General features: G+C 39.6%; 204 protein-coding genes, 5 tRNA genes and 1 riboswitch (1 of these 210 running past the window's edge). Of the genes, 73 read left to right on the top strand and 136 right to left on the bottom strand.

The window, feature by feature from the left end:
• The first annotated feature begins 186 nt into the window (after window positions 1-186).
• Window positions 187-591: an acyl-CoA thioesterase gene (locus OLM45_RS13225; RefSeq protein ID WP_264510905.1), complete on the top strand. Its 405-nt coding sequence runs from the start codon at window positions 187-189 to the stop codon at window positions 589-591.
• Here OLM45_RS13225 and OLM45_RS13220 read toward each other — a convergent pair.
• From OLM45_RS13220 to ribD, 4 genes are all read right to left on the bottom strand, one after another.
• Window positions 588-1,232: an IMPACT family protein gene (locus tag OLM45_RS13220; RefSeq protein WP_264510902.1), complete on the bottom strand. Its 645-nt coding sequence runs from the start codon at window positions 1,230-1,232 to the stop codon at window positions 588-590. The two genes, OLM45_RS13225 and OLM45_RS13220, sit on opposite strands and share 4 nt — an antisense overlap.
• 263 nt (window positions 1,233-1,495) lie before the next feature.
• Window positions 1,496-1,717 carry a hypothetical protein gene (locus OLM45_RS13215; protein WP_264510900.1) on the bottom strand — a complete coding sequence of 74 codons (222 nt, stop codon included), beginning with the start codon at window positions 1,715-1,717 and terminating at the stop codon, window positions 1,496-1,498.
• 453 nt (window positions 1,718-2,170) lie between these two features.
• Window positions 2,171-2,779, bottom strand: coding sequence for an HAD family hydrolase (locus OLM45_RS13210; protein ID WP_264510898.1), 609 nt, complete (start codon window positions 2,777-2,779; stop codon window positions 2,171-2,173).
• Complete coding sequence (gene ribD, locus OLM45_RS13205) at window positions 2,772-3,815, bottom strand: bifunctional diaminohydroxyphosphoribosylaminopyrimidine deaminase/5-amino-6-(5-phosphoribosylamino)uracil reductase RibD (protein ID WP_264510896.1); 1,044 nt, start codon at window positions 3,813-3,815, stop codon at window positions 2,772-2,774. The genes OLM45_RS13210 and ribD overlap by 8 nt, the downstream gene beginning before the upstream one ends.
• Window positions 3,816-3,841: 26 nt before the next feature.
• Here ribD and OLM45_RS13200 point away from each other — a divergent pair, with 26 nt between their 5' ends.
• Together OLM45_RS13200 and prmC are read left to right on the top strand one after the other, a co-directional pair.
• Window positions 3,842-4,330, top strand: a complete 489-nt coding sequence (locus OLM45_RS13200; protein ID WP_264510893.1) for a GNAT family N-acetyltransferase — start codon at window positions 3,842-3,844, stop codon at window positions 4,328-4,330.
• A complete protein-coding gene (prmC, locus tag OLM45_RS13195; RefSeq protein ID WP_264510891.1) occupies window positions 4,331-5,182 on the top strand; it encodes a peptide chain release factor N(5)-glutamine methyltransferase in 852 nt (283 codons plus the stop codon).
• On the opposite strand, the gene OLM45_RS13190 is transcribed toward prmC, so the two are convergent.
• The gene (locus OLM45_RS13190) at window positions 5,183-6,427 is read right to left on the bottom strand and encodes an ABC transporter permease (RefSeq protein WP_264510889.1); all 1,245 of its coding nucleotides are present in this window, start codon (window positions 6,425-6,427) and stop codon (window positions 5,183-5,185) included. It lies immediately after the preceding gene.
• Window positions 6,428-6,667: 240 nt separating this feature from the next.
• Here OLM45_RS13190 and hisS point away from each other — a divergent pair, with 240 nt between their 5' ends.
• Window positions 6,668-8,074 (top strand): histidine--tRNA ligase, encoded by a 1,407-nt coding sequence (gene hisS / locus OLM45_RS13185; RefSeq protein ID WP_264510887.1) that lies wholly within the window; start codon window positions 6,668-6,670, stop codon window positions 8,072-8,074.
• A gap of 245 nt (window positions 8,075-8,319) precedes the next feature.
• Here the strand turns inward: hisS and OLM45_RS13180 are convergent, their stop codons facing one another.
• Window positions 8,320-13,716: a LamG-like jellyroll fold domain-containing protein gene (locus tag OLM45_RS13180; RefSeq protein WP_264510885.1), complete on the bottom strand. Its 5,397-nt coding sequence runs from the start codon at window positions 13,714-13,716 to the stop codon at window positions 8,320-8,322.
• A gap of 245 nt (window positions 13,717-13,961) precedes the next feature.
• Window positions 13,962-14,035: transfer RNA gene (locus OLM45_RS13175), tRNA-Met, on the bottom strand.
• Between the two features lie 140 nt (window positions 14,036-14,175).
• On the opposite strand from OLM45_RS13175, the gene OLM45_RS13170 reads away from it, so the two are divergent.
• Window positions 14,176-14,568: an START-like domain-containing protein gene (locus OLM45_RS13170; RefSeq protein WP_129461359.1), complete on the top strand. Its 393-nt coding sequence runs from the start codon at window positions 14,176-14,178 to the stop codon at window positions 14,566-14,568.
• A 50-nt stretch (window positions 14,569-14,618) separates the two neighbouring features.
• Complete coding sequence (locus OLM45_RS13165; protein ID WP_264510882.1) at window positions 14,619-15,437, top strand: aminotransferase class IV; 819 nt, start codon at window positions 14,619-14,621, stop codon at window positions 15,435-15,437.
• Here OLM45_RS13165 and OLM45_RS13160 read toward each other — a convergent pair.
• From OLM45_RS13160 to OLM45_RS13140, 5 genes are all read right to left on the bottom strand, one after another.
• Entirely contained in the window at window positions 15,429-15,989 is a 561-nt protein-coding gene (locus tag OLM45_RS13160) for a YqgE/AlgH family protein (protein ID WP_264510880.1), read from the bottom strand. The genes OLM45_RS13165 and OLM45_RS13160 overlap by 9 nt on opposite strands.
• Window positions 15,990-16,098: 109 nt before the next feature.
• Window positions 16,099-16,371, bottom strand: a complete 273-nt coding sequence (locus OLM45_RS13155; protein ID WP_073363284.1) for an HU family DNA-binding protein — start codon at window positions 16,369-16,371, stop codon at window positions 16,099-16,101.
• Window positions 16,372-16,547: 176 nt separating this feature from the next.
• Window positions 16,548-17,495: a methionyl-tRNA formyltransferase gene (gene fmt, locus OLM45_RS13150; protein WP_264510878.1), complete on the bottom strand. Its 948-nt coding sequence runs from the start codon at window positions 17,493-17,495 to the stop codon at window positions 16,548-16,550.
• 1 nt (window position 17,496) lies between these two features.
• Entirely contained in the window at window positions 17,497-19,389 is a 1,893-nt protein-coding gene (locus OLM45_RS13145; protein WP_264510876.1) for an ATP-dependent DNA helicase RecQ, read from the bottom strand.
• Between the two features lie 40 nt (window positions 19,390-19,429).
• On the bottom strand, window positions 19,430-19,963 hold the full coding sequence (locus tag OLM45_RS13140) for an AAA family ATPase (protein WP_129461364.1): 534 nt from the start codon (window positions 19,961-19,963) through the stop codon (window positions 19,430-19,432).
• Between the two features lie 352 nt (window positions 19,964-20,315).
• On the opposite strand from OLM45_RS13140, the gene OLM45_RS13135 reads away from it, so the two are divergent.
• From OLM45_RS13135 to OLM45_RS13120, 4 genes are all read left to right on the top strand, one after another.
• A complete protein-coding gene (locus OLM45_RS13135) occupies window positions 20,316-20,600 on the top strand; it encodes a DUF493 domain-containing protein (RefSeq protein ID WP_264510874.1) in 285 nt (94 codons plus the stop codon).
• A 1-nt stretch (window position 20,601) separates the two neighbouring features.
• Entirely contained in the window at window positions 20,602-21,327 is a 726-nt protein-coding gene (locus OLM45_RS13130) for a DUF4290 domain-containing protein (RefSeq protein ID WP_129461366.1), read from the top strand.
• 32 nt (window positions 21,328-21,359) lie between these two features.
• Window positions 21,360-22,670: a UDP-N-acetylglucosamine 1-carboxyvinyltransferase gene (murA, locus tag OLM45_RS13125; RefSeq protein ID WP_129461367.1), complete on the top strand. Its 1,311-nt coding sequence runs from the start codon at window positions 21,360-21,362 to the stop codon at window positions 22,668-22,670.
• Window positions 22,671-22,763: 93 nt separating this feature from the next.
• On the top strand, window positions 22,764-23,543 hold the full coding sequence (locus tag OLM45_RS13120) for a sulfite exporter TauE/SafE family protein (RefSeq protein ID WP_264510872.1): 780 nt from the start codon (window positions 22,764-22,766) through the stop codon (window positions 23,541-23,543).
• Here OLM45_RS13120 and OLM45_RS13115 read toward each other — a convergent pair.
• Together OLM45_RS13115 and aroQ are read right to left on the bottom strand one after the other, a co-directional pair.
• On the bottom strand, window positions 23,526-26,000 hold the full coding sequence (locus OLM45_RS13115; RefSeq protein ID WP_264510870.1) for a DUF5686 and carboxypeptidase regulatory-like domain-containing protein: 2,475 nt from the start codon (window positions 25,998-26,000) through the stop codon (window positions 23,526-23,528). The genes OLM45_RS13120 and OLM45_RS13115 overlap by 18 nt on opposite strands.
• Window position 26,001: 1 nt before the next feature.
• A complete protein-coding gene (aroQ, locus tag OLM45_RS13110) occupies window positions 26,002-26,421 on the bottom strand; it encodes a type II 3-dehydroquinate dehydratase (RefSeq protein WP_264510866.1) in 420 nt (139 codons plus the stop codon).
• Window positions 26,422-26,676: 255 nt separating this feature from the next.
• On the opposite strand from aroQ, the gene OLM45_RS13105 reads away from it, so the two are divergent.
• From OLM45_RS13105 to OLM45_RS13090, 4 genes are all read left to right on the top strand, one after another.
• Window positions 26,677-27,267, top strand: a complete 591-nt coding sequence (locus tag OLM45_RS13105; RefSeq protein WP_264510864.1) for an outer membrane protein — start codon at window positions 26,677-26,679, stop codon at window positions 27,265-27,267.
• Window positions 27,268-27,330: 63 nt separating this feature from the next.
• Entirely contained in the window at window positions 27,331-28,230 is a 900-nt protein-coding gene (xerD, locus tag OLM45_RS13100; RefSeq protein WP_264510862.1) for a site-specific tyrosine recombinase XerD, read from the top strand.
• A gap of 157 nt (window positions 28,231-28,387) precedes the next feature.
• The gene (locus OLM45_RS13095) at window positions 28,388-29,914 is read left to right on the top strand and encodes a sensor histidine kinase (RefSeq protein ID WP_264510860.1); all 1,527 of its coding nucleotides are present in this window, start codon (window positions 28,388-28,390) and stop codon (window positions 29,912-29,914) included.
• Complete coding sequence (locus OLM45_RS13090) at window positions 29,901-30,299, top strand: response regulator (protein WP_264510859.1); 399 nt, start codon at window positions 29,901-29,903, stop codon at window positions 30,297-30,299. Before OLM45_RS13095 ends, OLM45_RS13090 begins: the two co-directional genes overlap by 14 nt.
• A 99-nt stretch (window positions 30,300-30,398) precedes the next feature.
• Here the strand turns inward: OLM45_RS13090 and rny are convergent, their stop codons facing one another.
• The 3 genes from rny to OLM45_RS13075 all read right to left on the bottom strand — a co-directional run bounded on the left by rny (window position 30,399) and on the right by OLM45_RS13075 (window position 32,766).
• Window positions 30,399-31,961 carry a ribonuclease Y gene (gene rny / locus OLM45_RS13085; protein WP_129461375.1) on the bottom strand — a complete coding sequence of 521 codons (1,563 nt, stop codon included), beginning with the start codon at window positions 31,959-31,961 and terminating at the stop codon, window positions 30,399-30,401.
• Window positions 31,962-32,179: 218 nt separating this feature from the next.
• Entirely contained in the window at window positions 32,180-32,473 is a 294-nt protein-coding gene (locus tag OLM45_RS13080; RefSeq protein ID WP_129461376.1) for a cell division protein ZapA, read from the bottom strand.
• Between the two features lie 2 nt (window positions 32,474-32,475).
• Window positions 32,476-32,766, bottom strand: a complete 291-nt coding sequence (locus tag OLM45_RS13075; RefSeq protein WP_264510857.1) for a hypothetical protein — start codon at window positions 32,764-32,766, stop codon at window positions 32,476-32,478.
• A gap of 194 nt (window positions 32,767-32,960) precedes the next feature.
• Between OLM45_RS13075 and OLM45_RS13070 the strand changes: the two genes are divergently transcribed.
• Genes OLM45_RS13070 through OLM45_RS13060 form a run of 3 tightly spaced genes read left to right on the top strand, consistent with a single transcriptional unit; the run spans window position 32,961 to window position 37,841 of the window.
• Window positions 32,961-34,649: a M23 family metallopeptidase gene (locus tag OLM45_RS13070; protein ID WP_264510855.1), complete on the top strand. Its 1,689-nt coding sequence runs from the start codon at window positions 32,961-32,963 to the stop codon at window positions 34,647-34,649.
• A gap of 5 nt (window positions 34,650-34,654) precedes the next feature.
• Window positions 34,655-37,114 (top strand): TonB-dependent receptor, encoded by a 2,460-nt coding sequence (locus tag OLM45_RS13065; protein WP_264510853.1) that lies wholly within the window; start codon window positions 34,655-34,657, stop codon window positions 37,112-37,114.
• Between the two features lie 7 nt (window positions 37,115-37,121).
• Window positions 37,122-37,841, top strand: coding sequence for a hypothetical protein (locus tag OLM45_RS13060; RefSeq protein WP_264510851.1), 720 nt, complete (start codon window positions 37,122-37,124; stop codon window positions 37,839-37,841).
• A gap of 166 nt (window positions 37,842-38,007) precedes the next feature.
• On the opposite strand, the gene OLM45_RS13055 is transcribed toward OLM45_RS13060, so the two are convergent.
• The 4 genes from OLM45_RS13055 to OLM45_RS13040 are packed head-to-tail and all read right to left on the bottom strand — an operon-like array spanning window position 38,008 to window position 43,129.
• Window positions 38,008-39,861, bottom strand: a complete 1,854-nt coding sequence (locus OLM45_RS13055; RefSeq protein ID WP_264510849.1) for an ABC transporter ATP-binding protein — start codon at window positions 39,859-39,861, stop codon at window positions 38,008-38,010.
• The gene (locus tag OLM45_RS13050; RefSeq protein ID WP_264510847.1) at window positions 39,861-41,588 is read right to left on the bottom strand and encodes a phospho-sugar mutase; all 1,728 of its coding nucleotides are present in this window, start codon (window positions 41,586-41,588) and stop codon (window positions 39,861-39,863) included. Before OLM45_RS13050 ends, OLM45_RS13055 begins: the two co-directional genes overlap by 1 nt.
• Window positions 41,589-41,637: 49 nt before the next feature.
• Entirely contained in the window at window positions 41,638-42,588 is a 951-nt protein-coding gene (locus OLM45_RS13045) for a glycosyltransferase family 2 protein (RefSeq protein WP_264510844.1), read from the bottom strand.
• Between the two features lie 4 nt (window positions 42,589-42,592).
• A complete protein-coding gene (locus tag OLM45_RS13040) occupies window positions 42,593-43,129 on the bottom strand; it encodes a DUF4199 domain-containing protein (protein WP_264510842.1) in 537 nt (178 codons plus the stop codon).
• A 229-nt stretch (window positions 43,130-43,358) separates the two neighbouring features.
• On the opposite strand from OLM45_RS13040, the gene OLM45_RS13035 reads away from it, so the two are divergent.
• The 3 genes from OLM45_RS13035 (at window position 43,359) to mtaB (ending at window position 46,387) form a co-directional block, all read left to right on the top strand.
• Entirely contained in the window at window positions 43,359-43,610 is a 252-nt protein-coding gene (locus tag OLM45_RS13035) for a type B 50S ribosomal protein L31 (RefSeq protein WP_129461385.1), read from the top strand.
• A gap of 104 nt (window positions 43,611-43,714) precedes the next feature.
• Window positions 43,715-44,890 carry a GlmU family protein gene (locus OLM45_RS13030; RefSeq protein WP_264510840.1) on the top strand — a complete coding sequence of 392 codons (1,176 nt, stop codon included), beginning with the start codon at window positions 43,715-43,717 and terminating at the stop codon, window positions 44,888-44,890.
• Window positions 44,891-45,058: 168 nt separating this feature from the next.
• On the top strand, window positions 45,059-46,387 hold the full coding sequence (gene mtaB, locus OLM45_RS13025) for a tRNA (N(6)-L-threonylcarbamoyladenosine(37)-C(2))-methylthiotransferase MtaB (RefSeq protein WP_264510838.1): 1,329 nt from the start codon (window positions 45,059-45,061) through the stop codon (window positions 46,385-46,387).
• Window positions 46,388-46,390: 3 nt separating this feature from the next.
• On the opposite strand, the gene OLM45_RS13020 is transcribed toward mtaB, so the two are convergent.
• Window positions 46,391-46,732, bottom strand: a complete 342-nt coding sequence (locus tag OLM45_RS13020; RefSeq protein WP_129461390.1) for a hypothetical protein — start codon at window positions 46,730-46,732, stop codon at window positions 46,391-46,393.
• Between the two features lie 59 nt (window positions 46,733-46,791).
• Window positions 46,792-47,067 carry a GNAT family N-acetyltransferase gene (locus OLM45_RS13015; protein WP_129461558.1) on the bottom strand — a complete coding sequence of 92 codons (276 nt, stop codon included), beginning with the start codon at window positions 47,065-47,067 and terminating at the stop codon, window positions 46,792-46,794.
• 113 nt (window positions 47,068-47,180) lie between these two features.
• Here OLM45_RS13015 and OLM45_RS13010 point away from each other — a divergent pair, with 113 nt between their 5' ends.
• Both OLM45_RS13010 and OLM45_RS13005 read left to right on the top strand, forming a co-directional pair.
• Window positions 47,181-47,840, top strand: coding sequence for an alpha/beta hydrolase (locus OLM45_RS13010; RefSeq protein WP_264510836.1), 660 nt, complete (start codon window positions 47,181-47,183; stop codon window positions 47,838-47,840).
• A 97-nt stretch (window positions 47,841-47,937) separates the two neighbouring features.
• Complete coding sequence (locus tag OLM45_RS13005; protein WP_164974911.1) at window positions 47,938-48,831, top strand: lytic transglycosylase domain-containing protein; 894 nt, start codon at window positions 47,938-47,940, stop codon at window positions 48,829-48,831.
• 532 nt (window positions 48,832-49,363) lie between these two features.
• Here OLM45_RS13005 and OLM45_RS13000 read toward each other — a convergent pair.
• The 4 genes from OLM45_RS13000 to OLM45_RS12985 form a co-directional block, all read right to left on the bottom strand.
• Complete coding sequence (locus OLM45_RS13000; RefSeq protein WP_264510834.1) at window positions 49,364-51,829, bottom strand: cation-translocating P-type ATPase; 2,466 nt, start codon at window positions 51,827-51,829, stop codon at window positions 49,364-49,366.
• Between the two features lie 53 nt (window positions 51,830-51,882).
• Window positions 51,883-52,287, bottom strand: coding sequence for a hypothetical protein (locus tag OLM45_RS12995; protein ID WP_264510832.1), 405 nt, complete (start codon window positions 52,285-52,287; stop codon window positions 51,883-51,885).
• 69 nt (window positions 52,288-52,356) lie between these two features.
• Complete coding sequence (locus tag OLM45_RS12990) at window positions 52,357-52,806, bottom strand: Hsp20/alpha crystallin family protein (RefSeq protein WP_264510830.1); 450 nt, start codon at window positions 52,804-52,806, stop codon at window positions 52,357-52,359.
• A 90-nt stretch (window positions 52,807-52,896) separates the two neighbouring features.
• On the bottom strand, window positions 52,897-53,946 hold the full coding sequence (locus tag OLM45_RS12985; protein WP_264510828.1) for a cyclic nucleotide-binding domain-containing protein: 1,050 nt from the start codon (window positions 53,944-53,946) through the stop codon (window positions 52,897-52,899).
• Window positions 53,947-54,190: 244 nt separating this feature from the next.
• Here OLM45_RS12985 and OLM45_RS12980 point away from each other — a divergent pair, with 244 nt between their 5' ends.
• Window positions 54,191-54,838 (top strand): hypothetical protein, encoded by a 648-nt coding sequence (locus OLM45_RS12980; protein WP_264510826.1) that lies wholly within the window; start codon window positions 54,191-54,193, stop codon window positions 54,836-54,838.
• Between the two features lie 94 nt (window positions 54,839-54,932).
• Here OLM45_RS12980 and OLM45_RS12975 read toward each other — a convergent pair whose 3' ends face one another.
• The 10 genes from OLM45_RS12975 to OLM45_RS12930 all read right to left on the bottom strand — a co-directional run bounded on the left by OLM45_RS12975 (window position 54,933) and on the right by OLM45_RS12930 (window position 65,153).
• Window positions 54,933-55,322 (bottom strand): hypothetical protein, encoded by a 390-nt coding sequence (locus OLM45_RS12975; protein ID WP_264510824.1) that lies wholly within the window; start codon window positions 55,320-55,322, stop codon window positions 54,933-54,935.
• 15 nt (window positions 55,323-55,337) lie between these two features.
• Entirely contained in the window at window positions 55,338-56,378 is a 1,041-nt protein-coding gene (locus tag OLM45_RS12970; RefSeq protein ID WP_264510822.1) for an MlaD family protein, read from the bottom strand.
• A 2-nt stretch (window positions 56,379-56,380) separates the two neighbouring features.
• Complete coding sequence (locus OLM45_RS12965) at window positions 56,381-57,133, bottom strand: ABC transporter ATP-binding protein (protein ID WP_264510821.1); 753 nt, start codon at window positions 57,131-57,133, stop codon at window positions 56,381-56,383.
• A complete protein-coding gene (locus tag OLM45_RS12960; RefSeq protein WP_264510819.1) occupies window positions 57,130-57,888 on the bottom strand; it encodes an MlaE family ABC transporter permease in 759 nt (252 codons plus the stop codon). Before OLM45_RS12960 ends, OLM45_RS12965 begins: the two co-directional genes overlap by 4 nt.
• The gene (locus OLM45_RS12955) at window positions 57,885-58,733 is read right to left on the bottom strand and encodes a universal stress protein (protein WP_264510817.1); all 849 of its coding nucleotides are present in this window, start codon (window positions 58,731-58,733) and stop codon (window positions 57,885-57,887) included. Before OLM45_RS12955 ends, OLM45_RS12960 begins: the two co-directional genes overlap by 4 nt.
• Before the next feature lie 28 nt (window positions 58,734-58,761).
• Entirely contained in the window at window positions 58,762-59,415 is a 654-nt protein-coding gene (locus tag OLM45_RS12950) for a BON domain-containing protein (protein WP_264510814.1), read from the bottom strand.
• Complete coding sequence (locus tag OLM45_RS12945; RefSeq protein ID WP_264510813.1) at window positions 59,402-60,097, bottom strand: BON domain-containing protein; 696 nt, start codon at window positions 60,095-60,097, stop codon at window positions 59,402-59,404. The genes OLM45_RS12950 and OLM45_RS12945 overlap by 14 nt, the downstream gene beginning before the upstream one ends.
• 20 nt (window positions 60,098-60,117) lie before the next feature.
• Window positions 60,118-62,310 (bottom strand): glycosyltransferase, encoded by a 2,193-nt coding sequence (locus OLM45_RS12940; RefSeq protein ID WP_264510810.1) that lies wholly within the window; start codon window positions 62,308-62,310, stop codon window positions 60,118-60,120.
• A 100-nt stretch (window positions 62,311-62,410) separates the two neighbouring features.
• Window positions 62,411-63,457 (bottom strand): pesticidal protein Cry7Aa, encoded by a 1,047-nt coding sequence (locus OLM45_RS12935; RefSeq protein WP_264510808.1) that lies wholly within the window; start codon window positions 63,455-63,457, stop codon window positions 62,411-62,413.
• A 1,180-nt stretch (window positions 63,458-64,637) separates the two neighbouring features.
• The gene (locus tag OLM45_RS12930; RefSeq protein WP_264510806.1) at window positions 64,638-65,153 is read right to left on the bottom strand and encodes a DUF2892 domain-containing protein; all 516 of its coding nucleotides are present in this window, start codon (window positions 65,151-65,153) and stop codon (window positions 64,638-64,640) included.
• Between the two features lie 151 nt (window positions 65,154-65,304).
• On the opposite strand from OLM45_RS12930, the gene rpmH reads away from it, so the two are divergent.
• The 3 genes from rpmH to OLM45_RS12915 all read left to right on the top strand — a co-directional run bounded on the left by rpmH (window position 65,305) and on the right by OLM45_RS12915 (window position 69,502).
• The gene (gene rpmH / locus OLM45_RS12925) at window positions 65,305-65,466 is read left to right on the top strand and encodes a 50S ribosomal protein L34 (protein WP_056072822.1); all 162 of its coding nucleotides are present in this window, start codon (window positions 65,305-65,307) and stop codon (window positions 65,464-65,466) included.
• 162 nt (window positions 65,467-65,628) lie between these two features.
• Complete coding sequence (gene carB / locus OLM45_RS12920; protein WP_264510804.1) at window positions 65,629-68,481, top strand: carbamoyl-phosphate synthase large subunit; 2,853 nt, start codon at window positions 65,629-65,631, stop codon at window positions 68,479-68,481.
• Between the two features lie 64 nt (window positions 68,482-68,545).
• Complete coding sequence (locus OLM45_RS12915) at window positions 68,546-69,502, top strand: ion channel (RefSeq protein WP_264510802.1); 957 nt, start codon at window positions 68,546-68,548, stop codon at window positions 69,500-69,502.
• A gap of 51 nt (window positions 69,503-69,553) precedes the next feature.
• On the opposite strand, the gene OLM45_RS12910 is transcribed toward OLM45_RS12915, so the two are convergent.
• The 4 genes from OLM45_RS12910 to rmuC all read right to left on the bottom strand — a co-directional run bounded on the left by OLM45_RS12910 (window position 69,554) and on the right by rmuC (window position 74,723).
• The gene (locus OLM45_RS12910) at window positions 69,554-71,587 is read right to left on the bottom strand and encodes an FG-GAP-like repeat-containing protein (protein ID WP_264510800.1); all 2,034 of its coding nucleotides are present in this window, start codon (window positions 71,585-71,587) and stop codon (window positions 69,554-69,556) included.
• 31 nt (window positions 71,588-71,618) lie between these two features.
• Window positions 71,619-72,731 (bottom strand): hypothetical protein, encoded by a 1,113-nt coding sequence (locus OLM45_RS12905; protein ID WP_264510798.1) that lies wholly within the window; start codon window positions 72,729-72,731, stop codon window positions 71,619-71,621.
• 107 nt (window positions 72,732-72,838) lie between these two features.
• The gene (locus OLM45_RS12900; RefSeq protein ID WP_264510796.1) at window positions 72,839-73,387 is read right to left on the bottom strand and encodes an acyl-CoA thioesterase; all 549 of its coding nucleotides are present in this window, start codon (window positions 73,385-73,387) and stop codon (window positions 72,839-72,841) included.
• Entirely contained in the window at window positions 73,371-74,723 is a 1,353-nt protein-coding gene (gene rmuC, locus OLM45_RS12895; protein WP_264510794.1) for a DNA recombination protein RmuC, read from the bottom strand. The genes OLM45_RS12900 and rmuC overlap by 17 nt, the downstream gene beginning before the upstream one ends.
• 99 nt (window positions 74,724-74,822) lie before the next feature.
• On the opposite strand from rmuC, the gene OLM45_RS12890 reads away from it, so the two are divergent.
• Window positions 74,823-75,389 (top strand): pseudouridine synthase, encoded by a 567-nt coding sequence (locus OLM45_RS12890; protein WP_264510792.1) that lies wholly within the window; start codon window positions 74,823-74,825, stop codon window positions 75,387-75,389.
• A 93-nt stretch (window positions 75,390-75,482) separates the two neighbouring features.
• Entirely contained in the window at window positions 75,483-76,517 is a 1,035-nt protein-coding gene (locus OLM45_RS12885) for a DUF4476 domain-containing protein (protein WP_264510790.1), read from the top strand.
• A gap of 51 nt (window positions 76,518-76,568) precedes the next feature.
• Here OLM45_RS12885 and OLM45_RS12880 read toward each other — a convergent pair whose 3' ends face one another.
• From OLM45_RS12880 to OLM45_RS12870, 3 genes are read right to left on the bottom strand one after another with little or no spacing between them, the layout of a single operon-like run.
• Complete coding sequence (locus OLM45_RS12880) at window positions 76,569-77,348, bottom strand: ABC transporter ATP-binding protein (protein ID WP_264510788.1); 780 nt, start codon at window positions 77,346-77,348, stop codon at window positions 76,569-76,571.
• Window positions 77,348-78,376, bottom strand: coding sequence for an iron chelate uptake ABC transporter family permease subunit (locus tag OLM45_RS12875; protein ID WP_413614187.1), 1,029 nt, complete (start codon window positions 78,374-78,376; stop codon window positions 77,348-77,350). The genes OLM45_RS12880 and OLM45_RS12875 overlap by 1 nt, the downstream gene beginning before the upstream one ends.
• Complete coding sequence (locus OLM45_RS12870) at window positions 78,376-79,512, bottom strand: ABC transporter substrate-binding protein (RefSeq protein ID WP_264510786.1); 1,137 nt, start codon at window positions 79,510-79,512, stop codon at window positions 78,376-78,378. Before OLM45_RS12870 ends, OLM45_RS12875 begins: the two co-directional genes overlap by 1 nt.
• 260 nt (window positions 79,513-79,772) lie before the next feature.
• Window positions 79,773-80,008: riboswitch (cobalamin riboswitch) on the top strand.
• Window positions 80,009-80,084: 76 nt separating this feature from the next.
• Between OLM45_RS12870 and OLM45_RS12865 the strand changes: the two genes are divergently transcribed.
• From OLM45_RS12865 to OLM45_RS12845, 5 genes are all read left to right on the top strand, one after another.
• Window positions 80,085-82,034 (top strand): TonB-dependent receptor plug domain-containing protein, encoded by a 1,950-nt coding sequence (locus OLM45_RS12865; protein WP_264510784.1) that lies wholly within the window; start codon window positions 80,085-80,087, stop codon window positions 82,032-82,034.
• 135 nt (window positions 82,035-82,169) lie between these two features.
• On the top strand, window positions 82,170-82,679 hold the full coding sequence (locus OLM45_RS12860) for an RNA polymerase sigma factor (RefSeq protein WP_129461405.1): 510 nt from the start codon (window positions 82,170-82,172) through the stop codon (window positions 82,677-82,679).
• Window positions 82,666-83,124 carry a hypothetical protein gene (locus OLM45_RS12855; protein WP_264510782.1) on the top strand — a complete coding sequence of 153 codons (459 nt, stop codon included), beginning with the start codon at window positions 82,666-82,668 and terminating at the stop codon, window positions 83,122-83,124. Before OLM45_RS12860 ends, OLM45_RS12855 begins: the two co-directional genes overlap by 14 nt.
• 25 nt (window positions 83,125-83,149) lie before the next feature.
• Complete coding sequence (locus OLM45_RS12850) at window positions 83,150-83,698, top strand: DUF4252 domain-containing protein (protein ID WP_413614186.1); 549 nt, start codon at window positions 83,150-83,152, stop codon at window positions 83,696-83,698.
• Window positions 83,699-83,703: 5 nt separating this feature from the next.
• Window positions 83,704-84,255, top strand: coding sequence for a DUF4252 domain-containing protein (locus OLM45_RS12845; RefSeq protein WP_264510780.1), 552 nt, complete (start codon window positions 83,704-83,706; stop codon window positions 84,253-84,255).
• Between the two features lie 47 nt (window positions 84,256-84,302).
• On the opposite strand, the gene OLM45_RS12840 is transcribed toward OLM45_RS12845, so the two are convergent.
• The 4 genes from OLM45_RS12840 to OLM45_RS12825 are packed head-to-tail and all read right to left on the bottom strand — an operon-like array spanning window position 84,303 to window position 88,011.
• Window positions 84,303-84,746, bottom strand: a complete 444-nt coding sequence (locus tag OLM45_RS12840) for a sterol desaturase family protein (RefSeq protein ID WP_129461408.1) — start codon at window positions 84,744-84,746, stop codon at window positions 84,303-84,305.
• A gap of 2 nt (window positions 84,747-84,748) precedes the next feature.
• The gene (locus tag OLM45_RS12835) at window positions 84,749-85,588 is read right to left on the bottom strand and encodes a phytoene/squalene synthase family protein (RefSeq protein ID WP_264510778.1); all 840 of its coding nucleotides are present in this window, start codon (window positions 85,586-85,588) and stop codon (window positions 84,749-84,751) included.
• An 11-nt stretch (window positions 85,589-85,599) separates the two neighbouring features.
• Entirely contained in the window at window positions 85,600-87,060 is a 1,461-nt protein-coding gene (locus tag OLM45_RS12830) for a phytoene desaturase family protein (RefSeq protein ID WP_264510776.1), read from the bottom strand.
• 54 nt (window positions 87,061-87,114) lie between these two features.
• Window positions 87,115-88,011 carry a MerR family transcriptional regulator gene (locus OLM45_RS12825; protein WP_264510774.1) on the bottom strand — a complete coding sequence of 299 codons (897 nt, stop codon included), beginning with the start codon at window positions 88,009-88,011 and terminating at the stop codon, window positions 87,115-87,117.
• Window positions 88,012-88,185: 174 nt separating this feature from the next.
• Between OLM45_RS12825 and OLM45_RS12820 the strand changes: the two genes are divergently transcribed.
• Window positions 88,186-88,644, top strand: coding sequence for a hypothetical protein (locus OLM45_RS12820; protein ID WP_264510772.1), 459 nt, complete (start codon window positions 88,186-88,188; stop codon window positions 88,642-88,644).
• Here the strand turns inward: OLM45_RS12820 and OLM45_RS12815 are convergent.
• The 4 genes from OLM45_RS12815 to OLM45_RS12800 all read right to left on the bottom strand — a co-directional run bounded on the left by OLM45_RS12815 (window position 88,641) and on the right by OLM45_RS12800 (window position 90,211).
• Window positions 88,641-89,600 carry a polysaccharide deacetylase gene (locus tag OLM45_RS12815; protein WP_264510770.1) on the bottom strand — a complete coding sequence of 320 codons (960 nt, stop codon included), beginning with the start codon at window positions 89,598-89,600 and terminating at the stop codon, window positions 88,641-88,643. The two genes, OLM45_RS12820 and OLM45_RS12815, sit on opposite strands and share 4 nt — an antisense overlap.
• A gap of 307 nt (window positions 89,601-89,907) precedes the next feature.
• Window positions 89,908-89,989: transfer RNA gene (locus OLM45_RS12810), tRNA-Leu, on the bottom strand.
• A gap of 41 nt (window positions 89,990-90,030) precedes the next feature.
• Window positions 90,031-90,103: transfer RNA gene (locus OLM45_RS12805), tRNA-Lys, on the bottom strand.
• Between the two features lie 35 nt (window positions 90,104-90,138).
• Window positions 90,139-90,211, bottom strand: a tRNA-Lys gene (locus OLM45_RS12800).
• A gap of 126 nt (window positions 90,212-90,337) precedes the next feature.
• Between OLM45_RS12800 and OLM45_RS12795 the strand changes: the two genes are divergently transcribed.
• A complete protein-coding gene (locus OLM45_RS12795) occupies window positions 90,338-90,856 on the top strand; it encodes a shikimate kinase (RefSeq protein WP_264510768.1) in 519 nt (172 codons plus the stop codon).
• Here the strand turns inward: OLM45_RS12795 and OLM45_RS12790 are convergent.
• The 3 genes from OLM45_RS12790 to OLM45_RS12780 are packed head-to-tail and all read right to left on the bottom strand — an operon-like array spanning window position 90,848 to window position 92,320.
• Window positions 90,848-91,345 carry a phosphoribosyltransferase family protein gene (locus OLM45_RS12790; protein ID WP_264510766.1) on the bottom strand — a complete coding sequence of 166 codons (498 nt, stop codon included), beginning with the start codon at window positions 91,343-91,345 and terminating at the stop codon, window positions 90,848-90,850. The two genes, OLM45_RS12795 and OLM45_RS12790, sit on opposite strands and share 9 nt — an antisense overlap.
• A 17-nt stretch (window positions 91,346-91,362) precedes the next feature.
• The gene (locus tag OLM45_RS12785) at window positions 91,363-91,947 is read right to left on the bottom strand and encodes a TPMT family class I SAM-dependent methyltransferase (protein ID WP_264510764.1); all 585 of its coding nucleotides are present in this window, start codon (window positions 91,945-91,947) and stop codon (window positions 91,363-91,365) included.
• Window positions 91,931-92,320, bottom strand: a complete 390-nt coding sequence (locus OLM45_RS12780) for an RNA-binding S4 domain-containing protein (RefSeq protein WP_264510762.1) — start codon at window positions 92,318-92,320, stop codon at window positions 91,931-91,933. The genes OLM45_RS12785 and OLM45_RS12780 overlap by 17 nt, the downstream gene beginning before the upstream one ends.
• Before the next feature lie 78 nt (window positions 92,321-92,398).
• On the opposite strand from OLM45_RS12780, the gene OLM45_RS12775 reads away from it, so the two are divergent.
• Window positions 92,399-93,412, top strand: a complete 1,014-nt coding sequence (locus OLM45_RS12775; protein WP_264510760.1) for an FKBP-type peptidyl-prolyl cis-trans isomerase — start codon at window positions 92,399-92,401, stop codon at window positions 93,410-93,412.
• Window positions 93,413-93,446: 34 nt separating this feature from the next.
• Here the strand turns inward: OLM45_RS12775 and OLM45_RS12770 are convergent, their stop codons facing one another.
• The 10 genes from OLM45_RS12770 to OLM45_RS12725 all read right to left on the bottom strand — a co-directional run bounded on the left by OLM45_RS12770 (window position 93,447) and on the right by OLM45_RS12725 (window position 102,941).
• Complete coding sequence (locus OLM45_RS12770; RefSeq protein ID WP_264510758.1) at window positions 93,447-94,166, bottom strand: DUF4369 domain-containing protein; 720 nt, start codon at window positions 94,164-94,166, stop codon at window positions 93,447-93,449.
• 84 nt (window positions 94,167-94,250) lie between these two features.
• Window positions 94,251-96,101, bottom strand: a complete 1,851-nt coding sequence (locus OLM45_RS12765; RefSeq protein WP_264510756.1) for a PDZ domain-containing protein — start codon at window positions 96,099-96,101, stop codon at window positions 94,251-94,253.
• Window positions 96,102-96,144: 43 nt separating this feature from the next.
• Window positions 96,145-97,074 (bottom strand): alpha/beta hydrolase, encoded by a 930-nt coding sequence (locus OLM45_RS12760; RefSeq protein WP_264510755.1) that lies wholly within the window; start codon window positions 97,072-97,074, stop codon window positions 96,145-96,147.
• Window positions 97,075-97,120: 46 nt separating this feature from the next.
• Window positions 97,121-97,402, bottom strand: a complete 282-nt coding sequence (locus tag OLM45_RS12755) for a TIGR03643 family protein (RefSeq protein ID WP_264510753.1) — start codon at window positions 97,400-97,402, stop codon at window positions 97,121-97,123.
• 52 nt (window positions 97,403-97,454) lie between these two features.
• Window positions 97,455-98,282: a sterol desaturase family protein gene (locus tag OLM45_RS12750; RefSeq protein ID WP_264510751.1), complete on the bottom strand. Its 828-nt coding sequence runs from the start codon at window positions 98,280-98,282 to the stop codon at window positions 97,455-97,457.
• 28 nt (window positions 98,283-98,310) lie between these two features.
• A complete protein-coding gene (locus tag OLM45_RS12745) occupies window positions 98,311-98,913 on the bottom strand; it encodes an alpha-ketoglutarate-dependent dioxygenase AlkB family protein (RefSeq protein ID WP_264510749.1) in 603 nt (200 codons plus the stop codon).
• Between the two features lie 35 nt (window positions 98,914-98,948).
• A complete protein-coding gene (locus OLM45_RS13240; protein WP_319799980.1) occupies window positions 98,949-99,191 on the bottom strand; it encodes a hypothetical protein in 243 nt (80 codons plus the stop codon).
• Between the two features lie 218 nt (window positions 99,192-99,409).
• A complete protein-coding gene (locus tag OLM45_RS12735; protein ID WP_264510745.1) occupies window positions 99,410-100,306 on the bottom strand; it encodes an EamA family transporter in 897 nt (298 codons plus the stop codon).
• Between the two features lie 72 nt (window positions 100,307-100,378).
• Window positions 100,379-101,542, bottom strand: a complete 1,164-nt coding sequence (locus tag OLM45_RS12730; RefSeq protein WP_264510743.1) for a DUF1501 domain-containing protein — start codon at window positions 101,540-101,542, stop codon at window positions 100,379-100,381.
• A gap of 1 nt (window position 101,543) precedes the next feature.
• Entirely contained in the window at window positions 101,544-102,941 is a 1,398-nt protein-coding gene (locus OLM45_RS12725) for a DUF1800 domain-containing protein (protein ID WP_264510741.1), read from the bottom strand.
• A 92-nt stretch (window positions 102,942-103,033) separates the two neighbouring features.
• On the opposite strand from OLM45_RS12725, the gene OLM45_RS12720 reads away from it, so the two are divergent.
• The 7 genes from OLM45_RS12720 (at window position 103,034) to OLM45_RS12690 (ending at window position 108,604) form a co-directional block, all read left to right on the top strand.
• Window positions 103,034-103,645 (top strand): murein L,D-transpeptidase catalytic domain family protein, encoded by a 612-nt coding sequence (locus tag OLM45_RS12720; RefSeq protein ID WP_264510739.1) that lies wholly within the window; start codon window positions 103,034-103,036, stop codon window positions 103,643-103,645.
• A 90-nt stretch (window positions 103,646-103,735) separates the two neighbouring features.
• A complete protein-coding gene (locus OLM45_RS12715; RefSeq protein ID WP_264510737.1) occupies window positions 103,736-105,172 on the top strand; it encodes an NADP-dependent isocitrate dehydrogenase in 1,437 nt (478 codons plus the stop codon).
• 10 nt (window positions 105,173-105,182) lie between these two features.
• Window positions 105,183-105,428, top strand: a complete 246-nt coding sequence (locus OLM45_RS12710) for a hypothetical protein (protein WP_264510735.1) — start codon at window positions 105,183-105,185, stop codon at window positions 105,426-105,428.
• 131 nt (window positions 105,429-105,559) lie between these two features.
• Window positions 105,560-105,835 (top strand): hypothetical protein, encoded by a 276-nt coding sequence (locus OLM45_RS12705; protein WP_264510733.1) that lies wholly within the window; start codon window positions 105,560-105,562, stop codon window positions 105,833-105,835.
• Window positions 105,832-106,674, top strand: coding sequence for a DUF6671 family protein (locus tag OLM45_RS12700; protein WP_264510731.1), 843 nt, complete (start codon window positions 105,832-105,834; stop codon window positions 106,672-106,674). Before OLM45_RS12705 ends, OLM45_RS12700 begins: the two co-directional genes overlap by 4 nt.
• A 5-nt stretch (window positions 106,675-106,679) precedes the next feature.
• Complete coding sequence (locus tag OLM45_RS12695; protein ID WP_264510729.1) at window positions 106,680-107,642, top strand: L-threonylcarbamoyladenylate synthase; 963 nt, start codon at window positions 106,680-106,682, stop codon at window positions 107,640-107,642.
• Window positions 107,643-107,644: 2 nt separating this feature from the next.
• Window positions 107,645-108,604, top strand: coding sequence for a sodium-dependent bicarbonate transport family permease (locus tag OLM45_RS12690; RefSeq protein WP_264510726.1), 960 nt, complete (start codon window positions 107,645-107,647; stop codon window positions 108,602-108,604).
• 92 nt (window positions 108,605-108,696) lie between these two features.
• Here OLM45_RS12690 and OLM45_RS12685 read toward each other — a convergent pair whose 3' ends face one another.
• From OLM45_RS12685 to htpG, 5 genes are all read right to left on the bottom strand, one after another.
• On the bottom strand, window positions 108,697-109,503 hold the full coding sequence (locus OLM45_RS12685) for a hypothetical protein (protein ID WP_264510724.1): 807 nt from the start codon (window positions 109,501-109,503) through the stop codon (window positions 108,697-108,699).
• Window positions 109,504-109,544: 41 nt separating this feature from the next.
• Window positions 109,545-110,012, bottom strand: coding sequence for a hypothetical protein (locus OLM45_RS12680; RefSeq protein WP_264510722.1), 468 nt, complete (start codon window positions 110,010-110,012; stop codon window positions 109,545-109,547).
• Window positions 110,012-110,419, bottom strand: a complete 408-nt coding sequence (locus OLM45_RS12675) for a DUF2721 domain-containing protein (protein WP_129461436.1) — start codon at window positions 110,417-110,419, stop codon at window positions 110,012-110,014. Before OLM45_RS12675 ends, OLM45_RS12680 begins: the two co-directional genes overlap by 1 nt.
• A 62-nt stretch (window positions 110,420-110,481) precedes the next feature.
• Window positions 110,482-112,557, bottom strand: a complete 2,076-nt coding sequence (locus OLM45_RS12670) for a prolyl oligopeptidase family serine peptidase (RefSeq protein ID WP_264510720.1) — start codon at window positions 112,555-112,557, stop codon at window positions 110,482-110,484.
• Window positions 112,558-112,655: 98 nt separating this feature from the next.
• Complete coding sequence (htpG, locus tag OLM45_RS12665) at window positions 112,656-114,539, bottom strand: molecular chaperone HtpG (protein ID WP_264510718.1); 1,884 nt, start codon at window positions 114,537-114,539, stop codon at window positions 112,656-112,658.
• 168 nt (window positions 114,540-114,707) lie between these two features.
• On the opposite strand from htpG, the gene OLM45_RS12660 reads away from it, so the two are divergent.
• The 5 genes from OLM45_RS12660 to OLM45_RS12640 all read left to right on the top strand — a co-directional run bounded on the left by OLM45_RS12660 (window position 114,708) and on the right by OLM45_RS12640 (window position 119,005).
• A complete protein-coding gene (locus OLM45_RS12660; RefSeq protein WP_264510716.1) occupies window positions 114,708-115,178 on the top strand; it encodes a lipocalin family protein in 471 nt (156 codons plus the stop codon).
• 3 nt (window positions 115,179-115,181) lie between these two features.
• Window positions 115,182-115,880 carry an OmpA family protein gene (locus OLM45_RS12655; protein WP_264510714.1) on the top strand — a complete coding sequence of 233 codons (699 nt, stop codon included), beginning with the start codon at window positions 115,182-115,184 and terminating at the stop codon, window positions 115,878-115,880.
• A gap of 117 nt (window positions 115,881-115,997) precedes the next feature.
• Window positions 115,998-116,672: a TetR family transcriptional regulator C-terminal domain-containing protein gene (locus OLM45_RS12650; RefSeq protein WP_264510712.1), complete on the top strand. Its 675-nt coding sequence runs from the start codon at window positions 115,998-116,000 to the stop codon at window positions 116,670-116,672.
• Between the two features lie 4 nt (window positions 116,673-116,676).
• Window positions 116,677-117,996 (top strand): ABC1 kinase family protein, encoded by a 1,320-nt coding sequence (locus OLM45_RS12645; protein ID WP_264510710.1) that lies wholly within the window; start codon window positions 116,677-116,679, stop codon window positions 117,994-117,996.
• Between the two features lie 91 nt (window positions 117,997-118,087).
• Window positions 118,088-119,005, top strand: a complete 918-nt coding sequence (locus tag OLM45_RS12640) for an ABC transporter ATP-binding protein (RefSeq protein ID WP_264510708.1) — start codon at window positions 118,088-118,090, stop codon at window positions 119,003-119,005.
• A gap of 15 nt (window positions 119,006-119,020) precedes the next feature.
• Here the strand turns inward: OLM45_RS12640 and OLM45_RS12635 are convergent, their stop codons facing one another.
• From OLM45_RS12635 to OLM45_RS12625, 3 genes are all read right to left on the bottom strand, one after another.
• Window positions 119,021-119,230 (bottom strand): helix-turn-helix domain-containing protein, encoded by a 210-nt coding sequence (locus OLM45_RS12635; RefSeq protein ID WP_264510706.1) that lies wholly within the window; start codon window positions 119,228-119,230, stop codon window positions 119,021-119,023.
• Between the two features lie 2 nt (window positions 119,231-119,232).
• Window positions 119,233-119,775, bottom strand: coding sequence for a DUF2975 domain-containing protein (locus tag OLM45_RS12630; RefSeq protein WP_264510703.1), 543 nt, complete (start codon window positions 119,773-119,775; stop codon window positions 119,233-119,235).
• Window positions 119,776-119,905: 130 nt separating this feature from the next.
• Entirely contained in the window at window positions 119,906-122,311 is a 2,406-nt protein-coding gene (locus tag OLM45_RS12625) for a prolyl oligopeptidase family serine peptidase (RefSeq protein WP_264510701.1), read from the bottom strand.
• Between the two features lie 128 nt (window positions 122,312-122,439).
• Between OLM45_RS12625 and OLM45_RS12620 the strand changes: the two genes are divergently transcribed.
• Window positions 122,440-123,702 (top strand): YCF48-related protein, encoded by a 1,263-nt coding sequence (locus tag OLM45_RS12620; protein WP_264510699.1) that lies wholly within the window; start codon window positions 122,440-122,442, stop codon window positions 123,700-123,702.
• A 53-nt stretch (window positions 123,703-123,755) separates the two neighbouring features.
• On the opposite strand, the gene OLM45_RS12615 is transcribed toward OLM45_RS12620, so the two are convergent.
• Window positions 123,756-126,464 (bottom strand): beta strand repeat-containing protein, encoded by a 2,709-nt coding sequence (locus OLM45_RS12615; RefSeq protein WP_264510697.1) that lies wholly within the window; start codon window positions 126,462-126,464, stop codon window positions 123,756-123,758.
• Complete coding sequence (locus OLM45_RS12610) at window positions 126,461-126,934, bottom strand: T9SS type A sorting domain-containing protein (RefSeq protein WP_264510695.1); 474 nt, start codon at window positions 126,932-126,934, stop codon at window positions 126,461-126,463. Before OLM45_RS12610 ends, OLM45_RS12615 begins: the two co-directional genes overlap by 4 nt.
• Window positions 126,935-127,161: 227 nt before the next feature.
• On the opposite strand from OLM45_RS12610, the gene OLM45_RS12605 reads away from it, so the two are divergent.
• The gene (locus tag OLM45_RS12605) at window positions 127,162-128,169 is read left to right on the top strand and encodes a 3-oxoacyl-ACP synthase III family protein (protein WP_264510693.1); all 1,008 of its coding nucleotides are present in this window, start codon (window positions 127,162-127,164) and stop codon (window positions 128,167-128,169) included.
• 110 nt (window positions 128,170-128,279) lie between these two features.
• Here OLM45_RS12605 and OLM45_RS12600 read toward each other — a convergent pair whose 3' ends face one another.
• A complete protein-coding gene (locus tag OLM45_RS12600) occupies window positions 128,280-132,851 on the bottom strand; it encodes a T9SS type B sorting domain-containing protein (RefSeq protein WP_264510691.1) in 4,572 nt (1,523 codons plus the stop codon).
• 201 nt (window positions 132,852-133,052) lie between these two features.
• On the opposite strand from OLM45_RS12600, the gene argS reads away from it, so the two are divergent.
• Window positions 133,053-134,825, top strand: a complete 1,773-nt coding sequence (gene argS, locus OLM45_RS12595) for an arginine--tRNA ligase (RefSeq protein WP_264510689.1) — start codon at window positions 133,053-133,055, stop codon at window positions 134,823-134,825.
• 34 nt (window positions 134,826-134,859) lie between these two features.
• Here the strand turns inward: argS and OLM45_RS12590 are convergent, their stop codons facing one another.
• The 3 genes from OLM45_RS12590 to OLM45_RS12580 are packed head-to-tail and all read right to left on the bottom strand — an operon-like array spanning window position 134,860 to window position 138,863.
• Window positions 134,860-137,352, bottom strand: coding sequence for a TonB-dependent receptor plug domain-containing protein (locus OLM45_RS12590; protein ID WP_264510687.1), 2,493 nt, complete (start codon window positions 137,350-137,352; stop codon window positions 134,860-134,862).
• Window positions 137,353-137,399: 47 nt separating this feature from the next.
• A complete protein-coding gene (locus OLM45_RS12585) occupies window positions 137,400-138,302 on the bottom strand; it encodes a FecR family protein (protein ID WP_264510685.1) in 903 nt (300 codons plus the stop codon).
• Window positions 138,303-138,350: 48 nt separating this feature from the next.
• A complete protein-coding gene (locus OLM45_RS12580; protein WP_264510683.1) occupies window positions 138,351-138,863 on the bottom strand; it encodes an RNA polymerase sigma factor in 513 nt (170 codons plus the stop codon).
• A 95-nt stretch (window positions 138,864-138,958) separates the two neighbouring features.
• Between OLM45_RS12580 and OLM45_RS12575 the strand changes: the two genes are divergently transcribed.
• The 5 genes from OLM45_RS12575 (at window position 138,959) to OLM45_RS12555 (ending at window position 143,399) form a co-directional block, all read left to right on the top strand.
• The gene (locus OLM45_RS12575) at window positions 138,959-139,999 is read left to right on the top strand and encodes a hypothetical protein (protein WP_264510681.1); all 1,041 of its coding nucleotides are present in this window, start codon (window positions 138,959-138,961) and stop codon (window positions 139,997-139,999) included.
• A gap of 19 nt (window positions 140,000-140,018) precedes the next feature.
• The gene (locus OLM45_RS12570; RefSeq protein WP_264510678.1) at window positions 140,019-140,480 is read left to right on the top strand and encodes a hypothetical protein; all 462 of its coding nucleotides are present in this window, start codon (window positions 140,019-140,021) and stop codon (window positions 140,478-140,480) included.
• Window positions 140,481-140,610: 130 nt separating this feature from the next.
• The gene (ffh, locus tag OLM45_RS12565) at window positions 140,611-141,957 is read left to right on the top strand and encodes a signal recognition particle protein (protein WP_264510676.1); all 1,347 of its coding nucleotides are present in this window, start codon (window positions 140,611-140,613) and stop codon (window positions 141,955-141,957) included.
• Between the two features lie 71 nt (window positions 141,958-142,028).
• Complete coding sequence (locus OLM45_RS12560) at window positions 142,029-142,910, top strand: bifunctional 5,10-methylenetetrahydrofolate dehydrogenase/5,10-methenyltetrahydrofolate cyclohydrolase (RefSeq protein WP_129461459.1); 882 nt, start codon at window positions 142,029-142,031, stop codon at window positions 142,908-142,910.
• Window positions 142,911-143,399: a GNAT family N-acetyltransferase gene (locus OLM45_RS12555; RefSeq protein ID WP_264510674.1), complete on the top strand. Its 489-nt coding sequence runs from the start codon at window positions 142,911-142,913 to the stop codon at window positions 143,397-143,399.
• On the opposite strand, the gene OLM45_RS12550 is transcribed toward OLM45_RS12555, so the two are convergent.
• The 8 genes from OLM45_RS12550 to OLM45_RS12515 all read right to left on the bottom strand — a co-directional run bounded on the left by OLM45_RS12550 (window position 143,394) and on the right by OLM45_RS12515 (window position 151,633).
• A complete protein-coding gene (locus OLM45_RS12550) occupies window positions 143,394-143,882 on the bottom strand; it encodes a hypothetical protein (RefSeq protein ID WP_264510672.1) in 489 nt (162 codons plus the stop codon). The genes OLM45_RS12555 and OLM45_RS12550 overlap by 6 nt on opposite strands.
• A gap of 25 nt (window positions 143,883-143,907) precedes the next feature.
• Entirely contained in the window at window positions 143,908-146,127 is a 2,220-nt protein-coding gene (locus OLM45_RS12545) for a T9SS type A sorting domain-containing protein (protein ID WP_264510670.1), read from the bottom strand.
• A gap of 487 nt (window positions 146,128-146,614) precedes the next feature.
• Window positions 146,615-147,355 carry a DUF4328 domain-containing protein gene (locus OLM45_RS12540; protein ID WP_264510668.1) on the bottom strand — a complete coding sequence of 247 codons (741 nt, stop codon included), beginning with the start codon at window positions 147,353-147,355 and terminating at the stop codon, window positions 146,615-146,617.
• A gap of 67 nt (window positions 147,356-147,422) precedes the next feature.
• Window positions 147,423-148,250 (bottom strand): 23S rRNA pseudouridine(2604) synthase RluF, encoded by an 828-nt coding sequence (gene rluF, locus OLM45_RS12535; RefSeq protein WP_264510643.1) that lies wholly within the window; start codon window positions 148,248-148,250, stop codon window positions 147,423-147,425.
• Between the two features lie 27 nt (window positions 148,251-148,277).
• Window positions 148,278-149,120, bottom strand: coding sequence for an alpha/beta fold hydrolase (locus tag OLM45_RS12530; protein ID WP_264510641.1), 843 nt, complete (start codon window positions 149,118-149,120; stop codon window positions 148,278-148,280).
• A 55-nt stretch (window positions 149,121-149,175) separates the two neighbouring features.
• Window positions 149,176-149,955, bottom strand: coding sequence for a zinc ribbon domain-containing protein (locus OLM45_RS12525; protein ID WP_264510639.1), 780 nt, complete (start codon window positions 149,953-149,955; stop codon window positions 149,176-149,178).
• 3 nt (window positions 149,956-149,958) lie between these two features.
• A complete protein-coding gene (locus OLM45_RS12520) occupies window positions 149,959-151,059 on the bottom strand; it encodes a Nif3-like dinuclear metal center hexameric protein (RefSeq protein ID WP_264510637.1) in 1,101 nt (366 codons plus the stop codon).
• A gap of 7 nt (window positions 151,060-151,066) precedes the next feature.
• On the bottom strand, window positions 151,067-151,633 hold the full coding sequence (locus OLM45_RS12515) for a hypothetical protein (RefSeq protein WP_264510635.1): 567 nt from the start codon (window positions 151,631-151,633) through the stop codon (window positions 151,067-151,069).
• Window positions 151,634-151,682: 49 nt separating this feature from the next.
• Here OLM45_RS12515 and lpxK point away from each other — a divergent pair, with 49 nt between their 5' ends.
• Entirely contained in the window at window positions 151,683-152,714 is a 1,032-nt protein-coding gene (gene lpxK, locus OLM45_RS12510) for a tetraacyldisaccharide 4'-kinase (protein WP_264510633.1), read from the top strand.
• Entirely contained in the window at window positions 152,686-153,498 is an 813-nt protein-coding gene (locus tag OLM45_RS12505; RefSeq protein ID WP_264510631.1) for a purine-nucleoside phosphorylase, read from the top strand. The genes lpxK and OLM45_RS12505 overlap by 29 nt, the downstream gene beginning before the upstream one ends.
• Here the strand turns inward: OLM45_RS12505 and OLM45_RS12500 are convergent, their stop codons facing one another.
• The 12 genes from OLM45_RS12500 to recF all read right to left on the bottom strand — a co-directional run bounded on the left by OLM45_RS12500 (window position 153,499) and on the right by recF (window position 165,890).
• Window positions 153,499-155,679 (bottom strand): ATP-binding protein, encoded by a 2,181-nt coding sequence (locus OLM45_RS12500; RefSeq protein ID WP_264510629.1) that lies wholly within the window; start codon window positions 155,677-155,679, stop codon window positions 153,499-153,501.
• A gap of 32 nt (window positions 155,680-155,711) precedes the next feature.
• A complete protein-coding gene (gene gap / locus OLM45_RS12495) occupies window positions 155,712-156,710 on the bottom strand; it encodes a type I glyceraldehyde-3-phosphate dehydrogenase (RefSeq protein ID WP_264510627.1) in 999 nt (332 codons plus the stop codon).
• Between the two features lie 9 nt (window positions 156,711-156,719).
• Entirely contained in the window at window positions 156,720-157,592 is an 873-nt protein-coding gene (lipA, locus tag OLM45_RS12490) for a lipoyl synthase (RefSeq protein ID WP_129461471.1), read from the bottom strand.
• Between the two features lie 79 nt (window positions 157,593-157,671).
• Window positions 157,672-158,916 (bottom strand): MFS transporter, encoded by a 1,245-nt coding sequence (locus OLM45_RS12485; protein WP_264510625.1) that lies wholly within the window; start codon window positions 158,914-158,916, stop codon window positions 157,672-157,674.
• Window positions 158,917-158,997: 81 nt separating this feature from the next.
• A complete protein-coding gene (locus OLM45_RS12480; RefSeq protein WP_264510623.1) occupies window positions 158,998-159,816 on the bottom strand; it encodes an energy transducer TonB in 819 nt (272 codons plus the stop codon).
• Between the two features lie 156 nt (window positions 159,817-159,972).
• Window positions 159,973-160,521 carry an RNA polymerase sigma factor gene (locus tag OLM45_RS12475; RefSeq protein ID WP_129461474.1) on the bottom strand — a complete coding sequence of 183 codons (549 nt, stop codon included), beginning with the start codon at window positions 160,519-160,521 and terminating at the stop codon, window positions 159,973-159,975.
• Window positions 160,512-161,621, bottom strand: a complete 1,110-nt coding sequence (locus OLM45_RS12470; RefSeq protein WP_413614184.1) for a glycosyltransferase — start codon at window positions 161,619-161,621, stop codon at window positions 160,512-160,514. Before OLM45_RS12470 ends, OLM45_RS12475 begins: the two co-directional genes overlap by 10 nt.
• Window positions 161,622-161,694: 73 nt before the next feature.
• Entirely contained in the window at window positions 161,695-162,309 is a 615-nt protein-coding gene (locus OLM45_RS12465; protein ID WP_264510622.1) for an FMN-binding negative transcriptional regulator, read from the bottom strand.
• Window positions 162,309-163,349: a UDP-N-acetylmuramate dehydrogenase gene (gene murB, locus OLM45_RS12460; RefSeq protein ID WP_264512981.1), complete on the bottom strand. Its 1,041-nt coding sequence runs from the start codon at window positions 163,347-163,349 to the stop codon at window positions 162,309-162,311. Before murB ends, OLM45_RS12465 begins: the two co-directional genes overlap by 1 nt.
• A gap of 8 nt (window positions 163,350-163,357) precedes the next feature.
• Window positions 163,358-164,032, bottom strand: coding sequence for a DUF2461 domain-containing protein (locus OLM45_RS12455; RefSeq protein WP_264510620.1), 675 nt, complete (start codon window positions 164,030-164,032; stop codon window positions 163,358-163,360).
• Window positions 164,033-164,755: a thioredoxin domain-containing protein gene (locus OLM45_RS12450; protein ID WP_264510618.1), complete on the bottom strand. Its 723-nt coding sequence runs from the start codon at window positions 164,753-164,755 to the stop codon at window positions 164,033-164,035.
• A gap of 55 nt (window positions 164,756-164,810) precedes the next feature.
• On the bottom strand, window positions 164,811-165,890 hold the full coding sequence (gene recF, locus OLM45_RS12445) for a DNA replication/repair protein RecF (RefSeq protein ID WP_264510616.1): 1,080 nt from the start codon (window positions 165,888-165,890) through the stop codon (window positions 164,811-164,813).
• A gap of 141 nt (window positions 165,891-166,031) precedes the next feature.
• Here recF and OLM45_RS12440 point away from each other — a divergent pair, with 141 nt between their 5' ends.
• The 6 genes from OLM45_RS12440 to OLM45_RS12415 all read left to right on the top strand — a co-directional run bounded on the left by OLM45_RS12440 (window position 166,032) and on the right by OLM45_RS12415 (window position 172,113).
• Entirely contained in the window at window positions 166,032-166,841 is an 810-nt protein-coding gene (locus OLM45_RS12440) for a tetratricopeptide repeat protein (protein ID WP_129461481.1), read from the top strand.
• Window positions 166,842-166,875: 34 nt separating this feature from the next.
• On the top strand, window positions 166,876-167,367 hold the full coding sequence (gene ribH, locus OLM45_RS12435) for a 6,7-dimethyl-8-ribityllumazine synthase (protein ID WP_264510614.1): 492 nt from the start codon (window positions 166,876-166,878) through the stop codon (window positions 167,365-167,367).
• Window positions 167,368-167,512: 145 nt separating this feature from the next.
• On the top strand, window positions 167,513-169,393 hold the full coding sequence (gene mutL, locus OLM45_RS12430) for a DNA mismatch repair endonuclease MutL (RefSeq protein ID WP_264510611.1): 1,881 nt from the start codon (window positions 167,513-167,515) through the stop codon (window positions 169,391-169,393).
• Window positions 169,390-170,190 carry a rhomboid family intramembrane serine protease gene (locus OLM45_RS12425; RefSeq protein WP_264510609.1) on the top strand — a complete coding sequence of 267 codons (801 nt, stop codon included), beginning with the start codon at window positions 169,390-169,392 and terminating at the stop codon, window positions 170,188-170,190. The genes mutL and OLM45_RS12425 overlap by 4 nt, the downstream gene beginning before the upstream one ends.
• A gap of 1 nt (window position 170,191) precedes the next feature.
• On the top strand, window positions 170,192-171,064 hold the full coding sequence (locus OLM45_RS12420) for a rhomboid family intramembrane serine protease (RefSeq protein WP_264510607.1): 873 nt from the start codon (window positions 170,192-170,194) through the stop codon (window positions 171,062-171,064).
• Window positions 171,061-172,113: an endonuclease/exonuclease/phosphatase family protein gene (locus OLM45_RS12415; RefSeq protein ID WP_264510605.1), complete on the top strand. Its 1,053-nt coding sequence runs from the start codon at window positions 171,061-171,063 to the stop codon at window positions 172,111-172,113. Before OLM45_RS12420 ends, OLM45_RS12415 begins: the two co-directional genes overlap by 4 nt.
• Here the strand turns inward: OLM45_RS12415 and OLM45_RS12410 are convergent.
• The 31 genes from OLM45_RS12410 to OLM45_RS12260 form a co-directional block, all read right to left on the bottom strand.
• Window positions 172,110-172,733 (bottom strand): WbqC family protein, encoded by a 624-nt coding sequence (locus OLM45_RS12410; RefSeq protein ID WP_264510603.1) that lies wholly within the window; start codon window positions 172,731-172,733, stop codon window positions 172,110-172,112. The genes OLM45_RS12415 and OLM45_RS12410 overlap by 4 nt on opposite strands.
• Window positions 172,733-174,331 carry a signal peptidase I gene (lepB, locus tag OLM45_RS12405; RefSeq protein ID WP_264510601.1) on the bottom strand — a complete coding sequence of 533 codons (1,599 nt, stop codon included), beginning with the start codon at window positions 174,329-174,331 and terminating at the stop codon, window positions 172,733-172,735. The genes OLM45_RS12410 and lepB overlap by 1 nt, the downstream gene beginning before the upstream one ends.
• Window positions 174,332-174,343: 12 nt before the next feature.
• Complete coding sequence (dapB, locus tag OLM45_RS12400) at window positions 174,344-175,042, bottom strand: 4-hydroxy-tetrahydrodipicolinate reductase (protein WP_264510598.1); 699 nt, start codon at window positions 175,040-175,042, stop codon at window positions 174,344-174,346.
• A 35-nt stretch (window positions 175,043-175,077) separates the two neighbouring features.
• Window positions 175,078-175,614 (bottom strand): DUF5683 domain-containing protein, encoded by a 537-nt coding sequence (locus OLM45_RS12395; RefSeq protein ID WP_319799979.1) that lies wholly within the window; start codon window positions 175,612-175,614, stop codon window positions 175,078-175,080.
• Window positions 175,615-175,646: 32 nt separating this feature from the next.
• Window positions 175,647-176,549: a ParB/RepB/Spo0J family partition protein gene (locus OLM45_RS12390; RefSeq protein WP_264510596.1), complete on the bottom strand. Its 903-nt coding sequence runs from the start codon at window positions 176,547-176,549 to the stop codon at window positions 175,647-175,649.
• A 6-nt stretch (window positions 176,550-176,555) separates the two neighbouring features.
• A complete protein-coding gene (locus OLM45_RS12385; protein WP_129461491.1) occupies window positions 176,556-177,320 on the bottom strand; it encodes a ParA family protein in 765 nt (254 codons plus the stop codon).
• A gap of 171 nt (window positions 177,321-177,491) precedes the next feature.
• Window positions 177,492-178,373 (bottom strand): SDR family oxidoreductase, encoded by an 882-nt coding sequence (locus OLM45_RS12380; RefSeq protein ID WP_264510594.1) that lies wholly within the window; start codon window positions 178,371-178,373, stop codon window positions 177,492-177,494.
• Window positions 178,374-178,846: 473 nt separating this feature from the next.
• Complete coding sequence (locus OLM45_RS12375; RefSeq protein WP_264510592.1) at window positions 178,847-179,785, bottom strand: T9SS type A sorting domain-containing protein; 939 nt, start codon at window positions 179,783-179,785, stop codon at window positions 178,847-178,849.
• Window positions 179,786-179,905: 120 nt separating this feature from the next.
• Window positions 179,906-181,504, bottom strand: coding sequence for a tetratricopeptide repeat protein (locus OLM45_RS12370; RefSeq protein ID WP_264510590.1), 1,599 nt, complete (start codon window positions 181,502-181,504; stop codon window positions 179,906-179,908).
• 104 nt (window positions 181,505-181,608) lie between these two features.
• Window positions 181,609-182,529 (bottom strand): LysR family transcriptional regulator, encoded by a 921-nt coding sequence (locus OLM45_RS12365; RefSeq protein WP_264510588.1) that lies wholly within the window; start codon window positions 182,527-182,529, stop codon window positions 181,609-181,611.
• 363 nt (window positions 182,530-182,892) lie between these two features.
• Window positions 182,893-183,330 carry a hypothetical protein gene (locus OLM45_RS12360; protein WP_264510586.1) on the bottom strand — a complete coding sequence of 146 codons (438 nt, stop codon included), beginning with the start codon at window positions 183,328-183,330 and terminating at the stop codon, window positions 182,893-182,895.
• A gap of 14 nt (window positions 183,331-183,344) precedes the next feature.
• Window positions 183,345-183,845, bottom strand: coding sequence for a hypothetical protein (locus tag OLM45_RS12355; protein WP_264510583.1), 501 nt, complete (start codon window positions 183,843-183,845; stop codon window positions 183,345-183,347).
• A gap of 26 nt (window positions 183,846-183,871) precedes the next feature.
• Window positions 183,872-184,201 carry a hypothetical protein gene (locus tag OLM45_RS12350; protein WP_264510581.1) on the bottom strand — a complete coding sequence of 110 codons (330 nt, stop codon included), beginning with the start codon at window positions 184,199-184,201 and terminating at the stop codon, window positions 183,872-183,874.
• A gap of 91 nt (window positions 184,202-184,292) precedes the next feature.
• The gene (locus OLM45_RS12345) at window positions 184,293-184,634 is read right to left on the bottom strand and encodes a hypothetical protein (RefSeq protein ID WP_264510579.1); all 342 of its coding nucleotides are present in this window, start codon (window positions 184,632-184,634) and stop codon (window positions 184,293-184,295) included.
• 46 nt (window positions 184,635-184,680) lie between these two features.
• Window positions 184,681-185,085 (bottom strand): hypothetical protein, encoded by a 405-nt coding sequence (locus tag OLM45_RS12340; RefSeq protein WP_264510577.1) that lies wholly within the window; start codon window positions 185,083-185,085, stop codon window positions 184,681-184,683.
• A 214-nt stretch (window positions 185,086-185,299) separates the two neighbouring features.
• Window positions 185,300-185,863: a hypothetical protein gene (locus tag OLM45_RS12335; RefSeq protein WP_264510575.1), complete on the bottom strand. Its 564-nt coding sequence runs from the start codon at window positions 185,861-185,863 to the stop codon at window positions 185,300-185,302.
• Window positions 185,864-186,103: 240 nt separating this feature from the next.
• Window positions 186,104-186,295: a cold-shock protein gene (locus tag OLM45_RS12330; RefSeq protein WP_129461506.1), complete on the bottom strand. Its 192-nt coding sequence runs from the start codon at window positions 186,293-186,295 to the stop codon at window positions 186,104-186,106.
• A gap of 277 nt (window positions 186,296-186,572) precedes the next feature.
• Complete coding sequence (locus tag OLM45_RS12325; RefSeq protein ID WP_264510573.1) at window positions 186,573-187,037, bottom strand: hypothetical protein; 465 nt, start codon at window positions 187,035-187,037, stop codon at window positions 186,573-186,575.
• A gap of 189 nt (window positions 187,038-187,226) precedes the next feature.
• On the bottom strand, window positions 187,227-187,682 hold the full coding sequence (locus OLM45_RS12320; RefSeq protein ID WP_264510571.1) for a hypothetical protein: 456 nt from the start codon (window positions 187,680-187,682) through the stop codon (window positions 187,227-187,229).
• A 141-nt stretch (window positions 187,683-187,823) separates the two neighbouring features.
• Window positions 187,824-188,357: a hypothetical protein gene (locus OLM45_RS12315; RefSeq protein WP_264510568.1), complete on the bottom strand. Its 534-nt coding sequence runs from the start codon at window positions 188,355-188,357 to the stop codon at window positions 187,824-187,826.
• Window positions 188,358-188,560: 203 nt separating this feature from the next.
• Window positions 188,561-188,947 (bottom strand): hypothetical protein, encoded by a 387-nt coding sequence (locus OLM45_RS12310; RefSeq protein ID WP_264510566.1) that lies wholly within the window; start codon window positions 188,945-188,947, stop codon window positions 188,561-188,563.
• A 1,509-nt stretch (window positions 188,948-190,456) separates the two neighbouring features.
• Window positions 190,457-190,530: transfer RNA gene (locus tag OLM45_RS12305), tRNA-Pro, on the bottom strand.
• A gap of 44 nt (window positions 190,531-190,574) precedes the next feature.
• Window positions 190,575-191,705: a methionine aminotransferase gene (locus OLM45_RS12300; protein ID WP_264510564.1), complete on the bottom strand. Its 1,131-nt coding sequence runs from the start codon at window positions 191,703-191,705 to the stop codon at window positions 190,575-190,577.
• Window positions 191,706-191,796: 91 nt separating this feature from the next.
• Window positions 191,797-192,471 carry a hypothetical protein gene (locus OLM45_RS12295; RefSeq protein WP_264510562.1) on the bottom strand — a complete coding sequence of 225 codons (675 nt, stop codon included), beginning with the start codon at window positions 192,469-192,471 and terminating at the stop codon, window positions 191,797-191,799.
• A 92-nt stretch (window positions 192,472-192,563) separates the two neighbouring features.
• Window positions 192,564-194,690 carry a methylmalonyl-CoA mutase gene (gene scpA, locus OLM45_RS12290; protein WP_264510560.1) on the bottom strand — a complete coding sequence of 709 codons (2,127 nt, stop codon included), beginning with the start codon at window positions 194,688-194,690 and terminating at the stop codon, window positions 192,564-192,566.
• Between the two features lie 2 nt (window positions 194,691-194,692).
• Entirely contained in the window at window positions 194,693-196,057 is a 1,365-nt protein-coding gene (locus tag OLM45_RS12285) for a methylmalonyl-CoA mutase subunit beta (protein WP_264510558.1), read from the bottom strand.
• A gap of 117 nt (window positions 196,058-196,174) precedes the next feature.
• Window positions 196,175-196,528 carry an FtsB family cell division protein gene (locus tag OLM45_RS12280; RefSeq protein WP_129461515.1) on the bottom strand — a complete coding sequence of 118 codons (354 nt, stop codon included), beginning with the start codon at window positions 196,526-196,528 and terminating at the stop codon, window positions 196,175-196,177.
• Window positions 196,529-196,531: 3 nt separating this feature from the next.
• Window positions 196,532-197,140: a uridine kinase gene (gene udk, locus OLM45_RS12275; protein ID WP_129461516.1), complete on the bottom strand. Its 609-nt coding sequence runs from the start codon at window positions 197,138-197,140 to the stop codon at window positions 196,532-196,534.
• A gap of 104 nt (window positions 197,141-197,244) precedes the next feature.
• Window positions 197,245-198,009: a TIGR02757 family protein gene (locus tag OLM45_RS12270; RefSeq protein ID WP_264510556.1), complete on the bottom strand. Its 765-nt coding sequence runs from the start codon at window positions 198,007-198,009 to the stop codon at window positions 197,245-197,247.
• Window positions 197,987-199,696 carry an LIC_10190 family membrane protein gene (locus tag OLM45_RS12265; RefSeq protein ID WP_264510554.1) on the bottom strand — a complete coding sequence of 570 codons (1,710 nt, stop codon included), beginning with the start codon at window positions 199,694-199,696 and terminating at the stop codon, window positions 197,987-197,989. Before OLM45_RS12265 ends, OLM45_RS12270 begins: the two co-directional genes overlap by 23 nt.
• A gap of 2 nt (window positions 199,697-199,698) precedes the next feature.
• Window positions 199,699-200,355, bottom strand: coding sequence for an ABC transporter ATP-binding protein (locus OLM45_RS12260; protein ID WP_264510552.1), 657 nt, complete (start codon window positions 200,353-200,355; stop codon window positions 199,699-199,701).
• Between the two features lie 149 nt (window positions 200,356-200,504).
• Between OLM45_RS12260 and folE the strand changes: the two genes are divergently transcribed.
• Complete coding sequence (gene folE / locus OLM45_RS12255; RefSeq protein WP_264510550.1) at window positions 200,505-201,176, top strand: GTP cyclohydrolase I FolE; 672 nt, start codon at window positions 200,505-200,507, stop codon at window positions 201,174-201,176.
• Window positions 201,177-201,196: 20 nt separating this feature from the next.
• Here folE and OLM45_RS12250 read toward each other — a convergent pair whose 3' ends face one another.
• From OLM45_RS12250 to OLM45_RS12225, 6 genes are all read right to left on the bottom strand, one after another.
• Window positions 201,197-201,514: a DUF6787 family protein gene (locus OLM45_RS12250; RefSeq protein ID WP_129461521.1), complete on the bottom strand. Its 318-nt coding sequence runs from the start codon at window positions 201,512-201,514 to the stop codon at window positions 201,197-201,199.
• 17 nt (window positions 201,515-201,531) lie between these two features.
• On the bottom strand, window positions 201,532-201,963 hold the full coding sequence (locus OLM45_RS12245; RefSeq protein ID WP_264510548.1) for a DUF6146 family protein: 432 nt from the start codon (window positions 201,961-201,963) through the stop codon (window positions 201,532-201,534).
• Window positions 201,964-202,052: 89 nt separating this feature from the next.
• Entirely contained in the window at window positions 202,053-203,009 is a 957-nt protein-coding gene (locus OLM45_RS12240; protein WP_129461523.1) for a D-2-hydroxyacid dehydrogenase, read from the bottom strand.
• Window positions 203,010-203,109: 100 nt separating this feature from the next.
• Complete coding sequence (gene serC / locus OLM45_RS12235; protein ID WP_264510546.1) at window positions 203,110-204,180, bottom strand: 3-phosphoserine/phosphohydroxythreonine transaminase; 1,071 nt, start codon at window positions 204,178-204,180, stop codon at window positions 203,110-203,112.
• Window positions 204,181-204,318: 138 nt separating this feature from the next.
• A complete protein-coding gene (locus OLM45_RS12230) occupies window positions 204,319-205,716 on the bottom strand; it encodes a T9SS type A sorting domain-containing protein (RefSeq protein WP_264510544.1) in 1,398 nt (465 codons plus the stop codon).
• 39 nt (window positions 205,717-205,755) lie between these two features.
• Complete coding sequence (locus tag OLM45_RS12225) at window positions 205,756-206,814, bottom strand: acyl-CoA reductase (protein ID WP_264510542.1); 1,059 nt, start codon at window positions 206,812-206,814, stop codon at window positions 205,756-205,758.
• 60 nt (window positions 206,815-206,874) lie between these two features.
• Between OLM45_RS12225 and OLM45_RS12220 the strand changes: the two genes are divergently transcribed.
• The 8 genes from OLM45_RS12220 to OLM45_RS12185 form a co-directional block, all read left to right on the top strand.
• Complete coding sequence (locus OLM45_RS12220; protein ID WP_129461527.1) at window positions 206,875-207,225, top strand: 4Fe-4S dicluster domain-containing protein; 351 nt, start codon at window positions 206,875-206,877, stop codon at window positions 207,223-207,225.
• A gap of 122 nt (window positions 207,226-207,347) precedes the next feature.
• Window positions 207,348-208,517, top strand: a complete 1,170-nt coding sequence (locus tag OLM45_RS12215) for a hypothetical protein (protein WP_264510539.1) — start codon at window positions 207,348-207,350, stop codon at window positions 208,515-208,517.
• 61 nt (window positions 208,518-208,578) lie between these two features.
• On the top strand, window positions 208,579-209,673 hold the full coding sequence (ychF, locus tag OLM45_RS12210) for a redox-regulated ATPase YchF (RefSeq protein WP_264510537.1): 1,095 nt from the start codon (window positions 208,579-208,581) through the stop codon (window positions 209,671-209,673).
• Window positions 209,674-210,025: 352 nt separating this feature from the next.
• Entirely contained in the window at window positions 210,026-211,168 is a 1,143-nt protein-coding gene (locus tag OLM45_RS12205) for an FIST signal transduction protein (RefSeq protein WP_264510535.1), read from the top strand.
• Window positions 211,169-211,173: 5 nt separating this feature from the next.
• A complete protein-coding gene (locus OLM45_RS12200; protein WP_264510533.1) occupies window positions 211,174-212,685 on the top strand; it encodes a response regulator in 1,512 nt (503 codons plus the stop codon).
• Window positions 212,686-212,819: 134 nt separating this feature from the next.
• Window positions 212,820-214,670, top strand: a complete 1,851-nt coding sequence (locus tag OLM45_RS12195) for a DNA topoisomerase IV subunit B (RefSeq protein ID WP_264510531.1) — start codon at window positions 212,820-212,822, stop codon at window positions 214,668-214,670.
• A gap of 66 nt (window positions 214,671-214,736) precedes the next feature.
• A complete protein-coding gene (locus OLM45_RS12190) occupies window positions 214,737-215,111 on the top strand; it encodes a GxxExxY protein (protein WP_073363552.1) in 375 nt (124 codons plus the stop codon).
• Window positions 215,112-215,235: 124 nt separating this feature from the next.
• Window positions 215,236-215,814, top strand: partial view of a DNA gyrase/topoisomerase IV subunit A gene (locus OLM45_RS12185; protein ID WP_264510529.1) — the 5' end (the start) only. The gene runs 2,142 nt beyond the window's last position; only the first 579 of its 2,721 coding nucleotides appear in the window; its start codon is at window positions 215,236-215,238; its stop codon lies off the right edge, out of view.

Below are 215,814 nucleotides of genomic sequence, written 5' to 3'. Positions count from 1 at the left end.
AAATCTGTTAAAATTAATAATTTGTTAAAGGTTCTGTTGCTGAGGAAAAGCACGATTTGCTTCCTAAATTTTGGGTTAACAAATATGTGAACAATTTTGGTTAAAAAAAAATAAAACCCTATTGATTTTTTGAAAATATTGTTGTAAAGAATTTTCAAATCATAGATTAACGGCATAAAAATATAGATGAAATTAAATGAAGTTCACGTTCGGGTTCGCTACAGCGAAACGGACCAGATGGGAGTGGTGTATCACGGGAGTTATGTGCCCTATTTTGAAATAGGGCGCGTCGAATGGCTCAGAAATAGGGGGATTTCGTACAAAGCCCTCGAAGAAAGCGGGATTGCACTACCCATTGTATCCATGCATATCAATTATAAAAAACCCGCACGGTATGATGATTTGCTTACCATCACAACACGATTAAAACAATATAGTGGCGTGAAGATTGAATTTGATTGCGAAATCCGCAGTGAAAACGTTGAGTTATTAACAACTGCTCATTTTATACTCGTTTTTGTTGATGTCAAAACAGGGCGTCCTATTGTGCCACCAACCGAAGTTTTGAAAATCATGAACGCGGATAATTAATCCAAGCGTTGGATCTCAATTTCAAATAAGGAATTAAAAATGTCGAAGATACTTTCGGCATTTTTTTTTCGGGTAGCCACCACCACTTCACAACGCATTTCCATCGCCTGGGAAACCAATTCCAAATTCTTTTCCTTAATCACCCGCATTACTTTGTTGAGGTTTTTGTAGTCAAAAGTGACCTTAAATCGAACGTCAATCGTGCGCTCTTCAATTATTGAAGCCTCCAATGTCATTTGCGCCGAAGTGCGGTAGGCCGAAATCAAACCGCCCACTCCTAATTTGATCCCACCAAAAAAGCGCACCACCACGACCAAAACATTAGTTACGCCAAACGACTGAATTTGTCCATAAATAGGCATGCCCGCCGAATTCGAAGGTTCGCCATCATCGTTGGCGCGATAGCTGATTTTCTCCGTACCCAATTGATAGGCATAACAAAAATGAACCGCCCCCACATACTTCTTGCGCAACGTTTCCAAATGTTCCTTCACTTCAGCCTCCGTTTCTACCGGAAACGCATAGCCAAAAAACTTGCTGTGCTTCTCCTTATACAAGGTCTCTTCTGAAGGTGCCGCTAATGTGAGGTACGTATCATTCAAAATAAAATCGTTTGAGTCGGCAAAAATAGTAAGTTTCATCCGATTTTGGGCGTTGCCTTCGGCCAGGCTTTCGGGAGTCGCTACCCTCGTACCCTCGGGTGAGCTCCAACAATCCCTCAATCCTTAACGCGGGAAAGTGCTGATGTGCTAATGTGACAATGTGTCGATGAGGCAATGTGTCGATGAGTCGATGTGGAAAAGGGTGTAAAAGGGTGTAAAAGTGTAGAGGTTTTAAAAGATGAAACTTTAATAAGTGTATGTGATTTAAGGATTAATATTTTGTAAGTGAACCACTTACGATTTTAGTTTTTTGAACCTATAAAAAATAACCAATAGAAATAAAACAAAACAGCATATAAACCAGTGAAAACTAAAGATACATAGCATGCTGCTTCAATTGGATTCAAATCTTTATTTGCTTCACCCATAGAAACTGTCATTTCAAAAAATGTAGTCGCTAGAAACCAAGAAGTTAGAAACAGAAGGGAAGCTGAACAAAAAAATAATTTTTCTCTTTTTTTCATTTTGTTTTTAATAGTAGCGGTGTTTTTGATAGACAAAAGTTTTATTAAGATCACCTTTATCATTGGTTAACTCAGTACTGTACATCCAACACATTGAATAGATGTAAAAATATAAATCCAATAGACTAGAACGGAACATGTTGTAAATAAGAATAGCGAAACTCTCTTTTTTTATGTATAAAAAAATAATGCAGTCCGATAATCAGTAAAAGTATTGTGATTAAGCCCATACACATTACTATATAATCGCTCAATGCATTATGTTTGTTAACAGCATTTTTCACAGTAGAATAGAGTAAAATCCAGCAAATAAGATGGGTTGATACAGGGATTAGAACGAAAAGAAAATATTTTTTTAAAGACTTCATATAGTAATCAAGAAGTAAATTTCTTTGGCAATAAATCCAACGGCTAAAGTCTAAAGTCCAATGTCCAACGTCTAAATTCTAAACTCTACAACGGAAACTCCTTATGCTGGAACAGCTCGGTGACGTCTTCTTGACCCACTTGTAAATTCCAAACATACAAGCCCAATGCTTCTGCTGCATCCGTGTTTACTTTTTTGTCGTCAATGAATAAGGTGCGTTTGGGCGATAAATCGTACTTGTTGAGGATGTGATTGAAAATCTCGGGTTCCGGTTTGCGCATGCCCATTTCATAGGAGTAAAAGACTTTTTCAAAACAATTATAAAAGTCGGTGTAAAACGACATACCCACTTTGTGTTCAAATTTACTGATGTGAATCTCATCCGTATTGGTCAACAAAAACATGCGGTATTTGCCCGAAAGCATTTGTAAAAACTCCAAACGCTCCAAGGGGAATTCACCAATAATCGAATTCCAAGCATCACGAATCTCCAAAACTGAAGCATTCGGAATGTATTTATGAAAAGATTCCAAAAATTCTTGCTCCGAAATTTTTCCCTTCTCAAACAAGTCATTCTGTGCAATCAAATCGACTTTCGGACCGTCTAATCCCAATTTTTTAAACGCTTCAATTTGCGCTTCCTTCTCTAAATTGATGAAGATGTCTCCAAAGTCAAAAATAATGGCATCAATCATGACGGTAATATATTTTTAATTGATTCTCAACTATAGTTTCACTGTGCGCTACAGGAGCATTGAATTGCGGCGCAGCTAGGCCCGAACCCAAAGTAATCCCACTTTCAAACACCCTTGCTTCATCCCATAATCCTGCGTCAATAAAACTTTGTAAAGTTTTTTGACCGCCTTCGATGAGCACCGATTGCAGTCCTTTTTGAAATAAAATTCCTGCAATTTGTTGGGGGAGCGAACTATCAAATATACAATTTTGATAATCAACTTGGTTGGTTGCCGTCAAATTTTCTACTTCTGTAATGACAATAGTAGGTGTTTTTCCGTCTTTTACATGTAAGTCGGTACTAATTTTCCCACTGCGGTCCAAGACAATCCGCGTCGGATTCTGGCCCCACCAATCCCGAGTATCCAATTTCGGGTTGTCGTCCAAAACGGTTTGCGTGCCCACCAAAATCGCTTGCTCTTCACTGCGCCATTGATGGACCAACTGACGGGCATATCGGTTCGAAATCCAAACCGGTTCGCGCTTTTCTTTTGCCAAAGGCGCAATAAATCCATCCGCCGATTGGGCCCATTTTAATATAATATAAGGTCGTTGTTGGTTGTGAAAGGTGAAAAAGCGTTTGTTGAGTGCACGACATTCGTTTTCCAAAACGCCAACCGTCACATTTCTTCCCGCTGCGCGCAGTCGCTCAATACCTCTTCCAGCCACCGCTGCAAACGGATCAACCGTACCTACCACAATATTCGGAATGCCTTTTTCCAAAATTAAATCAGAACACGGCGGCGTTTTGCCAAAATGACTACAGGGTTCCAAACTCACATAAATCGTCGCCTCCTTCAAAAGTTCGGGATTTTTCACCGAACGAATAGCATGAACCTCCGCATGGGGTTCGCCCGCTTTTCGGTGCCAACCTTCCCCAATAATTTGGTCGTTGTGCACAAGCACACTGCCCACCATCGGATTCGGATATGTGGTGCCCAAGCCATTTTGCGCCAATTGAATGCAACGCTGTATGTATTTTTCATGTATCTTCACCCCACAAAAATACGATTACCCGAGCAATGAATTCCATATCCATTCGTAAAATTCGACAAAACGACAATCTTGCAATAGCCCGAGTGATTCGTGCCGTATTCGAACATGAGGGTTATCCGTTAACGGGAACCGCTTATGCCGATCCGCAATTGGATTTTTTGTTTGAAACTTATCAAGCGCCACAATCGGCTTATTTTGTGATCGAAGTGGAAGGAATAATTTGTGGGGGTTGTGGTGTTGCTCCACTTGAGAACGGTGCAGACGATACCTGCGAACTTCAAAAAATGTATGTGTTGCCCGACTATCGTGGTCGTGGCTTTGGGAATCAAATTATCCAACTCTGTTTAGAAGCGGCCAAAGCATTTGGATTTCAAAAATGCTATTTGGAAACCTTACCCGAAATGAAAGCCGCTCAACAAGTCTATCAAAGAATGGGTTTTGATTATCTTTGTGCACCACTTGGGAATACAGGTCATACCGGCTGTCCCGTGTGGATGCTGAAATCGCTTGCATAAATGGTGTTACTCCAACTCAAATCCCAGTTTCTTGACCGACTCACGCCTTTGTACGACGCAGAGGAAGTCGCGCGTTTTTTTGAATTGTTGTTAAACGCCATCGAATCCAAAAAGCGTATTGATTTGGCCTTGGATCCCCAACTCGAAACCCAACAACTGCCCCGCTGGAATCAAGCGATGGACGCCTTGGAACGTTTCGAACCAATACAATATATTCTAGGAGAAACTGAGTTTTTCGGACTCCCGTTTGAAGTGACACCGGCCACCTTAATTCCGCGTCCCGAAACCGAAGAATTGGTGGAATGGATACTGAAGGACGCCAATGCTGCCTCACTCTCCATCCTGGAAATCGGAACCGGTAGTGGCTGCATTCCCATTACATTGGCGAAACAGCTGCCTCATGCGCATGTCACATCTATCGATGTATCAACGGAAGCCCTTGCTATAGCCACGCGCAATGCCACGCGCAATGTGGTAAACGTGCAATTCATCCACCAAAGTGTTTTGGAAACCGAAGCACTAGAGACTTGTTTTGCTGATCAATTTTTTGATGTCATCGTTTCCAATCCGCCCTATGTGCGCCATTTGGAAAAACAGGAAATTCAACCCAATGTGCTCGAACATGAACCGCATCTCGCTTTGTTTGTTGAAGATGACGATGCGCTGTTGTTTTACCGTCACATCGGACAGTTGGCTCAAAACCATTTGAAAATAGGCGGGAAGTTGTATTTTGAAATCAACCAATACCTCGGAAAAGAAACGGTTGCGCTCTTGGAGCAACTGGGATTTCAAGGTGTAGAACTCCGGAAAGATCTTTTTGGAAACGATCGAATGATTCGTTGCGAACGCTAGTTATTCGTAACGTAAGGCTTCGACGGGGTCGAGTTTGGACGCCTTCAACGCAGGATACAATCCAGAAACCACTGCAACAATAAAACTGGTAATGACGGCCGTAATCATCGCCATCCAGGGAATGGTAAAGTCAAAATCCAAAAGCGAGGCAAAAAGATAGCCTATCAACATTCCTAAAATCATTCCAACTAAACCTCCCAATTGGCCAATCACCAGCGTTTCCATAAAAAACTGCCACGCAATCGTACTGCGTTTGGCCCCCAAGGATTTGCGCACCCCGATTTCGCGGGTACGTTCGGTGACCGAAACAATCATGATGTTCATCAAGGCAATCGACGAACCTAAAATGGTAATGAGTCCGATCACAAAGGCCGAAATATTCAATGTTCCCGTCATTTCTGCAATGCGTTGCACCAAATCGTCACTGCGGGAAATTCCAAAGTTATTATCCTCAACCGGATTCAAATGACGCACACGTCGCATCGTTAATCGCGCATTGTCAATGGCTGCATCCAAAATTTCTTTGCGGGAAACCATGGTGCTGATCGTATAATTGATAGAAGGTGCTGAAAAGAGTGAGCGCGCAATTTGTATCGGAATCATCACCCGTTGGTCTTGGTTGTTGCCAAAGGTCGACCCCTTTTCTTTCAATACGCCAATGACGCGGAATTTAGCGCCCCGAACCGAGATAATTTGGTCGATGGGATTTACGTTTTTCAATAATCCGTCCTTCACAAACGCATTCCCCACCAAACATACATAGCGGTTGTTGGCAACGTCAAACACGTTGAAGTTTCTACCCTGAATCACCTCCGAGCCTGTGTTGGGAACATAAAACTCGTCCACACCCAAAACGGAAATGGACGGATCCGTTTTTTCGTTTTCAAATTTGATTTCTGCCTTGGCAGTAGCCGTAAAATACACCGCCGTTTGCGTAGCAGGATACTCGAATTTTTCCTTAAACGCTTTGGCTTCAGGATAGGAAATAATCGGATTGATTTGCTCCACTTCGCCACCGCCACGACGCCGGTTTTTGAATTCGTATTGGTTGATGTTGAAGGTGTTCGAACCCATGGCGGCAAATTTAGAGTTCAGCGTATTGTCCAAAGCCGAAACCACCGACAAGATGCCCACCAAGGCCATAATCCCGAGGGCGATAATCAAAATAGTTAAGATGGTACGCAAGAGTTGGGAACGAATCGAACCCAAAGCGATTTTTATATTTTCTCTAAAAACTCCGTTCATGGTGACCATAAGTAACGAAAATACGGATTTTGTTACAGATTTTCTTCTTCAATTTTATTGGGGCGTTGGCCGGGCTTTCGGGAGTCGCTACCCTCGTATCCTCGGGTGAGCTCCAACAATCCCTCAATCCCTAACGCAACGGTGCAAAAAATCGCGAAATGGAAATTGTTGAAGTCTCGGTTTTTAAACTCCTTGAAATGTCCGATATTTGCAGCCAAATTCTATTTAAAAGTATTCAAAATGGCACAGAAACCAGGACTTCCCACAGGAACTCGGGATTTATCTCCCGCTGAAGTAGCAAAACGCAACTACATCATGTCGGTCATGCGCCATCATTTTGAATGTTTTGGATACCAACCTATTGAAACACCTTCGTTTGAAAATGCTTCCACTTTAATGGGGAAATACGGCGAAGAAGGCGACCGGTTGATTTTTAAAATCTTGAATAGTGGCAATTATTTCTACGATAAAAACCGTATTGAATTACCGGAATCGTTGGATGCTTTATTGTCGAATTCAGCGGAGACCATAACCTTGGAGCAACGTATCGAATTGAACCGTTTTACGGCTAAAATTTCGGATAAAGCATTGCGTTACGACTTGACCGTACCTTTTGCACGGTATGTGGTAATGAACCAAAATGCCTTGGCGTTTCCGTTTAAGCGCTACCAAATGCAACCCGTTTGGCGCGCCGACAAACCGCAAAAAGGACGTTACCGTGAATTTTACCAATGCGATGCCGATGTCGTTGGGTCAACTTCGCTTTGGCAAGAAGTCGAGTTGGTGCAACTGTACGATGCCGTTTTTGCCGAATTGGGATTGAACGGCGTAACTATCAAAATCAACAACCGTAAAATACTTTCTGGAATTGCTGAGGTGATTGGCGCTTCGGATAAGTTGATTGATTTTACAGTGGCTTTGGATAAATTGGATAAAATCGGGGAAGACGGCGTGAAAAAAGAAATGTTGGAAAAAGGCATTTCCGAAGCGGCGCTCACTTTGGTGCAGCCGTTGTTTTCTTTTAAGGGTTCGACCACCGAAAAACTCACCCAATTGGAACAACTTTTGGCCCAATCCGAAGAAGGGATGAAAGGGGTAGAAGAGTTGCGATTTATTACAGAACAGGTATTGCAATTGGGCTTACAACAAGCGCAATTGGATTTGGATGTCACGTTAGCCCGTGGATTGAATTATTATACAGGAGCTATTTTTGAAGTAGCGGCACCAGCAGGCGTAAAAATGGGTTCGATAGGCGGTGGCGGTCGCTACGACGACTTAACCGGCATCTTCGGATTGAAAAATGTGAGTGGGGTAGGAATTTCCTTTGGATTGGACCGCATTTATTTGGTGTTGGAAGAACTGGGCTTGTTCCCAGAAACGATTACTTCGGCGCCGAAGTTGTTGTTTTTTAATAATGGGCCTGAGCAGGCCGTCGCAGCGATGCAGGCGGTAACTGCATTGCGCAAAGCGGGCGTTCGTACTGAATTGTACCCGGATGCGGCCAAATTGGATAAGCAATTTAAATTTGCAGAAAAACGCGGTATTCCCTTTGTGGTTCGCGGCATAGAAGGCAACGTGTATTCGGTAAAAAATATTGCCTCGGGTGAGGTGTTGACTATCGACTTGGAGCAATTGAAGGCTTTATAATTGAACCTAAAAAAATAGTTGAAACCACGTGAGCACCACGTGGTTTTTTTTTGGATGGAAAATGCGTAAAGGAATTCGGTACTTGTCATTTAGCCCCGATGGAAGCGGCATCCCCGTAACGGAGTGGAGGGATAGAGCGTACAGCGGGAAGGCACTGGAATGAAAGCAAGGCGACTGCTCCAAAAGATAAAAGCCACGCTAATCAGGCGTGGCTTTATCGTCGTCAAATCAAAATTGTTTAAACCCTAATTAAAAACAATCTTTTTCGATGTGGTTCCTTTGTCGGACACTACTTTGGTGATGTAGGTTCCGCTGCTGATTCCGTTAACCGGAATTTCGATGTGTGATTGGTCTTGGCCATTCACTTTGAAGGTCATTACTTCTTGACCCAGCATGTTGTAAAGGATCACTTTATGGATTGTAGCATCGGCTACATTATTTTTGATGGTCAACACATCATTGGAAGAAGTGTAGACTACTTGAATGCTATTTTCGTTGTTGAAATCGGTGTTGTTCAACGCGGTTGTATCTTTGAATGTCAAAACGAATCGGTTGTCGGTGTTGCCTTGGGGCACTTCCACGATGTACGGATCGTTGGTGATGTCATGGAATACGCCGTCTTGGTTGTCCAAGATATAGTAGCGTTGTGAGGCGGGAAGGTTTTCCACTTCGTCAATCATGAATTTGATTTCGCCGGTCACATACGCCTTCACTCCGATAGGATACATTTTATTCACATTGAAATAATCGTCCCCTTGGATAGCCAGGTTTGTTCCTGCCGTTTTAAAGTACACATCGTTAGGTTGGTTGTCGATACTTACGGCATCATACCCATAGTCTAATGCTGGTGTGGCTAAATTTTCCATGAAACCTAGCAAGATATTACGGTGGTAATTGTCTTTGGAAGTCATACCCAATCGAACTCGAACGTATTGATCATTGGTGATAGGATCTTCTTCATTGTTACCTAGATAGCTTGTGGTTGTATTTGCCGTTTTGAACATACTGTTGGATGAGCCATTGGTTTCTTTGATGAATGCACGTTGGCCATTAGTAAACGTAATGGTTCCGCCGGTTGCATTACCGACTACAAAGAATCCTTGTCCCACTGGAATATAGCGTTGCGGTACGCGGCTACTGTTTCCTACCCCGTTGATTCCGGCTGGCGCTGAAGGTCCGACACCACCAACTAAATTACGCACTGAGTATCCACCTTGGTACGCTGATAAATTGTGGGAGTTGTTATTTGCGGCATGTTCCCAGAAGTACAATGTTCCAGTAATCGAACTTGTGTTGGCATTGATGAACAAGTTGGCATCAATAGCTGACGGATACGGATTACCGGTCAAGTTCAAGTTGGAAGGTGCTACTGTAGTAGTAACTGTACCGTTGTTGGGTTTTCCTACGAAAGTCAAGTTTTGGTTGGGACCTGTTGCCCCACTTCCTTTTAAGGTAAATCCTTGGGCGGGATATAATGTCCCGTTTGGTCCAACCGATTGCCAGTTGGCGTAAGTATTCGTTAAGTTTTGGAATTTAAAAATCCAATAGCTACTTAAGGTGATCGGAGAAGTGGCTGCGCCATCGAGTCCGCTCGTCCAAGTAATATTTTGTGGCGTTGAAGTAGTACCATCTTTTACTACACCGGCTACAGTAAATGCACCGTTGTTGGTTGTGGTGTTGATGGCGGCTACGGGGGAACTCCAGTAGTTGTAATTGTAGATGTTTTTGGTACCTTGTTGGTCGCGTTCAATAGAACCGGCGCTAGTTACTTCAAGGTCACTAGAGTTGGTTTGAATTAATTGCGAACGGCCTGCTAAATCAAGAACACCATCCAGTTTTAAGTACCAGGCATTTTGCATTTTGGTATCGTTGTTCATGGTGACACGTACACTAGAATTGATGACCATAGCCAAATCGGTTGAATTGCTGGTTTCGGTAATGTTATGACGCACGTCGATGATGTTCCAATCGAAGTTGAGTACATCGGCACCGTCGATATCTTTGGTAGTATCGGTAATGGCTGTGGCAAAGTCACCCGTGCGAACCGTTACATAGGGCATTGGAGCTTCTTGTGTTGCGATTACTTTATGGTTGTAAATTTTTAAACCAGTTCCTGTGTCGATTCCAGGTGTCACAAAATTATCAGCGATGTCGTCTTTAAAGGCATCCATACGGTAGTAGCGAATCAAGTTAGCATAAGGAAGGGATTCGATATCTTTTGGGATGAATGTTCCTCGAACTTGCGATCCATTACTTTGGATTTCTTGGTTGATCATGCGTTGTACTTTAGTATCTGACATGTTTACGTTGAATACACGTACTTCATCCATTTTACCATTGAAATAGGTATTGGTATTGGTTGGGTTTTTTCCTAAGGTAAAGTTGGAAGTATCGGCACTAATAGCACCACTCACCGAGAAGGTTTGTGGGTCGCCATTGAGGTAAATCGTTAAACTTCCACCACCATAAGTGGCTGCAACGTGGTACCATTTGCTTCTGCTTAAAGCGGCTGTATTGGTGTAGGTAAAAGTTGTACCATTGATCACTACTTGTAAAGCGCGACTGCTATTTACTTTGATATGGAAATTGGATTGGCCCATAACGATTCCATCGGTTGAGAATGTAGGGGCAAGGTCGATCCAAGCCATTAAAGTAGCATTGGATAAGCCACCTAAAATGGGGCTGTCTTCCGCATAATCGTTACGTCCGTCAAAGTTGAGGTAAAGTTTTTGATCCAAATTTCTTGGAGAACCTGTTACGGATGTATTGGAATCAAATGTGTCTAATAAACCGTCTTCGTCAGCATCTGCAGTACCATTGATTCTACCGTTGTTATCGGTGTCGAGAGCGGCGAATAATCCGGTGGCCACATCGTTTGTTCCGTCATTATTGGAATCCAAATCTAAAACATCTGCGGTTCCATCATTATCGGTGTCTTGCGCATAGGCTTTGCCGTTTGTCCCATATCCTGTATAATTATCATGAATGTTCATGATTCCGTCTCCATCAGCATCTAAAAAGTCTCCTTTTCCATCGCCATTGACATCGCCATCACCGTTTAATAAACCAGCTTCATCAATATCAAATAATGAGTCATTGTCACTATCTAAATCAATATAATTAGGTACAACGTCGCCATCACTATTTAAAACCGTATAGGAAGGTGCCGCTAAAGTTGCTTCGATATAATCATTCAAACCGTTGGCATTGGCATCAGCCCATAATGAAGCATTGGTTTTATCCATGGTGGAAGATTGATTACTGTAGGCTTTAAATCCGGCTTCTTCAATATCGGGTGTACCGTCGTTATCGGAATCTAAATCGCTAATGTCCGCTACACCATCGGCATCGGTATCGACGCAACTTTGGTTAATTGTAATTTGAATATCGTCGATAAAGTTACCTACAGATTGGTCACCAGTAGCAGTTGGTCCTGCTTGAAAGGTAATTACAATTTGGCGCATACCCGTTGGTATTGTATACGTTCCTGCATATAATCCCCAGGCAGTATTGCTGTCAGTCAATGTTAGAACAGGTGTTGACGCTAATGCATTGGCTAATGAATTTCCAATTTTCATATAAGCCGTATCCGTGCCTACACGACCGCGGTGTCTTACCGAATAGGTAATGGTTCCGCCAGCGCCATTCAAACAAAATGTTTGATAGAGTACGCCGGGGACATTCGCATTTAATTCTGCAAATTGATTTCCAGCAAAAGCATTTACACCATTAAAACCAGAACTCCATATTTCGATCACATTTTCAGCACTGGTTTGCCAACCTGTAACTGAGGCTGTAGGGACAAATGAGTAAGTTGATGCACCAATTACTGGGGTTTCAAAACTACCATTTTGAAAGGGGTCTATGGTACATGTACGGCACTCAGAAAGGTCGCTAATACCGTCGTTGTCATCATCGGTATCGATACTTACATCAATGCCGTCACCATCGATATCGGTGATACCTGTACCTTGAATAGAAAACGTATAAGGGTTTTCATTTTGGTCATTATTAACAATATTAATGATTGCATTACGTGTTCCAGTTGCAGATGGATTAAAAACGATGGTAAATGTTGTCGAACTATTAACTGCGACTGTAGTGGCTGGTGGTGTTCCAATAGAGAAATCACTTGCATTGGCTCCAGAGAAACTAATTGTTCCAATAGTTAAAGGTGCCGTTGAAGATAGGTTGCGCAATTGAAAGGTTTTTGAAATACTTCCTACGGCAACATCGTTGGAACCAATGATGGTAAAATCTGAAGTAGATGGGGTTGAATCTCCATTTCCGATGGCAACGTTATTACCACGAATATCAATTTCGGGATAATCAACAGTAGCAACTACTAAAGTTCGTGTAGCACTTACACAGGTTCCATTTACAGCTTCTGCATAATAATTGGTTGAAGTACTAATGGAGGGTGTTGTGAATGTAGTTCCAGTTCCTAAAATACTTCCTCCAGAGGAATTTGCATACCAATTCACAGTTCCATAATTTGCTGTGGCGCCAAGTGTAACAGTTCCCGCTCCAAAAGTAGTGCCGGGTGTTGTTCCCGTAATACTAGGACGGATATCAATATAATTTGTCAATGCACTGGAGGTGCGAAAAACACGACAGTTGCCTGAAAGCGCATAAGATAATATACGATAGTGGATGTAATTGCACAAAGCACTAACGTCATCGGTAAATGTTGTACTGGATCTTCCATTGTTTAGCGCAACGATAGTCCATGAACCTAAAGTCTGCCCAATACTATAGTTGGTGTAATTGGTAGGATTGGTCGTTGCTGGAGCTGAAGTAGTAGTACTTGTGGCTCTTAAAATGAGATATCCACCAGCAGTTGTATTAGAGGCTTGCGTAAAGGACCCATTTATGGAAGTACCATTAAAGCTTAAATTAAGTGCTGTTGGTTGAACAGTTGGGGTGGATAATGAAGTAGAAGCAGGAGCAGAAACAGTTCCTGATCCACTTGGAACAACTCCAAGAATTAATCCATTTCCTGAACCACCTATGGTTCCATTATTTGTAAATGTGCCTCCTGTGTTTAAGTAATTACATGCTGTTGAACTACCTCCAGTAATCGTAGCGCCTGTATTATTAACTATTGATCCAGCTGTTATTGAACCTTGAATACTTAAATTACCATTATTGCTGAGACTACCTGAAAGAACTGTTGTTCCGCCTAACTGTACAGAACCTCCACTGTTGATTGTTAATCCGGAGAGATTCATTGAACCGTAATTATTAAAAGTAGTACCAGAATTAATGTTGATTGAACTTGTTAATGAGATACTACCTGTCGCTGCATTGGTAAATGATGTTCCCGAGTTGAAATTCAAATTGGAAGTATTCGAGAACGTTCCGTTATTTATTATAGTCCAATTCCCATTGTAGTTGGGGGCTGTTGACGGGTTGTAGTTCACACCCGTTCCAATACAAAGGGTGTTACCATTAAAATTGTTAAGCCTTCCCGTAAAATTACCTGTTCCTGTGATACATACCGTTTGTCCCGCTGTAAGGTTGTAGGTAGTATTGTTGGGAACCGTTATGGTTAAATTACATCCACTGCATTGCGCATTTAGGGTTTGCGAGAGTAATGTAATTAATACTATGAAGTGCAGTTTAAGAGCAATTGCTTTCATAACATTTAAGTTGTTTTTTGTTTTGATTTGATTTGACGGTTCAAAGATATATAGGTAAAAGCGTATAAATTCGATAAAATGCATAAAAAATCGATGAAATACACAAAAATGAAATTATAAGAAAAAAATTCTTACAATAAATTAAAATAAAATTGTAAGTTGATTTGTAGGAAAGAGAGTGGAAGGGTAAGATAATTTGTATAAAAACAAAAAAGCAGCCTGAAATTCAGACTGCTTTTTACTAGTAGCGAGGACGGGAGTTGAACCCGTGACCTCAGGGTTATGAATCCTGCGCTCTAACCGACTGAGCTACCTCGCCAGGACAATGCAAAGCGTTTGCTAATGCGGGTGCAAATATATAATTAATCTATATGTCTGCAAATAAATACCGCCAAAAAAAAAATTTTTTTTAAAGTGAAAATTCTTAAATAAATTATATATTTCGAAAAATTTTATTTTATGGCACAAAAGGTACGTTACGAAATCGAGTTCCCCATCAACTCGTCACCTCAATTGCTTTATCAATACATTTCTACGCCATCAGGTTTACAAGAATGGTTTGCCAATACCGTTAATTCTCGCGGTGAATTTTTTACATTTCATTGGGATGATACGGAAGAAAATGCACGTTTAGCTTCTAAAAAAACAGGAGAGAAAGTTCGATTCAAATGGGTAGATGATAATAAAAAAGATACCGAGTACTTTTTTGAGTTACGCATATTAGAAGATGAAATTACCAAAGATGTTTCCTTAATGGTTATCGACTTTGCAGAAGAAGATGAGGTCGATGAATCCAAACAATTGTGGGAAAATCAAATTTCCGATTTGAAACACGTTATAGGTTCGGTATAATCTCATTTCAATAAAGTATATTTGTCCCTCCAAAAAAGAGGGATTTTTTTATGCTTAATTTCAACGGAACCTTAACCGATAGTCTACCTGTTAGTGCCTCCAATCGAGGCCTACTCTATGGCGATGCTTTGTTTGAAACTGTTCGCGTAACCGCGCAAAAAGTACATTTTGCGGAAGATCATTATTTTCGATTAATGGCTTCGATGCGAATTTTACGTATGCGTATTCCCGCTAATTTTACCCTGGAATATTTTGAAGAACAACTGCTATCCGTAGTACAAACCAACGGAGCTTTCCGTGTGCGAATGACTGTTTTTCGAAATGAAGGAGGGCGTTATACTCCCAAAACCAATACCGTTTCATTTTTTGTAAGCGCTGAAGAATTGGAAAATGAGCAATTCGGACTTAACACAACGCCTTGTGAAGTCGATTTATACAAAGATTTCCACGTAACAAAACATTTATTGTCTACTTTAAAGACGAACAATCGATTAATTAATATCGTTGGGTCAGTCTATGCACAAGAAAACGGACTGGATAATTGTTTGTTAGTCAATGAAGCTAAAAATGTAGTGGAAACCCTCAACGGGAATTTATTTATGGTAATGGGCGATACCGTGACAACACCGCCTTTATCGGAAGGATGTTTGAACGGCATTATGCGAAAACAAGTGTTGCAAATTGGGAAAAAAATAGAAGGATTGCATTGGGTCGAAGCACCGATTTCTCCTTTTGATTTGCAAAAAGCCGACGAATTGTTTTATACGAATAGCATTCAAGGAATACAATCCATTACCAAATATCGTAAAAAGGAATACGGAAATACAGTGGCGCAACAGCTAGTCCAAGCGCTAAATGAACTAGTTTAGAATCGGATTTTCAGGCGCATTGGACCAAATTAAATAATCACCTCCCAATTCCATGATTTTTTCTTTCCAAAAATCATTCGAGGATTTGCCTAATATTTTATTTTCATAGGTATTGGTGCAGATAATCCAGGAATTGACTTGCAATTCACTCTCCAATTGTTGGGCTCCCCACCCCGTATAGCCTAAGAAAAACCGAATCGAATCCCGTTGAATCGTTCCGTTATTGATCAATTCTTTGGTTAATTCAAAATCGCCTCCCCAATAAATCCCATGGGAAATTTCGATACTATTTGGAAGTAAATCGGGAATAGTATGAATAAAGTATAAGTTGTCCTGCTCCACCGGTCCACCATTATACACTTCAAATGAGGATTCGATCTCTGGAATTAAATCGTTGATGGAATAATTTAAGGGCTTGTTTAAGATAAAACCCACCGAACCTTCATCGTTATGGTCAGCTAGCAAAATCACCGATCGATTGAAAGATATGTCGCCTATAATCGAGGGTTCCGCAATTAAAAGTTGGCCTTTATGGAGTTTTTCGGAGATCATTTAACAAGCAATTTTAACTAAAATTACAAAAAAAATCTTCCGATTCCAATTTGAGGCAAAAAAAATCCCGATCGAAATCGGGATTAATTTATAGAATATAGGTCTAGAATTAGTTTACAGAACCTTCTAATTCAGCACCAGCTTTAAATTTCACTACATTTTTAGCAGCGATTTTGATCGTTTTACCAGTTTGTGGATTTCTTCCTTCACGAGCAGCTCTTTTAGAAACTGACCATGATCCGAAACCTACTAAAGAAACTCTACCACCTTTTTTCAAAGTAGCTCCTACGTTTCCTAAAAATGACTCTAAAGCTAATTTAGCAGCTGCTTTAGAAATTCCAGCATCAGCAGCAATTGCATCGATTAATTCTGACTTGTTCATAATAATAGTTATTAATTGTTGGTTAAACTTAATTGTTAATCAAAACAAATTTAATAGAAAATCCACAGCACGCAAGCCTTTACCTTTATTTTCGCTTATTTTGTTGATAACTCAAGTGTTTTGTTGATAAGGTGTCGTCAAAACGTCGGAATCGCCCGTTAACAGCGGACTTGTCGCTAAAAAGCACTGCAATTTTCACTAAATTTCATTCCATTTAAAATTTCAACCGCCACCATTTGTTTTTTACCTGGAAATTGTAACCGAATCAAATTCAAAAATCCGTCGTTAACCGCAATTTTGATTTCTTTCTTTCCAGTAACCCAAGTTCCAGGTGCCAAATTGTGCGTTTCTGGTTCCCATGACGCTTCATAAATTTTTACATTCCACTCTAGTTCACCATCCTTTACCATACACCAAGCTGCCGGATACGGCGATAAACCGCGAATTTGATTGTAGAGTGCCATACCCGATTGGGTAAAATCCAATTTACAATTCTCTTTATTTAATTTGTACGCCGTTTTAATATCGGGAGTATCGGTTTGAAGGGTCGTCGTCACCGTACTGTTTTGAATTTGATCCAAAGTCTCAACCACCGCTTCACATCCCAATGCCATCAATCGATCGTGTAAACTTCCTGCGTTTTCCTTAGGATCGATCGCCGTGGTTTTTGCTAAGATCATCGCGCCTGTGTCAATTTTGTCATCGATAAAAAAGGTGGTCACGCCCGTTTCTTTTTCACCGTTAATAATAGCCCAGTTAATCGGTGCCGCTCCGCGGTAGTTGGGAAGTAACGACGCGTGTAAATTAAACGTACCCAATTCTGGCATGCGCCAAACGACCTCGGGTAACATGCGGAAGGCAACCACCACTTGAACGTTGGCATTTAATGCAGCCAATTCTTGTACAAAAATTGGATCTTTCAAATTGGTCGGCTGCAACAAATGCAATCCCTTCTCCAAAGCATATTCTTTTACTGCCGAATATTTCACTTGCTGTCCACGCCCTGCCGGTTTGTCCACCGCCGTAATTACACCAACTACGTTATAATTGTTTTTTAAAATCGTATCGAGAATCCCCACTGCAAATTCTGGAGTTCCCATAAAAACTATGCGCAAATCATTCATGCTATCGTAAACTGTATTTGTTGTTGGGCAACAACCGAATGCGTTCGGCTTCCAACAACGATTGGAGTGCAAAGATAAGTACCTCGTCGGGTTGTGAAAGCATTTCTTGTAATTCTCTCGAACTCAAATCGGATTTTTTTAAGGCTTTGAGTAAGGCCTCCGGTAAGTCACCCAATTCGACTTTCGACTTTTGAGCGTTGAGACAAACCGAACAAATTCCGCAATTTTCTGCTTTCTCTTCTCCAAAATAACGTAATAGATAGCGGGAATTGCATGCATTCGTATTCGCCGTATACGCCAAAACCGCTTGCAATTGTTCGGCTTTCAGTTGGTTCTGACTCGCCAAATATTTGCTCACACGGTTAATCGTGCGCTCATCATCCCGAACTTCATTAAATGTCAGTTGGGCATCATTCGATTTGGCATGCAATTCGATGAGTCCGCGTTCTTGTAATTTGTGTAAAACCGCCAAGACTTGGGTTTCTGTTCCACCCGATTTCCGTGCTACTACCGATATATTAATAGGTGTCATCAAATCATAGACGCCCGGATGTGTACGTAATAACGTCACCACAATGGGTTCGTCCTGCGGATGCAAACTCGTATACCGCATTACTTCCTTGGATTCAATGATGAATTGTAAGGTCAGTTTTTCTGAAAATTCTTGTGACAAGGTCAGAATTCCCTGGCGATCCAAAAATTGCAAGGCATTAAAGGTTTTCAGAACAGGCAATTGGTACTTACTGCAAAAGCGATTCAGGTTAAACCCAAAGGTTTCATCCAATCCTTCTCCAAATGCAATTTGCAAATCCGAACACAGTTTTTTATACACCACATTCAAAAAAGCCTTGTCGGGTAAAACAGCAATAAATTGGTTCTCGGCTTGGAGTCGGTCAGACGCATTCGCCAATAAAATGGCATATGCCTTTTCGCCATTACGGCCCGCACGTCCTGCTTCTTGGTAATAATTTTCAAGGTTAGGAGGGAGGTTAAAATGAAAAACGGTGCGAACATTACTTTTGTCAATTCCCATCCCAAAGGCATTGGTAGCCACCATCACCTGCTTTTTTTCTTCCATCCACAAACCCATCTGCTTTTCTTTATCCGCCATCGAAAGTCCGCCGTGATAAAAAGTCGCCGTAATCCCCATCGTTTCCAAATGTCCCGCCGTTTCTGCACAAGCTTTGCGGTTAGAAACATAAACTATTGATGGGCCAGGATATTTTTTTAAAACATTTTGGGTAAAATACAATTTGTCGGGCGCTGGGTAGACCATGTAGGCCAAATTATCCCGGGCAAACGACTTGGTGAACAACTTGGGTTCGTGCAATTGCAATTGGGTAATGATATCGGCTTTCACCCGTTCGGTAGCCGTTGCGGTCAACGCCAAAAAAGGAACTTTCGGGAAGTGGGTTTTTAAATCCGCTATTTTCAAATAGGCCGGACGAAAATCATGGCCCCATTGCGACACACAATGCGCCTCATCAATGGCTATAAGATGGATCGGCAAAGCTTTTAAACGCTCTACAATCCAATCGTTTTGCAAACGTTCCGGAGAAATATATAGTAATTTATACCCACCATACTGGGCGTTGTCGAGCAAGTCGGATAAAGCATCGGTGCCTACACCACCCGTAATCGCCATCGCTTTGATGTCGCGCATTTGCAACTGATTCACCTGATCTTTCATCAGGGCGATCAACGGCGAAATCACCAAAACCAACCCTTCTTTTAAAACGGCCGGCACTTGATAACACAAGGATTTTCCACCGCCTGTAGGCATCAAGCCAAAGGTATCGTGACCGTCTAGAACCGACTGAATAATCGCCTCCTGCGGTTCGCGAAACGCCGCATAATTCCAATGCTTTTTTAAAATGTCATGTAATGCACTCATTCGGTTCAGGGCTTGCCTTCACCACAAAGATAACGGAATATTACAACTGATTCAGGATAAATTCGATGCGCGATTCTACGGTTCCCACGGGAACTTCAACCAAGTCGTAGCCATACGAACGGTAGGTTTCCCGTAAATGATTGTAAATCAGTTGGGCCTGCTCAAAGTTTTCATAACGGGCTTCATCACTTTGATAAATGGCTTCCCAAGGCGGTAAAATAAAAACTTTGGAATACGTATGCTCCTTGCAGGCTTGGTCAAAAAAAGCCGGATACGCATCGCCAATATAATGCATATAGGCTAAAATATCTGGAATACCACGGTCCAAAAAAACGCGTTCGTGCGTTTCTTCTTGGGCACTAAAATATTGTTTTTTGCGTCCTTCCAACAAGAGTTCGCTGAACAACAACGGTTTCTCCAAAAACAATTGTTCAATGCCTTGTTCACGGGCTTCGAGCGTAATTTGTCGCGAAATTTCTGGATAGCATAAATGCCCCATTTCGACCATCTGGTTGATAATTGTCGTTTTCCCCGTGCCGGGTCCGCCCGTAATCACAATAATCGATTGACTCATAGTAGTTGGAAAGGCGCAAATGTATCGAAATGTTTTCGAAATTGTAAATGTATAGAGCGATTTTCCAAAAGCTCAAAACGAATTCCCTAACAATCAATGCCTTCATTTGGGCGTGCCCCCGTGTTCGTTGCTGTGCATATATTCAAGTTTGCATAACACGGGGTCGGGCTGTCGGGAGTCGCTGCCCTCATGCTTCGGGCGAGCTCCAACAATCCCTCCATCCCTCACGCAAATCCTGCAAAATTCACCTTAAGTACTGCATTGCACGTGATGAGGATAAACTCATAAACAAACCCTAAACCGCGTAGCAAACTAAAGGCAAATACCGTATATTTGCCCTTATTTAATGAAGATGGATAAAAAAACGGAAGAATTTTACATTCGACTAAAAGAAGAGTTGCAAGCCACCTCCGATTGGCCCAGTGTGTATTTGTATAAATTTATTGTACCTACTGATACCCAAAAAATTGTCATTGTGGAAAACGCATTTGATAACATGGGCGCTGTAATCAATACACAACAGTCTAAAAATGGTAAATTTACCAGCATTTCGGTAAATGTGATGATGGCTTCTCCCGAAGCAGTTGTGGAGAAATATCAAGAACTGTCTACCGTAGAAGGCATTATATCCCTATAATATGGTACCAAAATACATCAAGGAAAATGCACACGACACCGTGCAACATTTGGAATACAACGCTGAACGTTCCGCTTTGTTCATTCCCGAATACGGTCGTCATTTGCAAAAACTAATCGATCATGTTGTGCTCATCGAAAATCGTGACGAACGCAACAAAGCGGCACGTTATGTGATCAATGTGATGGGTACTTTAAATCCGCACTTGCGCGATGTGCCCGATTTTCAGCACAAACTGTGGGATCAAATTTTTATCATGTCCGATTTTAAATTGGATGTCGATTCACCCTATCCCATTCCGACACGAGATGTAATCAATTTGAAACCGGAACGTTTGCCGTATCCGCAAAAGAATCCGAAGTACCGTTTTTATGGAAACAACATCACTTCCATGATCAATATTGCCAATTCTTGGGAAGAGGGCGAACTCAAAAGCGCGCTCATTATGGTGATTGCCAATCACATGAAAAAATCCTATTTGAGTTGGAACAAAGATACCGTGACCGATCAAGTGATTTTCGAACATTTGTACGAACTCTCAGACGGTCGCATCAACCTTTCCCAAAGTGAAGAAGAGTTGTCTACCACCACGGACTTAATTCGCACCAACAAAAAAATGTCGAATAAAGCCCAACAACCCCTGCCCAAGCACAAAGGTGGTTTTCAAAAGAAAAATAACAATAACAACAACGGGAAAAAATTTATTAAAAAGAATCACAAAAATTAAATAAAGCAAGCCAACTGGCCAATACCAAAAACATGGGAACATTCAAGATTGAAGGAGGAATCCGCTTAAAAGGAGACGTAACCCCACAAGGAGCAAAAAACGAAGCGTTACAAATTTTATGTGCTGTTTTACTAACACCAGAAAAAGTAACCATCAACAATATACCCGACATTATCGATGTCAACAAATTGATTACGCTATTAGGTAACTTGGGCGTAAAGATTCAAAAAAACGGACCGGGTTCGATTACCTTCCAAGCCGATGAAGTAAACGTGGGCTACCTAGAAACGGAAGCGTTCAAAAAAGAAGGCGGTTCATTGCGCGGTTCGATTATGATTGTTGGACCACTTTTAGCACGCTTTGGAAAAGGATATATCCCAAAACCAGGAGGAGATAAAATCGGTCGCCGTCGTTTGGATACCCACTTTGAAGGTTTTATCAACTTGGGGGCTAAATTCCGCTACGAACGCGAAGATCATTTTTATGGTGTTGAAACGAAAGACCGTTTAAAAGGAACCTACATGTTGTTGGATGAAGCTTCGGTTACTGGAACGGCCAATATCGTGATGGCTGCGGTTTTAGCCGAAGGCGTAACCACCATTTACAATGCGGCCTGTGAACCGTATTTACAACAATTGTGTAAGATGTTGAATTCCATGGGTGCCAAAATCACCGGTGTGGGCTCCAACTTGTTAACGATTGAAGGCGTAGAAAGTTTAGGCGGATGCGAACACCGTATCCTTCCTGATATGATCGAGATTGGAAGTTGGATTGGTTTAGCCGCAATGACCCGCAGTGAAATTACCATCAAAAATGTGAGTTGGGAAAACTTAGGTGTCATCCCATCAGTGTTCCGTAAATTGGGGATCACTTTAGAACAAAAAGGTGACGATATTTACATTCCGTCGCATGAAAATGGATACGAAATAAAAACCGATATCGACGGTTCTATTTTAACTATTGCCGATGCACCATGGCCCGGATTCACGCCCGACTTATTAAGCATCGTGTTAGTGGTTGCCACACAAGCCAATGGCGATGTGTTAATTCACCAAAAAATGTTTGAAAGCCGTTTGTTCTTTGTGGATAAACTTATCGATATGGGGGCCAAAATCATGTTGTGTGATCCGCACCGTGCCGTAGTTATGGGTCATAATTTCAAATCCCAATTGAAAGCTACTACAATGTCCTCACCTGATATTCGTGCCGGAATCTCTTTATTGATTGCTGCACTTTCAGCAAAAGGAACATCAACCATCCAAAATATCGAACAAATTGACCGCGGTTACGAACGCATCGATGAGCGTTTACGTGCCTTGGGGGCCAATATAGTACGAGTTTAAATTACTAAATCTCAATAGTTGAAATTCCAAATTCCATACGAAAACTACTAGTATTGGAATTTGGAATTTCTTTGTTTTGGAATTTTTGAATCCATGGAAATCGATACCATTATAATTCTTTGTCTTGCGGCTTTTTCGGCGGGCTTTGTCGATGCGGTAGTAGGCGGGGGCGGACTCATACAAACGCCCGTGGCGATGATTGTACTGCCCAAAGAGTCGGTAGCGACTTTGATAGGGACTTTGAAAATACCCGCTTTTAGTGGCACTTCAATGGCCGCCCGACAATATGTGCGAAGAGTAGCCTTAAAACTACGGTTGCTTGTATTGATGGGAACTTTAGCGTTTCTGGCTTCTTTCTGTGGTTCGTGGTTGCTGACCCAAGTGCGCAACGATTTTATGAAACCCGTACTTTTAATCGTATTAATCGGAATTGCAATTTATACGTTTGTGAAAAAAGACTTTGGGCAACAATCACAAAAGTTGCGAACTGACAATGAACTCCTTATATATGGTGTACTATTGTCGGTAGTCATTGGTTTTTATGACGGCTTTATTGGTCCGGGAACGGGCAGTTTTCTGGTGATCGGCTTCATTCTTGTACTCGGGTTTGACTTTTTGCAAGCTTCGGCGCATGCCAAAATGGTCAATCTGGCCACCAATTTGGGTTCGATTCTCCTTTTTTTACTCAAAGGGAAAATTATTTGGACATTAGCACTTCCCATGGCACTTGCTAATGCAACGGGAGGTTGGATTGGAGCCAAAACCGCCATTTCCAAAGGAAATCAATTCATTCGGAAAGTGTTTTTGTTCGTTGTTATCGGAACATTACTTCGCTTTGCTTGGGATGTGGTTTGTTTATTCAACCATATCTAAAAATTTCAATCCAAACAATATGGCGTCGCCTACATAACCACTTTGGTAGGAACGGATATAGTCAATGCGTAAAATTTTGAATTTTTTAAATCCTAAATTATCCAATCCTACCGTAAATTCATGATACGGAGTGCGATGAGGAATAGATAAATTATGGTACCCGACAACGAGTTGAGCATTGATTTTGTTTAATAACGGAATTTTATTCATGATAAATCCTTGGTCGTTGTGCTCCATGTGAAACTCTACAAAAGCATCATTCGTACTGGCACTGTAGTAAGGGAGATTGTTAAATACATTCGTATAGGTGCCTCCGCCATTGACATGCGTTTGGTTACCGTTAAAATGTTTGAAATCGGGAAAGGCAATTTGCTCGGCATTGAAGAATTTGCCTGCTTTCAAGTTGTATTCTAAATTTCCTTTATTGCCCAGTTCTAATTCTTGGTTAATCCGTGCCATGACAAAATCGTAGTTGTATTTTTTGTCACTTCCTGCCAACCCTTTTTCATAGGTAAGGGTTAAAGTAGGATACGCTCCATTGCCAATATTGAATTTTCCATCAGGTCGCGACCAGTATTTTTGACCAAAATCAAAGCGCGCTGTTAGGTTGGTTTTGACCAAATTATATTTCGTAAATGCAGGCGTCAATTCGTCCAACGGCAAAAGTGGATTGTTCGAAGAATATGCATCTTTAGATTTTACGGATGCTTGAAATGAAGTGTTGAACAACGGTTTGCGCTCGCCATATTCTACAGAGGCATTGAGTCGGATCCCATTGGTCACTTCGCTACTAAAACTGATATTAGCACTATTTTTCTCGTATAATTTCATGAAATTATTTTTAAAAAATAGGGAACTGACCGTGTTGATGTTTTCCGTTATAGGGTTAGAGGAATTGAATTGATTCACATAGGAACCGCCGCTTAGAGTAAGAAAGGAATTGTGTTTGTTTTCCAATTTTTGAGAATAATAAACCGAACCTCTTAATTTTTGTTCGGCAAATCCATAATTTATACGTGTTCCGATACTATAAAAGGTGCGTTTGTCCTCGTTACGTTGGTTATAACTAAAACCAATTTGTGCTTTCCAGCCTTGAACGGTATTAAAAGAGGTAGAAAAAAGCGGACCGTCATAGGTAAAACTTCTTTTTTTGTACGAATTGGAATAGGTGTACCCACTGATGATATCCATGAAACCGAATTTGTTTCGCTTTTTGTCGATGGAATCCAGATAGGCTTTGGATTTGTGTTTGGTTTGAATCAATTCTTTTTTAACGTAATCCGATGTTTCTTCATTGGTTAGCGGTACGGGTCGAATGGAATTCCAGAAGGTATCGTCTTTTTTATTGGCATTCTCTTCAAATTTCAATACTTCAGCCGTAAAAGTTTTGCGCTCAAATTTATCGGGGAATTCAAAATTAGAATAGACATAGGTAAAGCGACCGTTGAAATTAAATCCGAAGATGCCCGCTTCAAAATCGAGGGTTTGGGTGTTTTTAGACCACACTTTTGTAGCGTTGTTGTAACTAAAACTTTGTTTTAAGGAGAGTGAATTCAGCGCCGGATTTTGTATTTGCACTCCTTTAATAGTTAAATCGACGGCATAAATCGCATAGCTTTCTTCCACGATATAAATGTATCCTTCAAATGCAGGTTCGCTCGTGCGCCGCGGGATTACTTTAATTTTATTGATTTCGCGGTTGTTTTCATCGGCAAAAGAACCTTCCATTTTATACCTATAATACGCAAACGCATTGTCAGCTATAGGGGAAATAGCTTTTGCGTTTAGGTCGATATAGTTTTCGTAAAAGTCAAAATTGGCTTGGGCAGCATTATTAAAACTGAATCCGTTATCCTTGCCACTTACTTTGGAAGCTACAATGACTTCTTTCATTCTATCCGGTTTTTGAAACGTTAATTTGGATACCGTTTCAGAGAGGTAGAGTATACCGCTGCGTGTGGAGTCAATGACTTCGTCAAAAAAGTCCACTTTTTGGCCCATAAACGTTTTGGGTAAATTTTTCACGCGAAAGAGTCCGCGAGAATAAAAGTCGCAGGTATATCTCGATGTTTTTGCACTATTGCTTTTACGATTAGCGATGGCATTTTTGATAATCGCATTGGCGGGATTCGCTTTGGGGTCGATGACTACTTCGTTTAATTGGATTTCTTCTTCTTTTAAAATAAAATCAACAACTATGGGTTTCCCTGAATAGTCAACCACCTGTTTTTCGGTTTTGTATCCTAAATATTGAACGAGTAGGGTATAGGTTCCATTTTGTCGTGGTGACAATTCAAAATTACCATTGTCGTTTGAGGTGGTACCTATATAAGTGTCTTTAATATATATGTTGGCAAAGGGAACGGGTTGACCTTTAGTATCGGTGATTTTACCTTTTATTTGGGCGTTAGAAAGTGTAAATAAAAACAAAAGAACGAATGAAAAATGCAACTTCATGTTATTGATTTAAAAAATGATACAAGGCTAATTCATAACTTTTCAATCCCAATCCGATGATGACTCCTTTTGCATGGGGAGAAATATACGATTGGTGGCGAAACGATTCGCGTGAAAAAGTATTGGATATATGTACCTCAATGACCGGAGTTGTTACAGCTTTCACCGCATCGCCAATTCCGATTGACGTATGTGTGTAAGCAGCGGCATTTAAAATGATACCCTCGTATTCAAAACCACATTCTTGGATTTTGTTTATAAGTTCGCCTTCAATATTACTTTGAAAATAGGATAGATCAATTGTTGGATGTTGTTGTTTAAGCATGTTGAAATACGATTCAAAGTCTTGATTGCCATATACATCAGGTTCTCTTTTGCCTAATAAATTCAAGTTTGGGCCGTTGATAATTATAATTTTCATCGTGTTCAAAAGGGCTTTTTGGTCATTTTTCTCCTTAAAATTACTGAAAATAATGGTTTTTAGCGGTGATTTTTTGATTTTTCCATTTTTTAAAAAATCACTAATTCACCTTAAGAGTGTATTAATGCATTGAAAATAAATAATTTAACAGTTTGTAGTTGTTAACAATTATGTTGATAACTGCAAATTGCTTTCAAATTTTTTCAGGAGGGAATAATTTTAACTTTGTCTCAATAATTTTAAACAAAATAAAACATGAAAAAAATTATTTTATCTATGGTTGCTGTTTTAGCTTTATCTACAGCTAATGCGCAAGACAAAAAATCAGGTTCTGAAGGATTTGCTAAAGGTGATGTTTTCGTTACTGGTGCTTTAACTTTATCAAATGGTAAAACTGGAGACAACAAAGACAACGCTTTCTTAGTTGAGCCTAAAGTTGGTTATTTCGTAACTGAAAACATTGCAATTGGAGCAAAATTAGGTTTTGGTTCTAACAAATCTGAAGCTGGTTCTGTTACTACAGTTGACAAAACGGCTTTTACAGTAGGTGCTTTTGGTCGTTACTATTTTACACCAGCTTCAAAATTTTCTTTGTTTGCTAATTTAGGTGTTGATTTAAACAACTGGAAAAACAAATTAGCTGATACTAAAGAGAAAGAATTTGCTATCGGTTTAGGTTTAGGTATGAACTATTTCGTATCCTCTAACTTCGCTATTGAAGCTGGAGTAGGTGCATTGTCTTATACTTCTAACGACAATGGTGGAAACGGAGCAGACAAAACTAACACATTAAGTTTTGGTGGTGACTGGAGAGCAGTTACTTTCGGAGTAAACTACAAATTCTAATCAGAATTTTTAAAATTTCAAAGCCATCCTTCGGGATGGCTTTTTTTGTTTGTATCTTTCGGCATGCAATGGAATACTTACCTAAAAGGCTATCAAAATTATTTACGGTTGGAGCGCGGTTTGTCTGCGAATACCATAGCCAATTATTCCTTTGATATTGAACGATTGATCGCTTTTTTGAACCAACACACTATTTCGGTTTCGCCGCTCCAAATTTCGCCTCAAATCATTCAAGATTTTATATACCAATGTTCTAAAGAACTCAATGCCCGTTCACAAGCCCGAATCATCAGTGGATTAAAATCGTTTTTCTCCTATTTATTATTTGAAGACTTACGAAAAGATTCTCCGATGGAGTTGATCGAAGCCCCAAAAGTAGGACGCAAACTCCCCGATACCTTAAACGTGGATGAAATCGATCAATTAATTGCCGCCATTGATTTATCTAAACCTGAAGGCGAACGCAATCGGGCTATGCTAGAAGTATTGTACGGGTGCGGACTTCGGGTATCTGAATTGGTTGAATTAAAAATTTCCGATATTTTTAGTGATGAAGGTTTTCTCAAAGTAACAGGTAAAGGGAACAAACAACGATTTGTCCCTATTGCGTCGTACACATTAAAATACATCAACTTGTATCGAACAACGATTCGGTCGCACCAAGACATCCAAAAAGGTTTCGAAGACACTTTGTTTTTAAATCGAAGAGGGAAAGCATTAACGCGCGCTATGGTGTTTACGATAATAAAAGATCTAGCTGTTAAAATTAATCTTCAAAAATCCATCAGTCCCCACACGTTTCGGCACTCTTTTGCAACTCATTTATTGGAGAATGGTGCCGACTTAAGAGCAATCCAAATGATGTTAGGACATGAATCCATCACAACGACTGAGGTTTATGTGCATCTCGATCGCCGTCATTTGACCCAAATTGTGCATCAATTTCATCCTCGAAAGCAATAAATGTAATATAAAGATTACAAAAACACTTATTTTTAATCAAAAACTGCATTTTATCGATAAAAAAGCACCATATATCGATAATAATATTAAATTTGGTTTGCTGATTTTAACAGATCAGGTAATAAAAGCGCCCCAAACGCCCCAAAACAATAGGATTATGAAAACAAACTTAGCCTCGAAAGAACTATTGGGACATGATAGTTATGGATACCATAAGCGTATTCTTAATTTGATTCCCGATTTAATTTTTCAGATTACGGTTAACTCCAATGATGACTTTTATTTCTCGTATTTGAATAAAAGCATCATTTCTTTTTTTGAAGTAAATCGGTTCGAACTCACTTGCAACCCTTTTGAAGTGATTAAAAGTCGGATCCATCCCGATGATCGTGACGCTTTTTTTAAATCCATTTTTGTGGCCAAAGATTGTTACGATCAATGGCACCACGAGTTTCGGGTACAATTGACCAATAAAGGAACGTTGTGGTTTAAAGCCACGGCAAATATCGATATCGATGAAAATGGTAGCGCAGTGTTTATTGGTAGTTTGAATGATATTACCGATATCAAACTTCGTGAATTCAAAATTATCGAGTCAGAAGCACGTTACCAGTTCGCTTTGGAAGCATCCCATAATGGGGTATGGGATTATGATGTGGTTTCTGATAAAGTTTATTTTTCTAAAGAATCCTTACATATTCTAAAATTTGATGAAACCGATAATTTAGTCACCAATTCCAAATGGGACGACCGCATCCATCCGGAAGATTACGCTACCTACCAAGAAGAAATTCAGCAACATATTGACGGTTTGACACCGTATTATGAAAACGTTAAACGCGTTTTAACCAAAGACGGTGAATACCGTTGGATTCGAAGTAAAGGTAAGATTATCGAGCGCGATGATAACGGACAGCCCTTACGTATTATCGGTGTGCATTCGGATGTAACTCTAGAAAAAGAAAAAGAGAATGCCATGCAACATCAATTGGAAATTATTTCGAAACAAAATAATCGTTTGCTCAACTTTGCCCATATTGTTTCCCATAACCTGCGTTCCCATACGGGTAATTTCAAAATGCTGATCAACATTATTGATGAAACCAACGATCAAGAGCAAAAAGAAGAATGTTTCGGATTCTTAAAAGCGACTTCAAAAGCCCTTTCTGAAACGATTGATCATTTAAAAGAATTGGTGGATATTCAAAGTACGATCGTTCATAAGAAAGAAGATTTGAATTTAAACGAATTTTTACACCAAACCTTAGAAGTTTTAAGCAATGAAATTAAAGACAATAAAGTAAATATTGTAAATTTGATAGATCGAAAAGAAACCGTACAGTTTAATCCAGCTTATTTAGAAAGTTTGTTTTTGAACTTTACAACCAATGCCATCAAGTATTCGCATCCGGATCGCACACCTGAAATTACCTATTCATTAGAGAAAGAAAACGGAAATGTAATGCTGGTGATTAAGGATAACGGATTGGGAATTAACTTGGATAAGCACGGACAAAAGCTTTTTGGTATGTATAAGACTTTTCATCAACATCCCAATGCAAGAGGTATCGGATTGTTTATGACAAAAAGCCAGATCGAGTCTATGGGGGGGACTATTGAGGTGGAAAGTCAAGTAAATGTAGGCACAACTTTCAAAATCAACTTTAGTAATGAAATTCAATAACATTTTTGTAGTAGATGACGATCTCGTCTACCATTTCGTAATCAAAAAGCTCTTTAACAAGTGCAATATCGATGCCGAAGCCAAATTTTTCTTTAATGGTTTGGAAGCCATAGACGGCCTGAAAAACGTGATGAAAACAGATAATGAACCCGATTTGATTTTATTGGATATCAATATGCCTGTTTATGATGGCTGGCAATTTTTAGACGAATTCCGAAAAATAAAAGACAACATGAACAAAAACATCACGGTTTATTTAGTAAGTTCTTCCAATGATTCTACCGATTTGAATCGTTCTAAAGAATACAAAGAAGAAGTTAAGGATTATTACTTCAAGCCCATTACCACTAAAGAATTTGAAGAAATGCTTACTGCAGCATCCTAAGGCAGTACCACTCTAACAAAAACAAAAAGCACATAAAGCATAAAAAAAGGGACCGATATTTCGGTCCCATTTTTATTATGGTATAAGTATTGTATTACGTTATTTTGCAATGTTAACGGCACGTGTTTCTCGAATTACCGTGATTTTCACCTGACCGGGATAAGTCATTTCCGTTTGGATTTTTTGTGAAATCTCAAACGATAATTTAGCGGCCATTTCATCCGTCACTTTTTCGCTCTCTACAATCACACGCAATTCACGTCCGGCTTGAATTGCATAGGCATTTTTCACACCGTGAAAACCAAACGCAATTTCTTCTAAATCTTTCAAACGTTGGATATATGAATCCAATACTTGACGGCGGGCACCTGGGCGTGCTCCCGAAATCGCATCACACACTTGGATGATAGGTGAAATCAAATATTTCATTTCAATCTCATCGTGGTGCGCCCCAATAGCGTTGCATACTTCTTCTTTTTCACCGTATTTTTCAGCCCATTGCATACCCAATAAAGCGTGTGGTAAATCACTTTCTGCATCCGGCACCTTACCGATATCGTGTAACAATCCGGCACGTTTCGCTAGTTTCACGTTTAATCCTAACTCGGCTGCCATGATACCACACAATTTCGCTACTTCACGCGAGTGTTGTAACAAGTTTTGACCGTACGACGAACGGTATTTCATACGCCCTACAATTTTAATCAATTCAGGATGTAATCCATGAATACCTAGATCAATAACCGTGCGTTTACCTACTTCAATGATTTCGTCTTCAATCTGTTTTGTCGTTTTGGCTACCACTTCTTCGATACGAGCTGGGTGAATACGACCGTCAGTCACTAATTTATGCAACGATAAACGGGCAATTTCACGACGAACAGGGTCAAAACAAGAAAGAATAATCGCTTCTGGCGTATCGTCTACAATGATCTCTACTCCAGTAGCCGCTTCCAAAGCACGGATATTGCGACCTTCACGGCCGATAATGCGTCCTTTTACATCATCCGATTCAATGTTGAAAACAGAAACACAGTTTTCCACGGCTTCTTCTGTTCCTACACGTTGAATCGTACTGATGATTACTTTTTTCGCTTCTTGTTGCGCGGTCAATTTGGCCTCTTCAATGGTTTCTTGAATGTGCGCCATTGCGCTGGTTTTGGCTTCTGCTTTTAAGCTTTCCACCAATTGTTCTTTCGCTTCTTCTGCTGATAAACCAGAAATAACTTCCAATTGTTCCACTTGCGACTTGTGCATCTTTTCTACTTCTTGATGCTTTTTGTCCAAGATTTCGATCTTTGTTTCGTATTCTTTGGCTTTCGATTCAAAATCATCGTTTAATTTTTTCGTCTTTGCCAATTCACTCGAAACTTGTGATTCTTTATCGCGAATACGCTTTTCCACTTCAGCCATTTTTTTGTCTTTGGCTAAAATTTCTTTCTCATGTTCCGCTTTTAGTTCTAAAAACTTCTCTTTTGCCTGAAGCAATTTATCTTTTTTAATGTTTTCTGCCTCTTGGTTGGCGTCTTTCAGAATCGATGCGGCTTCTTTTTTTGCATTTTTAATTAGGGTCGATACATTGCTTTTCTCCAGCATTTTGGCAACACCAAAACCGCCGGCAAGTCCGACCACAAGGCCAATTATGATTTCTACTATACTCATGGTTAATAAAAGGTTATATATAAAAAAAGCCTACATTAATTGCTTGTATAAACTCGTATAGACAAGTTTTGAGCTAGCTCGCTGTTCAAGCTTCCCGTCAAGCGGGCCTGCTATAGTAGCGACGAATTGCTCATTCTAATTTGTTAGTGTTGAGTTTACCAAAAATGAACTAATGTAGGCAGTGTCTTTATTGCTTAGTTATAAGAACGTTTTCTCTATTATTTGTTGAGATATTTTTCCAATGCGTTATTCAATTGTGCTAAACGATCCGCGGAATCCGTGTCTAAAACAGCTACTTCTGTTTTTTTCTGTTCCAATTGAGAAGCAAACTGTAACGCACACATCGCTAGAACATCTTGTTTGTCGCGTACGGCGTAGTTTTCTTCAAACTGTTTAATCATGGCATCGATTTTTTTAGCTGCAGCACGCAGGCTTTCCTCTTGTGTCATTTCCACGGTCAATGGGTAAACACGGTCGGCAATCGATATCTTGATTTTCAGTTTATCGTTCATATTTAATCAGCCAATTGGGCAATACAATAATCGATTTCTCGTATCAGTGCATTGATCTTAAGCTTGGTATCTCGTTTATATTCGTCACTGCCCAGTAACGCGTTGGTCATTTTGAGCGCTTCAAAGTCCTTTACTACATTTTCCTTTGCGGATTTATGGAGTTGGATTTCTTCGACAGAAACCTTTAGCTGCTGCTGTAATGCCTGATTTTTAAGTTCTAAATCGTCGATCTTTGCGAACAACTTTTGAACTTTTTTTTCCAGTGCATCAATGATTTCCGTGATTTCACTCATAAGTGACGTGTTTCGTTACTTTATCCCACAAATTTATAATTCTGACATCATTAAACCAATAAAAACCATAAAAAATAAAATTTATTTTACAACATTAGGATAAAGATTTGCCTTTCAGGATTTTGGAAATTCTTAACAGCTTTCGTTTTTAACTCCAAATCCCTTTTGTTATCTTAGCCAAAATTGTGGATTGTATGCGCTGGATGCTATTTTTTTGTTTCTCAACTACTTATCTTTTTAGTCAGAATTACCCTCAGGATTATTTTCAAGCGCCCTTGGATATTCCGTTGCAACTGTCAGGGAACTTCGGCGAATTACGGCCCAATCACTTTCATGCAGGGTTTGATTTTAAAACCCAACAACGGGAAGGGCTGAATGTCTATGCAGCCGCAGAAGGCTATGTGTCCCGCATTAAAATTGCTACCAATGGTTATGGAAAAGCGATTTACATTACCCATCCGAATGGATACACCACTGTTTATGGCCATTTGCAAAAAGCAGTAGGCGCCCTAGAAGCTAAAATTCAAGAATTGCAATATGCTGAAAAATCCTTTGCGGTTGAAGCCTATTTTAAACCAGGTGAATTGCCCGTAAAAAAAGGGGAACTCATCGCTATTTCAGGGAATACAGGAGGTTCGGATGGGCCGCATTTGCATTTTGAATTTCGGGATTCAAAAACCGAGAAAATTATAAATCCATTGTATTTTGGCATTCCGATCAAAGATACCAAAGCGCCTACAATTGCCAATTTAATGGTGTATCCTGTGGGTGCCAATTCCGTGGCCAATGAATCCAAACGTCCCACCTTGTTAAGTCTGTCCTTACAAGCCGATGGTTCGTATTTGGCGCAAAAAGTGAAAGCAACGGGAACCATTGGATTTGCCATCAATGCCTACGATCGCGATGATGTTTCATTCAATAATAATGGGACGTTTTTCACTCAATTGTCGCACAACGGAACGCCTACCTTCGAAGTTTTGTTTGATCAAATGCCATTCGATGAAGCGCGCTATGTCAATGCATTTATCGATTATGAACGGTATAAGAAGTCGCACCAACGTTTTCAGAAACTCTTTTACAATTATCCCTATGCGTGGTCCAATTTGCGGAATGTGAGGGAGGGTGGACTCATCAATGTTTCTCCCAATTTTGTGTCGATTGAACGGATTGAGGTGTCCGATTTTAATGGAAATAAAGTACGAGTTGACATTCCCGTAGAATATTCCAATGTGCCGGCAAAAATCGAGGAGGGTGGAATCAAAACACCCTATTTTATCAAATGCAAAACCGATGCTTTGTTTGAAAAAGAAAACGCGACCGTATATTTTCCGGCTCAAACGTTTTACGATGATTTTTATTTGCAGTTTGAGGTGAAAAATGGGGAAGTACAAGTGCATCAAGATATTGTTCCCGCTCATAATTCGTTTACGGTGACGATTCGCGACGAATCCGTTCCGGTTGCTTTGCGCTCAAAAACCTACATCGCCTCCGTAAATGGAGCAAAATTAGGATTCAATACAACAAATGTGGAAGGTGCCACGTTTAGTATTCGCACCCGAACTTTAGGAAAGTTTAAATTGGCCCAAGATGTTTTACCGCCCAAAATCGTTTGGTACAAACAACCTAAAAATAAAGATTGGACCGCATCCAAAAGCCTGAATTTAACGATTTCGGATGATCAAACGGGTGTGGCCAAAGTAAACGGCTACATCAATAATCAATGGGTGTTGTTTGAATACGAACCCAAACTAAAACGAATCACTCATGTGTTTGACGACCGATTTTTAAATGATGGTGCCAATAATTTGAAAATTGAAGTGGTCGACCATGTCGGAAATTCGACTATATTTGAATCAACATTTAACCGAACCAAGAAAAAATAACGATTTTGTCAATTCATAAATTACTTTATTCGCTGTTGTTTACATTCGTAGCTACAGTAACTTTCGCACAAACCGGGAAAATAACGGGTGTGGTTTTGGATGAAAATAACAAACCGATTGAAGGTGTTAACGTTTCGACACTTTCCACATCAGTGACCACCGATGCCTATGGATTTTACGTCATCGAAGTTCCCGCCCAACAAAAAGTCACCATCAATTTTAAGCACGTCGCTTTTAAAATGGTTACCCAAAATTTTGAAGTGCAACCCAAAGAAGTGTTGGAATTTAATCCGGTGATGGATAGTGAATACGAGCAATTGGGACAAGTCGTAATTAGTGGTGTTCGACCCAGAGCAACCGGTGTGATTACCGTTACCCCTGAAGTAGTTCGCAAAATTCCGGGATTGAATGGTGGGGTTGAAAATATATTAAAAATATTGGGTGCCAATGGTAACAGCGACATGAGTACGCAGTATTCGGTTCGTGGTGGAAATTACGATGAAAACTTGGTCTATGTAAATGAAGTCGAAATCTACCGCCCATTTTTGATTCGTTCGGGTCAACAAGAAGGATTGAGCTTTGTGAATAGTGATTTGATTCAAAAAATTGACTTTTATGCCGGTGGTTTTGAAGCCAAATACGGGGATAAAATGTCGTCTGTATTGGATATTACCTACGAAAAGCCCAAGGAGTTTGGGGCCAGTCTCGATGCCAGTTTTTTAGGTGGAGCACTGTCAGCTAAAGGGATTTCAAAAGATAAAAAATGGAGTGCCATTGGTGGTGTTCGGTACCGCGATAATTCTTTATTGGTGAATAGTCAGGAGACACAAACCAATTACCGTCCACGCTATATGGACGGACAGTTGAATGTGAATTTTATGCCTTCGGAAAAATGGAACCATAGTTTTTTAGGAAATGTCTCCTTGAACCGGTACAACTACCAACCGTTGACACGACAAACGAATTTTGGAACCTTGGACGAACCCATTGCGTTGCAAATTTTTTACGAAGGACAAGAGGACGACCGTTATCAAACCTTGTTTGGGGCTTACAAAACGACTTTTAAACCGAATGATAATAACAATTACCGTTTTATCGCTTCGGCTTACCATACGCAAGAACAAGAATATTTCGACATCGATGCGTCTTATTTCTTAGGCGAAGTAGATGCCAATATCGGGTCGGAAACGTTTGGTAATGTTACGTTTAATCGGGCGATTGGATCCCAATTAAATCACGCACGCAACAACTTGGATGCGTTGATTTTTAATGCTGAAATCAAAGGGTCCAACAACCAAACCGGAAAACATCGCTTTGATTGGGGTGTAAAATATACCCACGAAAATATCCGCGACCGTATTGTAGAATGGGAAGTGATTGATTCTGCTGGATTTTCTTTGAATCCGCCAGTGATTGATATTCCTGTGGACCAACCGTATCATCCGTATATCGGACCTTTAGTGCCGTATCAAAATGTACGTGCTACTAATTTTGTAGATATTAATCGTTTTTCCGGTTATGCACAATGGAATACGCGAACCCGTTTACGTCGTGGGACATTGATTGCTACAGCGGGTGTACGTGCCCACAATTGGACGGTTTCGGGACAAAATATAGCCTCCAAATCGCAAACTGTGTTTAGTCCGCGCGTACAATTGGCATATAAGGTTGATGGAAAAGATCTTTTGTACCGTTTTTCAACCGGATTCTATTACCAACCGCCGTTTTACCGTGAATTGCGGGATCAATTTGGGGTCGTGAATCCCAATGTGAAAGCCCAGCAATCGTTTCATGTGGTTTTGGGTAATGAATACGGATTTAAAATGTGGGAACGTCCCTTCCGTTTGGTGAGTGAGTTGTATTACAAAGACATGCAAGATGTCAATACCTATACATTAGAAAATGTGCGTATTCGTTACCGTGCCAACAATGATGCGGTGGCGTATGCTTACGGTTTGGATGTGCGTTTGAACGGAGAATTTGTAAAAGGAACGGAATCGTGGTTTACTTTCGGGTATATGAAAACGGAAGAAAACCAAAACAACCGCGGATATATTGCGCGTCCTACGGACCAACGTTTAAAATTTGGGATTTTGTTCCAGGATTATATGCCCAATATTCCAAATCTAAAATTGTACATGAATATTGTGTACAATACCGGTTTACCGGGCGGTTCACCTTCGTATGCAGATGCGTATACGTACCAAAGTCGCCTACGCGACTACCGCCGTGCTGATGTTGGGTTTTTCTATGTATTTACGGAGAAAAACGCGCAACGTCCGAACGGACATTGGTTGAAGAAATTCAAGGATCTCTCGTTGGGATTTGAGATTTACAATATGTTCAATAATCAGAATGCCATTACGAATACGTGGGTGCGCGATGCATATACCAAAAATCAATACGGCATTCCCAATTATATGACAACACGAGTGTTTAATTTGCGTTTAACCGCGCGTTTATAACAGACCTATGAAAAAGTTGGGAGGAATTGCACTTGGAATACTTACGGTATTGGTTGTGGGATGTAAAAATGACCAACCGCTACCCAAAGTAATTTATGATAAAAAAGACCAGGCCGCTAAAGCTGAAAAAAAAGAAAGTGATACACTGACTTTGGTCGACTTACCCATACAGTTTGATGGTACGCAAGTTTTGCTGTTTCCTGTTGGGAAGGTGGCGATGTATGAAGACAAAGGGTTGAAAGAAACTACGTATTCCGAAATTCCGAGTCATACGGTTTCCAATTCCAGCGAATTTGAAATTGCCGGAACGATGACTAATTTGAAATTTCAAGTCAAAGATACCGACAGTTTGCGGGTTCTTACAGATAAAAAGGTATTGATCAGTCGGGTGAGTTATTTATCGGCATTATCGGCCAGTATCAAGAAGCAATTGTTGGTCTATGAAATGGAAGATGCCGACACGAATCAAGACGGTGCAATCAATGAAAGTGATATTCACGGATTGTATATTAGTGCGTTAGACGGAACAGGATTTCAAAAGATTTCCCCTGATTTGCAAGAAGTGATTGGTTGGAACGTGATTCATCAACGCGGACGTTTGTATTTTCGAACCTTAGAAGATGCGAATAAAAATGGCGCCTTTGACAAATCCGATATCGTGCATTATTTTTATGTGGATTGCAAAGTCAATCCGTTGCAAGTACACGAATATTTTCCGCTGCAATAGCGGATTTTTTTTTGAAAAAGGCAGGTGATTTTCAGCCCCGGGCGCAACGGCATCCTTTATGGAGCGGAGCGGAGTAAAGATACAGTGGAGCACGGGAAGGTACGATTTCAATACCCATTCGTGTGCTGCCAAAAAAAAAGACCTTCCGAAGAATGTCTTTTTTTATTTAGGCTTGTTCAAAACTTTGAAGGGATACCAGTTTGGAGTAAGTCTCGTCCAGCGCTAGGAGTTCGGCGTGTGTGCCTTGCTCGACAATCTGACCTTTGTGCATCACTACGATCAAGTCGGCGTTTTGAATGGTCGACAGACGGTGAGCAATCACAACTGAGGTTCGGTTTTGCATCATGTTTTCTAATGCCACTTGCACTAATTTTTCACTTTCAGTGTCGAGTGCTGAAGTGGCTTCATCGAGAATCATGATCGGCGGATTCTTTAACACCGCGCGGGCAATGGAAAGGCGTTGTTTTTGTCCGCCCGAGAGTTTACCTCCCGCGTCGCCAATACCGGTTTCAATGCCTTCGGGCAACTCTTTTACAAACTCATAGGCGTTGGCCACTTTGAGTGCGTTGATGATTTCCTCGTCGGTCGCATCGGGCTTCCCAATTAAGAGATTGTTTTTGATGGTATCGTTGAAAAGTATGGATTCTTGGGTAACCAAACCAATGTTTTTGCGGAGCGAATGCATGGTGATGTGGTGCAATTCGTGGCCGTCGATGGCGATGTATCCGTCGTTGATGTCGTAGAAACGCGTTAATAAATTGGCGATCGTACTTTTACCCGAACCCGATTGGCCCACCAAAGCGATGGTTTTTCCTTTGGGGATAGTGAGGGAAAAGTTTTTCAAGACCAATTCGTCGGTATAGCCAAAGTTGACATTTTTCAGGGTAATGTTCTCTTTGAATTCCCCCATTTCTCGCGCATCAGCAGGGTCAGTGATGGAATTTTCAACGGCTAAGATTTCAAAAACCCGTTCGGCCGCAGCCAAACCGCTTTTTACCGAGTAGGAGGCTTTCGAAATTCCTTTGGCGGGTGTTAAAATGTTGTAGGCTAATCCCATATACGTTAGGAATTTCGCTGCATCCAATAGTGGTTTTCCGTCCAAACCACGATCCACCAAAACCATGTTTCCACCGAACCATAACAAGACGGCAATTACAATGATGCCCAAGAATTCACTCATCGGCGACGCCAAATTGTTTTTGCGGCCAATACTGTTGGAAAGTTTAAGAATGCGTTCTACGGAATCTTTGAATTTCTTTGAAAAACTGGCTTCTGCATTATAACCTTTGACGACTTTCATTCCGGAAAGCGTTTCCTCTACTACTGAGATTAAAAATCCACCTTCACTTTGAACATTCACCGATTTGGTTTTCAATGTTTTCCCGATTCTAGAAATGATAAATCCTGAAATAGGAATGAAGAAGAACACAAAAAGGGTGAGTTTGATGCTTATCGCAACCATAGCACAAATGGTGAAAAGAATGGTCATGGGTTCTTTAACGACAAGTTCGAGGATATTAAAAAATGAATTTTGTACTTCATTAATGTCCCCGAGCATGCGCGCCATTACATCGCCTTTGCGCTTTTCAGAATAATAGGAAATGGGAAGCGAAATAATTTTATCATAGACTTCATTACGAATGTCTCGTAATACACTGTTTTTAATCACGGTTAAGTGATTGCTCGCTAGATAATTGAATAAATTTTTGAGTAAGAAAGTTGAAATAACTAAGCAAACTACTAAGAAAAGGGCATATTGTGAACCGTTGGTCTCTGTGAGTCGCGTGATATAGAAATACAGCGATTGTTTTCCGTAATTCATAATGTCCCAGATGCCATGGTATACCGGTTTTTTGGTGACACGCTCTGCTTGGTTGAATAAAACCTGGAGCATTGGAATCATGGAAATAAAGGACAGCGTACTAAACAACGCGTAAAAGATATTGAATACGATATTCCAAACTACATGATGTTTGTAGTTCTTCATATACGGAAGTATTCGTTTTAAATTTGGATCCATTAGTGTAACTGCATTGCAGCGATTATGTTTTTAATTTTTTGGTCTAATTCAGCTTCTACCAAGTCAATCTCGTCGAGCGATAACACAGGCGCATTGACACTAAAATAGAATTTGATTTTGGGTTCGGTCCCGCTAGGTCGCGCACAAATCTTACTACCGTCTTCCAAATAGTAAATCAATACATTGGATTTGGGGATGGTAATGTTAAATTCGGTTCCGTTCATGATATCGCGTCCTTTGGACGTTTGATAATCTTCGATACACACCACGCGTTGGCCGTTGATTTCTGCCACCGGATTTTCACGTAAGTCTACCATCATTTGGTTGATTTCTTGTAAGCCCGAAATACCTTTTTTGGTCAGGGAAATCAGGTGTTCTTTATAGAATCCGTGGTCCACGTAGAGGTTTAATAATTCTTGGTAAAGCGAACTTCCTGATGCTTTGGCTTGAGCGGCAATTTCGCACACCAACAAAGTAGCACCTACGGCATCTTTATCGCGTACGGCATCACCGACCATGAATCCGAAACTCTCTTCACCACCACCGATGAATTGGAGTTCGGGGAAGTCTTTGATGAATTTGGCGATCCATTTGAATCCGGTTAAACCGACTTTGCATTCCACATCATAAGCAGCCGCCAATTCCAACATCATAGGAGTTGATACTATGGTGGAGCCAATGAACTGTTTGCCGTTGATTTTTCCGGCGCGTTTCCATTGTTCCAACAAATAGGCGGTCATGATGACCATGGTTTGGTTTCCGTTTAACAAGACCAATTCGTTGTTGGTATTGCGGACAGCAACGCCCAATCGGTCGGAGTCGGGATCAGTTCCCACCACGATATCAGCGCCAATTTCGTTGGCCAACGCCAAGGCCATGGTTAAGGCTTCGGGTTCTTCGGGGTTGGGTGATTTTACAGTAGGGAAGTCGCCGTTGGGTTCGGCTTGTTCTTTTACAATATTCAAATCGGTATAGCCTGCAGCGGTTAATACGGCAGGAATCGCTTTGATGGAGGTGCCGTGTAACGAAGTGTACACAATTTTCAATCCTTCACGCGCTTCTTTTGGCGTATTGAAACTCGCATTGGCAAGGGTAGAGGCTACAAAGGCTTCATCGATAGCCGTGTCAATGTATTCAATCAAATTGTCATTGGCTTCAAAGCGAATGTCGGCGTAATTGAGGGCTTCAATCACTTGGATAATTTCGCCGTCTTGTGGCGGAACCAATTGTCCACCGTCTTGCCAATATACTTTGTATCCGTTGTATTCAGGTGGATTGTGAGAGGCTGTCAACACAATACCAGCATGACAATTTAAATGTTTTAAGGCAAATGATAATTCAGGTGTTGGGCGCATTTCAGAGAACAAATAGACATGAATTCCATTGGCTGAAAATACATCGGCGACAACTTTGGCAAGCGTATCGCTGTTGTGACGGCAATCGTAAGCAATGGCCACTTTTAAGGCTTCACCCGGAAAACTTTTGATTAAATAATCCGAAAGTCCTTGGGTGTTTTTTCCTAAGGTATATTTGTTGATGCGGTTAGTGCCCACGCCCATAACGCCACGCATCCCGCCCGTTCCGAATTCGAGGTTTTTATAAAAACTTTCTTCCAATTCTTTTGGGTTGGAAGCCATCATTTCGCGGATAGCCGCTTGGGTATGTTCGTCAAAGGTTGGGGTCAACCATTCGTTTACTTTGTCTAAAACGTGCGATTCAATTTGCATTTTAATAAGTTTTTAAATCCAAAAGTGTTGTGTTGAGTTTAAAAAACAATTAGCGTTCTTCCGCAATTTTATAGCGTTCTTCGTTGCTTTTGGTGCGAAGGATAATTTCGCCCAAGAAACCGGCTAAGAACAATTGGGTTCCAATAATCATGGACGTCAGCGCAATATAAAATAACGGGTTGCTCGTCACTAATATGGTATGGAAACCGGTATATAATTTAATCAATTTCACGGCAATGATAATTCCGGTAGAAATAAATCCGAGTACAAACATCAAGGCTCCGAAAGCGCCGAACAAGTGCATCGGACGTTTGCCGTAACGCGATAGGAACCAAATGGTAATGAGGTCCAAAAAGCCGTTGATAAAACGACTCATGCCAAATTTGGATTCCCCGTATTTACGGGCTTGGTGGATGACTACCTTTTCGCCAATTTTGTTAAACCCTGCATTTTTAGCAAGTACAGGAATGTAGCGGTGCATTTCACCCGAAACTTCTACGTTTTTTACCACAAGGTTGCGGTACGCTTTTAAACCACAGTTGAAGTCATTCAAGTAGACACCCGAAGTTTTTCGAGCCGCCCAGTTGAATAATTTCGACGGTAGGTTTTTGGTCACCACGTTATCGTAGCGTTTTTTCTTCCAACCCGAAACCAAGTCGAAGTTTTCTTCGGTGACCATTTTGAACAAGCCTGGAATCTCATCCGGACTGTCTTGAAGGTCGGCATCCATCGTAATTACCACATCGCCTTGGGCACGGGCAAAGCCGGCATGAAGCGCTTGCGATTTACCATAGTTGCGGAAAAAACGAATTCCTTTTACGTTGGAATTTTCCTGGCACAAGCCTTCAATGACGTTCCAAGATTGGTCGGTACTTCCATCGTCGATGAAAAGGACTTCGTAAGTGTATTGATTTTCATCCATTACCTTTTTAATCCACTTGTGGAGTTCAGGCAAGGATTCTTGTTCGTTGAGTAACGGGATAATAATGGAAATATTCATCTACTTAGAAAGTGGCTTGTTCTTTTTTTACAATGAGGCCGACAATGGTTCCGTGAATTAATCCCACAAAGCTGTACATAATAATTGAGGAAGGAATTAAAACATAGGGCTTCATGAATTTTTCCATGATGGATAAACTCATTTCCATTTGTTCTTTGCTCAAATTCGGGTTTTGTTGGATGGTGATGCTACGTATTTTTTCCATCAATTCAGGGATGAAATCTGGGAAGACAATCGTGAAAATCCAAAAGAAAATACTGTAAATCAAGGCCGCAATGGCACCCATTCCCACCGTAATTTTTATTGCTTCTCCGATAGAAATGAATCCATTATTATTACTTTTGAATGCATTTGACGCCATGTAGCCTAGAGCAAATGGCAAGATTAAGAAGTTCAATAAATTAATAACAAGTCCGTACGTTTTATTGGTTTGTGGATCAATGTTCATCACATAACCCACCACAAATTCTAACACCATTACGATGCCGAATAAAGCCCCGTAATTTAAAATCGTTTTTCCAACTGTAGTTTTTTGTTCCATGTTTGTTAAGTATTGGTAAGATTCAACCCGCAAATATAGTGAATCTGCCGTAACGTTTTTCGGATTTTCGGATTAAAAAAAAGTGATTTTGAGTTTGATAATTGAAAATTAGTTGTATTTTTGCACACTCAAAATTAAAAGGATTAATAAAAAGTTGCAGCCGGCTAATACCTTTTGATTGAAAAGCATCAAGGCCAACTGCTTCATAACTAATAAAAAGATTTACAAGATGAAACAAGGTATTCACCCAGAAAATTACAGATTAGTAGCTTTCAAAGATATGTCAAACGAGGATGTATTTATCACAAAGTCTACTGTTGAAACTAAAGAAACAATTGTTGTAGACGGAGTAGAATATCCGGTTTATAAAATGGAGATTTCAAGAACATCGCACCCATTTTACACTGGTAAATCAAAACTAATCGATACTGCCGGACGTATTGATAAATTCAAAACGAAATACGCTAAACACGGTAAGTAATTTGATATTTATTGTGTGTTCAAATACAAAGAGACCATCCTTCGGGGTGGTTTTTTTATTGCCTAAAACTTCGTACTTTTGACGCTTTAGCTGAATAAACTACCATGAATTATATTCTTTTCGACGGTCCCGTCCGTACTGCCTTACTCCCGTTTACCTTTACCCGTCCTGTATGTGATATTCGCGTTGGGATTTTGACGATTCGTGAAAAATGGGAAAAACATTTGGGGTACACCACCACAACTTTAACGGAAGATTATTTGTCTGAAAAGTTTCCCATGGTGGAAATGGAGGCCAATGTGATGATTAACGGTGCCTATTTCCCAAACCCTGTTTTGGTGGAAATGGTGCGTAATTTGGAACCCAACCAAGCCATCTTTCGTGGAGAAGATGTTATTGCTTTTTACACCACAGATTCGCAAGAGGAAGTAGATTTCGATACCTATGAAATTCTAGAGTATACCGATGACTGTTTGAAAATCGAACATACCTGGGATATTTTTGCTAAAAATGATGCGGCCATTCGCGAGGATTTCGAATTCTTAACGGCCGATCGTCATTCGCAACCCATTCCGAAGTCGGTTAATGTGATTGCTCCCGAAAACATTTTTATTGAAGAAGGCGCGCGTCTCGAGTTTGTGACGTTGAATGCGTCTACGGGTCCGATTTACATTGGTAAAAATGCCGAAATCATGGAAGGTTCTGTAATTCGCGGACCGTTTGCCTTGTGCGAAGAAGCCCAAGTGAAGTTGGCGACCAAGATATATGGAGCGACTACTGTAGGGCCGCATAGCCGTGTGGGTGGTGAAGTAAGCAATTCGGTTTTATTTGCCTATTCCAATAAAGGGCACGATGGTTTCTTAGGGAATTCGGTGTTGGGCGAATGGTGTAACATTGGTGCCGACAGCAACAATTCCAATTTGAAAAACAACTACGAGGAAGTTCGCTTATGGAGCTACGAAACCGAGGGTTTTGCACGCACCGGACTCCAATTCTGTGGCTTGATGATGGGTGACCACAGCAAGTGCGGGATCAATACCATGTTCAATACCGGAACGGTTGTGGGTGTTTCTTCGAATATCTTCGGATCGGGATTCCCGCGCAACTTTGTCCCTAGTTTTAGTTGGGGCGGCGCTTCAGGGATGACGACCTATCTCACGAGCAAGGCGTTTCAAACCGCCAAAATCGTTATGGCACGCCGTCATGTGGAATTTGACGAAGTCGAAGCCCGTATTTTGGAACATGTGTTTGAGGAGACGAAGAAATATCGGAAGGAATAAGAGTTGATTTGAAAATTTGAAAATTTTTAGATTTGAAAATTTCTATTCGCTCTTAAGAAAAGCGCTGGTTTTCTTTGTGATTTATAATTCACTCCATTTTTTACGCTAAAAATCTGTACCTTTGCGGCCGCAATCACTTGACAACGATTTCTAGGGTTGTGTACATTTATGGAACAGCAAAAAAAAGTAGCCTTTTATACCTTAGGCTGTAAGCTCAATTTCTCCGAAACATCTACCATCGCGAGAAATTTTCAAGATGAAGGATTCGAACGTGTCGACTTTGAAGACGTAGCCGATATCTATGTAATCAATACGTGTTCGGTGACGGATAATGCCGATAAACAATTCAAACAAGTTATAAAGAAAGCCTTAAAGCTCAACGAAAAAGCGTTTGTGGCAGCCGTGGGTTGTTATGCCCAATTGAAACCGGAAGAACTTGCCGCTGTTGATGGTGTGGACTTGGTCTTGGGTGCTACTGAAAAATTCAAAATCACCGATTATATTAACGATTTGTCCAAAAACGACTTGGGCGAAGTGCATTCTTGTGAAATTGAAGAAGCGGACTTCTATGTGGGCAGCTATTCCATCGGTGATCGTACGCGTGCGTTTTTGAAAGTGCAAGACGGCTGTGATTATAAATGTACCTATTGTACGATTCCATTGGCGCGTGGTATTTCTCGTAGTGATACCATGGCGAATGTGTTGCAAAACGCCGCTGAAATCGCTAAACAAGGCATCAAAGAAATCGTCTTGACGGGCGTCAACATTGGGGATTATGGTAAGGGCGAATTTGGGAACAAAAAACACGAACATACTTTTTTAGAATTGGTACAAGCCTTGGATCAAGTGGAAGGTATTGAGCGATTGCGTATTTCGTCGATCGAACCCAATTTGCTGAAAAACGAAACCATTGAGTTTGTCGCCCAGAGTCGGACATTTGTACCGCATTTCCATATTCCCTTACAATCGGGCAGCAATGCTATTTTGAAAAAAATGAAGCGCCGTTATATGCGCGAACTCTATTCAGAACGGGTTGCTACAATTCGTGAAGTGATGCCGCATGCCTGTATTGGCGTGGATGTGATTGTAGGTTTTCCGGGTGAAACGGACGAGCATTTTTTGGAAACCTATCATTTTTTGAACGAACTCGATATTTCCTATTTGCATGTTTTCACCTATTCCGAACGCGATAATACCGAAGCGGCTTTGATGGACGGTGTAGTACCGAATAATGTACGCGCTAAACGCAGTAAGATGTTGCGTGGCTTGTCGGTCAAAAAACGCCGCGCCTTTTATGAAAGTCAGTTGGGAACTACCCGCACGGTTTTATTTGAAGGGGAAAACAAAGAAGGCTACATCTATGGGTTTACCGAAAACTATGTGAAAGTAAAAACACCTTGGAATCCCGAATTGGTGAATACGTTACACGAAGTGCAGTTGACGCATATAGACGAAGACGGTGGTGTGCGAATTGCGTTTGTGAATGTTCCGGTGTAATTTCTAATACTTCGACCGAAAATGCAATCGCGTGATGCGGTAGACACCGTAGCCGTAGATTTCGACAAATTCGTATTTATGGCGACCGGGGTTTTTAAAATCGATGATTTTCTCGGCCGCGATTTCGTAATATACACCAGCGCCTTCAAGCATAAAACGGTTTCCCACATTGCGGTAGGCCGAACGCACGAGTTGGAACTCGGATAAGTTCCAAGTGGTATTTTCAGCCTCGACTTCTTCGGTACTGGTCATGAGACCTTCGGTGATTTCGGTAGCGCAACCGTAGTATTTTTCGATGTGTTCAAAAAAATCGAGAATGTTGTCGCGTAGTTCTTCGGTGTTCATGGTTTAAAGATAAAAAAAAGCCGCTTCTGTAGAAACGGCTTTATCAATAACTTATTTTGTTAGATACGAATTCCAGGGGGAAGCAAATCGCGATAGGTGGGATGCTTCCGCATAAATGCAGCTACTTTAGGGAAAACGGGAACGACTTTCAATTTGCGTTCGTAGGCGATTTCCATAATGTTTTTCAATAAATCGGTGATGAAGGCTTCATCTTCCGTACCGTTAATGCGGGTCAAGAAAATCTTTTTTTCTTGAAAGGAATACTCAACAGAAACCATTTCGCCGTTGAACGTCGTCTCAAATTGACGTGCAAAGGTATTGTCCTTAATTTCCATTTGTTCCAAAATTAACTCTGAGTTCATCTTCTTTTCGTAGTATTCATTAATTTTATGCAAATTTCGGAATAATTTAGAAACTTTGCACCCTTTAAAGCGTTAAATCTTTGTGTATGACCCGAATTCCGGTTTACTTCATGCCCGGACTCGCCGCGAGTTCCTCCATTTTTGAACGAATCCAATTGCCCGAAGACCAGTTTGAAGTGCATTTGTTGGAATGGTTTTTACCCGAACCCAATGAATCGTTGGCGGCTTATGCCCAACGGATGGCGGCTCAGGTTACCGATCCAACGGCCCTTTTGGTGGGTGTTTCCTTTGGAGGGATTCTTGTACAAGAGATGAAAGCGTTTCTGCAACCGCGAAAGGTGGTGATTATTTCGAGTGTAAAATCCAATCGCGAATTCCCGCGCAAGTTCAAGGTGGCCCGAACCACCAAGGCCTATAAACTGATCCCGACGGGATTGCTGCAGGATGTCGAACTCTTGGTTAAGTTTGCTTTTGGGGAGACGCTGAAGCGCAAGTTGCATTTGTATGAGCAGTTTTTGCACATGCGCGACAAGCGCTATTTGGATTGGGCGATCGAGCAAGTCATGTGTTGGGAGCGCACCGAAGTGGATCCCACCGTGATTCATATTCACGGTACGCAGGATGAGGTTTTTCCTCCGAAATACCTTAAAAATTATGTGCCTGTCAAAGACGGAACGCATGCGATGATCTTGAGTAAATACCGTTGGTTGAACGCGCATTTACCCGCAATTTTACTACAAGAATAGGGGGAGTGGACTGAAATTTGTAGTTTTGCAAAAGAATCGTGCGGTGCCTATACGAAACCGCTGTATTCTTACGTTGGACTACAAAAAACTGGCCCTTATGAAATCGATACGTTGGATGGCAACCGGTGCGTTAGCTGTTGTAATTACTGGATTGTTTGTTTTCGCTATTTCTGGCGAAGAAAAGAAGCACTTATTTAAAGAAGGTACGGCTCAGTATTTCCCTGCGAAAGTCGATTTTGCGGGCGAAGCGACACCCTTGCATCTGGCCGACGTGAAAGAACGTTTTGATCGGGAATTGTTGGTGAATGCCAATTTACATTCGTCGACCATTTTAATTATGAAGCGCGCCAATCGGGCTTTTCCTGTGATCGAACCCATTTTGAAGCAATACGGGGTACCCGATGATTTCAAGTATTTGGCGGTGATTGAAAGTGCCTTGTTGAATGCGGTTTCGGCTTCGGGGGCGCGTGGCGTATGGCAGTTTATGCCCGATACGGCTAAGGAAAAAGGCATGGAGGTGAGCGAAACGGTAGACGAGCGGTACCATTTGCAAAAATCAACAGAGGCGGCGTGTAAATATTTATTGGCCGCCAAAAATAAATTTGGTTCCTGGACGATGGCGGCAGCGAGTTATAACGGCGGTATGAACGGTTTGTCTCGAAAACTGGAAGAGCAAGGGGTAACCGATTATTACGATTTGTTATTAACCGACGAAACCCACCGTTATGTGTTCCGTATTTTGGCTTTAAAAGAAATCATGCAACATCCCGATTTGTATGGGTTTGACGTGAGTCAGCATGAATTGTATGAAAATTTACCAACCAAAATCGTGGAAGTCGACAGTTCGATCAACGATTTGGCCAAGTTCGCCAAACTACAAGGCGTGAACTATAAAATCTTAAAAATCCATAACCCCTGGTTGCGCGACAAGAAGTTGGCGAATCCTGGGAAAAAGAAATACCAGATTGAGATACCCACTAAGGGATATTAAGAATTTTGAATTATAAAATTCCAAATCTCAAATTCCAAATCTCAAATTCCAAATCACAAATTCCAAATTCCAAAACTCAAATTCCAAAACTCAAATTCCAAATTTCAAATTCCAAATTCCTCCCGAAGTTTCGGGACCAAATCTCAAATTTCTGCCGAAGGTTCGGGACCAAATATTAAAAACTAAATCCCAAATCTCAGACTCCGATGGCGGTTTTACATCGTCTATTCGGTTAAAGTCTCGAGTACAATCCGAGCTCGTATAGTACAAAGCAAAAACGACAACGTTTTGATGTGGTTTTGTTTATTTTTGATAAATGTTATATATGCATATTTATAGTATTAGTACGGATTGTAAATCCGCGCGATCGGGATTACTTAGGTTCCTTTAAGTGCTATTTTGTTTTCTTTAGCATGAAATGTTGCAACACTTTCGAATGAAGGCGAGTTCATGAAGTTTTCATTTTTGAAGCAAAAAAGAAGGAAGGTTGGAAGGGCTAGGGATGCATTATTGATTATAGAAACAAATTAGTTTATTGGCTAATTCGTATTTTACTCCCTTCCAGTAATAGGAAAATGGACAAATAGCTCCCGAGAATGTATATTGTCATGGAAAGGGAGAGTGCTTCGATTTGAAAGATTTGCTGCAAGAAAGGTTGGGAAAAGAGTATTCCTGTGATGGTTGTTGTGATTAATACAATAGCGAATAGCGGCTTGTTGGGTTGTTTGTAAAAGTGTCCTATCGAACGTGTTTTGGAAATCATATTAAGTGTTAACACTAGACCGGAGCTGATAAGGCATAAGAAAATGAGGCCGCGTAGTGTTTTTTCATTGGCGCCATGGTAGAGGTAGTGGGTAAATAGAATGCACATCACTACAGCCATAAGACTTCCTTTGATAATTCCGGAGATCCATAAGGATTGGTCCAGAAAGCGGGCGTTTCGTTTGTGTGGTGGTTGGGTCATGCTGTTTTTTTCCTCGGCTTCATTTTCAAAAGCAATTGCACAAATGGGATCTATGATTAATTCAAGAAAAACTATATGCATGGGAAAAAGTAGCAGGGGTACAGCAGTATTGATTATTGGAATTACAGTAACGGTGAGGATAGGGATGTGAACCGCAATGATGAATCCGAAGGCTTTTTTGATATTGTCCATGACTCTTCTGCCCAAAAGGAGTGCTTTGGGAAGTGCGTTCAAATTGTCTTCTAAAACAATCAGTGCTGCTGCTTCTCGGGCTACATCTGTTCCTTTTTGCCCCATAGCTATTCCAACTTGAGCGGCCCGCAAAGCACCGGCATCATTTACGCCATCTCCTGTCATGGCCACAATGTCTCCGTTTTGTTTCAACGCTTCGATGATCCGAATTTTTTGGTCAAATCGTATGCGGGCAAAAATGCTGCAGTGTTGTACGTTTCTTTGCAACGCCTGATCCTCCATTTTTTCTAATTGATTTCCATCGATATATTCTAGGCTATCCCATTGCAGTTTTTGTGCGATGTGTTGTGCCGTAATAGGGTGGTCTCCCGTGAGTAGGATAGGCCGAATTCCCGCCTTGTGAAGCATTTGAACTACTTGTAATGCTTCAGGGCGAAGGGGGTCGGCAAATGCAATAAATCCCCTGAAAGTAAAGGAAAGTGTGGAGAGGTGCTGAGGGATGGGGGCTGTCCAAGACTGGATTTGGGCAATAGCGATTACACGGTACCCTTCGTTAACTAATCCCTCCAAACTAAGTTGCCAACGCGCTTTTTCTTCAGGGGATCCGGTACAATGTTGGATTACCCATTCAGGCGCTCCTTTTAGGGCAATTTGGAAATGGGTATTTTCCGTGTTGTAACGAATTTGTGCAGTTGCAGGAAAGTTGGCTTCTACAGTGAATTCTTGGATTGCAGGTGGAAATTGAGGGCTATTTATTTGCTTGCGGTAGGTTTGCAAAAGTGAACGATCGATGGCGTCTGTTTTCATTTCTTGTGCCGCTTGTGTAGCTAGTGATAAAATAGCACAACTTTCGTCATCCTCCCAGGGCTTGTCTTCTGTTGGACTGTAGCGTGTTCCCTCGGGGGAGGCAATTTTTACTATAGCCATTTTGTTTTGGGTGAGTGTCCCTGTTTTATCCATACCGATTACGGTTATAGCTCCCATTGTTTCAAGTGTCTCAGGGCGTTGCGCAACTATTTTAATTTGTGCTAATCGCCATGCTCCAAAGGCGGTAAATAAAAAAAAGACTACGGGAAATTCTTCGGGAATAAGTGCTATAGCAGTGGATAGTCCGGTTAATACGGCATTGATCAAATGGCCGCGCGTACAGGTAAGATAAATGACTAAAAATAGGGTATAGAGAAGACCAATGATGAAGAAAACTTTGATTAATTGTTGCATTTCCTTTTGACTAGCTGGAGATGAGGCTACTAATGGGTTTATGGTTTTCTCCATTTTTCCGAGGGTACTCCAATTTCCAATTGCAGTAACGATTGCTTGTCCTTTACCACTAGTGACTACGGTTCCTCCAATTAATTTGTCTTCAATAGCTTTGAGGATGGGTAAAGATTCTCCGGTAATCATGGATTCATCAGTATACAGCTGTGTAGCTGCGACCAATTTTGCATCGGCGCCAATACGTGTTCCCTCTTGGATGTTTAGCAGGTCTCCGGGAACGAGATCTCTGCCCGGGATGCGTTGGGCTTTGCCGTCGCGAATCACTTCAACGTAAGGAGTTTGCAGTTCTTTGAGGGCGGTTAGTGTTTTTTGGGTTTTTCGGAATTGGTAGTAGCTGATGACAATCATTAAAACCAGAGAAATAGTAAGTGCACTGCCCTCTATTCGATTTCCCATGATCAGATAGAGTAGGTTACAAGTGATGAGTAAAAGAATCACGGGTTCCTTGACCATTTTCAATAATTGGTGGCCAAAACGCGGCTGTTTCGTGTCAGTCCATTCATTGAATCCCCATTGTTGGTGTTTTTCTCGAACTGTTTTCGAAGTAAGACCGGTTTTTAGCATTGTTATTTCTACCTTAAATGTTACATCAGTTGTTAAAAACGTGTGGTTGCGATTTAATCGTCACCATCTTCTATATTTCCATTCAATTCAATAAGGGCATGGAGCATTGCGGTTGCTTTGAGATGAACTGTTTTTTTCTGCCAATCAGAACAGTTAATTTGGTAAGCTGCTAGGGAATCGGCGGCTACTTGTAATGCGAATTGTTCTCTCAGGCTCCGTTGATAGGTTAACCGCAGTTTTTTTTTAAGTGTTCCTGTTGGAAGCTTTTGAAGGTGTAGGTTTAGCGTATCAAGTGCTTCTTGATTTGTAATTAATAAATCTTGAAGTGTAGCTGCTGTTCCGCCACATCGATCGGCGGCATTAGCGAGTTCGAATTCATATGGAGGTGAATTTTGACATTGAGTAAAACTACCGACAATGACCAAAAGGGAGCTGAGGTATCCGTTGAATTTATACATAAGGCGTTGTTTTTAAAAAAATCAAAAATCCCGCTACTGCGGGATTTAAGATCCGTCAAAAATTTTTGATTACCGTACAGGAATGGTTTGAGCGGGGAAATGCGTTCCTGATTCAAACTTTGGAAGTATTATTTGAAGTATGCCTTCAGCATAATCTGCCGTAATATTTTCCAATTGAAGGTCGTTGGGCAAGAGAAATGTGCGGTATAGGTTGAAGAAATTGAATTCTTGCAACAAGGTTCGCAATTTTTGGTGCCTTACGTTTCCTTTTTTTTCAACCCTTACGGTAATTTGGTTGTTTTTGACATGAATAGCAATATCTTTTTTCTCTAAACCAGGAATAACCATCGAAATAATGAATTTATTCTCATATTCTTCAATGTTTGTTGCTGGTGCTAAGGCATGAATATCATGTTCTAATAAGGGCTCACTCAAAGTATCATTCGCTGTCATTTCTTGAAGTAAAATTGTTTCAAGCGACGTATTGGGATGGGTTTTCAAATTGCGATTCCTAAGCATGATTTCTGGATTTTGCATAGTCAAAGTTAGGTAGGCATTATTTGTTTTATGTTGTTCTGAATCAGACTAAATCATGATGTTCGTCAGGTTTTAATTTTTCAAGTTTGAAAGTTTTTGAATTTGGATAATAATAATTCGATTTTGCTCTTTTCGTATTAGTCCTTCATTTTCAAAATCGGTGAGTGTTCGACTTACTGTTTCAGGTGTCGTTCCCGAGATATTGGCGAGTTCGTTCCTGCTCAAATGTATACTTTGCCCTTCGGGACAATAGGTTTTAAAGTAATTGATTAATGAATTTGCGATGCGTTTGCGTACCGAATCATAAGCTATTCGGATCAAATTTTCTTCGTTTTGGCTTGACTCATGGGACATTAATTTAATAAATTTCCCAGCCATGTCGGGATAATGTTCGATTAAACTTTCAAATTCATGGAGCGGTAATATACTTATTTCACAATCTGACATGGCTTCGGCATTATCGGTATGACTCTGCCCCGAGAATAAATTATTGAGTCCGATGTAGTCACCAGCCGAATGAATTCGAACCGTTAATTCGCGCCCATCTTGAGCAATTTTTGTGATTTTTATCGCCCCTTTATGAACGAAATAGATGCCAATTGCTTTATCCCCTTCATAGAATAGAATTTGTTTTTTTTTGATTTTTCGAAATTGCGATTGATCCCTCATTAAATCAAGGGCTAGTTTTCCTTGAATGCATAAAGGGGATTCCGTTGGTTCGGGTAATTGCGATTTAAAAAAATCCCGTTGGGTTTCATGTTTCTTTAAGCGAATGGCAATTGCATTCAATAATTGTACGTCATCAAAAGGTCGAAAAAGGTAATCATCAGCACCCAATTCCATACCTTTTCTCAACGATGTTTTTTGAAATTTATTTGTAAAAAAAACAAAGGGTATAGTAGCAGTTACTGCGTGGTGTGATAATTCGTAGATTACGCCAAAACCATCCAATTCTTGCATATTCACTTCACAGAGAATGATATCTGGATGGGAAGAGGTTACCATTTGTACACCTTCGGTACCACTGTTTGCCCAAACGACTTCATATCCAGCTATTTTGAGTAATTCGGTGAGGTAATGCCGATTTTCTCGGTGTTCCATGATGATTAAGATTCTGGCCATAGGCGTTGGATTTTTTGGCAGAGGTTAGTAAAAAAACAAAGCATCCAATCGCTGCCCATGCAAGGTAGGCAATTAATGGGGTAACTTATATTTTAACCTGAATTTATTTACAAAATAATTTTAAAAATCGAAATAATAGTAGGGACATTCAATGTTATACATCAACAATTATTGTGATTTCAATCAAGGTTTATCCTTCACAACTCCGGTATATTGGTTATTTAATACATTTTCTAAATCAATTATGGATGATTCAATTTTTTTGCATTTGACAGCGGGACTATTGCTGGTTGTACTTTCGTATTTTGCTTTTCAAAAAATAGAGGGTCCAAAGTATTGTCCTTTTGCAATTTTACCCTTGTTGTTGAGTATCCAACAGTTTTGTGCCGTATTTATAATTGCTGTTCTGCACCATCCAGAAATCAGTTATTTAACTATATTTTTTACAGTAATGCTGGTTATTGTTAGTCAAGTGATTTGGCCTATTTGGTTTCCCTATGCAATACAACAGATGGAGCTTACATGGAGCATTCGCTATTTGTTGCGGTTTTTTACTTTTTTGGGTGTTTTTGTCGCACTAATTGCCACTTGGGATATTGTTTTTTGCGATGTTGAAGTGCAAGGTAAGGGTGTAAATATCTTCTTAGTGCAGTCTGTAAAAGGTTATTTTCAAAGATTTGGTATTTATTTTTGGGTGATTACTACCTTGCTTCCCGCCTTTATTTCCTATACCCCTCGGGTTTGGGTATTGGGATTTGTCATGGTATTTACGTATTGTTTTATTTTAAATCAAACGCAGCATACTATTCTATTCTTTCCTCCTTTATTTGCTATTGCAATTGCTTTGACCATATTTTGGATACTATTAAAAGAAAGAAAAGATCAAAGTTAGGAGTGTGATTGGTTTAAAAATCGAAATTTTTTTTTTGAAAAAGTCCGTTCATTATTGAAAATTGAGCGGACTTTTAAATTGGAATCGACATGAATTACGTTGTTAATTGTGATTGAAGAAAATATTTGTTAACAAACCGGCAACGTTGATGTTCTGATAATCGTCCAGTAGTGATTACATCCATGTCTTTCAGGGTGTTTTTTTTATTTTCTTGCCATAAATTCGAAAGTTCATTTTTAGCTTGTGTTGGCCCAAAGAGTAGAACTTTATCATACCCTTCCATGCAATGGGATAGTTTTTTAAAAAAGGCTTTCCGGTTTTCTTCCCCTACTTGATTTTGATGATTTAAGTGAGGGTTTTGATCGTAAGTGTTTTGGTTTTTGTGAATTTCGATAATATCAATTTCACGCGCTTTATCCGTGAATTCGATAATGTGAGCTTTGGAATAATCCATCCAAATAGCCATTTTTCGTAAAGGTTTCATAGGTATTGTTTTAAATTAATTAGATTGTTTTTTTTTAAAATAACTTCGAAAAATGAATGAGGCTTTTGCCGCTTCTTCAAGATTCCGAAATTCTTGTACTCCTTGATCGATATGTCGTACAATACTATCGAGTTGTTGTGCCGTTTTTGGGTCATTTGTGATTTTATAAAGTACGGTGTTGGGTTGGTTCATTCGGTTGGAAAACACATGCAAAGCGGATGCTGTTTTGTCTAATTCATCTATAGTATGGTCTATTTTTATTCGCAATGAATCGTTAGTCATTATATGATACAATAGTCCATTTTGTTGGTTTAATGTCATGCTAAAAATATCCAATTGGTGACTGGTAGATTGTAAATGATTGAGTGTTTGGCGGACTTGATCACTCCAGGCCGCATTGTTCAGTAATTGATTTAGAGTACCATGTTTATTGTTAAGTGCAGGTGTAAACAATGCCAATTCATGCGAACTTTGTTCCAGATTATTTACGGTGTTGTGTACTGAAGTAGCAAAAGCTTCACTTCGAATGAGTTGATAAATCAGACCTTTATGCTGATTCAAATGCTGACTAAATGTCCGCCATTCACCCGTGATTACTTCTGCATTTTGTGTGCTTTTTAAAACACTTTTTAAAAGAGTTTCCCATTGAATGGGAGCAATTGAAGCAATGGTGTCATTGTTTTTGATTTCTCGACTTTTACTATTGCCTGAAACGATTTCCAAAACTTTATCTCCAACTAAACCATCTGAACTAATTGCGGCTATTGCATCTGCTTTTAGATAGGGTTGAATGTCTTTATCAATAAATAATTTAACTAAAACCAAAGAATCGGAAACAAATTCAATGCGGGCTACCGTACCCACATTTATCCCTGATAAACGCACAGTGCTTCCTTGTTTAAGACCGCTAACATTGGAAAACCGAGCATACAATACAAAACTCGAACGAAAAAGATTTTGATTGAATCCGAGTATGTAAATTGTAAGAATGAATAACAAGAGCCCTATAAAACTAAAGAGCCCTACTTTCCAGTAGTAGGTATTGGTTGTGATCATGGTTAGAAACGATTAAAGAAAACTTGTACTTCAGGTAGGGAACTTTGGGTAATTTCTGCAAAAGTTCCCGAGAGAATAATTTTTCCATCACTGAGCACCAAAATACGATCGCCTGTTTGAGCAGCACATTGTAAATCATGGGTAATGATTATTGCTGCGGGGTGGTATTCGGATTTGATCCGTAGCATTAAGTCGATGATCTCTTGTGCAGTTCGCGTGTCTAGACCTGCCGTTGGTTCATCGTACAACATCACTTCAGGATTAATAATTATAGCGCGCGCAAGTCCGATACGTTTTCGCATACCTCCTGATAAGGCCGCAGGCATTACATGTAGGGCTGCTGTGAGACCTACATTTTCCAAGGTCGTTTTTATGCGTTGGGCCACGGTTTGATTACTCAAATTGGGGTCATGGTGGTGCAAGGTAAAGGCTAAATTCTCTTCAACGGACATGGAGTCATACAAGGCCGCATTTTGAAATAAGAAACCCATTCGTTTCCGTAAAGGAATAAGATTTTTTTCATCATAAAATGTAATGTTGTGCCCCATTAAGTGTACTGATCCAGCATCAACTTTTGTTAGACCGGCAATGCATTTTAAAGCTACAGATTTACCGGAGCCAGATCGTCCTAAAAGAACAACTTGCTCTCCGGGATTCACAACGAAGTCCAAACCTGCCAATACCGCATGTTTGCCATACGCTTTATATACTCCTTTCAACGCAATTACGGGTTGGTTTGCAATTTCAGTTTTCATAAAAGATCGGTTAGTTGAACTGCAATTAGATCGATAATAAAAATACTTAGAGATGCTGCTACTACGGCTTGGTTTGCTGCTTTGCCAACACTTTCTGTACCGCTACTCGCATGGAATCCTTTGAAACAACCGACCATTCCAATGAAAAAGCCGAAGAAAAATGTTTTAATAACGGCTGGGATAACATCACTAAAGGCTAAAGCATCAAATACTTGACGAAAATAATGTTGTAGGGTCATTTCATTGTGATGGTTAATGCCCAGATAGCCTCCTAGGAGTCCTATTCCATCGGCGTAAATGACTAAGATTGGGAGCATTAAAGTAGTAGCTAAAGTTCGGGTAACCACTAAATATTGATAGGGTTGTATGGCACCCACTTCCATCGCATCGATTTGTTCTGTGACACGCATAGAACCCAGTTCTGCTCCGATTCCAGAGGAAATGCGTCCCGCGCAAATCAGTGCTGTGATGACAGGGGCAATTTCCCGCACCAATGAGAGTCCGACCATATTGGGTATCCAAGATTCAGCGCCGAATTTGGCCATGGCGGGACGGGATTGAAGGGTGAGCACCCAACCCATGATAAAACCGGTCAACGAAACTAGGGGTAGGGAGCGGTAGCCCAATTCATAACATTGTTTAAGTAATTCTTTTCCCTCTATGTTTTTCCATTGCAATTCTTTAAAAAAACGACCCGAGAAAACTGTGAATTTTCCCAAGTGAATTCCTTCTTCATATAGGGTTAGTCGTTTCATTCTTGTTTTTTTCGTACCACCAAAAGGGGCAGGTTGTTTTCCATCATTAAGGCTATGGTTTTGCCCGGAAAGAGCATCCGATTTACAATGGAACGATTTTGTTTACGGAACACAATAACTAGAGAGGGTTTGACTAGTTTTAGGGTTTGTTGGAGTAGTATTTTGAAAGAAGACTGTGGAATTAATTTGATGTAATGAAATTGGATTGCCGAATTTTCATAAGCATTTGCAGTTTGATGCAATACCTTGTGATGTTCGTGCAAATTAATCTCATAATCAAAATAAAGTACTTTGAGGGGGATGTTCAATTGTTTTCGCCAGTTTTCTACCCATTTCATCTCATCGTCTATGTGTTGCATATCTGTGGTATAACAAATCGAATGTAGTGGGGTCATCGTGTAGCGTTTTGGAACAATACAAAGCGGAACGGGACAGTTATTTAACAAAGCCTCAGGAAGACTACCCAATACCGTTTTGAAAAGTGAAGCCCCATTTTCACTGCAAAAAACCATATCGAATTGATGCGTTTTGGTATACGTGATAATGGTGTGTGCCAATGTTCGTTCCAGTTTATGACAAACCACTTCGTAGGGAACCTTGGGTATTCCTTTTGGGAAAACAGCATATACATATTTTTTCAACTGATTTTTTTTGAGCTGAATGGCTTCATCCCACCGCAACTGAGGTGTAGCGGATTCAACATCAATGGCCAAGTTAGGGTCAAATAAATCCAATACGTGCAATAGGGTAATTTCAGCATGGGTTTGCATTGCAAATTGAAAGGCAAAACGAATTGCTTTTCTCGAGTGAGCTGAAAAATCGGTTGTTACTAAGAGTTTTGTCATTATGATTGTGCTTTTTGTGATGTATCAATTACGGGTGCTGGATTTCAATATGATTAATGATGCGCCAAATTCCTGGGGCATTCCAAGTGATGCGTTCCGCTTCTTCTTTTTGGAGATAGGAATCTACATGACCGGTCAACGTGACAACGTTGTCGTCTACAGCGACTTGTATGGTTTTGTTTCTTAATAGGCTACTTCGTTTAAGTGCATTTTGAATCGCATTTTGTTCGATAGCATCGGTAGTTACCGAATGGATTAGTAAGGAGTTGACAACTCCTTTTACCCCAATTATTCGGCTTACCGCATGTTGTGCAGCCATTTTTTGGTAATTCCAATCGACCGCTCCAATGAGGTAAACCCACCCTTTAGCGACTACAATTTTTATATCGTTTTCTGGAATTGACGTATTGAGTTGGATAGCGGCTAAGGCTTTTATAGCTAAGTCTTCATCGGATTCAGGCGTAATTCCATGGTGTACTTCCAGATGTTCCACAAGCGCTTTTACCCCTCGAACCCGCTTTACCACTTTTTCAATTTCGATTTTTTTCTCATAACTGTCTACGGTTCCCGAAAGGGTAACAATACCGTTTTGGGCTGTTACACCGATGGTTGTATGTTCCAAATAAGGCTCCCAAAAAAGGGCGAATTGGACATTTTGCTGCAATTGATTATTCGCATTCATGGTCGTGTGATTTAAGTAATAAGGGACCTATGACGAGGCTATTGTCTACTGAAACAACCCCTTTGGCATTCCATGCCAATCGTTCGGCCTCTTCTTTTTCGTACAAGGTGTTTACACTGCCTTTGAGGGTCACCTTTCGGTTGTTAACATCAACTTCTATCGGTGTATCGTGAAGTAGGGCGCTGTGGTGAAGGGCTTTTTGGATGTATTCTTTTTTAATGGTACTATCCCGACTGGTTTGTGTACGAATGAGGTTGCTAATGCCTCGAATTCCTTGAAGTGGCTGTAGTGCTTCTTCAGCCGCGTTTTTTTGGTAGTTCCAATGTACATTTCCTTCAAGTGTTACCCATCCGTTTTCCACGGTTATTTTTATTTTCTCTTCAGGGATGGTAAAACTGGAATGGTAGATGGCAATGATTTTTTGAGCAATTTCTTCGTCTGAAAGTTGGTGGTTGTCATGTAAAACCACTGCAATACGTTCAATAACCGCACGAACACCCGCGGTATTTTTCGTTGCTTTTTCAGCTTCGATTTTTTTAAAATAAGAATCCGTTATACCTGTAAGTGTTACGATTCCATTTTCAGCAATTACACCAAATTGTGAGCCTTGTAGTTGCGGTTCCCATCGCAGCGCCTCTTGCACTGTGAATTGTAGGGTTTGGTTGGATTGTTTGTAAGTCATACGTTTTATTTTTTTGTTAATTATTTTTTTGAATTGGCAAAGTGTTCCATCGTTTGTCGGGCAAGAAGGTGGCTTAACGTAGATTCAGCTCCTTGATTTAAATTCATGTGATTTTCTTCGAGACCGTCGTAACATCCACCAGTTTTAGGGTTATAGACAATTTCATTCCGGTTGTTTTCTCCTAAAAACCAATGGTAAGCTTGTGTCATTTTTTCAGCATAATCAGGATGGCCTAACTCTTGATAAAAGGTGTAAAGCGTCATGATGGTATAGGCGACATCAATGGGTTGCTGGCCTCCTTTAGACATGGTATTGCGGTCTTGACCGGCATGAAGCCAACCGTTATTTGAGATGACTTGAATTTGGTTGTCCTTAAATATTTGGTCCAATAAAAAATCCATGGATTTAAGTGCTGTTGTTTTGTATTCGGGACGTAGTGTAACCCGCCAAGCTAAAAGCATTGCCTCAGGAAGAATGCTGTTTCCGTAAGTGAGATAAGGTTCAAACCAATTCCATTCTGGTGTTGCCGTTTCGTTAAAAAAGGTCAATAATTGATGGGCAAGTGCATCGATTTCTATACGGTAATCGGCTGTTTTGTTTTGATGGGCAAAATAAAGTCCCTTTAAAGTAAAAGCTATTGCTCGCGGTGACTCCAATTGTCCTCTTTGGATACGGGTAGTTTCCAGAACATTTTCAGCCCAAATTAAAAAATGAGGGGGGAAATTTTTTGCAGCTGCTTTTAGAAATCCTACGGCCCATATCGCTCTACCGAAGCAATCCTCTAAGTTGGTCTCTTCATTTTGTTGGGTAAAGCATTGGTCTAAGTTTACATAATTTAGGAACTTTCCATCCGGTTGAAGACAGAATTCAATGAATTGGAGATACCGTTCAATGTAAATTAGTAAGTCGGCTTCAGAGGTAAGCGTAAATTGTTGGCATATGGCGATTAGGGCACGTGCATTGTCGTCTAACGTATATCCCGAACTACTATCAGGGAGGTTGAGTTTTGAAAATTGCAACATTCCAAAATTTGTAGTCATTTTTTTTACATGGTTGGGATTCATCACGGGCCATCGATAGACTAATTGAACAGGTTGATCACTATGGGTTTGTAAATGATGGATATAACGAATTGCGGTGTTTTCCCACGCTGTGGGTTCCATATGATGCAATCCGTTTAGGCGCATTTCTGACTGTAAATTTGGATTGTCCAAAAGGTAAATGAGCTGTTGGGCTAGTTGATCGGATTGCTCAAAATCGAATAAGATTCCACTACCATTTTGAACTACTTCTAAGGCATGGGGAATTGGGGTTGCAACAATAGGGCAACCGCAGCTCATTGCATAAGCAAAAGTACCACTAACCGCTTGGTCTTGATTTTTAGAGGTGAATAAATAGATATCCGTAAGTTGTAAAATATCAAGAAGTTTTGGAAGTTCAATAAAGGCGTTGAGTTGTAGTGTATGGTTTTCCAAACCCAACGATTGAATTAATTGTTCCAACGATTCTCTATATTGTTCTCCTTCTACTTGGATAACCCCCGGATGCGTTTTACCCACAATGAGAAACAAGATGTCTGGAAACCGATGAATCACTTCGGGTAACGCACGAAGCGTAGTTTCAATGTTTTTACCCGAACTCAGTAAACCGAAGGTGGTCAGTATGGTTCGGTTTTCCCATTGAAATTGTGATTTTAATTCTATTTCATTTTTATGTTCGATTAAGTGAGTACCGTGGGGAATTACTTTAATCTTTGATGCACTTATTCCATAGCGTTCCACAAGAATTGATTTAGAATGTTGGGTCATCACAACGAAAGTATGGGTCAAAAAGGCTAGGTTTTTCATGAATACTTCTACATCGGGGGAAGGATTGGGTAAAACCGTGTGAAGGACAACTAGTATTTTTTTTTCAATAGCGTTCAGAAGTTCTAAAAAGTCGGTTTCATGATGGCGATATAGTCCGAATTCATGTTGAATGATTACCCATTCATTCGCCTCTAATTCTATTATTTTTTGAGCTAAAGTTTGAAATGCACCTTTTTTTTGGGTTTCCAAAACATGAAATAGCTTTTCTTTAGAAGCGAATTCAGGGGGATTTAGCGCACAAATATGAAGTTTAAAAGAATGGCTGTACTGCTTTTCAATGGCCTGAACCAAGTCAGCTGCAAAAGTAGCTAAACCACATTCTTTTGGTGGGTAAGTCGTAATCATTACCAGTGATTGTGCCGTCGTGTAACTTTTTTGAGCGCGTATTTCCGATAGGGAACTGTTTGGGCGATTTCGTTGAAGCCCAGACATTGGGCGTATTGTTTTAAGCGTCATTATTGTGTGAGTGATTTTGTTCAAGTGCTTTCAAAAGTGGCTGTAATGGAACCGATGCCCAGGCGACCCGTTTATCGGCTGCACCATAATAAATGTGGAGTACATCATCAAGGACTACCGCACCACTAGGAAAACAAATGTTGTTGATAATTCCGTGAACTTCATAATCGTGTTCGGGGCCAAAAAGGGGATAGGGTAGGCGGGCAACTTCAATACTCGGGTTTTCTAAGTCCAATAGGGCAACACAGCAACTGTAAACATATCCATCAAGTGTGTCGTGGACTCCATGGTATATTAGAATCCAACCCGCAACAGTTTCTATTGGAGGGCATCCCCCTCCCAGGTAGCTCACTTCGTGTTCAAAACGAGGAGAAAGCAGAATGTGGGTGCTAAAATGCAAAAGATAATCATCCCAAAATGCGGTATTTAAGTCGGCTAACTCGTTAAAAAAAACAATCTGAATATCGGGTTTTATCCGATGAAGCATACAAAGTTGTCCTTTGATTCTTCTGGGGAAGAAAATCACATTTTTATCCCATACTTTGTGAATTGAAAACGATTCATTCACATGTGTTGGATTATTATATCGGTGGTATTTTTCATTAAGGGGTAATATGGATTCAGCGCGATGCATAAAATCTGTATAAGTAAGTTGCGGTACTATAATCCCCTTTTTCTCCCAATGGACCATGTCTATTGATAAGGCTAATGCGCCACGGGCGTTGATGCCATCAAATGCAGTATACGTGAGATAAAAAAGGGTGTCGATGCATACGATGCGTGGATCTTCTACACCTAAGCATTCATAATCAAATTGAGGGTAAAGTGTAGGTACTTCATTTCTATGAATTACGCGTGATTGTTCGTCCAATAAAGCATAACCAATCGAAGAAAAGTGCTCTTTGTTAATCGCGCGATAGAATACATGAAGCATTCCGTTGAAGTGAATTACAGCCGGATTTAAAACTCCGAGATTTTCAAATCCGTGGGTTGTCTTTTCGAGGAGTAGTCCTTTTTTTTGTACTGTTGTGAGCATTTCATTTTGGGAAGGTCTTACAGGCATAGAATCCTAATGGGTCTAGCGAAACCGCTTCATCACAAAGGTGGTGTAGTTATTGAAAAGCAATCATGATGCGCATCATTGAAAAGGATGACATTGCGCAGTTATTTGGACTGTGTGAAGGATTAAAAAAGAGAGGTGTTTAAGAAAAGCCGTTCAAATGGGCAAAAAAAAGCCCCCTTTAGGAGTCTTGTCGTTAGCTGCGTTTGATTTGTTTTTGTATCAGGTAGATTTGCTCTTTCAACATGCCTTGTTTGTTGTACTTGTTCACTTTGTTGATCAAATTGGAGGCTTTCAATTTAACGGTATGCTTTTTTTAGATTAAAAACATCGTAAAATGCTATATGCATGGGTTGTACATCTGCGCTGACTTAGCAATTGCATTCCTAACTTCATGCTTTGATAAGAGTTTGAAACCAATTAACTAAAACCAATTGCAAATCACCGTTAATTGGTGCCGACTATCGTAGGGATAGGTACGCCTTATGCTGCGTCGTTGCCGCTTTTTGCCAACAAAGGGTACGCCTTAAGCGTACTGGAGGTACGTAAAAAACGTACCCCAGCCAGGGCCCCCCTCCCCCTCGGAGTACGCATAAGGCGTATTGACAGTACGTTTTATACGTACCCCTTCGTACCTTTTTAGGGGATGCAGTACGTAAAGAGCGTACCCAACCCTACCTTTTGGGTGGGGTAATGTTCCGAAAACACATGTGCCCACACCTTTTTGTGAATCTTTCTAAGTGTAAACCAACAGTAGCCACGTATATTTTAAACTGTAAGGAAGTTTTCAGTGTGAGCCGTTGGGTAGAAGGTGGTCTCTGAATTGTTTTGGCTTAGTTGAGGTTAGTACACGGCCTGTTTTGTTGGAGTAGGGACAATACGTTGTCTAATTAATTTTTAGATTACCATGTTAGGAGAAAATCCCGATAGCGCACCTAGTATGTTTGTTGGGCTGAAAGTCACCAGCGTTTGCACACTAACGATAAGGAGCAATGAGCAAGTAATATGTAGCACTACGTTCCTTTATTCGTGAAATCCGTCTTTCCTCTTGCTTCTTTCCTCTTTCCTCTAAAAAACACTTTACTCTAGTACCCTCATTTCTAATTTCTCATTTAAAATTTAGCATAAAAAAAGACCCCTTTCGGAGTCTGTTTATTTAGATGCGTTTCATTTGTTCTTTCATCATGGTGATTTGCTCTTTCAACATGCCTTGTTTGTCGAGCTTTTTCACTTCGTTGATCAAGTTGGTGGCTTCCAATTTACGACGTCGGGATAAAGCAATTCCGGCTAAATTCAATTTGGCTACCGCTAAGTCCATGTCCATGTTCAATCCCAATTCAATGGCTTTTTTGAAAAACTTCTCGGCTTGGTTCAAGTTGGTTTGCGACACCATCAAGCCTTGTAAGTAATTGTAGTAGCCTTGTTGTTTTTTGATTAACGCCGTTTCTGGGTTTTTGATTTTGGCTAACCATTTTTGTGCGCCAGGGAAATTTTGTTTACGCATTTGTAAAAAAGCCAACAAAATAAACTCGTTACGGAAGTATAAAGCTAAAGGTAGAAGGGAAATAATGATTAAGAAAATTCCATTTCCTACGTTATTTTCGGTAAATTGCCATACCGCTGCAGCGAAAATCAGAACGGTTAAAACGATTTTGATATTTCTGTGAAACATGATTGTAAAATTTAGGTTGCAAATGTACTAAAAGGAATTTAAAATATTTTTAAAAAAGCGCTTGCAAGAAATAAAAACCTTTGTATATTTGCACTCGGTTTAAAAAAGCCGTAATCATAGAATAATTATCAGGATTTAAAGATATCGAACAATGAGTAAAAGAACATTTCAACCATCGAAAAGAAAAAGAAGAAATAAACACGGGTTTATGGAAAGAATGGCTACTGCAAATGGTAGAAAAGTCCTTGCTCGTCGTCGTGCAAAAGGAAGACATAAATTGACGGTTTCTTCTGAACCAAGACACAAAAAATAATGGTATTTACTATCATATATAAAGGCGTTACTTTTATTAGTAGCGCCTTTTTTTTATACTGTTTATAACTATTGATAATTGGCAACCCCGATTTTTTCAAAAGTTTTATAAACCGACTAATTTTGACACACACAACAATAAACAACTAAACCACAACACCACATGCCGAAAGATTCCTCTATCAAATCCGTTTTGATTATTGGTTCAGGTCCGATCATCATTGGTCAAGCCTGTGAATTTGATTACTCGGGGTCGCAATCCGCCCGTTCACTTCGCGAAGAAGGGATTGAAGTCATTCTTATCAATTCCAATCCCGCTACCATCATGACCGACCCAGCCATGGCGGATCATGTCTATTTAAAGCCCTTAACCACCAAATCGATCATCGAAATCCTAAAAGCGCATCCCAATATTGATGCTGTACTCCCTACAATGGGCGGACAAACGGCGTTGAACTTGTGTTTGGAAGCGGAAGAAAAAGGGATTTGGAAGGATTTTAATGTGCGTTTGATTGGGGTAGATATCAATGCGATTAACGTCACCGAAGACCGTGACCAATTCAAAACCTTATTAAGTAAAATCGGTATACCTTATGCGCCGGCTAAAACGGCCAACTCTTTTTTGAAAGGAAAAGAAATTGCGCAAGAGTTTGGTTTTCCTTTGGTGATTCGTCCTTCGTTTACCTTGGGGGGAACTGGAGCAGCTTTTGTACACCGCAAAGAGGATTTTGATGAATTGTTAACCCGCGGTTTGGAAGCATCACCCATTCATGAGGTGTTGATTGACAAAGCGCTTTTGGGGTGGAAAGAATATGAATTGGAACTGTTGCGCGACCAAAATGATAACGTCGTGATTATTTGTTCCATCGAAAATATGGATCCGATGGGGATTCACACCGGGGATTCTATTACGGTAGCGCCTGCCATGACCTTGTCGGATACGACCTTTCAAAAGATGCGCGATATGGCCATTCACATGATGCGCTCTATCGGAAATTTTGCCGGAGGGTGTAACGTACAGTTTGCCGTTTCTCCTGATGAAAAAGAAGATATTGTAGCCATCGAAATCAACCCACGGGTATCGCGTTCTTCTGCCTTGGCGTCTAAAGCGACAGGATATCCAATTGCAAAAATTGCCAGCAAATTGGCTTTGGGGTATACCCTTGATGAATTGCAAAATCAAATTACGAAGTCGACTTCGGCCTTGTTTGAACCGACGTTGGATTATGTCATCGTGAAAATACCGCGTTGGAACTTTGATAAATTTGAAGGCGCTGATCGTACCCTCGGACTCCAAATGAAGTCGGTAGGTGAGGTGATGGGCATCGGGCGCTCGTTCCAAGAAGCGTTACACAAGGCCACGCAATCCTTAGAAATCAAACGTAACGGTTTGGGTGCTGATGGTAAAGGGTATAAAAACTACGAACAAATTATAGAAAAACTCACCTATGCGAGTTGGGATCGCGTGTTTGTAATTTACGATGCGATTCAAATGGGAATTCCGTTGAGCCGTATTCACGAGATTACCAAAATCGATATGTGGTTCTTGAAGCAATACGAGGAATTGTATTTCTTGGAGAAAGAAATTTCGAATTACCGCATTGATACATTGCCCAAGGAATTGTTATTAGAAGCCAAACAAAAAGGCTACGGCGACCGTCAAATTGCGCACATGTTGGGCTGTTTGGAGAGTCAGGTGTACCGCTTGCGCGAAGACATGAATATTCGTCGTGTTTACAAGTTGGTAGATACCTGTGCGGCCGAGTTCAAGGCACAAACCCCGTATTACTATTCTACTTTTGAAGCAGAAATTGAGACAGCAACAGGAGAACGCTATGTTTCCAATGAAAGTATTGTTACTGACCGTAAGAAAGTCGTAGTGTTAGGTTCGGGACCCAACCGAATCGGACAGGGAATTGAGTTTGATTATTCCTGTGTGCATGGGGTTTTGGCAGCGAAAGAATGTGGTTACGAGACCATCATGATTAACTGTAACCCGGAGACGGTTTCGACGGACTTTGACACGGCGGATAAATTGTATTTCGAACCTGTATTTTGGGAACATATTTACGATATCATCCAACATGAAAAGCCAGAAGGCGTGATTGTTCAGTTGGGTGGACAAACGGCATTGAAGTTGGCCGAAAAATTAAACCGCTACGGCATTAAAATCTTTGGAACCAGTTATGATGCCTTGGATTTAGCCGAAGACCGCGGTCGTTTCTCGGGCTTGTTGAAAGAATTGAATATTCCGTATCCTAAATTTGGCGTAGCCGAAAATGCGGAACAAGCGTTGCAATTGGCAGATCAATTGGAATTCCCGTTATTGGTTCGTCCTTCGTATGTATTGGGTGGGCAAGGGATGAAAATTGTAATCAACAAGCAAGAGTTGGAAGAGCATGTGATTGAGATTTTAAAACATATTCCGAATAACAAATTGCTGTTGGATTACTATTTGGATGGTGCCATTGAAGCGGAAGCCGATGCTATTTGTGATGGTGAAAATGTGTATATCATCGGAATCATGGAGCATATCGAACCTTGTGGCATCCATTCAGGCGACAGTAATGCCACATTGCCTCCGTTTAATTTGGGCGAATTTGTAATGCAGCAAATTAAAGATCATACGAAAAATATTGCCTTAGCCTTGCAAACAGTTGGGTTGATCAATATTCAGTTTGCCATCAAAGACGATATTGTTTATATTATTGAAGCCAATCCAAGAGCTTCTCGTACGGTGCCTTTTATTGCGAAAGCGTATGGCGAACCGTATGTGAATTATGCAACCAAAGTGATGTTGGGTGAGAAAAAAGTCACTGATTTCACCTTTAATCCGAAGTTGAACGGATTTGCAATCAAGCAACCCGTTTTCTCTTTTAATAAGTTCCCGAATGTAAATAAGGCACTCGGTCCTGAGATGAAATCTACGGGAGAGAGTATTTTGTTTATTGAAGATTTAAAAGACGATCAATTTTACGATTTGTATTCCCGACGAAAAATGTATTTGTCTAAATAAGAAAAGGCTGCTCTCGGGCAGCTTTTTTTATGCGTGAAATTGTGTAGTTTTACCAAAAAAAAGCATGGCCTTTCGCACTCCTTTTAATTCCAAAGCCCGCACCGATGCCAATACTGGTTTAGGTACCAATGCGGCGAGTTATGGCGGACGATTCTTTACCAAATCGGGTAATGCCAATATTCGAAAGTCGGGTATCCCTTTTTTGGATAGTATCAGCTGGTACCATACCATGTTGACCTTACCGCGATGGAAGTTTTTTGTGATAATCTGCGGGTTTTACTTTTTGGTGAATTCTGTTTTTGCCTCGATGTATTATGCTTTAGGAGTCGAACATTTGAACGGAGTCAATGCCAATTCGAGTTGGGACGCCTTCGGTCAAGCGTTCTTTTTTAGTGTGCAAACCTTCACTACGGTAGGGTACGGACATGTGAGTCCGAGTGGTTTCTTAACCAGTTTTGTCGCAGCTGTAGAAGCCTTATTTGGTTTGTTGAGTTTTGCTATTGCGACTGGTTTGTTTTATGGACGATTCAGTCAGCCCAAAGCCCATATCTTATTTTCCCACAATGCCATCATTGCGCCGTATAAAGGCGGTACAGCATTAATGTTGCGCATGTGTCCGTCCAAAAATGCTAATTTGAGTGATGCGGAAGCGCGAGTAACGTTGGGAATGCATGTTGAGGAGAATGGACAGATGGTCAATAAGTTTTTTACTTTGGATTTGGAGTTATCCACGATTAATGCTTTGAATCTAAACTGGACCTTGGTGCATCCGATTACAGAAGATAGTCCGTTGTATCAATTTACAGCAACCGATTTTGAGAATACTGTGGGCGAACTCATTGTGTTTTTAAAAATGTTTGACGATATGTATAGCAATACGGTCATGAAGCGCACTTCCTATACTTTTGAAGAGATTGTTTACGGGGCCCGTTTTCTTCCAATGTTTACGCGGGATGTTAACCAACAGAAAACGATTTTACAAATCGATAAATTGAATGCCATCGAAAAAGTTCAATTATAAAAAAAGCCCTGATTGTGATGTCAGGGCTTTTTGAATTAAAATGTATTGTGTTTAGTTTTTCACGATTTTCTGAGAAGCGGCATTTCCATTTGCATCTAATACTTTTAAAAGGTAGGTTCCTTCGTTTAGTGATTGGATGTTTAGGGTGTCATTTTCAATTTTAGAGGACAAAACCATACGGCCATTTAAGTCATATACTTCAGCACTTACAGCAGTGTATCCTTCTTTTGTTTTGATGGTGATGCTGTTTTTCGCTGGAATTGGGAAAACACTCATCGCTGACACATCAAAAGTAGTGTTGGCTAAGGTCGAACCTTCTGTGATATCAATTCTTTGGTTAATTCCAGGATTGTTAATCGTGTCTACTGTACCCGATGGCCAACGAATGATTACTTGAGTGATTGCAGTATTGGTTCCAATTCCGAAGTGTGCATTTAACGAACTCATGTATTTGAAACCTTCACCGCTACGGATATCGCGGATTTGTTTTCCAAAAGCACCATAGATTTCAACGCGAGCTCCAATACCGTTGCTATTGCTTTGTACACCATTCAAACGAACTTTAATCCAGTTATTTCCGTTTGGTACGGCATAACGAATTGTAGATCCATTTTGGATATCCAAGAAACCATCATTGTTCAAATCGCCTACAGCCCCCACAGTAATTCCTGTGTAAGGTACAGCTGAAAAGGTATTGTTTCCTTGGTTGAACATGATTTTGTTTCCACCGCCTAAAACGTCAACTTTACCATCGTTATCAAAATCGTACGCAATGTTGTCAATGTTTGTTGATGTATTGGTGTCCCAACCTGATCCTGTTGTAATGTTAGTAAAAGCAGTCAACGAACCCGTTGTTTCAAAGTTGTTTCTGAAGAATTTGTGTAATCCCGCACTAGCTGTAATGATTACATCCATATCGCCATCGTTATCGAAATCAGCAATTCCCGAAGACCATGTTTGAATAGGAGTTACATTCACACCAGCTGCTGCAGAGATGTTAGTATAGGTTGTACCGCCATCATAACGAATTAACTGGCATGGAGGTCCGGAACATTTTGAAATGAATACATCAGAATCTCCGTCATTATCAAAGTCAGTAAACAATGTAGCATAGTTTCCACCGCCACTACTCAAGTTCATTGCACCGGGCGTAATGTTGGATTGGTAATAGGTCAAATTTCCATTTCCATCATTTAAATAATATACATTTTCATTAATGTCATGGCAAGAGAAGATGTCCAAGTTTCCGTCTTTGTTCAAATCGGCAAAATTGGTACGCTGACAAAATATATATTGTCCCGGTGTGTACCCAGTATACGATGATCCATTATTCGCTGAGGTAAGAATTGACAATCCACTTCCATTTCCAAGTACGATATCATTATAGCCGTCTTTGTTATAATCTCCAGCCGCCATACTCCAGTTGGGGTAGAATGATACATTGGTAAATGGGTAATCTACAATGTTAAATGTACCAGGTGTAGTTGTTTGGAAATGCACTTTCATTGATCCTGTGCTAATACCTACTACGTCATCCAATCCATCGTTATTCATATCTACCACACAAATGTTATAACCACTATTGATAGTTGATACGGTTTGTGTCGTGTAAGTAACAGGTGTAACGGGTGGTACCACAACCGGATTTTCAATTAATTGGAAGGTAAATCCAGCACTGGTCCATTTATTATCCCAAGCGATGTAATACGTAGTTCCTGCTGTCACATTAAAAGTGGCTACAGTAGAGTAATTAGCCCCACTATCATCATCACCAGCATAACAAGTCAGTGCACCACATGTTCCTGTGTAAATGTGTACGCGCGTGTCCACTCTTGGCGTGTTAGCAGTAATGTCGGTTGTCAAAATAACAGTATAGTTTTGCGTTGGGGTATAACTATACCACTCAGCGGCCCCATTCGTTCCTAATGCTCCGTTAGCAGCACAAATTGTTGGGGGTAATTCGGTTCCATTTACTGCGGTCACAACTTGTGTTCCAGCTGTAATCGCTACTGCTGTTCCACAGGTATCTTGTGCCTGAGTGAAAACTGCTGTTAGCAAGGTTAGTAATAACGTAATTTTTTTCATATTGGTTAAAGGTCAGGTTATATTAAATTGTTTAGTTGCAAGGTTGTAAGGAATTGATCCATTGTTCGATTAATTGAACGCCTTCCGTATGGATGATGGAACGTCCATGCAGTGGCATCATATAAGATTCATTTTCAGTGTTGATACGGTAATACAACATCGAGCGGTTAACGTTCCCTGGAGCCACAATTTTACTGTAGGCAGGTGGGAAATCTTGCATATCTGCCGTAGGCACACAAACACCCATGTTGGTAGGATTATTGTTTGTTTCTGTAAAAGCAAAACGCATCGGTCGGTAATAGCAATGGCCTAATTCACTATGGCAATGCGCACAATTGATATCAAAATAGGAGCGAACTCTTTTCTCAAGGGGTTGTGACGTATCGTTGTAATTGATAGTTGTATTGTCTGCTGTAGGCAACGTCGCACTGTTTTCCAATATCCCCAACTCTTTCCATTTGGTGATTTGGTTTTTGGCTCCTGTGGCATACGTGTAATTAAAATTTATGTTTTGAGGTTTGATACCGATGGGGGCATTGTAGTACAAGCCCGTGTCATTATTTCTTAATTTATGACACGTAACACATTGGGCTTCATTAGGAAAACGATAATTGGCAGTTTTTACGGTATTGTTTTCCATAAAACTGATGGTCATATTGCTTCCGGTCATATTCAAAAAGGCCTCCGTTTGTTCGTTGTTCCAAATGTATTCCGCGAAAATCCAACCTTCTGCTTTTCGAATCATGATACGAGTTTCCATCACCCGGCGCGTATTGCTGGGTTGCACTTCGTCGTAGTAAAAGGTTTTGATTATTGCAGCACCAACGGGAAGTTCTAAAATTTTACCGTCGCCATTATACGTCGCTTTAGTGCCTTCGGGTAACCACACAAAACGTTTTTTGTGGGCATAATCGGTAAAAAGCGCGCTGGCTGGTTCGTAAGGGATAACATTGAGTTCGGGTACCATATCCACCATAGGCGCTTTAAAAAAATGGTAATCCGATAATTTGGCATAAGGTACTTGAGTGAGGTCGACAGTTACCGGACTCACTTCTACATATTCCGGATCGTCATTGGAGGAACACGAGTAAATAAATAGCGAGAAAACGGCTGCGAGCAACCCAAATAAGTAATATTTTTTCATCATTTTTGTTTCTAGTCCAAAAATAGAAAAAAAAATCTATTTACCTAATTCCATTGTAGTTATCTGAGAATTTTTCATGTATAAATTAGAATTTGAAAAAAGTAGACTTAATTCATTTCGACTTTAACATTGTAGTTTTCGAGGTTTTTTAGGGCTTCATCCGACTTGTAATCAAATTCTATTTCATGGCGGTTTCTAGTTTTTCGGGCTTCAATTTGTTGGATGCAATTGTAAAAGCGGCGCACTTCTTCAAAAGTACTCAGAAGTAAACCTGGAACTTCCGTGTTTTGACCCGTTTCATCTTTGGCCACCATCGTAAAATAACTGGAATTGCAATGTTTTGACTTGCCAGTTTGTATGTTTTCCGATTCGACACGAATGCCAATAATCATCGAACTGCGCCCTACATAATTCACACTCGCTTTCATGATGACCAATTCGCCCACTTCTATGGGATTTAAAAAATCGACTGTGTCTACGGAAGCGGTAACACAGTAATTGCCCGAAAATTTTGACGCACAAGCAAAAGCAATTTGGTCCATTAACGACAAAATATACCCACCGTGAATTTTTCCACTAAAATTGGAATGCGAGGGTAACATCAATTGTGAAATCGAAATCCGTGAGGATTTTACCGATTTATAGGTTTTCTTCATGGGAATGATTTTCTAAAGATTCATTTTCTGTACTACCGGCTCTGGAAAGTAACACTTCAGGTAGCGCTTTTTTTGCTTTAGCCCCCATTTTTTTCAGACGCTCCACACTGCTCACTAAATTTCCTTTGCCTTCGATCAGTTTATTCATGGCGCCTTGGTACTCGGATTTCGCCTCATCCATTTTCTTACCAATCTTGATTAAATCACCCACAAATCCTTCAAATTTATCATACAATGCACCCGCTTGGCGTGCAATTTCAAGTGCATTTTCTTGTTGTTTTTGATTGGTCCACATACTGTTGATGGTTTTTAACGTGGCCAAAAGCGTGGTGGGTGTGACAATGACAATATTCTTTTCAAACGCTTTGTTGTATAAGGTGGTGTCTTCATTTAAAGCTACTGCAAAAGCCGCTTCGATAGGAATGAAGAGCAAGACAAAGTCCGGACTCTCCATCTGATACAAATCATAATAATTTTTTGCTCCCAATTGTTCGACATGGCGGTTTATGGCAATAATGTGATCCCGTAAATGGTTCTTTTTGAATTCGTCATTTTCTTCATTGGTGAACCGTTCATAAGCCGTCAAGGTCACTTTTGAATCCACAATCATTTTTTTGCCATCGGGTAAGGCAATGACCACGTCGGGTTGCAAACGTTGCCCATCTTCTGTGGTAAAACTTTGTTGGACAAAATATTCCCGGTCCTTTTCCAAGCCCGATTTTTCCAACACACGCTCCAACACCAATTCGCCCCAATTCCCTTGCATTTTACTGTCGCCTTTTAAAGCTTTGGTCAAATTCACGGTTTCTTTGGACATTTGTTCGTTCATTTCGCGCAGTCCTAGAATTTGTTGGCGTAAAGCGGCATGATAGTCGATACTTTCTTTGTGGGTGTCTTCCACTTTCTTTTCAAATAACTGAATTTTATCTTGCAAAGGTGTCAAGATGTTTTTCAGTTGTTCTTTGTTTTGTTCGGTAAATTTGGTGGTTTTTTCTTCTAATATTTTATTAGCCAACAATTCAAATTCTTTGGTGAATTTTTCTTGCAACTGTTCGACCTCTTGTCGGTATTCTTTATTGCGTTCCAACAAATTATCAAAATCGACTTCTTTTTTAGTGAGTTGCATCGCCACTGCTTCTCGCTCGTTTCGGAATTGTTCTTTTTCAGCAGTTACATTTTTTACTTGTTGCTGCATTTGTTCCAATTGCAGGTTAATTTGGCGAATTTGCTCCTCCTTTTGGGCTAAAGTAGCTCCTGCTTGGTTACTCGAAAGCAATTTTCCGATAAAGAAACCCAGCACCAAGAATACGGCTGATAAGATGATGGTAAGTGTCATTGGTATGAATTTTTAGCTCATAAAAATACAAAACAAAAGCCGTCTTTCAATAGCTGTAGTTAATTTCATAACTGTATTTTTGAAGTGAAATTTAAAACAATGGAACACAGGCATTTTCTTTTGCACAAACCCCACGGTTATTTGAGTCAGTTTATTTATGAAAAAAAACGGCACAAGAAACTATTGGGCGAATTGTATGCTTTCCCCGAAGGAACCATGGCCATAGGTCGGCTGGATGAAGATTCGGAAGGCTTACTTTTATTAACCACCGACGGGATGATGAGTGAATTGGTGCGCAGTAAGACCATCGAAAAAGAATACTATGCTCAAGTAGACGGCCTCATAACGGAGGAAGCTATTGCACGATTGGAGGCGGGAGTGGAGATCGGGTTCAAAGGGATACGCTACACCACCAAACCGTGTCAGGCAAAAAAAATAGTGTCGTTACCCAAATGTATTGGAGAAGGAAGACGTATTCGTGATGAACGGCACGGTCCGACGAGTTGGGTGAGCCTCACCTTAACAGAAGGGAAGTTTCGTCAAGTGCGTAAAATGACCGCAGCAGTCGGTTTTCCTACGTTACGACTCGTGCGGGTTCGAGTAGGCGAATTTACCTTGGGTTTACCAGCGGGAGAGGTTCGCGAAGTATCTTCTTTTTTTAAATAATCATACCTTTTTTTTATAAAAATTTTTAATGGCACGTTTATTGGGTTTGTTTTTTACGAATTAAGAATTATTTTTACCAAAATTTTAATCATCATGAAAAAAATTACTTCTGTTTTACTGTTATTGATGGCTACACTTACTTTCGCTCAAGGAAGTCCGGTGGGGCATTTGACCATTTTCTCTGAAGATGGCGATAGATTCTATGTCATTTTGAATGGAGAACAACAAAACGACATTCCTCAAACGAACATTCGTATTGAAGATTTGAATCAGCCGTATTATAATGCGCGAATCCAATTCGAGGATAAAACCTTAATGGATATCACCACTAATAATATGATGATTGCGGATATCGATGGTATTATGTCGGATGTCACCTATAAAATCAAACGCGACAAAAACAAAAAAGGGAAAATGAAAATGAATTTCTTTTCGTCTATTCCTGTACGTCCTGATTTTGTTCCGCCTTCCAATGTGTATGTGATGCACTACGGACAACCGCGTCCAGCTCCTGTTCAATCCCAAACGGTAGTTGTACAACAACAAGCACCTCAAACCGTAGTGGTACAACAAGCGCCACCAGTTCGTGGAGGTGCTGTAACTCAGACTACAACTACCACAACAACTTCTGGAGGTGATAACATTAATGCCAATGTTTCTATTGGAGGCATCAATATGGGATTCTCTATCAACGATAATATGGGGGGTGGAAGTGTAACTCAAACGACTACAACTACCACTTCTTCTTCGTCACATGGAAATCATAACGGAGGTGAATTCCAAAATCCACGTCCAGTTGTGGTGACTACTCCCACACCTGTGGGATGTCCAGGAAGAAGTTGTATGCGTCCAGCGGATTACAATGCGGCTTTGGCTACCTTAAAAAAACAGGCGTTTGAAGATTCTCGTTTAAAAACAGCGAAGCAAATTGTAGCAGTAAACTGTTTGAACGTAGATCAAGTAATCGAAATTGCAAATTTGTTTTCGTTTGAAGATAACAAATTGGAGTTTGCGAAATATGCGTATGATTTCTGTATTGAACCACGCAATTACTTTAAAGTAAACGGAATTTTTAGTTTTAGTTCCAATGCGGACGAACTTTCCGAATATGTGCAAAGTCGTCAATAATTGCATTGACTTTTAATAGAAAAATAAAGCTGTTCTTCGGAGCAGCTTTTTTTATGCAATGATGAAGCGTCCAGTAGTTGGATCAAAGTGTATATTTTCGTCTTGAAATAAGGTGGAAAAAACACCCGAACTGATATGATTGCAAGGTTGATCGAGAATTACCTGTTGGTGGGTCATGACCAGCATTTCATCGGAAAGTTGGATGGCCAAATCAATATCGTGGGTCGAAAATAAAATGCATTTATGGGTTTCTTTCGCTAATTTTTTTAATAAGCGAAACACACTCACTTTATGCACCAAGTCCAAATGTGTGGTGGGTTCGTCCAATACCATCCACGGCGTATCTTGGGCCAAAGCACGGGCGATCAAAACCCGTTGCAATTGTCCGTCGCTGATTTCAAAATGTTTTCGGTGTTGGAAATCTGCTACTTCGGTGAGTTCGATGGCGCGGGCAATTTGTATTTTATCGGCCTCGGTGAGTTGCCCTAACCAATTCGTATACGGTTGACGTCCCAAGGCAATTAATTCATACACCGTTAAATTGCTCATCGGAATTTTCTCGGTGAGGACGAGTGCCAATTGTTGGGCCCGTTCTTCCGGAAGCAGTTTGTCAATGGGTTGGTTATTGATGAAAATTTCTCCCGAAAGCGGTTTTTGTAAGCCGCAAAGGGTCCGCAATAAAGTCGATTTCCCAATGCCGTTGGGTCCAACTAAACTGATCAACTTTCCGGTATGTAACGTTAAATGGAGTCCTGATGCCAAGACGTGATCTCCGTTTTTTGTAGGGTAGCCTACGGTTAAATTGGATGTGGTTACAAGTGCATTTTCCATTACAACAAACTTTTTTTACGTACCAATAACCAAATAACCACCGGAGCACCTACTAGCGAAGTGATGGCATTGATGGGCAAGGTAAAATTAAATCCGGGTAACTGGGACACGGTGTCGCAGCACAACATCAATCCCGCTCCAAGCAGTAAGGTGGCGCCAAATAAGGTACGGTGATTGTGGGTTTGGAATAGCAATTTGGCTAAATGAGGCACGGCTAACCCCAAAAAGGCAATCGGACCCGCAAAAGCTGTGATGCTCCCTGAGAGTAGACAAGTTGCTGTAATGATTAATAAACGTGAGCGCCGAATGGGAATTCCCATACTGGCGGCATAATTTTCACCCAATAACAAACCATCCAAGGCTTTGATTGAAAAAAGACTGATTAATAATCCTATGAATAAGCATGTCGCCAGAATGGCGATGCTGCCATAAGAAAGATTCCCGATATTGCCCATGCTCCAAAAAGTGAAGCGTTGCAATTGTTCCGCCGAACTGAAATAACTCAAGATGGAAACAATCGCCGATGTAAAACTCCCAAACATGAGTCCGACAATTAACAAACCTGCCGTATCTCTCAATTTACGCGCTACAATGAGTACTAATAGTAAAACGGCAAAACTACCCAAACACGAGGCAATCACAATTCCATAGGGTGATACAAGTAGCGAACCTATAGCAGCGGGAAGTAAAGTCGCTCCCATAATGACAAAAGCCACACCAAGACTCGAACCCGAACTGAGTCCGAGCACATACGGTCCCGCCAGTGGATTGCGAAATAAGGTTTGCATGAGTAGGCCACAAGTGGAAAGTCCCATGCCTACTATAATCGCCGTCAAGGCTTTGGGTAGTCGAAAGTGGATGATGATGTATTCCCACGTGGACTTTTCGGCGGTGGTGCCAATCAAACTTTTCAGTACTTCTTTTAGGGGAATGGCGACTTGACCTAAGGCAAGGTTGGTAAGGAGCGCAAGGAGAAAAAAGCCTCCGAGGCCGATAAACAAGTTGCGATGGCGTTGTGGTGTGGTCACTATTCGAGTTTAACAAAAAAGTAAAGTTGGTACGAAGGTAATAATTCTGGATGGAGAATTTTGACCAAATCTTTTAAAACGAGATCGGGGCGGTTGGGCGCCAATTCATAATACAAGCTTCCTCCGGTTTTTCCTTTTTTGCGGTTGAAGGAGTATACTTGTTTGTTTTGAAAAGCTTTGAATTGGTTGTAATGCGGATTGCTGGCTTGCATATCAGCCAACGAATTGAATTGTCCCGAGGTGATCCAGAGTTGGGCATCGTGCGCTTTTTCATAAACGGTTTCAAAGGATAAGGACAAACTACCCGTACCTTTTGTGGCTTTCCAAAGATAGTCGCCATGGGCTTCATTGATTAACAAGCTGCCCCAGCTGTCGCCTTTGGGTAGGTACCATTTGCCTTCAAAAATATCGCCAGCGAGCACGGTCGTTTTTTGTTTCGCTTGGGCGGCGATGGCTTTGGTGCGTTGGTAATCCTGTTCAATTTTGGTAAAAATATCTTCGGCTTTGGCTTGTTCGTTGTACAAGGCCCCAAAAAATTTAATCCATTCGGCGCGGCCTAGCGGCGTTTGTTCGTTCCAATCGCCGTTGAGGATAACTTTTAAGCCGCTTTTTTGTAGGTTGTCTAAAGTCGGGTTATTGTTGTCGATTCCGTAGCCCACAATGACATCGGGTTGGAGTTCGAGCAACACCTCCATGTTTAGGGTTTGGTTGGAGCCCAATTCTTTGATTTTACCTTGATCAATGCGTTGTCGAACCTTATCTGAAGAGATGTAATCTAAGTTGGGGAAACCCACAAGGGTATTGACTTTGCCCAACATTTCTATCGAAGGAATGTGCGTGGTTGAAGTCGCCACCATTTTTTTGATCGGTACAGTGATAGCAGTATAGATTTGAAGCGAATCGGGTAAGGTAACGCCTTTTTTATGCAAAACGTAGGAATAAGTTTTTTTGGCTTCCGGCCAAGGGTTGCGAACAGTTACTACCGTGTAATTTTCGAAGTTTTCAATGGAGAATCCGGTGGCATATTTAACCGTATTCGAGGGTTTTAGAGGCGCAGTGGCAGTGGTGTCCGACTTGCATTGCACCATTACAATGGCGAGAAGAAAAACGAAAAGGAGTCCGGTTTTGCGAAACATGAATTTTTTTTGGCAAAAGTAGGGATTTCGGTTTGGAGTTATGAATTATGAGTTATGAATTATGATTTGTAGACTTTAGACGTTGGACTTTTGATGTAACGTTCAGCCGAGCAGGGACTGCGCCAGCGATTGAAGCGGCATCCCCCGATGCTAAGAGGGGATACAGCGGAAAGCGCGCAAGGCGCCCAAATGAAATTATGAATTTTAAATTATGAGTTATGAATTATGGATTGTGTTTTTATAATTGAAAATAAAAATTACCTTTGCGGGCGTATTTCGGTTGGGTAAGCACGTCTGTGTTTATTCATTAAAAGGGAATCAGGTACGTAATAATTCTAAATTCTAAATTCTGAATTCTAAATTTTATAAATCCTGAGCTGTACCCGCAACTGTATGCTACCAAGCTTGTCATCGCTACGATGCCATTGTTCGAAAGAATGAGAAGGCGGATGACAAGACGCAAGCCAGGAGACCTGCCGTGATATACTGAGTATCAAACTTTCGGGATAAAAGTTTGGGTATGGGTAATTCTATACTTTTTTCCCAGTAGTAGTAATTTTTAGGGAACAAAAATGAACAACAAATGGTGGGGTATTGGTGCCGTATGGGCGCTAGTATCAACGTTGGCGTATGGTCAACAAAAGGAAACATCCCAAGTGAATCAACTGGATGAGGTCGTGATTTCCGACACGAAGTTTGCGCAAAGCAAAGAAAAATCGGGAAAAGTAATTTCAAAAATTTCACAAGACGATTTAAAGAAGCGCAGTGGACAAACCCTAGCTCAAGTGCTGAACAGTGTGGCCGGCGTGGAAATCAACGGGAGTCAAAGTGCCAGCGGTAAAAACTTGGGCTACTACATTCGCGGGGGGCGCAACCAACAAGTGTTGATTGTGATTGACGGGAATCCGGTGACGGATCCTTCTGGGATTAGCTTCGAATTTGATTTGCGCTTGATTCCGGTAGACCAAATTGAAAGTATCGAAATCATGAAAGGCGCGGCGAGTACGTTATATGGAACAGGTGCAGCGACAGCGGTAATCAACATCACTACCAAATCGGCTGGAAAAAAAGTACTGCAAGGAAACGGGTATGCGAACATGGGTTCGAACAATACCGCGCAACAAAGTAAGATTAACGCACAGGAGTTCAACCAAGGTTTTTCAGCGAATGGAACGGCAGGTCAAGTAAGTTATGCTGCTTCAGTGAACAGTACAGAATCGAAAAATATGTCGCAACTCGCCCCCCCAGCTGGACAAACGTATGAAGCCGACCGATTTTCGAGAATTAATATTTCGGGGAAATTGGGTTGGAAAGCCACGTCAAAATTACGATTGGATGTGTTTGGGAGTCAGGACAAAATCCAAAACGCCTACGATCAGGCTTTTGACAATACAGGAACGGGCGATACGCCGTTGAATTCTACAACATCAAAACAAGAACGTTTTGGGTTTTCACCAGCGTATACGTACAATAAGGGCGAGTTCAAAATCAATTCGGCCTACACCAAAATCGCTCGGGATTATGACGAGTATAATTCATGGATGAACCAAATCGACCGTTCGAGTTATGTAGGGCGTTCTGTAGTTGTCGATGCGTTTAATAAGTATACCGTTCGCAAAGACTTGTTTGTGATTGCGGGGGTGAATTACCAGTTTCACGATATGAATTCGGTCACGCCTTACGGATCGATTGCTAAGGACACGACGAAGTTCAACATGGTGGATCCGTATGTAACGGCAGTTTGGAATTCAAAATTTGGATTGAACCTCAATGTGGGTGCCCGCATGAATCACCACAGTGCGTACGGCAATCATTTTGTATACAATGTGAATCCGTCGTATATATTCAAGAACCTTCCTGTAAAATTGATTTCATCGGTGAGTACGGCCTATGTGACGCCAAGTTTGTATCAATTGTACTCCCAATATGGCAATCGTACGTTGCTACCCGAATCGAATTTTACAGGAGAGTTGGGATTTGAAACCCAATTGTTGCAGAAAAAATTGGTATTTACAGCGGTAGGATTTTACCGAGAGCAAACGGATAGTTTTGGGTTTTACACGAATCCGAGTACGTTTCAATCCAACTATATCAATATTGATGGGATGAATAAAGCCAAAGGTGTGGAAACATCCTTGGATTATAAAGTGACACAAGCGGTTCGATTGACGGCCAATTACACCTTTACGCAGGTGGATGAAGCGTTAAATCGATTAATCCCGAAGCACAAAGCGAATGTGGGATTAGAGGTGATTCCGTCTTCCCGTTGGTTTGTGAATGTGAATTACCAATATACGGACGGTCGTCGCGATTTATTTTTTGACGGCAACACCTTTGCTACGGTACCGGTTCAGTTGGGGTCCTACTCCCTTTTGAATGGTTTAGTGAAATATGAATTACTCAAAAATCAGTTGACTCTTTTTGCCTCAGCAACGAATATTTTGAATGAAGAATTTACAGAGAATGTGGGGTATTCCACCCGCGGACGCAACTTCCGTATTGGATTGAACCTGTCTTTGTAAAACCAATTACTTTTCATGTTTGTGATTGCTCTTCCTTGATTAACAGGGGAGAGCAATTTTTTTTGAAAAAAAATACCGTTCCTTTGTAACAATCGAAATTGAGGTTCGTCTTCCTTTTATAAACCGGTACTTACCATGCACCAAAACGAATTTGTACAACTGATTACTCCTTTTAAAGACAAGGTTTTTCGCTTGGCAAAACGGTTATTGGTGAGTACGGAAGAAGCCGAAGATGCCACCCAAGAAGTGATGGTGAAGTTGTGGGCCAAAAACGAAACCTTATCTGAATTGAATAGTGTGGAAGCGATGGCAATGACGATGACCCGGAACTATTGTTTGGATCAGTTGAAATCGAAACGAGCTGGGAATATGAGTATTGCGCATAGCAATTACCAAGATCGGCAAGCGGGATTGCAACAGCAAATGGAGGATGGCGATCGGTTACAATGGGTAGAGCGAATGATTAACGATTTACCCGAACAACAACGGATGATTATTCAGATGCGTGAAGTAGAAGAATACGAATTTGAAGAAATCGCCAACGTATTGGGAATGAATGAAACGGCTGTTCGTGTTGCTTTATCGAGGGCACGAAAAGTTTTACGAGAAAAAATGATGCAAATTGAACAGTATGGAATCGGTTAAAAACATAGAATTATTACTGGAAAAGTATTTTGAGGGCGAAACGAGTATAGCGGAAGAAAAAGTGTTGAAACAGTATTTCACCTCCGAAACAGTGGTGCCTCATTTGGAGCATTATCGTTCTCTTTTCGGGTATTTTAAAGCAGAACAAGAAGAAAAACTGGAACAACCAATAGTGTTGACCTCGCAGAAAACTACACTATACCGATGGTTGGTAGCAGCGAGTATTGCTTTATTGCTTGGCGGTGGATTTTGGTTTACCCAACAAGAAGCACCTCAAAATGCAATAGCCCAATCGGAATTAGGAACTTATGATTCGCCAGAGGAAGCTTTTGAAGAAACGCAAAAAGCATTGGCTATGGTGTCGGGTCATTTGAATACTGGTATCGAGAGCATGGGCTATTTAAACGAATATGAAAATTCTAAAAATCAAGTGTTTAAACAATAATTATCATCAAAAAACGAATCGTATTATGAAAACAATTCTTCAAACTTCAGTAAAGCGTCTATCCAAAGGGATAACTGTTTTGGCCATGTTGTTGGTAGTGCAATTGGCATCTGCACAGGCCGTATTTGACAAATTTGACAACCAAGATGACATTCGTGCCGTCATCGTGAACAAAAAAATGTTCTCCATGATGGCGAAAATGGAAGTCAAAGATAAAGACGGGCAACAGTTTTTAGCCTTAGTTAAAAAATTGGACAACCTTAAAGTATTCATGACAGCCAATGACAAACGTTCGACCGAGATGAAAAACGAGGCGATGAAATATGTAAAAACGGCTGGATTGGATGAGTTAATGCGGGTAACAGAAAAAGGGAAGTCCGTTCGTATCTATGTTCGCTCTGGTGCTACGGAATCACAAGTGAAAGAACTGTTGATGTTTATTGAAGGATCAGGAAAAGATGAAACAGTGCTTATGTCATTAACGGGGAACTTTGATTTGGACGAATTATCAGCATTGACTGAAAAAATGAATTTACCTGGAGGAGCTGAGTTGAAAAAAGCAGGTAAAAAATAAGAACGATGAGTACAGTTGTGCGATTATTTTATGCTCTTACATTTTTATTGAGCTTGTTATTGGTGAGTTGCCAATCAGAGCCTAGCATGCAAAAGTATTTTGTAGACCACCAACAAAAACCTGGATTTAGTGTTTTTGATGTGCCTTCCAGTATTATCAATGCGGACAAAGCTCATTTGAGTGCCGAGCAAAAGCGTGTGTTGGGAACCTTTAAAAAATTGAATGTGTTGTTTTATAAAGCCGATCCCAAGCATCCGCATAAAATGGATGCCGAGCGCAAGCAGATGCAAACGATTTTAAAAGATACGACTCATTACCAGCAATTGATGAAGTTTGGTTCCGGGAAAGACGGAGGTTCTATCAGTTTTGTGGGTTCAGAAGATGACGTTGATGAAATAGTCTTATACGGTTGTAAATCCGATGGTGGATTGGCGGTGATCCGAATTTTAGGTGATAAAATGAATCCTGCGGATGCCATGACATTCTTGTCGGTATTGCAAAGTTCCGAAGTGAATATGCAACAATTGGAACCGTTGAAAGGTATTTTAAAACCGTAATTAGAAATAAGAATAAAAAAAATCCCGAAGCAACCTTCGGGATTTTTTTATGATTTGAAATATTTCCAAGGCACGACTAACATACCAAAACATTCTCCGTGTTCCTTGCCAATGTGTTTGTGGTGCATTTTGTGTGCACGACGAACGGCTTTGGCGTACCGATTGTTGGCATTTCTAAACATTTTGAAACGCTGGTGAATGAAAATATCATGTACTAAAAAGTAAGTCAGACCGTAAGCAAAAATTCCTAACCCAATAGCTAAACCGATGGATAAGATATCATTTTGCCACAGTAAAAAAAACGCAATGCTCACTACAGCATAAAAAATGAAAAAGGCATCGTTGCGTTCAAACCAAGAATCGTGGTCTTTTTTGTGGTGATCGGCATGCAAAGACCATAAAAATCCGTGCATCACATATTTATGTGTGAACCAAGCCATGAATTCCATCATGAAAAAAGTGAGGAAAAAAACTAAAAAATGAATCCACATAACTATAATATATTAAGACGGTAAGTGACATAACAACGCGCCAATAGACCAATTTTTTCGTAATCCGGAACGCGAATGCGGGTGTTGCGAATTTCCATAGAGGGCGTTCGTTTTAATTTGGATAATAATTTTTTATAATAAATGTACGCTGTATACACACCAAATTTAGCTTCCAAAGGTAATTTAATTATTCCTGAGTAGGCCGCTTCAAAGTCGGCTTCAATATCCCGAATAATTTCGGCTTTTGAGGCTTCATCTAAACGGGTTAGGTCGGTATTGGGGAAATAGGTCCGACTCAAATCCTCAAAATCGGCTTTGAGGTCGCGTAAGAAATTCACCTTTTGAAAAGCAGAGCCCAAACGCATGGCTGATTCTTTCAATTCGTCATACCTTTTTTCATCGCCATTTACAAAAACCATCAAGCACATGAGTCCGACCACATCCGCAGATCCGTAAATATATTCTTGATATTCAGAATAAGTATGGTACTTGCTTTTGTACAAATCCATTTTCATACTTTTCATGAAAGCTGCAATCAAATGACGTGGAATATTGTATTGATGTACGGTTTTCTGAAATGAATTGAGTATTGGATTTAAGCTAATTCTGTCGTTTAATGCACGATCTAAATCTTGTTCAAATCGCTCAAATAAAGTTGCTTTATCGTAATCATGAAAGGTATCCACGATTTCATCAGCAAAGCGAACAAAGCCATAAATGTTGTAAATGTCTTGGCGAATGGAGGGGGCTAACATTTTTACGGCCGAGGAAAACGAAGTGCTATAAGCCTTAGTTGTCGTGCGACTGCATTCATAAGAAACTTGATCAAATAGCGATTTCATATTGTATGCGTTTAGTTGTTTTTTTCAATTAATTCGGACACTAGTTTTCCTGAAATTAGGGAAGGAGGAACGCCAGGTCCGGGAACAGTAAGTTGGCCTGTAAAATACAGGTGATTTACTTTTTTACTTTTCAGTTTGGGTCGTAAAAATGCCGTTTGGAGCAGTGTATTTGCCATTCCATACGCATTGCCTTTATAGGAATTGTATTCTTTGATAAAGTCGTTCACACAGAACGATTCTTTAAATAAGATATGTTCACGAACCGGTTGTTCGGTCAATTGTTCTAAACGGGTTATTATTTTATCAAAATACTGATCTCGTAACGCTTCCGTATCTTCCAATCCTGGAGCTAAAGGAATTAAGAATATAGCGGCTTCTTTTCCTTGTGGGGCCGAATTTTCATCCGTTTTCGAAGGAAAACTGGCATAAAACAACGGTTCTTTCGGCCATTCGGGATGGTCATAAATCGAGGCTGCATGCGCATCAAAATCCACATCAAAAAAGAGACTGTGGTGTTCGACGTGCTCTAATTTTCTATCCAACCCAACATAAAACAGTAGGGAAGAAGGGGCGAACGTTCTTTTATCCCAATAAGCCTCAGAATACGCTCTGTGTTGCGGTTCAATCAGTTGTTCCGAGTGGTGGTAATCGGCACCCGAAAGTACGATATCTGCTTTTAGGTATTTTCCGTTCACCCAAACGCCGGTAGCTGTTTTTTGAAAAACCTCAATTTTGTCGACAGGTGCATTCGTATGTATAGTAACCCCTAATTCACGTGCTAATTGTTCCATTCCTAATATAACCGAGTACATTCCGTTTTTGGGATGCCAAGTTCCCAAACCGAAATCGGCAAAATTCATGAAACTATAGAATGAAGGTGTGTCTGAAGGTTTTGCCCCCAAAAACAAGACTGGAAATTCCAAAATGGAAACTAATTTTGGGTTTTTAAACTGTTTGCGGATATCTCTAGAAATGTTACTAAAAAACTGTCCAACGCGAGTAGCGGTTTGTAGTGTAACCAATTCGAGCGGTGAAACCCCGGGACGATAAACCAAATCTTTGATGGCAATATCATAGTTGTCTTGTGCCGTCTTCATGAATTTTTTCAATCGTAGGCCTGATCCTTTTTCGATGGATTCAAATGTTGTTGCGATGGTATCCATGTTATCACTGATTGTGATAAAATCATGAATACCAAAATAGACTTGATAGGCTGGATTTAATTTAATGAGTTCGTAGTAGTCGGAAGGTTTTTTGCCAAAATCAGCGAAGAACCGTTCAAATACATCGGGCATCCAGTACCACGTTGGTCCGATATCAAAGGTAAATCCATCGCGTTTGAGTTGGCGCGCTCGACCACCAATCGTACTGTTTTTTTCGTAAATAGTTACGTTGTTACCCGCTTTCGCCAAATAGCAAGCGGCAGCTAATGACGAAAATCCAGATCCTAATATTGCAATTTCTTTTTTCATATTGTTTAACAAATATAGTAAAAAGTTAAACAATTTACTGTCTTTAAGAAAAATTTACAACTGTCCCAATAAATCGGTGATGGATTGAAAGACCTTTGTAGTGCTATTTAATTTTTGTTTTGAAATATGTTCTGTCATGCGACCGATAAGCCATAATTCATTGGTTTCATTATTGGTTGCTTCTTGAAGTTCTTTTACATATTCATTGACTTCGTCTGCAGTGGGTTCAACGGTAATATAGCCGATGAAGGTAATATTGGAGAAATATTTTTTCACATCGGCGAGATTATCTACCGGTACACTTTCTCCTAGGTAGACCGTATTGTAACCGCGGTAATTCAATTCATAATTGAGGTACATTAATCCCAATTCATGAATTTCGTTTAAAGGTAGAAATAAAACAAACGTTTTGTCATCATGAAGTGCAGGTTTTTTTATTACCTCTTCCGTATTTATTAGTAATTTTAATTTTATAAGATAGCTGATAAAATGTTCGTGTGCAGGTGTGATGGTATCCGACTGCCATAATTCGCCCAATTCTTCCATCAGTGGGATGAATACTTCGAAAAACACTTCATTGAAGCTCTTTTCGGACAACAATTCGTTATAAGTTTCAAAAAAGAGTTTTTGATCAAAATTCATCATCGCCAATTTAAAGGCGCTAATGGCATGATGTTTGGCGCTTTTTTGTGAAACGATTCCCCTTACTTTTTCTTTAATTTCTTCGTCGGAAAGGGTTGAGATTTTGGAAATTTTATACCCGTAATCGTGCAGTAATGTGATATTTAATAGCTTTTGAAGTGCTTTGATATCATAAAAACGAATGTTGGTATCTGTGCGCATGGGTTCAAAAACGTTATAGCGTTTCTCCCAAATGCGGATGGTATGGGCTTTAATACCGGAAAGATTTTCTAAGTCTTTGATACTAAAAGTATTCTTGACGTTATTCATTACTTTGTTGTTTTGTTTAACAAATGTAGTTAAATAATTAAACAAAAAGTAAAATTTGATTTATTTTTATTTATTTAACCAATCACTAACATTTTCTTGGGAGGGTTTTAGAGTTATAAATATTAATTTTAATCTAACATTCAGGGTTCATTGTTTAATTTAATACTATTAGGTATGAATCGAATTCTTTTATTTGCAAGTCTTTTTTTGGGTTTTTTGGGAAGTGCACAACAGTCTTTTGATGTGCCATTTGTAGTTACTCAAAATTTAGCAGCCCAATTTCCAAATCATTCAACAGTAGAGTGGCAACATGATTTTAGGGGTAAAAATTCAGAAAATGAAGTGTTTGTTGCTCATTGGATTGAAAAAAATAAAGCTTTTGAAATTGTTTTTTCGAAGTCAGGTGCCATTCAAGTTATTGAAGAGTCTATTGCGTTTAATGAACTTCCCAAACAGGCAAAACAATATTTGGCGAAAAATTATCCTACAAATCATCTCGATGTCGCTTCCAAAGTTAGTGACGGAAAACGGCTCACCTATGAAGTAGGCATTGAACGTGATGGAAAATTTATAGATATACAATTTGATGATACGGGGTATTATCTTCAAACGGTTGAAAAAAATAGTAATTAGTGCTTAAATTCTTTTTCCATGTCGGTTCCTAAATCGTAAAGTAACCATTGTTTTTGTTGGACTGCGGCATATTCTTTATGAAGAAGTTTCAAGAAATCTTTTACACCAATGGGTTCGTTACCGTTTCCATGGATGAGGACAATACTGCCTTGATAGACTTCTTGGCCTTTTGCTAACCAGGCATCACAACCTATCGGAATTAAACCCATGGCGGTAATTTGAGTTACTGCATTGGCGCTAGAGATTAAGCCAGGAAAACGAAAATAGATTGAAGGAATAAGATGATGTTCTAAGAGCGCCACTTCATTTTTTAAAACTTCATCGGTTATCGAGGTCCCTTTTTCAAGGATAAAATTTTGGTTCAAAGGGAGGTTAGGGTCATAATGATGGTTAAAAGTATGATTGATCCATGTTATTTTGATCTTGTTTTTCTTTTCTAAGTTGGTTAACCATTCAATATCTTGTTCGTGAGTCATTAAAAATTTTCCTGTAATGGATAATCCAACAGGAATGGGTTGTTCATTGGTTGGAAAAGTTTTAATTAATTCTAAAAATAAATCTCGGTCTAAAGGTTTGTGGGACGGACAAAGATCGATAGTGAGTGTAATTCCTTTTTCATTTGGAAATCGATGACTAATGCCCGCATCTTGTAATGGGATTGCATTGGTATTTGCTTCTTCAAGTGCTTTTTTGTATGGCGAAGAATTGGACGTCAATGAAACAATCGGTTGTATTTGGAGTGACTTTAGCGGGATGACTTTTGTTTGAAGTGAGGTAGTACTTACTGCTAGTCCCCATTTTTCTCCAAGTTGGTTGAATTCACGTAAAAGTATCCATGTGTTGTTTTCTTGAATAAAAGTTCCTAACTGGACGGTGTAGTTTGAAATGGAGTTGTTTTGAGCTGCGCAGAACAGACTTGTGAATAGCAGCAACCGTAAGCAAAAAGTAAGTTTCATGGCAAAAAATTTAGTCTAAAGATACATTAACTATAGGGAATTGTACTTTTTTAAAAATAATAATTTTAGAGAAGAACAGAGCAAAGTCACGAGGGATTCTGCTTCGCAGTTCCCATAAAGGGCCGCTTTGAAAAAGAAAAGGACAAATAGAAATTTTAAAATAAATTTTAATTTCAGAAGTGAACGGAGTAAAGTCACGAGGGATTCTGCTTCGCAGTTCCCACAAAGCTCCGCTTTGAAAAAGAAAAGGACAAATAGAAATTTTAAAAAAAAAATTTAATTTCTATTTGTCCTTTTCTTTTATTCGTGACCACGATGGGATTCGAACCCATACGCCTTGCAGCACCACCCCCTCAAGATGGCGAGTCTACCAATTTCTCCACGTGGCCAAAACAAAAAAAGTCATTCGCACGCGAACAACTTTTGTTTGTGACCCGACTGGGGCTCGAACCCAGGACCCCAACATTAAAAGTGTTGTGCTCTACCAACTGAGCTATCGAGTCAGTGCATTCTATTTTGTTTTGACATAAGGTCTTTGTGACCCGACTGGGGCTCGAACCCAGGACCCCAACATTAAAAGTGTTGTGCTCTACCAACTGAGCTATCGAGTCAATAACATTTCTTGAATGCGGGTGCAAATATAAGGCGATAAAATTAATTTTTCAAAGCAATTTTATTTTAAATTTACCTTTTTTTAAATTTCATTCTTAACGCCTTAATTCCTAAGGTTTTACTTTATGCAGAAAGTTGTTTTAACGGGTTATATGGGGTCTGGGAAGTCGGTCGTGGCTGCTCAAATAGCCCAGAAATTACACTGCGATTGGATTGATTTAGATCAAGAAATTGAAAAAGTTGCAGGAATTTCAATTGCAAAACTCTTCGAGTTGAAGGGTGAATTGCATTTCCGAAAACTGGAACACGAGTTGTTTACCCAATTGGTAACAAGTTCTGAATCATTAATCATCAGTACTGGTGGAGGAACACCTTGTTATTATAACAATCATCAATTGTTACAACACACTGATGTAGCCTCTTTTTATCTAAAGGCTGCAATTCCGACCTTAGTCAGTCGATTGCAAAATGAGCGCATGAAACGCCCTTTATTGGCTAATTTAACGGATGTCGATTTAGAGGAATATATTGCCAAACATCTATTTGACCGGAATTTCTATTATTTACAATCCAAGTTTGTAATCACAGTGGACGAAAAGACAGTGGAACAAATTGCAGATGAAATTATTGGGCGACTAACTTAAAACGGCATACGATTCGTTCTCTTCAAAAACTACGGAAACATGTTCTTGGGATGAAGTTGATAATGAAATGCCTTTAAAATCTACTTTTATTGGGAATTGTTTGTGGTTGCGGTCAACAAGTACAGCCGTTTTAAATTTTTTTAAAGGGACCTCTAAAAAATGTTTTACACCATACATTAACGTGCTACCCGAATTCAATACATCATCCACCAAAACGACTCCTTTGCCTTGATATTCTTGGGTAGAAATTGAGGTTGTAATAGTGTCTAAAGGATTTTGCTTATCGATATAAACTTCACAAAAAATTACTTTGACCGGAGAAATACTTTCTAAAGTTGAAGCAATGCGTTGGGCTAAAACCGAACCATTTGAGGCGATTCCAGCGATAACTATGGTTTCTTCTTCCACAAAAGTTTCATAAATCTGATACGCGATACGTTTGATTTTATGTTCGATTTCTTGATGACTTAAAATGGTGTTCTGACTCATGGTAGTGTGTTGTTGCGTTATTTTTTGATAAAGATAAAAAAGAGTTCGTTGCCTTTACGCGGAGGAATAGAATTGTAGGCTGTTTCTAATGTTTTTATTTTGAAATATGGAGAAAATCGATGGATGTATTCCTCATTTGATCCGCCAAAGGGTGGCCCCGATTCTGTAAGTGGGAATTGGAATAAGAGTCCGATTAATTTCCCTCCTTTTGCTAAAAGTCGGTGCATATGCTGTACATATTGATCCCGTAAACTGGGGTCTAGAGCACAATAGAACGTTTGCTCAATAATTAAATCGTAGGCTGCTGAATGTTCAAAAAAATCAACGTGGATTAGTTGTTTCGGGTTTACTTCGGGTAAGCGATTTTGAATGTTAAGCAACGGCTGATGGGCAAAATCCAAAACATAGACATTCGTAAAACCATGAGTGATTAAATATTCAAATTCATAACTGTTGCCGCCACCGGGGATTAGTATACGAATTGACTTATCTTCAATTTGGTCCAAATAGGTTTTTAAGGGTGCGGTAATGTTGCCCACATCCCAACCCGTTGATTGGGTTTCGTATCGATTTTGCCAGTAGGCACTATTCAGTTTCGTCATCGCTCCAAGTATTTTCCTCCAATTCGTCCAAATCGCGACGGTCTTTTTTGGTGGGGCGTCCGGTTCCGGCCCTGCGGTAGTGTTCTTTGGATAATCGCAACAGTTCGAGATGTGCAAAAGCTTCCGCTGGCGTATTGTCCTTGCGATAAATGTCAACTAACTTCGCTCCAACCCGATTGGGCGGTAAATCCAATACCACAATTTCATAGGTAATTTGATCTTTACGGAAGTGGATAGAATCACCTGGATAGACTTCGCGAGAGGCTTTACATACTTGGTCATTCACGGAAACTTGGTTTTTTTTACAAGCTTCCGTTGCGATATTTCGAGATTTGTAATAACGCACACACCACAGGTATTTATCGACTCTCATAAATTGCTAAAAACTACGTTAAATAGTTTACAAAAATAAATCAATATTGTATCTTGCGGGCATTAAATACAAGAAAAAATGCGTTTAAGAATTTTGTTGAGTATTGCTGTTTTTGCTAGTGTAATGCTCTTTTCCTGTTCAAAAGATAACAACAGTACTGTAGTTATTCGTGACAAAGCAGAACAATATGCCACAGACATTGCCGCCATTGATGAATTTATTGACACGCATTACATGGAAGTAGATCCTCTTACTTACGATGTAGATTTTGTAGAAATCCCAGAAAATGGGACACAGCAATCCATTCGTGAGCAAACCCAATATCCCTTAAAAGATACTTTAATTACTCAAGATGATGTAGATTATAAAGTCTATTTTTTAAAGTTTAGAGAAGGAACACAAAAACGTCCTACACAAGTGGATTCCGTTCATGTAGCCTATAAAGGTATTAATTTGGATCTTTCGGTTTTTGATGAAGCACCCGTTGCCAATTGGTTTACACTGGAAACAGTAATTACCGGTTGGGCACATATGATTCCTAATTTTAAATCGGGTACCTACACCAACGTTCCTGGCCAACCTTTGCAGTATGACAATTATGGTGCTGGTGTAGTATTTTTACCTTCTGGTTTGGGCTATTTTAATGGGTCGTCCACCAATATTTCACCCTATTCTCCTTTGATTTTTTCATTTAAATTAATTGAAGTCCAATACAAAGATCACGATCGTGATAAGATTTTCTCTAAAGATGAACGAAGTTTTCCGTTAACCAATTGGAGTGATAATCCCAAAGATTTTGATTCCGATGGGGATGACAAAGCCAATTATGTTGATGTAGATGATGATGGGGATGGTTTTCTAACCCGAAACGAATTGTTGTATACCGTGAATGGGACCAATTACTACTATCCTTTTAATGGTGCTTTGGTAGATGATCCAACAACACCTAATGTGGATGAACGCAGAGGGATTCCGAGAAAATATACAGGACCCGTTGTCAATGGAGTAGCCACTCCCGTGGATGAAGATTTTACCGCTAATCCTCGATTACGACGTCATTTAGATCCAACAGCAACGCCTGTTAATCCATAAAAAAAGCGGTCATTTGACCGCTTTTTTATTTTTATTATTGTCCCATTTTTTTTCGCTCTGCGACAAAGGCCTTTAATTTTTTACCGTATTTGGTTTTGGCAATTTTTGGGCTGATTGATTTATCTATGGTGTCCAAATATTTTAAAGTCACATCGGGAATCTCCGCCAAAGTAATATAAGGAGCGATTTCATAATCCCCGTGGTTCACGACAAAATTTGTAGTTGTGAGGTAACGTCTTCTCAAATTATCGTCTTGTTCTTTTTGGATGCTGTCAATACGAGCCGTATTTTTTTCATTAATAGCGATTAATCGTGCCTGAATCAAATCCAAATTTTTATTGATTAATCGGGACATCATTAGTCGGTACTCATTGTATAAATCTTGGTTTTTCGAACCTTTAATGGTCGCATCAGCCGTAAAGTAATCCAATGAAGTTTGAATGGTCATACTGCCTGGTTCCGCAAAAAACGGCAGGTTGTTGTCAATGGAATTTGTTACGCCTCGATCCAAAAACAAATACAACATTTCGGGTTCTTTTAAATCGATATGTGTACTGAAATCCGATTGACCATTGAATTTTAGCGTGTCAATAGGAACCAATTTCGAACTGTCATTTAGACGCTGAATGTATAACGTTCCTTTTTTAAATCCTTTTATGGTTCCACTGATGTCTAAACCGTCTTTTGGTTTTTTCTCCTCAGCACAAGAAGCCAAAACTAGAGCAGCGAATCCGCCTATAATACTATTGCGCATGGTTTTAAAATTTTCACAAAGATGAAAAAAAATCCTCAATCTGTTTTACAAATTGAGGACTTTAAAAAACGGGTCTATTCAAGTTTATCCTTTCAACCAGGATTCTTTCAATCGGTTTTTGGTGGAGTCGATAACCATAAATCCTTCCGACTCACTATACGAAAATAATGCTTTTCCTTTTAATGTCAGCGTTTTACCGTCTCTTTTTATTGTTAAAGTTACGGATTCGTTTTCGTTCCATTGTTGGACTGTATCCATTAGAGATGCAATGTCATCCATTGAGAACGCTTTTTCATTAATGGCTACAATAACATCATTCGCTTTTAATCCCATGGATTTCATGAATTCTGACAATTCAACGCTCTCGCGAACTGTGATTTGTTTCTCAGCATTAGCCGTAATACAGGGAGTATATTTTAAAAAGAATGGATTGTCTTTTTTCTTCACTTTTCCTTTTCCAACACCCATTTTAGCGAAATAAACATCATAGTCTATGGGAGTTGTTCCAGAAACATGCGTACGCAGAAAATCACCTACTTCAGGATAGGTAAGCGCTACAACACGATCAAATAGAGCACTGTCCTCAAATGGACGCGATGGGCCGAATTCATTGGTTAATTTTTGCATTAAATCCAAAACACCACGCTCCCCATTACTTTTTTCACGAATAATGATGTCCAAACACATGCCAATCAACGCTCCTTTTTCATATACATTGGTGTATTGATCTTTATAGGGTGCCTTCAAAACATTCTGACTCATTTCTGTAAACGACATATTGTCTTTGAATTGTTTGGCATTTTTAATTTTACTGCGCATTCTTCCATAAAAGTCATCTTCACTGATTAACCCTTGATTGACTTGGAATAAATTGGCGAAATATTCCGTAATTCCCTCATACATCCAAAGGTGTTGCGACATTTTCGGCGCATTGAAATCAAAATAATGGATTTCGTTCGAATGCACACCCAATGGCGTTACAATATGGAAGAATTCATGCGAAACCACATCAATTAATTGTTTGCCCAACATTTCTTTGCCCATCATCTCAGGGAAAACTACAGTTGTCGAGGTATTGTGTTCCAAAGCTCCAAATCCTTTAGCATCCGCTCCAGTTACATTGGATAAATACAATAAAATGGAATATTTTTTATTGTTGTTAATCGGACCCAAAAACTTTTTCTGAGCACGAATCATTCGCTCAATATCGGGGGAAAGGGCAGCGGCATTGTGTTTTCCACTGGGAGAATAAATGCTAAATAAAATCTCCATGCCGTCAACAGTAAAGGTTGTGTAATCCGGTTTGGCATACATAATCGGATTGTCTACTAATTCGCTGTACCGATTGGCTAGAAATAAATCTTCTGTCGAACTTGGGTCTGAATCCGTCAATGATGTGGCACCAAATAATCCTTCGGGATGACTGATTTTTACCAAATACGGTAGGTCTTTTTTACCTTCGAAATAACCAATAAATCCGTGTTGGTTAATCATAAAGTTTTTATCCGCTAAAATATTGGTTCCAGCCGGTGAAAAAATACCTTCGCCAAAACGCATACTTTTTTCGGTATCGTAAGTGTCATTCACAAAATAGGTCAAAGTTTTTAACTTTTGAGCGTCTTTAATTGACCATGAGTTTTTGTCCAAAGTAGTTACCGTTAATGGATTTCCGTCTTTGTCAAAAGCCTTTACTTCTTCAATCATTTTTCCATAATCATCTTCAGAATAAGTGCCTGGAATGATTTTGGGCAAATGATACACAATTTCAGTTTCTTGAATAGTTGGAGCTGTAATGGTGACTTTTACTTTATCATCTTTCACCTGAATTAAATCCAAGTGAACACCCACGTCGTTGCGTAATTGTTCCGTCTTTGGTGCAGAACCGCAACCGATAATGAATAATGCCGTTGCGAACGAAAGAAGTATTTTTTTCATAAGGATAATTTTCGTTCGATAAGTAGCTCAATTTTACTTTTCGTTACAATTGTTGGACAAATTGTGTGATAATTGCTACCAACTTGGGTTCTACAGGTAATGTGCCGTCGGTATATGCTGCTGTATTTAGCTCTAATGTTGGCGTATTTTTCAAAACATGATTCATGTCTTTTATAATTTCTAATTGCGCTTTTGGATAGGCTTTTTTCAAAAGTTCGGCATCTTTCACTTGTACTTGTAAATCTTGATCACCATTGATAATCAGTACCGGAATGGTTAATTTTTGAATTTCGGTATACGGATTGTACTGAAACCAAGACAGTAGGTATGGGATCACCGTAGGTCTAAAAATAGCCGCTGTATTTTCAACTTTTGTGTCACAACTCCATTTCCCTGTGGATTTCATGGTATCTATGCATTGTTGTAGTGAGGCAGCCGCTTCAGGGTGGTCTTTGGTCAATTGTTCCGTTAGAATTTGATCAGCTGGGCGACCCGGACCTGAAATGGAAATATATCCAGCGACGCCCTTTTGTGCCGTTAGCATCCCAATTAGCGAACCTTCACTGTGCCCAGCGATGATTATCTTTGTATAACTATTTTTGGATTTAAAATATTCCAAAACACTGGTAGCATCAACGACCATGTCTTCAAAGCGCAATTTGCTTTCATCTAAGGTTTTATTGATGATTTGGGCAATAATGCGTTTGTCATAACTAAAAAAAGCAATGCCATTTTGTGCGAGTTGTTGGCCTAAATATTTATAACAATTGGTGGACAAACCGGGTTGGTTGCCATTTCGATTTGTTGGCCCGGAACCGGCAATGAGGATTACAAGTGTGGTCGAACCCGAATTGGGTTGCATCAAACTTCCTTTGATTAATGGGTTAATTTCAATTTCTTGGGAAGTAAATGAATTTTGTCCCACGGCAGTCAATGAGAACCAAAAGAGTAGCAATTGTAATACAGGTTTCATAGGTTATGATTTTACCTAACGAATGTATGAATTTTAATAATGGTATTTAGCGCTTGGAGATTTTATTTCCCGTGATTTGGCGTTGTAAAGTACACTTGAAGCGATCGATACCATTCACTCTTTTGTGGGCATGTTTAGTCGCTCTTCCTTGAACGCGAGCCCGCCACATCCGAAAGCTGGACGGCTTCATTTCCCGTCGCATTAAAGTTATGGTTTCTTGTTCCGATAAACCAAATTGATACGTAATCGCTTCGAATGGCGTGCGATCTTCCCAAGCCATTTCAATGATGCGGTCAATTTGCTCTTCGGTTAACGTACTGTAATCCATAGTGGCAAATTTCGAATTTACCAATGAAAAAGTACGATGAACAAGCGTTAAATTATTCTTGTGAAGGTTTACGAATGGGTTGGAACGGAATCTTCAACAAATTCCCTAAAGCATTGTTTTCTTTGGGGTCCATGTGCGTATCCACACCATAAATAAGCTGTTCACGTTCCATATAGGAAAAGGTGCCAAAAATTCGATCCCAAATCGAAAAGATGTTTCCGTAATTACTATCGGTATACGGTAATTGGTAATGGTGATGAATTTTATGCATGTCGGGTGAAACAATGAAAAAGCTTAAAATCTTATCGAGTTTTTTAGGTAAACAAATATTCGCATGATTGAATTGGGTAAAAACCACCGACAAGGTTTGGTACAAAAACACCATCCACATGGGGCAACCCACAAGTAAAACCCCAATTGTAGTGAAAGCAAAACGAATCACACTTTCACCCGGATGGTGACGGTTTCCTGAGGTTGTATCAATGTAAGTATCCGTATGATGAATTAAGTGAAAACGCCACAACAAGTACCAGCGGTGTTCAAAATAATGGGCCGCATAGGCACCAATTAAATCCAATAGTAGGAGTCCGCTAACAGTATACAGCACCATTGGCATTTTTGGCAACCATTGTAATAGCCCAAAATGATGCGTTGTAACCCAATCGGCGGTGAATAACAAAATAAACGCCAAAAGGAAATTGATGATAATGGTGGTCAGGGTAAAAAATAAATTAATGCCCGCATGTTGCCATTTGTTGTATCGAAATTTAAAAAAGGGAACGGCACTTTCCAAAATCCAGAAAAAGGCGATGCCTCCTGCTAAGATGGCGGCACGATGGGAGGAAGGAATGGATTCAAAGTAAGCAATGAGTTCGTTCATACTATTTCGATTTACTCAAAAATACAATTTATTTCAATATCCGAAACGTGAGGTTAATGCGGGGTCCTATGGGTTTGGTCGTCTTCGGAATTTGGTGTTTCCAAAAATGTTGGGTTGTTCCTTTCATTACCAGCAAACTACCGGACGTTAAATTGATTTTGAGTTTTGCGTCTTTGATTGTATTGTGTTGTAAATGAAACATACGTTCCGCCCCCAAACTTAGCGAAGCAATCACTGGATTTCGGCCGAGTTCTTTTTCATTATCCGCATGCCAACCGTTACTGTCTTGGCCATTGCGGTATAAATTTAGTAACACAGTAGTAAACCGTTCTTCGCAAACCGCTTCGATTTCTTCTTTTAAAAAAGTTAATAAAGGTGTCCAAGGATGAGGTTGCATCACAATATTTGAATACGCATACGGTTTTCCTTCATTGCCAAACAAAGCCGTGAGTCGGGGTTGGGCATGCGTTTTACCATATACAGTAATAGAATCCTGTTGCCAAGGAATTTCCGATTGCAATTTTTGAAAAAAATCAACCGCTTTTTCCTGACCTAAAAAGTTGGGATACAAGATGATTTCAGCATCGGGGACAGCAAATGCAATAGGCTCTTGAAAATCAAAAAGTGACATGCTCAAAGATAAACACTCTATAAATTATTTCCAATTTAAAGTAAAGGCTGCGAAAAGTCAATGTAATAATACGCCCAAATCATCAATACGAATTGCAAAGGCAAACGCAAATAAAGTAGCCAAACGGGTAATCCCAGTCGGGCTTCCTTGAATATCGCCATATAGATATTCGCGGGAAATATGACTACCAATAAAACAATTATCGACAAGGCTGCAATGTTGGTAAATCCAGAAATACATAAGCAAATGCCCAAAAGTATTTCTAAAAATCCAGTCATCTCATTGATGAATTTTTTATTCGAAAAAAAAGGAGGTATAATTTTATAGTAGAGTTTGGGGTTCCGGAAATGATTGATGCCAGCCACTATGTAAATTAGGGACATGACATACAAATGCCAGGGTTGCTCCATGTTTAGTTCGATTTTCGAAGCGAATGTAGTAAAATTTTAACATTTAATATAAAAAAATTCGCTCAAAAAGTTTCGCTATCAGGTAATTACTCCTTCTTTTTAAGATTGATATTCATCAAAACAATAGCGAAAATAATGAGAGCAATTCCCGTCCATTGCAGAAAAATCACTTTTTCATTCAAGATAACAAAGGCCATCATTACGGATACAGGAAGTTCTAAAGCCGAAACGATACTGCCCAAGCCAATCCCCGTAATTGGAAATCCGGCATTCATTAAAATTGGAGGAATGATGGTGCCAAAAAGCGCTAAGAAAATTCCCCATTTCATGAAAATAGTGAAATTGAACGGTGTATTTTGGGTAGCCAATGCAAATCCAAAAACGATAATCGCTCCGCCCAATAACATGTATAAACTGCGTTGTGCAGAAGAAATACCGATAGCCACACGATTAGCCGTAAACATAGTTGTAGTAAAGGATGCGGCAGCCATTAATCCCCAAAAAATGCCACGCCAATCCAACGCAACAGCATTATTTAAGATATTGGTTGCCAGTATTGTTCCCGTTAATACAATCAGAACAGCAATAATTTTTTGTCCAGAAGGGGCTCTTTTCTCTAAAATCCATTCCAACAAAACACCCATCCAAACTGTTTGCATCAGCAATACAATGGCAATGGAAACATTGATGTAACGCACGCATAAATAATAGAAAACACTCGTCATTCCTAAGGAAGTTCCGGCCAGCATCAAGTTAAAGATGTTCTTTGGAGTTGCTTTTTCAACCGCTCTTTTGGCTTTGGATTTATTGAAGGCATTGATCAAAAGCATCCCTACAATTCCGTAAATAAATTGGGAAACGGTGACTTCAGCCGTGGTATAGTTTTCGCCGTAAGCTAATTTTACAAAAGTGGCTAACATCCCATAACTTGAAGCCCCTAAGCCGACTAATACTACCCCTTTGAATACGTTCGATCCTGACATTTTCTAAAATTTAAAAAGCCGGCAAAGATACGCCATTACTTTTCAAATTGACAAGATTCCGGTTTGATTTCTTTAAAAAATGCCGGTTAGCCCCGCTTGTTGAATACCAATTAGTTTGGGGTCAAAGGCTAGTTTTTGTTCCAAAATTCGGGCGTACACACTTCGAAAATCGGTCTCATGTTGCAAGTCGCCTTGGGTTAACTGACTTAAATTTGGGTTTTTTCCAATAATTTTTCCCGAAGTATTGCCGCCAATAATAAACATGGGCGCTGCAGTGCCGTGGTCGGTTCCGTTCCCGTTGTCTTTCACCCGTCGGCCAAATTCAGAGAAAACAACTAAGGTAACTTGAGGCAACAAACCCGCTTTTTTCATTTCTTGGTAAAACGCAAAAACCGCCTCATCCAGTTCGCCCAATTTGTTTTTATGCACCGCCAATTGATTATCGTGGGTGTCAAAACCGTTGTGACTGGTGTAATATACTTTGGAGTGCAAATTCCCTTTGATCAATCGGGCTATCCATTCTAAATTTTTGCCCAACTGACTCTTCGGATACGTCACTTCGGTGGTGGATTGGGCTATGGCATTGCGAATGTCATCGGCGCCTTCAGTAACGGAGCGAGCAATTTTTCGCACAAAGTCCAATTGGGGATTGTCGGATAATTTGGTACTGTCACTTTCGTTTTTACTGCGAAAACGCTCCGGATCTTTCAACGTAATGGCATTGGGTTCTTTACCTTTGAGTGCCAAATTGTCAATACTGTCCAAGTTGACAGCTCCCGTGGGATGATGTTCTTTGTAATGCATGTCCAAATAGCGTCCCAGCCAACCTTCATTCAGAAATTCTTGCGATCCTGAGGCCGTTTGCCAAATTTCTTGACTGCGAAAATGCGATCGGTTAGGTTCGGGGTAACCCACATTTTGCACTACACACAGATCACCATTTTGTTGGATTGTTGCCCAGTTTTTTAAAGCCGGGTGCCAACCCATTCCGGTGTTCTTCCCTATAATTTCACTTTTGGGAATGCCTACATTTTTACGGTATTCATAATACAACGGGTCATCAAAAGGGATGAAGGTATTGAGTCCGTCATTGCCGCCATTCAATTGAATAAAAACGACGCACGAGTCGCCAACCACGCCAGTTCGATGTGATCCCATCGCGTGTAAAAAGTCGGGAACAACTAAAAGTCCACCCGTAAAAGTACCTGTTAAGCTTAAAAAGTTTCTACGATGCATCTTAAATCAATTGAAATTCTGGTGTTTTTATGATGTAATTGAATAACCGAATAACGGCTTGTTGGGCATTGGCACTTTGGCCATCAAAATCATATTTTAAGACCGATTCCATGTCTTTTTGGAGTTCGGGACTTACCTGAAAAAGCAAACGGTTGCTTAGTTTTTGAATGATTTCCACATTGGAATCGGTAGGTGAAAAAGCAATCGATATATTTTGTGGCTCATTTTTCATTTTTGGAACATCCCCATTTTCAGGAGCATCTTTAAAAATCCTTCGGTTTAAGAGTCGGCCACTACAGAGCAAATCGCCACTGTTTTGTCGTTGCAAATAGATTTGAGAGGTAAGCCAACTCGTACCGCCATCCCAGCCTTTGACATTGGGTTGGTTGAATAAATCCATGCCTTGTTGTCGTAAAAAGAAAACCAAAACGGGAATATTCGGCGCTTTAATTTGAAGTTCGTCATGGAGTTGTGCGATAAATTCCAACGGATTTTTAATCTTACTCCCTGCAGTAGGTTTGGCGTATTCTTCCGTAAAAATTTTGAGTAACAAAGGTTGGATTTCAAAATTGACTTTTCGAAAATAATCCCCATAATAGGTTACCAATTTTTCGTCGGGGGTATCAAATATGAACCATTTCAAGATTTTACGAGTGATTAAATAAGGAATTTTGGGTTGTTCAAAAATTTGATCGACCAAATCATCGGCTTTGAAATGCCCTGTTTTCCCCAAGTAAGTAATCGTATCATTATCCTCGATACGCGGACGGTATTGCGCTTTGGTTTCGCCAAGATTCAAGCCAGCCAAAGCTTTGGCACCATTTTTAATATCTTCTTCTGTATAATTTCCGATGCCTAAAGTGAAAAGTTCGAGCAGTTCCCGACTCAAATTTTCATTGATTTCACCACGTTTGTTGTCCACATTGTCCAAATACCGAATCATGGCGTTGGTTTGTATGACGGCTTTGGTCAGGGTTTTAAAATTACCAAACGCCATTTCTCGAAGAAGTTGGTTGTGTTGGTAAATCCACCAATTCACTTTTACTTTCTGACTGGTTGCCACAAAATGATTGTGCCAAAACAGCACCATTTTCTCGCGCAAAGGAAATTCAGCCTGAAGTAGCTCCTGAAGCCACCATTGTTTGAGTTCAACTCCTTTTTGAATTTGCTCTTTGATTAATTTTTTAGCTTCTTCGGATTGCCCATTTTTAAATTGTTGGCGTTTCTCCCGAAGTTCTAACAACGACTTTGGATCGTCCTTCAAACAGGCGGGCTCGGTTTGTGAAAAAGGCGCTTTAAAGGCTTTTTTCAAAAACGATTCCATTCCCAAGGCTTGAATAGTGGGTGCTTGACGGTTTGAAAATCCGAGGCGTAAAGACCAAAGATGTGGAAGTTCCATGCGGTTCAGTTTTTTGATAAGACTACTTTTAACAGTTAAGGTTTAAATATTTTTTAAAAAATGGAGTTATCCTAATAACCAACCTTTCATCCATGAGACATGTAGTTATCGCTTTTGTGTTACTTTTAATTTGTTGTAATAATGGTAGTTCCAAGGAAAATAAGCCACTTGCGCCACCCGCAAAATCCTATGTTAAAAATCACCAAGAAGCTCTTGCCTATTGTAAAAAGAACGGGTTTAACACCAACTTTTATTATTTAGTGGATTTAAGTGTGCATCCCGGAAAGTTTCGGTTTTTTGTATACGACTTTAAAAAAGATTCTATTACGCATAAAAATATTGTGACTCATGGCAGTTGTGATGTCTTTGAAGAAAATCCTGATCAATGGGAAAAAGCAAAATTTGATGCCCGTCAAAATAGCCATTGTAGTATGAAAGGCAAATTCAAAATTGGAAAACGGGATTACAGTTCATGGGGAATTAAAGTCAAGTATTGGTTGCATGGTATGGAAGAACAAAACAAATCTGCCGTTGATCGAGTGGTAGTTTTACATTCGTGGAGTGCCGTATCCAATACTGAAATTTATCCGCGTGTGAGTCCGCTAAGTTGGGGCTGTCCCGCGGTTTCGGATGCTTTTATGCGGATTTTGGATCAACAATTGCAAACGACTTCACGTCCCGTTTTGCTTTGGATTATTGATTAATATAAATAAAAGTTTATATATATTATTTAAAACATAAATAAAAATATATGAATTTACTTTTTCAACTTTGCATCGTTAAATCAGAAAACGATGACAAGAATTACAATTGCAAAAGGGGATGGAATCGGTCCAGAAATCATGGACGCTACCTTATCCATTTTAAATGCTGCCGGTGCAGCCTTGGTGTATGACGAAATTGAAGTTGGAGAGAAAGTCTATCTTTCAGGGAACACTTCAGGGATTGCTTCCGCTTCTTGGGACACGATTCGTCAGAATAAAGTTTTTCTCAAAGCACCAATCACCACTCCTCAAGGAGGTGGATACAAAAGTTTGAATGTTACCACCCGTAAATTTTTAGGGTTGTATTCTAATGTTCGTCCTTGTCTTGCTTTAAGTCCGTATGTCGCCACCAAACATCCTGCGATGGATGTGGTAATTATTCGTGAAAACGAAGAAGATTTGTATGCAGGAATTGAGCACCAACAAACGGACGAAGTGGTGCAATGCTTAAAATTAATCAGTCGCCCCGGTTGTGAAAAAATCATCCGTTATGCTTTTGAATATGCCCGCGCTTTTGGACGTAAAAAAGTGACCTGTTTCACCAAGGACAATATTATGAAACAGTCCGATGGGTTATTTCACAAAGTTTTTGATGAAATCGCGGTGGAGTATCCCGAAATTGAAAATGAACATTGGATCATCGATATCGGTGCCGCCAAATTGGCTGATACTCCGGAAGCATTTGATGTGATTGTCACCTTAAATCTCTACGGCGATGTGTTATCGGATGTCGCCGCACAAATCGCGGGTTCGGTAGGGATGGCCGGTTCAGCGAATATTGGCGAAAGTTGTGCCATGTTTGAGGCCATTCACGGTTCAGCACCCCGTCGTGCGGGACAGGATATGGCTAATCCCTCTGGGCTTTTACAAGGAGCCATTATGATGTTACAACACATTGGACAGAATGAAGTCGCAGAAAAAATTCAAAATGCTTGGTTAAAAACTATTGAAGACGGAATCCATACCTACGATATTTATGTCGAAGGGGTGAGTACTCAAAAAGTAGGGACCAAAGCTTTTGCTGCAGCCATTATTGAACGCTTAGGACAACTGCCTGCTGTGTTGAAGCCTGTATCATACGGTGCATCGAAACCCATGCAACTACCAAAATATCAGCGACGAGCTCCTAAATCCAAAACACTACACGGCGTGGATTTATTCGTACACTGGAGTGGTACAAATGCCGATGAACTGGCTGAGAAAGTTCGAGTCTTAGGTGATGGAAATGTAGGATTAAGCATGATCACCAATCGCGGTATAAAGGTTTGGCCTGAAGGATTTTCTGAAACGTTTTGTACCGATCACTGGCGTTGTCGATTCAAACCGCTAGATGGAAAGCCGATTGAAAAGATCAAAATTATTCAATTGTTACAGCAAGCCCATGTCTTGGAAATCGATGTCATCAAAACAGAGAATTTATATCATTTTGACGGCGAACCCGCTTTCTCATTAGGTCAAGGTCAATAATTTGTACGATATGGAACTACAATTGATACAAGGAAAGTTTACCTTACAGGAAACAGTGGCTTTACTCCGCGAAATGGTGGATGTGAAAATAAAATTTCACGAGCGAAAAATAGCTACAGCTGCTTCGGAAGAAGATATGAAGTTCCGTGAGAAACGCATCAAAGATTTGCAGGCTGAATGGCAGCAATTCCAGACGCAGCTTCAGCAAAATGAACGTTCAATTTCCCTAAAAGCCGCAGTGAATGTTATCTTCTAAATTAGGATTGCTTATTCTAAGTTTATTAGGAATCACAGTGTGTCAAATGGAAAGTGGTGATGGGATAGTATCCAACTTGTTAGAAGCAATCGGCATTGTGTTACTGCTAACAATTTTAAAATTAACGACGGATGGAAGAAAAGAAAATTACATTGATTAAGGGTTCCTTTCAATCGGATGAGGCCTTCGAATTATTGACTAAATTGATGAATTATAAAATACAATTTCATCAGCAAGATGAATTTAGTAAGTCGATTCGAAATGTGGCACAAACCCAACATGCACAGCAACGTATTGAGGATTTACAACAAGCTTTACAAGAAGTGCAAGAGTTTGTAAGGTCCGGTCAAACTTCGGATTCAACGTTTAAAATATATAGCGAAATTCATATTGAGCGTGAAGCATGAATGCTTTTTTAGGTAAAAAATTATGCATTGCCACAGCGCATCAAAAGGAGATCGCTATTGCTCCTGTTGTTGAGCAGGGATTGAGAGTTGAGTGTGTGGTCCCTGCTCATTTAAACACCGATAGTCTAGGTACATTTTCGGGTGAAGTGTCACGAAAAGGAAGTGTACTTGAAACCCTTCGCGCCAAGTGCGCCTTAGCTATGAAAGAGAATACAACTGATCTCGTACTGGCTAGCGAAGGGTCTTTCGGTGCGCATCCCTCGAGTCCGTTTCTACCGGCCGATTTTGAAATGGTGCTATTAATTGATAACCAAAGTGGTAGAGAATTTACAGGGTCGTTTTGGACAACCGACACCAATTTTTCGGCGACTACAATCACTAGCGAAGATGAAATGGAGTCGTTTATGGAACGCGTTGGTTTTCCATCACACGGTATTATTTTAAGAAAAGAGGCTAATAGTTTTGACCCTATTTTCAAAGGAATTACCAACGTGGAAACATTATGGGAGTCCTACGCTTTTTTAAAGAAAAATTTTGGGACTGTCTATGCAGAAACCGACATGCGCGCCATGGTCAACCCCAAACGAATGAAGGCCATTGGGAAAGCAACTGAAAATTTGGTAGACACTATTTTATCGCTTTGTCCAAATTGTCAAGCACCCGGTTTTTCCATTCAAAAAATGGAAGCAGGTTTGCCTTGTGCTTGGTGCAAACAACCTACGCGCTCACCGTTGTATGCCTTGCGTAAATGTCAGGAATGCAACCATGAAGCAAAATCCTTTTTCCCCAATCAAAAAGAAACGGAAGATCCGCAATATTGCGATTATTGTAATCCCTAACGGCTATGCATACCCCAGAAATACAGATTGCCAAGTTATATTTAGAAAATGAAGATGTGGTGGCCATTCCAACGGAAACGGTTTACGGTCTTGCTGCCAATATCTATAGCGAGAAGGCTGTTGAAAAGATTTATCAATTAAAAAAACGTCCGCGAAACAGTCCGTTGATTGTTCATGTCGAGTCTATTTTGCAATGCGAACAATTGGTCAATGAAATTCCGATGCCGCTATTGACCTTGATGGAATATTTTTGGCCGGGGCCGTTGACGGTTTTATTGCCCAAAAATGAACGCGTTCCACAATGGATTACCGGTGAGAGTCCGTTTGTCGGACTGCGAATGCCGAATCATCCACTCACTTTAGACTTGATACATCAATGTGGGTTTCCTTTAGCGGCACCTAGCGCTAATCCTTTTTCGAGAATTAGTCCGACCACCGCTGCAATGGTCGAACATTATTTCAAAGAAGATGATGTCTTTGTTTTGGATGGTGGGCCGTGTGTTTCCGGTTTGGAATCGACCATCATTGGTTATGAAAACAATCGTGTAAAAGTTTACCGATTAGGATCTCTTTCTTTGGAGGCAATTACAGAAGTTATTGGCGATGTTTCGTATGAAGGGAAATCCGATAAAATCTTTTTTACACCTGGGCGTTACCCCAAGCATTATGCCCCCAATACGCCGGTTTTTCTTGCGGAAAACATCTTGGAAACAATTCAAACCTTCGGACTTTACAAGTCACAAAAAATAGCGGTTTTGAGTCATTCAAGGGTTGAAAATTTACCCGAAAACTGTTCTTTATTTAATTGGGAGTCATCCACTGATTTTGCGAATGCCGCCCAAAAGTTATATGCAAAACTCTTTGCCATCGATCAAATGCAATTTGATGGTATGGTCATAGAAAAATTTCCAGACGAAGGTTTGGGTAAAACAATTAACGATCGTTTACAACGCGCATCAAATCAATAATTATGGATTTACATTTACTTTTTGACAATTTAACAAACCCCGCATTGCTCTTTTTCTTGTTAGGTGTTCTGGCCGTGCAATTGAAAAGTGATTTGCGGATTCCCCAAAATTCATCCAAGTTCATTTCAATTTATCTGCTTTTTTCCATCGGATTCAAAGGAGGGCAAGAGTTGTCGCACAGTACGTTTAGTCAAGAGATTTTAGGTTCAGTATTTCTAGGATTAGCTTCGGCTTTAGTGATTCCGTTTTATACTTTTTTTATTTTAAAACGTAATTTTTCTGTTTACGATTCAGGAGCTATTGCCGCGGCTTATGGTTCTGTAAGTGCCGTTACTTTTGTAACAGCAGGGAGTTTTTTAGAAATGCTTGGGTACCAATTTAACGGATATATGGTGGCTGTAATGGCCATGATGGAAGCCCCAGCCATTGTGGTAGGGGTGAGTATGATTCGTTTTTTCTCCCCCGATAAAGAGGGTCCTAAATTACTTAGTATTCTCAAACATTCGTTAACTAATGGAAGTGTACTCTTAATTCTAGGAAGTTTGTGTATTGGATTTTTAGCGAATGAAGAACAAGCCCAAGGAATCAAGCCGTTTACGAATGATTTATTTAAAGGATTTTTGGCTGTTTTCTTATTAGATATGGGAATCAGTAGTGGTGAAAAATTGAATGATTTCTTTAAAAATGGAAAATTTGCACTCCTTTTTTCTTTAGTTATTCCTTTAATCAATGGCTGTTTTGTGGCGTGGTTTTCAGGATTCTTTGTAGCCGAAACAGGAAACCGATTTATGTTGGCGGTTTTAGCGGCTAGTGCCTCCTACATTGCGGTACCTGCGGCGATGAAAATTGCCGTTCCTAAAGCCAATCCAGGTTTGTTTTTACCCATGGCGTTGGCCATAACGTTTCCCTTTAATATCACTTTAGGGATGCCCATTTTTTTATCAATTATTGAAAGTTTTTGATTTTTTTCAATACTTTGTTTGGTTAGAGTAAACAGTGTAACTGTTTAAAAAGAGAAATCCCGATTGTTGTCGGGATTTCTTCATTTTAAAAATTATCTTCTTCTTCCACCTCCCCGTGGGGTGCGTATTACGGTGGTTCCCCGTGGGGTGCGGCGAACAACTTTGGTACCTCTTCTATTGTGTACAACTACTGTAGAGTGGCGGCGCATAGGTTTATAAATACGATGAGCAATTACTACACGGCGCGTGGGAACTCGATGGAAATACACACGATGTGGCGCACAACGGCTGTAAAATACGGTGTAACTCACAGGTCGCCAAGGACGCCAGAATTTGGGGTAAGTTCCCCAACGCCACGGTGAGCGCCAAACCACATACCCTGGACGATAAATGAATCGGACGGATGGCCACAACCAAACATTGACCACTAGAGGTTGATTGGAATAATAGGGTGGGTTCGGACCTTTATTTTCTTTCACTGATTCAGCTACATCTGTGGGTTCGACAATCGTATTGGCCGCATACAAATCTTCATCGCCTTCAATCTGCAATTGCGCACTTTCCGTTCCTGTTTTTTCAACACCAATGACTGCAATGTCTTGTTTTTCATTTTCGGATAAATACGTACTCAAAACAATTGCGTGGGTATCGCCTTCTTGGTAATCATCGACTTGGATGTAATCGATCGTTCCGTCTCCGTTGAGGTCTAAATTATTGACACCATTATTCTCTTGATTGAGAAGTTGTTCAAATTCTTCCAACGAATTTGCTTTTTGAAATAAGGTCAATGCTCCTTCTAAACTAAAATTATCTCCCGTGAATTCAGGAAGATTTTCGTCTTGCGCCTGTGTGGTTGCCATTCCGAGTACAACCAACACGAAAGAAAAATACCGTTTCATAATGTGATTTTTTTAGTTGGACTTCAACTTGTGATTAAGGTTTAATCCACGATGAAGTCGGCCAATAATTTTAGCTTATACAACAAATTTGAAAATTGAAGGGCTATGTTGCTGTTTTCTATTTGCGAAAGACTGCCGTGGTATTGCTGTTGGATGCGCAGATCTTCTATTTTTTCATCAATATTTTTAAAAAGCCAAGCGCAGGTTTTACCCACATATTTTTTGTTGCGATCGTTGTGAACGTGCTTGAGTGTAATTTCACCCGATTTTATGGTGTTGAAAGCAAAACGTTGTTTTCGGGCAATTTGAATTTGTTCGTTCTTCAATAACGATAAGAGTTTGTCATAGTTAATGCTTTTCCCTTTTTGAGCCGTTTCAAACGCTTTCAGGTTGAGTTTCAGTTCGCGAATCAATTGGTCTTTTAAGGCGCGATTGTTTTTCACTAGTCCGCCTAGATTCAGGACCAATTCGGGTAATTCTTTTATTAAAGTGAGCCAATCAAATCCCATTAATCTTTGTTTTTTGTTTCTTCAATTAAATCTTTTAAATGAACACGCAAAGCGGTTACTGAAATGCTTATTTCCCAAAATGAAATTCCAAGCGAGATCAATAGACACAATAAGCTTAACCCAAAAATATAAATGCCGAACACGGTTTGCTGGAGATACAACAAGAGCATCGCAAATACGGAGAGAAATAAGGATAATACTCCAAACATTTGCATGGCGCGAATTAAGGTGAGTCGTAAATTCAAATTCTTTATTTCGTCCAAAATACTTTTGTTGCGGTTTTCGTCATAATTCTTTTTGAGTCCGCGCACAATTTGAGCAATGGTCAAAAAACGATTGGTATAGGCCAGTAAAATCAACGAAGTGGCAGAGAAAAGCAGGGCAGGGGTTTCTATGGAAAGGTTCATCGGATTACTTTTTGTAAAGTTCGTTTAAATTCAAAAAATAAAAAAATGCCCGAAGGCATTCTTTAATTGGACTTCAATTTTTCCAATAAATACGTGTATTGCAATGCATTCCATTGGGCGCGTTGTTCATTGGTTGACGAACCCCCGTGACCGCCTTCTACATTTTCATAATAATATATTTTGTATCCCATATCTTGCATTTTGGCCGCCATTTTTCGGGCATGACCCGGATGCACCCGATCATCACGGGTGGAAGTCATAAAAAACACTTCGGGATATTTCATTCCTTTTTTTACATTTTGATAAGGCGAATAATTTTGAATGTACTTCCATTCTTCGGGAAGGTCGGGGTTTCCGTATTCACCCATCCAACTCGCTCCAGCGAGCAATTTATTGTAACGCTGCATATCCAAAAGTGGCACCTGACAAACTACGGCATTATACAGTTCGGGATGTTGGGTAAAAGCGACACCCATTAACAAGCCGCCATTACTGCCACCCATAATGCCCAAATGTTCGGGCGAAGTAATGTTCCGCTGGATAAGATCTTTCGCAATAGCGGTAAAATCATCGTATACAATCTGACGTTTTTCTTTCAAACCAGCTTGATGCCAAGCGGGACCAAATTCTCCACCGCCACGAATATTAGCCAAAACATAAATGCCGCCTTGTTCCAACCATAATGCGCCCATGGCACCGCTGTAAAAGGGTTGCATGGACACTTCAAATCCGCCATACCCATACAAAAGTGTGGGGTTTTTACCGTTTCGAACGGTCGATTTTGAAGAAATGATAAAATAAGGAACTTCTTTGCCGTCGGTTGAACGGGCCATGTATTGCTCTACTTGGTATTTATCTGCTTCAAAAAATGCAGGGAGCCCTTGTACTTTTTTGGGAGTTGTATTTTGGGCAGAAAACTCATAAAGTGAGGTGGGTTCGAGGAAATTCTCAAAAGTAAAATAAAAATCGTCGCTCTCACGATTGGCACTTACAATGTTAATGGTTCCAAAAGCAGGAGCATTTATCTTCGTTTGATACCATTTATCTTTTCCTTTGCCTAAAAGAAAAACTTCACTTTTTACGTTGTTTAAGACATTGATTACCACCCATTTTTTTGTGGTGACTACCGATTCCAAACTCTCCACCGCAGTGGGTTTGAACAAGACATCAATTGCAAAATTTCCTTGCATTAGTCCCTCGAAATCAATGGCTAATAGACTTCCTTGGGTATAGATTTTTTGGTTGATTTCCCAATCTGATTTTAATTGGACCAAAGCTTTTCCAAATTTAATACCTTCTAATGCAGCATCTTCCGGCAACGGAATGGCACGTAATTCTTGGTTTGCATACCAATATAACTTTCGAGTATAAAAGGATAGGGATTTGTTGATAATGATATAACTTTTGTCATTGTCACGGTAGACCGATCCGCTGTTGAACACATCGGTTGGATCGCCTTCCAAAAGCACTTTAGCTTCGGATAAAGGCGTGCCACGTTTCCATAATTTCACATTTTTGGGATAGCCCGAAGTCGTCAAAGTGCCCGGCCCAAAGTCGGTTGCTACTAATAACGTATTTTCATCCACATATTGAATATTGGATTTGGCTTCAGGAAAGGTAATCCCGTTGGGGACAAATTGTTGGGTGCGCACATCAAATTCGCGGATTTCATTGGCATCGCCACCCCCATTAGACAAACTGATTAAGTACAATCCGTTGCCAGGATAAAGCGGTGTTGCCCCGTGAAAAACCCATTTTTTACCTTCTTTATTCGCTAAAGCATCCACGTCCAATAGAGTTTCCCATTGTGTAGCTCCTTTGTCGTAATTGGATTTTAACATTCGCCGCCAAATACCACGAACGTGTTGGTCATCTTGCCAAAAATTATAGACATATTCCCCTGTGACAGAGGGATATACAATGCGGGCTTTGGAATTGATGATGGTTAAGGATTGGTTATAAAGTTGGGAGTATTTGGCATTCTTTTTTAATTGGTCAAATGTTTTTGTATTGTTGGTTTTTACAAATTCCATGGCTTTCACACCATCGACTTCTTCTAGCCAAAGATAAGGATCTTGTTGGGCAGAGACGGCTATTGTTTGTAAACTCATAAGCGTAATTAAGACTAATTTTTTCATAGAAATTGGTTCTAAAGTTGGCTAAAGATACGGTATCTCACAAAATAAAAAAAGCTGTCAGTCGCAACCAACAGCTTTTTTATAGCTTTTATTTCAAATTATTTAATGCGCTCGAAACTGCGTTTCACAAAGGCGGTCAACTCTTCACCTTTCAATAATCCTTGGGAGATTTTAGCAAGATCCAACGCTTGTTTCACCAATTCTTCTTGTGCATTGGCTTCGGCTTTGAGCAGTGTTGCTGCCAAATCTGAATTGGAGTTGATTACCAAATTGTACATTTCAGGGAAGTTGCCAAAGCCCATCATGCCGCCACCGCCGGTCTGACTCATTTCTTTCATACGACGCATAAACTCGGGTTGTGTCAGGATAAATGGAGTACTGTTGCTATCCATCGCTTCAATTTGAACGGTATAATTGGCTTTGGGAACAAAATTTTCAATGACTCCTTTCAACTGTTCTTTCTCCTCATCCGATAGTTTAGATAATGTACTTTCTTCTTTTTGGATTAATTTATCAATGTGATCGGCATCAACACGAGCAAAAGTTAGATTTTCATTGTCAGCCTCTAATTTTTGAATCAAATGCGAAACAATTGGTGAATCTAAGACAACCACTTGATAGCCTTTTTCTTTGGCACTATCAATGTAACTGTGCTGTTGCTCTTTGTTGGAAGTGTAGAGTACAACTAATTTTCCATTCTTATCGGTTTGGATGTCTTTTACACTTTCTTTTAATTCAGAAAGGGTGTAGAATTTATCATCTATTGTGGGATACAACACGAAATCACCAGCTTTTTCATAAAACTTGGGTTCGGTTAACATTCCGTATTCCAACACGATTTTAATATCGTTCCATTTTTGTTCAAAGTCGGCTCGATTTTCATTGAAAAGTGCTTTCAATTTGTCCGAAACCTTGCGGGTAATGTAGTTGGAGATTTTCTTCACATTTCCATCCGCCTGTAAATAGGAACGCGAAACATTCAACGGAATGTCTGGGGAGTCAATCACACCGCGTAACATTCCTAAAAACTCTGGGACGATTCCTTCCACATTATCGGTGACAAAAACCTGGTTTTGGTACAATTGGATTTTATCTTTTTGCATTTGTACCTCTTGCGACATTTTCGGGAAATATAAAATTCCAGTCAAGTTGAAAGGGTAATCCACATTCAAATGGATATGAAATAGCGGATCTTCAAATTGCATCGGATACAATTCGCGATAGAAGCTTTGGTAATCCTCATCTGTTAAATCGGTAGGTTGTTTGGTCCAAGCCGGTTCGGGATTATTGATGATATTATCTACGTCAACAAATTCGGTTTTGTAATCCTCGCCCGCATCTTCCGGTTTTGGAAGGGCTTCTTTACGGGTGCCAAATTTGATCGGAATCGGCATAAACTTGTTGTATTTACGCAACAAATCCCCAATGCGGTGTTCTTCCAGAAATTCGGTAGAATCTTCGGCTATATGTAAGATGATTTCCGTTCCGCGGGTTGTTTTGTCATGCGGCACTAAGGTGAATTCCGGACTACCGTCGCAGGTCCAATGCGCTGCAGGTTCGTCTTTAAACGATTTGGTAATGATTTCTACTTTCTCAGCTACCATGAATGCTGAATAGAAACCAAGTCCGAAGTGACCGATGATTCCGGTATCTTTGGCAGAATCTTTGTATTTTTCTAAAAATTCTTCAGCGCCCGAAAAAGCCACTTGATTGATGTATTTTTCAACTTCATCCGCTGTCATTCCTAAACCTTGGTCAATGATGTGAAGTTTTTTTCCTTCTTTATCAATTTTAACTTCGATATAAGGATTGCCGTATTCCACTTTTGCTTCGCCAATACCGGTAAGGTGCTTGAGTTTTAATGTGGCATCGGTGGCATTGGAGACCAATTCACGAAGGAAAATTTCGTGATCGCTGTACAGAAATTTTTTGATTAACGGGAAGATGTTCTCTACGGATACATTGATTTTTCCTGTTGACATATCTTAAAAGTTTAGTTATACAAAATTTGATTTCCAACTGAACAAAGAGAGTACCAAATGGGGAAAAACTGACAAATTGTCGTAGAACAAATCGCCATTAAGGATTCGTTAAATTCTACAAATTTTTTTTTGTATGCCTTACCTTTGCCGTATTAATTTGACAAAAAGATGAAAAAAATTATTCTATTGTGCATCGTTTTAGTGGCCATGACAGCTTGTAATTCTAAGTCGGCAACTGCAACGCGATTGGATCGAGGAACGCAAGTGGCTTTGAAAGGGAATTGGACATTAGCAAAGGTCGTTTTCCCAGGTTCGGAATATATTAAAATCAACGCTTTTGATTTGGCGGATAGCAAATGTTTTGTGGGAAGTCAGTGGAAGTTTATTTCCAATAATAACAAAGGAGAATTCACTTTGAATCAAGGAAATTGCCCCGCATACAGTTCGCCCATCACATGGTTCATCAATGATGAAGGTAAATTTGTGATGAAGATTTTGGACGAATCCAAAGCGAAAAAAGTAAAAGAAGGCTATGTTTTAAGAGTAGCCAATGTTACCGATTCTTCCTTTGAATTAATCGATACGGCCAACGTGGGAGGGAAGTCGGTTCAAGTAGTGTATCAATTTGTAAGAAATTAAAGTATGAAAAAGAATATAGCAATAGTTGTGGCAGCCGGACTTATCGCTGGTCCGATGATGACCAGTTGTGAGTCGGTTAAAAACACAAATAAAACCCAACGCGGTGCCGCTATTGGTGCGGTAGCCGGTGCGGTTTTAGGAGGTGTGATTGGAAACAATGCAGGTAAAGGTGGAAACGGTGCCATGGGTGCAGTTTTGGGTGGTGTTATCGGCGGTGTTGCTGGTGGCGTCATTGGTCGTAAAATGGATAAGCAAGCCCGTGAAATTGAAACCGCTTTGCCTGGAGCGCAAGTGGAACGTGTAGGTGAAGGGATCAAATTAACCTTGGGTGAAAATGCCGTTCGTTTTGATTTTAACAAATCGACGTTAACGGCTGGAGCCAAAGCCAACTTGGACAAATTAGTCCCGGTGTTTAAAGAATATGCGGATACCGACATCAAAATATTTGGTTACACCGATGCCAAAGGTGCCGACGATTATAATTTGAATTTGTCAGAAAAAAGAGCACAAGCGGTAAAAGAGTATTTGGCATCCAAAGGTTTGAGTGTAGTGCGTTTTCAAATTGTGGGAATGGGCGAAGCAGATCCTATTGGTGATAATGAAACCGATGCGGGAAGAGCTTTAAATCGTAGGGTAGAGTTCTCGATTATAGCCAATGATAAAATGGTTCAAGACGCACAAAAAGAAGCCGGTCAACGGTAATAAATAGAAATCCAGTTCCGACTGGATTTTTTTATTTTCAAATATTAACAAATATTTTTGTTTAATTATTTGTTTAAAACATTAAACAAGTGCTATCTTTACATCAAATACCAAAATATGGAACCCACAGCCAAAAAACGCGGAAAAAAGAAAATTGTTGACGATCAAGTTATCGTAAGTCTTTTTATGGACTCGGTATTGAAGAACGATGCCGAACCTAAGAATGTCTACCAGTTTTGTCACGATAACGGCATATCTGAAGCGGATTTTTATGTGCATTACGGTTCTTTAGCTGCGGTAAAAGAGGATATTTGGTTGCAAATGTTTGCCAATGCGGTTGCAACTATGCAGAACGATGAGCATTATGAAAGTTACAACCAACGCAATAAATTATTGACATTGTACTTTACTTTTTTTGAAATCTTAACCTTGAATCGAAGCTATGTTCTTTTTCAATTGGAAGGCCATCAGCAAGCGTTAAAAAATTTGAAATCACTCAAAGGGTTGAGAAACCAGTTTAAAGATTTTGTCGTAGATACATTTGATTTCCCTCAAGAAGAAATGTGGAAAGAGAAATTCGAAAAAATCTCAAAACCAGTGATGGCTGAAGGTGCGTGGGTGAATTTTCTTTTCCTTCTCAAATTTTGGATTGAAGATACGTCCAAAGGCTTTGAAAAAACCGATGTTTTGATCGAAAAATCAGTGAATACAGCGATGGATTTAGCCAATACACAACCTCTCGAGAGTTTGTTTGATTTGGGCAAATTCTTGTGGAAAGAAAAAATGAACTAAACGGATGAAAACCCTAGATAAAATACCTACTGGAAAGATTGAACGCGCGGGTCAGTTGGTGAAAACCGGACTTAAAGTGGGTACCAATTATGTCGCTTATTATGGCGAAAAATTGGTGAATCCTTCCGTTTCTCGTGATAAATTGAATGAGAATAATGCAGAAGATATCTACGACGGGTTAAAAAATTTAAAAGGTAGTGCGTTGAAAGTTGCACAGATGTTGAGCATGGATAAAAGCATCATGCCCCAACAATATGTCGACAAGTTTTCGTTGTCCCAATTTAGTGTGCCGCCTTTATCTGCTCCTTTAGTTCGAAAAACATTTAAAAAATATTTAGGTCAATATCCCGAAAACTTATACGATACGTTCACTCCAGATGCTTCAAATGCCGCCAGTATTGGTCAGGTACACAAAGCAACCAAGGATGGGAAAAATCTTGCTGTGAAAATTCAATACCCCGGTGTAGCGGAGAGTATAAGTTCGGACTTGGCTTTGGTGAAGCCTTTTGCCATTCGAATGTTTAATTTGAAAGGTAAAGATTCTGACAAGTACTTCAAAGAAGTAGAAGATAAATTGTTGGAAGAAACCGATTACGAGTTGGAATTGCAACAAAGTTTGGATATGACACAGCAATGCAGTCATATTGAAAATCTTCGTTTCCCGAAGTATTATCCGGAATACTCTTCCTCGAAAATCTTGTCGATGGAATGGATCGAAGGCCTGCATTTGTCGGAGTTTGCGCAGCAAAATAAAGATGCAGCTTTGGGCGATCGCATAGGTCAGGCACTTTGGGATTTTTATATGTACCAAATGCACGAATTAAAACAAGTGCATGCCGATCCGCATCCCGGTAATTTTTTGGTGGATAAAGATGGGAAATTGGTGGCCATCGATTTTGGATGTATCAAAAAAGTTCCGATGGATTTTTACGTCCCTTATTTTGAATTAGCCGAGAAAAAGAACATCAATAATCCGGTTATTTTCAATGAAAAATTATACGAATTAGAGATTCTTCGTTTGGACGACAGTCCGGAAGAAATTGCCTATTTCACCAAAATTTTCCATGACTTGTTGAGTTTGTTTACCCAACCGTTTCACGCCGATTATTTTGATTTTTCGGATGAAGATTTCTTCGGAAAAATAGCCGTGATGGGCGAAGAATTTGCCAAAGATACCCAATTGCGAAAAATGAACGGTAACCGAGGTTCCAAACATTTCCTCTATATCAACCGAACATTTTTTGGCTTATATAACTTATTACACGATTTAAAAGCGCGCGTGCATACACGGCACTTTGAAAAATACTTGCAAGCAAGCAAGTAATGTTTGTTTATTTATTGGTTAGGTTGACAAAGGTGGTTGGTTTGAGCCACCTTTGTTATTTTAAAACCGTTTTAGTCCGTACCTTTGCCTTATGTTAGACGTTCGCGAAATTCAATTTTCATATCTCAATCAACCCACCATTCAATCGCTTTCTTTTTCGGTAGAAGCGGGGCAAACCTTTGCCATAATTGGCGAGAGTGGCTGTGGAAAAAGTACCTTACTCAAACTCGTTTACGGCTTGTACGATTTGGATGCGGGTCAGATTTTTTGGAAGGAAAATGAGGTGCTCGGACCCAAGTACCATCTCATTCCAGGCATGGAATACATGAAGTTTTTGGCCCAAGATTTTGATTTGATGCCGTTTATTACGGTGGCCGAAAATGTGGGGAAATATTTGTCCAATATTTATCCCGAAGTGAAACGCGCCCGAGTTATGGAATTGTTGGATACGGTGGAAATGACCGAATTTGCCGATACCAAAGCAAAATATCTGAGTGGAGGTCAAATGCAACGCGTAGCATTAGCCCGTGTGTTGGCGCTCGAACCCGAAGTTTTGTTGTTGGACGAACCTTTCAGTCATATTGATAATTTTCGAAAAAATAGTCTGCGCCGAAAATTGTTTCGGTATTTGAAGGAAAAAAATATCACAACGCTTATTGCGACCCATGACAGCACCGACGTTCTATCCTTTGCCGATGCGGTGATGGTAATGAAAGACGGCGCACTTTTGGCTAAGGGAACTCCTCAAGAATTATATCAAACGAATGATCATTATGTAGCCTCTCTTTTTGGGGATATTTCGGTCTTTGAATGGCAAGGAGAAAAGCACTTAGCATTTCCCCATCAACTCCAAATTTCAGAGGAAGGGATACCTGCTAAAGTCATACAGAGCTATTTTCGCGGAAGTCATTATTTCCTTGAGTTAAAAGTCAACGACTCAATTGTTTTTGTAGAACATGAATCGACAATTGAATCTGGAAAATCGGTATATTTTTCAATAAAAAAATAGTTCATTTATTCCGTATCATTTTTCTGGAAGAAATTCCAAAATATCACCGGGTTGGCATTCTAAAACTTTGCAAATCGCTTCTAATGTACTGAATCGAATTGCTTTCGCTTTGCCTGTTTTTAAAATGGATAAATTGGATAATGTCAAATCAACTTTTTCGGAAAGTTCGTTCAATGACATTTTTCGTTTTGCCATCATAACGTCAAGGTTTACTACTATTGCCATAATTAAATTGTGTATTCATTTTCGTGTTGCATAGCCACTCCTTTTTTAAATAATTGGGCTAATACTAGAAGAATTATAGCCATAAAAATCCAGACATCAGCACCAGCAATGTGTACTGTTTGTTCATTGGGAATTGGTAAATTTAATAGAGATAATTTTTTTAAATAGCCAGAACCCCAGTAAGAGAATAGGCCAATACCTAAGGCAAGCCAAGCCATATTGTTAATGAATGAAAAAAAAGCTTCCGTAAACGGATAGTCTACATTTAAGTGTTTTTTTACAAAAACTTTTATAATGCAATAAAATAAAATCGACTTCAAAACAGCTACAATGATCATGATACTCATTAGTGTGATAAAATGCGAATTATCCGCTAGTAATACGTGATCTAATTCATAGTAATCGGCTGCATTTGGATTCCCGATTAAAGCATAAACCATAGTAAAGAGTAAGCTCCCCGAGTGAATACAAAGTCCGATAAAAACTACCCATGAAATAAGTTGAAGTCCTTTAAGAATAAATTCGGAACTAATTTTAATTTCCATAATGATTGATTTTTAATTTATAGTGCTAAAATAATAAAAATTTATTGATAAACAATAAATATTATTTTTTTTGCAATAAAAAAGCCTTGAGCGATTTTACCCAAGGCTTTAAAGAATTTGATATTATAATTTAATTTTTCAAATATTTTTCCAAGAATTGGTCTTGTTCCCATAACAAATGGAAGATGTTTTCTTTGGCTACATAACCATGGGCTTCTTTCGGTAGAAGCACCAAGCGGGCAGGCGCTCCCAACCCCTTTAAGGCTTGAAAATAGCGTTCCGATTGCAGGGTAAATGTTCCTGGATTGTTATCGGCATCACCGTGTACTAATAACAAAGGTGTTTTCATTTTATCGGCTTGCATAAATGGCGACATCCCGTTGTAAATTTCAGGTACATCCCAATAATTACGTTGTTCACTTTGGAATCCGAAAGGGGTTAATGTTCGGTTATAGGCTCCACTACGCGCGATACCACAAGCGAACAAATTAGAATGCGTCAATAAATTGGCAGTCATAAAAGCACCATAGGAATGTCCGCCCACAGCCACTTTTTTACGGTTGATGTATCCCATTTGATCTACGGCATTGATGGCTGCTTCTGCATTGGCGACTAATTGAGGGATAAATGTATCGTTGGGTTCTGTCGTTCCTTCACCAATAATGGGGAACGAAGCATCGTCAAGTACCGCATAGCCGCGCGTTACCCAATAAATAAACGAACCATAACTTGGGAAGGTAAATTCATTCGGGTTTTTGTCGCTTTGCCCTGCTGAACTCTTGTCTTTGAATTCGGCTGGATAGGCCCAAATCAATAACGGTAACTTTTCTTTTTTGGCAGTACGGTCATAATTGGCAGGTAAGTATAATGTCCCCGATAATTCAACCCCATCGTTTCTTTTGTATTTAATTACTTCTTTGTACACATTTTTAATGCTTTCAAACGGATTTTTAAACGAAGTAATCGGTGTCAATTTCCCCGATTTCATATTGCGGAAATAGTAGTTTGGAAATTCATTTTTGGATTGAATCATCACTAACAATTCGCCTTTTTTGAAATCTTCAATCGATTGTAAATCTTCTTTTTTATCTTTCAATTTCGATTGGTACAAGCGTTTTGATTTCAAGGTTTTCAGGTTAAATTCATCCACAAAAGGGAATTGTCCTTCTTTTGTAAATCCTTTTCCTAACAAATACACATTGTCGTTTTCAATAGCTAAAACATAACGGTTGTATGCATTGCGTTTGGTTTCAAATTCGCCCGGATCCGCATAAATGTCTTGTGAATTTAAATCCCAAACAATTTTAGGTTGTGTATTATTAATTGATGGATTGATAAAATAGGTTTTTTGGTTGCGGGTATCGTACCAATCGTCATAGACGAAAGCGACGGTTTCATTCCCCCAAGAAATACCCGAAAAGCGCTGAATTGTTTTCATAAATTCGCGTGGTGCTGCATTGAATGGTGCTTCCCATGAATACAAGGCATCGCGGTAATCTACTTTTTTACCAGCATCACCTTCGTCCAAAGCTTCTACAAAAAATAGGGTAGAAGGGAGGTCTGGACGCCAACTCATATTGCGTTTCCCCTTGCGTACAGAGGAAAATCCCTTGGGCATAATTTCGGTCAGTGGAACTTCGTTCACAACTTTTACCAAATTACCATCGGTAGTATACACTGTCGATTTTTGTGGAAAACGACTCATAGGAACGATATACGAATACGGTTTTTCAATTTGCGTAATCATGATGTATTTCCCATCGGGAGAAAAACTCACACCGGCATAAATCGCGGTAGGTTTGAATAATTTTTTTGTACCATCAAGGGTTACCCAGTACAATTCAGTACTTACCAATGCATCAAAATTGGCTTCATCTGTTTTGTTTTTTAATAAATCTTGATAGGTACGATTTTGCGATTTTTTACCATCGCTCACCGAAACGGTCGGACCCGTTGGTAAATCTTTCTTTTGATCAATTAAAGCAGGGCGATTGTCGGGCAATTGCATGATGAGTAAAGTCGCATTGTCTTTCCACATATAGGGCGAACCCAAATTTGCATTCAAATTATCAGCAGTGATTTTCTTTGCCGAAGCGGTTGCTACATCAATAATCCAGAGTTCGACCCCTTTTGCAGTCGTATGGGTAAAACCAATTTTTCGCTCGTCGGGGGACCAACTGACAAAGGTGATTTTTGGATTTTCGGGTAAGCCCGCCACTTGAATTTCTTCAGTTGCTTTGACTTTACGAATTTTCAAGTTGGTGATGTAATTGGCCGTACTCGAAATATTGGTTACAGGATTGATGCGTAAGCCTCCCAAACGCATTTCCTCTTGGTTCAAATCATCAAGCGATTTGTAAGTACTTCGGTAGGAGAGCAACATGTATTCTTTGCGGCTATCCATACTCACAGAAGGAGTTCGTTGGTAATCGGCCAAGGCTAAAATTTCGACCGGTGGTTTTTGGTAGGAAAGGTTCTCTTGCGACCATCCCGTGGCCACTACAAAAAGGAAAAGAAGGTAACGAAGTTGAATCATTCTATGTTTGTTTTTGGGTGTATTTCAAATTTAGATTGGGTACAAATTGGTGTTAAATCTCTTATTTTTATTTCAAATACGCCTCTAATAAAACGTTAATTTTTTACTTTTGGATAAAATCTTCAACCATGAAAAAGTTGCTTTTATCCGCTATTCTACTAGGGATGAAACTTTCAGCTCAACTCACTTGGGCTCCATTACCCAATGTCGCAGTAAATACGAACGGACAACGTTTTGACGATGTTTTTTTTCTCAATGAAAATGTAGGATGGGCCGCCAATGGCTATTATGCTGCCGTTTATAAAACGACTGACGGGGGTTCAAATTGGACGTTACAAACCAATAATACCTTGTTGGGCAGTAACCACTACTTTCGAAACATCGAATTTTTAGATGAGAATATTGGGTTTCTAGGCACCTTAAATGGTAAATTTTACAGCACTACCGATGGGGGTACTACCTGGAATTTGGTTACCATAAATCCGAATCCACTAGCCATTTGCGGGTTGGATTGCGTAGGGACAACCACCGTTTATGGTTGTGGCGCCTATTTTTCACCAGCATATATCATTAAATCAACCGACAGTGGTGTGACTTGGCAATACATAGACATGAGCGCTTATGCAGAAGCCTTAGTCGAGATCTTGTTTTTGGATGAAAATACCGGTTTTGCGGCTGGGAATAATAGTACCGGTGCCGTTATCTTAAAAACTACGGATGGGGGTCAGACCTGGACGACTTTATTCAACGATACCATTGCAGGGGAATATGTTTGGAAATTGCAAGTGTTACAAGGCAATTCTAATGTGATATTTGGCGCGATTGAAGCCGTAGCTCCTAACAATGGAAAATTAATTAAAACTATTGATGGGGGTCAGACTTGGATTACCAAAGTAGCACCCGAACCCGAAATTCAAGCCGTCGGATTTGTGGATGAAAACCACGGTTGGATGGGCGGACATGCCACCGGATTCTATGAAACAACCAATGGTGGCGATACTTGGACCAATACCACGGTAGGCAGTAATTTGAATCGAATTTTTATAATGAGTCCAGATTTAGCGTATGCCTGTGGTACAACCATTTATAAGATGACACCCAACATGAGTGTGCCAGCTTTTAACGAACAAGCGCGAGTTCCTTTACAAGTGAAAATTGCACCCCATCCCATTAAAGATAAATTGAATATTGAAATTGACTATTTAGGCGTTGATCATTTAAATTTGGGACTCTATGATGTGCAAGGTAAATTAGTCAAAACCCTCATTGTTGATGTTGTTGAAAGTGCAGGAAAGAAAAACTATAGCTTTGATTTTCCGTATGCAAAAGGCGTGTATTATTTGAATTTGCATACCAATACAGGTCGACAATCGGTCAAAATTGTAAAATAGAATAAAAAAAGACAGCCATAACAGCTGTCTTTTTTGTTTATAATTAGGGCAATTTAAAAGGTTACCGTATTTAATGTACTCGTTCCTGAAGTGGTAAACGTTGATTTTAATGTTCCTCCAGTGGTGGAATAAGTTCCACCCGTGTAGAGTCCCCAACCCGAACTGTTTCCTACGAAACTTCCGCCCGTGTAGGTTCCACCAAAATAAATTTGATGAGAGGTACTTCCCGCCACATTCGGACTGGAAAAATGAAAATAGTACACCGCATTTTTAGGTTTAAAAGTCGCTAATTCTACGCCCGCTGCTGTACGAATATGAATTAAAGAAGTTGCGGCTAATTGTGCCGACGATTTGATATACATGGTACGTTGTGTCGAAGTTGCGCTGAAATTCTTGGTCATGTTTGAATTGGAACCGGCTGAGATGACAGTACCGCCATTCATGTTAAACGTTCCATTGAAGTCGAATCCTTCTTCGGGCGAACTGGTAGGACCACAAATGATCGATGTACCTCCGGTAATCGTGATATTTCCGTTACTATCGACCGCATCTTTTCCAGCAACAATCAGTACACCACCGGTTACATACAAATGACTGTTATCATTGGATTCCGTCCCGCCACTAACCGTACCATACGTACAGTTGATACCATCATTCGAAGCCGTAACATTGGTCACGCCACCTGCAAAAGTAATGATAGGGGCTTCAATACCTTCCCCCATAGCGGAAACCGTTGAAATTGCACTGACGGTGTGCGTTCCGCCACTCACAGTAACCGATGCATCCGAATGGATTCCGTCATCGGTAGAATTAATCGTTACTGTACCGTTATTCAAAACCAACGCACCTACAGCCACCATGGTTTTAGGGTGATTGTAATCCGTTCCAGAAACTAGAAAACGCGCTCCAGTAGTCGTAAGATTGATTGTTGGAGAAGAAGTGGCTGTTCCAATGGTCATTGTTCCATCTGATTTTAATCCTTTGCCTCCTGTTCCAGAACATGAAGTGGTTACAGTTCCGCCACTTATTGTAACATTGGTGTCAGAAGTGATTGCAGCAGCGCCATAGGAATCCAAAACGCCAGTAGTATTGGTGTAAGTTGCACCATTACCCGCTAAAGTAACTGAAACCGTTCCTCCAGAAATGGTTATAGCCCCATCCGAAGACAATCCTCTTGCTCCAGTAGCCGCTGATGTTCCCACGATGGTTAAAGAACCGTTGGTAACTTGCACCTGACTCGTCGCTTTAATACCCGTTGGATATCCTGGATTGTTCCCACTTCCTGAAGCGGTTAACACAGTAGCGCCTGATAAGTTGATAGTTGTCGTACCTCCGTTTACGGCTATTATTCCGTCGGCTTTAATTCCTTTTCCAGCTCCTCCTGAATTGGATAGCGTTAGATTTCCATTAGCAATCGTTACGTTAGCATCGGCTGAAATATTTTTTCCATCGGTTCCCGTATTGGTTAAATTCAGGGTACCACCATTGATGGTCACATTGGTATCGGCTGAAAATGCTGAAGTTGAGTATGAGTCGGCTACCCCTAATGCATTGGTATAATTAGCACCTCCACCGGCCGTAGTCACATTAATGGTTCCTCCATTTACGATAATTTCACTATTGCTGGAAAATCCTTTTGCCCCCGTTGCCGTTGACGTTGTAGTAATGGTAAACGTACCGTTGTTGAGGGTTATAATCGCATCCGATTTTACTCCAGTAGGATAAGAAGGATCGAAACCTGCCCCTGAAGCCACCAAAACCGTTGCACCAGAAAGTGAAATAGTAAATGTACCGCCATCAAAAGTGATGTTCCCTTTGGCGCTAATCGCTTTGGATTGTGCTCCAGAAACGGTTGCGTTAAAAGTTCCTCCCGTGAATGAAATGGTATTGGTTCCTGTTTTCAGTGCTTTGACGTCTGCTGCTGTTGAGGTAATTGTAAGTGACCCATTGCTCATGGAAATCGCACCATTTCCAGCGTCAATACCGTCACTAGAAGAAGTAATGGTTACTGTTCCTCCTGCTTGGGCATAGCCTTCGCTATGAAAACCATCGGTGGCTGCTGCTATCACTGTGACAATTCCATCGCTGATTGAGATCGATGACGAAGTGTTAATGCCGTGTTTTTTTAACCCCGTTACTTTTAAAGTTCCTGTATTAGCAACAGTAATCGGTCCGTCCGTGGTAATCGTTCCATTGGCCAAACTGGTAGTGCTGTCCACCAAAGTATTGATGGTATTGGGTGTTAATAGCAAGTTTGTTGTTTTACCACCAATAATAGTAAACGCGGCGCCTGAAGCATTCGTAAGCGTTACATTGTTCAAGACCAAATTTACGTCTTTGTCGGTTGTGAGGGTCAGACTACCATTTGACGTCGAACCCAAGATATTGTATTCTAAATTATCAATTCCAGAGGTAGCATTAACGGTAACGGTACCGGCAACTGCAGTAATGGCTACACCTTGGTTAGCATACGGATTAATAATGGTGGCATTGTCTGTTCCATTATAGATGATGTAAATTTTATCTAAGTTGGTCACTGTAGTTGAAAAATCGATATAATCTATGACTTGCTTTTGAATATCCAAAGAAGTGGTATTCGCGTTCAACTTGATTTTAGCATAGGTATTATCCAATTTCACATTTTCAACATCTGAAATGGGTGTCGTATACATTACATTCCCTGAATTGTGAACGTTCATTTGCTGTTGGGCCCAACTTAACGATGAAAGTCCCAATACGAATCCTACAAGTAACTTTTTCATCGTTTTACAAATTTTAGCGTTGCACCATTCACATGAACCCAATAGATTCCAGATTCTAAATTGGAAACGTCAATATTTTGCATAGGGAAATAGGATCCGTTCTGTAATAATTGACCGTTATTGTTGTATATTTTTACTTGTAAAATTTCCTCATCAGCGCTACTGATTTGAATGTATTCCGAACCAGGATTGGGAAATAAATTAAGCCGAATAACTGCTGCTGTTTGTTGTGTAGTACTTAAATTATTGGTAAAAGTAATGCGTTGAATAATGGTTACAGGAATGCTGGTGGGTTGGGTCACCGTATCGTCAATTTGAATTTGTAAATTATCTCCTGAGAAAAAAAGTTTTCCCGTTGTTTGCACATTAAATTGTTGTTGGGTATTGTCGTAATACGTAATGACCACACCTGTTTGTGAAAAAGCAGTCATACTCAATAACAATACTCCTAAGAAGTACCATTTTTTCATTTGTATATCGTTTTGATTTTCATAGAAACAAATTAAAATGGAAAAACCCTAAACGTAAATTAAAAGAGGTTAATCTAAAAAATGTGTCGGTTAATCTATTGGAAATTAATCAGGTGAATAAGAATTGTTTTTAATCCAATAATCAGATTATTATTTTTAGGAATTACTGTCCTATGAGAAATGACAATTTGTTAAATTTGTGTATCTAATTTTGAAAATTCTATAAAATGTTTCATTCTAAAATAACGGGGTTAGGGTTCTATGTTCCTGATAATGTGGTCACTAATGAAGATTTGTCCCAAATGATGGACACGAATGACGAATGGATTCAGGAGCGAACTGGCATTCAAGAGCGTCGTCATGTGATTCGCGGTGAAGATACCACCACATCTATGGGGGTTAAAGCGGCTAAAATTGCGATTGAACGCGCCAATATTGACAAAGATGAAATTGATTTTATCATTTTTGCCACCTTGAGTCCGGATTACTATTTCCCAGGACCAGGGGTTTTGGTTCAACGCGATTTAGGACTCAAAACGGTAGGTGCTTTGGATATCCGAAATCAATGTTCGGGTTTTGTATATGCGCTGTCTATTGCCGATCAGTATATCAAAACAGGGATGTACAAAAATATTTTAATTATTGGTTCTGAGTTGCATTCGCATGGATTGGATATGACCACACGAGGACGTGGCGTTTCCGTGATTTTTGGCGATGGGGCAGGAGCGGCCATCATCAGTCGCGAAACTGATTTGACCAAAGGAATTTTATCGACACATCTTCATTCCGAAGGGCAACACGCAGAAGAATTGGCGCTTATTGCTCCGGGAATGGGGAAACGTTGGGTAACTGACATTATCCATGAAAATGATCCCAATGATGAATCGTATTTCCCCTATATGAACGGACAGTTTGTCTTTAAAAATGCAGTTGTTCGTTTTACCGAGGTCATCAATGAAGGGTTGCAAGCCAATCAATTGGAGGTGGCCGATATCAATATGTTGATTCCGCATCAAGCGAATTTGCGAATCGCTCAATTCATTCAGCAAAAATTTAGATTAACAGACGATCAGGTGTATAATAACATTATGAAATATGGAAATACAACCGCTGCTTCTATTCCGATTGCTTTAACTGAGGCTTGGGAACAAGCTAAAATTAAGGAAGGCGATTTAGTGGTACTAGCTGCCTTTGGAAGTGGATTCACCTGGGGTAGTGCGATTATCCGTTGGTAATAGTTTAGAAAGTAATAAAAAAAGAAACCCCGAGAAATCAATCTCGGGGTTTTTTGCAAAATGGGTATTTAACCAACTAATTTCCTTTTTAACTTGGGGCAAAAAAGGCGTTATCTCTTCAAGGCAAAATGCGCTTTAAATTCTTTTTCTTCACCGTCTTTTTTATAGTTTACGATAAACCAATAATCGTCTGCCGGCATTTGAGTATTGTTATAATTTCCGTCCCAACCACTACTAGAAGGTTTGATTCGGGTTAATAATTTACCATAACGGTCATAAATGTAGATGTAGGCTACTTCTTGATCACTCAATGTTTTGATGTTCCAAGTTTCGTTGGCACCATCACCATTCGGTGTAAAGTAATGCGGATAGTTTACAACAATTGCATTGGTTACCGTTAATCCACAACCGTTTTTATCACGAACTGTAATGGTATGGAATCCACTCATGACGTTGTTGAAGGTCGGACTATCTTGAAAAGCACCGTTGTCCAATTGGTATTCGTAATCTCCGGTACCTTGAGTTTCTACGGTGATGGATTGTGTATCGGCAAAGTCCTCATTAACTGTATACGCAACAATAGCAGGTTCAGAAGGGGTTACCGTTACAAAAACTTCGTCAGATGCACACCCCGTTACATTATTCGTAGCAATTACACTGTATACACCAGGAGTAATAGCGGTATAATTTGCACCTGTACCCACTTGTTGCCCTTGTTCGTTGTACCATTTGATGGTATGCGAAGCAGCTGATAATCCACTGGTAATGATATACGGTTGAATCAAATGATTCGTAAAGGTGTTGTAACACATTATACCATCAATAGGAGTAGGTACTGGCAATTTATTAATGATGATTTGAATGGCTTTAACCTCAAAACAATCGGGAGCTAAGGTGTTGCTTACGCGAACATAGACTAAGGTCGCTGTTGTTTGTGCGATGGCCGCTGTATTTGTTGTTGCATCTGCAAGTGTTGCATGGTAAGTCACTACAAATTCAGGTCCAGTTTGCGCTCCTAAAACTACAGGATTAAATACGGTTAATGCCACATTGAGTACGCCATCATTAGTGCCATCAGTATCGCAGAATGTACGCGAGGCAACAGGTACTGTATTCGCCACAGGAGTAGGGACAATGGTTACTGTAAACGAGGTTTCATCAGAACAATTTGGTGAATACCCCGAATTTCCAAAAATATAAATGGTTTTCGTTTGCGTCACTACACTACCAGCATTGATGATACCGCCTGTTCCATTCGGACCATTATAGTAATTTCCAAGTGCTAATGCAGGCAAGGTATAGCTAGAACATGTTGTAACATTCGCCATTTGCGGTACATTATAAATCGAAATGGAAAAACTTTTTTCGTCAAAACAGTTGGGTGTAGTTCCAGTTTCGCTATATACATACAATGTTTGATTCGTAGTAAGCACATCTCCAGCATGTAATAATGTCCCGCCTTTATTGGGAGCGGTATAGTAATCACCTAGAGTTAAAGCAGGTAATGTATACGAATCGCAAGCAAATACATTAGCAATTGGAGCAATAACGGGTGATGGAGTAACTGTCACGGTGAAACTGCTTTCATTGGTACAGTTGATACGTCCTCCCGATTCTACATAAATGTAAATTGTTTGCGTTGTTGTAATAACTGCGCCAGGTAACAATTCTTGACCACCGGCTGTTGGCCCGCCACTCACGGTATAATATTTATTGTTTCCTGTTAGTGCAGGTAAAATATAGGAGTCACAAACTTGAGCATTCGGTACTACATCGGCATCAATAGTGAAAATATTTACTGTGAAAGAAGTCTCATTGGTACAACCGTTATTATTGGCAAAAATGTATAGCATTTGCGTCGAATGAATTACATCGCCACCGTGTAATAATGTTCCTGTTCCACCGGGACCTGTGTAATAATCTCCATGTTCTAAGTTGGTTAATACATAGGCATGACAAGCATCAATGTCAGATCGTGAATCTACAACAGGGATTTGATTTACAGTTACTTCGAAACTAATTTCGTTAATACAACCCCCTTCGCCATTCAAATAAATATAAATGGTTTTAGAGGTAGTGATTAAATCACCTGCGAATAAAATATCACCTGTACCTCCTTGTCCAGTAAAATAATTACCATAAGGAATTTGGGGTAATTCATACGCACTACATGCCGTTGTATTGGTTGGCGCAGTTAACGGTGGAAGATTAATTGTTATTGTAAAGTTATAGTTGTCTGTACAATTCGGTTGCGATTGTGACACCGCATAAATATAGATTGTTTGTGTTGTATTGATTTCTGTTCCAGCAGGAATTTGTGTTCCAGTTCCCATGGGGCCTGTGAAATAATTTCCAATTTCTAATGGAGGCAATGTATACGAAACACAGGCTGTGGCTGAAGTCGGGAAATTGATTCCAATAACCACGTTAAACGAAGTCTCACTTGAACAAGGACCGTTACTTGCACGAACGTAAATACGTTGTGTAGTAGTGATTACTGTTCCAGCACTTAATTGTGTTCCTAGTCCATTCGGTTCTGTGTAATAATTTCCAAGAGACAATGGAGGTAGCGTATACGAAGTACAGTCAAATACATCATTGATTGGAGCAACACTTCCTTGTGTTACGATATTGATTACCATAGGTTTGTCAATAACACAGAAAGGAGGTTCTGTAGAAACAAAATGGAAATAGATGGTTTGTGATGTGGTAATAATAGTACCCCCGGGTAAAATCATACCTGCTCCATTCGGTTCCGTGTGGTATTCACCTTGTGTCAATTGAGGTAAACTGTAGCTATTACAGTATTCTGCGGGCTCATTATTGATGTCATCTGGTTTGATGATAGTTACCGTAAAAAAGGTCTCACTAGGACAAGAGGGTGGAGTTGGATAAGAGTTATAAATGTATAAAGTAGTGGTCTGAGTGATGATGTCTCCAGCAAAAAGTTGTACACCTTGACCTCCAGGTTCCGTAAAATATTGACCGTTTGTTAAAGGTTGTAATGTATAATCTGCACAAGTAATCACATCATCTAAATCATCAACTGGTGGAACTGGTACAATTACTAAATTAATAGCAACAACAGCAAAACAAGTTGGGTCTGTTTTTACATATACGCGTGCATAGCAAACCCCACCAGTCGAATTAATAAATCCTGAGGCATTGGTGTTGTTATTTGCATCATTTAATGTTCTAAAATAATCCACTCCATAGATAGCAGGATCTTGACTTCCTAATACACTGGTTGTAGCGGCAATAGGCAAATTAAACATTACAGGACCTCCTTGTGGACGGGCACACGCTTTTACATCGGGTGCTGGATTAGCAACTGGAGGAGCGGTTAGTAATAATTGAAATGATTTTATTACAAAACAACCTGTTGTCGGATTAACCACACGCATGTAGATGGTTTGGTTCCCATTACAAGTATAAGAAAGTGGAATCGGATTGACATCATTGGTTGCGTCAGCTTGGCTAGTATAATAACGAACAGTGGTTGTAGGCGGTTGGTTTGCCATCACTGTTGTTGTATTCAAGTTTAAATTGTAAGTATAAGATCCAGAACCATTATCACATTTGTATAGGTTTTTCGGATTGCTAACATTATATGCAGTATAAAATTCAACTACAATGGAATCCGAAATTTGTTGGCAAGGAAAAGCAATATTGGTATATACCAATTCATAAGTTCCAGGTGATGTAACAACCAAATTGGGACCTGTTTCACCATTTAATACCACACCATTTCTTTTCCATACAAAAGTGTACAAGGCGGGATTTAATCCAGAAGGAATTGTAGTGTTTTGCCCACTACAAATAGCTGTTTGATTGGCAACTGTTAGGTTCGGACCCAAAACGTCTTGTCCAATGTTGAAACTTTCAGAAGCGATAAAAATGGCAGAATCCGATTTATAGTCCCCACGGTCTGCAATCACCAATTTGATTTTGTAAGAATGCGTTGTATTTAAACTTGATGATACAGTCATTAATGTGGTTTGCCCATTAAAATTAACTGGCGCAGTTGCAGCATTGTTACCTCCATTATAACGTCCAAAGTATTGAGCATTTGCAGAAGGACATGTTGAATTGTATAAATAATCACGAATAGTAACCACCGAAATCGGTAAGTTGGTATTCGGAACTACAGCCAAATTGGTTGTTACACCTGTGGTCATGTCGGTTAATAAAAATGCAAATGCATCTGAAAATTGACATTGGAAATTTCCATATTCTTCGGATGCAAAAAGAAAATCAAAATTGAAATACGGGGAGAGCGGCGTGAATTCAAATTCCAATACAGTTGCATTCGTAGAACTCATCGTAATACCCGAAGCAGCCAAAGTGGCTTCTAAATCGGCATCTCCAATCCAAGCGGAATTTCCAGCTTCTAATAATGTGGTATTCGGTCCGGCAGCTTCCAAAGCACTACCAGTAGTTAATACCACCCCGCTAGACATTGGGAAATTGGAATTGGAATTGGAAAAGTAAGCAATACCATTTGTCGAACCAAAATTGGATCCGGTTCTCCAGGTAATGTTTTGCGCAGTTACACAAGGTGAATTAATCAATACATTATTGACCAATTGAGGTACTGTGTAGGTGTTTTGATCTACAGTAATGGCTTGTGAAAAACCAAATACACTGAAGAAAAACAGCATGAAGGTTAATAGTTTTTTCATAGGGGCTTGATTTTGACATCACAAATATTATAAATAACATCGATAAAATACAAATAAAATCGATGAAATGCATTTATTGTTTTTAAAAGTAAGAAAAATATTATAATAAAATTCGCACAAAACTACTTTTAATCCAATTTGTTAATCTTAATCGGAACAAAAAGTTTATTCATTTATCTTTGCATTTTTAATTTTTATATCATGAGATTACAGGAAACTCTTACCGTGTCCATTCAAGAAGCTGTTTTTCAAAGTTTTGGGGTTACACCCGAAAAAATTGAATTTCAAGCCACCCGTAAAGAGTTTGAAGGAGATATCACGGTGGTTATTTTTCCTTTATTGAAAATAATTAAGGGGAATCCCGTTCAAATTGGTGAATCCATTGGAAACTATTTAGTTCAAAATCATCCCCATGTGGTTAAGTATAATGTGGTTTCGGGCTTTTTAAACATTGTAATTTCCGATGATTATTATATTCAATACTTTAATGAAATACGACATAATCCAACCTTTGGATTTGTAAATAATTTGGACACCAAAGCAGTTATGGTGGAATATTCTTCACCCAATACCAATAAACCTTTGCATCTTGGCCACATCCGAAATAATTTATTGGGATTTGCGGTTGCTGAGATTTTGAAAGCCTCTGGAAAAAAAGTGTATAAAACGCAAATCATCAACGATCGTGGGATTCACATCTGTAAGTCGATGTTGGCTTGGCAATTATTTGGTGAGGGTCAAACGCCAGAATCTACAGGATTAAAAGGGGATAAATTAGTAGGTAATTTTTATGTCGCTTTTGATCAAGCGTATAAAAAAGAAATAGCAACGTTAATTGCTGAAGGAAAATCGGAAGAGGAAGCCAAAAAGCAAGCCCCACTTCTCCTAAAGGCACAAGAAATGTTGCGTCAATGGGAGGCAGGCGATGAAGAAGTAGTTGCCCTTTGGAAGAAAATGAACCAATGGGTGTATGACGGATTCGAACAAACCTACACGGCATTGGGTGTTGACTTTGATAGTTACTATTATGAAAGTAACACCTATTTACTGGGCAAAGAAGTTGTGCAATACGGTTTGGACAAAGGAATCTTTGAACGGGACCCTGATGGATCGGTTTGGATTGATTTGACGCAAGAAGGTTTGGATCGAAAAATCGTTTTGCGTTCCGATGGCACCGCAGTATATATGACCCAAGATATTGGTACCGCAATTCAACGGGTAAAAGATTATCCCGATGTAGGAGGAATGGTTTATACGGTTGGAAATGAACAAGATTACCATTTTAAAGTACTGTTTTTAATTCTAAAGAAATTAGGATTTGAATGGGCTGAAAGTTTATACCATTTATCGTATGGGATGGTCGAGTTGCCATCTGGCAAAATGAAGTCCCGTGAAGGGACAGTAGTCGATGCCGATGATTTGATGGCTGAAATGACCCAAACTGCGGGTTCGATTGCCGTTGAATTGGGTAAACTTGAGGGGTATTCAGCATCAGAAAAAGAAGCACTCTTCAAAATCATTGGATTAGGCGCTTTAAAATATTACATTTTAAAAGTAGACCCCAAAAAACAAATCATGTTTAATCCTGAAGAATCTGTTGATTTTAATGGAAATACGGGGCCATTCATTCAATATACGCATGCGCGAATTTGTTCGATTCTGCGAAGAGCCGATTTTGATTATTCCAATGATGTAAGTCTGATTTTACATGAAAAAGAAAAAGAATTGGTGAAAATCATTTCTAATTTTCCTGATGTAATTCAAGATGCCGCCCGTCAACACAGTCCGGCACTCATTGCTAATTATACTTACGAACTAGTTAAAGAATACAATTCATTTTATCAGTCGGTTTCCATTCTTGGAGAGACCGATTCAGCGAAGAAAATCTTCCGTGTGCAATTGTCAAAAATTGTTGCACAAACCATTCGAAATGCCTTTGGGTTATTGGGAATACAAGTCCCAGAACGAATGTAAAACCACAATTAAATCCGAAGAAATTCGGATTTTTTTATAACGTATAACGAACAAAAACATTAATTGTTCGTTCCAATGAATAGGTATTAATTTCTTCTATGGATTGCACATTGGTGTTGATTCTGTAGAATTGATTGATTTTATTTCGAGTATTTAAAATATTCAAAATAGACGCCCCTAGTGTTAATGATTGTTTTTCTTTAAAAGGAAAAACATAACTGCCCGAGGCATTGATTTGAATAAAATTGGGTAAATGGGAAGAGTTGGGCGCATTGAAATTAATGAAGGAGGCACCTGTATTAGGGTCGTATTGTAAGTTTTGGGATTGAGGTAATGTTGTTGGCCTTCCGGTAAACCATTTTCCTCCCAAGGTAAGTTTCATTTTTTGGGTGTCATAAACAATACCTGTTGCCCAATGATGCATGATTTCATTATTGCTTGGAAATTGAACGTTGTTATTATTTATTCTAAAGGTATAGTTGTTATTATTATACGAATAAGTGGCCCAAACAATTATGTTTTTCCATTGGCGCTGAATTAAAAATTCGCTGCCCCAAATGAAATAATCGCCTGTAAAATTTAAATTTTCATATTGATTTTGAAAGCCCTGACTTCGAGCCGTTATTCCGATTACCTTTTTGATGAAAAATTCATTGCTGATCAACCAGCCTTTGAATCGGTAAGAACCACCTGCGGAAAGTTGGCGGTTTTTTAGAATCGGAATGTCACTGTTATTACTTAAAATCCAACGTCTTTTTTCAATTCCTAAAAAGTCCTGTTGACGATCAACAATCTTACTAACCGTCTGATTTTTTATTTCGCCATTGAATTCAAATTGCCAGCGGGCATTGGGTTGCCAAGCTATATTTATTCGGGGTTCGGTAATAAATACGCCCCAACGTTCAAAATAATTTTGACGAATCCCAAAGGAAGTTTTGATATTTTTTTCGGGCAATTCCCATTTCAAATCTCCTATAAGTGCATGGTTACGGAGTACGTATTTCACATCCGAATTAATTACAGGTGAATTGATTCGATTGATGTTTTGATTTCCTATTTCATCAAATTGATAACCAAAATCAAGCGATGTATTGGAATTAAGGGTGTATTTATTTTTTAGATCAATACCTAAATGCTGAATTTCGTTACGTTGGTAATGGGTTTGAGTGGAATTGAGTGATTCATAATTAGAATACAGCTCATACTGTGAAAAAAACAAACGATAGTCACTTTTAAGTTTGGGATTCCATTGAATGCGTGAAGTAACAATTCCGCCTGTAGTTTCTTGGTCAAGGGAACTACTTTTTTTGATAAAAATAGCATTCTCAGTTCGCGATTGTGTTAAGTTCAATTGGTTGGTTAGCAGTAAGAAATCCACAAAAAGTTCCACTTTCGGACTGATTCGCTGTGCCAATTGACCCGATACATCCATGAAATAAAATTTTAAATCATTGGTGTAGGCAATATTGCCATTCAACAATAAATCGGTGACGACTGTATTTTGGAATACGCGATTATAATAATTTTGGTAAGTCGGCGTATTCAAAATATCCGTAATTGAACGTCGGGCACTCAAAGCTAAACGCGTTTTTTCATTAAATCGGTGACGAAAAGTAGCGTCTACATTAATCATGTTAACTCCAAAACTTACTTTTTCTTCTTTTTTATTGTCAGGCAGTGTGGAAATGTCGACAACACCAGAAACGCTGCCACCGTAATAGGGCGAACTCCCATTTTTGACAATATTAATTTTGTGGGCTAAATTGGGATTAATAGCAGATAATAAGCCAAAGAAATGGCTCACTTGATACAAGCGCATACCGTTCCATTGGAACAAGATTTGATCTTGATTCCCACCACGAATGTTTAAATTAGACAAGGTTTCGTCGGAACTAATGACCCCCGGAATTTGTTTAATGGATTCGAATACATCGGCTTCGGTGAGTCCGGGCAACAATCCAAATTGTTTGGGTTTGATTTCATACCCACTATCCCATTTTTTGGTCACACCCCTTGTGAGGATAATTTGGGTGTCTACTTCCTCCAGCTGGGTGGTTTTGGTTTTTAAATAGAAAATAGGTGTGTTTTGCGGACTCAGGTCTTCAATAATTAAAGGATCATGATTGACATGTGTTATCGTAATTGAAGAAGTTGTAGGTTCGCTAATTTGAAAATAGCCACTGGAATTACTTATAATTACTTGCTCAGAGGGATGTAAGGTAATTGACGCACTTTCAATAGGTTGCTTGGTTTCCACATCTTTCAAATAGCCTTTAAAATATATTTTAATCTTTTTATTGTCCGATATAGAGATGTACTTGTTATTAATTCTATTAAAAGTAAGTTGCGTTTGTTGAGCGAGATTGGTTAACTTTTCGTTTAAAGGGAGTTTACTATTGGGCGGTATTACTTTTAATCCATTGACTTCATTTTCCACATAACTAAATTCAACGGCATGTTGTTTTTCAATTTGTTTCAACACTTGTACTAAAAGCACGAAGTCTCCCGTCTGAGCACGAAGACTCATAAAGGAGACAAAGCATAGAAACAAACATGAAAAATATTTTAGTCGCATCATGGAATCAATTCAAAAGAATAGTCTTGTGCTCCATTTTTAACCACTTTCAGGTGGTATGAAGCCGCAAACAATTGGAGAGCTATATCCGAATTATCTCCAGGTAAATGACCTGTAAACAACTCTGTTTTGGGAAGCGTAACGTCGTTAATGGTAATGTTGTAATGACGTTTTAATTCTTCCAATACATCCTGTGGATGCATTTTCTCAAATTGTAATTCTTTTGAAATCCAAGAGGGATTTAAAGCTTTGGTTGGGTGATTAATGATTAATTCATTATTGGCAAAAGCAATGGTTTGACCTTTGGTGATAATGATTGTTTTATTTTTGTGTTGAATTTTTACTTTTCCTTCAAAACAAGTAACATCAATACGATTGTTTCTTGCTTTTACATTGAATTGTGTACCTAAAACGGTTACTGTACCTTCTTCAGTGATTACTTCGAATTTTTTTCCTTTGGCCACTTTGAAATACGCTTCTCCAATTAAGTTCAATTTTCGATTAGAATCCCAATTGTTTTCCGAGTAAGTGATCTCAGATCCTGAATGCAAAACAACTTTTGAATTGTCGGGTAAATTGAAGGCTACATTTGAACCATTTTCAGCAATTTGTTGTTCGCCTCTTGTAATTACATAGGCACTTCCAATTCCTAAGAATAAAGTTACCATAGCTGCAATTTGCAAGGCTTTTTTCCAAAATAGTGAACGTACTTTTGTCGGGTTGCGTTTCTCCAGTATATTTTGATAAAAACGATCTGAATCAAAATCACTAACCTGTAGTTCAGCGGAATACAATTTTATTCTTTCCAATATCGCATAGTCTTCTTCCTGGCGGAGTGTATTCAACTCTGCTTCGGGGAGCTCATTGTTGAGCCAAGCTGCTAAGCGATTAGTATCTTCCATTTTCATCTGAATTCTTTATTAAAACAATTTGTATTTAATTTACCCTACCTAAAAGTTTGAAAATTTTTTTCGGAGTTCTAAAAGGGCCAAATGGATTCTTTTTTCAACGGCTTTTACACTAATATCTAACTCTTCTGCAATTTCGTGGTATTTTTTACCATCAATTCGGTGCATTAAAAAAGCAGTACGTTGGGTTTCATTTAAATTAGCTATTGCGGTCAGCAATTTGGTTTTAAATTCCTCTTCCTCCATGATATAGTCGGGGGACTCGTTTGTTTCTGACCGATGTGCGTTTTTCTTTCCAAATTCAAGAACCACTTTTTTATGGGCCACTTGATTGAGCGAGAGGTTATTGGCTACTGTGTACAAAAATGATTTGGCTTTTTCAACAGGTACCTGGTCACAATTTTGCCATAATTTAATAAAAGCTTCTTGGGTACAATCCTCAGCCTGATCCAAATCACCAAATTTATAATAAAGGTAATTTCGAAGTGATTTTACATGTTTGCGATAAAAAGATTCATACATTGAATCTTGACAAATTGTATCTTCTGAAGGCATTATTAAATGTTAATATTTAAGTCTCTAAAAATAAAAAATTTATTTTAGGTAGGGTAAATTCATTTATATTTGTTTATAAATAAAACCAATACACTATGAGCTCGATGCGTTTATTATCGATTCTTTTTTTGAGTGTGCTTTTTTTTGCTTCTTGTCAGGAGGAAAAAGAGTATGAAGAGGATGATAATACGCCTTCATTAAATAAAAATTCAGCACTTACTGGTTTGGTTGCGCGTGTGGTTCAAAACCCGACGGCATGGGATGATATCATGGATGATAATTCCCACTTCAACATTGTACTCCCTGTTTCCGTTCAAGTAAATAATCAAAATGTTATTGTTACGGCTTCCAATGATGGTTTAGAACAAATTTTCGATATCAAAAACATGTACAATAATGATGATGATATTGTTCATTTTCAATTCCCTATCACTGTTAAATTTAGAAATTACCAAACACAGACAGTACTCAATCAAGCAGAGTACAATCAATTGATTAGTAGTCTGGGGCCTTGTACATTTTTAGATGAAATTTCTTGTGTAAAAGTACAATACCCAGTTATTGTTACTGTTTATGATTCCAGTTCACAAGAAGCCGATAGCTATACGTTTACAAACAATTCAGGTTTGTATGCCTTTTTGAATAATTTGAGTGATGGAGATACCTTTAACTTTTCCTATCCTTTCTCTGTTTTAGACAGTAATGATTCCGATCATGTAGTTTCCTCTGATGTTGCATTTAATCAGTTGATTGAGGATAATATTGGGCAATGTCCTACCTATGGAAATACAAATCCTACACCTGATTTTATAACCTTGCTTACGAACAATCAATGGTATGTGTCCTATTGTTATAAAGGGAATAATGATGAAACAAGTGATTATAACGGATATCACTTTAATTTTTATGCTAATGGTACCTCAAAAGCAATAAAAAATGCTACCCAAATAAATGGGGATTGGACCAAATACCAAGATGGGAATAAACAAAAATTAGATTTGTCATTCTCAGGGGATACCCTAGAGTATATGGAAGAAGATTGGGATATTGTTGAATATACGACTACGTTAATTCGTTTAAAAAATACCAGTGGTGGCGGTACTAAAATCGATTACCTCTACCTTACAAAATACTAAGCACTCTAAATCTATAATTATGAAGAAACTAAAATTAATTCCAATTTTAGCGGTCCTTTTTATGCTAAATGTGGCCTCTATGTGCAGCAATGATGATAACACATCAAACACAAATACTGTACAAAATCAAGTGGTAAGTACCGCAACTTCGGGGACATGGAGAATTACGTATTTTAATGATTCGGGCACTATAAAAACGACGCAATTTAACGGTTATAATTTTACTTTTGGATCTTCCAATGTGTTAACAGCGTCTAATGGTTCGAATACCTTTACAGGAACTTGGTCTGTTACCGATTCAAACTCTTCTGATGATTCCATAAATGATTTAGATTTCAATATCCTTTTTGTATCTCCTGCACACTATGCAGATTTATCCGATAATTGGGATATTCAATCCCGAACAGATACGAAAATAGAATTAATAGATGTAAGTGGTGGTAACGGAGGAACCGATTATCTTACGTTTGAAAAAAATTAGTTAGTTTACCTTACTAATGTGTGTTTTTGTTAGAACCATCCCTTTTTTGGGATGGTTTTTTTATTCCATTTCCATTTGAATGACACCGTGTTAATTTATATCTTTGCATTTCAATTTTTGCAAGTACATTATGTTCCAAAATTTAAGTGAAAAACTCGATAAAGCATTTCATATCCTAAAAGGACATGGAAAAATTACCGAAATCAATGTCGCTGAAACACTCAAAGAAGTAAGACGCGCTTTATTGGATGCCGACGTTAACTTTAAAATCGCAAAAGATTTTACAACGCGTGTCAAAGATAAGGCGATTGGTCAAGATGTATTGACAACATTGCAACCGGGACAATTAATGGTCAAAATCGTTAAGGATGAGTTGACCGAATTAATGGGCGGTGATGCGACAGGAATCAATCTATCAGGAGCACCTACTGTTATTTTAATGTCAGGTCTTCAAGGTTCGGGGAAAACAACTTTCTCTGGGAAACTTGCGAATTACCTGAAAACTAAAAAGAATAAAAAGCCCTTATTAGTAGCTTGTGATATCTATCGACCTGCAGCAATTAATCAGTTGCACGTGGTTGGTGAGCAAATAGGCGTAGAAGTTTATTCAGAGCCCGAAAATAAAAATGCAGTTGATATTGCTCAAAAAGCAATTCAGTATGCCCGTTCGAATGGGTTCAATGTCGTGATTGTCGATACAGCCGGCCGTTTGGCCGTTGATGAAGAAATGATGAATGAAATCGCCAATGTTCATCAAGCCATTCAACCCCAAGAGACTTTATTTGTTGTGGACTCCATGACGGGGCAAGATGCCGTAAATACCGCTAAGGCATTTAATGATCGCTTGAATTTTGACGGAGTGATTTTAACGAAATTAGACGGTGATACTCGTGGTGGAGCCGCAATTTCTATTAAATCGGTGGTCAATAAACCCATCAAATTTATTGGTACGGGTGAAAAAATGGACGCTATTGATGTGTTCTATCCTTCTCGTATGGCCGACCGTATCTTGGGAATGGGTGACGTAATTTCCTTAGTGGAACGTGCACAAGAACAATACAACGAAGAGGAAGCCCGTAAATTGCAAAAGAAAATCGCGAAAAACGAATTTGGATTCGACGATTTCTTAGCCCAAATACAACAGATTAAAAAAATGGGAAGCATGAAAGATTTGGTCGGAATGATTCCCGGTGCTGGTAAAGCACTTAAAGATGTTGAAATCGAAGACGATGCCTTCAAGCATATTGAAGCCATTATATTTTCCATGACACCCAAAGAGAGAAGTAAGCCTTCTATCATCGATATGAAACGTAAAACAAGAATCGCTAAAGGGGCGGGGCGAAAAGTAGAAGAAGTTAACCAACTTCTAAAACAATTTGACCAAATGAGTAAGATGATGAAAATGATGCAAGGTCCAGGAGGTAAAAATTTAATGCGCATGATGGGAGGTGTGAAAGGCATGCCCGGAATGCAATAAAAAATACAAAGGGTTTGAAGTTCGACTAGGAATTTTAAGCCCTTTTTTGATAACTACCAAAACACAACAACATGACAATTTTAGACGGTAAAAAAGTTTCTGAAGACATCAAAAATGAAATCGCTGATGAAGTACAAAAAATGCGAAGTAATGGGGAAAAAGTCCCCCATTTGGCAGCAATCATCGTAGGGAATGATGGGGCGAGTATGACTTATGTAAGTAGTAAAGTAAAAGCGTGCGAACGCGTGGGATTTGAATCTACCTTAATCCGTATGCCCAGCACTACTTCTGAAACAGAGTTGCTCAAGAAAATCAAAGAATTGAATGAAGATGATGCAATTGACGGATTTATTGTGCAATTACCTTTACCCAAACAAATCGATACCCAACATATTCTGATGTCCATTGATCCCAGTAAAGATGTGGACGGTTTCCATCCCGAGAATTTTGGAAAAATGGCATTAGACATGAGTACATTCATCCCTGCAACTCCTTTTGGAATTTTGGAACTTCTCGAACGCTATAATGTAGAAACCAAAGGTAAGCATACTGTCGTTATCGGGCGTAGTCATATTGTGGGACGGCCCATGAGTATCTTAATGGGTAGAAATCACTTTCCTGGTAATTCAACAGTGACACTCACACACAGTCATACCAAAAATATTAACCAAATTACCACCCAAGCGGATATTATCATAACTGCCCTAGGCGTCCCCAATTATTTAAAGGCAGAAATGGTAAAAGACGATGTAGTGGTCATTGATGTCGGAATCACACGTGTGGCCGATGAAACTGCTGAAAAAGGGTACCGTATCGTTGGTGATGTGGATTTTGAAAATGTTTCCAAAAAAGCATCGCATATTACGCCAGTTCCAGGTGGGGTCGGACCCATGACAATTGCAATGTTACTAAAAAATACACTTTTAGCCCGTGAGCAAAAACGGTTGAAATAAATGAATATTCGGATTGCCACAACGCAAGACTGCCTACTTATTCAGTCGCTTGCCGCAACAATTTGGCCAGTGGCTTATCGTACTATATTATCCAAAGAGCAATTGGATTATATGTTGGATAAATTTTACACCCCCACTGCATTAGAACAGCAAATGGAGCAAGGACAAGTCTTTTTTATTTTAGAGGAAAATAGTGAAGCACTTGGTTTCGCTGCTGTGGCGTTACATGAAAAACCCAATATTGCAAAATTGCACAAACTCTATGTTTTGTCCCATTTGCAAGGAAAAGGTTGGGGAAGAATACTCTTAGAACATTGTTGTGCTTATGCGTTGCAGCACCACCAACAGTCTATTTTTTTAAATGTCAACCGTTTCAATAAAGCGCTAACTTTTTATGAAAAGTTTGGATTTACTTGTATTGAAACGGTTGATATTCCTATAGGAAATGGGTACTTCATGGAAGATTTTGTGATGGAAAAAAGGTTATAATTTTTTCAGAACTTCTGCTAAATTTCCTTTTTCATTACCCGCAATTAGTTTTTTTAAATTCGATGTAAGCGGCACATTATTCTCTTTTTTTGCCACATAATTTGTAGCTATGCGTAAAGTGTTTAATTCAACGACAGCAATATCTTTTGAATCCCCATGTTCTTTAACCAAATAAACAATCATGGCTGCTAAATAAACCCCCAATAAATTGGAGTTTTCACCACTAAACTTAGTTGCGGTTTCAGATAGGCTAAATGTATAGTCGGGAGTACCTTCCATCCATTGCATCAGGAATTGCAAATGTTGTATCCGAAGCATTTCATTGTTGTCTAAGGGCGAGTTGAGTAAATATGTTGCACTTTCAATTACTTTGGGCTCCGCAACTTTATAATCGGCTTCTTTTTTAAATTCAATTGGACTAACTTCTTGGCTGAAAATTAAAGACCAAGTAAAAAATGCAAGGAATACAAATACTTTTCTCATCTAGATATTGAATTAGGATAATAAATTATTGTTTTTGGAATCGAATAACGACCTTAGTATCAGAATTTGATAATCGAAGTAAGTATTGTCCAGGAACTAATTCTGCTACAGCAATCTGTTGAGCATTCACGGGTTTAACGGCGAGTAAACGGCCATTCATATCAAATACCTCCGCTACAAAATAGGCATCACTTGATAATTTAATATACTCTTGTGCGGGATTGGGAGCAAATTGAAGCGAAATAACTTCATTTTCTACTGTTCCCAAGGCATTAACTGTTGTTGTATAAGTATTCGTTACAATCGGTAAATTGTAGTCAAAATAGATAGAAGCTGTATTAGAGAAGGAATCGCCAATGACTAAACTCGATTTTGTGCGAATTTTAAACACAATATATCCGTCATTAGAGGCATCATCAAACGGTAAATTGATGTTTTCGAATATAAAATCTACTTGACCATTGGGAAGTGTTCTTGAATCATAGGGATGACTTGCGTCTAAAATGATCAGCGAACTTAAATCCAATTTAGCACTGTCAATCATATCCGTAATCACAATATTACGGGCAGGCGCCGTTCCTAAATTTTCAAATCGAATCATGTAGTGTACAAAATCGCCTACTTTTTCTGTAGAAATAGTAGCTCCTTCCAAACAAAACTTAAAGTTAGGATCAAAGGAATTTACTACAGTATGTTTTAATTCAAATTGGTTGTCATTAGAATATTCATCGGTTAAACCATTCACATTGGCCGTAAAATTTAAAACATCACCCGATTGTAGTCCGGGTGTACTGGCAGGTGTTTGTAATATATGGGTGACCAAAAATTCTTCCGACGCAAAGGGTTGTAAATTAGTAACCGTCCATGAAATCTGATTGGCATTGAGCGAAGTGGCTACAGGATTTACCGTGCTTAAACTTGCCAATTGAGCATTAAAGCTCCACGTAATTGTGGCCGTTTGCGTTGTTGTCCCTTTGTTTTTACAAATGATTTTGTAGGTTGTGGAATAGCCTGGAACCGCATCAGTTAGTGGAATGGCAATGATTTCTAAGTCGTTATGATTTCCGTTGTAACTTAGACAAAAATCTTGGGTAAACGGACTAAGATTTAAAGGGAAGTTGAGTTGTGAAACAGCCGGATTAATTACATAATATTCTGGATGTTCAATAATGGGTTCGATTGTATAATTGCCTTCGTTGAGGTAAATGGAATAATTGCCATTTTCTGAAGAACTGTAACGATGTTCCGTTTGGTTATTTCGAACCAACTTCAAATTTACTTTGGGAACGAGTGGATCATTTAGTTCACATCCATTCGAATTAGTGTCAAATCGAACCGAACCTTTTAAGGAATACAATGTTCCTCCTGGTTGAAAGGTACAATACGGATTGACAGCACATTGCGAACTGCCCGAATAGGTGTTCACCATAAACTGAATACTTGCAATTTCAATGGGGTTGTCGTCGGTGCAAACAAAGTTTAATTGGGGAGTGTTGGTCAAACTTAGTCCCGATTCAAACCGGTTGTTTTTAAGATATACCTGTTGTAAGTTGGGATTGTGGTCTAATTGAACAACGGACAAATTCGGTAAATTACTTCCGTCAAATTGCGAAATTAGCGTTTGCGATGCATACACATTCGCAATATTCAAACCGTTGTTGAAAACCAAGGAATTCAAAGGGTTATTACTGATGTCTAACTGACTTAATCCCGTCAATCCCTGAGTGGTAAATGTTTGGATAGCATTTCCAGCCAAGTTCAAATTCACCAAAGCTCCATTATTGCCAAAAAGTACATTTTGTATTTGGTTATTTTGACCCTCAAACCATTGCAATTGGTTCAAATTGGAAAGATTTATCGTAGTAAGTTGATTGTTTTTACAAGCCAAATGGGTGAGGTTAGTCAAACTTTGAATGGGTAATTGCGACAATAAGTTGGCATTGCAATTCAATACCCGCAATTGAGAGAATCCTGAAATTCCAGAAAGCGAAACAATTTTTGCATTCACCGGACTCCCTTGGTTGTTGATGTCCAATTGAAAAACTTGTAGCGCTTCTTGCGTTTCTATTTCACCATTAGCATTACTGTCAATAGCTATAGAATTCCCCGAACTGTTTTTAGCAATCGTATTAGAAGGGGAGGATTGAAGCAGTTTAAATTTAAAATTGGAGTCAGGAATAGTCACCACCTGAGCTAAGGTGAAAAAAGGCAAAACGATAAGAAAAATGAGTAATTTTTCTTTCATCTAAATTCGCAGTTATAAAGTCCACATATATTCCTATGTATCAAATATAACATAAAAAATCATATCTGTGATTTTTTATGTTAAAAAAGGAAAGATTAATCAAGTAAAGTTGATAATAATGAGCAAACTAAAAATAAAACAACCCCAATCAATGGGGTTGCTTACACTGCAAATTTATAAGGATAGGAAATAGGACATGTCAAAAGCTGATTCCGGTCCAGTCGCCCCGCATTTCCTCAGCGTAGGCAACATGTAATGTTCGCAGTTGCGACCAAACCTCAAATTGAATCAGTAGTCTGAACAATACAACGCAATTTTTCATGTTTGTTTTGTATCGTTTTTTCTAAGGCGAATAATTAGATGAATAACACAGTACGAAGCTAACGAAAAGGAATTTTTAAAAAAATAGCTACTGAGTACATTGGGCAATCATTCGATTAAATGCCCCTTTTGCCTGAGGATTAAAGAATCAATATTGATTAATTTGCTATTCTGAGTCCGAATTTGAATCAATTGAAGGGTTTATAATATTCGAATCAGTTTCGAATTCAGAAGTTGGATTTGAAGTTTCGTTATTTTCTTTGGGATACAAAATGAAAATTTTTTCTAAGGCTTGATAACGTTCTATTACGAAAAGCAATAGTAAACCATTACCTATTAATAGCATATTGTCAACAAGTGACAATATTGTTTGCATTTTTAGAGAATCTATAGTGTCTCCTTTATACACTACGCGGGCTATATTTTCAATGATACGTCCTATTGTTAATGTAAACCACCATAAGCCTAGAGCTAAATGGGGGGCATTGGGGACCTTTTCTCCCTGTGCCCTTAAATACTCAGTTGTTTTATCAAATAATTCTTTAAAGATAACATACGGTTTATACAATGAGAGAATGGGAACGAACCAAGACCAAATGGCCCAACTATCTGTTTCATCGGTATAAGTTACTTGCATAATTAAATTATAGTAAGCCCTTCTAAACCATTGTAGAAAGAAGATGCCTGCAATGACCCAAGATACAAATTGAACGATAACAAAAAAAAGTTGGCGATTGTCGTTACTATTAAGTGCTTCTTGTTCAAAATGAGCACCGTTTTCAAAAGCGCGAATCAATTGAAATTGCATATAATCTGAAACTAGGCTACCAAGAATAATAAGTAAAACAATGAGGATTGCAATGCGGGCATATTGACCCCGTTGATCATTTGGATTGAGATAATTCATGTGCATATATTTTAGTATTCAAAAAAAGCGCAATATAATTCGATTTCAAGCTACAATAATAAACCGCTTAATCTTTTTTGGGCAATCCTTTGAAGTTCTTGTGGATTGGAAATTTTGAAATTGTTTTTTGATTGGATTTTTGTGGATTGGGGTGTTCCTGAATCTCACTTTTCAAATCACTAGCCTCCTCTGTTTTACTCGAAGGTGCAATCAATAGGTCCAATTGTTTTAACTCGGAAGGCGTTAGTTTTCGGTACTTGCCTACAGGAACATCCAAACTAATATTGATGATCCGAATGCGTTTTAAGGCGGTTACTTCATAATCCAAATACTCGCACATACGCCGAATTTGGCGGTTTAATCCTTGTGTGAGTACGATGCGAAACACAAACCGACTGATTTGTTCTACCTTACATTTTCGCGTTACAGTGTCAAGTATGGGCACACCATTGCCCATGCGTTGTATAAATCGATCCGTGATGGGTTTGTTCACCGTAACGATATATTCTTTTTCGTGATTGTTGCGTGCCCGAAGAATTTTATTGACAATATCACCATCATTGGTCATGAATAGCAATCCCTCACTCGCTTTATCCAATCGTCCAATTGGGAATATCCGTTCGGGATAATTGATATAGTCGACAATGTTGTTTTTGACGGCTGTATTCGTTGTACATTCAATACCAACGGGTTTGTGGAAAGCCAAGTAAATACGCTCTTCTTGTTTGTTATGAATGGGGTTTCCGTCCACAAAAATTTGATCCTCCGAAGTCACTTTCATCCCCATTTCGGGTAATTTTCCATTCACTGTAATGCGCCCTTGCTCAATGAGTTTGTCTGCTTCACGTCGGGAGCAATATCCGGATTCCGATAAATATTTGTTTAAACGGGTCATGCCGCAAAGATATAGTTTCTATCGAACTTAATTTCGATTAATAAATTCAATAATGGTTTGGTACAAATAGGCATCGTGTAGACCATGACCTAAACCGCGTGTCGTGACAAATTCAGCTTTGGGCCATGCATTGGCAATTTTGTTGCTCTCTTCCCACAAAACTACAGCGTCCTCTTTATCGTGAATAATTAATCCTTCCTGAGGGATGTTTTCAACAAATTGTGCCGCAGAAAATTTTTCTATAGAAATGGAAAAACGCCGTTGTACATAGGTTTTTAAATAGCGATAAACCTTTCTATTCAATCCCAATAAAGTCACATAATTTTTTAAAATAATTTTAAAATCGGAAGGCGCACCTAAAAGTACAAAACGCTCGATTTCATGGGGATAATGTTTTTGATAATAGGTAATCGCATTTCCACCCACCGAATGACCAATCAGTGCTTTTGGAGCATATAGGGAAGCAATTTTATGAATAAATTCCGCATACAAAGGAACATTGAATTCCTTGCCACTACTCATGCCATGGGCCGGACCGTCAATGGCAATTATAGTCTTGCCTGTTTTAAGTAATTGTTTTAAAAGCTTTTTCCAGCGTGATGCGTTACTCTCCCAACCGTGAATAAGAAGTATTACCTCCTCATTGCCATTCCAAATATACGTTTGGATCGTATGGGTGTCTAAGGTATGTTTTACATGTTTGGCTCGAACTAAAGCTTTCGGGATATGGCTGGATTTGATTTTTCCTTTTCGGGGCGAACTAAATAGTCGGTACGCCAATCGGAAAGCATGTTTTGGATAGATATAGCTCATCACGTTGATGTACAAACCAACCAATTTGACAAGGATATATTGACTAATCTTTTTCAAAGCAGGTAATCTTAAATTGGGGTAATGAAAAAGCCACCGTTAAGGTGGCTTGGTATTATATTGATGCGAACATTTGTTCCATTTTTTCTCTTTCTTCCTGAGCCAGAACATTGTCCACCAAAATTCGTCCTGAATGCTCGTCGGTTAAAATTTTCTTTCGAGAAGCAATTTCAACTTGTGTTTGTGGAGGAATGGTGAAGAATGAACCTACAGAAGCTCCACGCTCAATAGATACTACCGCAAGTCCATTGCGAACACTATTGCGGATACGATCATAAGCAGTTAATAAACGAGCTTCAATTCCTTGACGGTATTCGGCTGATTTTTCCATCAAAAAGTTTTCTTCTTTTTGCGTTTCTGCCATAATATCGTTCAATTCCGCTTTCTTATGTTTTAAGTGCGTCGACTTTTGATCCAATTTCTCTTTGGTTTGTGAAATGGATTCTTTTTTGAATTCAATCGAAGCTTTTAATTCTTTGATTTGCTTTTCAGCCAATTGAATTTCCAATTCTTGGTATTCAACTTCTTTGGTCAACGCATTGAATTCGCGGTTGTTGCGAACCTCTTTTTGTTGTTCTGTGTATTTTTTAATGGAAACTTGGTGCCCTTCAATAGCCGCTTTTTTTGATTTGATGCTATCTTCAATCTGCGCTAAGTCCATTTGTAATTTGTCCAAACGAGTGGTTAATCCGGCAACCTCGTCCTCTAAATCTTCTACTTCTAGAGGTAGTTCGCCGCGAACACTTCTAATTTCGTCAATGCGAGAATCGATTAACTGTAAATCATATAGCGCTCTTAATTTTTCTTCAACGCTCATTTCTTTTGTAGTAGCCATATTTTATAAGTACTTAACCGGGTTTGTATTTTCTTCTGATAAAACGACTGCAAAATTAGTAATTTTTTCTTTAAGAAAATCAACTATGTAATTTTTTGTAAATCTTTCACTCTCAAAATGTCCGATATCTGCAAGCAACATTTTGCCTTCGGCTTCGTAAAAATTATGGTATTTTAAATCGGCAGTGAGATAGCAATCTGCACCCGCTTGTAAAGCATTTTTTATAGCAAAACTTCCCGAGCCTCCCAATACGGCTACTTTTTGAATTTTTTTACCTAAAAATGCTGAATGCCGAATGCCACCGCAGTCTAATTTTGACTTCACCTTCTTTAAAAAATCGACTTCATCCATGGGATGCTCTAATTGACCGATGCGACCCAAACCAATGTTTTGATGCGAGTTTTGTAAGGAGTAGACTTCATAAGCGACTTCCTCATAACGGTGACTCGCAAAAAGCGCTTTAAGAATTTTACTCTGTAAATGCTTTTCAAAAGTCACTTCGATTTTGACTTCTTGGGCTTCTACCATTTCAAACCGTTCGCCCACCACAGGATTGCTGTTTTCATTGCCTTGGTAAGTGCCTGTTCCGGTCGAACTAAAACTGCAGTTTTCATAATTACCTATGGTTCCCGCTCCAGCAGCAAATAAGGCCGTTCGAATGGTTGCCGCATCTTCAACGGGTGCAAAGGTGACCAGTTTTTGAATGAAATCCGACTTGGGTACAAGTACTGAACTATTTAAAATACCTAGTGCATTGCAAAATAAAGCATTTACACCGTTTGGATGATTGTCCAAAGCGGTATGAACCGCATATATGGCGATGTCATTTTTAATGGCTTTGATGACCGCTCGTTCCACATAATTTTTTCCCGTTATTTTTTTCAATCCCGAAAACAAAATAGGGTGGAAACAAACGACCAAATTGCATTTTTTGGCGATGGCTTCATCTATAACCGTCTCCAAAGCATCATGGCAGACCAAAATTCCAGTCAGCGCAGATTCAACATCACCCACCAAAAGTCCCACATTGTCAAAATCCTCTGCATAGGCCAAAGGCGCTAATTCTTCAAGGATAGGCAGTATTTCTTTAATTCTATAACTCATAATTCATTTAAGTTTCCCAACGGTTAAATTCTTCCACCCATTGCCATTGGCCATTGATTTTTTGAAAAAGAATAAAACTGCCGCTGTTATGTTCGATGCTCCTGTAAAACCCCACTTTGATCAAACAGTAATTATTGGGTAAATAAATGGGTTGGTTGACAATCATCATCCGTTGATTATTTTCCCCGTTGGTCGCCGTTTTGGATTGAAATTCAGCCAAACTGACCGGCGCTTGCACCTTCTTCTGTAAATATTGGTGTTGATTGGTGAATAACAATTCAAACTCTTTATCCCAATTATCCAATGGTTTTGGCGCTTGAATTTGTTTTTTTATTTCGGAAACATAGTTTTTTAATACAGGATGGTTTTTACAACCTTCAGAAATTTCGATGGTATTATTGGCTTTTTCTTTATAAAAAAAGAGCAATTGCAAACGGTCTTTAACGATGGGTTTTTCGTTCGCATAATATTTAGTCAATACGATTTTGAGTAATGCAGCATTATCTTGAACGGTATTTTGACTCCACGCTATACCTGCTAAAAGTAACCAAAATACGAGTAAAAACCGTTTCATTTTTATAATCTTGAATCCTCCAAAGATAAAAAAATGTTACTTTCGTACTATGATAATTTTACGTTACCTACTTTTTCCATTGGCATTATTGTATGGTTGTATTGCTGCCATTCGCAATATAATGTATGATAAAGGTTGGTTAACTTCCTATACTTTTGATATTCCAATCTTGGCAGTAGGCAATTTAAGTGTAGGCGGCACGGGTAAAACCCCACAAATTGAATCGTTAATTCGTTTGTTGCAACCCCATTACCGAGTAGCTACATTGAGTAGGGGATACGGTCGTAAATCAAAAGGCTATTGGGTGGCCAATGATATGGCAGCTTCGGAAGTTAATGGTGCCTTAATTGGTGACGAACCCTATCAAATGCATTTGAAATTTCCTGAAGTTACCGTTGCAGTGGATGCTGATCGTCGTAACGGTATTCTTCAGTTACTTGCTCGAAATCCGAAACCGGAAGTTATATTACTAGACGATGCTTTTCAACACCGACGCGTTAAAGCCGGTTTTTACATAGTACTTACGGCCTATAACGATTTGTTTTGTCAGGATTGGATGTTACCCACGGGAACCTTACGAGAATTTGCTTCCGGAAAAAAAAGAGCAAATGTGATAATTGTCACAAAATGTCCAGCAGATTTAAGCGAACTTGCCCAACAGAAAATTCGTGAGCAATTGGACGTTAGCGTTCCGGTTTTTTTTAGTACAATTTCCTATGATTCTTTTGTTTACAATGCAAATGAACAACTAGCTGTGGTTGAAATTCGACGTCAGTCCAAAGTACTTCTAACCGGAATTGCAAAACCAGGGCCGTTTTATGCCTTTTTACAACAAGAAGGCGATACGGTGCTTACCTTTCCCGATCACCACGATTTTTCGCCTCAGGATATTGAAAAAATTAACCAAATCGCCAAAACGCAACCGATAATAACTACCGAAAAAGACTATGTTCGTTTGATGGGAAAAGGAATTGCGGCACCATTATACTACTTACCTATAAAAAGTGAGTTTTTAAAAGGAGAATCGGATTGGCAGCAACAAATTGAAAACTATGTGGGAACAAGTACACGAAACCGTTAACTTCATTCAAAAAACTACGGGTTTTACACCCGAATACGGAATCATTCTGGGTTCTGGATTGGGCAGTTTTACAGAAGATATACAAATCGAATACACTTTGCCTTACGGTGAAATTCCCAATTTTCCAATATCCACAGTACAAGGTCATCAAGGCGCTTTGGTTTTTGGAACCGTTGGAACTAAAAAAGTAGTCGCCATGCAAGGTCGCTTTCATTATTATGAAGGCTACGACATGAAACAAGTTACTTTCCCAGTTCGGGTCATGAAATATTTAGGAGTTAGCAAATTAATTGTGTCCAATGCTTCTGGAGGTGTAAATCCTGCTTATGAAGTTGGCTCCATTGTAGTAATTAAAGATCACATTAATTTGATGCCCGAACATCCGTTACGCGGAAAAAATGACGAGCGATTTGGCCCTCGATTTGTCAATATGAGCGAACCCTATAGTAAAGAAATGATGCGCCAAGCGAAAGAAATCGCAGTCCAAAATCAAATTACGTTGCATGAAGGCGTGTATTTGGGGTTACAAGGCCCTACTTTTGAAACCCTTTCCGAATACCGGATGGTGAAAATTTTAGGTGCCGATTGTGTCGGAATGTCTACCGTTCCCGAAGTGATTGTCGCCCGTCACATGGAACTGGAAACGTTCGGATTGTCCGTAATTACCGATATGGGTGACGAAGAGAATATCGAAGAAGTAAATCACGCAGAAGTATTGAAAGCGGCCCAAAAGGCTGAACCGCATGTGCGACTCCTCATTCGCGAATTAATTAAGCAGTACTAACTACAGCAAATAATCGGAAATGATTTTATAAAATTTTTCGGGTTCGAAAGGTTTTGTCAATACGTCTGTCATTCCATACGATAATAGCATTTCCCGATTTTCATTTAAGGAAATAGCTGTCAAAGCAATGATCGGAATGGTTGTGTTGAATTCCCGAATTTGTTCTGTAGCAATTGTTCCATTAATACCCGGTAAATGCACGTCCATAAGCACCAAATCATAATTTTGGCCTTCTTTACGGATTAAGGTCACACAGTCTTCACCATTGTCAAGAATGCGACAATTCATTCCCCGATTTTCCAACATTTTTTTGGTAATCATTTGGTTGATTTTGTTGTCTTCAACCAATAATATGCGTTTTCCTTGAACAATCGTTTCATCGGTTTCTGTAACGGTCACTTCAACAGGTGCGGTTACCACATTATTTTCACCCACTTGAAACGGCAAGGTGAAAGAAAAAGTTGTACCTAATCCGACTTTACTATTTAATGTTATAGAACCGCCCAATAATTCAACCAAACGTTTAACAATCGCTAAACCTAATCCGGTGCCGCCATATTTTCGATTAATTTCGATCGAACCTTGTGAAAAACTTTCAAAAATTTCACTTTGTTTGTCTTCCGGAATTCCGATCCCATTATCCGACACTTGGAAATGGATGCGAATGTTTTTGTCTTGGACTTCTTCCAATTTTGCGATTAATCGAACGTGCCCGTTTTTGGTGAATTTCAATGCGTTATTCACCAAATTGATAATGATTTGCGAAAGTTTAGTCGGGTCACAAATCAAGTTCTCTGGAATCGCATTGTCGATTTCTATCTCAAAAATATTGTGATTCTCTTGTGCAATTTCGCGGAACGAATTTTGAATATTTTTCAAATGGGTACGAATCGTACACGTAATTTTTTCAACGGGAACATTCTCCGATTCAATGCGGTTGATTTCTAAAATATCATTGATGAATGTCAACAGGTAATTACCCGAAAATTTTAACGAATTCAAATACTCAATTTGTGAAGGTTTCGGATTTTCTTCGATTAACAAATGGGTAATTCCATTGATGGCATTTAAAGGTGTTCGCAATTCATGACTCACCGTTGAAAGAAACTCAGATCGGGCTTTGGTAGCATTTTCCGCTTTTTCTTTAGCGAGTTCTAATTCACGGTTTTTTTCATGCAAGAGTTTATTGGATTCATTGCGCAAAATATTGTTTTTGTACAACGATAAACTAAGTAACGATAAAATGGATATCAGCGCTATCGCCAAAATACTAATGAGTTTGGCAAAGTTCTTGGCTTTAATCTGACTCTCTTTTTCGCGTTCCAGTTGTTCCGCGTGCTTTATTTTCTCAGAATTTTTAAACGCATCAAAGTCGACTGGTTCAATTTTGGCATTAAACGAACGATCAATACTGTCTTTTAATTCGACATAGCGTTTCAAAAATCCATGCGAAGCATCAATATTGGCATTTTTTTCTTGAATCTGACTTAATGCTAAAAGTATTTTGGATTGTAATTCAAGAGAAGCTGTTGACCGATTTAAAGCACGGTTCATGTAATTCAACGCTAAGTTGTAGCGTTTGCGTTCTTTTTCGATCATTCCCAAATGATACAAGGCTTCGGGAATGACTTTTCGGGTATGAATTGTATCCGTTTGTGTAATGATTTTTTCCAACATGCCTACCGCCTGATGGGTTCGCCCCAACTGTTTATAAATAATGGAACGCTGCAAATTGATCAATTCAATGGCACTGTGAATTTTTAATTTTTCAAACAAGGTTTCCGCTTGATTGAGATTTTTTTCCGCAAGTGCTATTTTTTGCTCTTCAATATAAGACATGCCCAAATGATAATAACACATGGCTTGTTCCGTTGAATTGGGCAAGGTAGAATAAATAGCAATACTGCGAACAAAAGCATCGATAGCATCTTCGAACTTATGCAAATCATAATACACCAAACCTAAATTATAATAACTGTCAGCAAGTGCTTTTTCATCATTTTTTTTCTGAGAAAAATCAATGGCTTTTTTGGAATAATTCAGGCAGTTTTGGTAGTTGTTTGCTTTCTTATTGTATTGGATTTGCTGAAAATAATAGCCCAAACTATCGAAAGATTTCGATGCGTTTTTTTGGCTAAAAAGCACAAAAGGAACCAATAAGAAAAACAGTAGCTTTCTCATATTGAGGCATTTTATATACCAAAATAATGAAATTATTTGGAAACTAACCTAATTAAATCGACCAATCTCGATGAATAACCAATTTCATTGTCGTACCATCCGACGACCTTAACCATTTTATCGATGACCGAAGTGAGTTGGGCATCAAAAACACAAGAATGGGTGTTTCCAATAATATCCACAGAAACAATAGGATCTTCGGTATAATCCAATATTCCGGTTAATTTATTTTCGGCGGCATTTTTAAACGCGGCATTGATTTCCTCTATCGAAGTGTTTTTTCTTACATTAAACGTAATATCCGTTAATGAACCATCAGGAACAGGAACACGAATGCCACAACCTCCCATTTTACCTTCCATATCAGGAAATATTTTGGTTAATGCTTTAGCCGCTCCTGTGGTTGTAGGAACAATGGATTGTGAAGCTCCACGCGCCCGACGTAAATCTTTGTGGGGTTGGTCGTGTAAACTTTGATCGGTAGTGTAGGAGTGAACCGTAGTGATATAAGCTTGTTCAATGCCACACAACTCTTCAATGACTTTAATCATGGGAGCTGCATTGTTGGTGGTACAACTTGCATTGGAAATAATGGTTTCCGAGCCGTCCAGAATGGACTCGTTGACACCCAAAACTATAGTTTTGATTTCAGGAACTTCAGAAGGTGCTGATAGAATTACTTTAGGGGCACCAGCAGAATGATGTTGGGCTAGTTCTTCATAAGTCTTAAACTTTCCCGTGGATTCAACCACAAGATCGACTTTTGCACTGTGCCAGGGAATCTGTTGGATTTCTTTTTCATGGAAAAAAGCTACCGATTTTCCTTCAATGATAAATCCGTTAGCATCATAGAAAACGGGATGAGGGAATTTTCCGTGAATACTATCGTATTTGGTCAAATGGGCCATCGTGGCAGTATCTGCGATGTCGTTTATCGCTACCACTTCAATTGCGTCATGATTCCACAATAATCGAAACAAGTTCCGACCAATTCGGCCGTAGCCATTTATCCCTACACGAATTTTACCCATGTGATTCAATTAAAGAATGTGTTTTTCGGCGTGATAACTGGATCGAACTAAAGCACCACTTTCCACATGGCGGAAGCCCATTTCTTTACCAATACGTTCGTATTTTTCAAATTGTTCAGGCGTGATGAATTCTTTTACCGGCAAATGTTTTTTGGTAGGTTGTAAATATTGGCCTAAAGTCACAATGTCCACGTTAACATTGCGTAAATCACGCATGGTTTCGATGACCTCTTCTTCCGTTTCACCCAAACCGAGCATGATGCCCGATTTCGTTCTACGAATTCCTTGGTCTTTTAGGTATTTTAATACTTCCAAACTGCGGTCGTATTTGGCTTGAATGCGAACCTCACGTGTTAAACGGCGAACCGTTTCCATGTTGTGGGATACCACTTCGGGATTCGCTTCCACTATGCGGTCAATATGACGATGAATTCCTTGAAAATCGGGGATTAAGGTTTCTAAAGTGGTTTCGGGATTCATACGGCGAATCGCTTCAACGGTTTCCAACCAAATGATCGAACCCATATCTTTCAAGTCATCACGGTCTACACTGGTGATCACCGCATGTTTGATTTTCATGATTTTAATGGAACGTGCCACTTTTTCGGGTTCGTCCCAATCCACATCTTCAGGGCGCCCCGTTTTTACTCCACAAAATCCACAAGAACGGGTACAAATATTCCCCAAAATCATAAACGTAGCCGTACCTTCTCCCCAACATTCACCCATATTTGGGCAACTCCCCGAAGTACAAATGGTGTTCAGTTTATATTTATCAACTAAACCTCGTAATTCGGTATACTTCTGACCAATCGGTAGTTTTACCTTAAGCCATTTGGGTTTTCCATTAGGGGGTAATACGTGGGTAGATTCTGTGTTCATACGCGTCATTATTGACTGCAAAAATACAATCAATATTTATATTAAAAGCGGTTCTGTTAAAGTTTTAAGAGTTGTTCTTTTACTCAATAAAATCCAATTCTTTATTGTGGGTTTCAGGAATAGTCAATGTCGCGTAAATCCCCAAACCAAAAGCAAGAATGCCTACTATTAATGCAGCATTGATCACGGTTTGTGTTTGTTTACAATAATCGAATAGCAAAAGCATTACGGGAAGTAAGCCGCGAACCATATTCGGTACTGTTGTTGTAGTGGTATTGCGAAGGTTGGTTCCAAATTGTTCCGCGGCTACGGTGACAAACATCGCCCAATACCCGGTTCCGAGTCCGAGCCACGCGCAGAAAAAGTAATAACTGTTTTCTGTATTTGCGCCACCAAAAAGCATCCAAACCACGCCAAGAACAGTAAAAAGCATCATGTAAAAAATCGCTTTTTTACGTGAATGCAGTGCATGAGAGATAAAGCCACTGGCAAAATCACCCGCGGAAATTCCCACATAGCCCCACATGATGGCTTTCCCTGGAACAATGGATGCTATCCCCATTTCTGGAGCAAATTGGTTGGCCATCATCGCTAAAATTCCAATGCAATACCAAGTGGGTAAGCCAATCGCAATGCACTTTAGGTATTTTATACAGCGCGTTTTATTGGTGAATAAGGATAGAAAGTTTCCTTTTGCAATAGCGGTATTATTTTCGATGTCTTTATAAATCCCACTTTCAGAAACACTAATGCGCAAGACAAGTAACAGAAGTCCGAGTCCGCCCCCAATAAAATAAGCAGTGGTCCAATTGCCTGCCATTTGTACGGTTAATTGGGCAACCACTGCGCCAAGTAGACCAAATCCCGCTACTAAGGATGTGCCAATTGCCCGTAATTCTTTGGGTAAACTTTCCGAAACCAACGTAATTCCAGCACCCAACTCACCTGCTAATCCAATTCCGGCGATAAAACGCAACCACGCATACAAGGTGGCTTGATCCATAAAATGCAATTGTGGTAAAAATCCGCAGGCAATATTGGCGAGTGAGTAGACCAGTATCGAACCAAAAAGCACGGACAAGCGTCCTTTTTTATCTCCAAAAATACCCCAAATGATTCCACCCACCAATAGTCCGGTCATTTGATAGTTTATAATTTGCGTGCCCACGGTGTCCACATCCATGCCGAGTTCGGTAAGACTGGGTACTCGAACAATGCCAAAAAGCAATAAATCATAGATGTCTACAAAATAGCCAAGGGCTGCAATGATAACAGGAAAGCTCAATAAGTGCTTCCATTTTTCTGAAGTAGAAAATTGGGTCATGTAAAGTTTCGTTTGTTGGTTGGCTAAAAATAATAAAAAAACCGCAGGGTTGGACTGCGGTTTCTATAGGTAGTGTTGCGATTAATTTTTGATTAAAATGGGTAGTGAATATCGGGTGCGAACGGCTTTCCCGTTTTTGATACCTGCTTTCCATTTGATTGGAATTGCTTTTAAGGCGCGAATGGCTTCTTGATCAACGGTTGGGTCCGCATTTCGAATCACGTTAATATCTGTCATGCTACCATTGCGTTCAATGACAAAGGAAACCAATACTTTTCGGGTTTCACCCTCCAAATCTTCAATAACGTCTTCGTCAAATCGGTCGACGACTTCTTTATAGAATCGTTGCATTCCCCCCGGAAATTCAGGTTGTTCATCCAAAGTTGTCGAAACCTCAATAGTCGTTGATGGCGTTTCAGGAATAAACGGTCCGCCATCGCCTCCTCCGGGTATTCCTCCGGGTACGCCACCTGGTGTTCCTCCTGGAACTCCACCGCCATCAGGGATACCGGGTGCTGGGTCAACTACAGGATCTGTCGGTTCTTTTGGCTCGGGATCTTTTGGAACTTCTGCAGGTGCCACCGGTGTGTAGTTTTTATTCGGATTTTCAGGTGCCTTTGGTGCTGCATTTCCCTTTGGCGTCTCCAGTTTTTTCGGAGTAACAATATTTACCACGTTAAGGGTATCTATTAGGGTTGGAGGAATGTCATCGGGCATTGGTTTTACATTGAACGAACTCAATAGAAAAACGCTGCCAGTAAGGATTCCAATTCCCGTAAAAAATGCGATTAGTGTGGTTTTTTCGTTTTCACGACGCAATTGATAAGCGCCATACTTTTGGTTTTTGCCTTCGAAAATGACATCCAGCCATTTCTTTTCAAAGATACTTACTCGGTTCATAATCATGTGTGTTTAAGGTAAAGTATCTTTAAAGCATAGGCAACGCGTATAAAATTGAATATATCAATAATAACGCAATCGTTTTAGTGATATTGTGCGATGATTGCAAATAAACGGTAAAGATGTTGTGATATTGATTGAGTTATTGCGAAAACACTAGCGTTTCTGTATAATCTCTGCGAGTAATTTTTTCGCGCGAAGCAATTTGATTTTGACATTACTCAAGGGTTCGTTGAGGTGTTCCGAGATTTCTTGGTAACTCAATTCTTGGAAATAACGCAATTGGATGATTTCTTGGTAATGGGGTTTTAATTCTTTGATGTATTGCAATAAACGGGATAAATTTTGCTCGGTAATCAATTCATCTTCAGCCGAAGGTGAGGTGTCAGCAATATTGTACGCTTGTTGGTCATCTTCATCAGAAATTTCGACAAATAAAGAAGATTTTCGCTTACGCAATAAATCAATGTGAACGTTTTTCGCAATGGCAATCAACCAGGTATTGAATTGGTATTCGGGATTGTAGGTGGCAATTTTATCAAAAGCCTTGGAAAATGTTTCAATCGTAATATCCTCGGCATCCGTTTCGTTCTCCGTTCGTTTTAGCATAAAACCATACACCTCGTTCCAATAATGATCGAGGAGGTAAGTGAACGCTACTTGGTCCCCTTTCTTGGCTTTTTCAATGTATTTGATTACTTCCAATGGACGGGTTTTGAAAATAAATTCGTGATGGAAACATTGAGTTGGGAAAGAATCAACACAAACTCGATTACGGGGTAAAAGTACATGACATCCTTCTCTTTCAATTTCCCAGCGGCTAGCCCTAAGGAAATCCAACTAAACAAGTAACGGAATCCCAATAGACTACACACGATTATCCATTGAAATTGAAAAGCTAAAAGGATAATTGGTAGGATTAAAAACAATAATTGGGAACAATAAAAGAGACCCAATTGAAATTTGTCAAATCCCTTGTAATGTTGCGCAGTCGACACATGACGACGTTTTTGATTGAACCAAGCATTGAATTTGGTTTTGGGCGCCGAATAGGTAAAACTCTCTGTTGTATAACAAATCGCTGTATTGGTGCCATTTCCCGCTTGGTTGATGAATAAATCATCATCGCCCGAACGTAATTTCATGTGGTCCATAAACCCACGAACACGAAAGAATTCCTCTTTTTTATAGGCCATGTTCCGACCCACACCCATGTAGGGTTTTCCCATTTTTGCCCAAGCAAAATATTGCGTTGCCGTCAATAAAGTTTCAAAGCGAATGATTTTATTCAGGAACGATCCTTTAATTTTTTCATACGCACCATAGCCCAAAACGATGGTTTTTTGCTGGGTATAATGTCCGGTCATCTCCTTTATCCATTGGTTGGATGTTGGATAACAATCGGCATCTGTAAATAAAAGGTATTCGTATTTGGCCGCTTTGATTCCTAAGGTGAGTGCAAACTTTTTATTACCCCAAAAAGCCTCGTTATTTTCAACTTTGACCAATTTGATATTCGAATATTGTTTTTCGAAGGCTTCAAATAAATCCAATGTTTCATCACTCGAGGCGTCGTCAATCAATACAATTTCAAACTCGGGATAGTCTTGTTCGGCTAAAATTGGAACCAATTTTTGTACGTTTTCAGCTTCGTTTTTCGCGCAAACAATCACCGAAATGGGAATGCGTTTGGGCGTTCCTTTTTGGGCTTTGTAAAAAGAAAACTTACTAAAAAACACGATATAGTATAGGAATTGTATCGCTACAACTGCAATAAAAAGGTAAAAAAGTACAGTTAAAATCATATACGCGTTGCGTTAAAAAACGTGCGCAAATGTAGCGATTCTCAAAGCAATAATCAAGGTCGAATTCAACAAATTACGGACGGTTTTTTTTCATGGCTTCTGCCATTGCTTTCGCTTGCGGATCTTTCAAAGTTTCCAATTCAGAAATGATGTTTTTATAATTCACATCATCTCGGTTTTGCGATAATTTTTTCTGGGCTTCAATGGATGTAATTTCGATCTCAAATCCGATGATTCCTCGTGCTTCGCGCATCGTTTTTTCAGATAGATTTTCGACTCGAATAGGGTTTTCTGATTTTTCCTCGTATTTGTCAACTAGTTTTTTCAAACCCAAAACCGCTTCTTCATGGGAATGAATTTTAATTTTTCCATACACATGAACCGCGATATAATTCCACGTGGGTACATTTTCATGATCATACCAAGAGGAAGAAATGTAGGCATGCGGACCCGTAAAAACCGCTAAGATTTCATTGTTTTCTGCAAAACCTTCATGCTGGGAATTGGCTTTTGAAATATGACCTAATAAATAAGGGGTACCATCCGACTTGAAATCCAAGACCAACGGGACATGCGTTGCCCACATTTTACCCAAAGTTTGATTAATCAAAAGGGCAAAACCATTTTTGTGGAGAAATTCATGAATCTCCGCTTGGTTGGTGAGGGAATAATTTTCTGGAATGTACATTAGATAATATTCACTTCGGCTTCGATGGCGATGCCGTATTTGTCAAAGACTGTTTTTTGTACCAATTTCGATAAATTCACCAACTCTGTTCCCGTTGCATTACCATAATTGACAATCACTAAGGCTTGGTTTTTATGTACGCCTGCATCCCCATCGCGGTAGCCCTTGAGTCCGGCATGTTCAATCAGCCAACCCGCAGGAACTTTGACTTCTGTTGGGGAAACTTCAAAAAATTTAATGTCAGGAAACTTGGCTTGTATCTGTTCAAATTGGGTTTTGGAAATCACCGGATTTTTAAAGAAACTCCCGCTATTTCCCAATTCTTTCGGGTCGGGTAATTTGCTTTGTCGAATCGCAATCACCGCATTACTAATGTCTTTGATTGTCGGATTTTCAATTCCGTGTTTGCCCAATTCGGCTTTGATATCGCCGTAATTGCTATTAATTGTATGATTGTGTTTGGTCAATTTAAAAACCACCGAAGTGATGATGTATTGTCCTTTGGCTTCTTGTTTGAAAATGCTTTCGCGGTAGCCAAAATGACAGGCTTCTTTATTGAATTCACGGGTAGTTAATCCGTCCATCGAAACGGCAGAACATTCCACAAAAGTGTCCTTAATTTCGGCGCCATAAGCCCCAATATTCTGTACTGGGGTCGTACCCACATTACCTGGGATGAGCGACATGTTTTCGAGTCCGCCAAAATCCTGATCGATCGTCCACAGCACAAATTCATGCCAATTTTCACCCGCCATGGCTTGCACCCACACGTAGTTTTCATCTTCTTTAATAACCGATTTTCCTTTGATGTCTATATGGATTACCAAAGCATCAATGTCTTGGGTTAACAGCATATTACTGCCGCCACCTAATATGAATTTCGTTGTGTTTTGATGGTTTTGCAAAACGTTTTGCAATTCTTCCACCGAATGAACGGCTACAAATTGACGTGCTTGGGCATCGATGCCAAACGTATTGTGGTTTTTTAAAGAAAAATTAGAAACAATAGTCATTTTTTGGTTTTGTGTTTTTGTTCGAATTCATTCGATTATTCTTCCGTTTCCAATCCGCGACGGAGAAAGTCATTCAACGGTTTGAGAATGGCCAATTCCCGAGCAATCTTTTTACCAAAGTCGGGCGCGCTAAACCAATCGTCGTTGATCGGATAAGAAGCCGTAAAACTTTTTAACTTCAAAAATTCAATCGCCGGATGATTGGGGTCCACGTCTTTCGGCGCTTTTTTCAATACATTGCCCTCTTCACGGGATAAATTTTCATAGGTTTTGGCAAAGGATTTATCAGCAACAATGGCTTCCAAATCTTCGTAGAAAAATTCGATTTCTTTACGGATTTTCTTCAACTGATCCGGCTCCGGACACCATACGCCACCCGCAATGAACGAAGCGCCTTTTTCATAATGAATGTAATAGCCTGGACTGTTTTTATGGCCTTTATTTTGGGTAAACCAAATGCCCATATTGGTCTTGTAGGGCGATTTGTCTTTGGAAAAACGGATGTCGCGATTAATGCGAAACGTACAATTTTTAGGCTCCAAAGGTTCGAGTGTGGGGTCTAATTTTTTCAATTCTTCCAAAACAGCTGCTATGGTCGCATGATAAAACTTTTTGTAGTCTTCATAGCGTTTCTTCTGACTGTGGAACCACTCGGTATTGTTGTTTAGTTTGAGTTCTTCTAAAAACTGAAATGCTTCTTTTGCGTTCATTTATTGCAATTGTTTTTTGATTTCTTCTTCCTCTAAATAACCCAAATTGCGCCAGATTGTTTTTTTGTTTTGGTACAAAATCAACGTAGGATAGCCTTCCACTTTCAAGGATTCTGCCAATGCCATATTCGCTTCGGCGTCGATACTCACGACCACGACCTTGTCTTTCATTTCTTCTGAAATTTTTTCCAATGTGGGTTTCAATTTTTTACAAGGGCCGCACCAAGTCGTGTAAAAGTCAATCAATACTTTTTTATCAGTTGCCAAAATTTTATCCAAATCGGCTTGGGTCATCCCGCCTGAAGCCACTTCATCGGCCAACCCAGCAGCACGCCATTTCATGTAACCACCGTCCAGTTCGTAGATTTTGGTAAAACCCAATTCTTGTAACTTTTGTGCCGCAGCCGCACTTCGACTTCCTGCCATGCAATATACCAATACGGGTTTGTTTTTATCCAATGCTGCAATTCCTTTGTCAAAAGCAGCCGCATCATTCCAATTCAAGTTTTGGGCATTTCCAATGTGTCCTGAATCATATTCTTCTGGCGTTCGAACATCCAAAACCTGCACATTCGGATTGGCTTTGAGTTGCTCAGCAAAACTCGGAGCATCTAATTTTTCGTAAACTGATGCTTCAGCATTATTTTCTGTAGTTGCTGCTTTCTTTTGGCAAGAAATTAAACTGATTACAAAGAGGGTAAGGACTAAAAATTTTGATTTCATAACGTTTTTTTTTGCTAAAAATAGTCACGTAAAGATAGCTAATCTGTAAGCTATGTTACAAATGAAATAATTTATACGTTTGATGGGTAGTTTTTACAATCGCTTCCGTGCGTTCGGGATGCGTATCCGAAATAAATAGTTGCCCAAATTCGTCTTGGTTGACCATGGAAACGATTTGTGCGACCCGACTTTCGTCCAATTTATCGAAAATGTCATCAAACAATAAAATCGGTTTTTCACCACTTTGTCGTTTGACAAATTCGAATTGGGCCAACTTTAACGCAATCAAAAACGATTTTTGTTGCCCTTGGGAACCAAACTTTTTAATCGGATGTTCGTCAATTAAAAACGCCAAATCGTCTTTGTGAATTCCGATTGATGTATATTGTAATTGCTTGTCTTTATTGATGCTTTTGGCAAGAAGTTCGGCAAAAGCGCTTTCAAACAAATCACTTTCGTACTGCAATTGCACCTGCTCGGCCTGCCCCGTAATTTGTTGGTGGTGTTTTTGGAAAATGGGAACAAATTCGGACACAAACGCTTGTCGTTTCTCGAAAATGGGTTGGCCTAAATCCACTAACTGTTCGTTATACACACTCAAGGTGTCGTGGTCATAGGTGTGATTTAAAGCGAAATATTTGAGCAAGGCATTGCGTTGACCCACCACTTTTTGGTACTGAATCAATTGGTGCAAATAGCTCGAATCAAGTTGCGAAATCACGGTATCCATAAACCGTCGACGGGTATCGCTGCCTTCTGTAATTAAATCGGAATCAGAGGGTGAAATAATCACGAGCGGAATAAATCCGATGTGATCGGAAAACTTTTCATACAACTTCCCGTTGCGCTTTAAAGTCTTTTTTTGTCCTTTTTTCAGGCTGCAAGTAATCTGCTCTGGACGTGCATTTTTTTCAAATTCCCCTTCAATCATAAAATATTCTTCGCCATGACGAATGTTTTGAACCGCTAAAGGATTGAAATAACTTTTTCCGTAGGCGAGATGGTAAATGGCATCCAAAACATTGGTTTTCCCTACACCGTTTTTTCCCACGAAACAATTGATTTTGGCATCAAATTCAAACTTGACGTCAGTAAGGTTTTTGTAGTTGAGTAAAGCGATGTGTTTTAAAAACATTGCAGGACAAAGGATTACCGGATTGGACCCAAATGGAGTATCATTTTTTTTGGGAGGTGCAAATTATTGAAAAATATCGAAAAAAAGGGCTTTTAAATTTGAATAAAAATTATATTTTTGCGCACACTAAATTAAACGTAAATGGCGACATATAATAAAAGAGGTTATAAAGCCCCCAAAGAAAAAGTAGAAAATGAAGAAAATGTACCGATGGATAATCAGTACATCGAAGATATTCCTAATGTTGATGAAAAAGACAGTACTACAGCTCGTGCATTCGATGCTTTAGACCAAACAGCATCACGAACTGAGGAGTGGGTGGCGCGTAATCAAAAATACATCTTAGGATTTTTAGGTGGTGCTGCTTTGATCACTATCGGTTATTTGATGTACCAAAAATTTATTGTGGAGCCAAACGAAATGACCGCTACGGATGATTTGTTGGTAACACAACAAAATTTCCAAGCTGCAGTAGATGCACAAGATCCAAAAGTTCAGGATTCATTGTTCAATTTAGTAATCAAAGGTGCTGAAGGAAAACAAAGTGCAGTTGAATTAGCCAACCAATATTCTGGAACAGATTCTGGAAATTTAGCGAATTACTATGCGGGTATTGCGTATTTGAACTTGAAAAAATACGACGATGCGATCAAATACTTAGAGCAATATAAAGGTAACGATACGTTCACCGGACCAATTGCTACAGGTGCTATCGGTGATGCTTACGCACAGAAAAATGATAATGCTAAGGCGTTGGAATACTACGAAAAAGCAGCACGTGCGAACGCCAATGATTTTACTACACCTCGTTATTTGTTCAAAGCGGGTGTAATTTCAATGGAAATGGGTAAAAAAGAAGAAGCGGGTAAATTTTTCGCTGAAATCAAGGAGAAATACGAAGACACGCCAGAAGGACAACAAGTGGATGCGTTAATTGGAATGACGAAGTAATTTCGTTTCCTAGCGCTTTAATTCTAATAGTCACATGGCTACAGAAAATAAAAATTTATCCCATTACGATAAAAATACAATCCCAAACGCGAAAGACTTTCGGTTTGGGATTGTTGTTTCAGAATGGAACGGTCACATCACGGGCGGACTCTATCAAGGCGCCGTGGATACCTTAATCGATTGTGGCGCATTGCCCGAAAACATCATCAAATGGGACGTTCCTGGGAGTTTCGAATTGATTTACGGAGCCAAACGCATGATGGATACCCAAAACGTGGATTGCGTCATCACCATTGGCTGTGTCATTAAAGGTGAAACCATGCATTTTGAGTTTGTCTGTGAAGGGGTAACCCAAGGGATTAAAGACTTAAACGTAATCGGTGATATCCCCGTTATCTTTTGTTTGTTAACCGATAATAACGAACAACAGTCCATTGACCGTAGTGGTGGAAAACACGGAAACAAAGGAATTGAAGCCGCGATTACTGCGATCAAAATGACCGACTTGCGGGAACGCAGCAAATAAGATACAACGAACCTGTACGAAAGTGCAGGTTTTTTTGTTTTTAGCACTTGGTTAACGTGTGCACTTCATCAAATTTCTGTACATTTGTTTTTGACCGAACCCTAACAAATAAATAGGGTAGGTGCTTCAAAGTCAGTTCACTACTATGTCCAGTATTATCCAATTATTACCCGATCACGTTGCCAATCAGATTGCTGCAGGTGAGGTGGTGCAACGACCCGCTTCGGTCGTGAAAGAATTACTTGAAAATGCCGTGGATGCCCAAGCAACCGATATCAAGTTGATCGTCAAGGATGCAGGCAAAACCTTGGTACAAGTAATCGATAATGGTATAGGGATGAGTGTAACCGATGCGCGTCTCTGTTTTGAGCGTCATGCCACCTCAAAAATTCGTCAAGCCGAAGATTTATTCGCCCTTCATACCAAAGGTTTTCGTGGGGAAGCTCTCGCTTCAATTGCTGCTATTGCGCATGTCGAAATGAAAACGCGCCAAGAACAAGAGGAATTGGGAACGCATATCGTTATTGAAGGCAGTAAATTTATCGCACAAGAACCGGCCGTTTTACCCAAAGGAACCTCTTTTGCAATCAAAAATTTATTTTTTAATATTCCCGCTCGCCGCAACTTTTTAAAGTCGGATCACGTTGAATTTCGACATGTTTTGGATGAATTTCAACGCGTGGCCATGGCACATCCCGGGATTCATTTTACGCTAATTCACAACGGTAGCGAAACGTTTAATTTACCGAGTTCCAATTACCGCCAGCGTATTGTAAATATTTTTGCAGGGAAAACGAATGAAAAGTTGGTTCCCGTTGCCGAAGAAACCGATATTCTTTCCATTCAAGGATTTGTGGGGAAACCCGAATTTGCCAAAAAGAACAAAGGCGAACAGTTTTTCTTTGTGAACGACCGTTTTATTCGCAGTAGCTATTTGCATCACGCGATAATGTCGGCCTACGAAGGGTTGTTGCGCGACGGCATGCAACCGAGTTATTTCTTGTATTTGCAAGTGCCGGCGCATTCGATAGATATCAATATCCATCCAACGAAAACCGAAATTAAGTTTGATGACGAACAAGCCTTATATGCCATTTTACGTTCGGCGGTGAAACACAGTTTGGGTCAGTTTAATGTAGCTCCTGTCTTGGATTTTGAAAGAGACCCCAATTTGGATACCCCTTACGAATACCAAACCAAATCGGCGGAATATCCAACCATCGAAGTTGATCGCAATTACAATCCGTTTGCAGATGAAGTGCCCACACGTCGTGAACCAACTCGCACTGCCTCTGCAGGGAGTTACAGCAATCATTTCAGTAAACCCGCTGCAGCCCCTAGTTGGGAGAGTTTGTATGTGGGATTAAAACAAGATACCGAAGCTGTTGATTTTTCAGCGCTTGAAATGGAAGCGGAAGACGAAATTGCGCCGTCGTTGTTCAATTCTCAAGAAACAGAAACGTCGACCCAAAAGACCTACCAACTCCAACGCAAATATATTGTAAGTCCGATTAAGTCGGGTCTAATGTTGATCGACCAAAATCGCGCCCACCAACGGGTGTTATACGAACAATATTTAACCAACATGACGGTGCAACAAGCGGCGAGTCAGCAATTGTTGTTTCCGTTGCAAGTGTCATTTAATCCGGTTGAATTGCATGTATTACACGAATTGCAAGACGGATTGCAAACCGTAGGATTCACCTTTGATCGTTGGGAAAATGATGGAGTAGTGATTTCTGGAATTCCGATGCATACCAACGAATCCATGATTCGCCAACTCATGGAAGAGATTGTACATGCGTTTCAAGAGGGACTTTCTGACAGTTTTAGTCAGAATGACACCCTGGCCAAGTCCATGGCACGGTCTTTGGCCGTTAAAAATGGAGCGTTTTTAACGGATAAAGAAATGGAAGCCTTGGTCAACAATTTATTTGCTTGTAAGGATCCCAATGTGAGTCCGTTTCAAAAACCGACGTTCATTACCTTGAGTGTGGACGAAATCGATAAAAAATTTACACTATGATGCAGTTAACGCCAGTTGTCAAACAACTGTTGATTATCAATATCATCTTCTTCGTAGGATGTTACACCTTACCGCATGCCAACGATTGGTTTGGCTTGCATTATTACGATAGTGATTTATTCCATCCGTGGCAATTTTTCACCTATATGTTTATGCATGGCGGCCTATTGCATATTTTCTTTAATATGTTTGCGTTGGTGTCGTTTGGCGGCCTCCTAGAGCATTTCTGGGGGAGTTCGAAGTTCCTATTTTTCTACATTTCCTGCGGGTTAGGAGCCGCATTAGTGCATATGGGTGTGAGTTATCTCACCGTGCAAGATGTGATGCATCAACTGTCAGGAACTCAAATTACAGCTGAGGATGCGCGACTATTGTTAAATGCCAATTACCAAACTATGGAAGATGCGCAAGGTCATATCATGGGTTCGGTAAATGATATTTTAAATAAATACCATTTTACGCAAGAACAATTTAATATTCTAGGTCATGCCATTGCAGAGTATCAAGTGCCAACAGTAGGCGCCTCTGGGGCTATTTACGGTCTATTGGTAGCCTTTGCCTTTATGTTTCCGTATGCAGAATTGTCACTAATGTTTATTCCTATCCCCATCAAGGCGAAGTATTTTGTTCCAATTTTATTGTGTATTGACTTAATTGGTGGATTAAAAGGTTCGTCTATTTTTGGTGGAGCAAGTACAGGAATTGCGCATTTTGCCCATTTGGGTGGTGCACTCACAGGGTTCATCATGATGTGGATTTGGCGCAATCAAAAGTTTAACCAAAATCGTTGGAATTAAAATGAGTATTTGGCAAGATATCAAATTGCAGTACCGTATTGGAGGCATTGTCAATCAGGTGATCTATTGGAATGTAGGGGTGTTTTTGGTTGCAATTCCACTCTTTTACAGTTTCCGACAAGGTTATTTTGACTATCCCAATTGGTTGGCCTTGTCCTCAAGTTTTCAAGAGTTTCCGTATCACCCTTGGACATTAATTACCTATGGTTTTCTCCATTCGGGATTTTTGCACCTGTTTTTTAATATGGTGATGCTCAACTTTGCCGGTCGCTTGTTTCAAACTTTTTTTACCCAAAAACAATTCTTAGGGATGTATTTGCTGAGTTTGGTGTTTTCCGGACTCTCATTTGCCATCATTTATACTTTTTTAGGGGGAAATAACAGTATTGTCGGGGCTTCCGGTGCTGCTTTGGCCACCCTTGTGGCGGTGACTACCTATCAGCCTTTAATGGAATTGCATTTAATGCTTATCGGTCGTGTCAAACTATGGCATGTCACGGGAGTATTGCTTTTATTGGATGTTTTACAGTTTTCGTTGGGCAATTCGGGCGGACATATTGCGCATCTTTCTGGAGCTTTGTTCGGAATCATTTATATCAAACTCTTACAATCGGGAACCGATTTGAGTGTAGTGGTGACTAAAGTGATTGATTTTTTTGCTAATTTAGGAAAACCCAAATCCAAGTCACCCTTCAAGCGCGTACATAAAAATGCACCTCCGAAACGAAGTGCTTCCCAAAGTACGGGTGTAGTGATGAAGGATAAAAAACAACAACAAATCGACGAAATTTTAGATAAAATCAGTCAGTCGGGATACGATAGTCTGACCCAAGCTGAAAAAGAATTTTTATTTCGCGCAGGAAACGATTCATGAAAAAATTGTCTAGGTTTAATAAAGTAATGTATGTGCTCAATACGGTGGTTATCGTACTGACTTTCTTAGCCTATGTATTGCCTTTCCTGGCACCCAAACTTTTTCCTTTTCTTTCCGTATTGACGTTGGTTTTGCCTTTTTTCCTGATTGTAAACGCCTTGTTTTTTGTGTATTGGTTGATTCAAATGAAGCGGCAAATGATTTTGTCCGGACTCATATTAATCCTCGGAATTACCTTTATCAATAAGTTTTATAAATTTTCTTCGCTGGATTTACCCGCGGAAGAAGGGGATATGGTGGTGATGAGTTATAATGTCCGACTTTTTAACCTGTTCCAATGGATTCCAGGCGAACACGTGAAGGAAGACATAAAAAACTTCATCAATGAAGTCAACCCCGATATTCTTTGTATACAAGAGTATTCTGAAAATGCAGATGTGGATTTGCGGGTGTACAAATACCGCACGATTTTTATGCAAGGCAATCAGATTAAATCGGGTCAAGCCATTTTTTCAAAATTCCCCATCATTGACGAAGGACAAATAGCCTTTGAAGGTTCGGATAATATGTTGGTTTATGCCGATATTCGCAAAGGTCAAGATACCTTACGGGTGTATAATATGCATTTGCAATCCATCAAGATTTCACCCGACGTGAATGAAATGGAACAAAGTGTAGATTCCATCAACAAAAAGAAATCCTCGATGGTGTTCAATCGCATTAGTGATGCGTTTAAAAAGCAACAACAACAAGCCGAGAAATTGATGGAACACAAAAGCACGTGTACGTTTCCCATGTTGATTTGCGGCGATATGAATAACAGTGCGTTTTCGTATGTGTATCGCGGAATTAAAGGCGATTTAAACGATTGTTTTGAAGAAGCGGGAAAAGGCTTTGGGAAAACTTATAACTTTAAATACTATCCCGCACGAATCGATTATATTTTTGCCGACCGCCAATTTAAAGTCAAAGAATTCCAAAATTACCCCGAATTCAAAAATTCCGATCACTTTCCCGTAGTGACGCGCATTCGTTTTGAAAAAGACTAAAGGGTTTGACGCTGTAAGTAATCCAATGCGCGACGTCCTTCATTGAACAACAAATCCAAGATGCTTAAATTGTTCAAAAATCCGTGCTTATCGCCAAATACTTGAATATAGTTTTCGAATTGTGAAGGGTCTTTTTTTCCATTAATCAAATGGCGGAAATCGGTCTTGTCGGTAACTTCGTGAAAGTATTCTTCCGTTTCATCATACGTAAAATCCAATCCCAAACAACCCGAAACTATCTCCATGGTTTGGTAATTCAAATCCATTAAAAACGTATGCTTTTTTTCAAAAATCGGTACGATATCGTCTTCAAAATATTCGAAAAAGGGCGACGTACGGTAAGCGGCTTCCAACGATTTAAAATGTTGTTTTTGCCAATCAAAAGCCGTTTCCAGTTGCACATCCCGCATGCGCTGATGGGCCGTTTTCACATGCTTGATGGGCACATTCAACAATTGCAAACCGTTCGGACTGTAAATATACATTCGATTACGGTTGGTTTGTTTTTGGAAATTATCCCCCGTTTCAAACGTTACATGCTCTGATTGCGCCAATACGGTAAAAGTACTGATGGAAGGGAAATACCCCGGATGCACTAAAGTATGAGCAAAGTTGGTCATTACGATTCACTCTTGTTTTTGCGTTTTTTCCAATAGTATTCTCCCACAAAATACAATCCTAGCAATACTAAGAAATATTTGAAGTAGGATTGGGGTTCGCCATCACCGCTTACAGTAGTAAACAAACGATCCCAACGAATACGCCATTCTTTAAATCCTTTGTCAAAGTTTTTGATACTCATCCAAATGAAAATCGGTTTCCCTACAATATGATCTTCAGGAACATAACCCCAAAAACGCGAGTCCTCCGAACGGTGTCGGTTGTCTCCCATCATCCAATAATAATTTTGTTGGAAAGTATAAGTTGATGAAGGTTTGCCATTGATTAGAATTTCACCATTTTTCACTTCCAAGGTATTGTGTTCGTAATCGCGAATGATTTTTTTATAAAAGGGCAATGTGGTTAAATCCAACTTCACCGTTGCTCCCGCTTTGGGTATGTATATCGGACCGAAATTATCCACGTTCCAAGGTTTAGTTTGAGGAAATACCGATAAGTCGGGTTGTTTTGCAATGATTCGTTCAACCTTTTTTATTCCCGTTAGGGAGCGCATATTTTCTGCAGCAGCAGCCGTCATTGCTCCAACATAAAGAGTATCTTTTTTAGGGTCATTTTCTTTAAAATAGCCACCGTCTGTAATGTCATTTTGTTCTAAAAAGGGCCCTAAACTATTTAGGTCTAAGGTGTTGTGGTCAAAAGTTACTTCATATGAAAACTGTGGCTTAGCACGTTCAGGTAAAATCAATTTTTTACCATTGACAAAAACGTCACCGTCTTTGATTTGTAAACTATCACCTGCAATTCCGACACAGCGTTTTACATAGTTTGATTTCTTATCAACCGGTTTCAAATATCGGCGATCTTTCGTAAAGAACTTAGCCACAGTATCCGCAGGCCAGTTGAAAACCACAATGTCATTATTTTTTACCGATTCAAATCCTGGAAAACGCAAATAGGGCAATTCAAATTTGTTTTTCCATGAATCCGGATTTTCATTATCGTACAAATAGGATTTTGTTCGGATAACTGGTATCGTATCATGTACCATTGGCGCCGCTACAGTAGTGTTGGGCACTCGAGCACCATAATGAAACTTACTCACAAACAAAAAGTCACCAATGAGCAACGATTTTTCCAATGAAGATGTCGGAATCGTAAACGGTTGAATGAAATACGTGTGAACGAACGTTGCTACAACTACTGCAAAAAGAATCGAACTCACGGTTTCTCCCGTTTTGGTTTCCGGGTGTAGACTGCGGTCTTCGCGATACACCAACTCTTGCGTATAATTCACATAGTACAAATAGAATCCCAATGTAAACACGGCTAAAGCAGTGTCTGCTGTGGATTTTTTGCCAAAACTGCGCAAGGTTTCCACCCAAATCACAGGGAAGAGAATCAAGTTGATGATGGGAATGAAAAGTAAAACGGTCCACCACGTTGGACGCTTAATAATTTTCAATAAAACGATTGCATTGTAAAGCGGTACTGCGGCTTCCCATGCTTTTCTTCCGGCTTTGACATAAAATTTCCAAGTTCCCGCTGCATGAATCAACTGAATAACAAGGATAAATAGTAACCACTGTGATAAGTTCATTGTGTGTGTATTTTAAAGTTCTAAAACATCTTTCATTGTATATACTCCTTTACGTGGAGCCAACCATTCAGCGGCTATTACCGCCCCTAAAGCAAATCCCTCGCGGTTATGTGCCGTGTGTGAAATGGCGATGGTATCTACCGCTGAAGTGTAGTAAATATGATGCGTACCCGGCACATTTTCAATGCGTTTCACATCGATGAATAAATCGTTTGTGTTCGAATTCTCAAGCGTCCAATGGGCATGGCCGCTATGTTCCATCACGCCTTGGGCCAAAGTAATTGCTGTGCCACTGGGTTTGTCCAATTTCTGGGTATGGTGAATTTCTTCTAAAGAAACTTTGTATTGATCAAACTTGGTCATCATTTTAGCCAAATACGCATTCAATTCAAAAAACAAATTAACGCCTAGACTAAAATTGGAGCCATAAATGAAAGCCCCTTGTTTCGCTTCACAAAGTTGTACCATGTTGTCGTACTCGGACAACCAACCTGTTGTTCCTGAAACCACAGGAATGCCCAATTCAAAACAAGTAGTAATGTTTTCCACAGCGGAATCGGGTATACTAAAATCAATCGCCACATCAGCTTGCTCCAATCCTTCAAAACTGGAGTTGCTGGATTTGCGCAAAACAATCGAATGACCGCGCTCTTGCGCAATTCGCTCGATTACTTTTCCCATTTTTCCGTATCCTAATAAGGCAATTTTCATACTACTTTAGTAGCCGCAGCTGGTATTTTGTTACACTAAAATTTTAAGGAAACCCCAATGCCTAAGTTTTGGCGTCGGGTAAGGTCATTCTGAATCAAATCGGGTCTCAACGATAAATTGTCATTGACATTGAATTGCATCAAGTGCGCATCTACATTGGCCTCTACAATATTCAGAATGTAAAAAACGCCCACCAACAAAGCCGATAAGTCCCGGTTACGTTGGTAAAAACGCTGCGCCTGAATCAAACGCGAATCGTCCAAATACGAAAATTGATCATCCGTTAGACCCAATAATCGATTTTTGTACGCATCCCGATAGGCATGGTATTTATTGTTGTTAAAAATATAGGCATAAACGGAGGTGCCTATGGCGGCATACACCAGCGGAATTTTCCAGTATTTTTTATTGTAGGCCTGACCCAGTCCGGGTAAGACCGCCGAGTAAAAAGCGGCTTTTGAAGGCGCCAACGGATTAATTGTAACCGCCTTTAGTTTGGTTGTATCATTGGGTTTAACCGTCAACGGTTTCACCTCTTGTTGGACTTGAGCCCGCGCGGCGCATCCTAACAAAAAGCAGGTTAGGAGGATGTACCACCCGCGAATCACCCTTTCTGAATTAATTTGATGATACGATTGAAATCTTCTTCCGAGTGGAAAGGAATACTGATTTTCCCTTTGCCATTTCCGGCAACTTTTACGTCCACTTTCGCTCCAAAGAAATCTACAAAAGCTTTCTTTTGGTCGGCACCAACTTCAAAATTTTGAACTGATTTTTTGGCTTTAGCTCCCGGTTTTAAGCCGTCTTGGTATTTTTTAACCAAGGCTTCGGTTTCCCGAACGGAAAGGTTCTCACTGACAATTTTTTGGTAAATATCCGCTTGAACTTCGTGGTCTTCAATGTTGATGATAGCGCGACCGTGGCCCATCGAAATGAAACCATCGCGAATCCCCGTTTGGATAATGGGATCCAATTTCAACAAACGAAGGTAGTTGGAAATCGTCGAACGCTTTTTTCCAACACGATCACTCATTTGCTCTTGGGTCAATTGAATTTCTTCAATCAAACGCTGGTACGACAAGGCAATCTCAATGGGATCCAAGTCATGACGTTGAATATTTTCCACCAAAGCCATGACTAACGACTCGTTGTCGTTGGCTATACGAATGTAAGCGGGTATCGTAGTCAAACCTACCAATTTCGAAGCACGCAAACGGCGCTCTCCCGAAATCAATTGGTATTTGTTGAAATCTAATTTACGAACGGTAATGGGTTGGATCACTCCCAATTCACGAATGGAAGTCGCCAATTCTTGCAACGCCTCTTCGTTAAAGTTGGAACGCGGCTGAAACGGATTGATTTCGACCGAATCAATATCAATTTCTAAAATATTACCAATCAGTTGATCGGCGTTTTTGTCTTCTGCCGAACGAATATCGTTTTCCGGATCTTTCAATAAAGCTGAAAGTCCTCTACCTAATGCCTGTTTCTTTACCGCTTTTGTCATAATTCACTAGCTGTTTTTCTTAATCACTTCTTCCGCCAAACTCAAGTAATTCGACGCTCCTTTGCTGGTGGCATCAAAATTAATGATACTCTCCCCGAAGCTAGGTGCCTCACTGAGTTTTACATTGCGTTGGATGATGGTTTTAAACACCATATCGTTGAAGTGTTTTTGGACTTCTTCCACCACTTGGTTGGATAATCGCAAGCGGGAATCGTACATGGTCAATAACATGCCCTCGATGTCCAAGTTGGGGTTGTGGATTTTTTGGACACTTTTTACCGTGTTCAATAATTTTCCCAAACCTTCTAAGGCGAAATACTCACATTGAATCGGAATAATCACCGAATCCGCCGCGGTCAATGCATTCAAGGTCAATAAACCCAAGGAGGGTGCACAGTCGATTAAAATAAAATCGTATTGTTCGCGGATGTCTTTCAAGGCCTGCTTCAACATGTACTCACGGTTCTCCTTGTCGACCAATTCGATTTCAATCGCCACCAAATCAATGTGGGCCGGAATAACGTCTACGTTGGGAGAAGTACTTTGCATCACCGCTTCAGCAGGGGTATTGCTGTGTTCCAAAATTTGATAAGTACCAATATCTACCGATTCCACATCGATGCCCAAGCCCGAAGTGGCATTGGCCTGTGGATCCGCGTCAATTAGTAATACCTTTTTTTCCAAAACACCCAACGATGCCGCCAAGTTTACCGAAGTAGTTGTCTTGCCCACACCGCCTTTCTGATTCGCAATAGCAATGATTTTTCCCATGAAAAATGTCCTCAATTTTAAGAGGTGTAAAAATACAATTTATTATGGTTTATTCAAGCCTTATTTGTTAACAATCGCCTAAAGTTTTTCAGTTTTAATCCTAGTTTTTTGAGACTTAACCACATAGTTAAAACGCAAAAAAAATCGGATTATTTGTCCGATTTTCTTTTTTTATTTACTCCCTTTACTCTTGATCATGGCTTCCAACATGTCCCACATTTCTTGGGGAATTTTTTCCAAAATATTGAACTGTCCCGCACCTTGCAACCATTCCCCGCCGTCAATTGTAACGACTTCACCATTGATATAGGCCGAAAAATCAGAAACCAAATAAGCGGCAAGATTGGCCAACTCCTGGTGGTCGCCCACGCGTTTCAGAGGTACTTTTTTCGACATATCAAATTTGTCGGCCAAATCGCCCGGTAACAAGCGATCCCAAGCGCCTTTAGTAGGGAAGGGACCCGGTGCAATGGCGTTCATGCGGATGCCGTATTTGGCCCATTCTACTGCCAAACTCCGCGTCATGGCGAGCACACCCGCTTTGGCCGTAGCACTCGGTACCACGTAGCCCGAACCCGTCCAAGCGTAGGTGGTCACAATATTTAAAACGTTGCAATTGGTCTGTTTTTGGGCAATCCAGTGTTTCCCAAACGCCAACGTACAGTTTTTGGATCCTTTTAATACAATATCGATAATGGTGTCAAATGCATTGGCCGACAAACGCTCGGTAGGGGAGATAAAGTTACCCGCTGCATTATTCAACAATACATCGACTTTTCCATAGGCTTCAAGAACAGCAGCCAACATCGCTTCCACTTGGTCGTAATGGCGCACATCGCAAGCCAAAGGCAAACATTTTCCACCTGTTTCGGCTTCCAATTCAGATGCCGTCGTTTTTAATTTTTCCAAATCGCGGGAGGTAATCGCCACTTGCGCGCCCAATTCCATAAAATATTTCGTCATGGCTTTGCCTAATCCGCTTCCACCACCTGTAATGACAATCGTTTTTCCTTCTAAAGCTCCATCGCGAAGCATCTTTGCTGCAAAATTCATAAAGGTCTATTTTTCGTAAAGATAGGAATTAATTTGTTATGCATGCATAGTATATTCTTTTTTTGGGCGCCCCTCCTTGCGTCGGCCGGGTCATCCGTTGCAAGTCCGTTGGCTCCCTTCGTCCGCCATCCGGGCTTTCCACTACTACCCCTGGCGCGAGTTAATGTGGCAATGTGTCAATGTGTCGATGTGTCAATGAGACAATGTGTCAATGATTCAATGTGGCAATGAGTCCATGAGTCAAATTGCCTGCACGCTAGTGAGCAATAAACGATAAGTTTACACTGATTACACCCTTTTTTACACTCACTACACTCTTTACACACATACACTTTTCCACTTCCTCCACCTTTCCACTTTCTCCACTTTTCCACCCACTCATCATTCATAACTCATCATTCATAACTAAAAAAACCGAACCCAGTTTCCCAAGTTCGGCCCGAATAAGCACTATTCGACTTTAGTATAGCTCGTTATTTTTTGATGATTTTTTGAGTAATTATTTGATGGGCATCTTGAGCAGTTAAAATATAGGTCTCCGATTCCAAGTCGCTGATGTCTAGCGTGTACAAGTAAGGTCCCGAACTCTCCATGGTATTGGTACGCACGCGTTTACCCGTAGTGTCAAACAAGTTGTACGTCACCAAACCGACTAAATCGCCGGGACGAATTTCCAATTGTCCATTGACCACCTCAGAGATTACCGCAAATTTTGGAGACGCAATTGGATCAATGACTACATTGTCGAGAGCGGCAAAATTCGTCACCACATTATCTACGACTAAACGCGTACCAAATACGGGAGTTTGTCCTTCTTTTGCTGTTTTCAAAGAAATGTACATGTAGGAAGGGGTCGAACCCGTATTGAAAGGAATAAAACTGTACAAGTATTCAAAATTGTTTCCCGTGGGGACTAAATCAATGGAGGTCGAACCAATTTCTTCTCCCTGATCATTGAGTACCGTAATTTTGGCTTCACCTGTTTCATTTCCAGCGGGTAAAAATTTATAATACAATCCCAACAGAGTGACATTAGCACCGGGTTCAATAGGCACTCCCGCATTCCATCCCGGACTATCCAACTCGGGATTGTTGAAAATTGAAGCCTGAGCCATGATAGCTTCATTTCGTGTTACATTAAAACCATTGGATAACTCCATTGCATATTGACCTGCCTGACTTTCTGTTGTTGAAAAGACAAATGATGGTATACACCAAGGGTATTGGATTTGATCCATTTCTGTTTCGCCTGTTGTCGGATTAATGCTGATCATTTGCACAAAATCCATTCCCCAATTTGAGGGCAAGAAGTTCTCTTTGACAACTTCAAAATCACCATTGGTTACTTGGGCAAAACCACCCCAACTGAGAAGTAAGGCAGTCACACTGGAAATAAGGTAATTCTTTTTCATAGGATTTGATTTTTTCGTTTTTTGATTGTTGATGAGTTGTACAAATGTACAATTTGTTTCACACGTTGTATCTTTTTTAAGGTAAACAACAGGTAAACATGGTGCGTAATGGTTTGTTTTTTATAGATTTAGCAAGAATTCTGTAAGGTTGTCTTCGGTTTGCATTTGCAATTTTTTACGCAAACGGTGCCGCGCAGTTTTCACACTATCCGGTGAAATATTCAATATTGCCGCCATCTCTTTGATGGATAAATTCATTTTGATCAACGCACATAATTTTAAATCATTGGCACTAATCTCAGGAAAGCGTTGTTTCAACCGTTCGTAAAAATGACGATTTGCATTTTCTAAAACCACATCGTAATCCTTCCACACCCGATCCTGAATTCCTTGCTGTTGGACCAAACGAAGCAACTGTCCCTCAAAACCGTTTTGTTTTTCCTTGACCAAACTTTGGATGTTTTCCAACAACTCATTTTTCTCGAGCATTTGGAGGGTCATCGAACTCAGTTGCTGCTCCCGATGTTCCAAATCGCGGGTGTATTGTTGCTCTTTTAATTGTTTCTGCTCTTCCAACAGTTGCATGTACGCTTCTTTGGCACGCAATAACTCCCGATCGCGTTTTTGATAGCGCTTTAGATAAAAGTAAATCAGACTAAATGCCACAACGATAACGCCGAGTAAAGCCCACAAAATGGTGTTGGTTTGTCGTGTCCACTCTTTTTCACGGGTAACTAAATTAAGTTGCCGGTCTTTTTCGCCCAATTCAAACTGCAAGGCCAGACTGCGCGCCATGCGTTCGCGCTCTTCCGTGAAAAAAGTATCTTTTAATGCAATTAATTTTTGACGAAAACGACTTGATGCGGCATAGTCGCCCAAACGGTCATGAACCGCTGCTTGTTGGTCCAATACCTGAATGGCAAAACTTTTATCGGTCAATTTCGGGGTTAGTGTCCATGCCTGTTCCAAGACCGTTATCGCTGTGCCGTATTGATTGGTTGCCACTAATCTTTTTGCTTGCCCTAATAACGCACTCACCATCGCTTGCTGGTTTTGGGTAGCTTTTGCCAGATTCCATGCTTTTGAATAGGCGATATCGGCTGCTTGAAATTGCTTATTTTTTACAAACAAATCCGCTTGAGCTATCAGCGCACCAGGCAAATACACGCTGACTTTATTTCGCTTAAATAGTGTTTCCGCCTGTTTAAAATAGAATTGAGCCGAATCACCCTTGCGCAATTGAAGATTTAATTTCCCCAAGCTCATATAGGCCAAACCCAAAGTTCCCGTAGTATCGACCGTATTCTCTAATAATCGTATAGTTTCACGCGATAATTTTTGCGCTTTGTTGTAGTTTTTTTGCCGACTGAATACCGTACTGATTAATTGCAAGCAACGGGCACGTCCCAAGGTACTCACTTCCGGTTGGGTGGTTTCAAGCGATTGGTATTCGTGTAACGCTTGAAGTGCAAATTGCAATCCGCGCTCCAAACTCGATCCGTAGGTGCAAAATCCCAAGTGGAGTAGGGCTTCTGCATTGGCCGCAGTTTGATGCGTCTTTACCGCTTGTTGGTGGGCTTTCCAGAATTGGGCATAGGCCAAATCATCCCGATCTTGAGCCAAATGGTGCCACCCCGATCGCATTAATGCATTATGGATTTGGGCAGCGGAAATTCCGATTCCAAAAAGTAACAATACGATAAGGTGCATTTTTTTCATTCCCTCAAAAATAGACAAATCCGTTGAACCCAAGACTAAATTCGGGTTTACAACAGGTAAACACAATGGCTATGGAGTTGGAATACAAATAAATGAGTGGCGTTTTAAAGTTGGGTAGCCCAGCCAAAATGGGATTGAATAATCGCCGATTTATTCTCTAATAAGTAGTTTTTAAAAGCTTCAGCCGCGGGTGAAAGGTTTTTGGATTTTAACCAAATCAAATTCCATTGCGAAAATTGTGGCAATCCTTCTGCAGGAATAATTTGCAAATCGCCGTTCTGTAATTCATTTTTGATGCCAATTACCGGCATAATCGAACACCCCAATCCTGCTATAATCGCTTGTTTCACCGCTTCATTACTGGTCAATTCCATTTTCTTTGCAATCTTTATATTTTGCTGTTCTAAAAAACGCTCCATCACATGGCGGCTGCCCGAACCCGGTTCGCGGTAAATCAAGGGCAATTGCTGAATCTCATCCAAAGTCAACGGACGTTTGGGTTTATCAAAATTGCGATTGGCCACCAAAACCAATTGATTTTCCATTAATGGAATATTTTGAATATTCATATCCGGCAATACGGAAACCAGAGCAAAGTCAACTTCATTGCGTTCCAGCGACTTGACAACCCGATTTTTATTGGTAACATCCAACATCAATTCCACCTCTGAATGGAGTTTCATAAAGTCGGCCAACAAATAAGGAATGACATATTTACCCGTAGAAACCGAAGTAATTTTCAATTTCCCAGACAATTGTCCTTTAAATGCCATCGTTTTATAATTGATCGCATGCACCTCGTTCAAAATGTTTTGAGCTGCACGCGCTATTTCTTGCCCAAACTCGGTGACATACAATTGGCGTCCCACCACTTCAGTCAGCGGAATATCAAATTGTTCCTGAAAATTTTTCAATTGAATAGAAACCGCAGGTTGGGTAAGGTACAACTCCTCAGCCGCTTTGGTGATACTCTTCGTCTCAGACACTTTTAAAAAGACCTGAAGTTGGTGTAAGGTGTAATTCATAAATATTTTTTATGATTGGGCATAAAATTAATAAAAATAATTTAAGCCATTAACTCCTTTTTTACGGGGTGTCAAAAATCAACTTGTATGTTTTAGGGATGTAAAAATGATTCAATGCAACTTATTTCATGCTGACAAAATCAGCAAACATTTAACAAATTCTAGGAAAAAATGAAAATAGTTAATTTAAATAAGGTGAACTGAATGTAATTTTATATTTCAATTTTAATTTTACTGAAATGTAAATTTAATCGATTTATTTATTTAAAATGGAAAGTAATAGTGGATAAACAAAAAACCATTTTTGATGGTTGTAAAATTTAGATTTTATTATTATAAATGTACAGGATTACATACTAAACTCTAATCTGTTCTTCTCATTTCAAAATTTCCAGCGTATACTTTTTCGATATAGTCTCCAATTTCAATTTCTATCGATTCAATAACCATTTCCCAGGTGCCCGTTACTCGAGTTTTACTGGAATCGATGGTGCCATTGTAATAAATATCGGGATGGTTTTCGGATGGGTCTGTAGTAAGATTTCCCGCTTCATCTTTAAAGTAGAGACACGGATATTTTTTGACAAAACTGATGATATGATCTTGGAAAAAACCGTGAACTTGAATGGGTTGGTCAAATAAATGTCCCGCTTCTGCATCGGTAGCAATTCCCGAGAAAGAATTGTCATCTACAGTAATTTCCAATCCAAAAGCAACAGGGTGACGTACTTCTATTCCATTGTCATCTTCGGGGTATTCAAAAAAGCCTTTCCACGATTGTTTTGAATGGATGAGTTTCATTTCACTTACGGGTTTTATTCTTGGGGAAGATTTATTTTTAATTGATTGCGATACTGTTGGTCCAAAGCATGGATTTGTGGGCGACTTCCTTTTAATTTTATCAAATGATTGGAATTCATTTCGACAAAAACACTATCAATGCCCTCTGGCGTATCCCCAAGGATTTGCACTTCGGATGCACTGGCTTTGGCCCATTTATTAACCAACGTACTGTCGCCAACTCGCAAGACGCTGAAAAAGTCGGCAGGATGTTCTTCCACATACTCAAATGCAAAATTCCCATAGATTTCTCCAGAAGCGCCATCTACTTGGTTGGCCAACTCGATAAAACGGAGCAGTTCTTGTCTTCGCTGGGCTGGCGTCGACTGTTGGATTTTTTCGATTTGTTGGGTGATGCGTGTTTCTAAGTCGCTTTGAACAGGGGCTTGAGATTTGATTTCTGGAGCCTGTTTAGACTTCTCCTGATTTTGACAGGCGATTATAGTGATTACTAAAAAAAGGAGGTAGCGTTTCATGGTGACCTAGTGAAAGAGATTTAGTTTTACATTGAACGGTAGATATCCAAAATATTTGCAAGCATCAAGCCCAAAAAAAGTAAGGTGTACAATCCGTTGAGTACAATTCCAATAATCTTTTTAACTGAATAAGGTTCGCGATAACTTTTAGCTGTATACACATTCCCAAGGATAAACAAAGCCATAAAAGATAATTCTATAAGAGTGTAAACAAAGGCTAAAGAAAAGGGGAGGTAATGTTGTATACTTACCAGTAGTATCAATAGAAGCAGTAAAGCCAAAGCGCTTACTCCACAATAATACGCTTTGATGGAGTTGGACTTGGTTTTTATCGCTTTTTGGGATTGTAGATTCATGGAATGGCTTTTTGTATTTCAAAGATAGTTTTAGAATCCATTCATTGCTAATTATTTAAAGGAAAAAAATGTGATGAATGCAGCTTAGGCATTATTTTTTTCGATAGAAAACCACATTCAAAATACTACTAAATCCCATGAGTGAGAGTAAAAATAAGCAAAGCGTTGCTGCATATTCCCACACCGGACTGTAATCTAAAAGTACTTTTATATTTGGAAATCGTTTTAAATACTTGGGTAGGAGTAGGGCAACCCCCACTGCAGTTCCCCAATGAAGTGCAAGTAATACGGCGGTTAGCCCTTTTGAAGGAACAGCGTTGAGGTAGTTGTACAAAAAACGTTTCGTCATGACTTTGGTTAAATAGGCCAGAATTCCGGCTACCAAAACCAGTACAAAGAGGATGAATTTAGTGCGATAATCGTGGTGTAGCATTTTATGAACGTTGTCTAAATTGCAGTAAAATTTAGTAACTATTAATTTAGTTTATGTCTATATTTTCCAAATAAAAATAATCGGGAAACACGGTATATTTTTCTAATTCATTTACTTTTTTTACCCATTCAGGGAAATGGTACTTCACTTTAATCACACTATCGTTCACCAGTGAATATTCGCTAAATACATCGTCATAGTACGGGAACTTTTTCACGCCATTGGATTGGGATAAGGATTCTATATCGTACACAAAATCTTTTTTAAACGTCCAAACCAATTCAATTTTATCTGTACCCGTGTAATAATGGTGCGTAAAGAACCAATAATAACATTGGCCATGAAACTGCATTCGTGCATATTCATCGTAAAAGACAATTTTGGGATAAGAACTACCTTCCTCGGGAGTTTGCTCGGCAGTCCAAACAAAAGATGATCTTTCATGTGCCATGAAGTCACCTATTTTTTTTGGTGATTCTACCTTTGCTTTTTGAGGACCTACTTTTCTTTTCCTTGTATTTGAGTTGGACGAATGGTTCTGGCAACTCAGGCAGATTAATAGCAGCAATCCGAGAAGGAGTTGTTTCATGGGTATGATTTGTTATGTAATTTTATGTGAGCGTAAATGATTCCAATTTTTGATAAACATACAATACGTAGAGCACTTAACGCGAATTCAAGATCAGTGAATCACATTCCAATAGCCACTTTACGGTTGGTAAAGAAGTATTGTAGGTATAGTTGATGTTCGGACTTTCTTTATCCGATGAAATGGTGTAATAATCCAATTTCACCGAACTAATTTTATTATTAAATTGAAATAGTATTTCAGCGTATTCAGAATGATTAATCGTACTAAATTCTTCGGGATTGACTTGATAGGGTTTTATTTTTTCATTCTTTATACTTTTTAATTTTGTTGCAAAATTGACAAACAAATCGGTTGTAATTTTTATCGGTTGGGAGTTGCATTTATTGAGTTTTCGAAAAAAAATACCCTGACTATCTTCCCAAAAAAGGTAGAGATCGAATGAATAATTACAATTTGGGTTTTCAGTTGCCGTAAGATTGTTTGACCCTACACTGTATTTTTTTAAGAAAAAATAATGCGTACACTTTTTAGCTTGTAGAATGCGTATTTCGTTAGAAAGAATAGAATCGGCAACAACATCTTGTGAATGTACAAGATTTGAAATTAGAATTAGTAAGAATACAATAATTTTCTTCATGGCATTGAGGGATCATGTGGGATAGGTAAATCTATTTTCATACAGCATTGTAACCAACTCTTTTACAGCGATACTATTTCGCTAATTTACAAAATAGCCATTAAAGATTGTGCATCAGGCAATTCAAAATATTGAACTTTTGGCCTAAATACGAACTGCAGTAGACCAAGGCGCTGTGAATAGAGCAAAAAAAAACCAATCTAAAAAGATTGGCTTAATCGGTACAGGTAAAAATATATCTTAGATAATGTTTACGTTCGTAGCTGTAGGTCCTTTTTTTCCGTTTTCAACGGTGTAAGTTACTTTGTCGTTCTCACGTACAGATTCATTCAAACCTGTAACATGTACGAATACGTCATTACCACCATCTTTTGGAGTGATAAATCCAAAGCCTTTCTCTTCATTGAAAAACTTAATTGTTCCTTCGTTCATAATAAAAAATGTGTATTAATAAAGCGCAAAGATATACTTTTTTCGTTACCCTATTCAATATATTTCAAAACGATACGCTTTTGGTTATAAATAGTTTATAAAAAGGAGGTTGCGATTTTAATTTTTTTAAAATTTTAGGAAAGGAATTGTACTTTTTTTAGCGTAAAAGTTCGTTGTCTTTGGAAGTAAGTTGGCCCTGACTTTTGAATGCTCATGTGCGGAAAGGGGGAAGTAGAATTCTTACTCTTTAGTAAACTGACTTTACAATTTCAGGCGATTAATTACTATTTCCTCTTAGTCCGTTTTTTTTCAATCCTCGAAATTTTTTCTTTAACGCTTCTTTTGTAAAATAATCGGTTTTCCCAGTTTCCAAATATTTTTTCCAATGCTCAAAATTTTCTTTTGTCAAATCAAAACCAATTGTTGGGTTATCCCAGTTAAAAATTATTTCACTGATGATTTTACCTTCCTGACTTTCACCATCCCAAGTGAAATAAATAGAAGACATAAAGGCAAAGGCGATAGTTTGAACATCAAAAGCTTGTAAATTCTCGTTTAGCAAGTCGTTACAAATTTTAATAAGATGATCTTTTGTTATTTCAAATTCACCATCCTCAATTTGTTCAAAAGGAGAAGAAGTAGTTTCATATCCTATTTTCTGTTGACTATTTTTCCAATCCATCATAAATTCTTCAACAGTCAGTGAATTTTCAAGGTATTCTTTAAGCTTTTGTTCTCTCATTAATCGGTTTTTGAAATTGGGCTTATAACGGTTTGATACAATTAGAATTTAGTGGGCAAAGGATAAATATATTGCCTAACGAAGTCAACCCTTTTTTGCTTTGTACTGTTCGCTTCGCTTGAGTCGTGTAACAAATCGTCAGCTTAATACATTCCAGCGAAAGTTGTTAGTGGCTGTTATAAGCAGTTATTATATTTTGTATTCTAGCTTACAATTTAATTCGATTTTTGGCGTCTGTAAATCTTTTCCTTTTCTCGGTTCTGTGGAGTATAAGATTGCTTTAAATTCATATTTTCCTTCCACATTATTTTCAATAATAGTTTTGAATGTCTTGGGAATCGCCCAAAACTTTAGAAACTTATATTTTGAGAAATCTTTGCTCGGCTTACTTTCAATTGCGATTGTATAAACACCGTTCTTTGAGTCGAAAATGACGTTTGAGTTTTCTTCTCCAGTAAATATTAGCTTTATACCATCAATTGTTAATTCTGCTTTTTCAAGTCCGCCTTCTATATCTTGAATTTCTGCTTTGAATTTAGTTCTTCCGGATTCTGATTGACAAATTAAATAAGCTGTTGCAGAACCAATGGTTTTGAAGGATGTTAAGCTTATGATGATAATTAAACAAAATAGTATTCTTTTCATTTCTGTTTGTCTTTTAAGCAGATTCGTCAATATTTGCTTGTGTCGTTCCGCCGCGAACTAAGTATGGTAGTCTAAGCGAAACGATTTTCCTACTAAGATAAACGCTATTTGGGAATTTAAAATTAGTAGCCATAGCAGCTGTTAGTGACTGATTCTTTTTAATTTCGTATCTACAAAATCTATAAGAGTTTGGAACGATTCTTCACCAATTTCTTCTTTCGCTAAAATATAGGATAATTGGGATTCTGCATTCATATCTATAAAAATATTGTCTTCAATTATTCTATATGAATTGAATCCTTCCCATGTAATTTTAAAATCATACTTGTAATCTTTATATTTAAAATAGTCATCATGAAATTCCCAAATTGTATTTTCCTTACTCTTTTTGAATTTCTCTATTTCATCATTCAAAGCGTTCTCATATTTTCTTTTATTTTCTCTGTATATTAAGTTTGATCTATAATATATAAAAAGACCTAAAAATCCAATTATTACCATTATATGGCCAATATTGTCATTCCCATAAACTATAAGCGAACCAAGTAAAACTGAAATAATTGATACGTAGAGATTTGTTTTATGCTTTTTCAAAGTCTTATTCCACGTTAAATCATATTTCAGTTTAAATTGTCTTCGGGTTATATCTTCATTGAAGGGGATTTCAAATTTCATATCATTTCTTTTGTAATGGTTTGTTTTGTAATAGTTACGAATGTTCCGCCGCTAGCCGACTGTGGCGTTTAAAGCGAAACGATTATTTTCTTACTAAGATAAACGTTTTTTGCTTCGCACCGTTCGCAAAGCTCGGGTCGTGTAAACCAAAGGTTAAACTAGCACATACCAGCCATAGCGGCTAGCGGCTGTTATAGGCAGGCTTATTTACAAGAAATACTTTCGGTCATTTTGAATTCATTTTCAGAGATTGTCGAATAATAAATCTTTGAAACTTCGCATTCACAGTTGTCCTTTTTCATGGTTACAATAACTATTCTTGGTCCAAGTGGTGGATAATTTCCACGACCCGAATTAATAATTTTGAAACCTCTCAATTTTAATTTCTCTACTAACAATAATTTTTCATCTTTTTGGTCAGGTATTCTTTTCGCTAATGAATCATAGATTTCTGGAAATTCAATTTGTTTTCCGTTTGGCTTTTCTAGGATTAAGTTAATAACATTATCTTCAAAATCCGATCGGTTTTTGATTTCTTTAGAACATGAAATTGTAAGCAAAAAAATAATTGATAATAAGATAATTTTCATTTTACAGTTTTCTAAAAGCTTTCCTATAAATCGTTTATACCTCTTAGGAAATGTTGCTATGACTCCAATATTACGGCGGATAGTTACAAATCAATCAGAAAACATAAATGTAGTATTTTTTTTTTAATCGACAAGCAGTGAGTCGTAAGTAGATGAAGTCATAAGTCGAAAAAGTCGTAAGTCATCAGTCATCAGTCATCAGTCATCAGTCTAATCACTAATCACTAGTTACTAGCCACTCCTGTTTCCAACCTACTACTTCGGATCAACCTCGCTTTAACCCCGTATCATCCTCGCTTTAACGTCGTGGTTAACTAATGTATACCTTTTGGTAAAGGTTACTATACCTTTACTATAAGTCGTACAAAAGGTATTTTAAAATTATGAGTTATGAATTATGAATTAGGGAGGCTTGTAGATATGAAGTTAGAGGAAAGAAAAGGCGTAAGTTGTAAGTTGTAAGTCGTAAGTCATAAGTCGTATTTCAACGCACAAAATACGCATAACTCATAATTTATAATTCATAACTTATAACTTCTCCCAGTCTTCTCCCAGTCATCTTGCGGTTTGGTTCGGTATTCTGCCACGGTTCTGCCACAGTTGTGCCACTAAACCATAAGATAACGGTAGCTTGAATAGCTTCAAAATGGAAGGAGATAAGGAGATTTGAAGGAAGTTCGAAGGAAACCAAAGTGAGATTTGAAAATGAGATGATTTGAAAATTTGAAAATGGTTGTTCAATCACGTTCTCTCTATGCCATCAAGAACTGTTTTCATAGTTAGTTCTTTACGGAATCCAACCTTGAGAAACCTTGTGCCCAACTTTGTGTAACCTTGTGCTCCAAAAAAATTAAAGTGATACACTGTCTCCCATCTACACTTATAAACAAAATATCACTTTTCAACGAAACCTGAAACTTGAAACCTGAAACCTGAAACCTTGAAATAGCTGCTGAGATTCTGAGCCGCTGAGCTTCTGAGCCTCTCGCGTTTGTGCTACACTCTTACACCTTTTCAACCTTGCAATCAACTTGCAGGCGTACCACAACTTTAAACCTGAAACTTTAAACTTGAAACTTTTATAAGCTCCTGAGATTCTGAGCCGCTGAGCTTCTGAGCCTCTCGCGTTTGTGCTACACTCTTACACCTTTTCAACCTTGCAATCAACTTGCAGGCGTACCACAACTTTAAACCTGAAACTTTAAACTTGAAACTTTTATAAGCTCCTGAGATTCTGAGCCGCTGAGCTTCTGAGCCTCTCGCGTTTGTGCTACACTCTTACACCTTTTCAACCTTGCAATCAACTTGCAGGCGTACCACAACTTTAAACCTGAAACTTTAAACTTGAAACTCTTTTCTGGATTACTTCGTGATCCAGAGTTGGGGTAAGTTGCTCGAAGAAAACCGACCGCTTCGCAGTGGTTTTTTTGTTTGTATCCTTCGCTGCAAAATAAATTTTGCGCTCAGTATACAAACAAAAAAACCGGACACTGTCCGGTTTTTCTTCGGTCGGGATGACTGGATTCGAACCAGCGACCCCTAGCACCCCATGCTAGTACGCTACCAGGCTGCGCTACATCCCGATTTTTGCGTTGCAAATATAGACTTATTTTTTGTTTTTAAAACACTAAATTTTACGTAATCGCTCGACCGCTTGTGCTAATGTGGTGTCCTCTTTCGCAAAACAAAACCGAATGCATTGATTCTGAGTGTTTTCTTTGTAAAAAGGGGAGAGGGGCACCGTCGCAACACCAAATTCAGTCACCAAACGTTTCGTGAATTCCAAATCGTTTTCCTTACTTATCGAACGGTAGGAAGCCAACTGGAAATAAGATCCCTCACAGGGTAATAATTCAAATCGCGTGTCGGCCATCAGGTTGCGAAAATAATCGCGCTTCTTTTGATAAAAAGCCCCCAATTCCTGCACATCCACAAAGTCCATGTAGTCGTTTAAGGCCGCTTGGGCCACCGAGTTCACGCTGAATACCAAGAACTGGTGCACCTTTTTAATCTCTTGCATCAAAGGGGTCGCTGCAATCACATAACCCACTTTCCAACCCGTAATATGAAAGGATTTACCAAACGAGGAAACCGTAATCACCCGATCCCACAACCTTGGATAATGGTGAATTGAAATATGCTTTTGTTCAAACGTAATGTATTCATACACCTCATCCGAAAGCACCAACAAATTGGGATGTAAAGCCATAACTTGCTCTAACTGTTCAAAATCACTTTTTGACCACACCCGTCCCGACGGATTGTGGGGGTTGTTGATGATTAACATTCTCGTCTTGGCTGTAATCGTATTGCCTATCCGTTCCCAGTCGGGAAGATAGTCAGTTGTCATCGGTATCCGCACAGGAATCCCTTGACACAATACGATTGGCGTTTCATAACTGTCGTAACTAGGATCCAAAATCACTACTTCTTCACCCGGATGCACCAAGGCTTGTATTGTAGCAAAAAGGCCTTCTGTCGCACCAGCAGTGACTAGCACTTCAGTAGTGGCATCGACCGTGCGCCCATAGGAATCTTGGGTGAGTTGCGCCAGTCGTTCCAGCAATGGTGGATACCCACTCATCGGGGCATATTGGTGTTGATCGGCATGCGCCCAACGCGATAAACTGTCTCGTAATCGGGGATCTACCGGGAAATTGGGAAACCCTTGGGATAAATTGATGGCCTGGTGTTGTGCCGCCAATTGCGACATGACCGTAAATATACTGGTTCCTACGTGCGGAAGTTTAGAGAGCATGATTTTGCTGTTTCCGACGAAGGTATATAAATTTATTGAATTTGTTTTTTGAACTATAGATAAAAAAAAACAGCTCATTGAGCCGCTTTTTTTATAATGTATTTACAAAATTTATAAAAGAAATCATGTCCTTGTCACTATTAAGTGCATTTTTATTTTCTTTTAAATACTTTTCAATGGCGTCACTTTTTCCTTCAAAAAAAGCAATTACCTCTTTTTTCTTTCTGGGTAATTCCACAATCCCACTCGTGGTTTTTATAAAATATTTTACCTTTTCAGGAGCAAATTGAGCGGGTTTATCTTCTTTATAACTACTCGTCGCTGGTTCTGCAGGTAGTAATTTTATTTTATTTTTTTTCAGTAAACCAAATTTAGCTTTGGGTTCTTCATTTAGAATTTCTAAATAGCCACTCGTTTCACTATCGTTTTCTTTATAAAAGGCATAGCGATAAATTTTTGAAGCAAAAACTATTGCACAAGTATCATTTTTTGCGAGATAATACAATTGGTCATTGCGTCTAAATTCCATTTCGTCTTTATAGGCATTATAGCGGATAAATGGAATTTCTCCTGTATAACACGCTATTTTGCAGGGCATGAATTGTTCGTCTATATACATAGACCCCTCAGCATCTTTGACCGTTGCGTCGGCATTAAAAAATAAAAATCCTGAGTTGGCTTTTACATCAAATTGATTGGTTTGTGACCACATTGAAGTTGAAGAAAGAATGAAGCTAACAGCGAATACTAAAAATGTTTTTTTCATATTAAATTGATTTAAAAATCAAATATAACGATTTACGTTATGGATTCATGTTAAAGTTATTCATAAAAAAAGCGCCATTTTCGGCGCTCTAATTAATTTTCAAGTAAGACTTCTAGTATACTTATCGCAGCATCACTAATCTTTGTCCCTGGTCCAAAGACGGCTACCGCTCCTGCATCGAACAAGAATTGGTAATCTTGTGCCGGAATGACACCACCTACAATCACCATGATATCTTCACGACCGTAGCGTTTTAATTCTTCAATCACTTGTGGAACTAAGGTTTTGTGTCCGGCGGCTAATGAAGAAACGCCTAAAATATGTACATCATTTTCAACCGCTTGCTTCGCTGCTTCCGCGGGCGTTTGGAACAAGGGTCCGATGTCCACATCAAAGCCTACATCAGCATAACCTGTGGCCACTACTTTTGCTCCACGATCGTGGCCATCCTGTCCCATTTTTGCAATCATAATACGCGGACGACGCCCTTCTTTCTTGGCAAAGGCATCGGCTAGTTGTTGCGCTTTGGCAAAACTTTCATCGTTTTTAATTTCTTTACTATACACGCCACTAAAACTTCTAATTTGGGCTTTATACCTGCCGAAAACCGATTCTAAAGCATCACTAATTTCACCCAAAGTGGCTCGTAATCGGGCCGCTTCTACGGCTAAAGATAATAAATTCTCTCCACCGTTTTTCGCCGATTCGGTTAAACGAGCCAAAGCTGTTTGTACTGCTTGTGTATCGCGAGTCGCTTTGATTTGTTCTAATCGTTCAATTTGTTGGCGGCGTACCGTTTGGTTGTCCACCTCTAAAATATGTAACGGATCTTCTTTTTCTAAACGGTATTTGTTCACACCAACAATCACATCTTGACCACTGTCAATTCGGGCTTGTTTACGAGCTGCCGCTTCTTCAATACGCAATTTTGGAATACCCGCTTCAATGGCTTTAGTCATTCCGCCCAGTTCTTCTACTTCTTCAATTAACGACCACGCTTTTTCTGCGATTTCAGCTGTTAACTTTTCTACATAGTAACTTCCCGCCCAAGGATCAACCGTTTTGCAAATCTTTGTTTCTTCTTGCAAATAAATCTGGGTATTTCGTGCAATTCGTGCCGAGAAATCAGTGGGTAGAGCAATGGCTTCATCCAACGCATTGGTATGTAACGATTGGGTGCCTCCAAATGCTGCTGCTGCTGCCTCAATAGCGGTTCGCGCCACATTGTTGAACGGATCTTGTTCGGTTAAACTCCAACCCGAAGTTTGACAATGCGTACGCAAAGCGAGTGATTTCTCATCTTTAGGAGTAAACTGTTTCAACAACTTTGCCCACAACATTCGTCCAGCACGCATTTTGGCAATTTCCATAAAATGGTTCATGCCAATGGCCCAAAAGAACGACAAACGAGGTGCAAAACTGTCGATGTCCATCCCAGCTGCCATCCCTGTGCGAATGTATTCCAATCCATCGGCAAGGGTGTACGCCAACTCAATATCGGCAGTAGCTCCAGCTTCTTGCATGTGGTAGCCCGAGATCGAAATCGAATTGAACTTCGGCATGTTTTTACTTGTATATTCAAAAATATCCGCAATGATTTTCATCGATGGAGTAGGCGGGTAGATATACGTATTACGCACCATAAACTCCTTTAAAATATCGTTTTGAATCGTACCCGAAAGCAATTGTGGGGCTACTCCTTGTTCTTCTGCAGCCACAATATAAAACGCCATAATGGGTAAAACCGCACCGTTCATGGTCATGGAAACCGACATTTCTCCGAGGGGAATTTGGTCAAATAAGATTTTCATATCCTCCACCGAGTCAATCGCAACGCCCGCTTTTCCTACATCGCCAACTACACGCTCATGATCAGAATCATAGCCGCGGTGTGTTGCCAAGTCAAAGGCAACGGATAGTCCTTTTTGACCCGCAGCAAGGTTACGACGGTAGAAGGCATTACTTTCTTCTGCGGTTGAAAATCCGGCATATTGGCGAATCGTCCACGGACGACGTACATACATGGTCGCATAAGGTCCGCGTAAATTAGGTGCAAATCCCGCACCGAAATCCAAATGCTCAAGACCTTCCAAATCAGTTGCACTGTAGTTAGGTTTCACTGCGATTCCCTCAGCGGTAGTGAAAGTAGCCGGTACTTCATGATGTTGTTGTTCCGTTTTGCGCGGAGCCAATTGTAAATGTTGTATATTTTTTCTCATGACTATTCCTCTGTAGCTAAACGTTCTTGTTCCATTTTCTCAGCCAATCGTTTTTCAATAATCGGTACGATTAACGTTTTGCGCGGATTTTGTTTCACGAATGGATACAATTCCAAGTCTCCTTTCATGCGGTCGTTCTTGTTGGGATATTTATTCGTTCCCAATAAAATTTCTTTGCCGTTATCAAAAGCGTCTTGTTCTTTTTGGGCACTTTCAGCAATTTTTCGCTGTATGGTTCCCTCGATTAATTGGGTGATAAAACCGCCATGGGTTTCAATATCTTTAAATAAAGCCAACGCTTTTTCGGCCATTTGTTCGGTCAACGATTCAATATAATAGGCGCCTTCTGCCGCATTATGTACCGTGTCTAAATAACTTTCGTGCTTTAGAATCAACAATTGATTGCGCGCTATGCGATCCCCAAACTCATTGTCTTTGTGGTACAACGCATCATACGGAAGGTTGGCTACAAAATCGGCGCCCCCCAACACTGCACTCATGCATTCTGTCGTAGTGCGCAGCATATTGACATTGTAATCGTATAAGGTTTTGTTTCTACGACTGGGTGTAGCAACAATATGGATCTCGTGTTCGTGATGGTATTCTTTGGCCAACGTTTGAACCAACAAGCGCAATGCGCGCAACTTGGCAATTTCGAAGAAGTAATTCGAACCTACAGCTACTTCCACCGTAATAGGATGTTTGTGCACAACAATACGGTTAAAATATTCGTTGGCATGCGCTAAGGTGTAGGCCAACTGTTGAATCATATTCGCCCCCGCATTTTGATACAAACTACTGTTAATAGTCAAAAAAGGAACCGCTGTCGAATGGGCCAGCGTATTCAGATGTTCAAAATCTTGGTCCAAATTAGCAAACCAATTTCCGTCTTTTCCCAACTGCCCAATCGGATCCATTTGAAGGATAAAACACGCTTGGTGTTTCTCTGCAAATTGGTTGAGTTGGTTTACGAAATCGATAGCGAGAAAAGGCAAATAAAAAAAATACGTTGTGGTTCCTAACGGCAATCCAGCCATCAAGGTTTCGATATTGACTTGCTCATTTTCTATGGTAAAACGAATCGCTTCGGCACCGCGCTGTAAAGTATCCAAAGCTCGCGCATTGGATTTGGCCACATCGTGAACAAAGATATTTTGGGTGATGTGAAAACCGTGACTTGCTGGAGCTACCGCAATTTTAGGTTCGAATTCGTCGCGGTGGTAAAACGGTTTGACTTTAATGCCTTCCGGACTTTCCCAAACCAAAGTTTCGTTGTAATCAGCGCCTTTGAGTTCGAACTGAATCTGTTGTTTCCACTGCTTTGAGCTCACGGCTTCAAAGTCGGAAAAGAGGTTGTTTTGACTCACAATTTCAATTTTAAATTGATTTCTAGTTTACAGTCGGCCGTCTAGCCCCGATGGTAGCTAACTACCCTGCCGACAGGCATGTAGTGCGTACAGCGGGAATGACGTTTATTTCAAGTACTAAAGTTTCGCTCCTTCAATACTGTCTTTCTTACGATCTTCTTCGATATCAATGATGTAGATATCTTCACTGTCGCGTTTCATGTAATATTTTTCGCGGGCATACCGTTCGATATAGCCCGGGTAATTCATTTCTTTGATGCTTTTTTCGTCTTTGGTAATCTCCTCTTGGTAATATTCTTTATTGCTTTCCAATTCGTCAATTTCTTTGTCGAGAATGCGATGGTCGAAATAGGAATAATTATCTAAAAAAAGCATCCAAACAATGAAGAAAATCAAAACCAAAGTGTACCGACTGCCTAAGAATCTCAGGAAGGGATAGTTTGCAACAAGGTTTTGATACCAATTCTTCATGGGTTAGGCGATACGTTGATTAATCACCGCACGCACCACATCGATGGCTACGGTGTTGTATTTGTCATTCGGGATGATAATATCGGCAAAGGCTTTTGTGGGTTCGATGAACTGCTGGTGCATCGGTTTTAGGGTCGTTTGGTAACGGTTCAACACTTCTTCCATATCGCGACCGCGTTCAGCAATATCACGTTTTAAACGACGAATTAAACGTTCGTCCGAATCGGCATGAACAAAGACTTTGACATCAAACATATCGCGTAAATCCGGATTGTTAAATATCAAAATACCTTCTACGATCATTACTTTTCGCGGATGCGTGATCACGGTATCATCAGTGCGGTTGTGTGTGACAAAAGAATACACAGGTTGTTCGATGGTTTTACCCTCTTTTAAATCTTTCAAATGCTGCACCAAAAGGTCAAAGTCAATCGCACGCGGATGATCAAAATTAATCATACTGCGCTCTTCATAACTCAAATGGGGGTTGTGTTTGTAATAGGAGTCTTGTGAAATGATTCCCACTTCCGTCTGAGGAAGTTCGTTCATAATTTGGTGTACCACCGTTGTTTTTCCGGATCCAGTACCTCCGGCAATTCCAATAATCAGCATTTGTGTTGTTTTCAATTTATTCTAAAAACAAAAGTAGCAATTTTAGTTCGATTGTAACGAACCCCTTGCAGACAAAAGTTGCAAAATTACTATCGTTCGTTGGCTTAGAATTTTTCAAAAACACCCAAGCCAAAGAGGGCAAAATCATATTTCACCGGATCGTTTGGATCCAAAAGGCGTAAGGCAGTGTCCAATTCCAATAGCGCTTTGGCATCGTTTTGCTTGCGCGAAAGGAGTCCGAGTTTTCGAGCCACATTTCCCGAATGTACGTCCAGCGGACAGGAGAGTTTGTGCATCGGAATGTTTTTCCAAATCCCTAAATCAACCCCTTTATTGTCCTTGCGGGCCATCCAACGCAAATACATATTGATGCGTTTGGCGGCTGAATTGTTCAATGGATCAGAAATGTGCTTGTGGGTGCGTTCTTGATGATCGATTTCAAAAAATATTTTTTTAAACGCACTGATTGCGGGCTGCATGGAGTGTTCGGATTGGTGTTGTTCAAAAACAGCTTCCATTCCGCCATGATTTTGGTATATGTGACGAAGTCCTTTTAGGAAGGTCTTCAAATCACTAGCGTTGAATGTGCGGTGCACAAAATCATCGAGTTTGTCGAGATCGGATTCCCGATGCGACATCACAAAATCATAAGGAGAATTACCCATGCGATCGATGATTTTATGAGCCGAATTGATAATCATTTTCCGATTGCCCCAAGCAATGGTCGCAGCCAAGAAGCCCGCAATTTCGATGTCTTCCTTTTGGGTAAAAAGGTGCGGAATTTGAATGGGATCGGATTCGATAAAATCAGGACGGTTGTACAATTCCGCCTTTTCATTTAAAAAATCACGGAGTTCGTTTTGCGTCATGGGGAAGTTTTTTGGAATAAAATCCGTCTTTTAAATCGGTACTGCGTTGTTGGGGAATCAAATGGAAATAGGTCTTGAAATACTCCACTTGGTCTTTGTTGACCGAAGGAAGCGGACCGTTGTAGGTTCCCCAGAAAAAGTCGTGGTTGATCGGACTGTAGTACTCCAAATTGCCTTCGCTTACTTTTTCGAATGTCATGTCATATTTTGAGTTAGCATGCGGGGAAATGATGTATTCGGATTCGAAATGACTCAGTGTCAACATGAATTTATAGTTGGAAAACCGGTTTAAATTCACAGGCACAAATACGAAAACCAGCAACGGAATGGCACTAATAAGCAGCAACGTGTGAATCGTTTTTCTTTTGTAAAAAAATAAACTCACTCCCAAGCAACCCAACCATAAGATGCCATTCAAGAAAAAGCGGTATTGGGGCGAAGTGGCAAACAATAGTCCCATTTGAATTAGTAAAACGAAATACAAAACACGGTAAGCTTTTTCTTTGATTTTAAGGAAGAAAACGGGTGCAATTAGCAACAATGCAATCCCCAATTTGTTGAACAATCCGTTCATTTTTGGGAGTTGGAGCCAACGAAGAAACAACTCCCATTTGGAAAAGGAATCGTAATTTTCTGTGGTAAGAAAATAGCCGTATTTTTTAAGTTCTTCGTAATAAAAATGTTCGATTTCAACGGGTAAGGAATAGTCGAAATAGGTTCCTGAAAATAGTTTGGAAGGGAAAACGGGAACCCCACAAATGATAAGGTTTTTGGTAACAAATAATCCCAAAGTAGCCGAGCAGAATAGTACGATTTTTGGGAAAGATGACTTCAATGAGTTGAAATGCAACACAAACCAAAATGCGGGCAGTAGAGCTAAAGTCATCGCCGTATTTTTTATAAATAAGGTGAACAACACCAAAAGAGTGAGTTGGGCAAAGACTTCTTTCGTGGGATTAGCGTAATGGTCAACAAATAGAAAGAAAATCACAAAGGTGAGCACATAGACCACCACATCGGGTGAGGGCGCGCTGATGAACTGAAAAAGGAGTACACTGGCCAACGGAAACAGCCCCACAATGAGTTGGTGGCGCTTTCCAGATTCAAAATACTGTTGGAGTTGTTGTACCGAAAAGAAGACGCCGTAAAGCAGGAACAATGCACTTAAATCATTGAAACGGTCATAGAGAAACGAGAAGTTCAACGCACTTTGGGCAATATGCCAACCGCTTAATTGACCAAGGAAAAAGTGCAAATTGATAAGCCCTTTTACCATGCCGTATTCGTTCAACCATTTGATGTTTTGCAGGTAATAAGATTCGTTGTCAATGACATAAGGCGCTGAGGCACATTGGGCGAGAATCAAGACTGCGATTCCGATGAAATAGCTTTTTAAAAAGAGATTAAGCGATATAAATCGGTCTATGGTTTGGCGAATACCTGTAATCCATTCCGATGAATAGCGCCAAGCGATAATGAAGTTTAAAACTAAAAGTACACTATGGAACTCCCAATGCAAGCGTCCAAAGATCGCCCAAGTTCCAGCAAAGAAGGTGAGGAGTGCCAAACCCGTGGTGGTTTGCACAATCGGGAGACTTATTTTTAAATGCAATACATGATTTCCTGCTGTACCCCACAAATGAATCGTCCAAGCGATATAGAGCCAAGAAATCAGAATGAGTAACATACTTATGAAATTTTACCGTCAACCATCACCAATTTGCGATCGGCTTGATTGGCTAATTCTTCGTTGTGTGTAACAATGACAAAGGTTTGTCCCAATTCATCGCGTAATTTGAAAAACAATTGGTGCAGGTTTTCTGCTGTGGCCGTATCGAGATTCCCCGAAGGTTCGTCCGCAAAAATCACGGCCGGATTGTTGATTAAGGCACGAGCTACCGCTACGCGTTGTTGCTCTCCACCCGATAACGCAGCGGGTTTGTGGTGCAAGCGTTCGCCCAAACCAAGGTATTCCAAATGTTTTTTAGCTGCGGTTTCTGCTTCCAACTTCGATTTTCCAGCAATAAATGCGGGAATGCAAACATTTTCCAAGGCTGTGAACTCCGGTAAGAGTTGGTGGAATTGAAAAATGAAACCCAATTTTTGGTTGCGAAAAAGCGATAGCTTTTTATCGTTTAAATCCAAAATATTCACGCCGTCAATGGCCAATTCCGAAGTGCCTTTGTCGGCTAGATCTAGCGTTCCTAAAATTTGCAAAAGGGTCGTTTTACCTGCCCCTGATGCGCCCACTATAGAAACAATTTCGCCTTTTTGAATGGTCAAATCCACCCCTTTGAGTACGTGCAATTGGTCGTAGTGTTTTTGAATATTTTTGGCTGTAATCATGGGTCACATTTTTTACAAAGAAACAAAGAAAAACGGGAACATTCCAAGTTTGATTGACCAAACTTCTCCACTCTACAGCTATTAAATATTCGTTAAAAACATCTTTTTGTTTAATTGTTACGTATATTTGTTAAACAAAATTTACACTCATGAGCACCGTCACAGAAAAAGAATTATTTGAAATCCTTGGTGATGACCACCAAATGACCGCTGCCGACACCCCTTTACGTCCGGATGCCTTTGTCAAATCGGATGCGGAGAAGATGACGGTAATCGAACACCACTTTGAACAAATCATGGAAGCGCTCGGACTCGATCTTACAGATGATAGTCTACGCGGGACACCCCATCGTGTAGCCAAAATGTTTGTTCAAGAAATTTTTTCAGGCTTACATCCTGACAATAAACCGAAAATTTCTGTTTTTGAAAATTCCTACCACTACGATAAAATGTTGGTGGAAGCGAATATCAATTTCAATTCGACTTGCGAACACCATTTTCTACCCATCATTGGAAAAGCGCATATCGGTTATGTGTCCAATGGAAAAGTAATCGGATTGTCCAAATTAAACCGAATTGTTGACTATTATGCTCGCCGACCCCAAGTACAAGAGCGTATGGTAATGCAAGTATTCAATGAACTCAAAGAAGTATTAGATACCGATGATGTCATGGTCGTCATGGAAGCCAAGCATTTATGCGTGTCCAGTCGTGGGATTAAAGACGAGACAAGTTTTACGTCGACTCTACAATATGGTGGTATTTTTGAAAAGAAAGAATACCGAGACGACTTTTTCCGCTTGTTGGGAGAGAAACAATAAAAGTAAGGGACTTCGGTTCCTTATTTTTTTTCTAAAAAATCAGCGATGAACCCCAACTTTAAAGCGCGCAACATGTTTTTTTCAAATTGCCAAAAGAATTTAAATTGGCCAAAGAGAAAACCTAAGGTGACCAATAAAATTTGATATATGGGGAAAATGACTAAGAAATACAAAAGCAAATAGAGCGGATAGGCCAAACTCGTTTTTGTAATGCCTAAAAGCGGTAATAAAGGTTTGGCAATTAATGCAGAGGACGAACCGGTAAGCGCAAAAACAACAACAATGACAAAATACTGCCAATTAGAGGTAATGTTGTATCGTTCTTTGAAACTTGCCATGGTACAAAAGTAAGGAATTAAGGGCGTACGTCAAAGGTTCCCAACTTTTGTTTGTAATGCATTTGAAAATAGATGAAATAATTATAAATCAAATAATTTACCTCATAGCCGTAATGCGTTCCAAAGTCGTAATTAATCTGCATTTCGTATAAATTGGGATCATAGCGGTTGGGTTGGTTCACCCGACTGTTCCACTCCATCACCCATTGGCGGTTGCGGCTTTCCAAATAATTTTCAGAGTAATACCCTCTTGGACGCGCTGTAGATTGCAACCATCCATAAAATCCAGGTTCGATTATGACTACCTCGTACTCCAACGAATCATTCGCAATCCGAATCGTGTCTTCTTTTTGAGCTACTTCATGACGATCCTGACTGGCCGTACGCGCCGGACTAGCACAAGCCCAAATAGCGATGATCAATATCCCTGCAAGTACACACTTTTTCATGTTTTAAAAATAATGAAAAGTCGGCTAACTCCTTGATAATAATTCGGTTTTAACAAAAAAATAAGCACCCCTTAGAGTGCTTATTAGTCTTATTTTTTTCCTAAGAGTCCGATAATCTGTTCGGCCAATTCAGTTCCAATTCGGTCTTGCGCTTCTAATGTCGCCGCGCCAATATGAGGCGTAAGCGAAATTTTCGGATGCATCAAGATTTGTATTTCAGGTTGAGGTTCTTTTTCAAAAACATCCAAACCGGCAAAAGCAATTTTTTCATTGTCTAAGGCCTCAACCAACGCCACTTCATTAATCACACCGCCACGGGCACAGTTCACAATTCCCGCTCCGTCTTTCATGAGTGCCAATTCCTCAGCATCAATAATGTACTTTTCTTGTGAAGGAACGTGAAGCGTAATAAAATCAGAATGTTTCAAAACATCGTGAAGCGGTTCGGTCAAAATTTCGACATCAATGAACTGACCGTTGTAAAATTCAACACGAATCGAAGCTTTATCAATAAAACTATCGGCAGCAATTACGCGCATGCCCAAGCCCAATGCCATTTTAGCGACTGCTTGACCGATACGACCAAATCCGATGATTCCCAGTGTTTTGCCACGTAATTCTGTCCCATTTGCGTAGGCTTTTTTCAAACCGTCAAAATTGGAATCGCCTTCCAAAGGCATGTTGCGGTTAGCATCGTGCAAGAAGCGAACACCCGAAAACAAGTGCGCAAACACTAATTCCGCTACACTTTCCGACGAAGAGGCCGGCGTGTTAATCACATGAATGCCTTTACTACGGGCATATTCCACATCAATATTGTCCATCCCAACTCCACCACGGCCGATGATTTTGAGTCCAGGACAAGCATCGATAATATCTTTACGGATCTTAGTGGCACTGCGCACCAACACCACTTCAATTCCTTTTTCGTTAATGTAATTCGCGACTTGCTCTTGAGCCACTTTCGTCGTAATCACTTCATATCCGCCTTTTTCCAAGGCTGCAATTCCACTTTTGGAAATGCCATCATTTGCTAAAACTTTCATTTTTTTAATTTTTTTATGGAGCTGTTCCGGCTATCCGCTTTATCTTTTATTCCGCTGACGCTTCATAAAAGGATACCGCTGCTATCCGGGCTAGTCCGATTTAAATCGAACGCTCCAATTCTTGCATTGCGTTTACTAAAACGTGTACACTTTCCAACGGCAAAGCGTTGTACATCGAGGCGCGGTAACCACCCACCGAACGGTGACCATTCAATCCCGAAATTCCCGCTGCTTTCCATAAGGCATCAAATTTTTCGGTATGTGCAGCATCTTTGAGAAGGAAAGTGGCATTCATCACACTGCGATCCTCTACTGCGGCTGTACCTTCAAACAACGGATTGCGATCGATTTCAGCATACAACAACGCTGCTTTTGCGGCGTTGATTTGCTCAATTCCGGCGATTCCACCTTGTTTTTTTAACCATTGCAAAGTTAGTAAAGACGCATAAACTGGAAAAACTGCAGGTGTATTATACATGCTTTCTGCCTTAATTTGTTTTTGGTAGTCCATCATGCTCGGTAGCGTGCGCCCTGTTTTTCCTAGTAATTCTTCTTTGATCACGACTAAGGTTGTCCCTGCCGGACCCATATTTTTCTGCGCGCCGGCATAGATTAGGGCAAATTGTGAGAAGTCAAGTTGGCGCGAAAATATATCCGAACTCATGTCACAAATCACAGGTACATCCGTTTTCGGAAACGATTTCATTTGGGTACCAAATATGGTGTTGTTGCTTGTGCAGTGGAAATAATCAGCATCTTCTGGAATCGTGTAGTCTTTGGGAATATAATTGAAATTAGCCGCTTTTGACGAAGCAACCACTTCCGTTTCACCAAATAATTGCGCTTCTTTTATCGCATTGGAAGCCCAAGTTCCGGTTTCCAAATAGGCCGCTTTACCGCCTACTTTCATGTAGTTGTAGGGAACACGTAAAAATTCCATACTGGCACCTCCTTGTAGAAAAAGCACTTGATAACCTTTGCCTTCCAATCCTAATAATTCAAGTACTAAAGCACGCGCTTCTTCCATCACCGCGATAAAGTCTTTACTACGGTGCGAAATTTCTAGAATCGACAATCCCGATTGGTTAAAATCCAAAAGGGCTTGTGCGGATTGTTCAAAAACTTCTTGCGGTAAAATGCACGGACCCGCGCTGTAATTGTGTTTTTTCATAATTAAATTCCGAATAAATTTATGGTTGTGTTGTCATTCGGGTGCAAATTTCAACATTACACGAGAGATATCCGAAATTCGTAAATTCGATTCCATTCCGACTTATCAACTAAAACGTTATAGTTAATAAGTAGTTTATTAGTTTTTTAAGAATTTTGTTGTGAAAATCTTACCGTTTTCATCAGTTGCTTGTAGAATGTACATTCCGTTTTCCAAGTGAGAAATAGGAATTCTACTATTTTCAATAGAAAATGCTAACGATTTACCGCTTACATCATAAAGCGCCAATTTTTGGTAATTAAAATCACCCGTTAATTGAATGAAATCTTGAGCTGGATTGGGAGTGATAAACAAAGATGCTGTTAAAAATGTAGGATTTTCCAAACTTGAAAAAGGAACGTAATACACTTTTCCGTCATATGGACTCGGGTTGTTTTCTTGGGGAGATCCAATTGCTAAACCCGTATTGTTTATAGCAATAACGCTTCCAAAGGCATCATCTTGAAAATCGGGTCCTTGGCCATATAGCGTCAAAGTGTGATTCCAAGTATTGTTTGCATATTGATAGAATCGTAATGGAAATTTACGCTCCATTTGTAATACATAATTATTCGTCCCAATAGCCATAAAATCGCCCTCAATTTTCATGACATTGACCATAGAATCGCCGTAATTTAGATTCATAGTAGCTGAATTGGTCCACATCGAACCATCGTGAACAAAACGTGTTAGATAATTGTCCGAGTAATCATTGGTTAAGACGAGAAGGTTGTCATTGTGGAATGCAAAGTCTTTAATCACATTGGCGGAAGTATTCGTAAAGTTGAATGCCGTATTCTCAATCCAAGAATTTCCATTCCAATCATAAGCCTTCAACGATTGAAAGTCACCCGAGCTGTAATATAAATTCCCGTTTCCAATATAAATTCGATTGTTATGTGTCCAAATCTTGCTCCCAAAATATGGTGTTCCAGGTGCCATTATTTGTTGTACAAATGTAAAAGTTGTTCCATTGAATTGGTAAACATACACCGAACCAGCATTGCCACTTAAACTGGAAAACTGACTCACGAATAAAAAATTACCCAAAAGGTGAATGTTTTTTCCAAATTGATCCTCAGCCGCCGGATTGGGTGCCGTAAGGGTCTGGACTAAGTTTCCAGTCGTTGAATTTTCAAAAACATAGACACTACCAGAGTTCGCCACCGACCCATCTTTACCCGGTGCTCCTGCCACAACAAAGTTTTGATTCACATCTATACTGTAAGCAAAATCGTCCTCCGCTGTCAAGGTCGGAACTTCATAAAAATTGGTTTGTACTGCGTTTCCTGATGCATAATCAAATCGGTAAATTGCACCTTTTTGCGCATTAAAAGGGGTATTTTGAGTAGTCGCAAACAAATGGTTGTTGTCATCCAACGCGACTCGCTTACCAAAAGCATTACCGGAAAACCCTGAGGAGGGGTATACGGGTGTTAAGGTTTGGGAATTTGTGATTAAAGAAATAAAAGCGAATACAAGTACTAGTGGCTTCATACATTTACAATTTATTATTCATGTAAATGTAGAAAATTTTTAAATCGATTTTAAAAAATCCAAGGTATTTACATGGTCGGCATAGTCCCAAAGTTCGGGGCGTTGTGTTTTTCCAAACGGAATGCTGTTGAAGATAAGTCCGTTGGATACGATGCATTGCAACTGATCGGCTTCTTCCGAAAGTCGTTTTTTTACATCGTCCAAATGCGAGTAGTATTCATAAAAAACAGACGAAATGGGAGAGGCATAACCCGAATCTTCTTTAATAGTTAAAAATCCATTGTCCAAAATAGGAAACAAGCTCATTAAATAAACGGCTTTGTTGTAGTCGTAGTTATTGGCATATTTGTCGTACTGGATCAAATCATTATAGGTATACATCGCTTCAAAAAAAGTAGCAAAGGAATAGCCTTTGGGAACAAAAAGTTTGGAGACATTGCGGCATCCCAATCCAAAATAACGGAAAATATCTTCGCCTAACTGAATCAAATCTTCTTTGGTTTCTGTTCCATCCAAAACCGCTACCGAATTTCGGTTTTTACGAATAATGGACGGTTTGTCTTTGAAATAATACTCAAAATAACGGGCCGTATTGTTGCTTCCCGTGGCGATTACAGCTTCAAAACCTTCTAATTTCCCTTCCGTAAACGTGATGCAATTTTGAAGTTCGGGTTGGCAAGCGATCAGATATTCCACCAAAAAAGGGACCATTTTTTGATCGTTAGAGGAGGTTTTTACCAAAGCTTGATGCCCCGAAACCAATACACTCAGCACATCATGAAAACCTACAAGCGGAATGTTACCGGCTAATACCAATCCTATTGTTTTGGGTGAAGTTGCCGAAAAATCATAGCCTTTCAACCAAGTGTCTAGATTACTTTCCGTCAACGCTGCTGCCCAGGATTGTAACGCAAATCGCATTTGTTCGGGGGTAAACCAACCGTTGTAGTGTTGTGCCGTTTCGATATGACCTAACATGCGGTCAAAAAACAAATCGTTGTGTAAAACCGCCGAATTTTTGATGGGTTGTTCAGTTCCAAATTGCTGTAAAAACTGACCCAATTGCAGTAAAGCGGTTTTTTTATCGATTTGTAACATAGGTTGCTTGTGTATGAAGGGTATTGATTGTAAATTTGCGCAAAATTAATAAATTTCGCTATGGCAATCATTATAACTGACGAATGTATTAACTGCGGAGCCTGTGAACCCGAATGTCCGAACACGGCAATCTACGAAGGTGCTGACGATTGGCGTTACAAAGACGGTACTAAACTACGCGGGAAAATTGTTTTACCCGACGGAACAGAAGTCGATGCTGATGCGCCTCAGAAACCTATCTCAGACGATTTGTACTATATCGTTCCGGGTAAATGTACCGAATGTAAAGGGTTTCACGAAGAACCTCAATGTGCGGCTGTTTGTCCCGTAGACTGTTGTATCCCCGATGATAATCATGTGGAAAGCGAAGAGACGTTGTTGAATCGTCAAGCTTTTTTACATAACGAATAAGCAAAATTTTAGCTTAAAACACCAAACACCTGACGCAATTCAGGTGTTTTTTTATGTTTTTTCTGTACGGTTTTAACATTTGTAATGGAATTTTCTTAAATTTGGGTCAAACCCCTAACGCCATGAGAAGATTACTGCTACTAATGTTGGTCTTCCATTTCTCGTTAACCAACGCCCAACAAGGAGACATTCATTTGATCCTTAAAGACGCTGAAACACTCGCACCAATCGATGATGTTACCGTCACTGTTTTACGTACCAAACAAAACCACTTGAGCAATGCTGAAGGCAGGGTTTCGTTTGCCTTAACGGGAGTTTCCAGTATTCAAATTACACATACGCAATACGAAACCCAAACGCTGCGTTCGACCGCTCTCAAAGAAAAAGAGAATGTGGTATTGTTGAAAAGTATGGTCAATACCTTGGACGAAATCATCATTACCAAACAACATCCCCAAAAAATCCTCAAAACCTTAATCGAAAATTCGGTAGCGAAACTCACCACGCCGTGCCGTTTAAAAGTCTATTCCCGGGAGTTTTTTAAACGCAATGGAAATTATGTATTTTACAACGATGGTTTGATGAATTTTCAGATTTCAGGAAAAAACAAAGATTTTAAAAATGCCATTTTAGTTGAGCAAAATCGATCCATTGGCTTGATAGATGCCGATGTGCCCAATGATTTGTTGGGCTACGATTTGAACAATATCATGGAGAATTATTACAATTTCAAATACCTCGAACCGTTGTTGGAAGCCCGTGCTAAAAAGGACTACGATTTTGTAATTAAATCCTACACCAAAAACGATAATTATTACCTGATGGTGGTCAATGCGCTCGATCCTGTCAAAGGTTTCAAAGATGATTATTCAATTATTTATGATAAAAAGAAAAAAGTAATCATCGAAGTGAGTTCTTCGGTTACCCCCAATTCTGTAGCTAATGCCCATGAGAAAACGGCGGTGGGCGCTCGCAATATGTACAAATCCAATTTTAAAAATAGTTACCGATTTAACGGTGAACATGAATATTACTTACTTTCCTCCCGTGAAGAAATTGGATTTGAACGGGTAGACAAAAAAGATATTCGTACTGAAATTGAAGTGAGAAACTATTTTGTCACGACCAATTTTAGCCAAAATGAATTTACATTCAAAGAAAGCGAAGTCTTTAAGGATAAGGCTTTGTTTAATTTGAAAGATAAAATTTTAACCGACTATTGGAATGTCTCGGGATTGTTACCTACTCCCGAAGAAGAGACGATTATTAAAAGTATTGCCGACGAACCCTAATTCGCTGTTTTGTAAATGGGTTGAATGCCGTATATTTGCGCACTTTAAAAATTCAATTCTAATGAAAGCAGGAATCGTGGGGTTACCCAACGTCGGAAAATCAACTTTGTTTAACTGTTTGTCCAATGCGAAAGCGCAGAGTGCCAACTTTCCTTTTTGTACGATCGAACCCAATATTGGTGTGGTAAACGTACCCGATCCACGTTTGGAAAAGTTAGAAGAATTAGTGAATCCCGAACGTGTATTGCCTGCTACCGTTGAAATTGTAGACATCGCTGGATTGGTGAAAGGGGCGAGTAAAGGCGAAGGATTAGGAAATCAATTCTTGGCCAATATCCGCGAATGTAACGCTATCATCCACGTGTTGCGTTGTTTTGATAATGACAATATCGTACACGTAGACGGAAATGTGAATCCGATTCGCGACAAAGAAACCATCGATATCGAATTGCAATTAAAAGACTTGGAAACGGTAGAAAAACGCTTGGAAAAAGTGAACCGTACCGCAAAAGCAGGTCTTAAAGAAGCCGTTTTGGAACAATCGTTGTTGAACCAAATTCGCGATTTGTTGTTGCAAGGAAAATCCGCGCGAACGGTTGTGGCACAAAACCAAGACGAAGCTGATTTATTAGAAGCTTTCCAATTAATTACGACCAAACCTGTTTTGTATGTATGTAATGTAGACGAAAGCGCCGCTGTAAACGGGAATCAATACGTAGAGCAAGTTCGCGAATTGGTCAAATCTGAAAATGCAGAAGTGATTGTATTGGCAGTAGCAACCGAAGCCGATATCACCGAATTAGAAACCTATGAAGAGCGCCAAATGTTTTTAGAAGACATGGGCTTGGACGAACCGGGTGTTTCTAAATTGATTCGTGCCGCTTACAAATTATTAGACTTACAAACCTATTTTACAGCCGGTGTCAAAGAAGTTCGCGCTTGGACCATTCACGTGGGTGATACCGCTCCAAAAGCAGCAGGCGTAATTCACACCGATTTTGAAAAAGGATTTATCCGTGCGGAAGTTATTGCTTATGAGGATTATGTAACCTTTGGTTCTGAATCGAAAGTGAAAGAAGCGGGAAAACTCCGCGTAGAAGGAAAAGAATATATCGTGAAAGATGGCGATGTAATGCATTTCCGATTTAATGTGTAACTATTTCAAGTTTACTTATAAGTTAAACACGGCTTCGGTCGTGTTTTTTTATGCGTTCCTTTTTTCAGTCCCAAAAAACATACTTTTAGTTCATTTTTTTTTTTTACTTTAAATGAACCAGAAAATTGGCATTCTACTGTTTTGTTTTTCTTCATAATGATGTTTTTTTTAAAAATAGCTAAAATCTTACAGTTAGAATAGATTCATGGTTTAAAATCGGAATTTTGATTTGTAGTATTATTTTGTTCGCTTTTGATTTTCAAATGAATAGATGCAACTGAAATATTTGGTTTTTAATGAATCGCATTAGTATTTTTTATATATTTATTGTGAAACAAACAACATCTCCATAATGAAAACGCGCCAAATTTTACTAGACTCCAATTTAGTTAGTAAATGCCTGAATGAAAGTCCGAGTTTTTCCGCTGATAAAGCCCATTTAGTGCTCGCTTTTGGACAGCGCACATTATTAGAAAAAGTACAACCGTATTCAACTTTACATCAAATTTACCCAAACGCGACTATCGTAATTTGTTCGTCTTCGGGACAAATTTCAAATCAAGTCCAAATTGAAGAATCCCTTGTAGCTACAGCAATTGAATTTGATAAGGCAAAAATTAAATCGGTAGTCTATGATGTTTTAGATGGTGATTCCATTCAACAGTTAGGTTCGAAAGTGCACGATGAATTGACAGCACCTGATTTGAGAGCGATTTTAGTATTGTCAGAAGGATCGCATGTCAATGGATCGGAATTAATCCAAGTATTAGCGCAACAAACCCAAGGAAAAATTCCATTCTTTGGCGGTTTGGCTGGGGACGAATTTAGTTTTGAAAAAACAGTGGTCGGACTCAATACCGATGCATCTCCGGGTAAAATTGTTGCTGTTGGTTTCTATGGTGAAGGACTAGAATTCGGATTTGCAAGTGAAGGCGGTTGGGCCGATTTTGGTCCGGAGCGCGAAGTAACCCATTCCGATAAAAATGTGTTGTATAAAATTGGCGATCGCTATGCGTTGGATTTATACAAAGAGTACCTCGGGAAATATGCCGATGAATTGCCGGGTTCAGCGCTTTATTTTCCATTATCTATGAAAGAAACACCCGATGCAGAATCGGTAGTGCGAACGATTTTATCAATTGATGAAACGCAGAAATCCATGACTTTTGCAGGAGATTTGCCTGTTGGTGCTCGTGTACGATTAATGCGGGGTAATATGGATCGATTAGTAGATGCTGCTGCAGAAGCGGCCAAACAGATTCGGACTAGTTTACCCCATCCACCCCAAATCGCATTCTTGGTCAGTTGTGTTGGGCGTCGCATCGTTTTGGCTGAACGAATTGAAGAAGAATTAGAAGTAATAAAGAATACATTAGGAAACGAAACCGTATTGTTTGGATTTTATTCCTACGGTGAAATTTCACCCAATAAACAGAAACTAGGATGTGAGTTGCACAATCAAACAATGACCATAGCAACGATGTATGAAGCGTAATTTTTATGGATAGAACTTTGCTCCACCGCCATTTAAACCGACAGATTGATAAGTATTTATCGGAAAATAATTTAACGAATTCTCCCGAATTGGCCGCTTTTATCGAAGTGATCAATCAAACGTATCTCAATTATGAAAAAGAGGCCGAACTCTTTGAACATTCTACCTTGCTCAATGACCAAGAGTATTTTGAAATCAATAACCGACTTAAAGAGGAATTAGCCAAAAAACAACTCTTTGAAGCCCGTTTAATTGAACTTATACAACAATTAAATGGGGATAGTAAACCACTGGAAGGAGAAGCCAATTTGCTGAATTTGATTCATATTCTCAACCGCGAAATTGAAATCAAACACGAATACCAAATGCAACTCAACCAGGCTAAAATTGATGCCGAAAACGCCAATGAAGCCAAATCGGAGTTTCTTTCGATCATGAGTCATGAGATTCGAACGCCTTTGAATGCGATTATCGGACTCGTGTACATCATGGAAAAAGAGGATTCGTTGGATAGTTACCGGGAAAATATTGAAGTGCTCAAACTGTCCGCTCAAAATCTGTTCTTACTTATTAATGATATCTTAGATTTTAATAAAATTGAAGCCGGGAAAATCGACTTGGAAAAAATTCCTTTTGATTTTAAAAGTTTGGTCCAACAAATTGCTCGTGCGATGCAAGCCCGTGCCAATGAAAATTTGAATAAAATTCGCTTAGAGATAGATGAAAATTTTGTATCCAATGTAGTGAGTGATCCGTTGCGCATGAATCAAATCATTACTAATTTAGTTTCGAATGCGATCAAATTCACTGAAAAAGGAGTGATCACTATTCGGTTGAGTCAGTTGGACGTAACCGGCGGTATTTCAACATTTAAAGTAGAAGTAATCGACACGGGGATTGGTATCGATAAAACACAATTTACCTCTATTTTTGAAAAGTTTTCCCAAGCCGAAACCCGCACTTCTCGTCAGTTTGGGGGAACGGGGCTCGGACTTGTAATCACCAAACGTTTGTTGCATTTGTTTGACTCGGATATCGCTTTTGAGAGTAAGTTGGGCTTTGGGACTAATTTTTATTTTACCCTCAGTCTACCCGTTGATTCTCAAACCACCACAGCCCATTTGCACGATGACGGTCAAACCGAAGTGATGTTAAATGGATTGCAGGTTTTACTGGTGGAAGACAACAAAATCAACATCAAGATTGCAGAAAAAATCATGAGTCATTGGGGCGTACAGGTTGAAGTGGCAGAAAACGGCTTAATCGGTGTGCAAATGCATGAAAAAGGGAAGTATGATGTGATTTTAATGGATTTGTCCATGCCCGTGATGGACGGCTATGAAGCGACCCGTATCATTCGCGAAACGGATACCCAAATTCCCATTATTGCCTTGACGGCTTCTGCATCCTACGGGTATTTGGAGCGTGCTTTGGAAATGGGAATCAATGAATATATTATCAAACCCTTTAACCCGAAAGAATTGAATTTGAAGTTGAAAAAGTTTAGTAAAAAGTAACGAAAATAACTTCTGTTTTTAACCATTCCTGTGCATTAAACCTGTCAAAAACATTTTTAATAACTTTCCATTTTTTGCCTTCCAAAACCGCCTCGGAAACCTTATATTAGCTGAAAATCGTTACGTTTTGGATTATGGCTGAACAGGTGCAATATAATGAAGATAATATACGCTCACTCGACTGGAAAGAACACATCCGGATGCGCCCGGGGATGTACATCGGAAAGTTAGGTGACGGTTCTTCGCCCGATGATGGTATTTATATCCTAGTCAAAGAGGTCATTGATAACTGTATCGACGAATTTGTCATGGGTACAGGAAAAACCATCGAGGTAACCATCAAAGATAAATTAGTGACCGTTCGCGATTACGGTCGTGGTATTCCGCTAGGGAAAGTGGTGGATGTCGTGTCCAAAATGAATACCGGTGGAAAATACGATTCCAAAGCCTTCAAAAAATCAGTGGGTTTAAATGGAGTCGGTACCAAAGCCGTGAATGCGTTGTCTAACTTTTTCCGTGTGGAATCCGTTCGGGATAACCAACAAAAAGCGGCTGAATTCTCGGCAGGGAATTTAACTGTGGAAGAAGATGTCCAAGAATCGACCAAACGCCGTGGTACTAAAGTCTCGTTTATCGCCGACGATACCATTTTTAAAAACTACAAATACCGCAACGAGTATGTGGTGCGAATGTTGAAAAACTACTGCTACCTCAATACCGGTTTGACGATTTATTTTAATGGTGAAAAATACTATTCCGATTATGGTTTAAAGGATTTGTTGCAAGAAACCATCACGGAAGAAGATTCGGTGTATCCGATTATCCATTTGGTGGGTGATGATATCGAATTTGCCCTTACCCATAGTAAAACGCAATACTCGGAGGAATACCACTCGTTTGTCAACGGACAAAATACCACCCAAGGAGGAACGCACTTGAACGCTTTCCGTGAATCGGTGGTGAAAACGATACGGGATTTTTACAATAAAAACTTCGAAGCGTCCGACATTCGTAAGTCGATTGTAGCGGCCGTTTCGGTGAAAGTCGAAGAGCCCGTTTTTGAATCCCAAACCAAAACCAAATTAGGATCCACCGATATCGGTCCCGACGGTCCTTCCATTCGAACCTTCATCAACGACTTTGTGTCGACCAAACTGGATAATTATTTGCATAAAAATCCGGAAGCGGCCGAAGCCTTATTGAAAAAGATATTGCAAGCGGAACGCGAACGCAAAGAACTGTCGGGCATCCGTAAGTTGGCCCGCGACCGTGCTAAGAAAGCGAGTTTGCACAATAAAAAACTCCGCGATTGCCGCATTCACTTAACCGATTCCAAAAATGAACGCTGCCTCGAAAGTACGTTGTTTATTACCGAAGGGGACTCGGCTTCGGGTTCGATCACCAAAAGTCGGGACGTGAATACGCAAGCCGTTTTTAGTTTGCGCGGAAAGCCGTTGAATTCCTATGGCATGTCCAAAAAGATTGTCTATGAAAATGAGGAGTTCAACTTACTCCAAGCGGCTTTGGATATTGAAGAAGATTACGACAGCTTGCGCTACAACAATATCGTAATCGCCACCGATGCCGACGTCGATGGGATGCACATTCGTTTGTTGTTGATTACATTTTTCTTGCAGTTTTTTCCCGAATTAATCAAAGAAGGGCATTTGTTTATTTTGCAAACGCCACTTTTCCGGGTCCGCAACAAAAAAGAAACCATCTATTGCTACAGCGACGAAGAACGTGTCGCGGCCATTGAAAAGTTAAAACCCAAACCCGAAATCACGCGATTCAAGGGATTAGGTGAAATTTCGCCCGATGAGTTTAAGTATTTCATAGGCGAAGATATCCGACTCGATCCTGTGATGCTGGATAAAGCCACGTCGATTGAAACGTTATTGGAGTTTTATATGGGCAAAAATACCCCCGATCGCCAAGATTTCATTATCAATAATTTGAAAGTGGAATTAGATGTCATAGAATAACGGGAGCACAAAGTCACACAAAGTGGGGCACAATGTATACAAAGATGAATTTAATGTTGAGGAGATATGAAAGAGGAAAATGAAATCAGTAGAATGGTATTGCAATGTGCTTATAAAGTTCATACAAAACTAGGTTCGGGACTATTAGAAAAAGTATATCGTGAGTGTTTAGCTTATGAATTGAGAAAAGAAGGTTTGATTGTAGAGCAAGAAAAGCCATTTCCTGTATACTATGAAGAGGTAAAAATGGATTGCGGTTACAGAGTTGATTTGTTCATAAATAATAAAGTAATAGTTGAATTAAAAGTAGTAGACGAATTTACAATTGAACACATCGCACAATGCTTAACCTACATGCGTCTTTCAGAAAGTAGATTAGGTTTGTTGTTGAATTTCTACAAAAAATCTATGAAAGATGGGATTAAACGATTAGTACTTTGAGAATGTATTTTTAAACATTTTTGAAATTAAACAACATCGAGAAACATTGTGTATCACTTTGTGAAACATTGTGAACCAAAAGGAAAAAAGTATTTCTGTAAAATAGAAAGTGAATACATAAAAAATGAGAGACGAAGAAGAGGATATCGTTCCTAATGAAGATGGATCGCAAGACGATTCAGGTAACGATACACCGCAAGAGCACACGGAAGAAGGTTTTGACGACGTAATTCGTCCCGCTTCCGGTAGTCATTTTTACGAAAACAACGAAAATCCCGAAGATACCATTACCAAAGTAACCGGTATGTACAAGGATTGGTTCTTGGATTATGCGTCGTATGTAATCCTCGAACGCGCGGTGCCTGCGATTGAGGACGGATTCAAACCCGTGCAACGTCGTATTATGCACTCCATGAAAGAGTTGGACGACGGTCGCTACAACAAAGTGGCGAATATCGTCGGACATACCATGCAGTACCATCCGCACGGGGATGCGAGTATTGGAGATGCCATCGTGCAAATCGGTCAAAAAGACTTGCTCATTGATATGCAAGGAAACTGGGGGAATATCCTCACCGGTGACGGGGCTGCGGCTTCCCGTTATATCGAAGCACGTATTTCCAAATTGGGGCAGGATATTTTGTATTCACCCAAAGTAACCAATTGGCAACTCAGCTATGACGGTCGTAAAAATGAACCGATT

It is taken from the genome of Flavobacterium sp. N1719 (genome assembly GCF_025947045.1).
GTDB classification, from domain to species: Bacteria; Bacteroidota; Bacteroidia; order Flavobacteriales; family Flavobacteriaceae; genus Flavobacterium; species Flavobacterium stagni.
This window is presented reverse-complemented; position numbering and strand designations above follow the sequence as displayed.

Excerpts from the sequence above, each read along its gene's own strand:
- OLM45_RS13225 (WP_264510905.1), top strand. The coding sequence starts at position 187 with ATGAAATTAAATGAAGTTCACGTTCGGGTTCGCTACAGCGAAACGGAC.
- OLM45_RS13220 (WP_264510902.1), bottom strand. The coding sequence starts at position 1,232 with ATGAAACTTACTATTTTTGCCGACTCAAACGATTTTATTTTGAATGAT.
- OLM45_RS13215 (WP_264510900.1), bottom strand. The coding sequence starts at position 1,717 with ATGAAAAAAAGAGAAAAATTATTTTTTTGTTCAGCTTCCCTTCTGTTT.
- OLM45_RS13210 (WP_264510898.1), bottom strand. The coding sequence starts at position 2,779 with ATGATTGATGCCATTATTTTTGACTTTGGAGACATCTTCATCAATTTA.
- OLM45_RS13200 (WP_264510893.1), top strand. The coding sequence starts at position 3,842 with ATGAATTCCATATCCATTCGTAAAATTCGACAAAACGACAATCTTGCA.
- prmC (WP_264510891.1), top strand. The coding sequence starts at position 4,331 with ATGGTGTTACTCCAACTCAAATCCCAGTTTCTTGACCGACTCACGCCT.
- OLM45_RS13190 (WP_264510889.1), bottom strand. The coding sequence starts at position 6,427 with ATGAACGGAGTTTTTAGAGAAAATATAAAAATCGCTTTGGGTTCGATT.
- hisS (WP_264510887.1), top strand. The coding sequence starts at position 6,668 with ATGGCACAGAAACCAGGACTTCCCACAGGAACTCGGGATTTATCTCCC.
- OLM45_RS13180 (WP_264510885.1), bottom strand. The coding sequence starts at position 13,716 with ATGAAAGCAATTGCTCTTAAACTGCACTTCATAGTATTAATTACATTA.
- OLM45_RS13170 (WP_129461359.1), top strand. The coding sequence starts at position 14,176 with ATGGCACAAAAGGTACGTTACGAAATCGAGTTCCCCATCAACTCGTCA.
- OLM45_RS13165 (WP_264510882.1), top strand. The coding sequence starts at position 14,619 with ATGCTTAATTTCAACGGAACCTTAACCGATAGTCTACCTGTTAGTGCC.
- OLM45_RS13160 (WP_264510880.1), bottom strand. The coding sequence starts at position 15,989 with ATGATCTCCGAAAAACTCCATAAAGGCCAACTTTTAATTGCGGAACCC.
- OLM45_RS13155 (WP_073363284.1), bottom strand. The coding sequence starts at position 16,371 with ATGAACAAGTCAGAATTAATCGATGCAATTGCTGCTGATGCTGGAATT.
- fmt (WP_264510878.1), bottom strand. The coding sequence starts at position 17,495 with ATGAATGATTTGCGCATAGTTTTTATGGGAACTCCAGAATTTGCAGTG.
- OLM45_RS13145 (WP_264510876.1), bottom strand. The coding sequence starts at position 19,389 with ATGAGTGCATTACATGACATTTTAAAAAAGCATTGGAATTATGCGGCG.
- OLM45_RS13140 (WP_129461364.1), bottom strand. The coding sequence starts at position 19,963 with ATGAGTCAATCGATTATTGTGATTACGGGCGGACCCGGCACGGGGAAA.
- OLM45_RS13135 (WP_264510874.1), top strand. The coding sequence starts at position 20,316 with ATGGATAAAAAAACGGAAGAATTTTACATTCGACTAAAAGAAGAGTTG.
- OLM45_RS13130 (WP_129461366.1), top strand. The coding sequence starts at position 20,602 with ATGGTACCAAAATACATCAAGGAAAATGCACACGACACCGTGCAACAT.
- murA (WP_129461367.1), top strand. The coding sequence starts at position 21,360 with ATGGGAACATTCAAGATTGAAGGAGGAATCCGCTTAAAAGGAGACGTA.
- OLM45_RS13120 (WP_264510872.1), top strand. The coding sequence starts at position 22,764 with ATGGAAATCGATACCATTATAATTCTTTGTCTTGCGGCTTTTTCGGCG.
- OLM45_RS13115 (WP_264510870.1), bottom strand. The coding sequence starts at position 26,000 with ATGAAGTTGCATTTTTCATTCGTTCTTTTGTTTTTATTTACACTTTCT.
- aroQ (WP_264510866.1), bottom strand. The coding sequence starts at position 26,421 with ATGAAAATTATAATTATCAACGGCCCAAACTTGAATTTATTAGGCAAA.
- OLM45_RS13105 (WP_264510864.1), top strand. The coding sequence starts at position 26,677 with ATGAAAAAAATTATTTTATCTATGGTTGCTGTTTTAGCTTTATCTACA.
- xerD (WP_264510862.1), top strand. The coding sequence starts at position 27,331 with ATGCAATGGAATACTTACCTAAAAGGCTATCAAAATTATTTACGGTTG.
- OLM45_RS13095 (WP_264510860.1), top strand. The coding sequence starts at position 28,388 with ATGAAAACAAACTTAGCCTCGAAAGAACTATTGGGACATGATAGTTAT.
- OLM45_RS13090 (WP_264510859.1), top strand. The coding sequence starts at position 29,901 with ATGAAATTCAATAACATTTTTGTAGTAGATGACGATCTCGTCTACCAT.
- rny (WP_129461375.1), bottom strand. The coding sequence starts at position 31,961 with ATGAGTATAGTAGAAATCATAATTGGCCTTGTGGTCGGACTTGCCGGC.
- OLM45_RS13080 (WP_129461376.1), bottom strand. The coding sequence starts at position 32,473 with ATGAACGATAAACTGAAAATCAAGATATCGATTGCCGACCGTGTTTAC.
- OLM45_RS13075 (WP_264510857.1), bottom strand. The coding sequence starts at position 32,766 with ATGAGTGAAATCACGGAAATCATTGATGCACTGGAAAAAAAAGTTCAA.
- OLM45_RS13070 (WP_264510855.1), top strand. The coding sequence starts at position 32,961 with ATGCGCTGGATGCTATTTTTTTGTTTCTCAACTACTTATCTTTTTAGT.
- OLM45_RS13060 (WP_264510851.1), top strand. The coding sequence starts at position 37,122 with ATGAAAAAGTTGGGAGGAATTGCACTTGGAATACTTACGGTATTGGTT.
- OLM45_RS13055 (WP_264510849.1), bottom strand. The coding sequence starts at position 39,861 with ATGGATCCAAATTTAAAACGAATACTTCCGTATATGAAGAACTACAAA.
- OLM45_RS13050 (WP_264510847.1), bottom strand. The coding sequence starts at position 41,588 with ATGCAAATTGAATCGCACGTTTTAGACAAAGTAAACGAATGGTTGACC.
- OLM45_RS13045 (WP_264510844.1), bottom strand. The coding sequence starts at position 42,588 with ATGAATATTTCCATTATTATCCCGTTACTCAACGAACAAGAATCCTTG.
- OLM45_RS13040 (WP_264510842.1), bottom strand. The coding sequence starts at position 43,129 with ATGGAACAAAAAACTACAGTTGGAAAAACGATTTTAAATTACGGGGCT.
- OLM45_RS13035 (WP_129461385.1), top strand. The coding sequence starts at position 43,359 with ATGAAACAAGGTATTCACCCAGAAAATTACAGATTAGTAGCTTTCAAA.
- OLM45_RS13030 (WP_264510840.1), top strand. The coding sequence starts at position 43,715 with ATGAATTATATTCTTTTCGACGGTCCCGTCCGTACTGCCTTACTCCCG.
- mtaB (WP_264510838.1), top strand. The coding sequence starts at position 45,059 with ATGGAACAGCAAAAAAAAGTAGCCTTTTATACCTTAGGCTGTAAGCTC.
- OLM45_RS13020 (WP_129461390.1), bottom strand. The coding sequence starts at position 46,732 with ATGAACACCGAAGAACTACGCGACAACATTCTCGATTTTTTTGAACAC.
- OLM45_RS13015 (WP_129461558.1), bottom strand. The coding sequence starts at position 47,067 with ATGGAAATTAAGGACAATACCTTTGCACGTCAATTTGAGACGACGTTC.
- OLM45_RS13010 (WP_264510836.1), top strand. The coding sequence starts at position 47,181 with ATGACCCGAATTCCGGTTTACTTCATGCCCGGACTCGCCGCGAGTTCC.
- OLM45_RS13005 (WP_164974911.1), top strand. The coding sequence starts at position 47,938 with ATGAAATCGATACGTTGGATGGCAACCGGTGCGTTAGCTGTTGTAATT.
- OLM45_RS13000 (WP_264510834.1), bottom strand. The coding sequence starts at position 51,829 with ATGCTAAAAACCGGTCTTACTTCGAAAACAGTTCGAGAAAAACACCAA.
- OLM45_RS12995 (WP_264510832.1), bottom strand. The coding sequence starts at position 52,287 with ATGTATAAATTCAACGGATACCTCAGCTCCCTTTTGGTCATTGTCGGT.
- OLM45_RS12990 (WP_264510830.1), bottom strand. The coding sequence starts at position 52,806 with ATGCTTAGGAATCGCAATTTGAAAACCCATCCCAATACGTCGCTTGAA.
- OLM45_RS12985 (WP_264510828.1), bottom strand. The coding sequence starts at position 53,946 with ATGGCCAGAATCTTAATCATCATGGAACACCGAGAAAATCGGCATTAC.
- OLM45_RS12980 (WP_264510826.1), top strand. The coding sequence starts at position 54,191 with ATGGATGATTCAATTTTTTTGCATTTGACAGCGGGACTATTGCTGGTT.
- OLM45_RS12975 (WP_264510824.1), bottom strand. The coding sequence starts at position 55,322 with ATGAAACCTTTACGAAAAATGGCTATTTGGATGGATTATTCCAAAGCT.
- OLM45_RS12970 (WP_264510822.1), bottom strand. The coding sequence starts at position 56,378 with ATGATCACAACCAATACCTACTACTGGAAAGTAGGGCTCTTTAGTTTT.
- OLM45_RS12965 (WP_264510821.1), bottom strand. The coding sequence starts at position 57,133 with ATGAAAACTGAAATTGCAAACCAACCCGTAATTGCGTTGAAAGGAGTA.
- OLM45_RS12960 (WP_264510819.1), bottom strand. The coding sequence starts at position 57,888 with ATGAAACGACTAACCCTATATGAAGAAGGAATTCACTTGGGAAAATTC.
- OLM45_RS12955 (WP_264510817.1), bottom strand. The coding sequence starts at position 58,733 with ATGACAAAACTCTTAGTAACAACCGATTTTTCAGCTCACTCGAGAAAA.
- OLM45_RS12950 (WP_264510814.1), bottom strand. The coding sequence starts at position 59,415 with ATGAATGCGAATAATCAATTGCAGCAAAATGTCCAATTCGCCCTTTTT.
- OLM45_RS12945 (WP_264510813.1), bottom strand. The coding sequence starts at position 60,097 with ATGACTTACAAACAATCCAACCAAACCCTACAATTCACAGTGCAAGAG.
- OLM45_RS12940 (WP_264510810.1), bottom strand. The coding sequence starts at position 62,310 with ATGATTACGACTTACCCACCAAAAGAATGTGGTTTAGCTACTTTTGCA.
- OLM45_RS12935 (WP_264510808.1), bottom strand. The coding sequence starts at position 63,457 with ATGCTCACAACAGTACAAAAAAAAGGACTACTCCTCGAAAAGACAACC.
- OLM45_RS12930 (WP_264510806.1), bottom strand. The coding sequence starts at position 65,153 with ATGTTTCACAGAAATATCAAAATCGTTTTAACCGTTCTGATTTTCGCT.
- rpmH (WP_056072822.1), top strand. The coding sequence starts at position 65,305 with ATGAGTAAAAGAACATTTCAACCATCGAAAAGAAAAAGAAGAAATAAA.
- carB (WP_264510804.1), top strand. The coding sequence starts at position 65,629 with ATGCCGAAAGATTCCTCTATCAAATCCGTTTTGATTATTGGTTCAGGT.
- OLM45_RS12915 (WP_264510802.1), top strand. The coding sequence starts at position 68,546 with ATGGCCTTTCGCACTCCTTTTAATTCCAAAGCCCGCACCGATGCCAAT.
- OLM45_RS12910 (WP_264510800.1), bottom strand. The coding sequence starts at position 71,587 with ATGAAAAAAATTACGTTATTACTAACCTTGCTAACAGCAGTTTTCACT.
- OLM45_RS12905 (WP_264510798.1), bottom strand. The coding sequence starts at position 72,731 with ATGAAAAAATATTACTTATTTGGGTTGCTCGCAGCCGTTTTCTCGCTA.
- OLM45_RS12900 (WP_264510796.1), bottom strand. The coding sequence starts at position 73,387 with ATGAAGAAAACCTATAAATCGGTAAAATCCTCACGGATTTCGATTTCA.
- rmuC (WP_264510794.1), bottom strand. The coding sequence starts at position 74,723 with ATGACACTTACCATCATCTTATCAGCCGTATTCTTGGTGCTGGGTTTC.
- OLM45_RS12890 (WP_264510792.1), top strand. The coding sequence starts at position 74,823 with ATGGAACACAGGCATTTTCTTTTGCACAAACCCCACGGTTATTTGAGT.
- OLM45_RS12885 (WP_264510790.1), top strand. The coding sequence starts at position 75,483 with ATGAAAAAAATTACTTCTGTTTTACTGTTATTGATGGCTACACTTACT.
- OLM45_RS12880 (WP_264510788.1), bottom strand. The coding sequence starts at position 77,348 with ATGGAAAATGCACTTGTAACCACATCCAATTTAACCGTAGGCTACCCT.
- OLM45_RS12870 (WP_264510786.1), bottom strand. The coding sequence starts at position 79,512 with ATGTTTCGCAAAACCGGACTCCTTTTCGTTTTTCTTCTCGCCATTGTA.
- OLM45_RS12865 (WP_264510784.1), top strand. The coding sequence starts at position 80,085 with ATGAACAACAAATGGTGGGGTATTGGTGCCGTATGGGCGCTAGTATCA.
- OLM45_RS12860 (WP_129461405.1), top strand. The coding sequence starts at position 82,170 with ATGCACCAAAACGAATTTGTACAACTGATTACTCCTTTTAAAGACAAG.
- OLM45_RS12855 (WP_264510782.1), top strand. The coding sequence starts at position 82,666 with ATGGAATCGGTTAAAAACATAGAATTATTACTGGAAAAGTATTTTGAG.
- OLM45_RS12850 (WP_413614186.1), top strand. The coding sequence starts at position 83,150 with ATGAAAACAATTCTTCAAACTTCAGTAAAGCGTCTATCCAAAGGGATA.
- OLM45_RS12845 (WP_264510780.1), top strand. The coding sequence starts at position 83,704 with ATGAGTACAGTTGTGCGATTATTTTATGCTCTTACATTTTTATTGAGC.
- OLM45_RS12840 (WP_129461408.1), bottom strand. The coding sequence starts at position 84,746 with ATGTGGATTCATTTTTTAGTTTTTTTCCTCACTTTTTTCATGATGGAA.
- OLM45_RS12835 (WP_264510778.1), bottom strand. The coding sequence starts at position 85,588 with ATGAAATCGCTATTTGATCAAGTTTCTTATGAATGCAGTCGCACGACA.
- OLM45_RS12830 (WP_264510776.1), bottom strand. The coding sequence starts at position 87,060 with ATGAAAAAAGAAATTGCAATATTAGGATCTGGATTTTCGTCATTAGCT.
- OLM45_RS12825 (WP_264510774.1), bottom strand. The coding sequence starts at position 88,011 with ATGAATAACGTCAAGAATACTTTTAGTATCAAAGACTTAGAAAATCTT.
- OLM45_RS12820 (WP_264510772.1), top strand. The coding sequence starts at position 88,186 with ATGAATCGAATTCTTTTATTTGCAAGTCTTTTTTTGGGTTTTTTGGGA.
- OLM45_RS12815 (WP_264510770.1), bottom strand. The coding sequence starts at position 89,600 with ATGAAACTTACTTTTTGCTTACGGTTGCTGCTATTCACAAGTCTGTTC.
- OLM45_RS12795 (WP_264510768.1), top strand. The coding sequence starts at position 90,338 with ATGCAGAAAGTTGTTTTAACGGGTTATATGGGGTCTGGGAAGTCGGTC.
- OLM45_RS12790 (WP_264510766.1), bottom strand. The coding sequence starts at position 91,345 with ATGAGTCAGAACACCATTTTAAGTCATCAAGAAATCGAACATAAAATC.
- OLM45_RS12785 (WP_264510764.1), bottom strand. The coding sequence starts at position 91,947 with ATGACGAAACTGAATAGTGCCTACTGGCAAAATCGATACGAAACCCAA.
- OLM45_RS12780 (WP_264510762.1), bottom strand. The coding sequence starts at position 92,320 with ATGAGAGTCGATAAATACCTGTGGTGTGTGCGTTATTACAAATCTCGA.
- OLM45_RS12775 (WP_264510760.1), top strand. The coding sequence starts at position 92,399 with ATGCGTTTAAGAATTTTGTTGAGTATTGCTGTTTTTGCTAGTGTAATG.
- OLM45_RS12770 (WP_264510758.1), bottom strand. The coding sequence starts at position 94,166 with ATGCGCAATAGTATTATAGGCGGATTCGCTGCTCTAGTTTTGGCTTCT.
- OLM45_RS12765 (WP_264510756.1), bottom strand. The coding sequence starts at position 96,101 with ATGAAAAAAATACTTCTTTCGTTCGCAACGGCATTATTCATTATCGGT.
- OLM45_RS12760 (WP_264510755.1), bottom strand. The coding sequence starts at position 97,074 with ATGAAACCTGTATTACAATTGCTACTCTTTTGGTTCTCATTGACTGCC.
- OLM45_RS12755 (WP_264510753.1), bottom strand. The coding sequence starts at position 97,402 with ATGGATTACAGTACGTTAACCGAAGAGCAAATTGACCGCATCATTGAA.
- OLM45_RS12750 (WP_264510751.1), bottom strand. The coding sequence starts at position 98,282 with ATGAACGAACTCATTGCTTACTTTGAATCCATTCCTTCCTCCCATCGT.
- OLM45_RS12745 (WP_264510749.1), bottom strand. The coding sequence starts at position 98,913 with ATGTCACTTTTTGATTTTCAAGAGCCTATTGCATTTGCTGTCCCCGAT.
- OLM45_RS13240 (WP_319799980.1), bottom strand. The coding sequence starts at position 99,191 with ATGACTGGATTTTTAGAAATACTTTTGGGCATTTGCTTATGTATTTCT.
- OLM45_RS12735 (WP_264510745.1), bottom strand. The coding sequence starts at position 100,306 with ATGTCAGGATCGAACGTATTCAAAGGGGTAGTATTAGTCGGCTTAGGG.
- OLM45_RS12730 (WP_264510743.1), bottom strand. The coding sequence starts at position 101,542 with ATGCATCGTAGAAACTTTTTAAGCTTAACAGGTACTTTTACGGGTGGA.
- OLM45_RS12725 (WP_264510741.1), bottom strand. The coding sequence starts at position 102,941 with ATGGAACTTCCACATCTTTGGTCTTTACGCCTCGGATTTTCAAACCGT.
- OLM45_RS12720 (WP_264510739.1), top strand. The coding sequence starts at position 103,034 with ATGAGACATGTAGTTATCGCTTTTGTGTTACTTTTAATTTGTTGTAAT.
- OLM45_RS12715 (WP_264510737.1), top strand. The coding sequence starts at position 103,736 with ATGACAAGAATTACAATTGCAAAAGGGGATGGAATCGGTCCAGAAATC.
- OLM45_RS12710 (WP_264510735.1), top strand. The coding sequence starts at position 105,183 with ATGGAACTACAATTGATACAAGGAAAGTTTACCTTACAGGAAACAGTG.
- OLM45_RS12705 (WP_264510733.1), top strand. The coding sequence starts at position 105,560 with ATGGAAGAAAAGAAAATTACATTGATTAAGGGTTCCTTTCAATCGGAT.
- OLM45_RS12700 (WP_264510731.1), top strand. The coding sequence starts at position 105,832 with ATGAATGCTTTTTTAGGTAAAAAATTATGCATTGCCACAGCGCATCAA.
- OLM45_RS12695 (WP_264510729.1), top strand. The coding sequence starts at position 106,680 with ATGCATACCCCAGAAATACAGATTGCCAAGTTATATTTAGAAAATGAA.
- OLM45_RS12690 (WP_264510726.1), top strand. The coding sequence starts at position 107,645 with ATGGATTTACATTTACTTTTTGACAATTTAACAAACCCCGCATTGCTC.
- OLM45_RS12685 (WP_264510724.1), bottom strand. The coding sequence starts at position 109,503 with ATGAAACGGTATTTTTCTTTCGTGTTGGTTGTACTCGGAATGGCAACC.
- OLM45_RS12680 (WP_264510722.1), bottom strand. The coding sequence starts at position 110,012 with ATGGGATTTGATTGGCTCACTTTAATAAAAGAATTACCCGAATTGGTC.
- OLM45_RS12675 (WP_129461436.1), bottom strand. The coding sequence starts at position 110,419 with ATGAACCTTTCCATAGAAACCCCTGCCCTGCTTTTCTCTGCCACTTCG.
- OLM45_RS12670 (WP_264510720.1), bottom strand. The coding sequence starts at position 112,557 with ATGAAAAAATTAGTCTTAATTACGCTTATGAGTTTACAAACAATAGCC.
- htpG (WP_264510718.1), bottom strand. The coding sequence starts at position 114,539 with ATGTCAACAGGAAAAATCAATGTATCCGTAGAGAACATCTTCCCGTTA.
- OLM45_RS12660 (WP_264510716.1), top strand. The coding sequence starts at position 114,708 with ATGAAAAAAATTATTCTATTGTGCATCGTTTTAGTGGCCATGACAGCT.
- OLM45_RS12655 (WP_264510714.1), top strand. The coding sequence starts at position 115,182 with ATGAAAAAGAATATAGCAATAGTTGTGGCAGCCGGACTTATCGCTGGT.
- OLM45_RS12650 (WP_264510712.1), top strand. The coding sequence starts at position 115,998 with ATGGAACCCACAGCCAAAAAACGCGGAAAAAAGAAAATTGTTGACGAT.
- OLM45_RS12645 (WP_264510710.1), top strand. The coding sequence starts at position 116,677 with ATGAAAACCCTAGATAAAATACCTACTGGAAAGATTGAACGCGCGGGT.
- OLM45_RS12640 (WP_264510708.1), top strand. The coding sequence starts at position 118,088 with ATGTTAGACGTTCGCGAAATTCAATTTTCATATCTCAATCAACCCACC.
- OLM45_RS12635 (WP_264510706.1), bottom strand. The coding sequence starts at position 119,230 with ATGGCAATAGTAGTAAACCTTGACGTTATGATGGCAAAACGAAAAATG.
- OLM45_RS12630 (WP_264510703.1), bottom strand. The coding sequence starts at position 119,775 with ATGGAAATTAAAATTAGTTCCGAATTTATTCTTAAAGGACTTCAACTT.
- OLM45_RS12625 (WP_264510701.1), bottom strand. The coding sequence starts at position 122,311 with ATGATTCAACTTCGTTACCTTCTTTTCCTTTTTGTAGTGGCCACGGGA.
- OLM45_RS12620 (WP_264510699.1), top strand. The coding sequence starts at position 122,440 with ATGAAAAAGTTGCTTTTATCCGCTATTCTACTAGGGATGAAACTTTCA.
- OLM45_RS12615 (WP_264510697.1), bottom strand. The coding sequence starts at position 126,464 with ATGAAAAAGTTACTTGTAGGATTCGTATTGGGACTTTCATCGTTAAGT.
- OLM45_RS12610 (WP_264510695.1), bottom strand. The coding sequence starts at position 126,934 with ATGAAAAAATGGTACTTCTTAGGAGTATTGTTATTGAGTATGACTGCT.
- OLM45_RS12605 (WP_264510693.1), top strand. The coding sequence starts at position 127,162 with ATGTTTCATTCTAAAATAACGGGGTTAGGGTTCTATGTTCCTGATAAT.
- OLM45_RS12600 (WP_264510691.1), bottom strand. The coding sequence starts at position 132,851 with ATGAAAAAACTATTAACCTTCATGCTGTTTTTCTTCAGTGTATTTGGT.
- argS (WP_264510689.1), top strand. The coding sequence starts at position 133,053 with ATGAGATTACAGGAAACTCTTACCGTGTCCATTCAAGAAGCTGTTTTT.
- OLM45_RS12590 (WP_264510687.1), bottom strand. The coding sequence starts at position 137,352 with ATGAGTCTTCGTGCTCAGACGGGAGACTTCGTGCTTTTAGTACAAGTG.
- OLM45_RS12585 (WP_264510685.1), bottom strand. The coding sequence starts at position 138,302 with ATGGAAGATACTAATCGCTTAGCAGCTTGGCTCAACAATGAGCTCCCC.
- OLM45_RS12580 (WP_264510683.1), bottom strand. The coding sequence starts at position 138,863 with ATGCCTTCAGAAGATACAATTTGTCAAGATTCAATGTATGAATCTTTT.
- OLM45_RS12575 (WP_264510681.1), top strand. The coding sequence starts at position 138,959 with ATGAGCTCGATGCGTTTATTATCGATTCTTTTTTTGAGTGTGCTTTTT.
- OLM45_RS12570 (WP_264510678.1), top strand. The coding sequence starts at position 140,019 with ATGAAGAAACTAAAATTAATTCCAATTTTAGCGGTCCTTTTTATGCTA.
- ffh (WP_264510676.1), top strand. The coding sequence starts at position 140,611 with ATGTTCCAAAATTTAAGTGAAAAACTCGATAAAGCATTTCATATCCTA.
- OLM45_RS12560 (WP_129461459.1), top strand. The coding sequence starts at position 142,029 with ATGACAATTTTAGACGGTAAAAAAGTTTCTGAAGACATCAAAAATGAA.
- OLM45_RS12555 (WP_264510674.1), top strand. The coding sequence starts at position 142,911 with ATGAATATTCGGATTGCCACAACGCAAGACTGCCTACTTATTCAGTCG.
- OLM45_RS12550 (WP_264510672.1), bottom strand. The coding sequence starts at position 143,882 with ATGAGAAAAGTATTTGTATTCCTTGCATTTTTTACTTGGTCTTTAATT.
- OLM45_RS12545 (WP_264510670.1), bottom strand. The coding sequence starts at position 146,127 with ATGAAAGAAAAATTACTCATTTTTCTTATCGTTTTGCCTTTTTTCACC.
- OLM45_RS12540 (WP_264510668.1), bottom strand. The coding sequence starts at position 147,355 with ATGAATTATCTCAATCCAAATGATCAACGGGGTCAATATGCCCGCATT.
- rluF (WP_264510643.1), bottom strand. The coding sequence starts at position 148,250 with ATGACCCGTTTAAACAAATATTTATCGGAATCCGGATATTGCTCCCGA.
- OLM45_RS12525 (WP_264510639.1), bottom strand. The coding sequence starts at position 149,955 with ATGGCTACTACAAAAGAAATGAGCGTTGAAGAAAAATTAAGAGCGCTA.
- OLM45_RS12520 (WP_264510637.1), bottom strand. The coding sequence starts at position 151,059 with ATGAGTTATAGAATTAAAGAAATACTGCCTATCCTTGAAGAATTAGCG.
- OLM45_RS12515 (WP_264510635.1), bottom strand. The coding sequence starts at position 151,633 with ATGAAACGGTTTTTACTCGTATTTTGGTTACTTTTAGCAGGTATAGCG.
- lpxK (WP_264510633.1), top strand. The coding sequence starts at position 151,683 with ATGATAATTTTACGTTACCTACTTTTTCCATTGGCATTATTGTATGGT.
- OLM45_RS12505 (WP_264510631.1), top strand. The coding sequence starts at position 152,686 with ATGTGGGAACAAGTACACGAAACCGTTAACTTCATTCAAAAAACTACG.
- OLM45_RS12500 (WP_264510629.1), bottom strand. The coding sequence starts at position 155,679 with ATGAGAAAGCTACTGTTTTTCTTATTGGTTCCTTTTGTGCTTTTTAGC.
- gap (WP_264510627.1), bottom strand. The coding sequence starts at position 156,710 with ATGGGTAAAATTCGTGTAGGGATAAATGGCTACGGCCGAATTGGTCGG.
- lipA (WP_129461471.1), bottom strand. The coding sequence starts at position 157,592 with ATGAACACAGAATCTACCCACGTATTACCCCCTAATGGAAAACCCAAA.
- OLM45_RS12485 (WP_264510625.1), bottom strand. The coding sequence starts at position 158,916 with ATGACCCAATTTTCTACTTCAGAAAAATGGAAGCACTTATTGAGCTTT.
- OLM45_RS12480 (WP_264510623.1), bottom strand. The coding sequence starts at position 159,816 with ATGAACCGAGTAAGTATCTTTGAAAAGAAATGGCTGGATGTCATTTTC.
- OLM45_RS12470 (WP_413614184.1), bottom strand. The coding sequence starts at position 161,621 with ATGATTTTAACTGTACTTTTTTACCTTTTTATTGCAGTTGTAGCGATA.
- OLM45_RS12465 (WP_264510622.1), bottom strand. The coding sequence starts at position 162,309 with ATGTACATTCCAGAAAATTATTCCCTCACCAACCAAGCGGAGATTCAT.
- OLM45_RS12455 (WP_264510620.1), bottom strand. The coding sequence starts at position 164,032 with ATGAACGCAAAAGAAGCATTTCAGTTTTTAGAAGAACTCAAACTAAAC.
- OLM45_RS12450 (WP_264510618.1), bottom strand. The coding sequence starts at position 164,755 with ATGAAATCAAAATTTTTAGTCCTTACCCTCTTTGTAATCAGTTTAATT.
- recF (WP_264510616.1), bottom strand. The coding sequence starts at position 165,890 with ATGTTTTTAAAACACATCGCTTTACTCAACTACAAAAACCTTACTGAC.
- OLM45_RS12440 (WP_129461481.1), top strand. The coding sequence starts at position 166,032 with ATGGCGACATATAATAAAAGAGGTTATAAAGCCCCCAAAGAAAAAGTA.
- ribH (WP_264510614.1), top strand. The coding sequence starts at position 166,876 with ATGGCTACAGAAAATAAAAATTTATCCCATTACGATAAAAATACAATC.
- mutL (WP_264510611.1), top strand. The coding sequence starts at position 167,513 with ATGTCCAGTATTATCCAATTATTACCCGATCACGTTGCCAATCAGATT.
- OLM45_RS12425 (WP_264510609.1), top strand. The coding sequence starts at position 169,390 with ATGATGCAGTTAACGCCAGTTGTCAAACAACTGTTGATTATCAATATC.
- OLM45_RS12420 (WP_264510607.1), top strand. The coding sequence starts at position 170,192 with ATGAGTATTTGGCAAGATATCAAATTGCAGTACCGTATTGGAGGCATT.
- OLM45_RS12415 (WP_264510605.1), top strand. The coding sequence starts at position 171,061 with ATGAAAAAATTGTCTAGGTTTAATAAAGTAATGTATGTGCTCAATACG.
- OLM45_RS12410 (WP_264510603.1), bottom strand. The coding sequence starts at position 172,733 with ATGACCAACTTTGCTCATACTTTAGTGCATCCGGGGTATTTCCCTTCC.
- lepB (WP_264510601.1), bottom strand. The coding sequence starts at position 174,331 with ATGAACTTATCACAGTGGTTACTATTTATCCTTGTTATTCAGTTGATT.
- dapB (WP_264510598.1), bottom strand. The coding sequence starts at position 175,042 with ATGAAAATTGCCTTATTAGGATACGGAAAAATGGGAAAAGTAATCGAG.
- OLM45_RS12390 (WP_264510596.1), bottom strand. The coding sequence starts at position 176,549 with ATGACAAAAGCGGTAAAGAAACAGGCATTAGGTAGAGGACTTTCAGCT.
- OLM45_RS12385 (WP_129461491.1), bottom strand. The coding sequence starts at position 177,320 with ATGGGAAAAATCATTGCTATTGCGAATCAGAAAGGCGGTGTGGGCAAG.
- OLM45_RS12380 (WP_264510594.1), bottom strand. The coding sequence starts at position 178,373 with ATGAATTTTGCAGCAAAGATGCTTCGCGATGGAGCTTTAGAAGGAAAA.
- OLM45_RS12375 (WP_264510592.1), bottom strand. The coding sequence starts at position 179,785 with ATGAAAAAGAATTACCTTATTTCCAGTGTGACTGCCTTACTTCTCAGT.
- OLM45_RS12370 (WP_264510590.1), bottom strand. The coding sequence starts at position 181,504 with ATGAAAAAAATGCACCTTATCGTATTGTTACTTTTTGGAATCGGAATT.
- OLM45_RS12365 (WP_264510588.1), bottom strand. The coding sequence starts at position 182,529 with ATGAATTACACCTTACACCAACTTCAGGTCTTTTTAAAAGTGTCTGAG.
- OLM45_RS12360 (WP_264510586.1), bottom strand. The coding sequence starts at position 183,330 with ATGAAACTCATCCATTCAAAACAATCGTGGAAAGGCTTTTTTGAATAC.
- OLM45_RS12355 (WP_264510583.1), bottom strand. The coding sequence starts at position 183,845 with ATGAAACGCTACCTCCTTTTTTTAGTAATCACTATAATCGCCTGTCAA.
- OLM45_RS12350 (WP_264510581.1), bottom strand. The coding sequence starts at position 184,201 with ATGAATCTACAATCCCAAAAAGCGATAAAAACCAAGTCCAACTCCATC.
- OLM45_RS12345 (WP_264510579.1), bottom strand. The coding sequence starts at position 184,634 with ATGCTACACCACGATTATCGCACTAAATTCATCCTCTTTGTACTGGTT.
- OLM45_RS12340 (WP_264510577.1), bottom strand. The coding sequence starts at position 185,085 with ATGGCACATGAAAGATCATCTTTTGTTTGGACTGCCGAGCAAACTCCC.
- OLM45_RS12335 (WP_264510575.1), bottom strand. The coding sequence starts at position 185,863 with ATGAAGAAAATTATTGTATTCTTACTAATTCTAATTTCAAATCTTGTA.
- OLM45_RS12330 (WP_129461506.1), bottom strand. The coding sequence starts at position 186,295 with ATGAACGAAGGAACAATTAAGTTTTTCAATGAAGAGAAAGGCTTTGGA.
- OLM45_RS12325 (WP_264510573.1), bottom strand. The coding sequence starts at position 187,037 with ATGAGAGAACAAAAGCTTAAAGAATACCTTGAAAATTCACTGACTGTT.
- OLM45_RS12320 (WP_264510571.1), bottom strand. The coding sequence starts at position 187,682 with ATGAAAAGAATACTATTTTGTTTAATTATCATCATAAGCTTAACATCC.
- OLM45_RS12315 (WP_264510568.1), bottom strand. The coding sequence starts at position 188,357 with ATGAAATTTGAAATCCCCTTCAATGAAGATATAACCCGAAGACAATTT.
- OLM45_RS12310 (WP_264510566.1), bottom strand. The coding sequence starts at position 188,947 with ATGAAAATTATCTTATTATCAATTATTTTTTTGCTTACAATTTCATGT.
- OLM45_RS12300 (WP_264510564.1), bottom strand. The coding sequence starts at position 191,705 with ATGCTCTCTAAACTTCCGCACGTAGGAACCAGTATATTTACGGTCATG.
- OLM45_RS12295 (WP_264510562.1), bottom strand. The coding sequence starts at position 192,471 with ATGAAAAAAACATTTTTAGTATTCGCTGTTAGCTTCATTCTTTCTTCA.
- scpA (WP_264510560.1), bottom strand. The coding sequence starts at position 194,690 with ATGAGAAAAAATATACAACATTTACAATTGGCTCCGCGCAAAACGGAA.
- OLM45_RS12280 (WP_129461515.1), bottom strand. The coding sequence starts at position 196,528 with ATGAAGAATTGGTATCAAAACCTTGTTGCAAACTATCCCTTCCTGAGA.
- udk (WP_129461516.1), bottom strand. The coding sequence starts at position 197,140 with ATGCTGATTATTGGAATTGCCGGAGGTACTGGATCCGGAAAAACAACG.
- OLM45_RS12270 (WP_264510556.1), bottom strand. The coding sequence starts at position 198,009 with ATGACGCAAAACGAACTCCGTGATTTTTTAAATGAAAAGGCGGAATTG.
- OLM45_RS12265 (WP_264510554.1), bottom strand. The coding sequence starts at position 199,696 with ATGTTACTCATTCTGATTTCTTGGCTCTATATCGCTTGGACGATTCAT.
- OLM45_RS12260 (WP_264510552.1), bottom strand. The coding sequence starts at position 200,355 with ATGATTACAGCCAAAAATATTCAAAAACACTACGACCAATTGCACGTA.
- folE (WP_264510550.1), top strand. The coding sequence starts at position 200,505 with ATGAGCACCGTCACAGAAAAAGAATTATTTGAAATCCTTGGTGATGAC.
- OLM45_RS12250 (WP_129461521.1), bottom strand. The coding sequence starts at position 201,514 with ATGGCAAGTTTCAAAGAACGATACAACATTACCTCTAATTGGCAGTAT.
- OLM45_RS12245 (WP_264510548.1), bottom strand. The coding sequence starts at position 201,963 with ATGAAAAAGTGTGTACTTGCAGGGATATTGATCATCGCTATTTGGGCT.
- OLM45_RS12240 (WP_129461523.1), bottom strand. The coding sequence starts at position 203,009 with ATGAAAGTTTTAGCAAATGATGGCATTTCCAAAAGTGGAATTGCAGCC.
- serC (WP_264510546.1), bottom strand. The coding sequence starts at position 204,180 with ATGAAAAAACACAATTACAGCGCGGGTCCGTGCATTTTACCGCAAGAA.
- OLM45_RS12230 (WP_264510544.1), bottom strand. The coding sequence starts at position 205,716 with ATGAAGCCACTAGTACTTGTATTCGCTTTTATTTCTTTAATCACAAAT.
- OLM45_RS12225 (WP_264510542.1), bottom strand. The coding sequence starts at position 206,814 with ATGTTACAAATCGATAAAAAAACCGCTTTACTGCAATTGGGTCAGTTT.
- OLM45_RS12220 (WP_129461527.1), top strand. The coding sequence starts at position 206,875 with ATGGCAATCATTATAACTGACGAATGTATTAACTGCGGAGCCTGTGAA.
- OLM45_RS12215 (WP_264510539.1), top strand. The coding sequence starts at position 207,348 with ATGAGAAGATTACTGCTACTAATGTTGGTCTTCCATTTCTCGTTAACC.
- ychF (WP_264510537.1), top strand. The coding sequence starts at position 208,579 with ATGAAAGCAGGAATCGTGGGGTTACCCAACGTCGGAAAATCAACTTTG.
- OLM45_RS12205 (WP_264510535.1), top strand. The coding sequence starts at position 210,026 with ATGAAAACGCGCCAAATTTTACTAGACTCCAATTTAGTTAGTAAATGC.
- OLM45_RS12200 (WP_264510533.1), top strand. The coding sequence starts at position 211,174 with ATGGATAGAACTTTGCTCCACCGCCATTTAAACCGACAGATTGATAAG.
- OLM45_RS12195 (WP_264510531.1), top strand. The coding sequence starts at position 212,820 with ATGGCTGAACAGGTGCAATATAATGAAGATAATATACGCTCACTCGAC.
- OLM45_RS12190 (WP_073363552.1), top strand. The coding sequence starts at position 214,737 with ATGAAAGAGGAAAATGAAATCAGTAGAATGGTATTGCAATGTGCTTAT.